The organism is Microbacterium sp. zg-B96 (assembly GCF_030246865.1).
Lineage (GTDB): Bacteria > Actinomycetota > Actinomycetes > Actinomycetales > Microbacteriaceae > Microbacterium.
In genome coordinates, this window is record NZ_CP126738.1 from 515899 (window position 1) to 746584 (window position 230686).

Below are 230686 nucleotides of genomic sequence, written 5' to 3' on the forward strand. Positions count from 1 at the left end.
GAAGCGAGTCCTCGCGGATCGGCTGCTCCGCCAGTCTGGGGTAGATGCACGACGAGCCCAGAAAAGCGACGCGCTCGACATCGTTCGCCAATGCCGCATCCAGCACGTTCGTTTGGATGCGGAGGTTGTCGCTGAGAAAGTCGACCGGGTACGTGCTGTTGGCGAGGATTCCGCCGACCTTCGCCGCGGCCAACACGATGTACTTGGGCTTGATCTCGGTCATGTACTCGAACACCGCGTCGCGGTTTTTCAGGTCGAGTTCGGCCGACGACTTGCCGACGATGTTCCCGAATCCCGAAGCCGCGAGCTTACGGACGATCGCAGACCCGACGAGGCCACGGTGCCCTGCCACGTAGAACGTGGCGTCGCGATCGAGCTCGCCCGGCGTGTAATCGAGCCGGTCGCTCGCGGTCACGCTGCGGCCCACGAGGGGAGCTTGACGGTGTCGATCCAGTGCTGGCCCTCTTCGAGGGCCGTGATGTCGGCGTCGACCATGAGCTTGGCGAGCTCCTTGCCGTCGATGGTCGGGGTCCAACCCAGCTTGTCCGCCGCCTTTGACGGGTCGCCGATCAGGGCGTCGACCTCGGTGGGGCGCAGGTAGCGCTCGTCGAATTTGACGAACTCCATCCAGTCCAGTCCGACGTGGCCGAAGGACGTTTCGAGGAAGTCCTTAATGGTGTACCCGACGCCGGTGGCCAAGACGAAGTCTTCCGGTGTGTCGACCTGCAGCATGCGCCACATACCCTCGACGTACTCGGCGGCGTAACCCCAGTCGCGGATGGATTCCAGGTTGCCGAGATACAGGTCTTTCTGGGTGCCGGCCTTGATGCGGGCAACGGCGCGGGTGATCTTGCGGGTGACGAACGTCTCCCCTCGGCGAGGGGACTCGTGGTTGAACAGGATCCCGTTGACCGCGAACATTTCGTAGGCCTCGCGGTAGTTCTTGGTGATCCAATAGCTGTAGAGCTTCGCTGCGGCGTAGGGGGAACGCGGGTAGAACGGGGTGTCCTCGTCCTGCGGGGGAGGGGTCGCGCCGTAGAGTTCAGACGACGAGGCCTGGTAGAAGCGCGTGTGGATGCCGGAGAGGCGCACCGCCTCGAGCAGACGAATCGTGCCGGTTCCGGTGGTGTCGGCGGTGTGCTCCGGTTCGTCGAATGACACCCGCACGTGCGACTGTGCCGCGAGGTTGTATACCTCGTCGGGGTTGATCTGCGCCATCAACGTCACCAGGCGCGCGCCGTCGCTGAGATCGCCGTAGTGCAGGAAGAGCTTCGCTTCGGGATCGTGCGGGTCGACGTAAAGGTGATCGATGCGTGAGGTGTTGAAGGTGGAGGCGCGGCGGATGAGGCCGTGCACCTCGTACCCCTTTGACAACAACAACTCGGCGAGATAGGAGCCGTCCTGGCCGGTGATACCGGTGATAAGGGCGCGCTTGGTCATCGTGTCTCCGTGTTCATCGGGCGGGAGCTTGCCTCAGGGGTTTGTTTCGGGAAATGGTCGAGCGGTTCATCGCCGTCGATGAGGCCAGATAGCAGAGCGTCGAAAGCATCGATCGCGGTGGTCTCGTCTAGGACCGTATCGCGGAACCGGCGCCCGCTCGCACCGAGCTCGCTGGCGTGGGACCGGTCAGCGCACAGCGCCAACACGCCATCGAGTAGAGCTTGCGGGTCTCCGGCCGGCACTACCGCCCCGCCGCCCGAGTGACGGATCTCTTCGGCCGTGATCCCAGCCAAGTCGGTGGCAGCGAGCACTGGGCGCCCCGCGGCGAAGTACGAGGTCAGCTTGCTCGGTACAGCCATCTCGGCCACGCCGGGCTTTTCGTTGACTAGCAGCACATCCGCGGCTTGGAGGGCCGCCCCGAACTCACTCTCGGAAAGCGCTTCGAGGAACGTTACGGTGTCGACGTCCCTTGCCAACTCTTCAAGGTGCGCGCGCTCGGAACCGCCACCAAGAAAGACGAAGCGCACCCGGTGTCCGCCGACCTGCGCGAGCCGTCCAGCTTCCACCACATTGCCGAGTCCCTGCTTAACGCCCATGTTCCCCGCGTGCAGCACGATCACCTCGTCGGTGCCCCAGCGCAGTGCCACACGCGCAAGATCGCGATCGACCTCGGGGGCGCGGGACAGATGGGTCCAGTTACGGATCACTTCAATTCGGTCCATCGGCACCGCAAAGTCGTGGTGAACGCGTTTGGCGAACCGATCATGAATCACGATCACGCGGGTGGCGCGGCGCAACACCCAACCCTCAAGGGCCTGCATCGTGCGGAGGACAATGCCGCCGGACTGGCTTGTCTCGCTGAGGCCGAGGCTATAGAGGTCCTGCACCCACACCACGAACGGTGTCTTGGGATGGGTGATTAATGAGCGCAGGCGGCTTACTGCAGTGGAGATGAGCGCGGGAGACACGGCGACGATTACGGAAGGCCTTTCCCACCGTTGTCCCGCCTGCCTGAGTCCAAAGGTGAGCTCGGAAAGAGCGCGACGCATCCCAGATGGACGGGAAGGAACGTAGTGAAGGAGCCGGCTGACGTGCACACCGTCGATGTTCTCGCGCCGCACCCACTGCCCGTAACCTGTCTTTACAGCCCAGTCAGGATAATGGGGGTGCGCAGTCAATGCCCGCGTCTCGTAGCTGCGACTCGCGATCCCGCCCGCCATCGCACCGGTGTACGGAGAGATTCCCGTCCTTTCCGGGGGATAGTTGAGTCCGAGGATGAGAACTCGGCGTAACTGACTGGGCACATCACGAGGCTATCGTGGGTGGGATTTCCTCGGGTTACCGAAAGGCAGGACTTTTGGACAACGTGCCGGTCATCGACCTGTCAGAGGCACCCGGAGAGCGCGCCGCCTGGGGTCGACCAGCGTGGGTCGTCTACTTGTGGGCCATCTGTGAGTTGCTCTTCGTTACGAATCCGTGGCAGATCAGCTCGGGCCTTCGCGTGCGCGTTTTGCGGGCATTCGGCGCCCAGATCGGGGAGGGGGTCATATTTCGCCCTCGAACAAGGGTGAAGTTCCCCTGGAAATTGCATATCGGTGATCGTTCATGGATTGGCGAGGGCGTCTGGTTTCATAATCAGGACCACATCCATGTCGGCCACGACGTTGTGCTCTCGCAGGAGACGTTCCTCACGACAGGCAGCCACGCGCATCGGCGCGACATGGCGCTCATCACTCGACCGATCCACATTGATGCAGGCGTCTGGATCACGTCGCGTTGCATCGTGCTCGGGGGAACCCGAATTGGGCGGTCCGCCCTGGCCCAGCCGATGACTGTCATAGCCGGGGTCGTTCCTGCTAACACAATCATTGCCGGAGATCGGGCCGAGGCTGTTGGGGTGCGGTTCGCTGTCGCAGAGGCGGAGAAATGAGAATCGCCCAGGTTGTGACCTACATCTCCCCCGACGGCGCCTTCGGGGGGCCGAGCCGTGTCGCGTTGGGACAGGCGGCAGCGCTCGCTGAGCGGGGCCATGACGTCACGGTGTTCGCAGCCTCGCCGCTCGATGTGGTGGAGCGCCGCTCGCAGGACGGCTACATCCTCAGCAAGTTTCCCGGACGAAAGGTCGTTCCTGGCGACGGGTTCGCCCTTATGCGTGCCCCACGACTGAATAAGGCGTTTCGGACTCAGCTGTCCAGCTTCGACGTCGTGCACGTGCATCTTGCACGCGACTTGGTGACTATGCCAGTCGCCGTCGCTGCCCGGATGGCCGGCGTTCCGTACGTCGTTCAGACGCACGGAATGATCGATGCATCGGGTCGCTGGCTTGCCCGAGCGCTCGACCGGTTCGCCACCAAGCCGGTCCTTCGAGGTGCGAGGGCGGCGCTGGTGCTAACCGATCAAGAAGAACTTGACCTTCGAGGCGTCGAACCCTCAGTTAAGATAGTCAGGATCTCGAACGGCATTCGCGTCGGCCAGGTGGCTCCGTACGAGGGGCGGAAGAACCGTGTTCTGTTCCTCGCGCGACTGCAGGAGCGAAAGCGGCCCGTGGCCTTCGTAGAGATGGCGACGCTGCTTCATGAGTCCTTCCCTGAAACGGAGTTTGTCTTGGTGGGGCCTGACGAAGGCGAAGCCGCGGCGACGCAAACGGCGATCGAACGATCGGGGCATTCGGGCAAGATTCGCTGGGTCGGCCCGGCCTCGCCAGACGAGACGAGCGACTGGATCGCCTCCGCGCGCGTATATGTTCTCCCGTCCTTCGGCGAGGTATTCCCCATGACGATCTTGGAGGCGCTCAGTGTGGGGACACCGGTCGTGGCGACCGACTCATTGGGCATCGCGGGGGCGTGCGGGGCCCACGGGGCGGCTCTCATTACCGACGGAACCGCGCGGGAACTCGCTGGAGCGGTCGCCCGGATCCTGACAGATTCCCGGCTCGCGAGTGAACTACGCGCGGGCGGGTCGCGCTATCTCCGAAAGGATCTAGATATCTCGAACGTAGCGGCACATCTCGAGGACCTGTATGCCGCGCACGCGGGGGCGTCGTCGTGAAACAAGTGTGGGTGGTGCAACCCTACGTTCCGGACTACAGGGTGCCCTTCTTTGAGTTGCTGATTGACGCCCTGCGGACAGACGACATAGCGTTGCGCGTCGTGTGCTCCGAGCCAACAGGATCGCAAGCCGCGCGCGGGGACGCCGCTCGACCGCCCTGGGTGACAACGCGTCCGGCGCGAACTCTAAGGTTGGGACGTCGATCGATCGTTCTCACCTACACGCGCAAGGTTTGGGCCAAGGCCGATGCGGTGATTGTGCCACTCATGGGTAGTTCACTTGACGCTAATGTCGCGGTCTTCCTTCAGCGGCGGCGTAAAGTCGGCGTCTGGGGTCATATCGCTCCTTACACCGCACCACCGAACCCGGTGGATGCCTTCATCGAGCGCCAACTCATTCGCGGATCTGACGAGGTGTTTGCGTATACTCCCAGCGGGGCCGCATACGCCATTGATCATGGTGCCGATCCCGCGGCAGTCACAACAGTAATGAACAGCATCGACACAAGGTCCTTGGCCTCTGCGCTCGACCGGGTCTCAACAGCGGACATCGAGGCGTTTCGTACTCGCCTCCAACTGAATTCCCGAACGGTGGCTGCGTACATCGGCGGCCTGGACGAGAGTAAGCGCATCGACCTCCTTGAGTCCGCCCTCGACGACTTGTGGGAAATCGATCCAGGAATATGTGTCGTTATTGGCGGCACTGGGGATGCGGCCTCGCGTCTGAGCCGGGCAGAGGCGCGCGGCCAAGTGCGGCTGCTCGGCCGCGTCGACGTGGAGCAAAAGGCGCTCCTGCTCCGCTCGGCCAGTGTCATCGTCAATCCAGGGCGAGTCGGCCTCATCGCTGTGGACGCGCTGGTTTCGGGTCGTCCGCTCGTCACCGCAGATTGGCCATACCACGCCCCCGAAATCGAGTACTTGAATGAGGGCGATTCGGTGTTCAGGGTCCCCGGCAACCCCAGTGCGCTCGCTCGCGTGATAGCTGACGTCTCGAGCCAAGAAACCTTTGACGGTGCGGCTGGGACAAGGTGGGACTACCCGTCCCTTGAGGCGATGGTCGAGCACTTTGCGGATGGGGTGCGGCGCATGTTGCAGAGCGACTCCGCCCCAATCGCATCATCGGGCCCTCGGATTGGGGCATAAGTTGGGCCCCCGTGACCAGCACAGCATCATTGTTGTCTCGGTATATTTCGGCCCGCTCCCGCCATATTTCTCGATGCATCTCGAATCTCTTGCGCGGAACGCGTCGGTTGACTGGTTGCTAATCACAGACCAAGAAATTGGCTTCGCGCCCGCCAATGTCCGAATTGTGACGATCCACTGGGAAGGGTTCCGGGAGTTGGTGCAAGCGCGGCTTGGTGCTGGCATCATATTGGGGCGCCCCTACAAGATCTGTGACCTCCGTCCCTCTTTTGGAGAACTCTTTGCGGAGTATGTGGAGGGCTACGATTTCTGGGGCCATTGCGACCTCGATGTTATCTTCGGTGATGTGAGGAAATTTCTCACGCCCGACGTGCTTTCCATGCACGATAAGGTGCTTATTCGAGGCAATTTCTCGCTCTATCGAAACTCTCCCGCAATCAATTCTCTATACCGGTCGCGCCCTGACATTGCGTCGTTCGAAGTCGTGATGAGTGATCCTGCTGCCCGACGATTTGATGAGTGGCTCGGTATTCATCCGATCATTCGAGCCGAGAACGTCAGCCTGTGGAACGACGACGTGATCTTCGACCTCAACGCCGACGCATTCTCGACCCGGGCCAACAGTTCCCCCCGGAGAGGCAGATACGCGTACATCTGGATGGATGGAAAGGTATTCGAGTGCGACCGTCGCTCTCTCGTGCCGATTCGAGAAGGGCTGCTGATCCACTTTCAGCGACGGAGCTTGAATGTCAGGCCCTCCCCCGAGGGAGGCGACTATGTGGTGGGTGATGCGGAGATCGTCGACGCCCGGACGTATCTGGAGGAGGTCGGGACGCCTCGCGCCCGCTTCCGTCGGTTGCACGGGTCCGCGCGTTTTCGGTACCGGTGGTTCCGAACGAGAGCGCGCAATGCGCGCAACAGGCTCGTGGCGGCGCTACGAGCATACAAACGAGATTCCAAGTCCACTTGATGCGCTCCATCTCAGGGCAGTTCTTCTGGGTTTCCGGAGGGCGCTTCATGGGCGCCTTACTTCAGGCCGTCACCCTTGCCCTCTTTGCGCGTGTGGCTACCCCCGCTTTGTTCGGCGTGGTGGCCTCGCTAACTGGCATCTTCTTGCTCATGCACGCGCTGACAGACCTCGGCGTGACCTCTCACATGACCGCGGTGCGCGCATCGGACCCCGCGTCAGGGGTCGTGTCCGCAGCGCTGCGTTTCAACCTGTGGTCCTCCATCGTGATGGCCGCCGTGCTCACGGTGCTCGCCGTCGCGTGGTCTGCGGTCTCGGGCGTGGAAGCTGGAGCGCTCGTCGGGCTGGCAGTGGCGACGAGTATCGATAGGTATGCGGATCTCCGGGCAACGCTCGCGCTCGCCGATGGAAACGCCAAGATATTCGTCGGAAATATGAACCTCCGCAGGTTAGTCACTCTTGCAGCGTTCCTGGCTAGCATCGCCGTGGGCGCGCCAGCCCTGGCCGGGTTGGCGATCGCAACAGTGATCGGCTCCCTAGCCGCCGGCTTGAGTGCGTTTGCTCTGACAAGAGCGGTAGAACTTGGATCAGATCCCGTCCCGCTCGGCGCGCTGATCAGGGGGAGTTGGCCCTACTGGTTGAATACCGTCGGCACTCAGATTCGCAACCTGGATGTTGCTGTGGTCACGGCGGCGGGCGGGCCGCTCGCGTCAGGGTTCTACGCGGCCGCCAGCCGATTGACGTCTCCGTTCCGGATCATCCCGACCGCAATGGCGACCGTTCTGCTCCCGGCGGTCTCGCGTTTGAGGGCGCAAGGCCGGGGACTGGCCCCCGCAGCGAAGCCCGCAGCTCTGGTCGTCTTCACCACGTCAGCGGTGTACGCATTTGGGGTGCTTATTGCGCCGTGGGTGGTCACTCTTGTTCTCGGCGCCGCGTATGCGGGGGCAGTAGTGCCGGTCCAGATCGTAATGGCCAGCATGCCGTTCGCGGCTGTCGCATCCGTCCTCGGTTCCATCCTGCAGGGGGTGGGGCAGACCCGCATCGTCGGATCTGCAGCGATCGCAATGTCGTCTGTTTGCCTCGTGATGGCCTTTGTAGGGGCTTCATTGAGTGGTGCAGCGGGAGCCGCCATGGGCTTGGGATTCTCGTACCTCGTTCAGGCCGGTATCTTGTCCTACGGGATGATCCGATGGCGTCGTCGAGAGAAGAGGGGGCGGTCTTGAAGACACGCCGAAAGCTGATCACCTTCGCTAGTGCGGTCGCTCAGTACGACAACCTCGGGGACCTGGAGATTCGGAGAGCCGCGCTCCAGTGGGCGCGCGAATGGAGCGATGAGATTCACCTTCTCGTCGGGGACGCCCCCCCAGATTTCGTGGGTGCGCTCGGGCCCGCGACGGCCTTCGTTCGCACGTACCGTTCGCGGCGGGCATTCGGTTTCGCCGTGTTGCGGGGAACGGTCCGGGGGCAAGTGTGCCTGCTGCTCTCTCCCGGGCCAGTGGTGGCGGCAACGACGATTAGAGCCGCGCTTGTGGATGTAGCGAATCTCCTGCAGACTCTCCTGGTTCGCACTACTTCCGGTCACGTGCTCGCGATTGGTCGCTCCTACCGGGGGGGTAAGAGCCGGGCTGGTACACGGCTTATGGCAGTTGCCGCGCGAGTACACACCGCCGGCTACGTCAGGGACGCCGAGTCGAGTGCGTTCGTGACCGCTTCGCACGGGATTGTGCCCGACATCGCGGTCGCAGCGGCTGGGTGCGTTACGGCTGCGCGCCCGCTAGCAGCGTTCTCGTTCAGGTTTGACCGGATCCCGTCTAACGCGTTCATGACAAGCATGCTCGACTGGTGCCGCACGAACGAGCTTGAGCCGGTCCTGGTGACTCAAGTTGCCCGTGACGGCGAACAGCATGAGCGCCTCGCGGAAGCGCACCAGATCGCGCATTCTGCGTGGACGGACGCTCCCTATGAGGGTCAGTTGCGGCGAGTGAGGATGGTCTACTCGAGCAGCCGGTTCGTATTCACGGATCGGTTGCACGCCGCCATAATAGGCGCCAATGAGGGCGCGTTTCCAATCGTCCGGTCCGACGCGGGTGACAAGGTCACAGGTGCGCTGCAGGTCTGGGCGCCGCTGGTGGTGGTGCCGGCAGGAGGGGAATCGCTCGACATGCTCCCTGCCCGGCACCAGTTTGAGGCGGCGACGAAGCAAATCAGGTCGGCTGTGGCTCAGGCAGCGTCTCAGGTTGCTGCTCAGTTACAAGACATTCGCCGAATGGTGGAGTGTGGTCGATCCGCCACGACTGACGCTCCGCACCGAGAAACCGAGCACAGATAATGGGCGGGAGCGCCACATCGGCATGCTTGGTCATTATCATCGGCCTCGCCTTCTGGTTGGGCTACACGCGACTGCGTGTGGGATACCTCCTCAGCCCGCTTTCGGTGATGATTCTCCTGCTCGTGGCGATCTTCGGTGTTCGTCCTCTGCGCATGATGCAGACCGCGACTTTCGATTTCTACGGATACGACATATCTAGTGGCGTTCAGTTCGCGACGACGGTGGGTCTTGTGGCCACCGTCGGGGTGGTGATGGGCGCACTAGTCTGCCTCCCCTTGGTGGGCAGGCTGGTGCGAGACAACACGGGAGTTGAGCGCGCCGAAACGGGGCTGGGCTCGGCCGTCGGCGAGTCCTTTGTTGCGGCAATTGCGATCCTCGCAGTTTGGTTCGCGCTCTCCCTGCAATTCGCGGGCGGCATCGCGGCCTTCGTCGCGATGTTTGGTGGTAGGACTAGTCAGATCTCCAGTTCTGCCGCAGGGGTCCCGGTTGTCGTACCCGCGCTACCCGTGGTGGCCGCTCTCGTGGTCGCCGCGGTGCGATTCACGGTGGAGGGCGCCGCGCGCTACATGCCCCGCCAAAACTTGATGTATTGGGTCGTCATTGCATTGACCATCATCCCACCCACCGCGCTGGGCAATCGTCGTTTCCTGATTCCGGCCCTGATCGTTGGGGTTGCCGGCGCAGCCCGTATCCTGTGGTTTCGTAGGGTAAGGGTGCGCTACCTCGTCGCGGTGGTGCTGGTTTTCGTTATCCTCGCGTCTATTCCCTTTGTCCGTAGTGCGGGATCAAGGGTGAGAGGCAGCGATGACTTCCTCGGCTCCCTTTACGAGTACGTTGGTGAGTCCGGTCTGACTGGAGTCTTCGACGCATTCTTTTTGTCGTACGACACCGAAATGTTCAACTACGTTTCCTTTTTTGGACCGAGACTCGGCGATGCAATACCTTACGGGCATGGACAGGCAACGCTGGGGGAACTGTTTCTTGTCATGCTGCCCAGTGGGATTGCCCCGGGCGAGAAGTGGAGCGACATGCTCCTGACGGAGGCATTTGGCGCGGGTTGTGGGGCGTTGTACTGTCCCGTCCCTAGCGTCTTTGGTACGCTGCTCGTCGACGGGGGGCTCGTCTTCGTATTCTTGGGTTCTTTCCTGCTGGGGCTGCTCGCTGCGCCTGTCCCTTACCAGTTGGCGGTGGCCCCCCCCGCCGCTCGCGTGCTCCTCCTCCTTGCGGTGGTGGCATTTGCTGCCACGGTCGTGCGCGGAAACCCGGTGTCCCAGCTTTGGATCGCCCTTCAGTGCACGCTTCTTGCCATACTCGTATTTGTGCTTCTGATTAGGCGCGCAAGTAGGCGATCCTCTCGTCGCATTATCGCGGAGCCCCGCCGCGCCTAACTCGCGTTGTCGGTCCCTAACCGAAGTGCCGTCGCTCCTCGCTGGGCACAAGGGTGATTTGGCTTGACTGGCAGCGCAGGCACCGAGTTGGCAGCCTCAACTACCACTGAGTACCCTCTCCGGCGATCACCACACAGGTCACGAACCCGAGGACGTTGTCATACTCGTGACGCGCTGGGAAGTCGTTCTAGGACGCAGAGCTGCCCGGAGCGAGAACCGCCTTCACGGTCTTGGCAAGAATGACCAGGTCGCTCACAAGGGACCAGTTATCGACGTAGGATAGGTCGAGTCGAACCGAGTCCTCCCAACTCAAAGTTGAGCGGCCGCTCACCTGCCACAGTCCGGTGATGCCGGGCTTCGAGAGAAAGCGACGGTGAACGTGCTGCTCGTACATCACCACCTCGCGGGGAAGCGGCGGGCGTGGCCCGACGAGTGACATCGATCCACCAATCACGTTGAACAGTTGGGGCAGTTCGTCCAGGCTGAACCTCCGCATGATGCGGCCGATCCGAGTAACGCGAGGGTCGTCCTTCATCTTGAACAGGACCTCGTTGCCGCTGTCGCGCTGCTGGTCGCGGAGCTCGTCAATGAGCTCCTCAGCGTTGACCACCATCGTGCGGAACTTCAGCATGGTGAACTCCCGCCCCCCGAGGCCGATGCGCCTCTGGCGGAAGAAGACCGGACCCTCGCTGGACAGTCGCACGGCGACTGCGAAAAACGCGAGCAGGGGGCTAATGACGACGACGCCGACTATCGACGCGGCGAGGTCCATGGCGCGCTTCACCACCCGCTGACCGCCGCTGAAGCGTGGCGTCTCAACGTGGATAAGGGGAAGGCCCGCGACCGGTCGTGTCTGGATGCGCGGACCGGCGACGTCCATGATGCTCGGCGCGATGACCAAGTGCTGACGGCCAGCCTCTAGGCCCCACGAGATCTGCTTCACCTTGTTTGGAGGAAGCTCGTCCGTGCTCGTGACGATCACGGTGTCGGCGCCCGTGGCGGCGACGGCGTGATCTACAGCGCTCACGTCTCCCACGATCGGGATTGTCGTTGCCGCGAGCGTTTCGTGCTCGCTTGCCCCAGGCACGCACGCCCCCACGATGCGGTAACCGCTGCTGGGCGCGCGCACCAGCTCGGCCGCGATATCGAGCACTGACTGGCGGGAGCCCACCAGCAGCACACGGGCGGAATACTCACCCACAGATCGCTTGGCGACGAGCCACTGCCGCCAGAGCCACCGCACGAAGAGAAGTACCCCCATGCCGAACGGCAGGCTAATTAGAAGGTAGCCGCGTGCTACATCTACCCGGGTTAGAAACGCGACGATTGCGATGCCGCCGAAGAGCGCCATGCTCGCTCGCATGATACTGGTGTACTCCGTCGGGCCGCTCCCGATGATGCGCGAGTCGCGGGTGTCAAACAAGCTCAGCATCCACATCCATAGGAGGACCAGCATCGCCGAGAACGCCCAGTATGAGACTTCGCTCAGCCGGCTGTCGGCGCGGACGGTGACCTCCACATTGCCTAGGCCGAACCAGGCGATCTGAGTACCGTATACGATCCAGGTGAGCACAAGTGTGTCCGTTAGCCATAGTCGACGGCTGTAGTGCTCACGCCAACGGTCGATCGCCGGGGTGGACTTGCGAGGCGGCATTACGTGGGAGACAAAGGAGCGCACGACATCGGACGACCTGACTTGATCATTCGCCCTCAAGCTTGCCCCTTCGCGCCCATACGAATTGTCATACTGCCGTAGGGAAACCTATCAGTCGCATATGACGGCTCTACGACGCCAGGAATCACAGCGACTCACCCGACCACAATCAACCGGTCGCCGGACCAGGCCAGGAGACCGTCACCGCTCACCGCCAGCGCTGCCGCCGTCCTATCCGCAGCGTCCACGCAGCCGGCAAGCGCTGGTTCGGCGCCCAGCCGCGAGACAGCCAGCTGGGGGCACGCGGCATCGGAGTGCGCCACGACCACGGCGTCGTCAAAGATGGCTAGTGCGACCGCAGAGGCATCTGTGAGCGACGTCCATTCGTCGTCGATGAGCCGGTAGGCGATTCCTTCGCAGATCAGCGCGACAAGGTCCGCCGAGGTGCGCAATCCCCACGCATCATCGCACGGCGCATCGATCTCGCCATCAGGGGTCACGACTACACCGCGGTCTACCGGAGAGAGGTAGGTCGCATTTGGAAGAACGTCGGGATAGGGCTCCCAGAAGCGGCCTTGAGTGAAGGTGCGCAAGAGCTCGAGGTCGCACGCATCGCCCATATGGGCGAGCATTTCGGCTTCGGTTCCAGCGAACGTATCCAGGCCGCGCACCTGCCCGATGCCGCGGTAGAGCGGCGTCACGTCGGTCCAGGTGTGGCCGCCGTCGGTCGACCGTTCCACGAGTGGCGGGGTCACTCCACACTCGCCAGCGGTGGCGCGCCACATGCCGCCCGAGCCGACCGAAAGAAAGCGCTCATCCGCCCTGGGCGCATCTGCGATCGGCGCGGGCGCCGGCGATACCGTTGCCGGGGTCTCCGGCACCCCGCTTTCCGCGCCCAGGTCAGACGTGGGCGCTGGCGCGGGCGTGCCCGACGGGGTATCGGGGTTGCCGTGCTGCAGGGCAGCGGCGGCCAGCGCAGACGAGCCAATAGCGAGCAACGCCACGGCGGCCACCGCGAGCAGGCGGCTCGTGCGCGTTACACCGGGCGGGCGGCGTGCCATGAGTGGGGTTACTCCGCTACCGGGCGGCGCGCGGCCGTCGGCTGACCCTGAGTGGAACGACGCCCTACCTGCTCCACTGTCGGCACGGTCGGCGCGGGAGCGAGCGGGGCTTTGCGCTTGCGGCCGCGAGAGGCCTTCTTCGCCGTGTCCTTCTGGATGTAGCCGTACCCGCCGTACCCGCCGTACCCGGCGTAATACGAGTCGGGTCCGCGTGTCGGCACCATTGTCAGGGCAACGCCAGCAACCTTCGCCCCCACGGTCTCCAGTGCCTCGAGCGCACCCGACAGCTGATGGCGCGTTGTGCGACCGGCAGCGACGGCGACGATGGCCCCGCTCGTGGCGCGGGCGAGGATGGCGGCATCGGTCACCGGCAGTAGCGGGGGAGCGTCGCACAGCACCACGTCGAAGTCGCGCTCAAGCACCTCGAGTAGCTGCTGCATCTGGCGGGATCCCAGCAGTTCGCTCGGGTTCGGGGGAATCTTGCCCGCCGGCAGCACGTACAGACTGCGGCCACCCCACGGCAGCATCACGTCGCCCACACGGGTTCGACCGATGAGCACGTCGGTCAATCCCGCGCCGCCTTCGATGCCGAGGTACTCGGCCACCTTCGGCTTGCGCAGGTCGGCATCGAGCAGGGCGACGCGCTTGCCGGCGTCGGCGAGGGCGATGGCGAGGTTGATCGTGGTGGTTGATTTTCCCTCGCTGGGCACGGAGCTCGTCACGACGAAGCTCGCTCGCCCGCCCATGTCGAGGAACTGCAGGTTGGTGCGAAGCGCCCGGAACGACTCGGCGCGTGGGCTGAGGGGATCGGCGTGCACGATGAGTGGCCGCTCTTTTGCCTTCGGGTCGAAAGCAATTGCGCCGATCATGGGGGCTTTGGTGACCTGCTCGATATCGCGGGAGGTCCGCACGCGGGTATCGAGCACGGTCCGCAGCACGGCGATTCCGAGGCCCAGGGCCAGGCCCACCAGCGTGCCCAACGCCAGGTTGAGCGGCACATTTGGGCTGGCTGGTGACATCGCGGGCTGTGCATCGCTCACCCGTGACAACTTCACGGGGCTCATGCCCGACTCGCCCGTGGGCTCGATCGAATCCACTGCCGCAGTCAGTGCCGCAGCGAGCGCATTCGCGATCTCCGGGGCACGCACCGGATCGGCGTCTTCGGCGGTGATCGTGATGAGTGTGGTGTTGAGCGCCGCGCTGGCGGTGACTGATTGTCCGAGTTGGCCCGCAGTGATGCCGAGACCCAGTTCGGCGATGACCGGGTTCATGACGATCGGCGTCTTGACCAAACCCACATACGTATTGATACGGGCCTGCGTGAAGCTGGAACCCTGCTGCAATTCGGCCACTGTGCCGCTCGTCTGCGTGGAGACGAATACTGTGCTCGAGGATTCATAAATCGGCGTTCGGGTGAGCGAATAGGCTGCCGCGCCACTGAGCCCCAGCAAAGTCGCAACCAGAATCACGGCCCAGTTCTTGCGGAGGATGCGGATGTAGTCGCTGAGCTCCATGATGCCTCTCGGTGCATCGCGCCGGGGGACGGGCGAGTCTGTCGGGGTGTTTTCTCAGTCTGGCATAACAGCGATTCCCACCGCGGCCAGCCTCGCCACGCGTTCCACCGCGTCTATTGCGGGGTCCAATTGCGACGCCGACAATTCGTATGTCTTCCACGACCGCCGGAACGGGTCGACTACATCGTCATCGGCAGGGTCGGGCAGCGGCGGCAGCAGTCCGCGCTGACGGGCGATGAGGGCGGTTGCCGCGCGAAGGCGCGCCGCGGCATCTGTCATGCTCGCTGCGTCGGCTGCGTCGGTCAGCTCCTCATCGGTGAGCGTGACGGCGAGGCGAGCGAACTCGCGCACCGTGAAGGTGGAACGCAGCCGTGCGGGTGCGAGTTCGGCGATCGCTCGCCGGTGCTCACGCGCCATGGCGAGGATCAGGTCGGGGCTCGCCAGATGCTGCTCGGTGAGGAACCGCGCGCGATGCGCCGCAGCGTGATCGCGCAGGGCGCCGCGGGCGAGCGCCAACTCGACCGCCTCATCGGTCATGGCGGCGTCAGCCAGGCCGTGCGTGCCCGCACTGTGCACGACGACTCCATCGAGGTCGGCCAAGCGCGTGCGCAGCATCAGCGCGGCGAGGGGTGAACGGCAGATGTTGCCCGTGCACACAGTGAGGATTTCGAACACTGCGGAACCTCCCGGGTGGGGGTGTCATGGCGAGTGGATGTGCGGGCGAGGACGGCCCCGGTAACGTGAGGCCGTGCCCGATCAGCCTAGCGACGTCACGGACGCGCCCGCGCAGGAATTTTCGTCGGCTCGTCCGGCTCGATCCGACGCGGTCCCGCGGCGCCGCAGAACCGACTGGCGGCTGGGCGGGCACACCGTGCAGAAGTGGCGCGAAATGCTCGCCGCATGGGCATTGTTGAGCCTAGGCGCGGGGGTGCTCTTGGGATATGCGGTCGCGTGGCTCCTGCCGACGACGCCATGGGCGGCGCCGCTGAGCACTTTTATCCTGTGGCTGTCGATGCTCATTCCGGTGGTCATCGCATTTCAACGCTCGCGGCCGGTCGGATTGCTGAAGTTGCGCCCCATCGACGCGCTCTATGGTGTCGCGCTCGGAATGCTGCTGCGACTGATGCAGGGGTGGGTGCACGCTGCGGCCGGTACTCCGCCGCCGTTCCCGAGTTTCACCACGGTCGATGGGCACCTGCCGGCGTCGTGGCTGTGGACCGAAGCGGTGCCTGCGATCCTTGTGGCGCCGGTGCTGGAGGAGTTCTTCTTCCGCGCCGTTATTCTCGTGGCCGTGTATACCGCGCTGCGCCACGCCTTCGGCGGGGTCGCGGCTGGGGCAGCCGCGGCGCTGGTGTCGACCGGGCTGTTCATCGTGGTGCACTCGATCGGCGGCACACTCACGGTGGATGCTTCCGTCGCGCTCGGGGCCGTCGGCCTTGCGTGTGCCCTGCTCGTGCTACTGACCGGGCGCATCTGGGGGGCGATGCTGGTACACCTCTTCTACAACGCGAGCTTCATCGCGTTGGGAGTCGTCGGCACGCTCGCGGCGTAGGGCATCGACGCACGGAGGCCCCGCGGCGAGTTTCTCGGCGATGCCTGACAGGCTGTCCTCAACAGGCCCTCACTGAGCGAGATAGTGCCTGGACTATCTGCGGGCAATAGGTGGACTGGGCGGGGCTGTGCGTGAGCTATGAACCCGTAGGATCGTCCGCATGGGGAAGATGCGACGTCGCCGCAGTCATAGCCAGCCGGACGGGTTCTGGCGGCAGGAGTATGGCGGGATGCCGTTGTGGGGTCTTGTGGGCGTCGCTGCTCTGGTGATCGCGTTGGGAGGGTGGGTTGCTGTGAACTATCAGCCACCGCCCTCCTTGGCGACGAGTGCGCCCCGCCCGTATCCGACGTTCGACTTCGGGCGCGAAGCTGACCAGTTGCCCGCGGTCGCCGCCATCGGTGACTCCTTCACCGGTGGCTCTGGTATGGATTCCGGGGAGGGCGCGCGCTGGCCGGCCCTCCTCCGCGAGGAGTTCACCATCACCACTTACCACGAAGGCGGCACGGGCTACGCCCGAACTCGCGAGACTCCCGACGGATCGAGTAACTTCACCACGCGGGTCGATGCCCTCCCCGTCGACACCCGCAACCTCGTCTTCTTTGGATCGGTGAATGACTCGGGAGCCGGATACCTGGCCGTCCGCGCCGCCGCCCGCACGGCCTTTCAGGCAGCGCAAGACCGCGCCCCAGGTGTGCGAATCCTGGTGATCGGCCCAGCCTCGCCCGCATGGCCAGTCACCCCCGACATGTACGAGGCCCGAGATGGCGTCCGCGACGCCGCCGTCGAGATGGGCTTACCGTTTGTGGACCCGATCGACTCGGGGTGGTTCTCGGGCCACCCCGAGTTCATCGGCGAAGACGGCACGCACCCCAACGACCTCGGCCACGCATTCCTCAGCGATCGGATCAGCGCTGCCTTCGCCGAGCACTTCCCGCATCCATAAGGTCAGCTGAGTTGCCACGGCAGCGCCGCGGAAGGCCCGACCCGCAGGATCTTCGTCGCCACCCGATGCGACCAATACGCGTGCCCTGCCTCGTTCAGATGAGAGAACGAACCGGACTCGTTGAGCACGTAGGTCGTTCGGTTCTCGGGGGTGATCCATCCCCCCTTGATCGGGTCGATGAACGCGACGACGTTAGGTGCCGCCATCGCGGCAGCCTCGATTGCGTCACGATTGGCTCGGGTCCGAGGCGGCTCGGCTCGTGCAGGTCGGCGAAGCCACCGCACCGCGGCTGCTGGTCACGGGTGAACACGCCCCGGCGCGGCATCCGCATGTCGCAACTGCAGTGGAGGCGGGCGCCATCGGCACGGCCGCCGCAGCGGCGATCATCAGCATGCTCAACAAGGTGGTGCTGCCGGCCGGGCGTGACCAGACGGATGCCGTGGAGCAGATCCTGGTGGAGCAGGCGCCCGGGTTGACCCTCGACCAGCTCGCGAAGATCATCGCTCGTGCCGAGGCCTGGCTCGACCCCGACGGTGTGGCGCCTCGGGAGGAGGATGGACTCACCCAGCCGATCTCCATCAGCACCGCACGGCGCATGGCCGCCGGCAGGGCGTGATCCCTTGTGTGCTCGGTTGGCAGAGCGAGATTCTCGACTGGGTCGCAAGAAGCGGCTGTTCGCCAAGGCTCAGAAGCTGGCGCTCATCGAACGCGACGGCAGCTGCGCCGACGTCTGGTTCATCCCGCCGCGCTGGGTCGATCCGGATCGCACGCCCCGCCGCGGGGCGTGAAAGCGGTTCGATTTCGTCCCGGCCTGACCGGCCCCGTTACGCAAACAGCGATCGCCCCCGCTGGGGGAGCGATCGCTGTTTTTGCTGAAGGCTACTTGTCGGTGAAGGCGTCCTTGACGTCGTCGACTGCCTTCTTGCCTTGGGCCTTCGCCTGGTCGACGTGGCCTTCGGTTTCCAGCGACTTGTCGCCGGTCGCCTTGCCTGTGCCTTCCTTGGCTTTGCCTTTCAGGTTTTCGGCTTCGTGCTTGATGTCATCTCCGAGTGCCATGGGCTCTCCTCTCGTTGGGGTTGTCACCGCATCAGCGGTCGGTCGGGTTGGTGTTCTCCTCGGGCGCGGATGCCTCTTCGGCCTCGCCGACCCACTCGACACGCACTTCCTCGCGCGTCACCGGGACGGTCACCGTCGCCTCTTCGGTCACCACGTACTTGCGCAGCCGCATGGTGCCGGTCTGCGCGGACTGCGCCGTCTGCGGGGACTGCGTGCCGGCATCCTGCGCGTGTGGTTGCGTCGCGTCGGGATCGTCGTTCTCGCCACCATCGCGGACGTCGTCGCGGCGCGGTTCATGGTCGGCGTAGTAGGCGTATAGCTCGTCTTCCTGCGACCGGCTGAGCTCGCCGTCGGAATCGAAGCGGGGAGCGTCCTTCACGGCGTCCTTCGTGAACGGCACCCGCAGGTTGCCCTCCACTTCGTCCGCCTGATCCAGCGGCACGAAGGTCTCGGACGTGCCGAACAGGCCGGTCTTCACGGTCACCCAGTTGGGCCGCCCGGTGCGAGGCTCGACGAAGACCTGCCCGACAGAGCCGACCTTCTTGCCCTCCACGTCCACGACGTGGCGTCCGACGAGGCTTGCGATGTTGTGTGCGCTGATCATGTGACGTCTTCTCCTATCGGCCGAGACCGACCCGGTCGACCCGGCGGTGGTAGCGCATGCCAGCCGCTCCGCCCAGGAGCGCACCGACCAGCGTCACGACGGCGACCCCGAGAGCGGTGAGGATGCCGGTGAGCGTTGCCGTTTCGGGTGTCACCGGGATGGCGGGAAGGCCCGGCAGGTTGCCCAGAATGTTCCACTGGCTCCCGGCGATCGCGGTGATGATGGCGACGATGATCGCGATGACCACGGCCCAGATCCACACGGCCAGGCCCTGCTTCAGCCCGCTGAACCGTGCCATCCGCCCGGCGACGTAGCCGCCGGCGAAATACGCGATCAGCAGCACCAAGCCGAGGACGATCGCACCCACCACGCCGACGGTCTCGGTGTTATCGGTGGCGGCATCCACGGCGTCATCGACGGTGGTGCCCGATCCGAACCCGCTGACGGCCGCGCCGACGGCCGCCACCAATGCGGTGAGGAGAACGGTGGCCCCCATGGCGGTCAGCCAGCCGAAGAACGCGGCGCCGAACTTGAAGCCGCCGAAGCGCTCCTTCTCGCGCTCGTGCACATCGCGCTGCAGTGTGTGCTGGGACTCCACCGGCACGGCGGCGCTAGTGGAGTTCTGGTCGTACACCGGGGATCCCGGCTCTCTGGGGTCAGCGGAGCTCATGCGTCGACGCTAACCCGCGGTGCAGCGCGCACCCAGGGGATTGCCAGGGGCGAACCGGAGGCGTAACCTCACGCGGATCTCGCGCCCGCCGGCATCCGATGGCCTCGATCTTCGACCGAAGGGGTGGCGTGCTAAACTACCTCTTTGGTGCCTGCTGCCTGCTGGTGGGTACCGCGAACGTGAGCCCTCCACTGGCGTGTTCGACCCGCATCGGGATCGAACCACCCCGGAGTGGGATTCACGAACTCCTCCGTTCGACACAAGAAAGCAGCACTATCGTGACGCGCACTTACACCCCCAAGGCTGGCGAAATCCAGCGCGAGTGGCTGGTCATCGACGCAACCGACGTCGTCCTCGGCCGCCTCGCATCGCACGCTGCCGCGCTTCTGCGTGGCAAGCACAAGCCCACCTTCGTCAACCACATGGACTCCGGTGACTTCGTCATCATCGTCAACGCCGACAAGGTCGCGCTGACGGGTCAGAAGCTCCAGAAGAAGCGGGCCTACCGCCACTCCGGCTACCCGGGCGGCCTCAAGTCCGTCGCGTACGAGGAGCTGCTCGAGAAGAACCCCGAGCGCGCCGTCGAGAAGGCCGTGCGCGGCATGCTGCCCAAGAACAGCATCGGTCGCCAGCAGCTGTCGAAGCTGAAGGTCTACCGCGGTGCCGAGCACCCGCACTCGGCACAGCAGCCCAAGACGTACACCCTCGACCAGGTCGCCCAGTAAGCGCCCCCTCAGATTTAAGGACAAACTGATGGCGAACATCGAAGAGACCCCGCAGAACTACTCCACCGAGACGCCCGCTGACGAGGCCACCCAGGCCACCGTCGAGCGCCCCGTGCTCTCCGTTCCCGGTGCGGCCGTCGGCCGCCGCAAGCAGGCCATCGCCCGCGTGCGCCTGGTTCCGGGTTCCGGCACCATCACGGTCAACGGCCGTACGCTCGAGGACTACTTCCCCAACAAGCTGCACCAGCAGCTGATCAACGACCCGTTCACGGTGCTCAACCTGGCCGGTGGCTACGACGTGATCGCCCGCATCTCCGGTGGTGGCCCCTCGGGCCAGGCCGGCGCGCTGCGTCTCGGCATCGCTCGCTCGCTCAACCAGATCGACGAAGAGAACAACCGCCCGACCCTGAAGAAGGCCGGCTTCCTCTCGCGCGACGCTCGCGTCAAGGAGCGCAAGAAGGCTGGTCTCAAGAAGGCCCGCAAGGCGCCTCAGTACTCGAAGCGCTGATCCGACCGCACATGGCGCTGTTCGGTACGGACGGTGTGCGGGGGCTGGCCAACGGCCCCCTCACCGCCGACCTCGCGCTCTCCCTGGCCCAGGCGACTGCCGTCGTCCTGGGCCAGGGGCGTATCGCCGAGGCTCGGCGCAGGGCCGGCAAGCGGCTCACCGCCGTCGTCGCGCGCGACCCTCGGATGTCGGGGGAGTTCCTCTCGGCCGCGGTGTCGGCAGGTCTCGCCTCGTCGGGCGTGGATGTGCTGGATGCCGGTGTGCTGCCGACCCCGGCGGCGGCGTTCCTCGTTGCCGACCGCGACGCCGACTTCGGCGTGATGGTCTCGGCCTCGCACAACCCCGCACCCGACAACGGCATCAAGATCTTCGCCCGGGGCGGCTCGAAGCTGCCCGATGACGTCGAGGCGCGCATCGAAGAGGCGATGTCCGGCCCCAAGCTGCAGCCCACCGGCGGCGCTGTCGGTCGCATTCGCCGGTTCGCCGACGCCGAAGACCGCTACGTCGTGCATCTGCTCGGCTCGCTGCCGTATCGCCTGGATGGTCTGCACGTGGTGCTGGACTGCGCCCATGGCGCGGCATCCGGAGTCTCACCCGAAACGTTCCGGGATGCCGGCGCCCGCGTCACGGTCATCGGCGCCGACCCCGACGGCATGAACATCAACGACGGCGTCGGCTCCACTCACCTCGACGTGCTCGCCGGTGAAGTGGTACGTGTCGGTGCCGACGTCGGCATCGCGCACGATGGCGACGCCGATCGCTGCCTCGCCGTGGACGCCGCCGGCAACATCATCGACGGCGACCAGATCATGGCGATCCTCGCGCTGTCGATGAAGCGACGCGGCCGTCTCAAGCACGACACCCTCGTGGCGACCGTCATGAGCAACCTCGGTCTGCACCGTGCGATGACCGAAAACGGCATCCACGTCGAGCAGACCGGTGTCGGCGACCGCTATGTGCTGGAGCGCATGGCCGCCGGCGGGTTCTCGCTCGGCGGCGAGCAATCCGGCCACGTCATCATGAGCGAGTTCGCCACCACCGGTGACGGACTGCTCACGGGCTTGCACCTGTGCGCCGAGATGGCACGCACCGGCCGGACGCTGGCCGAGCTGGCCTCCGTCATGACCGTGTACCCGCAGGTGCTGATCAACGTCACCGGCGTCGACCGCACTCGGGTGAACGACGACGCGACCGTGCAGGAGGCCCTCGCCGCCGCGACCGCGTCGCTCGGACTGTCGGGACGGGTGCTGCTGCGCGCGTCGGGAACCGAACAGCTCGTGCGCGTGATGGTCGAAGCCGAGACCGCGGATACCGCGTCGGCGGTCGCCGCAGACCTCGCCGCCGTGGTGCAGAAACGGCTCGCGCTGCGCGTCTGACCGGCCAATTACGCCAATCGTTCTGGATGCGGTACAACTGTCCTAACACGGCTTCGGAACCGCGCTGATCGGGCAATCCCCCCACGCTCGATCTCGCTACCCCGCGCCGTCAGGCATCCGCGCTCGTGCACAAGCGCCGGAGCCGCGAGAGGGCCGCGCCGCTGGGGGCCGGCTCTCTCCGCTCCCGAGTGAGTATTCGTGCTCCCGAGTGAGTATTCGTGCTCCCGAGTGAGTATTCGCGCGGCATCCGCCCGCCGGCTCAGGCCACGGCCCCGACACGCGTCCGCGCAGCCCGCGCGCGGCGCAGTCGCACTTGGCACCACGCCGTGAGCCCGCCGTATGCCAGCAGCGCGCACACGATCAGCGCGACGAACAGCGGCGCGGCGGGCCGCTCGCTCAGCAGATCCTCCCGGCGCACGATGAGCGACAGCCCGATCGCCACCAGGCTCAGCAGCTGCGCCTGGAAGAGCACGCGGAACGCGCTCCACCGCGAATCCCACAGCATCGCCGCGTTCACGACCCCGGTGAGCGTCAGCACCGCCCCAGTGACCCGCGCGGTGAGCGGGGTCAGCTGCCACGCCCACACTTCCACCGCCGCGGCCGGCGCGATGAACGCGAACAGCCCCACGCACAGCGCACCGGCACCGATCACCGCCAGCGCGATGCGCGCCGCGCGGGGGATGGTCACATCCGCCGGTTCCGGCACGTGCGGATCCTCCCGCCGCTGCACGACTGCCAGCACCGCGACGATGACCGGTGTCGTGGCGTAGAGCACCAGCCAGGTGTAGAACGACAGGTTCTGCGAGAACCGGTCCAGGTGCAGCAGCGTCGCGATCAGCAGGAGACCTGCGAACACGACCACCGCCGGGAACCCGCGCGACACCCGGTGCCACCGTCTCGTGGTCGCGACGCGGAGGAAGAACCACACCCCGCCGACGTATGCCGATGCGAGCAGATACGCCGTCAGCGGGGGATCGATCGGCCAGGCGAACAGCTCGCCGGTGCGGGTCGGGAACACATAGAGCAGGAACGCCGCGATGACGAGGAACGGGATGATGACCACGGCCACCCACCGGGTCGTCGCGAACACCCGGTCGGACGTGGGGCGAAGAGAGTCACGGCCGGACACGGTCGAGCACCTCCGCCACCGTCAGCTCCAGGCCCTCGGACACCGCGGCATCCAATTCCTCACCCTTCCCCGCATCACGCAGCGCCTGCAGCGGCGCCAGGTGGTAGTCGAACGCGCCCCGGTTGCCCAGACCAGTGCGCCGGCGAAGTCGCTGCGACGCGCCCAGCAGCAGCCCCGCCGCCATCGCGTTGCCCGCCGCTGCCTGCACTGCCACGAACGTCTCCAGGCCGTAGGCCGTGCCGTCGTCGTGACCGAGCGCGACGGAGAGCTCGAAGGATGCCACGAAATCGGCCGTGCCCCCGTCGGCATCCCCGCTGAGCAGCCTCGCCCAGCCGCGGTGATTCTGCGCGATGACGATGCCGAGCCGCTCGCCCTGAGCCTGCGCCAGTGCGAGGCTCTGCTCGAAGCGCGACCGGGCGGACTCCGGGGAGCCGGTGGCCAGATCGAGACGCCCCAGCATCACCAGGGACATCGCCTGCCCCCAGGTGTCCTGCGCATGCTGGAACCGGGCGTAGCTGCGCTCGAGCTCGTCCGTCGCGGCGGCGACGTCGGGTACCGGCACCCGCGCCAGCTGCGCGAGCCCCACCGACACCCCCGCCAGCGCCGCGCCGTCCTCGTCGCCGACCTCGTGGAAAAGGTCGCGGCTGGACTCCAGCCCCGGCATGGGGTCGTAGTCGTCCTGCTGCCAGAAGCGCACGGCGTTGACGTAGTACAGCGCGATCGCCCGGCTGCGCGGAGTGAGGGCGATGTCCTCGCGGTCGGCGGCCGCCAGCAGTTCCGCCATCCAGCCCGCCACGAGACCGAGGTAGCCGGCGATCCACAGGAACAGGTACAGGTGCCAGGCGTACTCGGCTGCGGCATCCAATTCGTGTCTGTTCAGCAGCGTGCGCATGACGGCGGCGAGATTGTCGATCTCCAGTTCCAGCCGTGCCAGCCACTCCAGTTGATCGGAACCGCGTAAACCGTCGCCGGCATCCTCGGCCAACGACAGGTAGGCGCGGATCCACCCCTGCACGTTGCGCTCGGCCTCGTCGGCCGGCTGCATGCCCAGCGCGTAGGAGCGCACCGTGCCCAGCAGCCGGAACGCCGGGATCTCGCCGGCATCCACGCGGCTGAGCAGACTGGCGTCGGTGAGAGCTTCGAGCACGTCGAACGGGTCGTCGACGCCGGCGCTCGCGAGAACGTGCTCGGCGGTCGCCAGGGCGAAGGAGCCGGAGAACGGGGCGAGCACCCCGAGCGCGGTGCGGGAGCGCTCGTCGAGCAGATCGACGCTCCACTCGATCGTGCGGGCCAGCGCGCGCTGCCGGTCGGGAAGGTCCCGCGCGCCGTCGACCAGCAGGGTGAGTGCGGAATCCAGGCGGGCGAGGATCTGCTGCGGGCTCAGGATGCGCGCCCGCGCGGCGGCCAGCTCGATCGCGAGGGGGATTCCATCGAGCACCCGGGTGATCGCGATCACGGCGGGGGTGTTCTCCGGCGTCAGGCGGAACGACGGCCGCACCGCCGTCGCACGCTGCACGAACAGCGACACGGCCGAAGTGCAGGCGGCGATCTCGTTGTCGGTGTCGGGCTCGGGGGTTTCGAGCGGCCCCACCTCGAAGACCTGCTCCGCCCGCAGCCGCAGTGGGGAACGGCTGGTCACCAACAGCTGCAACCGGGGCGCGCCGCTGACCAACTGGACGAGCACATCGGATGCCGCCATGAGGTGTTCCATGTTGTCCACGACCAGCAGCACGTCGCGGTCGACGATCGCCGCCTGCACCTTGTACGCCAGCGGCTCGTCGCCCACATTGCGCACGCCGAGGGCGCGGGCGATCACCGTGATCACCGTTTCGGGGCGGGTGACCGACTCCAGCGCCGCGAAGGCGACGTCGCGGCCGGAGGTCGCGGCATCCAGGGCGAGCTCGATCGCGAGGCGCGACTTGCCGACGCCGCCCGGTCCGGTGAGCGTGAGGATGCGCACGCCGGGGCGTGCGAGCAGCGCGCGGGCGGCATCCATCTCGGTCTCCCGGCCGACCAGCGACGAGTAGGGTGCCGGGATCGCGCCGACGATCGAGAGCGAGCCGGTGGGCGATGGGTCGAACACGGTGGCTGCTGTGGCTTCGGCGGCCGCAGCCTCGGCCGCTGCGACTTGCGCCGCTGCGGCCTCTGCCGCGTCGAAGCGTTCGGCGAGGAGGGTCGCGATGTCGGCGAGCACCAGGTCGGCGAGCTCCTCGGGCGTGTGGAATGACTTGTACGAGGTGCGGTCATCGGAGCGGACGGCGTCGAGCAGGCCGGACAGGCGCTCCTCGCGCTTCGGGGCCGGCTCCTTGATGTAGATCAGCGACGGCAGGGCGGTGGAGAGACGGTATTCGTCCTCGAGGCCGGAGATCTTCTCATCCGGGGCGACCCAGCCGTAGCGTTCCCAGTACAGGCCGATAAAGATGTCGCTCTGCTCGAGGTAGGAGCGGTACAGGGCGCGCGGCGGGTGGGGCCGGGCGCCGAGCTCGAACATCACCGGGGCCAGGTGCAGCCGCTCGAGCACGGCGCGCACGGCGCGGCGCTCAGGCTCGAGCTCCCTCAACGTGGAACTGATGAAGACTCGGATGCGCTGATCGGGCGTGCGAATCTGTGGTTTCGCGGCATCCATGAAGTGATACTCCCGCCGTGGCGTTCGCGAGTAAAGGGGCCGGGTGCCGCGGCGCTCGATGACCACCCCGCACGCTGCCGAGTGAGTATTCAGGCTGCCGAGTGAGTATTCGCGCTGGCGAGTGAGTATTCGCGTCGGGCGCGACGAATACTCACTCGCCGCGACGAATACTCACTCGAGGGGACGAATACTCACTCGGCAGCCGTCAGACGCCGGGGGCACTCCACGACAGCGACTCGATGTACCGCAGCAGCACGCCCTCGCGCAGGGCCCAGGGGCTGATCTCCAGCTCCTCGACGTCGAGCGCCTTCATCGCCTGGTGCATCACCACGGCAGCCGCGACGATCTGGAACGTGCGGTCCGCCGTGATCCCCGGCAGGGCCTCCCGCGCCTCGGCGGGGATGCGGGCCAGCCGCGGGATCCACGCCTTCAGCGCCGAACGCGGCAGCACCCACCGCTCGATGCCCGACCACCCCGGCACCGGATACCCGGCAAGCTTCGCCAGCGACCGGATCGCCTTCGACGACCCCACCACGTGGTCGGGCCGCGGCATCGTCTTGAACACCTCGGCCACCGGCGCGAGCGTCTTGCGCGCGTGATCGCGCAGCCGGTCGACGTCGTGCTCGCTGGGCGGGTCGTTCGGCAGGTACTTCACCGTCATGCGTCCGGCCCCCAGGGGGACGGATGCCGCAGCCTCCGGCAGCTCGTCGTGGCCGGCGGCCAGTTCGAGCGAACCGCCGCCGATGTCGAACAGCAGGATCTGGCCGGCGGACCACCCGAACCAGCGGCGCACCGCCAGGAACGTGAACCGCGCCTCGGTCTCGCCGCCGAGCACCTGCAGATCCTGCCCGAGGGCCTCCTCGATGCGCGCGATCACCTTCTTGCCGTTCTTGGCCTCGCGCACGGCACTGGTCGCCGTCGCGAGGAGTTCGACGACGTTCTCGCGAGCCGCGATATCGCGTGCCTCACTGACCGCGTTCACCAGCGCGGTCACGCCCTCGTCGCTGATCGAGCCATCCGGCTCGAGGTAGCGCATCAGCCGCAGCACGGTGCGCTTGCTGGTGGTCGCATGGGGCCTGCCGCCGGGGATCACATCCGCGATCAGCAGATGGACCGTATTCGAACCGATATCGAGGACTCCGAGGCGCACGTGGCAAGCGTAGTGGGGCAGCGGCGTGCGGATGGCGCGCCCACCCGGTGTCCCACATCGAGTTACCTCGCCGAAACATCGCGCCGGGGCATCGCGAAACAGCGCGTCGCTAGCGTCGGATCGCTCGCACACAGCGAATCCACACTGTCCATGCCTCCAGGAGGTCCGGTGCAATCACCACCGAGCAGTACCCCGAGCACCACCCCCCACGCCACACGCAAGAACAAGGCGCCCTACGCGATCGTCGGCGGCGCGACTCTCGCCGCGGCGGCGATCGTCGCCGGCTTCATCGCCATCCCCGCCGTCAGTGGCGCGACCGGCGCCGAGGCCCCCGATACCCGTGAGGTGGCGGTCGTGACCGACAAGCCCGTGCTCGGCGCCGCGCGCGACGCGCTCAGCCAGGACGAGCTCAGCTACGCGCTGCACCTGGCCACGGCGGGGGACAGCCTGCCCGACGGCGTCACGTCGGTCGACGGCTCCGACGCCCCGCAGGTGCTCTCCATCGACGTCGCCACCCGAGACGTCGACCAGACCGACCGCATCGTCGACGTGGTCCTGTACGACTACACGTCCAACAAGGCGATCCTGCAGTCGGTCAACCTCACCACCGCGGTCATCGACAGCTCGTCGCGTGAAGGAGTGCAGCCGCCGCCCAGCGCCGACGAGATCGACTTCGCGTTCTCGCTGTTCTTGGCCGATGAGGCCGCCAGCGCGGCCGTTCGCGAAGAGTTCACCGCCATCACCGGCGACGCACTGGCATCCATCGATCAGCTCGGCGTCAGCGGCGGCTCGTTCGTGCCGGATGCCGGATCGGTCGGCGGGGAGCACTGCGCGATCGACCGCTGCGTCGAGATGCAGTTCCGCGTTCCCGGCGGCGGCTACCTCGACACGACGGCATTCGTCGTCGACCTGTCCACCCGGTCCGTGATCGGCATCCGATGAAAGGCGCGTCCCCCGTGAAGAAGCTCTCCCGCGCGATCGGAATCGGCGTGACGACACTCGTCGCTGCCGCCGGCCTCGCCATCGTCCCTGCGACCGCGGCCACCGCCGCGCCCCCGCCCATCAACTGCTCCGGTGACGCGCTCATCGAGAAGTCGTTCGACAACGGCACGTCCTGGCAGATGTGCTGGCGCGTCGACAGCAAGAAGGGCCTCGTGCTCGAGCAGGTCGCGGTCAAGGCGCCTCAGGAGACGGCGTATCGCCGCGTGCTCGACTCGGTCTACCTCGGCCAGCTGCACGTGCCGTACGACACCGGCAAGAGCCTGTGGAACGACATCACCTCCTACGGGTTCGGCAACCAGTACCTGCAGAAGCTCAGCGCCGCGGAGTGCGGCGACGGTGCCCTGCGGGACGTCGCGCAGACGTGGAGCACCACCCGCCGCGGTGAGACCACGACGTACATGCGCACGATCCCGGCGCTGTGCATCACCGACACCACGAGCCCCATGGCGTACCGCTCGCACGAGCAGACGTGGGGCTCCATCGAAGACGCACCGCTGTTCACCGCCGAGAGCCAGGGCTTCAGCCTGCAGATCATCTCCAAGGTCGACTGGTACGAGTACGCCACCAAGATCGAGTTCACCGACGAGGGCGGCATCGCTTTCGACCTGGGCGCGACCGGCGACGTCTCTTATGAGGACTTCGACGCGGATGCCACGACGGGCTGGCCGATCGGCGCCGGCGACACCGCGCTGGCGGCATCCCACTGGCACAACGCGATCTGGCGCCTGGACTTCGGTCTGGACGGGCAGAACGCGATGGCCGTGGAGCAGTACGACTCCGAGCTCGGTGAGCAGGGCGTCAAGGTGCCGCTGATGCACACGACCGCCACGACGATCACGAACCCCGCCAATCTCGCGCCGGTCGATGACCTCACCTGGTGGCGGGTGCTCGCTCCGAACAGCCTCAACGCCGACGGCCACGAGCGCTCGTACGAGTTCGTGTTCCCCGGTTCGCAGCTGTACGCCGGCGACCCGGTGACCCAGCCCCTGCTGACGTTCACCAACTACAACGCCTGCCAGGAGTACGCCACCAACAACCTCAACCCGGCGTGTGCCGAGAAGAACCTCATCGAGTACGCCGCCACCGCTGCGGGTCAAGCTCTCACCGACCCGGTGGCCTGGGTGAACAGCGGCTTCCACCACGTCGTGCGCGACGAGGATCAGAGCCCGATGCAGACGCACTGGCAGTCGTTCTCGATCATGCCGCGCGACTGGACGAGCCAGTCGATGGGCACCCCGTCGGGCCGCTCGTGCATCAACGGCGACCCCGGCGGCGAGATCCACACCGACGAGTCGCCGTGTGAGGTCGTCGAGCCCGAGACGCCGGAGAACCCGGAGACCCCGGAGACCCCGGGCACGCCGGGCACGCCGGGCACCCCGGAGCCGAGCCCGAACCCGACCGACCCGGCAGCGCCCGGTGACGGTGGCGGCGACGGGGGCAGCGACGAAGACGGTGGCGACAGCGACGAGCCCGACACCGGTGCGAGCATCGCGCTGTCGTCGACCAGCCTCACCGCGGGCGGATCGTTCCGGCTGACCGGTTCCGGCTTCACCCCCGGCGAGAAGATCGAGGTCACCCTGCACTCCGACCCGATCGCCGTCGGAACGCTGACCGCCGACGCCGCAGGGGCGGTGTCCGGGAGCCTCACCGTTCCCGCCGCGGCCCCCAGCGGCGCGCACCGGATCGTCGCCGTCGGCGCTGATTCGGGGCTTGAGGCATCCGTCGATGTGACGGTGTCCGCGGCCGGAGCGCTCGCCATCACCGGCGGCACACTCGCCGCCGGCGGTGCCGCGCTCGGAGGCGTGCTGTTGCTTCTGATCGGGGCTGCGTTGCTGATCAAGCGGCGGCGCCACACGCAGGCGGTGTTCGCCTCCTGACCCCCGTGGCGGTCCGGCCCTCCGCGGGCCGGACCGCCACCTTCGTCTTCCCGCCGAGGAGCCTTCATGCGTCGACCGCTCGCCGCCGCCGTCTCGCTCGCGGTGCTGCTGCTGGGCGGTGCCGTCGCCGTCGGCGTGCCGCTGGTGCCCCCCAGCGCCGCGCAATCCGCCGGGGCTTCCGCCGCCGCGGGTGCGGCCCCGGCGTCCGGCTCCGTCGACGCGGCACCGCGGGACGACTCCGGCGACGACCTGCCGAACGAAGCCGACATCGCGTTCGCGGCGATGATGATCCCGCATCACCAGCAGGCGATCGACCTGTCCCGCATCCTCGCGGCGACCCCCGGCATTGACGAGACGTCGACGGCGTTGGCCGCTTACATCGAGCGCGACCAGGCTGCCGAGATCGCGCAGATGCAGAGCTGGTCGGATGCCTGGCACGAGATCGGCATCATGGACCACGGTCACACCGGCACGATGTCGGGCATGGCCACCGCGGAGCAGATCGCCGCCTTCGACGGGCAGGAAGGCGCCCCGGCGGAGAAGGCGTTCCTCGCGCTGATGATCGCCCACCACGAGGGCGCGATCCAGATGGCGCGCAGAGCGATCGCCGACGGCGATAACAGCTTCATCCGGGCGCTGTCCAAGCACATCGCTGCCGAGCAGCAACGCGAGATCGAGGCGATGACCGCGAGGCTGGGGCTGCTGTGACATGAAGGTGTGGCAGCAGGTGAGCATCGCCGGCATCGTGGCGGTGGTGCTTGGCGCCGCGCTCGCCGCAGGGTCGCACGTCACGGTCTTCCGCGTGGAGTCCGCGTCGATGGCACCCGCCGTGCCGGTCGGGGATGTCGTGGTGGCAGGCCGCACCGACGGCAGCACGCCGGCGCGCTCCGACATTGTGGTGTTCACCGATCCGGGGGAGTGGGCCGGTCGCGTGGCCCGGCTCACCGGCACGGACGAGGTGTCGCCGACGTTCGTGAAGCGCGTGGTCGGGCTGCCGGGGGAGAGGGTGGTCTGCTGCGACGCCGCGGGACGGGTGACGGTCGACGGGGTGCCGCTCGCGGAGCCCTATCTGGCCGACCCGGACGCGCTGGCCAGCGTGCTCGCGTTCGACGTGACCGTCCCCGCCGATGCCGTGTTCGTGCTGGGCGACAACCGCGCGGCATCCATCGACTCCCGCTACCTCGGGACCGTGCCGGTGCCTGTGATCGTCGGCACCCTTCAGTTCACGCTCGACATCCCCTGAGCGAGGTCGCCACTGCCGCCCCGTCCGGCGTCCTGTGCCGCCAGCACGAGCAGTGCGGCGCTGTCGCGCACGCGGGAAAGGTGGCGGGCGGCGGCATCGAGGTCGCCGTCGGCCGTGGACAGCGCGACCCCGCCCACCAGCCGGCCGTCGCCGGAACGCACCGGCACGGCGATGCATGCACGGCCTTGGCCGTCGGGCTCGGCGTAGGCCGCGAAGTCGTGTTCGGTGACCTCCGCGGCGATGCGGCGGTGCTCGGCAGCAGTGATCCCTGACGACCGGGCGGTGCTGATCACCTCCGCGACGGCCTCGCGATCGGGGTGGGCGGTCAGCGGCGGGGCGAAGCCGGCCAGCAGCAGGCGTCCGATCGCGGTCGAGCCGAGCTGGCGCCGGGTGCGGTTCACCGACAGCAGCGGACGCATCGGGTCCTCGTCGACGACGACGACGCGGCCGCGCTGGTAGCGCACGAAATGCACGGCTTCGCCCGTCTGCATCCGCAGTTGTCCGATGATGTCGGGGGCGACGACAGGCTGTGTCGGGGCGACGAGGTGTGCCAGTTCGACCACGCGCACCCCCAGCAGGAATCCGTCGAGGGTCGGGTGGCGCAGCAGATACTCCTCGCTGACCAGGGCGTTGATCAGGCGGTAGGCGCTGGCCCGCGGCATGCCGAGGATGCGGGCGATGCCGTTCGCGGACAGCGAGGGACCGGCCCGGGCGACCTCTTCCAGCACCGCGAGCGCCTGTCCGACACCGCTGCGCAGACCCGATGGCCCGCTCACGGCCGCGGCAGCCCGTCGCCGGGCGTCGCCAGGGCGTCCGCCGCGACCGGAGTGTCGTACGCGCCGGAGTGCGACGTCGACGTGCGGCCGGCACGGAACCGCACGACGTGGCCGAGCACCGCCATCGCGAGGACCACGGCGATGATCGCCAGCGCGGCGCGGTCGAGCCCGACCACCCCCATCACTTCGGTCACGGCGACCGCTCCCAGCGCGACGGTACCGACGATCGCCGGCCACGACTCCCGCAGGGTGAACTCGCCCACCCGCAGCAGATAGGGCACCGCGGCTGCGCACACCAGCAGGTAGGCGATGAGGAACCCCACCGGTGTGGCCAGTGCGATCGTGGCGTCCAGCAGTGAGCCGTGGCCGGCCCACGCCTGCAGGATGGTCCCGGTGGCGACCACACCGCCGACGGTGAGCGCAGCGCGATGCGGCGTCGCGAAGCGTTGCGAGGTGCGGCCGAGCCAGGCCGGCAGGATCCCCTCGCGCGCCATCGTGAAGACGAGCCGGACGAGGGCGTTCGTGCAGGCGAGGGTGCAGACGAGCCAGGATGCCGCGATGACGGCGTCGATGAGCGTCGCCGTCCACGGTGCCGACTCGAGCACCGACGCGGGCACCAGCGCCGAGGTGCGCCCTGCACAGCCGCTGGCCGCGGCCGACAGCTGGGCGCCGGTGCCGAACAGGTACACGATCGCGACGGCGACGGCCGTCCACACCAGCGCTCGGGGGACGCTGGCCAGCGGGCGCCGACTCTCGGGACCGAGTGTGGCGCCGCTTTCGAAGCCGACGAAGGACACCAGGGCGATCCCGATGCCGCCGGCCAGTGCCGATGGCGACGGCATCGCGCCGGGATCGGGCACCAACGGGGCAAGGTCCCACCCGGTGCCGGCAAAGACGACGGCCGTCACCGCCAGGATCGCCGCCACCGCGACCGACTCGATCACGAGCATCACGCGCGTGGACGCGCGGGCGCCGCACACGATGACCACGACGATGATCGCCGTGCAACCGAGCGCAAGCAGGACGGTGGTCGCGGCATCCTCCCCGTTCCCTGCGGTGATGAGGCCGCCCAGTCGGCGCACGCCGCTGCGCAGCGTGTCGATGGCGACACTCGCGTACCCCAGGGCGATGGCGGCGCCGGCGGCGATCCCCACGATCGGGCCGAGGCCGCGGGTCACGAAGGTGTAGATGCCGCCCGCGGCCGAGATGCGCCGCGCGAACACCGACATCGTCAGCGCCACGAGCACCACCACCGCGGCAGTCAGCAAGAGCGCCACGAACGAGAACGAACCCAGGTGGCCGACCAGGCCGCCGGAGTGGGTGAGCAGCACGCCCGCCGGAGCCACGGCCGCCACCGACTGGGCGACGAGGTCGACTGTGCGCACCGACCCCCGGCGCAGCCCGTGCAGCGGCGACCGGGCCGACAGGCTCGCCGCCGGCTGCCGCCGGGAGATCGCGTCGCTCAGTGCGCTCATGTGCCCTCCCGGCGGGAGGCTACGCCCGCGGTGTTGCGTATCGCGCTCGCCGGTGTTTCCGGCGCGTGACTCGGTGTGAGCCGCCGAGGCCAGCCCGCCGGTCGCGCCGCCCCGCCGCGACCCGCCGCCGCGCCCCGCCCGGGCCGGGCGGGCCGGGCCCACCGGTGAGAAACCACTTTCCGGATCAGAAACCACGCGACGCGTGGTGTCTCGACCGAGAAGTGGTTTCTCACGCGGCGCGGGCGGCTGCGCGGATGCCGCGGTGCGCCCGGATACGATGGGCGCGATGGCCGAGACCACTGCTGTGAGCGAAGACGCTGCGCCCGAGCCCCTCGCGCGCGAGCTCTACCGCGAGATCGACCGTGCCGACTGGGCGCGCCTGGCGCGCGGCATGCCGAACCCGCTGTCCGAGACCGAGGTCGTGCAGCTGCGCGGCATCGGCGACCGGCTCGACATGGACGAGGTGCGGGAGGTGTACCTGCCGCTCAGCCGCCTGCTGTCGCTGTACGCCGAGAACACCAAGCGCCTCGGTGCCGAAGAGAGCGCGTTCCTGGGGGAGTCCGACACCACGACGCCGTTCGTCGTGGGAGTGGCCGGTTCCGTCGCGGTCGGCAAATCCACGATCGCGCGCCTGCTGCGGGAACTCATGAGTCGGTGGCCCGGCACCCCACGCGTCGAGCTGATCACCACCGACGGCTTCCTCTACCCCAATGCCGAACTCGAGCGCCGCGGCATCATGCACCGCAAGGGCTTCCCGGAGTCGTACGACCGCCGCGCGCTCGTGGCGTTCCTCACCGAGGTGAAAAGCGGTGCCGCCGAGGTGCGCGCGCCCTTCTATTCGCACATGCGGTACGACATCATCCCCGACGCGCACGTCACGGTGCGCCGTCCCGATGTCGTCATCGTCGAGGGGCTGAACGTGCTGCAGCCGCCGCCGTCACCCAACGACGTCGCCGTCAGCGACCTGTTCGACTTCTCTATCTACATCGATGCCGACGCCGACCACATCACGCAGTGGTTCGTCGACCGGTTCCTCGCCCTGCGGCGGGCAGCGTTCGCCAACCCGAACTCGTTCTTCAACCGGTTCGCCGACATCGCCGACGACGAGGCCGTCACCCGCGCCCTGGGGTTCTGGAACGACATCAACCTGCCGAACCTTCGGGAGAACGTCGAGCCGACCAAGCACCGCGGCACGCTGGTGCTGCACAAGGGTGCCGACCACGCCGTGGAGCGGGTGCTGCTGCGCAAGCTGTGAGTGGCGCGGGCGGGTGGATGCCGCAGCGCGCGGATGCCGCTACGCGAGCAGCCGCAGCGACTCGCCATCGGCGGCGTAGCGCTCGCCGGAATCAGGGCACACCCACGCGTCCCCGTCGGCCACGAGCGGCCGTCCCACCCGCCCGACCCACCCGATCCTCCGGGCAGGAACCCCGGCGACCAGCGCATGCGCCGGCACGTCCTTCGTGACCACAGCGCCTGCCGCCACCAGCGCCCACGCGCCGATGGTCACCGGCGCGATGCACACCGACCGTGCTCCGATCGACGCGCCCTGTTCGACGGTCACCCCCACCGCGTTCCAGTCGTCGGCGTTCTTGAGTGACCCGTCGGGATTGGCCGCACGCGGGAATTCGTCGTTGGTGAAGACGACGGCGGGCCCGATGAAGACGCCGTCGCCGACGACCGCGGGCTCATACACCAGCGCGTAATTCTGCACTTTGCAGGCGTCGCCGAGCACGACGCCCGGGCCGATGTACGCGCCGCGGCCGATGTTGCAGTCGGCCCCCAGCCGGGCGCCCGCGCGGACCTGCGCCAGGTGCCACACGCGTGTGCGGGCTCCCAGCACCACACCTTCGTCGATGTCGGCAGACGGCTGCACGACGGGTGCGTCGGCGGTGGAGGTCATGGTGTTCCTCTCGGATGGGGCGGGATCGGCCGGCGCCGGAAATCCGTGCTCCGAATTGTATTGTGCGCGATCGACGGTTGTGGATACACTGCCCGCGGGGATACCGGTTGTGTCCGCGCCGGGGAGGCGCAGACACGACGTCGATGAGAATGCTCGTCGTCGTGCCGGGTTATGGCTTGCAGTGCTCGCTCGTGCTGCAGGCGACTGGGGAAGAGCATGGGGAATCTGGGGACCGCTGCGGCATTGCCGACGGCATCCGCTCGGCGCGCGCAGCGGCTGGTCACGATGGTCGTGATCGCCGCCGCGCTCGGCGCCGCGCTGGTCGCGATGCAGCCGTCGCCGCGCGCCGAAGCGGCGAGCCCCTGCGGCGCCGACATCAACCCGGTGGTCTGTGAGAACGAGAACATGGGCACGGACCCTGAGGTATGGGACATCGAGGGCGCCGGAGACCCGACCATCCAGGGTTTCGCGACCGACATCAGCGTGAACGCCGGGTCCGCCATCGATTTCAAGATCGACACGGATGCCGCCGATTACGACATCGACATTTACCGCACCGGTTGGTACCAGGGTAAGGGCGCCCGCTTCATCCAGTCGGTCGAGCCGTCGCTGATCGCGCCGCAGGCGAACGAGTGCCGGACGGACGAGGCCACCGAGCTCTACGACTGCGGCACCTGGGACGTGTCGGCGACGTGGAACGTTCCGGCCAGTGCGGTGTCGGGCGTGTACATCGCGCTGCTCGATCGCGCAGACACCGGCGGACAGAGTCACATCACCTTCATCGTCCGCAACGACGGGAACACCTCCGATGTGCTCTTCCAGACGTCGGATCCGACCTGGCACGCATACAACATCTATGGCGGCTCCGACTTCTACGCCGGCGCCGCGAACGGCCGGGCATACAAGGTCAGCTACAACCGGCCGTTTGCGACCAGGCAAGGCCTCACGGCCCGCGATTTCTACTTCAGCTCCGAGTACGCCACCGTGCGCTTCCTGGAGCGCAACGGGTACGACGTGAGCTACCTCGCCGGCGTGGACACCGACCGCCGCGGCAGCGAGCTGCTCAACCACAACGTTTTCCTCTCCGTCGGTCACGACGAGTACTGGTCGGGCGCGCAGCGTGCCAACATCGAGGCTGCTCGGGATGCCGGCGTCAACCTTCAGTTCCTCACTGGCAACGAGGGCTACTGGCGCACGCGGTATGAGCCCTCCATCGACGACTCGCACGCCGACTACCGCACGCTGGTCTCGTACAAGGAGACCTGGTCCAGAGCGAAGATCGACCCGTCACCTGAGTGGACCGGTACCTGGCGGGATCCCCGCTTCGCGGATGCATCGCAGGGCGGGCATCTGCCAGAGAACAGCTTGACCGGCACGATGTTCATGGTCAACGAGGTCTACCTCCCGCTGACGGTCTCGTCCGAGGAGGGCAAGAATCGCCTGTGGCGTGGCACATCGCTGGGGTCGCTCACTCCGGGGACGTCGGCGCAGCTGACCGAAGACACCGTCGGCTACGAATCCAATGAGGACGTCGACAACGGGTTCCGACCCGAGGGCCTGATCCGACTTTCCACGACCGTGGGCACGACGCCGGAGTATCTCCGTGACTACGGCAACACGGTCACCGACGGAACAACGAAGCACCACATCACTCTGTACCGGGCGGCCAGCGGCGCCCTGGTGTTCTCGGCGGCGAGCGTGCAGTGGGCCTGGGGACTTGACAGTGATCACGATGGGCCGCAGCATCCGGCAGATCAGCGGATGCAGCAGGCGCAGGTGAACCTCCTCGCCGACATGGGCGCGCGGCCGGGCAGCATCATGCCAGGCCTCGTGGCCACCTCTGCGAGCAGCGATACCTCGCCGCCGACGACAACCATCACTTCGCCACCGCCCGGTGCGACGGCTGCGCACGGCTCTAGAGTGACTGTGACGGGCGCGGCGACGGACAGCGACGGCCGCGTCGCGGGGGTGGAGGTATCCACCGATGAGGGTCGCAGTTGGCATGCGGCTGAGGGAACGACCTCGTGGTCGTACAGCTACATACAGCAGGGCTCCGGAACCACGGCGATCATCGCTCGTGCCATCGACGATTCGGCGAACTTCTCACCTGGTGGCACGACCCGCGACGTCGAGGTGATCGGCCCGTACTCAGTACTCGGCGAGGTCACGCCCGAGATTCTCTCCGTAGACGACGATGACGGGGTGGAGTTGGGTTTGCGGTTCAGCTCAGCCTCCGATGGCTTCGTCACCGGGGTGCGCTTCTACAAAGGACCTGCCAACACGGGCACGCACACTGGCTCGCTGTGGGATGAGGCGGGCAACCGCTTGGCAACGGTGGTCTTCGATGACGAAAGCGCTTCGGGGTGGCAGGAGGCGTCGTTCACGGCCCCCGTGGAGATTCTTGCAGGGACGACCTACACCGTCTCGTACACGGCGCCGCAGGGCGGCTACTCGATGACCGGGTCGTATTGGCCTTATAAGGCAGGGACCGCATCGCCCCTGACCGTTTCCACGGAAGTGGGCGCGGGCGCTGCGGGTGTGTTCGGGAATTCGGGGACCCGGCCCGTCGAGACATGGCACGAGTCGAATTACTTTGTGGACGTCGCCTTCGAATCGTCGGACACGTCGCCGCTGCGGATTGCATCGCGGTCGCCGCAGGCGGACGCCTCCAGTACCGCTCTAGAGGTGCCGATCACCGGAACCTTCACCCGCGCCGCCGACCCCGCGTCGGTAGCGCTCATCGTGCGGAGCGCGGACGGGCAAGAGGTGCCGGGAACGGTCTCGTACAACGAGCAGACGCGCACCGTTCGGTTCTCGTCGACAGTAGGTTTTTCTCCGGCCACGAGGTACACCGTTGTTCCCACGGGGTCGGATGAGAACGGCGTCGAACTCGCCGCCGATTCGGGATGGAGCTTCACAACCCAATCCGCCGACCTTCCCGAAGGTCAATGCCCGTGTTCCCTGTTCCTCGAAAGCTCCAGGCCGATCATCGAGTCCACCGCGGATGACGATCTGGTGACGCTCGGCGTGCGGTTTGCCGTGTCGACGCCTGGCGCGATCGCCGCGCTGAAGTTCTTCAAGGGAAGCGCCAACACCGGCCCGCATCGCGTCGCGCTGTGGGGAGCCGATGGCGTGCAATTGGCCGAGGCGGATGCCGTCGCTGGATCATCGCACGGCTGGCAGACGGTGTACCTGGACCAGGCGGTTGATGTGGTTCCCGGAGAAACCTATTTGGCCTCCTACCTGGCTCCTGCAGGTGGCTATTCCAGCAGTGTGGGCCAGTTCGGCGCGTCTGGCTATACGCGGGGACCACTGTCCGTGCCCGCGAATGGGGGCGCATTCACCTATGCCGACGGGTTCCCGTCGCAGTCGTCGTCAACGAACTACGCAATGGACCTGGTGTTCGAGGATGCTCCGACGGCGCCGACGGCGACGAACTTCACACCTGAGCGGGACGCATCTGATGCGTCTGCGGATACGACGCTATCGGTCGGCTTCTCGCACCCGATCGCCGCCGGCGTGGCCGGCTCGGTGCGCGCGAACGGGGCGGCTGTCGAGGGTAACTGGCTGCTGTCGACGGATGGCCGCTCACTCGAGTTCAGTCCGGCGACGGCTCTGCCGTCGGGCGCGGCGGTGACCGTCGACATCACCGCCGTGATCGGCACCGACGGCACCGCAGGACCCGACGTCTCATGGTCGTTCCAGGTCGCGGATTCGAGTCCCAGCGTGACGACATTCTTCGGCGACGCCGCGCCCGCGCTTACGGCAGTCGCTTCGGAAGCCGCCTCGGTGGAACTGGGCATGGCGTTCCGCTCCTCGGTGGCAGGCGAAGTGCGCGCGATCCGCTTCTACAAGGGGGCCGGAACCGCGGGCACGCACACCGGATCGCTGTGGTCCCCGACAGGCGAACGTCTGGCAGAGGTCGCTTTCGTGGGCGGGGGCACCGGCGGATGGCAACGCGCAGTCCTCCCGGAACCTGTCGAGATCCAGCCGGGCGCACTATACACGGTGTCCTACTTCGCTCCGCAGGGCCGATACGCATACAAGAGTGGCGGGCTCGGAGCACCCGTCACGAGCGGTCCGCTGACGGCTGAGAGCCCGGCGAACGGCCGCTACCGCTACGGTGCAGGCGGAGCGATGCCCGATGCGGTGTGGGACTCGACGAACTACTTCGCAGATGTGGAGTTCGTCGTCGACAGCGACGACCCCCACGCGCCGCCCACGGTCGCTGAAGTGACGCCCGCCCGCGACGCCACGGGCGTACCGGTCGGCTCTTCGGTCACAGCGGCGCTCGACCGGATGTCTCCGGAACTGTCGCTCACCCTCAGCAGCGAGGCGGGCGTCGTCACCGGCGAGGTCGCCGTCGACCCGGGAAGCGCAGCCGTCTCGTTCGTTCCGTCGACCGACCTCGCTCCCTACACGACATACACCGCAGTGGTCACGCTCGCGGGAGCGACGCTGGATTCCTGGACGTTCCGAACCGCGCGCGCCCCCGTGACAGGCACCGCCGAGACGCTCTTCGGCAACGAAATGCCTGCAATCGCCGCGGCGGCGGACAACGCGTCGGTCGAGGTCGGCACGGCCTTCCACGTCGCGCAGGCGGGAGCCGTCACCGCAATTCGGTTCTACAAAGGCGAATCCAATACCGGGACACACCGCGGAACACTGTGGTCATCGAGCGGTGAGGTCCTTGCGCGCGTGACGTTCTCTCATGAGACGGCGTCGGGGTGGCAACGGGCTGAGTTGACGGACCCGATCGAGGTACTGCCGGGGGAGAGCTATGTCGTCTCCTATCTGGCGCCGACCGGGAGGTTTGCAGTCCAATCGGAGTACTTCCAGACGGCGAAGGTCAGCGGACGGATCACGGCACCGGCAGTCGCAAACGGCCGGTTCCTCTATGCCGCCGAAGGTGGCTTCCCTACCTATTCGTGGAGTGCTTCCAGCTACTTCGTCGATGCTGAGGTCGTCTTTGCGGAACCGGAGCCGCTGGCACCCATCACGCTTCAGTCCACCACGCCCGATGGCGGTGCCGCGGAAGTTGCACCCACGGAGGTGGTATCCGCGGTGTTGAGCGCGGACGAGTCCGGGGCCACGATCGGACTGTCCGCAGCGGACGGACCTGTCGCCGGTGCCGGCACATACGACAGCGGAACGCGCACCGTCGCATTCACGCCGAGCGAGCCGCTCGACTGGGGTGCGACATATACCGCGACGGTCAGCGTGCCAGGGCGTGGAGTGCTCGCAAACTCATGGAGCTTCACCACCGTCGGAGAACCGGTCGTGCGTGACGCGGTGTCGATCTTCGGAGACGCGTTGCCGCAGCACGCCGCGTGGGACGACCCGGACACGATTCAGGTCGGCACGCGATTCACCGTCGATACCGCGGGGTGGGCCACCGCCATCCGCTTCTATAAGGGCGCCGCGAACACCGGGGAGCACACAGGCTTCCTGTGGCGTGACGGCCTCGTGAAGCTCGCGGAGTTGAACTTCGCCGATGAGACGGCCGATGGCTGGCAGACAGCGATCTTCGACGCGCCGATCGACCTCGTGCCCGGTGTTGAGTACCGGGTGGGATTGCACAGCACCACGGGGCGGTATGCGGTGGATCTCGGGGCGTTCGCCGATCCGACGACGTTTGGGCATTTCGCGATACCGGCTGACGGCGGCACCTACACCTATTCAAGGGACTATCCGGTGAATCTGTCGCGCCACAACTACTGGGTGGACGTATTGTTCGTCCCCTCCGGCTAGCGGCTCGGCCGCCCGCGGTGACAGGACCGCACAACTGGGAACAACATTTGGGGAATCTGGGGGGACCGTGACTGAACGGTTGAACGTCGCCGTCATCGGCGCCGGCTATTGGGGGCCGAACCTCGCACGCAATTTCCGTGCGAGTGCGGACTGGAATCTGGTCGCCATCTGCGACCTCGATCAGGAGCGGGCGCGCGGTGTCGCCGACAGCGTCGGGGGGGTGCCGATCACGTCCGACCTCGCCGAGTTGCTGCGGGATCCGATCGTGGACGCGGTCGCGATCGCCACCCCGGCGCGCACGCACCACGCGATCGTGCTGGCAGCGCTGGCGGCGGGCAAGCACGTGATGGTGGAAAAGCCGCTCGCCGACACGCGCGAGCGCGGTGCCGAGATGGTGCGCGTCGCCGAGGAGCGCGGCCTGGTTCTCATGGCTGATCACACCTACTGCTACACCCCCGCGGTGCTGAAGATCCGCGAGCTCGTGGCCGAGGGGGCTCTCGGTGACATCCTTTTCGTGGACAGCGTGCGCATCAACCTCGGGCTCATCCAGCCCGACGTCGACGTCTTCTGGGACCTCGCCCCGCACGACCTGTCGATCATGGACTTCGTGCTGCCCGGCGGGCTCGCCGCGACATCGGTCTCCGCCCACGGCTCGGACCCGCTGCGAACCGGAAGGTCGTGCGTCGGCTACCTCGCGATGCCGCTGGAATGCGGCGCCATGGCGCACGTGCACGTCAACTGGCTGAGCCCGACCAAGATCCGCCAGATGGTCATCGGCGGCACCAAGCGCACGCTCGTCTGGGACGACCTCAATCCGCAGCAGCGGCTGAGCGTCTACGACCGCGGCGTCGACATCGACGCCGTGTCGAAGGTCACCTCCGCGGACACCCGCGCCGCGAACATCTCGTACCGGCTCGGCGACACCTGGGCGCCCGCACTGCCCGAACGTGAAGCGCTGGGCGGGGTCGTGTCCGAACTGGCCGCCGCGATCCGCGAGGGTCGCGCCGCCCGCACCAGCGGAACCGCGGGCTTGCGGGTGCTGTCGGTGCTCGAAGCGGCCACATCGAGCCTTGCCGCAGCCGGGGCGCCCCGGCCCATCGTGACCGATCTTGAGGAGGTGGCGGCATGACCCGTCTGGAAGGAACCCGTGTTCTGGTCACCGGCGGGGCTGGAACGATCGGTTCGACCCTCGTGGACGAACTGCTGACAGCCGGCGTCGCACACGTCGACGTGCTCGACAACCTCGTGCGCGGGCGGCTGGCGAACCTGGACGACGCCCTCGCCACCGGTCGGGTGAGCCTCATCGAGGGGGACATCCGCGACGCACGTCTGGTCGACGACCTCACCGCAGACAAGGACGTCGTCTTCCACCAGGCGGCGATCCGCATCACGCAGTGCGCAGAGGAACCCCGCCTGGCGCTGGAAGTGCTCGTCGACGGCACGTTCAACGTCGTCGAATCGGCGGCACGGCACCGCGTGAAGAAGCTCATCGCGGCATCCAGCGCCTCGGTGTACGGGATGGCGGAGACGTTCCCGACCGACGAACGTCACCATCACGAGAACAACGACACCCTCTACGGGGCGGCGAAGACGTTCAACGAGGGACTCGTCCGCAGCTTCCGGGCGATGCAGGGGCTGGACTACGTGCTGCTGCGTTACTTCAACGTGTACGGCCCGCGCATGGATGTCCACGGCCTGTACACCGAGGTGCTCGTGCGCTGGATGGAGCGCATCGCCGACGGCCGGCCGCCGCTCATCTTCGGCGACGGGGCGCAGACGATGGACTTCGTGTGCGTGCCCGACATCGCGCGGGCGAACGTGCTGGCCGCGCAGAGCGACATCGTCGAAGGCACCTACAACATCGCCAGCGGCACCGAGACGAGCCTGATCGGCCTCGCCCAGGCCCTGCTGCGGGTGATGGGAGCCGAGGGACTGGGCATCGAGCACGGGCCGGAGCGCGCCGTCAACGGCGTCGTCCGGCGTCTCGCGGACACCACCGCCGCCCGGCGCGACCTCGGCTTCGAAGCGCGCATCGACATCGAGGAAGGGCTGCGGCTGCTCGTGGACTGGTGGGCGCCGTTGCGCGAGGAAATCTCCGTTGGACGGAAGGTCACGGCCCGATGAGCGAGCGCATCAATGTCATGGTGCCGTGGCTCGGCCAGGAAGAGGCCGACGCGGTCGCCGAAGTGATCGCCAGCGGCTGGGTGGCGCAGGGCCCCCGGGTGGCGCAGTTCGAGAAGGAATTCGCCGAAGCCGTGGGCGTGCCCTACGCGGTGGCGACGACCAGCTGCACTACCGCGCTGCATCTCGCCCTGATCGTCGCCGGCATCGGACCCGGTGACGATGTCGTGCTTCCGTCGTTCTCGTTCATCGCGACGACGAACGCCGTGCGGTACGTGGGCGCCAATCCCATTTTCGCGGACGTCGATCCGATCACCGGAAACGTCAGTGGTGAGACGGTTCGGCTGGCGATCACGTCGGCGACCAAAGCGGTCATCGTTGTGGACCAGGGTGGAGTCCCCGTCGATCTCGACGACGTGCGGGAGGCGACCGACCCGCTCGGGATCATCGTGATCGAGGATGCCGCTTGTGCTGCCGGTTCCACCTATAAAGGGCGTCCCGTGGGCGCCGGCGCCGAGATCGCGGCGTGGTCGTTCCACCCGCGCAAGCTCCTGACCACCGGCGAGGGGGGCATGATCACCACGACCCGCGGGGACTGGGCCAAGCGTGCCCGGCGGCTGCGCGAGCACGCGATGAGCGTCTCGGCAGCAGACCGTCACGACTCGGTGCTGCCGCCGGCGGAGGAGTACACCGAGGTCGGCTACAACTTCCGCATGACCGACATGCAGGCGGCAGTCGGGCTCGTGCAGCTGCGGCGATTGCCGCACATCGTCCGTCGACGTCGTGAGCTGGCGACGCACTACCGCACCGCGCTGCGCGAGATCCCGGGCCTGCGTGCCGTCGCCGATCCGGAGTACGGCACGGGCAACGTGCAATCCTTCTGGGTCGAGGTGCTCGACGAGTATCCGACGGACCGGGACGGCCTGCTCGTCGCGCTCGCCGAAGCCGATATCTCCGCTCGGCGCGGCATCATGGCCGCACATCGCCAGGTCCCGTACCGCAATCTGGTTCCGCCCGGCGGCCTCCCGGTGACCGAACGCCTCACCGACCGCACGCTGATCCTGCCGCTGTTTCACACCCTGAGCGCCGCGGATCAGGAACGCGTGATCTCGGTGCTGCGCGCGCCCGTCGGGATCGCCGCATGACCGCGGGGGTGCTGCTGGTGGGTGCGAGCGGCCTTGCCCGCGAGGTGATCGCCGCCGGTGCCGAGGGCATCGTCGGGATCCTTGACGACGACATGGCGCTTTGGGGCAGCTCCGTGGGCGGTGTGCCGGTGATCGGCCCGGTCTCCTCCGCCGCCCGTCGGGACGGCCTCGTGCTCGTCTGTGTCGGGCCGAGTGCGAGCCGGCGCTCGGTCGTCAGTCGGCTGCGTTCCGAAGGGGTCGGCGACGACCGCTTCGCCACGTTCGTCGCGGCGTCCGCGCGCATCGGCAGGACGAGCCGCATCGCCCCCGGCGCCATCGTGCTCGACGGTGCGGCGGTGACAGCGGATGCCACCGTCGGCCGCCACGTCGTCGTCATGCCCAACTGCGTCATCACGCATGACGACGTCTTGGAGGACTTCGTCACCCTCGCCGCCGGCGTCGCGCTCGGTGGCGGCGTGCGCATCGGCGAGGGCGCGTACATCGGGATGAACGCGTCGATCCACCCCGGCGTCGTCGTGGGCAGCCACGCCACGGTCGGGATGGGCGCCGCGGTGCTCAACGACGTCCCGCCGAACCAGACATGGGCCGGGGTGCCCGCACGACCTCTGGGGGTCTTCGCATGACGGTCACGGTCACCGCAGTCGTGCCGTTCCTTGACCTGGCAGCGCAGCAGGCCGAGGTCGCCGCCGAGGTGCTGCCCGTGTGGCAGGCCCAGCTCGAATCGGCATCCTTCGTCGGCGGACCCGAGGTTGCGGCGTTCGAGCAGGAGTACGCCGACTACATCGGCGTGCGACACGTCGTCGGTGTGTCCAACGGCACCGATGCGCTGGAGCTGGCGTATCGCGCCGTCGGGATCGAGCCGGGCGATGAGATCATCATGCCCGCCAACACGTTCATCGCCACCGCCGAGGCGGCCTCGCGCATCGGCGCGGTGCCGGTGTTCGTCGACGTGGATGACGAGTATCTGCTGATCGACCCGGATGCCGTGGAGTCGGCGATCACGCCGCGCACGCGCGCCATCGCTCCGGTGCACCTGTTCGGGCAGACGGCCCCGATGGGACTGATCACCGCCCTGGCGCGGCGGCACGGCCTGGCCGTGATCGAGGATGCCGCGCAGTCTCAGGGCGCGTCGGGGCCGTCCGGACGGGCGGGTGCGCTCGGTCACGTCGCGGCGACGAGCTTCTACCCCGGCAAGAACCTGGGTGCGGCCGGTGACGCCGGCGCGGTGATGACCGACGATGACGGCATCGCCGCCCTCGTACGCAACCTCGGTGCCCACGGCAGCTCGGTCAAATACGTGCACGACCACATCGGGGTCAACGCCCGGCTGGATGCCGTGCAGGCCGCCGTGCTGCGGGCGAAGCTGCGTCGGCTCGAGGACTGGAACGCCGCCCGGCGCGCGGCCGCCGAACGGTACGCCGGCCTGCTGGCCGGGCTCGACGGGATCCGCCTCCCCGAGGTGCGGCCGGGAAACACCGACATCTGGCACCTGTACGTCGTGCGGGTCGACGACCGCGACCGTGTCATGGCGGAGCTGGGCGCTGCGGGGATCGGCGCCGGCATCCACTATCCGACACCGGTGCACCTGACCGAGGCGTACGCGCACCTGGGCGGCCGCCGCGGACAGTTCCCCGTCGCCGAGGCCGCGGCCGGCCGCATCCTCTCGTTGCCGATGTTCCCTCATCTGACTGCGCAGCAGCAGGAGCGGGTGGCGCAGGGCCTCGCGGACGCGCTGCTGAGGAGTGAGGTGCGCCGGTGACGGGACAGAGGAGCGTGACCGGCCGCCGTCGAGTGCTGGTCGAGCTGGACAATCTGGAGTTGGGTGGCGCTCAGATCAACGCTGTGCAGTTGTCTGCCGGACTGACGGCAGCCGGCTACGACAGCTTGTTGGTCGGTCCTCGGCAGACGCTGCCCCCGGTAGGGCCCTCGGTGGTCGACATCGCAGCGGAGTACGGCCTGCCCATCCGGGCGTATCAGCGCGCCGAGAGCATGTCGGGACGTGCCCGTCAGATTGCCCGCTTCGCTCGCGAATGGGACGCGGACGTCGTCCACGCGTTCAGCTCATCGGAGCGGGCGGCCTACTGGGGAGCGGCGGTGCTCGGGCGGCGGGGCATCGTCCGAACCGTCTACGAAATGTCATTTGATCCTCGTAGCCACCGGCACTCCCCGCTCATCGTGGGGACAGGCTACCTGCGAGATGCACTCGAGGGTTGGCCTGGCGGTGTCCATCTCATCAGCCCACCGGTCGACACCGTGCGAGATGCTCCCGGGGTTTCGGATGCGAACACGCTGCGCCGGAGTGCAGGTGTGGCCCCTGATGCGATTGTGCTCGCGATTGTCTCTCGATTGAGCAGTGAGATGAAGGCGGTCGGCATCGAATGCACGATGCGTGCGGTAGCGCGCATCCAGGACCCTCGTGTCGTTCTCCTCGTCGCCGGTACCGGGGACGCCCAGGAGCGGCTGCGCTCGCTGGGCGAACGCATCAACGACCTGCTGGGACGCGTCGCAGTCCGATTCATGGGGCCTCTGTCGGATCCGCGTCCGGTCTATGAAGCAGCGGACATCGTGCTCGGAATGGGTGGCTCCGCGGCGCGCGGGCTCGCCTTCGGCAAGCCCGTGGTGGTCTTGGGCGAGCGGGGCTGGAGCGATGTGTTCACGCCGGAGACTGCGGGGGAGATCTTCCGCAGCAGTTTCTGGAGCCCGCTGGAGTGCACGGACGGCGAAGAGCAGCTGATTCGCCACCTCCGCGATCTCACGACGCGACCTGAACACCGTGCGCGTCTGGGGGCCTTCGGCCGGTCGTTCGCGCAAGAGCATTTCGGCTTACCCGCAATGGCGGGTCGTCTCGCCGTCGTCTATGAAGAGGCAATCCGCCGCGCCTCGCCGTGGTCGTGGGTGCGCGATCTCAATATCGAAGCCCGAATCCTCCTCGGTCGCGGCCAGCGTTCTGCCATGCGGTTGACCGGCGGCGCCTTCCGAGGGGTGCCATCGCTACGCATGGAGTGGGCGATCCCTGAGGCAACCGTGTCCGCCGGGCGGCGGCCATGAGCGTGTCGCACGACAGTGAATCAGACGTGGATGCGGGCGCTCCGGTCGGTGACCGTGCGGTGGCAGGGGTGCTGTGGCTGACCGCGCAGAAGTGGGCGATTCGTATCGCCGGCGTCGTGACGCTCGCGATTCTCACCCGCTTTCTGAGCCCCGAGGAATTCGGCCTTGTAGCCGCTGCCGCGACGTTGCTGCCCTTCTTCTACTTGCTCAGCGACCTGGGATTCGCCACCTACATCGTGCAAGCCGAGCGTGCCGACCCGCGCACGCTGAGCACCGCGTTCTGGTTCTCGCTGACCGCGGGCGTCGCGCTCGCGGGCTTGCTCTTCGTCGCCGCGCCGCTGTTCGCGGTCATGTTCGGCTCCCCGAGTGTCGCGCCCGTCATCAGGGCGCTGTCGATCGTCGTCGTGCTGACGGCGCTGTCCTCCGTGCCGATGGCGCTGCTGCGTCGTCGCATGCAGTTCCGCGCGCTGGCCGGCCAGGGCGTCGCCGCATCCCTGGTCGGACAAGCGGTCGCCGTCGGCGCTGCCCTGGGCGGTCTCGGGGTGTGGGCTCTGGTCCTGCAGACGATCAGCGCCCAACTCGTGATGACAGCCCTGGCCTGCGTGGCGGCGCGCTGGTGGCCCGCCTTTCTCTTCTCATTGCGTGAATTCCGCACCATGGCCGCCTTCGGCGGCAAGGTGCTCGGGGTCGAAGTCGTCGCGATGGTGCGGGCGACCGGCGAAGCGGCCATCGTGTCGAATGTGCTCGGGCTGACCGCCTACGGGTACCTTTCCATCGCTCAGAAGCTCGTCCAGATCGTGCAGGACTTGGCCGGGGCGGCGCTGCTTCCGGTTACGACCGTCGCCTTCGCGAAGATCCGCGACTCGTCAGAACGTCTCACTGCGGCATACGTCAAGGCACTGCGGGCGACGTACGCACTCATGTCCCCTCCGCTGGTGGTGCTCGCCGTGGGCGCATCGGCGATCGTGCCCCTTGTGTTCGGGCAGGGATGGGAGGCCAGTGTGCCAGTCGTGCAGTTCCTCGCCCTCGCGGGCACCGTCGTCGTCGGCGCCACCCTCGACCACGGTCTGTTCTACGGACTGGGCAAGCCCGGCCGATGGTTTCTCTACGCGATCCTCGTCGACGCCCTGACCATCGGCGTCACGGCGGTCGCCGTGAGCGCAGGACTCGTTGCGGTCGCCGTCGGCTTCCTGATGGTGGCCGTCGTGGCCACCGCCGCCCGCTGGTTCATCGTCGCACGAGTTCTGGGGGCGTCGCCGCTGACGCTGATCGGCTCCTTCGCCTTCCTCGCCACCTCCGTCTTGCTCTCCGGGGGCGCCGGGTGGGCGGCGATGTCGCTCAGCGCCTCGCTGCCGCCGATCGCGCAGGTGGCGCTTGCGGCCTGCGCTGTGCTCGCCGTGCACGCGGGGGTGGCCTGGCTGATGGCTCGCGCCGTGTTCGCCGATCTGCGCACCTATCTTCACCGATTCGGCTTAAGGCGCCGCGTGAGCGCAATCGCGGAACAAAGGAGTCACCATGGTTGACCTCCACATTCGTGCCGGAAAGGCTGCGCGAGTGCTGCGCACCGGCGGAGCGCACGCGCTGATCCAACGCGCCGCGCGCGCCGCCTACCGACACGTCGGTGCCGCGCATCTGGACGAGGACCTCCTCCCCGGCGACATCGCGGACTCGCTCGACCTCTCGCTCGCGGTGCCGACCGTTCGTCCGCGGCGGGGCGAGCCGCTCACGATCGGCTGGGTCACCGCTCCCCCCGCAGCAGGGTCGGGCGGGCACACGACCTTGCTTCGCATGGTGGAGGCGGTGGAGCAGGCGGGGCATCGGTGTGTGTTGTTCGTCTACGACCGCTATGGCGGTGACCTCGCGGCGCACGAACGGGTGCTGCGGGAGTGGTGGCCCAACGTCAAGGCGTCCGTCAGAGACGGCGCCGCCGAGATCACCGGTGTTGACGCCGCCGTGGCATCCTCGTGGGACACCGCGCACGTGCTGGCACGCCGGGGCGGAGCGCCGATGCGCCGTCTGTACTTTGTGCAGGACTTCGAGCCCTACTTCTACGGGCGGGGATCCTGGTACTCCCTCGCCGAGGACACGTACCGCTTCGGCTTCCGCACGATCGCCCTCGGCCACATGGTCGCCACCGCGCTGCGCGAGGAGATCGGCATCGACCCGGATGTCACCGAGTTCGGATGCGACACCTCGGTGTACCGCCCGCTGCCGGATATGCGGCGCACGGGCGTCGTGCTCTACGCGCGCCCCGATGTGGCCCGCCGCGGATTCTGGCTGGCCCGGCTAGCACTGGAGGAGTTCCACCGGACACACCCCGATGTCGAGATCCACCTCTACGGATCCGAAGCGAAGGGGCTGAGCTTCCCGGCCACGCAGCATGGAAAGCTGAGCCCGGTCGCTCTGAACGAGCTCTACAACCGCTGCGTGGCCGGGCTTGCGATGTCCTTCACGAACATCTCTCTCGTCGCCGAGGAGATGCTCGCCGCCGGAACGATCCCGGTCGTCAACGACTCGCGCAACTCCCGAGCCGACCTGCCCAACGATCAGGTGGCGTGGGCGGCACCGACACCGCTGGCGATCGCCCGCGCGCTGGGCGATGCGGTATCCCGTGCCGACAGGGACGCGCGCGCCGCGGCAGCCGCGGCATCGGTGCGGCGGTTCGGCTGGACGAAGGCGCAGACAGACGTCGCGCGCATCATCGAAGACGAGGTCTATGGACCGTTGGGAGAGACGTCATGACTCGGAACGCGGTTACCACCCCGCACGTGCTCATCATCGTGCAGAACCTGCCTGTGCCGCTGGATCGGCGAGTCTGGCTGGAATGCCAGGCGCTCGTCGCGCGCGGGTATGGTGTCAGCGTCATCTGTCCGCAGGGCCCCGGGGACCCGCTGCGACAGCGGATCGACGGCGTCGACATCTACAAGTACCGTCCCGCTCCCGAAGCGCGTGGACTCTTCGGCTACATCCGGGAGTTCGCCGTCAGTTGGACGCGAACGGCGCGCCTGTCCCTCGCTGTGCGCCGTCATGCGCGCTTCGAGATCATGCAGGCCTGCAACCCGCCCGACACCTACTGGCTCCTCGCGCTGCTGTGGCGGCCGTTCGGGGTGCGGTTCGTCTTTGATCACCACGATCTCAACCCGGAGCTGTTCCTCTCCCGTTTCGGTGACCCCACGAGCCTGCTCAAACGGTTGGAGTATGCCGGGCTGCGGTGGCTCGAGCGGCGTTCGTTCCACACCGCTGACCGCATCATCTCCACCAACGAGTCGTACAAGTCCGTCGCCATCAGCCGTGGCGGGCGGCGAGCAGGGCACGCTACGGTGGTGCGCAGCGGCCCGGACACGCAGAAAATGCGCCCGATCTACCCTGCCAAGCCCTTCCCCGCGGGGACCATCAATCTTGTCTACCTGGGGATCATGGGCCCGCAGGACGGGGTCGACCAGATTCTGGAGGTCATGTCCGAACTCGTCCACGCCCGCGGGCGCACCGACATCACCGCCACCCTCCTCGGGTTCGGCGACTGCCTCGAGGCGCTACGCGCTCAGAGCACGCGCCTGGGACTCGACGACCGGGTGACCTTCACCGGTCGGGTCGATCGCGTCGCGATCGCTGAGCATCTCAGCGCCGCCGACATCGGCCTGAGCCCCGACCTGAAGACGCCACTGAACGACGTCTCCACCATGAACAAGACCATGGAGTACATGGCATACGCCTTGCCCGCGGTCTCCTTCGATCTCGCGGAGACCCGCGTCTCCGGTGGGACGAGCGTCGTCTACGTGCCCTCCGGTGACATCACCGCCTTCGCCGACGCGATCGAGGCGCTCGCCGATGACCCCGACGCACGCGCGGCGCTGGGCGCTCGCGCCCGTGCTCGTGTGTCCGCCGAGTTGGATTGGCGGCCGCAAGCAGCGGCGTACGTCGCCGTCTTCGACGAGGTGTCGGGTTTCTCACAGCCCGGACCCGCGGTGCCGCTGAGTACCGACCTGCCGGGGGTGGACGAGCAGGGTCGTGCGTATGTCCCGCTCGATGACGCGGCGGAGTTGCACCGCTACCTGAGGCTGCGGTGCGCGCCACCGGCGGCGGACCAGGCAGATGCGAGCACGACGGCGGCTCGTGGGGACCGCCCCGTGGTGCTCGCCGCAGCTGAGCCGTTCGAGCGGCGCCCGCGGCAGTGGAGCACCCCGTGATCCGTGCGCGACTGCATCATCTGCTTGAGACGCAGGCGCACCTCACCCCGGACGCGCGGGCGGTGTCGTCCCATTCGGTGACGTGGACGTATCGGCGGACCTGGGCGGAGGCCGCCGCCGCCGCAGGCCTGCTGCTTCGCATCGGCCTGCGGCGGGGGGACCGTGTCGCGATCTACCTCGAGAAGCGGCTCGAGACGGTGGCGGCGATCTTCGCCACGTCTGCGGCGGACGGCGTGTTCGTCCCGGTGAACCACGTCCTCAAACCCGCGCAGGTCGAGCACATCCTCACCGACAGCGGCGCACGTGTCCTCGTCACCTCCGCCGCGCGGCTGGCGCAATTGGCCCAGGTGCTCGCTGGGACGACGATCGAGACGGTCGTCATCGTCGGCGAACAGCCAGCGCACGCTGCAGGAGACATCGGCGTGCATGCGTGGACCGATGCGGGCTCGTCGGCACCTGACCTGCCGACGACCTCGATCGACATCGATCCTGCCGCCATCCTCTACACCTCCGGCAGCACCGGCAGGCCGAAGGGGGTCGTGCTGAGTCACCGCAACCTGCTGGTGGGCGCGGCGAGCGTCAGCGCCTACCTCGGCAACAGCGCAGACGATGTCATCCTCAGCATCCTTCCGCTCAGCTTCGACGCCGGGTTGAGTCAGGTGACCACCGCGTTCGCTGTCGGAGCACACTGCGTGTTGATGAACTACCTGCTACCTCAGGACGTGCCGAAGCTGTGCGCCGAATACGGCGTGACGGGGGTGACTTGCGTCCCGCCGCTGTGGATCCAGCTGGTGGACGTGGCATGGCCGCAGCCTGTCGCCCGTCGCATCCGCTACTGGGCGAACACCGGCGGACGGATGCCGCAGACCACCCTGAACCGGCTGCGCGCCACGTTCAGCGACGCGGACCCCTATCTCATGTACGGACTGACCGAGGCGTTCCGATCGACCTACCTCGAACCTTCCGAGGTCGATCGCCGGCCGGATTCGATCGGCAAGGCGATCCCGGCCGCCGAGATCCTGGTGCTGCGGCCCGACGGTTCGTCTTGCGAGCCGGGCGAGCCGGGGGAGCTGGTACATCGGGGCGCGCTGGTGGCGCTCGGCTACTGGAACGACACCGAGCGCACCGCGGAGCGGTTCCGCCTCTTCGCGCATCCCGATCAGGACTGGCGTGCGCCCGAACGTGCGGTGTGGTCGGGCGACACCGTCGTCGCCGATGACGACGGGTATCTCTACTTCGTCGGAAGGGTTGACGACATGATCAAGACCTCGGGATACCGTGTGAGTCCGACCGAGTTGGAGGAAGCCGCCTACAGTACCGGGCTGGTGCGCGACGTCGTCGCGATCGGTGTCGCGGACGAAGCCCTCGGTCAGCGCATCGTCTTGGTGGTCACGCCCGCGGGTGACGCGCTGGCCGGCGACGGGCTCACGGGAGCGCTGCGCAGCAGGGTGCCGGCCTACATGATGCCCTCCAGAGTCGTCGTGCAGGATGACCTGCCGCGCTCTCCCAACGGCAAGTTTGACCGCGCCTTCATAAAGGCGGAGGTCTCGCGATGACTCCGCACGAGCACGTCGCCGCGTTCGGCACCGTCGCGGGTGAGCTGCGCGTCGGTGGCATGCCGCTCAGCCGCCTCGCAGCGCGCGTCGGAGCGACACCGTTCTTCGCCTACGATCGACGGCTGCTGGACGAGAGGGTGGCAGAACTGCGCGGTGCGCTGGGGGAGGGCATCGAGGTCAGTTACGCCATGAAGGCAAACCCCATGCCCGCGGTGGTCCACCATCTGAGCACCAGGGTGGACCGCATCGACGTGGCATCGGCGGGCGAGATGCACGTTGCGTTAGATACCGGCATCCCCGCTTCGCGGGTGAGCTTCGCGGGGCCGGGCAAGACGGCCGCGGAGATCGCACAGGCCGTTGCCGCCGGTGTGATCGTCGAAGTGGAGTCGACCACGGAGATATCCCGTGTCATCGCGGCGGGCGAGTCCCTCGGTCTCACGCCTACGGTGGCCATCCGGGTGAATCCGGATTTCGCCGTCAAGGGGTCCGGAATGCGCATGGGTGGGGGGTCGCAGCAGTTCGGCATCGACGCCGAGGTGGTCCCCGACGTCCTCAGTGAGTTCGCCGGTGCACTCGACGTCGCCGGGTTCCACATCTTCGCGGGATCGCAGAACCTCCACGCCGAGATCATTGCGGAGGCACAGACACGCACCGTGGAGCTGGCCAGCACCCTCGCGGACGCGCTGCCCGGGCAGCTGCGCTACCTGAATCTCGGCGGCGGCTTCGGTATCCCCTATACCGAGAAGGATCGCCCGCTGGATCTGCTGGCGGTGGCGGGGCATCTGCAGAGCCTGACACGGGGACCGATCGCTGCGCGGTTCCCGGGTCTGCGACCAGTCATCGAGCTGGGCCGGTTCATCGTCGGCGAGTGCGGCGTGTACGTCACCCGGGTCGTCGACCGCAAGGTGTCGCGCGGCAAGACATATCTCGTCGTCGACGGCGGCATGCACCATCAGCTCGCGGCGTCCGGCAACTTCGGGCAGGCGATCCGACGCAATTATCCGCTAGCGGTGGGTAATCGTGTGGCGGGGGCTGCGACGGACCCGGTGAGCGTTGTCGGTTGCCTCTGCACGCCGCTGGATCTGCTCGGCGACGCGGTGCGGCTCCCGCCCGCGCAGATCGACGACATGATCGTGATTTTCCAGGCAGGCGCGTACGGCCTGACCGCAAGTCCCACGGCGTTCCTGGGGCATCCTGCCCCCGCCGAAGTCCTCGTCTGAAAGGGAGGCATCATGCCTAACACCATCGACTCTGTCCGCGAAGTACTCATCGACGCGCTCGAGCTTCAGCAGTCGCCAGCCGACCTTGCCGTGCACACGGAACTGTTCGGTTCGCTGCCGGAGCTGGACTCGTTCGGCGTGGTGGCGCTCGTCGGGGCGCTGGAGGAACGCTTCGACATCACGATCGAGGACGACGAGTTCGGCGCCGAGCTGTTCGAGACGCTGGGATCGTTGAGCGCGTTCATCGAGGGGAAGCTGGGCGGATCCGTCCTCACCAGTTGAGCAGCGCGAGCTCGCTGTACAGGTAGTCGACGCTCTCAGGAGGGAATCCGTCGCCGCGAACCATCTTCGGACGAGGCTCGGCCAGTTCCTTCCCCCAGCCGCGCGCGAAGGGCAGCATCCGCCGCTCGGCGAGGAGGAAGGGCAAGCCATACCGCAGCAGCAGATGCGAGCGAATGGCGTCGAAGCCGGCTTCCAGGGTCGCAGGGTCGCCGCCGATGTAGAGGGGTGATGCGAACAGCGGGAGTCGCTTGCGTCGGTCCACCCGGAACACCAGGTACGCATACTCACCGCCGCGCCGGACGAGCAGATGCCGCGCCGCTGCGGTCTGCTTGTGGTCTCGGTAGATCGCTACGTCGGGTCCGCGTAGTGTCCGCTTGAGGTCCGCGGAGTCGTCGGAGATGATAATCCCCAACGGAGTGGGCCGCGGGACATTCACCACTAGCCGCGTCGAGGTGTCCAGCCGTCGGAACCCCAGTCGCTCGTTCATCGCGACGACGTTGCCGCTGGGGGACAGGTCGGTGAAGACGAAGGAGCGCTGTGATAGGAGGGATCGCAGCAGGCGCAAGGCGTGCGTGCGGTGCGGCTCCAGGACGCAGAACGCGGCCAGGTTGCACAGCGCCACCTCAGTTCCGCCGACCTCCCGCTTCGAGTAGACCGCGGCGTAGACGCCCACCAGGCGCCCATCGACCAACAGCATCCTTCCGTGATCCGGCCCGGCCGATCGCCAGGGCGGCTGCAGCATCGCCAGCCACGCATCGCGGGGCACACGGGCGTTCAGGTTCTCGTGCAGGAACTGGGCGACATCCCCGGCGTCCTCGTCCTGGATCGGTCGCACCACCACGGTCGCGAACCGCCCTGCGTCAGGTGCTGTCACGCCGCGTTCCCTGATCGTCGGGAAGCCGAATCCGTCTGGAGCGCTGCTCCAGCGCGACGATCGCAGCCAGGGTCGCTCCAAGCCCCACCGCCGCGGTCATGCCCAGTGAGCGGATGCGGCTACCGGTGACATGGAAGACCGGGGGCGTCTCGGGCGCAACCTTGAGCGTGATGTCGTTGACCGGGTCCACGTTCTGTTCTCGCTGCATAAGGTCGAGTTCCTCGCGGGCGCGGTCGATCACGGCCAGCTGCTTTGCCCTCACCTCATCCGCCGAGTCGCCCATCACGTCCAGCAGGAGGAACTGGTCGGCGAAGCTGGGCGCCCACTGCCCGCCGGAGTCCGGCAGGCGGAGCCAGACTCCGTCCGTGGTGCCCGGGATGCCCACCAACGTGGTTTCTGTCGAGGCGAACTTCTGAACTTTGTCGGGGCCGTTCACGCGTTTGGCCACCAGACCGGCCGTGATGATGAGGTCTTCGGAACGCGTCTGCAGGGAGTTGGGAAACAGCTCGCTCGACGGCGCGAGGAACACCAGCGACGTCCGGGACCAATACGCGCCTTCGGCTCCGAGGACCCCCAGCATCGCGCCCGCGGTGCAGAGCGCACCGATGACCACGGCCGGCCACCGGCTCAGGAACACACGGAACAGCTGCGCCAGCGCCATCATCCCCCCGACGATCGCAGAACCCCTCGTCCAACCCTAACGGCCGACGCTGAGCAGTGGAAGGAAAATGCTCTCGACCGGGGAGTTGCCGGGTTCTCTAGGTCTGTGAGCATCGGCATTGTATGGTGATGGCGGGGACAGGATCGGCGGGGGGGCTGAATGGTGTTCTCTGGGATTATTGGCGCGCTCCGGCGCCGTTGGTATGTTGCGCTGCTCGGTCTTATCGTCACCGCAGGCATGGCAGCGGGTGCCATGGTGCTGTTCCCGCCGACCTATACGGCGCGGGGGCTGGTGCTACTGATTCCGCCGGTCGACGAAGAGGTCGCCGGCGGCAGTAATCCGTTCCTGGCGCTGGGTGGACTGGACCTGCCGGCGCGGGTCCTCGTGGCTTCGTACTCGAGTAATGCCGCCCAGGAAGAGATCGCTCAACGCGCGCCCGGTGCGGTTGTCACCGTCTCGATAGAAGAGTCGACACGCGGCCCGGTGATCGCCATCGATGTGATCGACGCGAGTGCCGAGGGGGCGCTGGACACGCTGGCCTACGTCGCCGGGTCAATTCCGGCCACGTTGACTCGGCTGCAGCAGGAAGTGGGCGCTCCCGCGGACGCCACGGCGACGTCGATTCCGCTCGCCATGGACACCGAAGCCGAAACCGATCGCGCCGACTCCATCAGAATCGTCATCCTGGCGGCCGGTGCGGGACTGGCGCTCACTGTGCTGCTGGTCTTGCTGACCGACCGGGGGCGTGTGTCTTCGAAGCGACGTCGTCGCCGGTCGGGGAGGGATGCCGACTCACCGGATCCGACCGCCACGGATGCGCCGATCCTGAGCGGATCGAGCGCGCCATTGCCGGACACGGATGAGTCGGACGTGGTGAAATCCGTCCCCGCCGACCCCCGGCCCGCTGTACTGGCACGGTCAAGCCGCTGGGACGAGGGAGACGGCGGTGGCTGAGCGGTCCCACGGATCGCCCTGTCGCTCATGACGACGGCGAGGGGCGCGCGCGGCGATGTCGTCGCGGTGCCGCAGGACCTTCGAGCGACCCGGGGCGATGGAACCGGCGTGAGCCGCCACGAGACCGGTGACGCCGTCACCTGGCTGACGCTGTACCTGCTCGTGCTTTACGCGGTGCCGTCCCGTCTGGTCGTCGGCCCGCTGGGAAGCGCAGGAGCGCCGTCCATGCTGCTCGGAATCCTCAGTCTGGGGCTGTGGGTTTCGATGCTGGTCACGACCGCACGCCCCGGAACCTTTGCCGTGGCCTCCCCGACGAAGTGGGCCGTCGCGGTGTTCGTAGCCTGCGTAGGCGTCTCGTACGCGCTGACCATGTCGCAGCCGGTGAGCGCAGACGAGGTCAGCCCGGCGGATGTCGCCCTGCTCGCCCTGGCGTCCTGGGTGGGCACGATGCTGCTCACCTGCGATGGCGTGCGGTCTCGTCGGCGCCTGGACGCACTGGTGTGGCGGTTCGCCGTCGCTGGCGGCCTCCTCGCCCTCGTCGGGCTTGCCCAGTTCTTGTCGGGACGGGCGCTGGTCGACCTCATCTCGGTTCCGGGGCTCACGTCCGTCGCAGACGCAGCGCTTTTCAGCCGGAACGGGCTAGTGCGCCCCTCCGGTACCGCGATCCATCCGATCGAGTACGGCGCGCTCCTGACGGTGATCCTGCCCCTGGCGCTACATGTGGCGCTGCGTCGTACCGACCTGAACAGGTGGGTGCGGTGGGCCCCGGCGCTTGCGATCCTTGCCGCGGTCGCCGTCTCGTCGTCCCGTTCCGCCTACCTCGGAGCGATTATCGGCGTGGTGATCTCAGCAGTGGCATGGGGTCCGAAGGCACGGAAGGTGGCGGCCATCGTGCTCGGCGCGGGGCTCCTGCTCGTCGCGATCGCCATCCCGCGGCTGTTGAACTCGATCGTCGGCCTGTTCGCGGGCGCGGATGAGGATCCGAGCATCGCATCACGTACCGACAGCTTCGGCTTCGCCTGGCACTTCATCGTCGACAGTCCCGTGTTCGGGCGGGGGTTGGGGACCTTCCTACCCAAGTACCGAATCTTCGATAACCAGTATCTGGGGATGCTCGTCACTCTCGGCATCGCCGGCACGGCGGCCTTCGTCGCGATCGGCGTCGTGGCGATCTCACAACTATTGCGCGTGCGACGGACTGCGAGGGACGCGGACACCGCGCCACTCGCGGTGTCGCTGGTCGGGGCGGTCGCAGCCGGCTTCGCCAGCCTGGCGTTCTTCGACGCCTTCGCCTTCCCGATGACGATGGGAACGATCTTCCTCGTCCTGGGTATGGCCGGGGCGCTGGCACGACTGACAGCAACGGCGGAAAGGAAGTGGTGACGGTGACGCAGCAGAGCCACGGCCGCGGAGCGGGTGTGCGAGAACCCGTCTCGGTCGATGTCGCGGCGGTCGTGGTCACGTACAACAGCGCCGGGCACGTCCTGGAACTGCTCGACAGCATCCCCGCCGCGATGGCGGACCTCAGCTATTCGGTGGTGGTCGTCGACAACGGCTCCACGGATAAGACGCTCGCCCTCCTCTCCGACCGGGTGGATTGCACAGTCGTGCGATCCACGAACACCGGCTATGCGGCGGGTATGAATCTAGCCGTGCGGGAGTCGCCTGACGCCGATGCCGTGCTAATCCTCAACCCCGATGCGGCCCTCGACCCGGACTCGGTGCCGCGCATGAAAGACGTGCTGGCGCGACCGGAGGTCGCGGTCGTTGCTCCTCGCGTCCGCGAGGCGGACGGTTCGCTGTCTCCGACGCTGCGGCGCCGGCCCAGCTTTCTTCGCGTCGGCGGGCTGAGCTTCACCGGCCTGCCCGCATTCACCGAGCGCATTGAGGACCCTCGGATGTACGAGCACGAGCATGACGTGGACTGGGCGGTCGGTGCCATCCTGCTGGTGGACCGTGAGCGCTATCTCGCGCTCGGCGGGATGGACGAGTCGTACTTCCTGTACTCCGAGGAGACGGACCTCAGTCTGCGGGCCAGGGACGCCGGCTGGAGCACGGTCTACACGCCCGCGGCCGGCGCGATGCACGTGGGCGGAGGGTCAGGGGAGAGTTCGACCACGCACACGATGAAGATCTTGAATCGGGTGCGCCTGTACCGTCGCCGATCCGGGCCGGTGCGTGCGCACCTCTACTTCTTCGCCACCGTCCTGATCGAGGTGCGTCGTGCCGTTCTCGGGCACGAGAAGTCGTGGGCGACGATCAAGGCGCTCGTGCGGCCGTCCGCGCGGCCCCCCATGCTCGGTGCCTCCGCCAGCCTGGTCCCGCGGTAACCGGCGACGTCGAGGGGTGACGATGATACGAGTGCTGCTGATCGCACCCGCCTGCGATGGTGAGGATGTCGGCGAGTCCTGGCTGGCGTTCCAATGGGCTAGGGAGCTCGCCGAACGCTCAGATGTGACGGTGCTCACGAGCTACAAGGCAGGGCACACGCCGGTGTCGGTCCAGTTGCCCGGGGTGCGGGTCATCGAGTGGGCGGAGCCCCCGTTCGTCGGCCGCTTCGAACGACTCAACAGCCTGATGCAGCCGGGATACGTGCCCTTCTACGCCCGCGCCCGGCGCTGGATTCGCGCCATGCTCGCAGCGGGTGAGCACTTCGATGTCGCGCACCAGGTCGTTCCGGTGGCGATGAGATACCCATCGCCCGCTGCGGGACTGGGCATTCCGATGATCATCGGACCGGTCGGGGGGAGTCTGGGGTCGCCGGCCTCGTTCGCACCCGAAGAGGGAGCCACCCCCTGGTATCAACGGCTGCGGGGCCTCGACGGCCTGCGTATGCGCCACGATCCACTGCTGCGACGGACGTACGAGTCTGCCGATCTTGTGATCGCCATCGCACCCTACGTGGCGGATTTCCTCGATCGCCTCGCGATCAAGCGACTGGCGTTTATGAGCGAAACGGCTGTCCACGACGTTCAGGCGCCAATTGACCGGGTCGGGCGCCCCGGACCGGTGCGGCTTCTGCACGTCGGACGCACGGTGCGCACGAAAGGGCTCAGGGACGTGATCCGCGCGATGGGCTTGCTCGGCGATCTGGACGTGGTGCTGGACGTAGTCGGCGATGGGAACGACAGGGCGGCCTGTGAGGCCCTGGCCGGCGAACTTGGGCTGGGCGAGCGCGTCGCCTTCCACGGGGCGCTCCCTCGCGCGGCGGTCGACGCCTTCTATGAGCGCGCGGACATCTTCGTGTTCCCGAGCTACCGGGAACCTGGGGGGAACGTCGCGCTCGAGGCGATGGCGTTCTCACTCCCCGTGATCGTGTGCGACCGTGGCGGACCTGCCGCCAACGTGAACGACACGTGTGCCGTCGTGCTCCCTGCCGCGTCGCCACAGCAACTGGCGGTCGACGTCGCCGGCGCGGTGCGTGCTCTCGTGACGGATCCCGACCGACGGCACCGTATGGGCGCCGCCGCTCGGGATCATGTCGTGGCCACCCACGTCTGGCCGCGACGATTCGACCGCATGCTCGGGTTCTACGGAGAAGTCAGCGACCGCCCTCCGTCGAGCAGCTGAGAGGCCGGATCGGGACGGGCTGACCCGAGCCGTCGAGTCGGGCGACATCGGCCTGCCAGACCGATACCACCGAGCACTTCACATCGATGGGGGCGTAGCCCCATGACCCGTCCAGCACGTGCAGGTTCCTCACCGTCGCGGGCATCCCATTGCGGAACGGATAACCGCCGCCGCTGACCAGCAGACCGTCGACGTCGAGCGACGTGTTGCCCTGACTGTGCGGGTAGAAGAACGCGGCGGTGCCGTAGCAGCCGTTGATCTCCTCCATGAACACCGCGGAGTTGCGGATAATGAGGTGGCCGCCGTAGTACCCCTGGATGCCGTCGCCGTGCCAGTCGTTGCAGATGTCCGGAGAGGTCACGCGGATGAAGGAGTCCTCCACGGTCACGCCCTCACACCCGTAGTCGTCACCCGCGACACGCAGGCCCTCGGCAGCGCCGTCGACGAGGACATTGCGCACCGTGTAGCCGCCCGGTCCGATGAGGAACAGGTCCTGGTCGGACGTCTGGCCCTGCGTCGTGAACGTCGAGTCCTCGATCACCAGGCCGTTGCGACAGATGTTGCGATAGTCGTTCACGACGTTCGTGTTGATCGCCTCGACCCGTCGCAGGGTGACGTTGGGGGCATCGACGTAGATCGTGCCATTGGTCACGCGGAGGTCCTCCACGACGGCTCCCGCCGTGCGGACCCAGAAGTCGCCCGAGACCTCGCGTGCCGGCTGCCAGCCATCGGGGAGGCCGGCGGAATCGGCGGTGGGGAAGCTGCCTCCGGGTGTCGGCGTCGGGGTGGGTGTCGGCGTCGGGGTGGGTGTCGGCGTCGGGGTGGGTGTCGGCGTCGGCGTGGGCTCTGCGGTCGGTGTCGGAGTGGGTGTGGGTGTGGGTGTGGGTGTCGGGCTGGGCGTGACCGTTGGACGGGGCGTGGGGCTGGGGGCAGGTGTCGGTGTCGGTGTCGGTGTCGGTGTCGGAGGCTGTTCCGAGCCGCCGGCCGCGGGGACATAGACGATGTCGACGAGATAGTTCGAGCCCTCGTACGTGTCGGTGGGTACTTCGCTCGTGTCGCCATAGCGGTAGACGCCGGCACCGGCGCGCAGAGCGAAGCCGTTCTGTTGGCGCGCACTGTCCAGATCCTCCTCGATCACCGGGTAGCGGCCGCGGGGGGCGTTGTAGGAGACCGTGTACTGACTCCCCGCCGTGAGTTCGACGGGCGCATCCAACTCGATGGTGCGCCATCCCACCTCTGCCGACTCCTCGAAGGACACCCGGGCGAGCACGCTGCCGTCCGATCCCCAGAGCGTGGCAGTCGTCACGGCGCCGGAGCCCACGCCCTGGTAATACTGCAGCGCGGTGACGCTCCCAGAGGTGCCAGGGCGGAACCGCACGCCGAGTTCCACCTGACTGCGGTCGATGTCCGCGGCGGTTTCCGGCTTGAGGTCGTCGGCGAAGATGCCGGTCGTGGCAGCTTCGGGGACAGCGACCGCGGGCGCGGCGATGAGTCCAGCTGCCACGAGGGCCAGGAGCGCAGTGGCCACGAGCGCGGGGCGAAGCGGTGGGCGGCGAAGGAGAGGGCGAGTCAGAGCGTTTCGAGTCATTGTCATTCCGGGATCGATGAGTACTCGGTACTTGGAGTATCACCCCGGGAGTACCCCGCTCTTATCGGAATGAGAGAAGACTCACATACTGGGTGGGGGTGGTTGCATCGCCCGATCGGGTGCCGCAGCCGAGCGATTCACGGGATCGATGGGGAGATCATGACTGATGCTGAGGTCGTTGGTCGGCGCTGGGTACTGGGCGCACTCGCGCTCTATGCGGGGCTCGTCGGACTCGTCCTGCTCCTACCGGTTTCCTACGGCGCCGTCGTGAACGCACTCGCGGATGCCCTGAGGTCTTTGTTCGGGCTCGACGCGTTCGGTTCGGGGTGGATCGAGTTCACCGCGAACATCGTCATGTTCATTCCCCTGGGGTTCTTGTTCACCCTTCTTGTCCGCCGTCATTGGCTGGGTGTCGTCGTCGCCCTCGCCGCCTCGGTGGCTGCTGAGCTCGCGCAGCTTCTCATCCCCTCACGCGAGCCGAGTCTGCGTGACGTCCTTGCGAACACTGTCGGCGCAGGGTTGGGGGCGGTGCTGGCGTGGATGCTGGTGCTGCGCCGCCGGCGCGCGTGCCGCAGGGCCGGATCGGTGAACGGGTCTAGCGGAGTCGCTTGACCCCGCTGGCAATCACGTTGCGCGCTTCCGGAAGTCCTGGCCGCCCGGCGGCGACGCTGAGCACGGACGCGGCGGTGTCTTCGGCCGTCACGCTGTAGCGCGCACGCAACCAGCCGTGTTCGCGGGCGGGAAACCGGTCGCTCGTATAGACGGCGCGGTACCCGGCCGCCTTCAAGCGAACCAGGAGCGTGCGGTCATACCGTCCTAACGGCAGGGCCGCCTCGGTGATCACGGTGCCGCTGGCCTCTTCAAGTGCCAGGCGCGCGTCCACCAATTCCCGCTGCGCGTCCGTGGAGCTCAACCCTCGCCACGACACATGGTCCCAGCCATGGCTTCCGATCGTCATCCCCGCCCCGCGGAGTTCTCTCAGGTCGCTCGCCCTCAGACTCGCCGGCTCGTCGAGACGGCCGGCGAGTGCGAAGAAAGTGGCGGACAAGCCTCGTTCGTGTAGCGCGGGAAGTGCGATCTCAGCATCTGAGCGGTTGCCGTCATCGAAACTCAGCCCGACGGCCGGGTGTTCCACGAGTACGTCGAGAACCTCGAGGAACACCTTCTCCGTCATCCAGTACCGCGCCTCGCCGGGCTCACGTTCCCGGATGCACCGGCCGATGCCGTGAAAGCAGATGTGTGTCCTCATGTCGCCCCGGGGAGCGCGCCAGGATCAGGCACCCGGGTGCTGCGGTCCTGCGCCCAGCCGTCACCGCGCGGTGCGCGTCGGGCCATCAGCGAGGCCAGCAGTGTGATCGCGCAGTAGACGAGCCCGGCCGGGAACAGGCGCGGTTCTGCGGCGACCACGTCGCGCAGCCAGGACCACTTGTCTGATCGTCGTACGCCCGCATGAACGTCGCCTTCCACGGCCCCGGCAGCGCGCATCTGCGCGTTCCCACGGCGGACGCGGATGAGCCGCCGTACGAGGCTGCGAGTGTCCCGGGGGGCTTCGATCACGACCTCGACGTCGTGCGCCTCGACGCGTTCCTCGTCGGTGAACTGGGCATCGACGTACAAGTCGTCCGCGATCATCGCCGGGAACGCGCCGAAGCGGCCACGCCCTTCCTGTGACAGCAGGATGAGCCCCCGGCCGAACAGCCCCCTGCGGAACACCGGAAGCCGGCCGTTGATGGCGTAGTATGCCTTGACGAGCGGCCCGGACGCGGACGTGTTCACGCGGCGCCGGGGAACGACGGCGAGTGGCTTTTGTGGCCCCCCGAGGTGACCCAGGAGGTGGGTCGCCGCCTCGGGCGGCAGCACGATGTCGGCGTCGAGATACATGCGGGCCGACCCCGTCGCGATCGCATCGGCCGCATTCAGCGCGCCGGCCTTGCCCGGCTCGAGGCGGTCCACCACAACGACTCCCCGAGCAGCGGCGACGTCGGCGGTTCGGTCCGTGCAGCCGTTCGCGCTCACGATGACCTGTGCATCCCTCGTGCCCGGCTGGTCCAGGAGCGCATCGAGGGTTGGTCCGAGGACGCTCTCCTCGTTGTGTGCTGCGATGATGACGCTCAACATGCTGTGACGCACCTTTCTATCCGTGCCTGTGAAGCGGTCATGGTTCCCGCACCACCGACGGCGACCACGCATGCTCGATGAACACGTCCGGGTCGGTTGATCCGTCCGCCGCGAGTGCCCACACATCGGTGTCGCCGGGAACACCTTCCCGCGGCATCCCGTACAGGATGGTCTGGTCGTCAAGCCATTCGATCTGATCGTCGATGCTGCGCGGCTCCGGCAGCAGTGAGATCGACCCCGAAGCGATGTCATAGACCGCCGGCGTCCAATGCGTGGTCGGACCTGACCCCGACGTCACCCGTTTGAAGGCGATGCGCGCTCCATCGGGGGAGAGTGAGGGACATTCCACGTTCTCGGCGAGCGCGGTGAGCGTGCGCGTAATCATGTCGCCGGAGACCAGGTATGTCGTTCCGGTGGCGGACATACCGACAGTCGCATAGAAGGTGGTGTCGTCGGCGAACGTGACGCCCCAGAAATTCCGGTCCACGGGTGCGGCAGGCACGCCGCCGACGACGAGCGTCCACTCCTCGAGGTTGCCCAGGCTCTCGCCGCCGACAGTGCGAATGACCGTCTCGGTGGAGAACCCGATCGTGGCGTACGAGTGGCCTGTGATGAACGACGTGGTGGCGATAAGAGAGCCGTCACCCGAGAGGCGAGTACGGCTCGGGATGCCGGGAAGAGGCCACTCCTTTCGCACGGCGCCGTCATTCGTGTGCACCGCGCCGGTATAGGTCGGTGCGATCCCTCGCACGGTGCGCAGACAAGCGAACTCCTCCGGCGTCGCATCCACCCGATCGCAGACGGTGTCGGTGACTGCCCGGGCACCCGACGGGTCGGCGAGGGGGACGCTGGCGACGTGGCCGTAGCCCTGACCTGCCGCGGTGTTGCGGAAGACGATTCGGTTTTCTCGTGCCCAATCCGCCGTGGTGGTCTCCGCCGCGCTCGGTGCGCTTTGCCGAGCCTCGTACTGCGCCCAGGCAACGGCGCCGACGGCTGTTGTCGCGCCCAGCGCCACGATGGACACCCCGGCGATGATGCCCCATTTGATGCGGGCGTTCATGCGGATTCCCCGGCAGGCGTGGAGAGGAATGGCCAGAGCAGAACGGCCACCACTGCGATCGCCACGGCGAGCAGGGCGGCGACGACGAACATCGACTGCTCGCGGCCGATCGCATACCACAGCAGTCCGAAGGCGGCGGCGGAGGCGAAACGTGAAACGGCGACGACGGTCTGCGCGGCGGCGATGCCGGTGCCGCGCGTTTCGGGTGTGGTCAGTTGTGCGGCGAGCGCGGCGAGCACACCGTCGGTAGCGGCGTAGAAGAGGCCGAGGAACACCAGGCACAGCACCGTCGCGAGAATGTCCTCGACCGCGATGGCGGCGACCACGTACGCGGCGAGCAGCCCGAGATGCCCGAACACGAACACGCGGGCGCGGCCGACTCGGTCGGCCAGGCGGCCGAGCGGGATCGCGAACGCGAGGAACGCGACGTTCGTCCCTGCATAAAGGAGTGGGAACCACTGGGCGGCGAACTCGCTGCGCGCCTGCAGCACGAGGTAGACGAAGCCGTCACCGATCGTCATGAGACCGAGGATGCCAGCGGCGGCGAGAAGCCGACGCATCGGCCCCTGCCAGATCACGCCCCATTCGAAACGCTTCTTCGGGACTGCAGCCGTCGCGTCCTTCCCACTGCGTGGTCGCGTGCGCACATTCGGCACGACAAGGCCGAGCACAACGACGCCGATCACGGCAAACGCAAGCGACGCCACGAACACGATGTGGAAGCCGTCGGGCACCACCAGCAGGATCAGGAAGGCGATGACCGGGCCGAGCGCTGCCCCGATGTTGTCGAGCATTCGATGCACACCGAACGAGTGGCCGAGGTGCTCGGGTTCGCTGGCAGCGGTGATGAGCGCGTCGCGAGGCGCGGTGCGGATCCCCTTGCCGATGCGGTCGGCCGTAACGACGGCGGTCAGTGCGGCGAACCCTGAGGCGAAGAGCAGGCCGACCCGGGCGAGCGCCGCGAGGGCATACCCGGTGAACGCGACCCATTTGGGCTGATCGAGGCGGTCGGATGCGTGACCGCCGGCGATCCGGACGAACGCGCTGACGCCCTGATACATGCCGTCGAGCACCCCGAAGGCGATCATCGACAGTCCAAGGAACCCCGTTATATAGAGGGGGAGAATCGCCGAGACAGACTCGGATGAGATGTCCGTCAGGAGCGACACGATTCCGAGCGTGATCACCGTCGACGACACGGTGTGAACTCCCCTGCGTCGACTCCGCCCACCGGGGCGTGCATCGGTGCCCTTGTCGGCGACGGGTGCGTTGCTAAACGAGAGGTACACGACTTCACTCCGTCCGCAGAACCGCGTAGACGGTGTAAACGGTTCCCGTCCCGGACGCCCCCGCAAAGGCGAGGGAGACGGACGAATACGCGTCGCTGAAGCCAGCGTCCCCACCGCCGCTCACGCCCGGAGCGAGACCGAGACCGGACCACAGCACGCGGTAGTGCGTGAGGACGGCATCGGCTGGTGCGTTGGTGCGCGCCGTCAACGTGGTCTGCATGACCGTCCCGTCCTGCGCCAGTGAGCTGTCGATGACATCGGTGTCCGGCGGGAGGCCGACAACCTCGACCGGAAAGCCCGCGACCAGCTCGTTGCGGGCGAATCCGCTCGCCGGTAGCGGTGGTGAGATCAGGGGGACCGGTGGCGTGAGCTGTGGCAGCCGATCAGTCGGCGCCTGCCCGGAGTCGGGTGGGAGCACCTCGCTGCCGGCAGCGGGCGTCGCGTTCGCGACCGGGCCTGGTGTCGGTGCAGCGCTCACTTGCGGTGTCGGAGTCGTCGGCGGCGCGAGCGTTGCCGACAGCAGCCACCCGGCTGCACCGAGGCCGGAGGCAACCATCACCCCGACGGCCGCCAGCGTCCATCGCATCGTGGGCGTGAGAGCCCGGTGCCCTTCGTCCCGCGCATAGGCGCGTGATCGTGTCCCCATGCACGTATCCCCAGATTCGCAGGATGCCGGCCTAACCGGCATCCGCCCCCATGAACTGCCACACCTCCCAGGTGCGACGGCTTCGCTGACTCCACTCGTCCCACCCGTCGACGGGCATAGGCCCGCCCCAGCGGCGAGTCGGCGTGCCCGTCCGGCCTCTGGGTAGCCGGGCGGGCACGCCGGGGGAGTGACGGCTCATGCTCTCTGGGGGAGGAGTGCGGCGCCGTTGCCGTCGCGCGATTGAGCGAGCCCCTGCGCGATCCTGCGGTTGCAACCGACTTGGCTCGAGCATGAGCCGCCACATCTTTCTGCGTCGCAACGGCGGTGCCGCTGCGACGCCGGACAGCCCGGTGGCCCGGGCGCCCGCAGTTTCGACATCCAACGGCGCCATCTCAGTACGCCCCCTTCGGGCGGACCATCACGGCCGCGGTACGAAGGATGATCGCCAGGTCGGTCGCCAGCGACCAGTTCTCCACATAGTGCAGGTCCAGACGCACGCTCTGCTCCCACGTCAGGTCGCTGCGTCCGCTCACCTGCCACAGGCCCGTGATCCCCGGCTGCACGTACAACCGGCGGAAGACGGTGCCGTCGTAACCCCGCACCTCTGTGGGCAGCGGCGGCCGGGGGCCGACGACGCTCATCTCGCCTTTGAGGACGTTCCAGAACTGCGGAAGCTCATCGAGCGAGAAGCGGCGCAGGAACCCACCCACGCGAGTCACACGAGGGTCGTCCTTCATCTTGAACAGCGGGCCGGCGCCTTGGTTGAGTGCCTCCAACTGCGCGCGCTCCGCCTCGGCCGTCACAGACATCGTGCGGAACTTCAGAATGTCGAATTCCCTGCCGTCGCGCCCGATCCGTCGCTGGTGGAAGAACACGCCCCCCGGAGTGTCCATCCTGATCAGCAGCGCGATGAGCGGCGTGATCACAGCGATCGGAACGAGCGCGACGAGTGCGACAACCACATCGAGGGCACGCTTGGCGCGCATGCTCGAGTGGTCGAATCGGGGCAGGCTGATGTGGGTGAGCGCGAGGCCGTTCGTGCGTTCGAACGCGATCCGCGAGCGGGACACATCCGTCAGTCGCGTCGCCAGGATCAGATCGGTCGCCGCTCCCTCCAGGCTCCAACTGAGCCGGCGCACGAAATCCGGGTTATCGGTTCCCGCAGCGACGATCACGGTGTCCGCGCACAGGTCACGTGCGATCCGCGCGGCCTGACCCGGTGCCCCCAGCACCGGGTACATCGTGTGATCGACGGTCAGCTCGGTGACACCCTCGTCCGCCAACGCCGTCCCCACAACGTTGTGACCGAGCCGACCGTCGAGTCGGAGAGAGCGGATCGTGTGCTCGATGCCGGCACGATCGCCCACGATGAGAGCGCGGGGAGCAAGGGCGATGCCCTGCCGCCCGTGCGTGCGCCACACCTCACGCAGCAGCCTCGCCGTCACGAGGGCGCCGATTCCTACCGGCAGCGTGACCAGGACATGCTCCGGCAGAAGCGGCCACCGCGCGACGCCCGCCGTGATCGCGAGCGCAGCGAAACCGATGGCGGCTGCGTGCAGCACCGGCAGCAGCTCCAGGCGTCGGCCGGCGCCGTGCCGGTGTGCCGTGGCCCGCAGTGCGAAGAGGGCTGCGATCCACACGGTCGCCAGCACGAAGCATCCAGCCAGGAGTTGCAGTCGTGCAGATCCCGCGCCGATCCCCGAAGTGGTCGCCCACTGGGTGGCAGCTGTGGCGGCCGATGCGGCCACGATGACAGCCGCATCCACCGAGCCCGTCCACATGCGTCGACGACGCAGCCGACCCAGACGCTGCTCCAGCAGCGGCGGGACACGGGGCGCTCCGACGCTCGTCTCGCCATCGAGAGGCAGCGTCGCGCTGCTCATCGCGGTGCCCTGCGCTCGTGCCGTACCGGTTCAGATATCCCCAGTGCGCGACGGCGCGCGCTCGCGTAAAACCGTCTCCCCATGACCGTTTCCCCAGTGTCCCCAAGGCGGGTCGAAACCCGCATCCCCAAGCACGAGCCGAAACCCGCACTTCCCCAAATAGGTGCCGTTCTGTCACGGACCGATTCCCAATCGGACCGAAGCGGGATGCCGACCCCTCGGCGTCCCGCGGCCCCCTCTCGGTGGCCGGCGTGGCATGAGTATGGCACACGCCACCGGGGATGGGAAGCGTCAGTTCGTCGCGCCCCGACGATGCCCGAAAACACGTTGTGCCGTGCGCCTCTCAAGCGCACGGCACAACGCCCCCCACGGTGCACAGTGTCCCCAAATGCCCCCTGGATCGACAGGCATTCATCGGCCTGGGACTCCCCAAATGCCTCAGGCCCTGCCTGTCGGCGGCCATATTACACAGGTGGAGGTGGTCCTCCAATAGGGGGACACCCCCCGCATCCGGGACCACGGATGCGGGGTTCGCGAGCGCCCGCGCGTGGCCCGCGCCGCGCAGGCGTGCGTAGCGCGCGCACGGTACACGTGCCAGACTCGCGCGCGCGATGGAGAATTCGCGGCCCCCGCATCGGCTAACATGGGCGCGCCTGCGCGTAAATCTCAGCTGCTCCCCAAGCGGCGTTCGGGCATGCTCCGTCCCCAACGGATCGCTCGAGAGTGCGCGGGCAAAGGGACCCTCTCGAGTAAATCAGTCCCCAAATGGCTGACTCGAGAGGGTCCCGCTTTAATTCCCCGCCGCGCCATTTACGGACACGCCGCATTTACCGCCATAATCAACTGTCATGGGGGTTAATATCGCGCTTTCGAGACCTGGGTGATGGCGCATGGGCGCGGCCGCTCGGCCGCCGCTTCGTCAGTGACCCACCTCGCCCCGTCGCAGACGTCGGCGAGCGGTCTCGTGTACCCCCAGGTGGAGGCCCCGCGGATGCGCCATGCCGCAGGCACCAGGGCCCGAACCTGGGTTCGCCGTCTGACGGCTTCGAGATCCACGAGGATCGCGCTGGGCCTGGTGGCCGTGCTCGCCTACTCCAGCTCCGGCGTACCGCTGCCGTCGTTCGCTGCGGCCGAGGGGGATGGCCCCGCGGCGCTGACCGTGACGCAGGGGTACAACGGTCCCGTCGGCGGATCGCTGGTGAGCCTGTCGTCGCCCGAGCGGTCAGCGGATGCCGAGCACGCGGTGCTGTTCGTGCACGGCTGGCTGAGCACCTCGCTGCCCACCGCCGACGGCGCCCAGCCCAGCGTCGCTCAGTCGCCATTCGCCCGCCCGCTCGCCGGCGATGCCGAGGCCGAACCAGCGCTCGGTGAGACCGACGACGCCACCCGCTCGCTGCAGGGTCGCATCGAGGCGCTGCCCGGCACGACGCTGTACGCGTTCGACTACTCGCAGACCGCCGCGGAATGGGTCGGCGGCAGCGCCGTCGTGGAGGGTCTGGCCGCCGCGATCCGTCAACTGGCCATGGACACCAACGCCCCGGTCGACGTCATCGGCCACTCGATGGGCGGCCTCGCGCTGCGCTATGCCATCGCGGCTTACCCCGACCTGGTGGATCTGATAGGCCAGGTGGTGACGGTGGGCACTCCCACGCTCGGCTCCGACGCCGCGGCGCTGCTCGATGTGATCTCGCTCGCGACCGGAACCGCCATAGGCGCGGGATCCGCCGCGCGTGCGTTGATCGTTCCCACGCTGGTGGACCTGTGCAATCGCGACCTCGCGCGCGATGCGAAAGACGGCTGCGGTCTGCCGACCTGGCTGCGCACCTCGATCGCGAACGCCGGCGACGCCGGACGCGCGCTGCATGCCGGCTCGGAGCAGCTGGCGAATCTACCCGACTGGCCCGACGCGCTGCGTGTGCACGCGATCGCCGGTGACGCGCGACTGCGGGTGGGGGACCGGGTGATGTCATTCGGCGACGGACTGGTCTCGCGCGAGTCAGCTGTTGCCGAAGCGGATTCGGTTTTCGTCGTGCGTTGCGAAGAGCGCGTCGCCGCCGGAGCGGCGGGCCTCGGGCAGGTGCTCGGCGGCCACGTGTCGATGCCGCTCGGTGGCGACGGGTGCGCGCACGACGAACTGTTCGGCAATCACGACGTTGTGGACAACGTTCTCGACGTGCTCGGCGGGGAGCCCCCGCCGCGCCGAAACCCGCGTTTCCCGTAGCGGGGACCCGGGCGCCGCGCGGACTCCCAGTCGCCGAGATCTAGGATGGCGATATGTGCGGAATCATTGGTTACGTCGGCCCCAGGCCGAGCCAGGACATCCTCCTTTCGGGTCTGGCACGCCTGGAATACCGCGGCTATGACTCTGCAGGCATCGCCGTCATCGACGGCGATGGGGGTTTGGGTATGCGCAAGCGCGCGGGCAAGCTCAGCGTGCTGCGCGACGACCTCGTCACCGATCCGATGCCCGACGGCACCACCGGCATCGGCCACACCCGGTGGGCGACCCACGGCGGCCCGACCGACGCCAACGCCCACCCTCACCTCGCCGATGACGACAAGCTCGCCGTCATCCACAACGGCATCATCGAGAACTTCGCCGAGCTGAAGCACGAGCTCCTCGGCGAGGGTCACACCTTCCGCAGCGAGACCGACACCGAGGTCGCAGCGGTGCTGCTGGCCCGCGCGTACCGCGAGCAGGGCGGGGACCTCGTCGCCGCGTTCCGGTCCGTGGTGTCCCGGCTGGAGGGCGCGTTCACGCTGCTCGCGATGCACCAGGACAGCCCGGGCGTCGTCGTCGGCGCCCGCCGCAACTCGCCGCTGGTGATCGGCCTGGGCGACGGCGAGAACTTCCTCGGCTCCGATGTCGCCGCGTTCGTCGAGCACACCCGCAACGCACTGGCCATCGGCCAGGACCAGATCGTCGCCATCACCCCCGACGCCGTGACCGTCACCGATTTCGACGGCAACGACGTCGAGGTGGAGCCCTTCGAGGTGGTGTGGGACGCATCGGCAGCAGAGAAGGGCGGCTGGTCCTCGTTCATGGCCAAGGAGGTCTCCGAGGAGCCCGAAGCCGTCGCCAACACCCTCCGCGGCCGCATCCACGACGGCGTCGTGAGCATCCCCGAGCTCGACGGGCTCGACGAGATGTTCACCGGCATCAACCGCATCGTCGTCATCGCCTGCGGGACCGCAGCATACGCCGCGATGGTCGGCAAGTACGCCCTGGAGCAGTGGACGCGCATCCCCGTCGACGTGGAACTGGCCCACGAGTTCCGCTATCGCGACCCGGTGATCGGACCCGACACGCTGGTCGTGTCGATCAGTCAATCCGGCGAGACAATGGACACCCTCATGGCCGTGAAGTACGCCTCGGCGCACGGCGCGAAGACGCTGTCGATCTGCAACACGCAGGGTGCGACGATCCCCCGCGAGTCGGATGCCATCGTCTACACCCACGCCGGGCCCGAGGTCGCGGTCGCTTCGACGAAGGCGTTCGTCGCGCAGATCACCGCGCTGTACCTGCTCGCACTGCACGTCGGGCGCCTGCGCGGTTCGCTGACGGATGCCGAGATCGCCGCGAACGCTGACGAACTCGAGGCGATCCCGGCGAAGATCGCCCGGATTCTCGCCGAGGAGCAGGGGCACATCGAGCAGTTCGCGCGCTGGATGGCCGACACCCGCTCGGTCCTGTTCCTGGGGCGCCACGTGGGCTACCCGATTGCCCTCGAGGGCGCGCTGAAGCTCAAGGAGATCACCTACATCCACGCCGAGGGCTTCGCCGCCGGTGAGCTCAAGCACGGACCGATCGCACTGATCGAGCCGGGACAGCCCGTGTTCGTGATCGTGCCGTCGCCGCGGGAATCGGCCGAGCTGCAGAAGAAGGTCGTCTCCAACATCCAGGAGATCCGCGCGCGCGGCGCCCGCATCATCGCCGTGGCCGAAGAGGGGGATGCCGCCGTGCTCCCTTACGCCGACGAGGTGCTGCGCATCCCGCTGGCCGGCGCGCTGTTCGAGCCGCTGCTGGCCGTCGTGCCGCTGCACATCTTCGCGATGGGACTGGCCACGGCCAAGGGCCTGGATGTGGACCAGCCCCGCAACCTCGCGAAGTCCGTCACCGTCGAGTAACCGGGAGGTGACAGTGATCGTCGGAATCGGCATCGACCTGGTCGACATCCCGCGGTTCGAGCGGTCGCTGGAGCGCACCCCGCGTCTGGCCCAGCGCCTTTTCTCACCGGCCGAGCAGCTGTTGCCGCCGCGGTCGCTGGCCGCCCGCTACGCCGCCAAGGAAGCGCTCATCAAGGCGCTGGGCGGCTCGGACGGCGTGCACTGGACCGAGATCGAGATCACCCCGGAGTCCTCCGGCCGGCCCTGGTTCACCCTCACCGGCTCCACCGCCGTCGTCGTCGCCGAGCGGGGGATCACGACGCTGCACCTGTCGATGTCCCACGATGCCGGGCTTGCGACGGCGTACGTCGTCGCCGAGGCGCTGGACCCCCGCGCGGACGGCGAACGATGAGCCGGATGCCGGCGGGCGCCATGCGCGAAGCGGTGATCGACGTCGGAGCGATCGGTGCGAACATCCGTCACCTGCGCCGACTCACCGGTGTCGAGATCCTCGCGGTCGTGAAAGCCGACGGCTACGGCCACGGCGCGCTGCGCACCGCCCGCGCCGCCCTCGACGCCGGCGCCACCCGGCTCGGCGTCGCCGATGTCACCGAGGCGCTGGCATTGCGCCGCGCCGGCGTCGATGCGCCGATCCTCGCCTGGCTGCACGCGCCGGGTGCGTCGTTCGCGGAGCCCGCCGCCCAGGACATCGAACTGGGCGTCTCCAGCTTCGACCAGCTGCTGGCCGCCGCCGCGGCGGCCACGGCCGACCGCCCGGTCGCGGTGCATCTGAAGGTCGAGACCGGCCTCGGCCGCAACGGGCTCTCGCCCGCCGAGTGGGGCACCGTCTTCGCCGAGGCCGCACGGCTCGAGCGGATCGGCAGGGTCCGGGTCGCCGGCATCTTCAGTCACCTCTCCAACACCTCCGCCGCCGACGACCGCGCCGCACTGGCGGTGTTCCACGAGGCAATGGGCCTGGCGGCATCCGTGGGGCTCGCGCCGCACACCCGGCACATCGCTGCCACCAACGCGGCCATCGCACTGCCGGAGGCACGGCTGGACTGCGTGCGCATCGGCATCGGCATGTACGGGCTGTCGCCGTTCGATGACCGCACTTCGGCCGACCTGGGCCTGCGCCCGGCGATGACGCTGCGCGCCGCCGTCGCGGCGGTGCGGCGGGTGCCGGCAGGGCAGGGCGTCTCGTACGGCTACCTGCACCGCACCGAGGGGGAGACGACGCTCGCGTTGGTGCCCCTCGGGTACGCCGACGGGGTGCCGCGGGCGGCGTCGAGCCTCGGACCGGTGATGATCGGCGGGCGCCGCTACACCGTGGCCGGCCGCATCGCGATGGACCAGTTCGTCGTCGACGTCGGCGACGCGCCAGTGGCCGTCGGCGACGAGGTCGTGCTGTTCGGCGACCCCACCCTCGGCGCGCCGGGGGCGGACGAGTGGGGCGTGGCATCCGGATCGATCAACTACGAGATCGTCACCCGGATCGGCCCGCGGGTGCCGCGCCGGCAGGTGTCCACGTGAGCGGGCTCGACGACTTCGTCGGGGAGCGCGAGATCGACTCGCCGGCCGAGATGGAGGCGCTCGGACGCGCGCTGGGCGAGAGCATGCGCGCCGGTGACCTGCTGGTGCTCACCGGGGCGCTGGGGGCCGGCAAGACCACCCTCACCCGCGGGATCGCCGCCGGCGTCGGCGTGCGGGGGCCGGTGCAGAGCCCCACATTCGTGATCGCGCGCACGCACCCCTCACTTGTGGGCGGGCCGCCGCTGGTGCACGTGGACGCCTACCGGCTCGGCTCGGGGGCGGAGCTGGACGACCTCGACCTCGACCTCGACGGCTCGGTGGTCGTCGTCGAGTGGGGCCGCGACATGGTGCAGGGCCTGCGGGAGCGCTGGTGGGAAGTGGAACTCGACCGCGAGTGGCACGGCCGGGGCGTCGACACCGCCTGCGGCACCGTCTCGCGCGCGACCGAGGACCTCGACGCCGACACTCCGCGGCGCGTCGTGATCTCCCGACGCCCGTGACGGCGCCCGTGGTGGCGCGGCCGCGGCACGAGGATGCCACCGGCGCGCGCGGGTAGCCTGGAAGGGTGATCCTCGGCATCGACACTTCCCTCGGCACGGCGGTCGCCGTCGTCGAGGCCGACGGGGTCGTGCGCTCGACCGCATCCAGTCCCAACCCGCTCGGGCACGCGGAGGTCATCGGCGAGCTGCTGCAGCACGTCCTCGCCGACGCGGAGTTCGGCCCGGTCGGCGCCACCACCGCCGCGGCACCGGTCACCGTGACGCATGTCGCCGCTGGCATGGGTCCCGGTCCCTTCACCGGCCTTCGCGTCGGCATCGCCGCGGCGAAGGCGTTCGCGCTGGCCCGCGGCATCCCCGTAGTCCCCGTCGCGAGCCACGACGCGGTCGCGCTGGAAGTGCTGCTGGCCGACGCGATGTCGGGGGAGGACACCCCCCGCTTCGCCGTCGTCACCGACGCCCGCCGCCGCGAGTTCGCCTGCAGCGTCTACGACGACCTGGACGACGACGGGCTGCCGGTGCGGGTCACCGGCCCGGTTCTCGTGCCGCGCGACGACATCGACGCGCGGCTTGCCGAGTGGGGTGCCCGTCGTCACGACGCCGCCGCGGTGCCGGCGCAGCTGCTGGCCCTCGTCGCCGCCCGCGCGATCGCCGCGGGCCGGCAGGTCGCGGCATCCGAACCGCTGTACCTGCGCGTGCCGGACGTCTCCGTCCCCGCCCCCCGCAAGAAGGTCGGCACGTGAGCGTGCGCCCGGCCACAGCCGACGACCTCGACGCCATCATGGCGCTGGAGCGCGCGTCGTTCCCGACGGATGCCTGGAGCGAGTCGCTCATGCGCGCCGAGCTCGCCTCGCCGCACGGCCGGTACTTCGCACTGGAGCAGGCCGGACGCCTCGTCGGGTACGCGGGACTGCGGGCGCCCGCCGGGTCGAAAGAGGCCGACGTCCAGACCATCGCGGTCGCCGCCGAGGCCCGCGGGCTCGGGTACGGCCGCACGCTGCTGCGGACGCTGCTGGCCGAAGCGGTGCAGCGTCGCGCCGCGGAGGTGTTCCTCGAGGTGCGGGCAGACAACCCCGTCGCCCAGGCGCTGTACGCCTCGGAGGGCTTCACCGAGATCGGCCGTCGGCCCCGGTACTACCAGCCGGACGGGGTGGATGCCGTCGTGATGCGGCTCGACCTGCGGGGCTGGACCGCTGCCGCGCGGACCATAACTCAGGAAGAACCGCGGCCGGAGGCCGGGAACGCCGCGAAACCGGCCGATCTTCCTGAATTGCGACCCGATGAAGGCGCCGAACCGCAGAGGTGGTGCACATGAACCGCGACAATCCGCTCGTGCTCGGCATCGAGACCAGCTGCGACGAGACCGGCATCGGGATCGTGCGCGGCCGCCGGCTGCTGAGCAACACGATCGCCAGTTCCATGGACGAGCACGCCCGCTACGGCGGCGTGATCCCCGAGATCGCCGCGCGCGCCCACCTCGAAGCGCTGCAGCCGGCCATCGAGCAGGCGCTGGCCGAGGCATCCGCCACCGAGGGGCGGCCGCTCGCGCTGAGCGACCTCGACGCGGTCGCCGTCACGAGCGGCCCGGGTCTCGCCGGTGCGCTCATGGTCGGCATCGGAGCGGCCAAGGCACTCGCGGTGGGCCTGGACAAGCCGCTGTACGCCGTCAATCACCTGGTCGGTCACATCGCCGCGGACCTCCTCACCGGCGACGCCGTCGAGTACCCCACCGTCGCGCTGCTGGTCAGCGGCGGGCACACCTCGCTGCTGCTGGTGCGCGACCTCACCACCGACGTCGAACTGCTCGGCGAGACCGTCGACGATGCGGCGGGGGAGGCGTTCGACAAGGTCGCCCGCATCCTCGGGCTGCCCTACCCCGGCGGCCCCGAGATCGACCGCGCGGCCGCCACGGGGGACCCCGCCGCGATCCGCTTCCCCCGTGGCCTGTCCCGCGCCTCCGACATGGACGCGCACCGCTACGACTTCTCGTTCTCCGGGCTCAAGACCGCCGTCGCCCGCTGGATGGAGCAGCGCGAGGCGGCGGGCGACCCCGTGCCGGTCGCCGACGTCGCGGCATCCTTCCGTGAAGCGGTGGTCGACGTGCTCGTCACGAAGGCCCTTGACGCGTGCGCGCGGCACGACGTGCCGCGACTGCTGCTGGGCGGCGGCGTCATCGCAAACCGGCGGCTGCGTGAGGTGGCCCTGGAGCGCGCCGCCGCAGCGGGCGTGACGGTGCGGATTCCACCCTTGAGCCTGTGCACCGACAACGGCGCGATGATCGCCGGGCTCGCGGCCGAGCTCATCGCCGCGGGCCGCCCGCCGTCGTCCCTGGTGTTCGGCGCTGATTCGACGCTTCCGGTCACCGAGATCCAGGTGGCCGAGGAGGTGCTCGCATGAACGATGAGCGCGAGGATGCCGCAACGCCCGGTGAGCCCGGGCTCCCCCCGGCGCCGCCCGCCACGCTGATCGGAACCCCGACGGCCGATGTCGCCCCCGCGGACGAGACGCTGCGCCTCCCCGGCGAGCACCGCGGCGGGTTCAGCCGCCTCCCCACCGCGCCCGTCCAGCTCACCCGCGCCGAAACCGCCTCGGTGCCCACCACCTGGATCGAGCCGCAACAGCCCACCGTTGGTCTTGCCGGCTGGGCACTGGGATTCTCGATCCTGGGCCTGGCGATCGCGTGCGTCGTGGGCTGGGGGTTCCCGATCGGCGTCGGCTCGGCGATCACCGCGATCGTGGCGCTGCGCCGACCGCTGGAGAACCGGGCGGTCGCCGTCTGGGCACTCGTCCTCGGCATCCTCTCGGTGCTCTACAGCGCCGGGTGGCTGTACTGGGCCGCGCAGCAGGCGAACATCTTCGCCTGAAGCGGCGCGCGCCGTCAGCTCACCCGGTCGGCCAGCAGCGTCAGGCGCTTGCTGCCCACGCGGGTCATCAGCAGCGTGGCGGATGCCGCGCCCTTCAGTTTCAGCTTGGTGCGCAGCACCGCAGGGTCCACGTCCACGCCGCGCTTCTTGATCTCCAGCGTCCCGATGTCGCGTTCGCGCAGCGCCTTGGCGAGCGCCTTCACATCCGACGGCAGGCGTTCGCGCACCCGGAAGGTCGACACGAACGGGCTCGTCACGGCGGCGTCGCCGGTGAGGTAGGCGATGCCGGGGGCCAGCATGCCCGCCTCCAGCTGCCGGGCGGCGTCGCCGATGAGGCGTGCGCGGATCACCGCACCGTCGGGCTCGTGCACGAACGCGCCGAGCTCGCGCACAGGCTCGTCGGCGGCATCCGATGCCGCCGTCAGCTCGTGGGTGGTCTGTCCTCGGGTGACCAGGGCAGCACGGCGGATGCCGTCGCGGGCGAGGGCGCCGGTCCACACCACAAGCTCGATCGTGGCGCCGTCGACGCTGATCCACTGCGCTTCGGCGTGCTCGGGTAGTTCGGTGCGGTCAAAGGCCGGGCCCAGCTTGATGCCGGCGGGCAGGCGCGTGGCGAGGTCGAAGACCCAGTCCAGCGGCGGTGACCACTCGCCGGCGCCGACCCGGGTGGTCTCGGTGTGCCCTGCCGTGCGCCGTGCGGGGTCGAGCCAGACCGCGTCGACCGTCGAGGTGTCGAACGCCTCGGCGGTGCCGTGGTGCACGTGCACCTGCTCACCGAACGGGGCCAGGTTGTAGGCGGCGATCGCGGCGGTGACCTCGTCGGCGTCCACGGCGTCGACCTCGATCCCCAGGGCCGCCAGCCCCAGGGCGTCGCCGCCGATCCCGCAGCCGAGATCGGCGACCCGCGCGAAACCGGCATCGCGATACCGGCCAGCATGTCGCGCCGCCACAGACAGGCGGGTGGCCTGCTCCAGGCCCGCGCGGGTGAACAGCATCCGGTCGGCGAAGTCACCGAACTTCGCCTGCGCCTTCACACGCAGCCGCGCCTGCCCGACCACCGCCGACACGAGGTCGGGGGAGTGACCGGCCGCGCGCAGCCGGGACACCGCAGCGGCGGCATCGGAGGTCGTGCGGATGCCGCCGGTCGCGTCCAGCAGCCGCAGCCCGTCGGGAGTGAGCAGCGCGGTCAGCTCGGCCAGATCCATCCGTTCAGCCTACGTTCCCGCCCGAGCCCGGCAGCCCGCCCCCACCCCTCCCCCCTCCCCGACAGGGGGGACCCCGCAACCCCGGCCCGCAGAATCGGGAGTCATCCCCGATGTGCCGGTGGCGCCCCGCTCGTAGCGTTCAGTCATCACCACACGTCGGGGATGCTCCCCGGGAAGAGGGAAACAGTCATGGCATTCGACGACTACGACCTGAACGACGCGTTCAACACGCGCGTGCGGGATTCGTTCAACACCACCAACACGTCCACGACGACCGGTACCGCCGCGTTCGAGAACGTCGGCAACACCGACGCGTCGGTGGACGGCAGCGGCAACCTCGATCTCACCGTCACCGACTCGGGCAACACCGACTCCAACGACACCTGGACCGACACCGACGTCGACGACTCGTACAACGACAACTCCGACAACTCCACCAACGACGACTCGGACAACTCCACGAACGACTCGTACAACGACGACTCGGACAACTCGACGAACGACTCGTTCAACTCGTACACGGACAGCTCGACCAACGACAACTCGGTGCACGTCGGCGTGCGCAACTACAACACGTCGTTCGGGGACGTGAGCATCACCGGCGGCGGCGGAGGCGGCACCGGCGGGGGCGACGTCTGGGTCAACAACTCGAGCACGATCGTCGACCAGTCGACCAACTCCGCAGGCGGTGGCTTCTCCGCGTTCGACGGCGACGACGGCGGTGGTGGCGGCGGGGGCAACAGCGCGGTGGTCGCCAGCGGCGCCGACTCCATCGCCGCGGGCGGCGACGTGGACTACGACGTGGACATCGACAACTCCACGAACATCTACGCCGGAGGCGACGTCAACCTCGACAACACCACGACCGTCGACATGGTGTCGGATTCGTACAACACGTGGGAGTCCACCGCGACGTGGACCGACAACTCCACGTACACCGACGTCGACGACTCGTACAACGACAACTCGGAGAGCTACACGGCGACCGGTTCGTTCAACACCACGACCGATGAGTCGTTCGCTGCCGAGATCAACGTGGATGTCGACGCGATCGTCGACAGCTCCGACTCCTCGATCGGCGACGCCGCCGGCTGATGCCGTTCGGGCCGGCCGCCCCGCGGCCGGCCCGGTCCCTAGCTTCGGAAAGGAAAGCCCATCATGGCCTTCGACGACTACACCCTGGACGACGCGTTCAACACACGCGTGCGCGACTCCGGGAACACCACCAACAACGCGACGAACACCCTCGGGGTGGACCTGAACAACGTCGCCAACACCGACGAGTCGGTCACCGACAGCGGCAACATCACCGCCGACGTCTCCGGATCGTTCAACCGCGACTCCAACGACACGGCCACGTTCACCGACGTTCGCGACTCGTACAACGACAACTCCGACAACTCCGAGAACGACTGGTCGGACAACTCCACGAACGACTCGTTCAACGACAGCTCGGACAACTCCACGAACGGCTCGTACAACACCTACACCGACGAGTCGACCAACGACGACTCGGTGCACGTCGGGGTGCGCAACTACAACACCTCCTTCGGGGATGTCACCCTCGGCGGCGGTGGTGGCGGCGGCGATGTCTGGGTCAACAACTCCAGCACGATCGTCGACCAGTCGTTCAACTCAGCGAGCTCCGGCGGTGGCGGTTTCGCCGCAGCATCCGACGACGGTGGCGGGGGTGGCGGCGGGTACGACAACAGCGCCGTGGTGGCCTCGGGCAGCGGATCGATCGCCGCCGGCGGCGACGCGAACGTGTCCCTGTCCGAGGACTCGTCGTTCAACGTCGACGCCGAGGGGGACGTCAACATCGGCAACGAGACGACCGTCAACAGTGTCATCGACTCGTACAACACCGCGACGGTGACCTCGACGGCGACCGACAACTCCACCGACACGGACGTCTCCGACTCGTACAACGACAACTCCGAGACGTGGACGGCCGACAACTCGTTCACCGAGGAGCTGACCTCGAGTTCCGAGGAGACCTGGAATGTGGATGTCGACGTGATCTGGGACAGCACCTCGTCATCCATCGACGGTGGCGACGTCACCCTTTGACCGGATGACCTTTCGCCGCCGGGCGGCGGCGCCGTGAGGCGCGAACCGTCGCCGAGAACCCGCCCCGCATCCGCGGAGCGGGTTCTCGGCGCGTTCCGCGGTTGGACCGGCGACCGTCACCTGCGAAAGGCCCGTCGATGACAATTCCCGCCACCGGACCGGCATTGCCCGCCACGCCGCCGCCGGATGCCCCCGACGACCTCGACGACGAGGCAGTCACCGCTGTGATCCTGCCGCTCATCGACCGCGCCGCGAGCTATTCGCAGGCGCTCGGCCGGCCGGATCTGGTGACCAGGCTCGGGCAGACCAAGGACCGGATGCTCGACCCGAACATCCGGGTGATCGTCGTCGGCCAGTTCAAGCAGGGAAAGAGCAAGCTCGTCAACGCGCTCGTCAACGCCCCCGCCTGCCCCGTCGACGACGACGTGGCCACGAGCGTGCCGACCTCCGTCGGCTATGCCGAGGAGCCCTCGGCGGTCGTCCTGGTGCGCCGCGACGACGGCCCGGACCCGGCGATCGAACGGGTGCCGGTGCCGCTGGACGACCTCGCCGAATACGTCTCGGAGAACGGCAGCCCCGACATCGGGAAGGACATCGTCGGGGCGGAGGTGCTGCTGCCGCGCGAGATCCTCAAGGGCGGCCTGCGCGTCATCGACTCACCAGGCGTCGGCGGGCTGGAATCCACCCGGTCGCTGAGCACGCTCGCCGCGCTGTCGACGGCGCACGCCGTGCTGCTGGTCTCGGATGCCTCGCAGGAGTACACCGAGCCCGAGATGCAGTTCCTGCGCCACGCGATGCGCATCTCTCCCAGCGTCGCGGCGGTGCTGTCCAAGACCGACATGTACCCGTCGTGGCGGCAGATCGAGGACATCGACCGCGGTCACCTCGGCGACGTCGGCACGGTGCCGCTGTTCGCCGTCTCCAGCGACCTGCGCATGCTCGCCGCGGACCAGCAGGACCGCTCGCTCAACGACGAATCCGGCTTCCCGGCGCTCGTGGCCCATCTGCGGCGCGACGTGCTGGGCCGGGCCGAGGCGCTGCGCCGCCGCGTGGCGATCCACGAGCTGCTGTCGGTGACCGAGCAACTGGCGATGGCGCTGCGCACCGAACTGTCGGCGCTGGAGCACCCCGAGGACACCCCGCGCATGATCGCGCGGCTCGAAGAGGCCAAGTCCCGCGCCGACGAGTTCCGCAGCCGGTCCTCCCGGTGGCAGGTGACCCTCAGCGACGGCATCGGCGATCTCATGGCCGACACCGAACACGACCTGCGCGACCGCTTGCGCAAGGTCCAGCGCGATGCCGAGGCATCCATCGACGAGGGTGACCCCGGCCCCATCTGGGACCAGATCGCGCAGTGGCTGGACGTGCGGGTCAACGCCGCGGTGGCGGAGACGTTCGTGTGGACCGACGAGCGGTCGCAGTGGCTGGCCGGGCGGGTGGCGGATGCCTTCATCACGGGGGAGTCGTCGATCCCGCTCATTGACGTCGGGCGCACCGAAGGGGTGCTCGATCCGGTCGAGGACCTCGCGGACCTCGCCGAAGGGCGCCTGAGCGCGGCGGAGAAGATCTACATCGGCGTGCGGGGCTCCTACGGCGGTGTGCTGATGGTGGGGCTGGCCACGAGCCTCATCGGGCTGTCGCTGATCAACCCGCTGTCGCTGCTGGCCGGTGTCCTGGTGGGACGCCGGGCGTTCCGGGAGGACATGACCTCGCGCCTGACCCGCCGGCAGATGGAGGCCAAGAGCCTGGTGCGCAAGCACATCGACGAGGTGGTGTTCCAGGTCGGCAAGCAGCTCAAGGACCGCCTCCGCCTGGTGCAGCGGGTCTCCCGCGACCACTTCGGCAGCATCGCCGACGAATTGCACCGGTCGCTGTCGGAGTCGGTGCTGGTGGCCAAGCAGGCCGCCGCCAGTTACACCGCCGGCCGCGATGAGCGCATCGCCCAGTTGCGGCTGCGGCTGTCGCGGATCGAGCAGCTGCGCGCGCAGATCCGCGAGCTCCCGATGCCCGAGCACCCCGACCAGGTCGGCGCATGAGGCGGGTGGGCATCGGCGAGATCGCCGGTGTGGTCTCGCAGGCGCGCGACCTGTACGCCGACGACCCCGCCGCGATCGAATTGCTCGACGCATACGATCGGCGGCTGAACGAGCCCCTGCGCCTCGCGGTCGCCGGCGTCGTCAAGGCGGGGAAATCCACCCTGCTCAACGCCCTCATCGGCGAGCAGGTGGCGCCGACGGATGCGGGGGAATGCACGAAGCTGGTGGTCTGGTACCGGTACTCCCTCACTCCGCGGGTGACGGTGCATCTGGCCGATGGGCGCACCGAGCGGCTGCCGGTGCGCCGCAGCGACGGCGCCCTGGAACTGGACCTGGGCTCGATCGACATCGACGAGGTCGGCTGGATCGACGTCGCCTGGCCGTCGGAGCACCTGCGCACCACGGTGCTGATCGACACCCCGGGCATCGCGTCACTGTCGGCGGCGACGTCGCTGCGCACGACCCGGTTCCTCACCCCCGACCACCGGCCATCCGACGCCGACGCGATCATCTATCTGCTGCGCCACATCCACGCCTCCGACGTGGCGTTCCTGGAGTCCTTCCGCGACACCGTGGCCGGCTCGTCCCACACCGTGAACGCGGTGGGGCTGCTCTCCCGCGCCGACGAGATCGGATCGGGCCGCATCGACTCGCTCATCTCGGCAGCTCGTATCGCCGAGCGCTACCGCCGCGACGGGGAACTGCGTGCCCTGACCCTCGGGGTGATCCCGGTGGCGGGCCTGCTGGCCGAGGGAGCTCGGACACTGCGGGAGAGCGAGTTCATCGCGTTCCGCGCGCTCGCCGCCCTCACCCGCGAGCAGCGGGAGCGATTGTTCGTATCCGTCGACCGCTTCACCCGCGCCTCCGCCGATACCGACCTGAGCGTGTCGGTGCGCCAGCGTCTGCTGGCCCGGTTCGGCTTGTTCGGGGTGCGCCTCGGGGTCGCTCTGGTGCGCGGCGGTGCGCACACCTCGTCGGAGCTGGCCGAGCGGATGATCGCGCAGAGCGGCCTGATCGACGTGCAGCGGTTCGTCGCCGACCAGTTCCGCTCCCGGGTCGCCGCTCTCAAGGCCCGCACCGTGCTGGACGGGGTCACGGACCTGCTGCGCGAGAAGCCGCGGGCCGGCGCCACCGGTGTGCGCATCGCGATCGAGCGGGTGTCGCTCACGGCACACGACCTGCGCGAACTCGCGCTGCTGGCCCAGCTGCGCACGTCGGTGTCGGCGCTGCAGCCGGAGGACGAAGCCGAGGCGGAGCGGATCGTGGGCGGGGCGGGGGACTCGGCCTCCGCACGCTTGGGGCTGTCCGACCTGGCGACGAAGGCCGACGTGCGGGAGGCGACAGCGCAGCGGCTGGCGCACTGGCGGATGCTGGAGCAGTCGCCGCTGAACGACCGCACGACGACGCAGACGTGCCGGGTGGTCGCGCGCAGCCTCGAGGCGATCGCTTCAGAGGTCGGCGCCGCTCACCCCGGGGGCAGCGGTTCGGACATCATGCCGTCGCGCTGACCACTTCAGCGCCGGCGGCAGCACGCTGAACCCCAGCGCGAGCAGGGCCAGCGCCACCTGCAGAGCCAGGATGCGGGTCAGCGGCAGCCCGCGTTCGCCCACGGCGACGAGTTCGCGGATGCCGATCAGCGCGATCCCCAGCAGCACCACCGACCCGAACTGCCACCAGCGCGCCTTGGGGCGGCGGTTGTTGAACGAGACCAGCGACGTCACCTGCACCAGCAGCACGACGGCGAGGATGCCGAACGCGGTCCAGTAGATGATGTCGGCTGCCGTCGTGTAGGTCTCCTCTGCCCGGGTGGCATCCACCGCCTTGACAGCCTCGACCATCGCCGGCAGTTGCGTCTCGCGGATGATGAACAGGTACACCACCGCCACCGCCCCGGTCAGCATGCTCAGCACCCAGCCCAGCTGGGCCGCGCGGATGCTCACCGGCGGGGGGAGCTTGACGATGACGGGGGCGGCCTGCTTGCCCGCCAGGCTCGGCCGGGCGGGGGCCTGCGGCGCACCTTCGACCCTGGGGCGACGAGCTTCTGGCGCCACCGGCGCCTGCGGACGAGCGCGTTCGACGTCAGAAATCGTCGCTCCCGGTCTCGTCGATGACGGTGTCGGTCGATTCGTATACGGTCGTGGACTCGGTGTCGACCGCGGTCTCCTGGTAGGTCGTGGCGGAGTCGTTGTACGAGCTTTCCGCCGTCGTGGTGGTCGACGAATCGTTGCCGGAGCCTGTCGTGGTCGTGGCGGTCGAGCTGTCGGTGGTCGTCGACGTGTCGGTCTGCTGGTTGTTCGACCCCGCGGTCACCGTCGTCGTGGTGTCGTTGCCCATGTTGACGTTCTCGCCGGCGTTGACGTTGGTCGAGTTGTCCTCGGTCTGGTCGATGTCCACATCGTCGCCCGCGGCGATCGATCCGTCTCCCGAACCCACGACGGCCTCGTTGTCGAAGGTCTGGGTCACATCCCCCGCGGCCCAGATGTTCTGGTTGACCGATTGGTCCACGATGGTGTCGCGGTCGTCGATGGTGAGGTTGTTGACGATGTTCTGGATCTCGCGCACCACCGGGTTCACCGACGGGCTCGGCGGGTCCGGGTTGGGGTCGGCGGCGACGACGACCGCCGGGCGTTCGGCGATGACGGGGGCCACGGCGCAGACATCTTCCGCCCGCACCTGCGACAGCCCGCGACTGCCCAGCGCCGCAGCCGGGTCGGCTTCGAACTCCTCGACGGCTTCCGGGTCGCGCAACAGGCTCAGGATGAATTCGATCAACGCGTCGGCGACGGTGGCGACGGTGATGCTCATGGTGTGCTCCTCTGCAACCGAGATGGATCCGATTTCAACGCTAGGTCTTCAGGTCGGGCGCCGCGTCGGGGCTGCGCCCCCCATTCCACCGCGCCCACTAGGGGACCGCCCCCGGGGGCAGGGGGGATGGGCTGTCGCCGGGGGCTGCCAGCCCGCCGCGCAGCTTGTCGAGCAGGTCCGAGCGCGACGTGGCGCCCAGCCGTTGGCGGATGCGGGCGATGTGGTGCTCGGCGGTGCGGGGCGAGATGAAGATCGCCGCGCCGATCTCGGCGTAGGTCTTGCCCTGCAGCACGAGCTGGGCGACATCCTGCTCGCGCGCGCTCAGCGCCGGCCCGGTCGCGGCAGCGCCCTCGTCGGTCGTCGGCTCGGCGGCGGTGTCTTCGCGGGGGTGCAGCTGCCGCGCGCAGGCCAGCAGCCGGGCCGCCACCCGGCGGTCATCGGTGCGCCCCGCGCCGTGGCCGGCCAGGCGTGCCCCGTCCCAGGCGAGACCGATCGAGGCGAGCTGTGAGGCGGCAGACTCGACCGCGTCCGGATCGACGCGACCGGCCAGCACATCCGTCCACACCCGCCCGGCCTGTGCCATGGTCGCGGCCGTGCGGCTGCGCGCGGCCGCCGACAGCAGCCTGCGGGCATGGGGTTTGAGCGACTCGGGATCGTTGGAGAGGATGCCGCGCTGCACGCCAGCCCAGTACAGGGCGGTGCTCCACAGGGCGGGGGATCCGAGATGGTCGGTCAGCGCCACCGCGCGGTCGAAATGATCCGCGATGCGGTCGCCCTCACCCAGTCGTGCGGCGGTGACGGTGAGCTCGGTCAGCGGCAGCAGGATGAACAGATCGAACCGGACGCGCAGCAGCGACTCGCGCGCGCCGCGCCATGCGGTGGCCAGTGCCGCGGCGTCGCCGAACCGCCGGGCCACCCCCACCGCCACGGCATCCGACACGATCCGGTCGCGGGTGGACAACTCCCGCACCGCTGCCCGCACCCGCGCGCGGGCGGCCTCCGCCTCGTGCGGGCGCTCCCGCTGCATCGCCACCCATGCGCTCCACAACTGCAGCCTGTCGTGGGCCCACGCCCCGCCGTGTCCGCCGCGGACGGCGTCGGCGAGCACCGTGGCAGCCACATCCGGTTCGCCGAGCTGGAGCGCCGCGGTGGCCGCGATCACCGCCGGCAACTCGGGTACGGCTTCGGCCGACCCCGACGCGGTGTGCATCTCGGCGGCGCGGACGAGATCGCCCAGCCCCGCGGAGCCGTCGCCGTCGAGGGTGGACTGCAGGCCCGCCACGAGCAGCTCGGATGCCACGTCGAGCGTGGAGGGGACCCGCTGCGGCGTCGGCATCGCGCTTTCGCGTGCGGCTTCACCGTCGCCGACGGCGAAGGCCACCGCGACCGATGCCGCGGCGGTGCGCGGCGCGGTGGGCGGGTGTGCGCGGTGGATGGCGTGGCTGCGCTCGGTGAGCCCGCGTGCCGACCACAGGGCTGCGGCGAGGTCGGTCGCCTCGGCGGGGGCCGGGGTGCCGGCCTGCGCCGCGCGATCCAGTTCGACGCCGACGGCGTCCAGGCTGCCCAGCGCCCACGCGGCGCGTGCCCGCCCGAGCGCGGCTGTCGCGGCATCCGCCCCGGCGTCGGCGGCCAGCGCGAACAGCGCCAGCGCGCGCTCGGGCTGCTCGTCGATGAGGGAGTCGGCCCGTCGCAGCAGCCGATCGGCCAGCCGAGGCTCCCGCACGCGTGCGGCGACCGTGTCGGCGACGGTGTGCTCAGGGGCGAGCGAGAGCAGATGCAGCAGCCGGTCCGGTGAGACCGTGGCCTGCACCGCTTCGCGCACAACCGGTGCCGGCGTCCCGTCCATCAGCAGCAGCCCCTCCGCGTGCGCGGCGGCCACGACGGTGTCGGCCGGATCCTCCGGCCACCCGGTGGGCGCACCTTCCAGCAAGCAGATCAGCTCGACCCCATCGCGCACCTCGGGATCGATCGTGCGCAGCCGGTGGGCGATGATCGCCGACAGGGCGTCGGAGACCGCGCGCAGGCTCTCCTGCTCGTCGGCGAGGGCGACTTCGTCGTCAAGATGCAGGGCCTCGACAACGAGCCACGGCACGCCGCCGCACAGCGTCAGCAGGGCCTCCACGCGCCCGGGCGGAAGGGCGCGCTGGTGGGCGGCGAGCCACGCGGCGACATCGTGCGCGGAGAGCCGGTCCAGCACGATCGTCGGCCGCTCCTGCTGCAGCCGGCGCACCAGGAGCTGCAGGGGAGCGCTGCGCGGCCACGGCCGGCAGGCGACGACCACCTCGCAGGCGGGATCGTCCAGGCGGTGCAGCACTGCCTCGAGTGCCTCGGCATCGAGGCGGTGCGCGTCGTCGACGAGGAGCACGTCGTCCGGCTGCGCCGCGCTGAGATCAGCCGCATCGGTGACGCGGGTGATGGCGCGCCCCCGCGCCTGCAGGGCGCGGCGCACGTGGCGTAGCACGCTGGACTTTCCGGAGCCGGCGGCGCCAGTGACGACGGCCCGGGCCGGGGCGTCGTCCGTCGTCAGCGCCGCGATGTGACTGTGCGCGAGGCGGGACCACAGGGCCGGTCTTTCCGTGGCCGGCTCGGCACGGATCACCGAGAGCGGCGGGGACGAAATAGAAGCCAATGACATGGTTCTCCTGGACGGGCGCGCACCGGGGGCGGGCACCCGATCAGACGGTGTACTCGGGCGGACTCGGCTCGGACAGCGGGCCGGGGTCCGCGGGGGTCGGTGATTCGGGTGTGGGGTCCGACGTCTCGGGGGCGGGGTCGGTGGGCTCCGGTTCCGGTTCCGGATCGGTCGTGGGCTCCGGTTCGGGCTCGGGGTCAGGCTCGGGCTCGGGGTCGGGCTCGGGCTCAGGTTCGGGATCCGGCTCCGTCGTCGGTTCCGGCTCGGGAGAGGGGTCGGGGGCGACGACAGGCGCCGCCGGGTTCGGCGCGGGGGTGGGCCTGCCCGGCTCGGCGGACGCGTCGGCCGAGCCGGGGCGCGCCGCGCTGCGCGGCGCAGCCGGGTTCGCGGTGGCAGGTTCGCGTGGTGTCGCCCTGCCGGGGGCGCGCCGCTCGGACGGACCAGGGGCGTCTTCGGTCGCGGGCGGCGCCGGAGCCGTCACCAGCGGGGCGGCCTCCGGATCGGAGGTCGGCAGGGCCTGCGGCTGCGCGCCGTCCCACGCCCACGGCAGCATCGCCGAGGCGCGCTGAGCGTCGTCGTCGCCCAGTGCGGTGTCGACCGGCGCTCCGCCCAGCGCTGATGCGCTCAGGGTGATCATCGTCGCCGCGAGCGCGACCACGCCGGTGCCCGAGAGTGCTCCGGCACCGATGCGACGGAACCAGGATCGTGGCGGTGCTGCGGCAGCGGTGGCATCCGCGGCGTCGCCGGCGGCCCCGTCCGGCAGCGCGGGCGCATCGTCGAACTCGGCCACGGCGCGCGGTGCCGCCGCCAGACGCTGTGCGGCGAGAGCGCCGGCCGCGCCCAGGGCGATGATCGCCTTCGGGTCGGCATCCGTGGCGATGGGCAGGTCGAATCGCGCGGACAGCCGCTGCGCGATGCGCGGGATGCGGGAGGATCCGCCGGTGAGCAGGATCGCATCGACGCGATCGGCGGGAACAGCGGCCGATTCGAGCGCGTCGGCCAGCGTCTCCGCGGTGCGGTCGATCGCCTCTTCGATCATCGCCTCGAACTCGTCGCGGGTGAGGCGCACCGTGGTCTCGCGCTCTCCCAGCAGCACCGGGATAGACGCATCGCTGTCGAAGGACAGTGCCTCCTTGGCATCCACGCATTCGCGTCGCAGCACCGCCACGCCCATCCGCGCGCCGCGATCGACGGCGAGGGCTGCGGCGGAAAAGCCCGCCACACCGAGCGTGTGACGCAGCACCGCGTCATCGAAGTCGGCACCGCCGAGATCGCGGATGCCGGTGGGCTCCCCGGCCGGCACCAGGGTGTCGTCGGCGTCCTTACGGAGGATGACGGCATCGAACGTGCCGCCGCCGAGGTCGTAGACGGCGAGGGCATGCCCCGGTTCCAGCGGGTTGATCATCTCGTAGCGGCGGGCCGCGGCCTCTGGCTCGCTGACGATGGCGACTTCCCCGAGTCCGGCTCGCGCCAGCGCCCCGGCAATCAGGTCGGTGCGGTAGCCGCCCCAGGTGACCGGCACCGTGACCGCGACGGCATCGGGGGAGTGGCCCTCGCGCTCGCGGATCGTGTCCACCACCCACGCCACCATCCGGGCGAACAGCTGCTCGGCGGTGAAGCTCTGGTCTCCCGCGACGATCGGCACATCATCGCCCACCCGACGCTTGAACTCCCGGATCAGACGGTCCGGCGCGGTGAGGCCCCGGCGCTCGGCGGCATCCCCCCACAGGAGCTCGCCCGAGAGTGCGAAGGCGGAACTCGGGACGCTGTCGGCGTGACGTCCGAGAGCGAACGGAGTCGTCGAGATCTCCCCATTCGATCCCACACGTGCAACGGCTGCAGCTGTCCTACTGGTTCCGACATCGACGGCGATGACGTACCCCACTACGTGTCCCTTCCCCCCGGAATTCGGACAACGGCCTTGCGGTCGCGCTATGTATATCACCTGTCAGGAGGGCGCACCAGGGGTGCGCATGCACCCCCGAGCACGCGACCGTCATGCGGCGTCATGGGCTGGCACTCGCGTTGCGGGAGTGCCAGCGTCCCCGTACACTGGCGTTAGCACTCTCACTGGGTGTGTGCTAACGAGTCTTCAGTTTCAAGAAAGAGGTAGACCGTGTCGGTTTCCATCAAGCCGCTCGAGGACCGCATCGTCATCAAGCAGGTCGAGGCCGAGCAGACCACCGCCAGCGGGCTGGTCATTCCCGACACTGCGAAGGAGAAGCCCCAGGAGGGCGAGGTCGTCGCAGTGGGCCCCGGTCGCATCGACGACAACGGCAACCGCATCCCGCTGGATATCGCCGTGGGCGACCGCGTGATCTACAGCAAGTACGGCGGGACCGAGGTCAAGTTCGGTGGCGACGAGCTGCTGGTGCTCTCGGCGCGCGACGTGCTGGCGGTCGTCGTCCGCTGAGCAGCGACGCTTTGTGAAGGACCCGGATGCACTGCATCCGGGTCCTTCGTCGTCGTTGGGGGCCCCTAGGCTGGATCGGTGATGACGGCTGCTGCTGCTGACCCCGCTCGCGAACGGATGCTCGGCGGCGTCTACGCGTTCATCGCGTATTTCCTGTGGGGCTTCATGCCTCTGTACTTCCTGCTGCTGGCCCCCACCGGGCCGTGGGAGGTCGTCTCGTGGCGGGTGCTGCTGTCGCTGGTGTTCTGCCTGCTGCTGCTGAGCGTGACGCGCTCCTGGCCGAAGATCCTGGCGATCATCCGCCGCCCGCGGCTGCTGCTGTGGACCGCGGTGGCCGGCGCCCTCATCTACGTCAACTGGCAGGTCTTCCTCATCGCCACGCTCACCGGCCACGTGCTGGAATCGAGCCTCGGCTACTTCATCAACCCGATCGTCACGGTGCTGCTGGGCGTGCTGGTGCTGCGCGAGCGGCTGCGCGTCACGCAGTGGGTGGCCATCGGCATCGCGGTGGCCGCAGTCCTCGTCATCGTCGTGGGCTACGGCACGTTCCCCTGGATCGCGCTCACGCTGGCCGCCTCGTTCGGTGTCTACGGCCTGGTGAAGAAGCAGCTCGGCCCTGCGGTGGATGCCATCAGCGGACTGACGCTGGAGTCGTTCTGGCTGATGCCGGTCGCGATCGTGCAGCTGGCGGTCGTTGCGGCTACGACCGGGATCACGATGGGCTCGGCGGGGCCGGGGCACGCGGTGCTGCTGTGCCTGGCCGGCGTGATCACCGCCACGCCGCTGCTGTTCTTCGCCGCCGGCGCGCGCCGCGCGCAGCTGACCGTGATGGGGCTGCTGCAGTTCGTCGCGCCGGTGCTGCAGTTCGCGATCGGGGTGTGGCTGGGCGAGGACATGCCGCCGGAGCGCTGGGTCGGGTTCGCGCTGGTGTGGGTGGCGCTGATCCTGCTGACGGTTGATTCGCTCCGTCACGCCCGCCGCGTTCGCGGCGTCGACGACCTCAGTGCGATCACCTGAGCGCAGCGGCATCCGCTGGTCGTTATCGATCCGAGACCCTTCTGTTTCAGACCGTTAACACATCGCAACACTGACGACGCGGACCCACGATTAGGTTGGACGCACCGGAGCGGCACCCGACGAAGCCGCGCCTTCATGAATCAACTAGGGAGCACTATGAGCGTCTTCACACGTTCGCGCGGCGCCAAGGTCCTCGGCGCAGTCGCCGTGGCCGGAGTCAGCGTGATCATCCTTGCCGGCTGTACCAGCGGCGGGGGCGAGCCTGAAGAGACAGCAGGCGGCGAAGCCGCAGGTTTCGAGTTTCCGATCGACTGCGATGCAGCGGCTCCAGCGGCGTACACGCCGGAGTACTCCTCGTCTTCGACCGGGCCCGGCACCGACCTGACGTACACGATCGGCACGGCCCTTCCCGTCACCGGGAACCTGGCGTTCCTCGGCCCGCCGGAGATCTCGGCCACCGAGTACGCCGCCGCAGAGATCAACGCCGCCAACAAGGGTGTGCAGATCAACCTCGTGCAGGGCGACTCGGGCGACACCGACAACAAGGCATACGAGACGGAGATCCCGCGTCTGCTGGGTGAGGGCGCCACGGCCATCGTCGGCGCGGCATCCTCTGGCACGTCGCTGCAGTTCATCGACTCCGTCATCGCCGCCGACGCGATCCAGTTCTCGCCCGCGAACACCTCGGCTGCCTTCACCGGCTACGAGGACAACGGCCTGTACTGGCGCACCGCTCCCTCCGACGTCCTGCAGGGCGAGGTCCTGGGCAACCTGATCGCTGCCGACGGCAACGAGACGCTGGGCATGATCGTGCTCAACGACTCGTACGGCACCGGCCTGGCGTGCTTCACGAAGGAGTCGTTCGAGGCTGCCGGCGGTGAGGTCGTCGCGACCTCGCTGTACAACACCGGTGACACCACCTTCTCGACGCAGGTCGAGGACGTGCTGGCAGCCGGCGCCGACGCGATCGCGCTCATCACGTTCGAAGAGGTCACCACGATGATCCCCGAGTTGGTCGCGGACTTCCCGGCCGACAAGCTCTACTTCGTCGACGGCAACCTGTCGAACTTCGGTGATGAGTTCGAGGCGGGCACGCTGGCAGGCGCCAAGGGCACCTACCCGGCGGTCGACCCGGCCGCGACGGACGAGTTCCGCACCGCCCTCGAGGCGTTCTGGGTCGAGCAGGGCAATGCCCCGCTGAAGGACTTCACCTACGCGCCCGAGTCCTACGACGCAGTCGTGCTGCTGGCACTGGGTGCGCTGGAGGCCGGCTCGACGGCGGGCCCGGATGTGGCAGCCCACCTGCAGCAGGTGTCGGGTGGCACGGGTGAGGGCACGAAGTGCACGACGTTCGCCGAGTGCGCCGACATCATCGTCGCGGGTGAGGTCGCCGATTACGACGGCGTCTCCGGCCCGGTCACCTTCAACGAGGTGGGCGACCCGACCGAGGCGACCATCGGCGTCTTCCAGTTCGACGACGAGAACAACTACAGCTTCCTCAACATCGGCTGATCAGCCTGAGGAACAGCAGCGGCCCCGGTCTTCGGACCGGGGCCGCTGCTGTGTGTTCGCGGGTGTGGCGCGCGTCAGGCGCCGAGGGTGCCCAGGTACAGGCCGATGACCTTCGGGTCGTTCAGCAGTTCGCGTCCGGTGCCGGTGTACGCGTCGCGGCCCTGGTCGAGCACGTAGCCGCGGTCGCAGATCTGCAGGCAGCGGCGCGCGTTCTGCTCGACCATGATCGTCGTCACGCCCGCCTTGTTGATCTCCGACACCCGGATGAACGCCTCGTCCTGCCGGGCGGGGGACAGCCCCGCCGACGGCTCGTCCAGCAGCAGCACGTGGGGGTCCATCATGAGCGCACGGCCCATCGCGACCATCTGCCGCTCGCCGCCGGAGAGCGATCCGGCGCGTTGATTGAGGCGCTTGGCGAGGTCGGGGAAGATCGAGGTGACGAATCCGACCCGCTCGTCGAACGCCTTCGGACGCTGGTAGGCGCCCATCTGCAGGTTCTCGGCGATCGTGAGGCTGGGAAAGACGTTGCTGGTCTGCGGCACGAAGCCCACGCCCTTGGCGACGAGCTTGTTGGCGCGCAGACCGGTGATGTCCTCGCCGTTGAGCAGCACCGCGCCCTCGCGCACCTTCACCTGGCCGAAGATGGCCTTGAGCATGGTCGACTTGCCGGCACCGTTGGGCCCGATGATGCCGATCAGCTCGCCCTTGGCGGCGGTCAGGTTCGCGCCGTTGAGGATGTTCACTCCGGGCAGGTAGCCGGCGACGACGTTGTCGAGCTCGACGACGTTCACGCTCACTTGGCGTCCTCTTCTCGATCGGTCGGATGCTCGAGCTCGGCCTCGATGACCTCGCTCAGCTCGTGCGCGGTCTCCACGAGCGCGAGGGCCTCGGTCGTGAGCGTGCCTTCGTGGCGCCCCGTCACGACGCCCAGGTCCACATCCTGGTGCGCACCGAGGTAGGCGTCGATCACCGCAGGCTCCCGCATGACCACATCGGGCGGGCCCTCGGCGACGATCTTGCCCTCGGCCATCACGATCACCCAATCGGCGATGTGACGCACCATGTGCATGTCGTGCTCCACGAACAGCACGGTCATCCCGAGGTCCTTGAGATCGAGGATGTGCTCGAGGAGCGACTCGGTGAGGGCCGGATTGACCCCGGCCATCGGCTCGTCGAGCATGACCAGCGATGGGTCGCTCATGAGGGCACGCGCCATCTCGAGCAGTTTGCGCTGACCACCGGACAGCCCGGCGGCGTAGTCGTCCTCTTTCGTGTCGAGCTTGAACTGCTTGAGCAGCCCGCGCGCCTTCTCCTCGATGCGCGACTCCTGCTTGCGCCAGATGAAGGGGAGGAGCCCCGCCCACAGTCGCTCGCCGGTCTGCTGCGGGGCGCCCAGTTTCATGTTCTCGAGCACCGTGAGCAGGGCCAGGGCCTTGGTCAGCTGGAATGTGCGCACCTGACCCATCCGCGCCGCTTTGAACGCGGGGATGCCGGCAAGCGCGGTGCCGTCGAACGACCAGGTTCCCTCGTTGGGCTTGTCGAAGCCGGTGAGCAGGTTGAACAGCGTGGTCTTGCCGGCACCGTTCGGGCCGATCAGCGCCGTGATCGCGTTGCGGGGGATCTCCACGTGCTCGACATCCACTGCTGTGAGCCCGCCGAACACGCGCCGGACGTTGTCGGCGATGAGGATCGGGTCCTTCTTCGCCACTCCCGGCTTCATCTCGCCCACGTGCAGACCCGTGGTCTTGGGGCGCTGCACCAGTGGTGTCACCTCACCGGGCAGTGCATCGTCGTGCTGCGTGTCACCGGACAAAGGTCAACTCCTTCTTGTTTCCGAGGAGCCCCTGCGGTCGGAAGATCACCAGGAGCATCAGCACGACGCCCACCAGGACGAAGACCAGCATCTGCGACTGCTCGCCCGACAGGAACGGCAGCCAGCCGATCTCCACGAGTGCGGGCAGGAGGTTCGACAGGAAGGCTCGGACCATCCAGAACAGCACGGCGCCCAGGACGGGGCCGAACACCGTGGCCGCGCCACCGAGCAGCAGCGCCGTCCAGATGTAGAACGTCTGCGATGTCACATACACGTTCGGGTTCACGTTGGAACCCATCGCCGTGATGATGCCGCCGGCTGCGATGATGATGCCGCCGATGATGAGGGCCTGCATCTTGAACGAGAAGACGTTCTTGCCCAGCGCGCGCACCGCATCCTCGTCCTCGCGGATGCCCTTGATCACGCGGCCCCAGGGGCTGCGCATCAGCAGCCAGACGGTGAGGACGGCGACGGCGACGGTGACCAGCCCGATGATGATGACCCACCACTGGTCGGAGGTGTACGTCCACGGGCCGAAGCCATAGGTACCAGGCGGCAGCGGGTTGTTGGCCCCCCGGAATCCGCGCTGATAGTTGAACAGCCCGTCTGCGGACCCGGTGACGTTGCGCCAGGCGGAGGTGAGGAACAGCAGCCGCAGGACCTCGGCCGCGGCGATGGTCACGATGGCGAGGTAGTCGCCCCGCAGCCGCAGCGTCGGCACGCCCAGCACGACGGCGAACAGGGTCGCGGCGATCAGTCCGATCACGGCCGCCACACCCCAGGGCAGGCCGAACGTGAGGATCGAGATCGCGAAGCCGTACGCGCCGATGGCCATGAACCCGGCGACACCCATGTTGAGCAGTCCCGCGAATCCGAAGTGCACCGACAGTCCGATGGCCGCCAGGGCGTAGCCGAGCGTCGCGGGGGCGAGGACCTGCCCGAGCGTGTTGGAGAGAATCTGCATGAAGTCCATGGCGCGCTACCCGATTCGCTCTCGACGCCCGAGGATCCCCTGCGGGCGGAACAGCAGGATGACGATCAGCACCACGAGGGCACCGACGTACTTGAGGTCGGAGGGGATCCACAGGGTCGACACCTCCACGAGAAGGCCCACGATGATCGCTCCGATCAACGCGCCCCACGCCGTGCCGAGTCCGCCGAGGGTGACCGCGGCGAAGATCAGCAGCAGGATGGACGTTCCCATGTCCCATTTGATGCCGGGGCGGAAGTACGCCCACAGGATGCCGGAGAGGCCGGCGAGCCCGGCGGCGACCACCCAGACCACGCGCACCACGGCATCCACGTCGATACCGCTCGCGGCCGCCAGTGACGGGTTGTCGGAGACGGCGCGGGTGGCGCGGCCGATGCGCGTACGCATCAGCCACCAGCCGAACGCGGCGATCACGACGATCGAGATGGCCATGCTGATGACATCGGTCCAGGTCAGTCGGATCGGGCCGAGCCCGGGGATGGTGCCTGTTGAGCCGCCTGGCAGCTGCTGCGTCCCGCCGCCGATGATCATCTGGTAGATGTACCGCAGCGCCAGTGACAGTCCGATCGAGACGATCATCAGCTGCACAGTTCCCACGCCTTTTCGGCGCAGTGGTCGCCAGAGGCCGGCATCCATCCCCAGTCCGAAGAGGGCGGAGACGACGATCGCCACCGGGATCGCCAGCCAGATCGACCATCCGAAGCTCGCCGAGAACAGCAGCGCCGCCAGGGCGCCGAAGGTGACCATCTCGCCGTGGGCGAAGTTCGACAGGCCCGTCGTGCCGAACACGAGCGAGAGCCCGATCGCGGCCAGCGCCAGCATGAGACCGAAGTTCAGGCCGTTGACGGTGCGCGAGATCAGCTGATCGAGGAAGCTCGTGGTGGTTCGTTCGGCTGCACCCAGCGTGAAGTTCGCGGTGACGCTGCTGCCACCGCCGAACTGCACCTCGCGGGTGAACTCGAACCCCTCCGGCGCCTCGACGGCGTCAGGGAGGCTGCTCTCGACGAGCTCGACCTCCCAGGTGCCTTCCTTCGTGGGGATGCCGATGCGGACGTTGCCGTTCTCACCGGTTTCCCCCTCGGTTTCGAAGCCTTCGCCGCTGACCAGGACCGTCGCCCCTGCTACCGCGTCGCCGGTGGTCTTGACGTTGACGATCACCGTGAACGGCAGGTCCTGCGGTTCCTCGTCGGAGCCGGGGGAAGCGGAAGGCGTGGGGTCGGGGGTGGAGGCCGATGCCGCCGGGACGACGCTGAAGATCATCAGCGTCGCCATCAGTGCACCCAGCGCGAGCACGAGCCACCCGAGTGGTCGTTTCGCGGGAGAAGTGGTGGAACTCACAGAACCTCCAGTTCGGCACCTGCGCCGATGAACGGGTCGCATCGGCAGCGATTGCGACTTTACGAGCGTAATATGTCGCCGATGTTTCACGGAGCCGCGATCTGTCAGCCGTGATGCGACCGTGACCGACGGGCGAGCGGCGCCACCCGCATGCCCGCGTAGGTCCGCGTGTCCGCGCGTGGGAATGAACCACACAGGTGGGGCGCTTAGGATTCCAAGAGATCGTCCGTCGAGTAGGAGCATCCCAGGCATATGAGCGAGCAGCATGATCCTTTCGGCTTCGTCGGACTGACCTACGACGACGTCCTGCTGCTTCCAGGGCACACCGACGTCATCCCCAGCGAAGCCGACACGTCCTCCCGCGTCACCCGCCGCATCACGGTGGCAACTCCGCTGATCGCCGCGGCGATGGACACCGTCACCGAGGCGCGCATGGCGATCGCGATCGCGCGCGAGGGCGGACTGGGCATCATCCACCGCAACCTCGCCATCGCGGAGCAGGCGGCCATGGTCGACCGCGTCAAGCGCAGCGAGTCGGGCATGATCACCGACCCGATCACGACGACCCCGGATGCCACCATCGACGAGGTCGACACGATGTGCGCGCAGTACCGCATCTCGGGGCTGCCGGTGATCGACCCCGACGGGCGACTGCTGGGCATCATCACCAACCGCGACATGCGCTTCGTCACCGGCACCGAGCGGTACACCACCAAGGTCCGCGACGTCATGACCAGCGAGGGGCTCATCACCGGCAAGGTGGGCATCGGGGCCACCGACGTCATCGCGCTGTTCGCCAAGCACCGCGTGGAGAAGCTGCCGCTCATCGACGACGAGGGCAAGCTCGCGGGCCTCATCACCATCAAGGACTTCGACAAGAGCGAGAAGTACCCCCTCGCCACCAAGGACGAGCAGGGGCGGCTGCGCGTGGGTGCGGCGATCGGCTTCTTCGGTGACGCGTGGGAGCGTGCCGAAGCGCTGCGCGACGCGGGCGTGGACGTTCTCGTCGTCGACACCGCCAACGGTCAGTCGGCGGGCGTCATCGACATGGTGCGCCGCATCAAGGCCGACCCCACGTTCGAGCACATCGACGTGATCGGCGGCAACGTCGCCACCCGTGAGGGCGCCCAGGCGCTCGTCGATGCGGGTGTGGATGCCGTCAAGGTCGGCGTCGGGCCCGGCTCGATCTGCACCACCCGCGTCGTCGCCGGCGTCGGCGTGCCGCAGGTCACCGCCGTGTACGAGGCATCGCTGGCCGCTCGCGAGGCCGGCATCCCGGTGATCGCCGACGGCGGGCTGCAGTACTCCGGCGACATCGCCAAGGCGCTGGTCGCCGGTGCGGACAGCGTCATGATCGGCTCGCTGTTCGCCGGCACCGACGAGTCGCCGGGCGAGATCGTGTTCGTCGGAGGCAAGCAGTTCAAGCAGTACCGCGGCATGGGGTCGCTCGGCGCGCTGCAGACGCGCGGCAAGAAGACGTCCTATTCGAAGGACCGCTACTTCCAGGCCGACGTGCCCAGCGACGACAAGCTGATCCCCGAGGGGATCGAAGGCCAGGTCGCGTACCGGGGACCGGTGTCTGCGGTGTCCTACCAGCTGGTCGGAGGACTTCGGCAGGCGATGTTCTACGTCGGCGCCCGCACGATTGAGGAGCTGAAGGCCCGCGGCAAGTTCGTGCGCATCACCTCCGCCGGGCTCAAGGAGTCGCACCCGCACGACGTGCAGATCGTGGTCGAGGCGCCCAACTACCGCCGCTGACGCGCTCGCGAGTGAGTATTCGTGCTCGCGAGTGAGTATTCGCGGGCGTGAGTGAGTATTCGCGCTGTCGAGTGAGTATTCGCGGGCGTGACCCCGCACGACCCTCGTGGGGCACTCAGCCGAACAAGCCGAAGCCGTGCCTGGCGGCGAGTTCGTCGCGCTCGCGGCGCATCATCGCGAGCGGGTCCTCCCGGCGGACGTGCCCACGCGGTTCCTCGGCGTCGGCCCCGTCGATCGCGGTCGCGGACGGACGACGGCGTCTGGGTGATTTCTGGTACATGCTGACAGCGTCGCGGGGACATCCGACACTCGCATCCATTCACGCCAGCCGACCTGTTGCGGGTCCGGTTCGTGGTGTCGCCGTGGTGGGAGACGGTCGCCGCGGTCGGCGCCCTGGCGCGGGAGACGCCCCTGCACCGTGCCTGGGCGCGGGACACCCGTCAGGCGATGCGTGCGGATGCGGCATCCGCTGCGCATTGGGACCGACTGCGCGCCTTCATCCTGCGATCGAGTTTCATCGCCGATGCGCTTACCCCGGCGGGGCAGCGAGACGACGGTGGCCGAGTCGCGCGCGGGTCGCGGCGCAGGACGTCGAGGTGTGGGCGGGGGACCTCGTCACTCTGCGCGAGCGGGCGGAGCGGCCCGTCTCGATCGGGATCCTGGACCGCTTCGAGGCTGATCCGATGACCGGTGTGCGACGGATCCTCGACGCCCTGGAGTGGTTCTGGGAGACCGCGCTGCACGCGCACTGGGACCGCATTCAAGCCCTGCAGGTAGCCGACATCGAGCATCCGCTGGCCACGACGCACGTGGCGGCCCACCTCGCGGTGGCGCCTGCGACGGCGAGCGAGCATCTCCGCATCCTGACCGGTTCGGGTCTGCTGCGCTCGTTCCGCCGCGGCGGGAGGTCTACTACCAGCGCACCGCACTGGGCGAGAATGTCGCAATGCCCACTCCCTCAGCCGGCGCTGAGCGGGCCTTACCGGGCGAGGAGCAGGCCGCTAGCCTGAGCGCGTGATCCGGACGCGGCGCTCCACCAGCTTGTCCACGCGGCGGCTCGAGGCATTCACCGACGGGGTATTCGCGATCGCCGCGACGCTGCTCGTGCTCGACCTCACCGACCACTCGCTCGGCACCGTCGACTCCGACGCACAGATGTGGGCGGCGCTGGGCGACATGTCGCTGCTGTTCTTCAACTTCGGGCTCAGTTTCGTGCTGCTCTGCCTGCTCTGGCGCGTGCACGTGCAGCAGTTCGAGTACGTCGAACGGGTGGATGCCGTCGCGATCTGGCTCAACAACGCGCGGCTGCTGTTCATCGCCTTCGTGCCGTTCGCGACCAACCTCACCACCGAGTACTCCGACTTCGTCGCCGGTCGCATGGCCATGCCGGTGAGTTTCTTCCTCGCGATCCTGTGCAGCTGGATCCAGTGGCAGTGGATGGCCCGGCACGCCGAGGTGATGCTGCCGAAGCTGACGCCGACGGATGCCGCAGCCTTCGGCGGTGGCTCCCTCAGCGCCCTGCTCATCAGTGCAGCGGTGGTCGTGCTGTCGCCATGGACCGGATCGTGGGCGTTTCTGCTCTTCCTCCTCGACGGTGTGCTCAGCCGCGTGCTGCGCGGCAGCGGTGGTCGGAATGCGGATGCCGGGTCTCGCGACGGCGCGGACCGGGGGCGTTCGACCGGGTGAATACTCACTCGAGCCCGCGAATACTCACTCGGGGGCTGGACGGCGTGGGCGGGGAGGGAAGCCCGCGGGTAGGCTGGGCTGGTGAGCATGGAGATCGAGATCGGCCGCGCCAAGCGCGCTCGCCGCGCCTACGCGTTCGACGACATCGCGGTCGTGCCCTCGCGGCGCACCCGCAACCCTGAGGACGTTTCGACGGCCTGGGCGATCGACGCATTCCAGTTCGACATCCCGGTGCTCGCCGCACCCATGGACTCGGTCGTCAGCCCGCAGACGGCCATCACGCTGGGCAAGCTCGGCGGCCTGGGCGTGCTGGACCTCGAGGGCCTGTGGACCCGCTACGACGACCCCGACCCGCTGCTGGCCGAGATCGCCACGCTCCCCGACGCCGAGGCGACCCGCCGCATGCAGGAGCTGTACTCCGAGCCGATCAAGCCCGAGCTGGTGCGTGAGCGCCTCGCCGAGATCCGCGCCGCCGGTGTCACCGTCGCCGGCGCCCTGACCCCGCAGCGCACCCAGCAGCTGTACGAGACCGTCGTGGCCGCGGGCGTTGACCTCTTCGTCATCCGCGGCACCACCGTCTCGGCCGAGCACGTCTCCAGCGTCGAGGCCCCGCTGAACCTCAAGAAGTTCATCTACGACCTCGACGTCCCCGTCATCGTCGGCGGAGCATCCACCTACACCGCGTCGCTGCACCTCATGCGCACCGGCGCCGCCGGCGTGCTGGTCGGCTTCGGTGGGGGAGCGGCCTCCACTACGCGCGGCACCCTCGGCATCCACGCCCCCATGGCCACCGCCGTCGCCGACGTCGCCGGCGCACGCCGCGACTACCTCGACGAATCGGGCGGGCGCTATGTGCACGTCATCGCCGACGGGGGCGTCGGCACCTCGGGCGACATCGTCAAGGCACTCGCGATGGGAGCGGATGCCGTGATGCTGGGCGTCGCCCTCGCCCGTGCCACCGATGCGCCCGGCCGTGGCTACCACTGGGGCCCGGAGGCCCACCACCCCAAGCTTCCCCGGGGCAGCCGTATCCACGTCGAGCAGAAGATCAACCTCGAATCCGTGCTCTACGGTCCGGCTCCCGTCGCCGACGGCACCGCCAACCTCATCGGCGCACTGAAGAAGTCCATGGCGACCACCGGCTACTCGGACCTCAAGGAGTTCCAGCGCGTCGAGGTCGTCGTCGCGCCGTACTCCGCCGGATGACCGAGAACGCCCCACAGGCGGCGGGGGACGTGGCATCGGCCGCCGCCCCCGAGGTCTTCCCGCCCACCCTGCGCGAGGTGCTGCTGCGCCCGTGGTGGCTCGGCATGCTCGGCGTCGCACTGGTGATCGCCGGGGTGTTCGCGTGGCTCGGGCAGTGGCAGCTGGGCAGCGCGATCGACACCGACCCGCCGCCGGCCGGCATGAACGAGCAGGTGCGCCCGCTGGCCGAGGTCACGGAGCCGGGTCAGTACCTGCCGGAGCCTCTGGTCGGTCAGATGGTCGAGGCGTCCGGCCGCTGGATCGCCGGGGACTTCATCCCGGTGGCATCCCGCTTCAACGAAGGCGTCGAGGGGTACTGGGTCACCGGTCAGCTGCGGCTGGACGCGGACACGACCGGGTCCGAGCAACCCACATCGCTGGCGGTGGCCGTTGGCTGGGCGCCGACGCGCGAAGCCGCGGACGCCGCGATCGAGGCGCTCGAGGCCGAGGTCGCGCAGGACCCGGATGCCACGGTGCACGTCACCGGCCGGCTGATCTCCGACGAGGGCCCCGGCGTGCCGCCCGCGGGCGCCGACCCGCAGACCATGACGCGCATGTCCCCGGCTGCGCTGCTCTCGCACTGGCACGACATCGAGGGGCTGGACGTGCACCGCGCCTACCTCACCTCGAGCGAGCCGTTCGGCGGGCTGACCGGCATCCACTCGCCTGCCCCGGAAGAGGGCTCGACGGTCAACTGGCTCAACATCTTCTACGCGGCCGAGTGGGTCGTCTTCGCCGGGTTCGCGTTCTACATGTGGTACCGCCTGGCTCGCGACGCCTGGGAGAAAGAGGTCGAGTCTCTCGAGGAGTCCGCCCCTCCCGCACCGTGAAACGACAGCTGGTCGCCGAGACGATGGGAACTTCCCAGGGTCTCGGCGACCAGGTGTGGTCTCAGCGTCTGGCGGGTCGCGGCACGCGGCGGGCACTCAAGCCGCGCCGGTAGGATGGAGGCCATGCCGGCACCCAAACTCGCCTCTTTCCCGGCGATCCGTGGGGCCCTGCGGTTCTACCAGATCGCCTCGGTCATCACCGGCGTCGGCCTGCTGCTGCTGTGCGCCGAGATGATCCTCAAGTACACGCCGCTGGCGGTCGAGGTGTTCCTGGGTGGATCCGGTGGCCTGCTGTGGCTCGCGCCCGTCGTTCCCGGTCCCGAAGGGGAGCTGCTGTCCACCGGCGACGGCGTGAACCTGTCGCTGGGGATCCTCATCGTCCACGGCTGGTTCTACGTCGTGTACCTGTTCGCGTGCTTCCGCATCTGGAGCCTCATGCGGTGGCCGTTCTGGCGCTTCCTGCTGCTGGCATGCGGCGGCATCGTGCCGCTGCTGTCCTTCTTCATGGAGACCCGCGTCGCCCGCGATGTGCGGGCCTACCTCGCCCAGCGCGAGGCCGACGCTGCGGCATCCGACCCCATCCCCGCCACGGAAGGCACCCGTTGACCTCGCAGACCGACTCGTCCCAGCGTCCCGTCCTGGTCGTCGACTTCGGCGCGCAGTATGCGCAGCTGATCGCGCGCCGCGTGCGCGAAGCAGGCGTCTACAGCGAGATCGTCCCTCATACCGCGACCGCGGCGGAGATCGCCGCGAAGGAGCCGGTGGGGATCATCCTGTCCGGCGGCCCGTCGTCGGTGTACGACCCGGGCGCCCCCTCGCTGGATCCCGAGGTGTTCGATCTCGGGGTGCCGACCCTCGGCATCTGCTACGGCTTCCAGGTGATGGCACAGACGCTCGGCGGCGAGGTCGCCAACACCGGACTGCGCGAGTACGGCGCGACGGATGCCACGCTCACCGGTGACGGCGGCGTGCTGCTGGGCGGCCAGCCGGCCGCGCAGAACGTGTGGATGAGCCACGGCGACCAGGTCGCCGCCGCGCCCGCCGGTTTCGACGTGCTCGCCTCGACCGCGGCGACCCCCGTTGCCGCCTTCGGCAGCGACGAGCGACGCCTGTACGGCGTGCAGTGGCATCCGGAGGTCAAGCACACCGACCACGGCCAGAACGTGCTGGAGAACTTCCTGCACAAGGCCGCCGGCCTTGCCGCCGACTGGAACAGCGGCAACGTCATCGCCGAGCAGGTGGCGAAGATCCGGGCCCAGGTCGGCACCTCGCGTGTCATCTGCGGGCTGTCCGGCGGTGTCGACTCCGCCGTGGCTGCCGCCCTCGTGCACGAAGCCGTCGGCGACCAGCTGGTGTGCATCTTCGTGGACCACGGTCTGCTGCGGAAGGGCGAGCGGGAGCAGGTCGAGCAGGACTACGTCGCCTCGACCGGCGTGCGCCTGGTCACCGTCGACGCGCGCGAGCAGTTCCTGACGGCGCTTTCGGGAGTGAGCGACCCGGAGCAGAAGCGCAAGATCATCGGGCGCGAGTTCATCCGCTCGTTCGAGCAGGCCGAAGCTGCGCTGGTCGCAGAGGCCGAGGCCGACGGCGAGCCCATCCGGTTCCTGGTGCAGGGGACGCTGTACCCCGACGTCGTCGAATCCGGCGGGGGCTCGGGCACCGCGAACATCAAGAGCCACCACAACGTGGGTGGTCTTCCCGAGGACCTGCAGTTCGAGCTCGTCGAGCCGCTGCGGACCCTCTTCAAGGACGAGGTGCGCGCGATCGGCCGGGAGCTCGGTCTTCCCGAGGTCATCGTCGGTCGCCAGCCGTTTCCGGGCCCCGGCCTCGGCATCCGGATCGTGGGTGAGGTCACCGCTGACCGCCTCGAGATTCTGCGTGATGCCGACGCCATCGCTCGCGAAGAGCTGACGAAGGCGGGGCTGGACGACGAGATCTGGCAGTGCCCCGTGGTGCTGCTGGCCGACGTCCGCTCGGTGGGCGTGCAGGGCGACGGCCGCACCTACGGTCACCCCATCGTGCTGCGCCCGGTCTCTTCGGAGGACGCGATGACGGCCGATTGGACGCGTCTGCCCTACGACGTGCTGTCGAAGATCTCCAATCGCATCACCAACGAGGTGCGCGAGGTCAACCGCGTGGTGCTCGACGTGACGAGCAAGCCCCCGGGGACCATCGAGTGGGAGTGAATCGGTGACGGATGCCGCGGCCTGAGGGTCGCGGCATCCGTCGTTTCCGGGCGGGGTGCGTCGGAATTCAGGCTGTGCGGCATCCGCGCGGCGGGTTCGGGGCTATCCGGTGCTCTCAGCCTGAATTCCGACGCGGCCTCGGGGGAGACCCAGCGCCGTGGGGGAGGATGGAGGGATGAGTGAACCCGCGCTGCCCGACGCCGAGTACTTCGTCCTGGCGAGCCGGCTGATCCCCGACCGCGACGGCGGGTTCACCATCTCGGTGCTGCGCCGCGCGCTGGACATGGCTGCCGCCGGCGCCCGGGTGCGGCTGCTGACAGTGGACCCCGGCGACCAGGCCGACCACGACCGGGACCGCGCCGAATGGGTGCGCCGGGGGTTGCTCGGCGCCCCCGAAGACCTGCGCAACCTCTTCGACGACGCACGGACGGATGCCGGCTGGCTGCGGGCCGCCGCGCTGCCGCTGCCCGTCCCGGCACACGACAACGACACCCGCGCGATCGCCGATGCCGCCGGGCGCACCGTGTTGGATCTCCCGGTGATCACCGGCGACCCGGCGTGGCATCTGAGTCAGGCCCCCGTCGTGGTGTGGGACGCCGACGGCCGCGAGCCGGTCGGCTGGCTCCCCGGCTTCGGCGGGCTGTACCGTGCGTGGCTGAACGCCCTCGCTGCGGCATCGGACGGCCCCGTCGTCGTGGTCTGCGAGGCGCGGCAGGTGGGCGAAGTGCTCGTCGCCGACGCGGCGCCGCTGCTGGGCGGCGGCATCCGGCTGCTGCACACGACGCACGCCTGTCACGTGCTGGCGCCCTTCACCTGGGACGCGCCGATGGATGCCGCGTGGACGCGGTGGCTGGACATCGCCGACCGGTTCGACGGCGTGCTGTGGCTGACCCCCAGCCAGCAGGCCGACGTGGAGCGCCGGGTGAGCGGCATCCGCTCCTCGGTCGTGCCGCATCCGGCACCCTCGGGGTTGACGAACGACCCGGTGCCGGGGCGCATCGTGATGCTCAACACCCTGATCCCGCGCAAGCGCGTGGCCGATGCCGTGCGGGCGCTCGCGGCGGTGCGGGTCTCAGTGCCGCACGCCGAGCTGCACGTGTACGGGGACGGTCCCGAGCGCGCTGCGCTGGCGGAACTGGCCGAGTCCCTCGGCATCGGCGACGCGGTGCTGTTGCACGGTCATGCTCCCGACCCCGAGGCGGCGTGGGCGACGGCGGACCTGTTCGTGCTCACGAGCACGAACGAGGGGCAGCCGCTGGTGCTGCTCGAAGCGCTCGGCCACGGCGTGCCGGTGGTGGCGTACGACATCCCCTACGGCCCGCGCGACACGCTCGCCCGCGGCGGCGGCATGCTCGTCCCCGACGGGGACGTGGACGCACTCGCGGGGGCGCTGACCGCGCTGCTCACCGGCCCCGGAGTCCGGGAGTGGCTCTCGGATGCCGGCCGCTCCGCCACCGTCGCGATGGATGCCGCCGCCTCGATGCGCGCCCTCGGCGCCGCGGCCCGCTCCGCGCTGTCGTCCCCGTCCCCGCGCCCCGGCCGCGTCCCCAGTCCGTGAAACCACTGCTGGTCGCCGAGACAGTGGGAACTTCCCATCGTTTCGGCGACCAGCTGTGGTCTCAGCGATTCGGGCCGGGGCCGGGAACGACGAAGGGGCCGCCCGGTGGGCGGCCCCTTCGGGGTGAAGCGGATGCGGGTCAGTTGCTGCCGCGGACGATCGCGAGGATCCGCAGGATCTCGACGTACAGCCAGACGACCGTGACCATGATGCCGAACGCACCCATCCAGCCGAACTTGCGGGGAGCGCCGTTGCGCACACCCTGCTGCACCTGGTCGAAGTCCAGCACCAGCGAGTAGGCGGCCATGATGACCACGAGCACGCCGATGATGAGGCCGAGCGGAATGCCCATGATCGTGGCGCTGTGGAGGCCGAACATCATGTCGCCGGGGATCACGCCGAAGAGCATGAGGCCGACGTTCAGCAGCGAGAAGACGAGGTAGCCGCCCATGGCGATCATGAAGATCTTGGTGGCCTTCTTCGACGCGCGCACCTTGCCGCTGGCGAAGAGGGCGAGCGTCACGCCCACGACCGCGAGGGTCGCCAGCGTCGCCTGCATCACGATGCCGGGGAAGATGAACTCGAAGAACGCCGAGATGCCACCGACGAACAAGCCCTCGAGTGCGGCATACGCGAAGATCAGCCCGGGGCGGATCTTCTTGCGCGAGCCGAAGATGACGGCCAGCGACAGGACGAAGCCACCGAGCGCGCCGATGATCCACGGCATCATCGTGGGCGAGGGGTTGGCGACCGTGACGGTCGACAGCGTCCAGATCCAGCCGACGACAGCCGTCACCATCAGGATCGCGAACAGGCCGACGGTCTTCAGGACGGTGTCCTCGACACTCATGCGGTCGGTCTCGATGGCGCCGGCCGGGGGAGCGGCGTACATCCCCTCGAGGTGCGCCTGGGAGGCGGCGTCGACGCCCTGGTGCTGGGCGGCGGCGAACTGGGTCTGCGTGCCGGATACGGCCGGCGGCGTCAAGCCGGGACGCTGTTCCTGGAACGCCGGGTTGGCGAATGCGGGATTGTTGAGGGCCACGTGCTCTCACACTCCAAAGTCGGGGTTGGGGACACAGCGCCATGCTGTGTGCACTCCACAGTATCTGAACGGCGTGGTATGAGGACGGCTATATCGCTGACAGCGAGCAGGAAGCGGATGCCGCAGCCTCCCAGCCCTCGCCGCGTAGCCTTGATGGATGCCTCGCACACGCCCGCTCGTCATCGGCCACCGTGGCGCACCGGGCTACCGTCCCGAGCACAGCCGGTCCTCGTACGACCTCGCGCTGGAGCTGGGTGTGGACGGCGTGGAGCCGGACATCGTGGTCAGCCGCGACGGGGTGCTGGTCGTGCGGCACGAGAACGAGATCTCCGGCACGACCGACGTCGCAGACCGCCCCGAGTATGCCGACCGTCGCACCACCAAGACGATCGACGGCGCGGAGCTGACCGGCTGGTTCACCGAGGACTTCACCTGGGAGGAGCTGTCGGGGCTGCGCTGCCGCGAGCGACTGCCGAAGCTGCGTCCCGCCAGCGCGACCTTCGACGACGAGCAGCCGGTGATGCGACTGCGCGAGGTGCTCGACCTCGTCCGCGACGCCTCCTACGCACAGGGGCGCGAGATCGCGGTGGTGCTGGAGATCAAGCACGCCACCTACTTCGGCTCCCTCGGCTGGGACATGCCGCAGCTCATCGCCGAGGAGTTGCGCGCCGCCGGCTGGGCCGATGGCCGGCTGCCGCTGATCGTCGAGTCGTTCGAGTCGACCGTGCTGGCAGGACTGCAGGGGCGCGGCATCCGTGCGTCCTACATCTATCTGCTCGAAGCGGCGGGCAAGCCGTTCGACCTGGTCACCGCGCACGGCGGCGAGGCGCCCACCTATCGGCAGACCGCGTCGCCGGAGGGGTTGGATCAGCTGGTGAACCTGGTCGACGGCATCAGCGTCGACAAGCGCATGATCCTCGGTCCCGACAAGCTCGGTCATGCGAAGGGCCCGACGACTCTGGTCGCCGACGCGCACGCGCGCGGGCTGCGGGTGTTCACCTGGACCGCGCGCCCCGAGAACGCGTTCCTCGTCGGCCAGTTCCGCGGCCGCGGCGGCAAGGCCGCGTTCGGCGACTATGAGGGGGAGTGGCAGCTGCTGGTGGATGCCGATGTCGACGGTGTCTTCGTCGACCACCCGGACCTCGGCGTCGCGTTCTTCCACGGCGCCTGACCGGACCCTGGCCGGCGCTTGCCCCCCGCCCGACCGGCCGGCGCCGCGCCGATTCCGCAGATCCGGGGCGCAATCCTGTGGATCCGCTATGGTGGCGCTCGTGACCACACCCGGAATAGTGGCGCGCGGGGTGCGCCGGTCGTTCGGCAACGTGCACGCGGTGCGCGATGTGACACTTCAGGCGCGGCAGGGAGCGGTCACGGGCCTGGTCGGCCCCAACGGCTCCGGCAAGACGACGCTCATGCTCATGCTCGCCTCGCTCCTGGCGCCGGATGCCGGTGAGCTGCAGATCGGCGGGGTGGATCCCATCGCCGATCCGGCGCAGGCGCGCGGGATGCTCGGCTGGATGCCCGACGCGCTGGGTGCCTGGCCAGCCCTCACGGCGCGCGAGACCATCGCGATCACCGGCGAGCTCTACGGCATGACGCGCGAGCAGGCGCGGGCGCGCGCGGCGCAGCTGCTGGCGGAGCTGGGCTTGGAGCCGCTCGCGGATGCACCGGCCAAAGTGCTCTCGCGCGGCCAGAAGCAGAAGCTGGCGCTGGCCCGGGCGCTCGTGCACGATCCCCGCATCCTGCTGCTGGACGAGCCGGCCTCGGGGCTGGACCCGCAGGCGCGCATCGATCTGCGCGTGCTGCTGCGCCGCTTCGCCGCGGAGGGGCGCACGGTGCTCATCTCCAGTCACGTGCTCTCCGAGCTCGAAGAGGTCATCGACGACGCGGTGTTCATGGTCGCCGGCGAAACGGTGAGCTCGGAGCGGGTGGCCGCCGCTGCGTCCCGCGTGCGTACCTGGCGCATCCGCCTCGCCGACCGCGAAGGCAACGCCGCTGTGCTGCCCGTCGCCGCTGCGCTCGGCCTGGATCCCGGCATCCTGCCCGTCGACCGGCGCGACGTGCTCGTCGGGTTCGCGTCCGACGCCGACGCCGCGCAGGGACTGGCGGCCCTGGTCGCTGCGGGACTGCCGGTGGCCGAGTTCTCCGCAGCCACCGGCATGCTCGAGCACACCTTCCTCGATCTGCGAGAAGGACCCGGATCGCAGGGAGGTGCCGCATGAATCTGCAGCGGATCGGCACGATCGTACGTCTGGAGCTGATCCAGCGCATGCGCTCGGTGGCCTGGTACGTCCTGCTGGGCGTGTTCGCGCTGCTCCTGGTCGGGGTCACGGCGCTGGCGTTCCTCGTGTTCGGGTCGGTCGAGGACCGCGGACCAGGCGTCTACTCGACCGTCGTGTTCATCACGCTGCTGCTCGCGGTACTGGTCTCGCCCACTCTCAGTGGCAACTCCATCAACGGCGATCGGGATGCCGCCACCCTCGCGCCGGTGCAGGTGACGGCCGCCACGACGGGGGAGATCCTGACGGGCAAGTTCCTGGCGGCGTGGGGCACGGGGCTCGCGTTCGCCGTGGTCGCCGTGCCGTTCCTGGTGATCGCGACCCTCGCGGGAGGGGTGAGCGGCTGGACCGTGCTGGTGTCGTTCGTGGTGCTGATCATCGAGATCGGGGTCATCTCCGCCATCGGCGTCGCCCTCAGTGGCATCCTCGCCCGTCCGCTGTTCTCGGTCGCGACGACCTACCTGGTCGTCGCCGCGCTCACGGTGGGCACCCTGATCGTGTTCCTGCTGGTGGGGGCCAGCATCCGTACCGAGGTCACCTACTCTCACCGGATTGCGACGTACGAGGGCAACCAGGTCGAGTGCACCGACGAGTGGAACTCGTACACCTCGGAGGCGCCTCGGTTCGACACCGTCTGGTGGGTGCTGGCCGCCAATCCGTTCGTGATCCTCGCCGATGCCACGCCGACGCAGTTCGACGCGAACGGCAACGCGGTCGACCTGTTCGGTCAGGCCAAGGTCGGCGTGCGCTCGGCGCAGCGGGCACCCGAAACCGAGGTGCGCTACGACGAGTGCGCGCCGCAGCAGAACGACTACGACACGGCCGAGGAGATCATCGCCACATCCACCCCCAGCTGGTTCGTGGGGCTGGGTGTGCAACTCGTGCTCGCCGGCGGCCTGACTGGGTGGGCATACGCCCGCACCCGCACCCCCGCCCGCTCCCTCCCGCCCGGCACCCGTATCGCCTGACCCCGCGCGGCCGAAAACGCTGAAACCACAGCTGGTCGCCGAAACGATGGGAAGTTCCCACGGTCTCGGCGACCAGCTGTGGTCTCACGGTCAGGAAGAGGGGGAGGGGCGGGGGCGGGACGGCGGCGGCGGGGAAGAGAGGGCGCGGAGCGCGCGCTCCAGCGACTCGCGCAGGGTCGCGCGATCGGGTTCGGGAAAGTCGGTGGCGTACTCCACCCCCTCGGGGATCCACAGCATGCCGTAGAGGGCATCGCGCCAGTCGGGGCCACCGATGGGCCACCGGGTGCGCCCGTCCCCCTCGGCGACGGCGCCCTGCGACCACACGCCGAACACTTCTTTCATCTGCTCCAGGGGCAGGTCCATGACCACGTCCGCCTCGATCTTCTGCGGCGACCACGACGTCGCCACGAAGACCATCTCCGCCGCGGTTGCGGCATCCAGCTCCCGCGGGGGGAACAGCACGCGGGTGTGCTGCACGTCCACGATGCGGTCGATGCGGAACGTGCGCCAGTCCTCCCGGTCCAGGTCCCACCCCAGCAGGTACCAGTTGCGGCTGGCGGGGGCCAGCAGGTGGGGTTCGACGCGGCGGGATCCCTGGATGCCGGTGACCGACGTGTAGGTGAAGCGCAGCCGCTCATGGTCGCGGCAGGCCAGCGCCAGTTCACTGAGCACTTCCGTCGACACCGCGGCGCCGCTGCGCACGGCGCCGGGCTGCACCGCCGCGGCCAGCGCGCCCACCCGTCGCCGCAGCGGCGCCGGCAGCACCTGCTCGAGCTTGGCCAGTGCCGTCAGCGTCGTCTCGGGGCCGCCGACGAGGCGCTGTTCCGCCGCCACCCGCAAGCCCACGGCCATCGCGACGGCCTCGTCGTCGTTGAGAAGCAGCGGGGGCACCGCCGACCCAGCCTCCAGCCGATAGCCACCTGCCGCGCCCGGTGCCGATTCGATGCGGTAGCCGAGTTCCCGCAGCCGATCCACGTCGCGGCGCACCGTGCGCTCGGTGACACCGAGCCGGCTGGCAAGCTCGGACCCGGACCAGTGCCGGTGCGTCTGCAGCAGATTCAACAGCGAAAGAGCGCGTGTCGTCGTATCGGACATGGCTCGATTGTGTCCTGGATCGCGGACAGAATCTGTCCGGGTCGACTCCTACCGTGTCGTCATGGACGAACCGATCATCGATGCGGTGGGGCTGACAAAGAAGTTCACCGTCAAGAAGAAGACCGTCGAGGCGGTCACCGACCTCACGTTCCAGGTCGCCGTGGGCGAGTTGGTGGCGTTCCTGGGTCCCAACGGCGCGGGGAAATCGACGAGCCTGCGCATGCTCACCACTCTCCTGCCGCTGACGGTGGGCGCCGCCCGGGTCGTCGGGCACGACATCGCGACGGATGCCGGTGCCGTGCGTGCCCGCATCGGCTACGTCGGGCAGCTCAACAGCGGCAGCTACGCGCAGCGGGTGCGCGACGAGCTGATCAGCCAGGGCGCGTTCTACGGCATGGCACGCGCGGCCTCGCGGGTGCGGGCGGACGAACTCATCGAGTCGCTGGATCTCGCCTCGTTCGCCACACGTTCCGTGCAGCAGCTCAGCGGCGGCCAGCGACGGCGGCTCGATATCGCCCTCGGACTCATGCACGCGCCCCCGCTGCTGTTCCTGGACGAGCCGTCCACGGGGCTCGACCCGCAGAGCCGCGCCAACCTGTGGCAGCACATCATCGATCTGCGCGCCCAGCACGGCACGACGGTGTTCCTCACGACCCACTACCTCGAAGAAGCCGACCGCTACGCCGAACGGGTCATGGTGATGGACCGGGGGCGGGTGATCGCCGATGACACCGCGAGTGCGCTGAAGGCGACGCTGGCCGGTGACGTCATCACGCTCGGGTTCGCTGACCCGGCAGACGCCGTTCGCGCCGTCGCGGTGGTGCAGGCGCTGACCGATCGCGTGGTGCGGCGCGAAGGCGCGGCATCCGTGGCCCTCACCGCGCCCGACGGCGAGCGGCTGCTGCCCCGGGCGGTGCGCGCGCTGGATGCCGCCGGAGTCGTCGTGCAGCGCGCCACCGGCGTGCCGCCGACCCTCGATGACGTCTTCCTCGTGCTCACCGGACGGACGCTGCGCGAAGCGGGCGAGGGCGAACCGGTCGAACCGGTCGAACAAGGGTCGGATGCCGCCGATGCGGCACAGCAGACGGGAGCAGTCCGATGACCACCACACAGCAGTTCGTGCGTGCGAACCCCGCCCGCGACACCTGGAACGTGCTCACGCGGGAGTTGCGGCCGATCGTGCGCGACCCGTTCTCGCTCATCTTCAGCCTGCTGCAGCCGCTGGTGTTCCTCGGGCTGTTCGCCCCGCTGCTGGCGGGAGCCGCCGGCGGCGACGTCGCCGAGACGCTGCGGTGGTTCGTGCCGGGGGTGCTGGTGATGATCGTGCTGTTCGGGACCGGCGCCACCGGCTCCAACCTGCAGTACGAGATGATGACCGGCTCCCACGAGCGCACTCTGGTCGCCCCGCTGTCGCGGTCGGCGCTGCTGGTGGGCCGGGCGCTCAAGGAGATCGCCCCGATCGTGGTGCAGGCGATCATCATCGTGCTGATCGCCTGGCCGTTCGGCTTTCGCGTGGATCCGGCGGGCCTGGTGGTCGGGCTGGCGCTGCTGGCGGTGTTCGGGGTGGGGCTCGGTGCGCTGTCCTACTCCCTCGCGCTGGCGACGAAAGAACGCGAGTGGCTGTTCTGGGGAGTGCAGCAGTCGCTGATCTTCCCGCTGCTCATCCTGTCGGGCATGCTGCTGCCGCTGGATGACGGCCCGGCGTGGATGCGGGTGGTCGCCGCGGTGAACCCGGTCAACTGGGTCGTGCAGGCCGAGAGGGCACTGCTGTCGGGCGACTTCGATGCCCCGGCGGTGCTGTGGGGCTGGATCGCGGGGCTCGCGGTCGCCCTTGTGGGACTCGTGGTCGGCGTGCGGGCGATGCGCCGATCCAGCTGAGCGGATGCCGCCGACGGTGCAACGACCGTCGGCGGCATGCTCGGCTAGGCGCCGTTGGCGACCAGCCAGCTCTCGCCGTTGACGTACCCGTTGTTGACCTGGACTTCGAGGTGCAGGTGCGCCCCGAAGGCGCGGCCGGTGGAACCGACCTGACCGATGACCTGGCCGGCGGCGACGCGGTCGCCCACCTGCACGGTGCGGGTGCCGTAGGTCATGTGGGCGTAGAGGCTCGTGACACTGGTGCCGTTGATGTTGTGGGCGACCTTGACGTAGACGCCCCAACCCGGTCCGCTCTCGGACGACTCGATGACGACGCCGTCCGCGATGGACGAGATGGGGGTGCCGGCACCGACCATGTAGTCCACGCCCTTGTGGCCGGCATACGGTGTGCCGAAGTTGTTGAAGTACGGCAGCGGCCGCACCACGCCACCGCCCACCGGCAGTGCCGAGGCGACGGAGGAGAGCTGGCCGTTCGTGATCGCGGCAGCCAGGCGTGCGCGCTCCTGCTCGGCCCTGGCTGCCTCGATGCTGGCGAGCTCCTCCGGCGTCGTGGCCGCGTAGGACGCGCGGTTCAGGGTGATGCCATCGGTCGCCGAGGCGACGACGAGCGACTGCACCTGTGCGGCGGGCGCCTCCGCCGCGACAGCCGCGGGCGTCTGAGCCGCACCCGCCGCGGCGGGCTGGGCCGCGGTCGGCTGGGCCGCGGTCGAACCCTCGACCGGGGTCAGTGCCATGGCGGGCAGCGCGGAGGTGCCGGCGAGGCTGACGACCACGGCGATCGCGAAGGCGCCTCGCGCGTTGTGCCTCGGATTGTCCGGACGCACCGCCGTTCGGGCGGTCAGTCGGGCGAAGCGGCGCGAAGGCGTGGCAGGGGTGGGGTGCTGAGTCAAAGGTTCCTCTGGGCTCGATGAGCCCTCGGGTCGGCGCCGTCGGGTCGGCGGGTTTTGTGTCGCTGCCGGTTCGCTGGCTGCGACGTCGTTGGTAACGATCCTGTCACGGTCAACCTGGACGGAGCCTCCACGCGTGCACGCATAGTCGCGCCACCGCCCATCGTCAACCGGGTGCGCATCATCGCCCGGGAACCGAAGCTGGGTCCAGAGAAGGGAGCACCGATGAGCAGCAACGTGCCCGATGACGAGCGTCCGATCGACCCCGAGGCCGATCTTCCGCCGGAGCCGGTCCAAGACGATGACCGTCTCGTCCCGCTCGATGACGAAGGGAACGTGATCGAGGGTCGCTCCGCGAGCCCCGACGACGAGTAACGGTATGGGCATCGACACCCTCAGGATCGACGACGACACCGCCGCCGGGCTGGACCTGTGGTGGCGGGCGGCGAACTACCTCTCGGTCGGCCAGATCTACCTGCTGGACAACCCGTTGCTGCGCGAGCAGCTGACCCCCGAACACGTCAAACCGCGCCTGCTCGGACACTTCGGCACCGCGCCCGGGCTCAACCTGATCTACGCCCACCTGAACCGCGCGATCATCGACCGCGCCCTCGATGTGGTCTACATCGCCGGCCCCGGCCACGGCGGGCCCGCGATGGTCGCCAATGCGTGGCTGGATGGCACCTACAGCGAACTCTTCCCCGCCGTCGCACGTGACGAGCAGGGTCTGGCCGCGCTCATGCGCCAGTTCTCCTTCCCTGGCGGCATCCCGAGTCACGCCGCCCCCGAGACGCCCGGGTCGATGCACGAGGGCGGGGAGCTCGGCTACTCGCTCAGCCACGCCTACGGCGCCGCGTTCGACAACCCCGGCCTGACGGTGGCGTGCGTCATCGGCGACGGCGAGGCCGAGACCGGGGCGCTTGCCACTGCGTGGCACGGCAACAAGTTCCTCAACCCGGTGACCGACGGCACGGTGCTGCCGATCCTGCATCTGAACGGCTGGAAGATCGCCAACCCCACGGTGCTCGCGCGCATCCCGCAGGACGAGCTGCTCTCGCTGCTGCGCGGCTACGGGCACGACCCCCTGCTGGCGAGCTTCGCCGTCGACGACGACCCGCTCGAGGTGCACCGCACGTTCGCCGCCGTCGTCGACGAAGCCCTCGACCGCATCGACCGCATCCGCGCCGCCGCTCGCGCCGGAGACCTGCGGCGCCCTCGTTGGCCGATGATCGTCCTGCGCTCACCCAAGGGGTGGACCGGACCGGCGGTCGTTGACGGCGAGCCCGTCGAAGGCACGTGGCGCTCCCACCAGGTGCCGGTATCGGGGGCGCGCGAGAACGAGGCGCACCTGCAGGTGCTGGCGCAGTGGCTGCGGTCGTACCGCCCGGAGGAGCTGTTCGGCCCGACGGGGGAGCCGCGCGCGGAGATCACCGCCCTGGCTCCGCCGCCGCAGCGCCGCATGAGCGCGTCACGGCACGTGCACAACGGCGTGGTGCGGCCGCTGGATCTCCCCGACTTCCGCTCGTTCCAGGTGCCGGTCACCCAGCACGGCGGCGCGGACGAGGAGAGCACCGCCGTGCTCGGCCGCTTCTTCGCGGAGGTCATGCGTCGCAATCCCGAGGACTTCCGCCTCTTCGGTCCCGACGAGATCGCCTCCAACCGGCTGGCCCCCGCCGTGTACGACGTCACCGCCAAGCAGTGGATGGCCGCGACCGAGGACGTCGACCGTGACCTCGCCCCCGCCGGCCGGGCGATGGAGGTGCTCAGCGAGCACCAGTGCCAGGGGTGGCTCGAGGGCTACCTGCTCACCGGCCGGCACGGTGTCTTCACCTCCTACGAGGCGTTCGTGCACGTGGTCGATTCGATGTTCAACCAGCATGCCAAGTGGCTCCAGTCCAGTGCCGGCATCCCGTGGCGCTCGCCGATTGCGAGCCTGAACTACCTGCTTTCCAGCCACGTCTGGAGACAGGATCACAACGGGTTCTCCCACCAGGACCCCGGGTTCCTGGACGTCGTGATGAACAAGAGCCCCGACGTGGTACGGGTGTACCTGCCATTCGATGCGAACACGCTGCTGGCCACCTACGACCGCTGCCTGCGCTCGCGGGATCTCGTCAACGTCGTGGTCGCCGGCAAACAGCCCGAACCGCAGTGGCTGGCAATGGACGACGCCATCGCCCATGTGGAACGAGGCGCCGGTGTCCTGGAGTGGGCCGGCAGCGAGACCGCGGGCCAGAGCGTCGACGTCGTGCTCGCCTGCGCGGGCGACGTGCCGACGATCGAGACGATCGCGGCGGCGTCGCTGCTGCGCGAGCACATCCCCGACCTGCGGGTGCGCGTGGTCAACGTGGTGGATCTCGGCCGGCTCCAGCCCGATACGGTGCATCCGCACGGCATGACCGACGACGACTTCGACGCGCTGTTCACCGCCGACCGCCCCATCGTCTTCGCCTTCCACGGGTACCCGTGGCTCGTGCACCGGCTGACCTACCGGCGCCGGGGGCACGACAACCTGCATGTGCGCGGGTTCCTCGAGCGGGGCACCACCACGACGCCCTTCGACATGCTGATGATGAACGACCTCGATCGGTACCACCTGGTGATGGACGTCATCGACCGCGTGCCGGGACTGGCCGATCGCTGCGGCGACGTGCGGCAGCGGATGCAGGACCTGCGGGATGCCGCGCGCAGCCACACCCGCGAGACCGGCGAGGACGTCGCCTGGGTGCGGGACTGGCGCTGGTCGCCGCAGTGAGCCGGCCGCGCTCCTCCGGCCGCCGCGCGTCGCTGGCATCCTCCGTCCGATCCGCCGGTGGCGAAGTCATGGCACTGTCGCGCCTCGTGCTGGCAGCCAAGACCGCCGTCGCCGCGGCGGTGGCCTGGTATCTCGCGCCCTTCGTGCCGTTCGCCGACGCGGACTACTCCTACTACGCGCCGATGGGTGTGCTGGTGAGCATGTACCCGACCGTCGCCGACTCGGCCCGTGCCGGGCTGCAGGCGCTCGTCGGACTTGCCATCGGCATCGTGCTGGGCTTCGGCGGGCTGGCCGTGGTCGGTGCGGGTGCGCCGGGGGTCGTCGCCATCGCGATCGTCGTCGGTGTCGGCGTCGCGCTGGGCGGCATCCGGCGGCTGGGCGTCGGGCGCGACTGGATCGCCCTGGCCGGATTGTTCGTGCTGGTGCTCGGCGGCTCGAACGCCGACGCGTTCTCGACCTCGTACCTGGTCACCATGGCGTTCGGCGTGGCGGTCGGGATCACCGCCAACTACCTTCTGGTGCCGCCGCTGTATCTGCGCGAAGCGGGGGCGCAGCTGGCGACACTGCGCGAGCGGATCGCCGACACCCTCGATCAGATGGCGGCGGGGGTGGATGCCGGCGTTCTGAAGGACGACGACCTCGTGGCCGCCGCGGAGAACCTCGCGGCCCTGGCCGAGGTGGCGGCGGAGGGCGTGCAGCAGGCGAGCCGCAGCGGACGCGGAAACCCCCGAGGGCGGCGGCGGGCCGCGGAGCAGGCTCAGCTCGAGCGGGGCTGGCGGGCCCTGCAGCGCTCGGTGCTGCTGGCGCGCGAACTGGCGGACATCCTCATCCAGCATCCGGAGGTGTACGGCCAGCCGCGCAGCGACGACGGCGTGCTGTCCGCCGCACTGCGCGCCGTCGGCACGGCCATCTCGACCGTCGCCACGGGGGAGAACGCGGCTGCGCACCTGGCCGTCGCGACGGATGCGATCGACCGGTACGTCAGGGTCGGCGCCGACCCCGATGCCCCGCAGCCGAGCCCGGCGGTCACGGTCTCGGTCTGTCTGGGGCGCCTGGTACAGCTCGCGCGATCGCTGCTGTGAGGCGGCGCGAGAAGGAGCGGGTCACTCGCCGGTGCGGCCGACGGTGAAGCGCCGACCGCACCGTGACGAGCTCAGACGGAGTCGTCCGCCTGCGGGTCGGGGTCGTCCCCTTCGGCCTGCGAGGGGTGCCCGATCGCGTCGTCCGTGCCCTCCGAGGGGCGGTCCGGGTCGTCGCCTTCGGCCTGACTGGGCCGCGAGATGTCACTGTCCATGCTTCTCCTCCTTCGTGCTCGAGGTCTTCTCCCTCGACGCTAACGATCCGCAGCGCACGAGGCGAAGGGATTGACGCGCGGCAGACGCCGGGGTACCGCCCGGTCGGCCCGCGGCTCATGCCGTGCCCTCGCGCGCGGCGAGGGTGACCGCGGCGCGGATGCCCTCGGTCCAGGGCTCGCCATGTCCGGGGAGCACTGTGTTCGCGCCGGTCCCGGCGAGGGCTGTCAGGGCCGTGAGTGCCGAGTCCGGATCGGCCGTGGCCGCGTTGGCGACGATTCTGGGACCCGATGCGCCGGTGTAGGGGTCGAGCGTCACCAGCGCGTCGCCGGAGAGGAGGACGCCGGAGGCGGGCAGCAAGAACGCGCAGTGCCCGTCGGTGTGCCCGGGGGTGAAGACCGGCACCGGGGTGCCGGGGACATCCAGTGCACGCCCCGGCACGACGGTGCCCTCAGCCTCGACGCCCTTCACCGTGAGGGCGCCGGCTGCCGTCATGCGGGCGAGGATCGGGATGGCACGCGGATGCCGCAGCGGATACACCCAGCGGGGTGCCGCATGCCGGTACCGATACGGATGCCGCGCGAGGCGCCGGTCGCCCTCGTGCACGAAGTGCCGCACGGCGTGATCCTCCGCCAGCTGTCGCGACATGCCGACGTGGTCGAAGTGGCCGTGGGTCAGCAGCACGGCGTCGATGTCCGACGGCGTGGCATCCAGCGTCCGCAACAAGGAGACGAGATCCCGCCACATGCCGGGGAGCCCCGTGTCGACGAGAGTGAGGCCGTCGGCGCCGGCCAGCAGGTAGCAGTTCACCTGCGCGCGGGACAGCCGGTGCGCGCCGGGCGCGCATTCCTGCCAGGGCGTCGTGGGTGCGGTCATGTGGTCAGCCTGTGGGTCGCACCGCGCGCAGAGGAGGGTATTGCCGGGCGGTGCGGTGCGGTGATAGCGATCCAGCGCTGGCCCGTCAAGTCCGTGCAGGCGCCGGTTCTTCTTGGGACCCTTGAGCGGTCACATCTGCACAGACAGGACCCACCATGACGCTCTACGCGCCCGCCGAGACCCACGCTCCGGTTCGACCCTCCGCCCGCGGCCCCCTCGGACGTGAGATCCTGGCGCTCCTCGAAGACGAGGCGCGCGACGCCTCGAGCGTCCGCACCCTCGCCGCACAGGCGGTGGCCGCCGCCGACGACATCGCCCGCGACGACGATGTGCAGCTGAGCCTGTTCCTGCTGTACGCCCTGCATTACGGGTCGCTGGCGGACCTCCCCACGTCGCGTGAATGGGACGTCGACCTGCTCGCCGCGCGGCAGGTGCTGGAGGCCGCCTTCGAAGCCCAACTGCGCAGCGAGATCACCGTGCCCGCTGCCCCCGACCCCACGGCCGACGCCGTGGCTCGGCTGCTCTTCTCCTTCACCGCTCCCACGCCGGGCCCGAGCCTGGCGCGGTACGTCGCCAAGACGGCATCCGCTGAGCAGTTGCGGGAGTTCCTGATGCACCGCAGCGTCTACACGCTGCGCGAAGCCGACCCGCACTCGTGGGCGATTCCGCGGCTGACCGGCCGGGCGAAGGCCGCGCTCATGGAGATCCAGTTCGACGAGTACGGCAGCGGTGACGCGGGCCGGGCCCACGCCGGGATCTTCGCCCAGACCATGCGCGGCGCGGGGCTCGACGACACCTACGGCGTCTACGTCGACGCGGTGCCGGCGGTGACCCTCGCCTCGCTCAACATGATGTCGATGTTCGGGCTCAACCGCCGACTGCGCGGCGCGATCGTCGGCCATCTTGCGGCGTTCGAGATGACCTCGTCGATCCCGAACAAGCACTACGGCGACGGCTTCCGCCGCAACGGCTTCGACACCGATGTCACCTGGTACTTCGACGAGCACGTCGAAGCGGATGCCGTGCACGAGCAGATCGCCGGGCGCGACATGGCCGGGGCGCTCGCCGAGGACGAGCCCGAGCTGCTCGGCGACATTCTCTTCGGCGCCGCAGCGTGCCTGGCCGTGGACGGCTGGGCGGGCGATCACATCCTTCAGGCGTGGCAGCAGGACCGCAGCGCCGTTCGGGAGGGCTGGGAACAGCACCGTGTCGCATCCTGAGCATGACCGCCTCGACGGGGAGTACGTGCTGCCGCTGCGCTGGGACGACGACGCCGGCCTGGGGGAACTGACCGACTACCTCGCGCGGTTGCGGCGCTGGGTGGACGTGACGGTCGTGGACGGGTCGGCCCCGCCACTGTTCGAGGGGCACCACGTGACCTGGCCGTTCGTACGGCACATCCCGCCCGCAGTGGCGGGACGCAACGGCAAGGCCAGGGGAGCGGTGACCGGCATCCGGTGCTCCCGCCACGAGAAGATCGTCATCGCCGACGACGATGTGCGGTACGGCCGGCAGCAGCTGACGACGGTGCTCGACCGGCTGGATGCCGCTGATGCGGTGCGGCCGCAGAACGTGTTCGTCCCGGCGCCGTGGCACGCCCGGTGGGACACCGGCCGGAGCCTGCTCAACCGGGGCCTCGGCGGGGACTTCTCCGGCACGGTGGCGGTGCGCCGCGGGGCGCTGCCGGAGGCGGGCTACGACACCGACGTGCTGTTCGAGAACCTCGAACTGGAGCGCACGGTCCGCGCGCACGGCGGCCGGGTGGATGTGGCATCCGACGTGTATGTCGCCCGCCGCCCGCCCGAGCTGGCGAAGTTCTTCGAGCAGCGCGTGCGTCAGGCGTATGACGATCTCGCGCAGCCGGGGCGCTTGGCGCGCGAGCTGGCGCTGCTGCCGCTCATGGTGGCGTTGCTGCGCGCACGGAACGTGTGGGGGCTGGCCGTGCTGGCCGCGGTCGTCGTCGCTGTCGCGGCGATCGGGCGTGCCCGCGCGGGCGGGCGACGGCACTTCCGTGCGACGGACTGCCTGTGGGCGGTGCCGTGGGCGATGGAGCGCGCCGTCACCGTCTGGATCGCGGTGGCGCTGCGCCTGCGCGGCGGCGTGCGCTACCGCGACGGACGCATTCTTCGCGCGGCGACGCCGTTGCGCACGCTCAGGAGGGCGACATGACCGAGAACGAGACCACCATCACCGCCTACCCGGACGGTCCACTGATCGTGCGAGGCACCGGGGTCACCTACCGCAACGAAGCGGGCGAGGAGATCCGCCAACCCCGGCGCACCGCGGCGCTGTGCCGCTGCGGAGTGTCGGCGATCAAGCCGTGGTGCGACGGCACCCACAAGCTCGTCGGCTTCACCACGACCCCGGTGCTCCCCGCCGACGCGAACCCCTGAGGCGCGGCGGGCCGGTGGTTTCCCAGGGGTGTTCGATACGCTCCTCGAATGCCTCTCTGGTGGGAACACTTGCGTAATCTGCTGTCTCTGCGCGCCCACGAGCATGCCACCCTGCCGGACCTCCGCGGACTGGAAACGGTCCGGGCGCGCGTCGAGGGCACGCACTATCTGGCGCACGACCGGGAGCGCTCGCACGACGGCGATCGCATGTATGTGCTGCGCCGGGAGCCGCGCAACAAGCGGGACATGTCCGCGATCGCGGTCTACGCGCGGGGTCGGGCGGTCGGCTACGTTTCCGCCACGCGGGCCGCAGCGATCGCGCCCCTGCTGGACCGGCTCGGCGGCGCCGCTGTGATCAACGGGCTGGGTTCGGAATCGGGCAGCAGCCGACTGTGGGTGGACCTGCCGGAGGAAGAGGCGTTGCTCGGCTTCGTTCGCTCGTACGAGGGCGACGCGATCAGCGACGCAGCAGCACCTCCTCGCTGAAGCGTTCGAGCTTGGCGGGGTTCGCGATCGCGGAGGCCCGCGTGATCCGTCCGTCCTACGACATGAAGACACCGCCCGGCGTCCGCGTGTGACATCCGTTTTCAGTCGAGCAGGGAGTGCCCCCCGGATCCGGCGGATACCGGGTCGGCGAGTCGTCGCATCCGGAAGGCGTTGATGACGCCGACGACGGCGGTGAGGATAGGGATGAGCAGGGCGATCTGCAGCGCGATCGGGCGTGCCTCGGTGTTGATGCGGATCACCTCCTCCTGGATCGGTTCCGGCTGGTCGACCAGGAGCCCGGCGAGCAGGTCATTGGACATGAACTCGGCATCCTCCTGAAGGACCTGCGCGACCTGCTGCTTCTCCTCGCCGGGGAGGACGGTGCTCGCGTTGGACATCCCGGTGAAGACGTAGGCGAGGGATGCGAGCATGATCGCGCCCGCGAAGGCCAGGCCGAACGACAGACCGAATGACCCCGCGGCGGAGTTGACGCCGGCGGCTTCGCTGACGCGTTCGTCGGTGATCGGGGAGAGGGTGTAGTTGTTCAGCTGCGACACCAGCAGCCCCAGCCCGCAGCCGCAGACCAGGAGCGGGACCAGCAGCAGCCAGCCGCTGGTCGCGCGCGGCACGACGGGAATGAGGGCGAGCAGGCCCACCAGCAGCAGCAGGAACCCCCACAGCACCAGGTTCGCGGGGCGGATGGGCCGCTGCATCTTGCCGGCGATCATGGCGACGGCGAACATGCTCAGCGACAGCGGTGCGATCGACAGCCCGGCCTGCAGCGCGTTGTAGCCGAGCACCATCTGCAGGTAGATGGGGAGGACGATCATCGAGCCGCCGAGGGCGATCTGCTGCAGCATCTGCTGCGTGACGCCGATGCGGAACGGCTTCGAGCGGAACAGGTCGGGATCCAGCAGCATCGCATTGCCCTGGCGCTGACGGCGAACGAGCCAGTAGGCGAGGCTCCCGAGGCCGAGGAGGCCGACGGCGATGATCGCGAGCACCGGACCTTCGCCCTCCTGCCACACCAGGATGCCGATCACGACTCCGCCCATGCCGACCACCGACAGGATCGAGCCCACTGCGTCGATCTTTCGGGACCCGGTGTACGGCACATCGTGGACGAGCTTGATGCCCGTCAGCACGACCCCGATCACGAGAGCTTCGAGCAGGAAGGCGATGCGCCAGGACCAGAACGTGGTGATGAAGCCGCCGATCAGCGGCCCCACCGCAGCGGCGATCGCCGCCGAACCTCCCACCAGCGCGTAGACCCGCTTCTGTGCGGCGCCCTCGAAGTTGCCGTGGATGAGGGACTGCATCGACGGCAGCAGAAGGGAGGCACCCAAACCGCCGACGACGGCCCAGAAGACGATGATCGGCAGCAGCGTCTGGGCGAGGGTCATCGCGATCGCGCCGGCGGCGTAGCAGAGCAGCCCGATCACGTACGCGCGTTTGCGCCCGATGAGGTCGCCCGTCTTGCTGCCGATGAGGATGAACGCCGCGGACACGAGCGCTTCCAGCGCGATGGCCGACTGGACGCCGCTGACGGTGGTGCCGATGTCCGCCACCACTGCCGAGATCGACACGTTCATGATCGAGGTGTCGACCACCAGGACGAACATCGCCATCGCGAGCAGCACCGCCAGCTTGCCGTTGAACGCCACCTCGCTCTTCGCGTCCTTGTTCACCGCGGCCCCCTCACTGAGGCGAGGCGCCCAGCAGCCCCGTGTCGAGCGCGTCGACGAACGCGCGATAGTCGGCCTCGTTCTGGTCGGCATACGCCTCGGCGAAGTCGGCGATCGCCTCATCGAACACCCGCGAGTCGCCGAGATAGGCCGCGATCTGCACCCGATCCCCGGATCTGGCGTGCGCCCTCGCGAGGGCACTTCCGCAGACCTGCGCGTAGAGCATCGCGCCCCGCGGCACCATCACCTCCGGGTCGAGCGACCCCTTCCAGTCCTGAAGCTGACGGATGTAGTAGTCCCGCTCGAGCCCGCCATCGCCGGCGAAGCCCGGCTGCCAGCCCAGAAAGATGTCGCTCGAGGCCTGCATCATCCGCTGGCCGCGGACGACGCGCTCGCCGTGACTGGGGAATTCGCTGGGGCCGAGGAATCGTTCGAGCACGGATGCCTGCGCCTGTTTGGCCTGCAGGAACAGCGGATCGGAATCATCGCGACCGGTCAGCAGCAGGATCCACGCCCGGGTGCCGACGCTGCCGACGCCGACGACCTTGCGGGCCATGTGGACGTAGACGTATTCCGACAGTGGATGCCGGTCCACCAGCAGCGTCCGCTGGTAGGCCGCGAGCACTTCCTGCATCCGCGCTTCGGTGTCCGCCGCACTCAATCGGCCGCCGACGATGTCCTCGACCGGCACGATCAGCGGCGGGTCTGCGACGATCCGCATCCGTCCGCCCTCGGTGGAGACGAGCTTGGCGAACGCGCGCATGCGGTCGCGGCCGCGGGCCTTCGCCACGATGGATTCGAAGCCCTTCATCTGGCGTTTCTTCGCCCGCTCGGCCTCCAGTTCGTCGCGGAGCCAGGCCTGCACGCGCTCGGCGTCGAGGGTGTCGTACCAGGCATCCAAGACCGATGCGCGCGCGGACGTCGCCATCTGCTCGCGGTAGCCCGCCACCGCGGCATACAGCGTCGCCCGGCGTTCGGAATCGCTGAAACCGCGATGCCGGCCGGCGATCTCGAAGCTCGTCACCAGCCGCTTCACGTCCCACTCGAAGGGGCCCGGCAGCGTCTCGTCGAAGTCGTTGATGTCGAAGACCAGCCGGCGCTCCGCCGAACCGAACAATCCGAAGTTCGACAGGTGGGCATCGCCGCAGAGCTGAACGGTCAGCCCGCTGTTGTCGGTGGTGGCCAGGTCCGACGCCATCAGCAGGGCGCCGCCGCGATAGAACGCGAACGGCGAGGCCCTCATGCGCTCGTAACGCACGGGTACGAGTTCGGGGACCCGGGATTCGGCCTGCTCTTCGAGCAGCGACAGTGGGTTCACCCGGTTCTCCAGCGCGTGCCACTGCCGGTGACTGCTCCGAGGGGACCGGGCGCGCGCGGCACGACCGGCCTCGTGCCGCGCGACGAATCCGGAGCCATATCCCACCGGGCTGGGGGTGCTCATGGGGACCTCAGGACACGCTCAGCGCGCGGGACTTGAGGGAGTCGAACTCGGCCTGCGAGATCGCGCCAGAGTCGAGGAGGGTCTTCGCCGATTGGATCTCTGCGGCCGGTGAGCCGCCCGTGGTATCCCGGATGTAGGCGTCGGCATCCGTTCGGCTGTCGTAACCCTGCACTCCGCTGCGGCGCTCTCCCATGCGGTGTCCTCTCGCGATGATGTAGACCAGTGCGCCCAGGAGTGGCACGAACACCAGGAAGATGACCCACAGTGCTTTCGCGCCGCCGCCCAGCTCGGGGTCGCGGAACACGTCGACGATGATCGTGATGACGATCCAGACGCAGGAGATCCAGATGTAGAACCAGAACGCCCCTGCCAAGAAGTCCCACACGCCCATGGTGACCGGTCCTTTGTCGTTTGTTCGTTGTTTCCCCTGACCCCGAACGCTACGACGCGCGTGGCCCGGCCACATCACCCACACAAGGTGACGCGCAGGCCGAACCCGCGCGGCGCGTAACTCAGGTGGCGTTTCCTCCCCAGCCGGGGATCCGCGGAGTTATCCACAACCCCAGGTCAGGCATTGTTTCGGGGCCCTTCAATGTCGGAGGGGGTCGGCAGGATTGGGGGTATGAACACCTCCCCGACCACCACCGCCGCACGGACGGCCGTGCTGTCGCATGAGCAGGTGATCTCCGGGCTGGAGGAGGTGCGGCGGCGTCGGGCGGCGGTGGATGCTGATGAGGTGTGGTTCCTGTCGCAGGCAGAGGCTGTTGCGCAGGCGCAGACCGCCCGCATCCCGACCAGTGAGGGTCGGGAGCGGGAGATGCCGTTGCGGGGAATGGCCGCGGAAGTCGGCGCGGTGCTGCGCCGCTCCGATCACGGCATGCGCGACCGGATGCACGACGCGACCGTGCTCGTGGATGAGTTCCCCGCGACGTTCAGGGCGCTGCGGGAGGATCGCATCGACCGGGTTCATGTCCGGCTCATCCAGGACGCCGGCGCCAGGATCACCGACCCCGACGCCCGCGCCCGGTTCGAACAGGCGGCGCTCGTCGTGGCGGAGCAGGACACTCCGGGACGGGCGAAGCCACTCGTGCTGATGCTGGCGCAGCGACTGAACCCGGTGCCGCTGGAAGAGCGGCACAAGGAGGCCGCGGCCGGCCGGCGAGTGTGGGTGCGGGACCTGGACGACGGGATGGCCGAACTCGCCGCGATCCTGCCGGCGGAGTTGGTCTACGCGATGCGGGACCGGCTGAACCAGCACGCCCGCCAGATCGCGGACGCGCATCGTGCCGCTGCCAAAGCCGCTGCCGCGGCGGAGGCCGAGGCCGAAGCCACCGCGGCAGAGATCCTCGCAACCGATACCCGCACGATGGATCAGATCCGCGCGGACGTGCTCGCCGACCTGCTGCTCACCGGGCACGCCACCGCACCCGAGGCGACCGGAGCGATCCCGGAGGGCACGGCGATCGTCGCGCAGGTGCAGGTCGTGATCCCCGCCCACACGCTCATCGGCATCGGCGACGAGCCCGCCGAGCTGGTCGGATACGGGCCCATCAGCCCCGACACCGCCAGGCGCCTCGCCGCGACCGCCGAGGTGTGGGAACGGCTGTTCACCTCACCCACCACGGGCGCGGTGCAGCAGGTGCTCACCTACCGGCCGACCCGGGAGATGCGCAGACACCTCGACGCGAGGGACGAGCACTGCCGGTTCCTGGGGTGTCGAAGACCGGCCCGCCAGTGCGACCTCGACCACACCCACGATGCTGCGCTGGGTGGGCCGACCTGCCTCACGAATCTCGCGAACCTGTGCCCCGGGCGACATCACCCGGTCAAGCACGGCACCGCGTGGAGCGTGGTGCAGAAAGCCGATGGCATCCTGGAATGGACCAGCCCCACCGGCCGGGTCTACACCGACATCCCCCGCCGGGTGCTGGAGTTCATGGCCCTGGCCGCCATCGAAGAACCCGCACCGTTCTAGTCAGCGCTCGCTCCGCGGTTCGGCGGAGTCGATCGCCGGGGGAGCGGCGGCGATGTGCGAGATCGAGCGCCACACCAGCAGCAGGGTGACCGCCGACCCCGCGAAGGCGAACCACCATGGGGCGGTCAATCCCCATGCCTGAGCGATGAGCCCGCCGAGCAGTTGCCCGATCACCAACCCTCCGAAGACGCCGACCATGTTCACCGAGGCGATGCGCCCCTGCAGATGCAGGGGCACCAGGCGCTGCCGCACGGTGGTGGAGATCGTGCCCCAGACGAAGGCGTAGGCGCCGAACCCGAACATGAGGCCGAAGGCGACGGCGGGCACGGTCGTGAGTGCGAAGGCGAGGTGCATGAGCACCTCGAGCGAGAGGCACACCCGCATGAGCGTCGCGAACGACACGTGGCGTTCGAGCCACCCGAAGCACGCCGTGCCCACCAGGCCGCCGAGGGCGGATGCCGTCGTCAGCGCACCGAACCCGAGGGCACCCATGTCGAGGTATTCGGTCGCATAGAGCACGAGGATGCTCCAGGGCGCGGCCCAGGTGACGTTGAAGACCAGGATGATGAGCACGAGCGTGCGCACCGGGGCGTTGCCGCGCAGCCACCGCAGGCCCTCCCGGATCGGATGCGGCTTCGCGCCCGTGGGCGCGGCATCCTTCGGCGGAATCGGGGTGTGCGCGATGCGTGAGATGAGGACCACGGCGAGGCTCACGCACAGGATCTGGATCGCGAACGGCCAGAAGGATCCGATGGCGAAGAGGAACGCGCCCAGCGGGGGACCGGCGAGCTGGTTGCCGACGAGATACCCGGCCTGCAGTCGCGCGTTTCCCAGACCCAGATCGGCCGGCCGCACCAGCATGGGCAGGAGCGTGCTGCCCGCCGTGTCGGCGAACACTTCTGCGGTGCCGTAGAGGAACGCGGCGGCCAGGACGATCCACACCGTGACCTGGCCGGTCGCGAGGAAGATCACGAGCCCGAGCACGATCACCGCGCGCGAACCGTTCGCGAGCATGACGAGGCGGCGTCGATCGTGGTGGTCCGCGATCGACCCTGCCAGCAGTCCGAACAGCAGCCACGGCAGGTACTGCATCATCGCGCCCGAAGCCACCAGAAGCGGTGACGAGGTCAGCGACGCGATCAGCAACGGTGACGCCGACAGCGCGATGCCGTCGCCGACGTTGCTCGTCCACGACGACCCCAGCAGCCAGCGGAAATCCTTGCCGAGTCGGCGGGGTGCGATCAGGTCGCCGAGCGAGCGCATTCCGCCAATGCTAGGGCTAACCGCTCAGGCGGATGCTTCGACGGCAGCCCCCCAGCCGTCGTAGTCGCCACGCGACCTTTCCACGACGGCGATCACTTCACTCAGGAAGCGTTCGACGGACGCGAAATCCAGCGGCTCCTCGCGGGTGGCCTGCAGAAAAGTCTGGAGGCCTCGGCGTCCGATCTCGACGCTGAATCCGCGCGATTGCAACTCGGCTCCGGCGACATTGGCGAACGCGCGGCGGCGGAAGTAGGCGAAGTGCTCCACCGGGCGTGGTACCTCGAAACGGTCATTGAGTTCCATGCGCTGTGCCTCCTGAGTGGGCCAAAGGGCCAACTGTGACTGGAGCGTGGAACTCTCGGTCGCTTGTTGCATGGAATTCTCCGTCATTTGGTAAGTATGGCCGTAAGTATCTCCCCCGTCGCCATTTATTGCGAAATCGGTCTTCTTGCGCTCGGTGCAACATGGCCGCGGTGCTGCGAATCGCCCGGCGATGCCTTGTCGAGGGGTCGGGGCGGGCTGCAGACTGGCCGCATTGACGCGAGGAGTGAGCGATGGCCCATCAGGATGTTGCGACGGGGGCGACTTCGCATGTGATCAGGCCGCTCACGCCCGAGACCTTCCCGGCGTGGCTGGCGCTCGCCCAGAAGCACAACGGGGTGTGGGGCGGATGCTACTGCTCCTATTTCCACGGCGACACCGAGCGCACCGTCAAGAGCGAGTACGACGGCCCGACATTCAAGCAGCGCCTCGTGGCGGAAGGCGTCGCCCACGCCGCGCTCGTCTTCGACGGCGAGGACGCCATCGCGTGGTGTCAGTACGGCAGCCCGGACGAATTGCCGGGCATCTATCACCGCAAGCAGTACGACGCGGGCGAGACCAATCCGGCCCCGTGGCGCATCACCTGCTTCTTCGTCGATCGCGACCACCGACGTTCGGGAGTGGCGCGCGAGGCGCTGGACGGCGCGCTCGAGCTGATCGCGCAGGCCGGCGGGGGTGAGGTCGTCTCATTCCCCAACGAGCTCGCGCCAGGCAAGCGGACGTCATCGTCGTTCCTCCACAACGGCACCCGGGCCATGTTCGAGAAGGCGGGATTCGCGTTCGAGCGCCACATCGGCAAGAGCAAGACAGTGATGCGCAAGACGGTGCTGCCCGCCCTCGGCTGAGACTGTCCCGGGCGGCTTGTACGCTTTCACGGGATAGGGAGCGTGCGTGAGTCTGGCTGGGGAACCTCGACGGCTGTCGAATGACGGGGAGGGTGTCGAAGCGCTTGCCGTTGCCTCGGCGGCTGAAGGCGAAGAAGCCTGGACGCCCACATCCGCACTGATCCCGCCTCACCTGCAGAAGTACCTCGATTCGTTCGACCGACTGAACCCGCTTCAGTCCAAGGCGGTGCCTGTGGTGCTGGGAACGAGCGGGCACGTGATGGTCGTGGCGCCGACGAGCTCGGGCAAGACCCTCATCGGCGAGGTCGCCGCGCTGCGCTCGATCGTCTCCGACGGCAAGCCCGCGGTGTGGCTGCTCCCTGCGCGCGCTCTGGCCGCCGAGGTGGCCCAGATCGCCCGCCGATGGAGCACGCATGGCATCCGCACCGTCGAGCTGACCGGTGAGACGAACATGTCCAGCGACGCTGTCCGCCAGGCCCAGCTGTGGGTGGCCACAACGGAGAAGTTCGAAGCGCTCTACCGTCGGGCGTCGCTCAAGGACGTCATCGGGCGGATCGGTGCCGTGATCATCGACGAAGTGCATCTGGTGGGGGATCCTGCGCGGGGGGCGACACTCGAGTCGCTCATCGCACGGCTGCGCGTCGCCGAGGGGCGCACCCGCATCGTGGCCCTGTCGGCGACCGTCTCGAACGCCGAAGAGCTCGCCGCATGGTTCAACGCCGACCTCGTGCGCTCGGCATGGCGCCCGACGGTGCTGACGACACAGCTGGTTCCGTACGACGCCCCGGTGCAGGGCAAGCGCGAGGACTACGAATCGGCGAAGGATGCTGTCGTCCTGCCGCTGCTGCGGAGTTTGCTCGGCGAGGGGCTCGGCGGCAGCGCAACCACCTCCGGGGAGGGTGCCTCGCCATCCAGCGCGGTCGTGTTCTGCGGGAGCAAGGCGGCGGTCCTGCGAACCGCGGCGCGTGCAGCGGGTGTCCCGTTCCGAGGCGTCGAGCCGGAGGCACTGGTCGAATCCTGCTTCCGCCGGGGCGTCGGCATCCATTTCCGGGATGCGCCGCGCGCCAGGCGCGCGTTGGATGCCTTCCGCTCGCGGGAGCTGCGTGTGCTCGTGGCCACATCCGGCCTGTCGACGGGAGTGAACACCCCGGCGAAGTTCGTCGTGATCCGCGACCTGGAACTCGGAATGACGCCGCTGGAGGTGAGCCAGGCGCAGCAGATGTTCGGGCGCGCGGGTCGCGCAGGGCAGGAGTCGGAAGGGTTCGGCTTCATGCTGGTCCCCCGGGCCGAAGAAGCCACGTGGAAGATGAAGCTCCTCGACGGGTACGCGGCACGGAGCCGGATCGCGGCCCAACTGGGCGACGCGATCCTCGCGGAGCTGCTGCTCGGGTCGGTCGTTGACCGATCCAGCGCGCGCGCCTGGTTCGAACAGACGCTCGCGTTCGCTCAGGATGGGTCCGCGGTCGACCTCGACGGGGTCATCGACGCCCTGGTGCAGCGCGGGTTCGCGGCCGAGGTCGACGGCCAGCTCGCGCCGACGGAGATCGGCACGCTCACGTCCCGCCTCATGATCGATGTCGAGTCAGCGGGGGAGATGCTTCGCGCGCTCGCCGAGCTTCCGATTCCGGCAACAGCGGACGAAGCCGAGGAACTCGTCGTGCAGACTGTCGCGACCGCGGCGACGTCGCTTCGGGAACGCCCCGTCAACGAGCGCACGTACAGCGCTTACGTCGACCAGCTGCTGACGGGCTGGTCGCCTCGAGTCATCGCCCGGGCGGGTGAGCAGTTCGGCGCGCGAGTGTGCATGGCCGCTTCTCAGCTCGTGCTGCGTTCTCCCGCTCGGATGCGGGAGAACCTGCCGCCGGGTGTGTCGATGGCCCAGTTCCGCCGTGCGGCTGAAGACATGCCGCGGTACCTCGCCTGGGTCGCTGCACTGGGGTACGTGCATGCGTCGACCTGGGCGCCGGCCGTCGCGGGCGACCTCTCGCGTCGGCTGACCTGGGGCCACCTCTCGCCGCACCCCGAACGCGGGGCCGGGCGACTGCTGTGGATGCTGGAGCGGATGCTGGAGCCACAGCATCACCGTGACCGCATGCAGGATCTCTGGCGCCGCGCCCGCGGGGCGGGGTTCGCCTCACCCGATGCGATCAACGCGAGGCCACGCGGCGTCGACGTCACAGCCGAAGGATTCGCCGAGATCGTCGGTGCGCGTGCGGACATCCAGCTCCAACCGCTCATCGACCTCGAGCTGACCTATCGCACCCCCAATCCGGCGGCCCGGATCACCGCGTTGAGCAATACCGGCGCGAACCGTGCCCTCGCGAGCACTCGGCCGGCGCACGGGCCCATCAACCTGGTGCTTCCGGCGCGCTCCGCGGGGAAGGTCGCTGCGGATGTCTTCTTCTACACGCGCGACGGCGACTTCGGCTACGACAGTCTGGTCGCGGACCTGGCTGTGGACATCGTGTCGGTGACGCCCGTCGAGGAGGCAGGGCGCCTTGTCGAGGACCTCCCCGAAGCCCACTCGGTTCTCCCGCACTCGCGAGGTGTGCGCCGCTTGTTCCAGGGGGAGCGCAAACGCCTGCGCGAAAGCATCCTGCCCCTGACTGCGCCCGACCCGCGCCTGGCGCCGATCGCGGCTGCGCTTTCGGAGCGTCGCAGCGAACCGGACGCTGCGGTGGTTGCACTGAGAACCAACCTGCGGGCGTTGTTGCGGGCGTCCAGTCGCACGGACCTGCGGTCGCCGCGAGCGGTGCTGCGGGCCCGAGAAGCCTCAGAGGCGGAGGTGCAGATCACGCTTGCCGCGTTGCTGGCGTCCCTTCAGATCGATGCCGGCGTCGCGACATCGGAGGGGCACCCCCTCGCGGTCGTTCGGCTGAACGACCGATGGGCACTCGCGGGGCCGCGCCACGCTCGGCCGGGGCGGATCGAGCCCCTCATTCCCGCAGTGCTCCCGAGGCAGATCGAGACGGTTCCGGCGCCGGCCACGCCGAGCACGGTGCGCGCGGCGCCGCGCTGCGGGTGGATGGTGCAGTTCGCGCAGCAGTCCGGAACGTAGCGGGGTCACTGGCATCGGCACGCCGAGGAAGACCCGGCGTAGGCTTCGCGCATGGACAGGGGTGACGCCCAGCCGGACCAGCATGCCGCGATCCTCGTCGTATCGGCGGACGATCGGCTCCGTCGCGCGGTCGTCGACCCGCTGCACCGCCGCTATGCGCTGGACTACCGCATCATCGAAGCAGGCAGTCCCGCCGGCGGCATCGCGGCGATCGAGGAACTGCACCAGTCCGGCAGTGACCTGGCCTTGGTGCTCTCCGACGACGCATCGCCCGCCGATGGGGACGAGAACGTGTTCGCCGCCGCGCGCCGGCGCTTCCCGAACGTGCGGCGCGGGCTGGTCATCGAGTGGGGATCCTGGGCCGATCACGAGACAGCAGGCGCGGTGCTCGAACTCATGTCGCGCGTGCAGATCGACTACTACGTGGTGCGGCCGGTGGACCGGGCGGACGAGTCGTTCCACCGGGCGATCACCGACTTCCTGCACGAGTGGGAGTTCTCCAGCGGCAAGCGCCGGCGGGGCTTCATCGTGATCGGCGACCAGGCCCAGCCGCGCACCCACGCGCTGCTCACGCTGATGGAACGCGGCGGCACCCACGCAGTGCACCTCGACCCCGATTCACCCGAGGCGATGGCCTTGCTCGCCCGGGCCGGCGTCGATTACGAGGGCGTGCCGCTGGTGCGCACGCCGGATGGTCAGCTGCTGGTCGACCCGGACGATGCCGCCCTGGCCCGCTCGTACGGCTTGGACACCTCGCTGCCCGAGTCCGTCGTCGATGTCGCCATCGTCGGCGCCGGGCCGGCAGGCTTGGCGGCGGCGGTCTACGCGGCATCCGAGGGGCTGGACACCCTCGTGCTGGAAGGGGAGTCGATCGGCGGACAGGCCGGTTCGAGTTCGCTCATCCGCAACTATCTGGGCTTTTCGCGCGGCGTCTCGGGCGCGGAGCTCGCGCAGCGGGCCTACCAGCAGGCGTGGACCTTCGGGGCGCGCTTCGCGCACACGCGGCGGGTCGAAGGGATGAGTCTGACCGGCGAGGGGTTCGAGCTCCGCGTCGGGGGCGGCGGGGTCGTCCGTGCCCGATCGGTGGTCCTGGCCACCGGGGTCAGCTACCGGCGGCTGGCCGCACCCGGGCTGCATCCGTTCGTCGGGGCGTCCGTGTTCTACGGCGCCTCATCGGCGGAGGCTCGCGCCCAGACCGGGCGCATGGTGCTGGTGGTCGGCGGGGGCAACTCCGCTGGACAGGCGGCGCTGCATCTCGCCCGCTACGCGCGCTCGGTCTCGCTCGTGGTGCGCGGCCCGTCGCTGGCCGAGAGCATGTCGCGCTATCTCATCGACCAGCTGGATGCCGCCGGCGTCGGTCTCATCACCGGCACGCGCGTCGTGGATGCCGGCGCGCACGACTCGGACCGGCTCGATCATGTGATGCTCGAGCACACCGACTCCGGGGAGCGGGTCGAGGTGCCCGCCGATGCCGTGTTCATCACGATCGGCGCCCGCCCGCACACCGACTGGCTCGCCCCCGAGGTGCTGCGCGACAAATGGGGATCAGTGATCACGGGTGCGGATGTGCTCAGTGAGGGCGGCCGCCGGGCATGGCTCGGCGCCGAGGGGGCGCCGACGCAGTTCGAATCATCGGTGCCCGGCTTCTATGCCGTAGGCGACGTGCGGCGCGGTTCGGTCAAGCGCGTCGCCTCAGCCGTGGGCGAGGGGTCGGTGGTGATCTCCGCCGTGCACGCGCATCTGGGCGCTCACGTCGGCGGCTGACTGGGGTGCCGTCACGGGCAGACGCGAACCCGGTGTTCCTCGAAGCCGACGATGTCGCCGACCTGCAACTGCCGTCCGCGGCGGCGATCGACCTCGCCGTTCACGGTCACGTAGCCGTCGATGATGGCTTCCTTCACGTCTCCACCGGAGTCGAGGATCCCCGCGAACTTCAGGAACTGCCCGAGGCGAATGCCCTCGCCGCCGATCGAGACGTCGTCGATCGGAGCCGGGTTCGTCATCCCTGAATGCTAGCCGACCGGGATCGGGGACCCTTCGAAGTGGACGCGACGGCGGGGGGTCGAAGCCCTCCGGTGTGTCCAGGACTAGCTCATGCCGAGGCCCGGCCTGATGGCTGAGCGGTGAACCGGTTGGAGGTGACCGGTCCCGTTGACTCCCGCACGAGCAGGTGGGTGGGTATCAAGGTAGTCCCGACCCGCGGGGGCTCACCATTCAGGATCGAGATGAGGCGGCTGGCGGCGAGACGCCCGGCCTGCTCCGTGTCGCCGGCAATCGTCGTAAGTGGCGGGGCGCTGAAATCGGCGCCGAAGATGTCGTCGCATCCCACGACGCTCATGTCGTCGGGAACCCGCACGCCGCGCTGCCGGAGTCGCTGAAGGACTCCGATTGCGAGCAGGTCGTTGAAGGCGACGCAGGCGGTCGCGCCGGTGACCAGCAGGGCGTCAGCGGCCGCCAGGCCGCTCGTCCGGGTAGGCGTGTACGGTCCGACGAGGATCGGCTCGAGGGACTGAAGGCGGACCTGTTCCTCGAATTCCTTCCACCGCCAGCGGTTCTGCCACGATCCGGGAGGTCCTGACACGAAGGCGATCTTCTCGTGTCCCAGTGCCTTCAGGTGGTCGACGGCCTGCGTGAGGCCGGTGCGAATGTCGATGAGCACGCTCGGCACGTTTTCATGCCGGCGGTTGATCACGGTGAGCGGCAGCCGCGTCGTGGCCTCCCGGAGCGCGGTCTCGTCCAGGCGCGTCGCCGAGAGGATGACGCCATCGACGATGGTTTCCAGTTGGCTGAGGGTCTCGGCTTCGGTGGAGTGGGACTCACCAGTGTCGATGAGCAGCTGCATGAATCCGGCCGTGCGCAGCTGCTCCTGCGTCGACCGGATGATGTCGAAGTAGAACGGATTGGTGATGTCCGGCACCAGCAGCGCCACGAGTCCCTTGCGGTCGCTCGGGCGCGAGGAAGCGCTGTATCCCAGCTCGCGCGCTGCGTCCAGAATGCGCTGGCGCGTCTGCTCGTTGATCCGCCCTGGACTGCGCAGGGCGCGCGAGACCGTGGATGGCGCCACCCCGGCGCGCTCGGCCACGTCTTTCGCTGTCACTCGCATGGGGTGTCCTTTCGGGCTCTCGTCACACCTAAGCGTGCCGTCGTCGATTTGGCAAGGTTTGGCAATGCGTTGACGATGCGTGCCATTCGCGTTTCCATAGGACTGCGATCTTCGCACTCTTCTCTTTCCAATGACGTAATGAGGAACTCATGAACTCCACCACCAAGAAGGTCGGTGCTATAGCTGCCGTAGCGCTCCTGCTCGCTGGATGCGCCGCCGGCACACCCGAAGCAGAGGAGACCGACGGGGGCTCCGCACGCGGCGGCCTACTCACGATCGGTCAGCTCGGTGACGTCGCCTCGTGGGATCCGGCCCAGGCGCACGTCGGACACGCTCTCGTCCCGTACCAGCTCGTATACGACACGCTCATCCTCCGCGAGCCCGACGGGGCACTCAGCCCCATGCTCGCCACGGAGTGGAAGTACAACGACGACCGCACCGTGCTGACGCTCGAGTTGCGCGACGATGTCACCTTCTCCGACGGTGAGGCGTTCGACGCCGAAGCGGTCGCTGCGAACCTGGAGCACTTCAAGGCCAGCAACGGCCGTCAGGCAGTGCAGCTAACACAGTTCGAATCGGCGACCCCCGTGGACGAAGACACCGTCGAGATCTCCCTCGTGCAGCCGGACCCCGCGATGGAGTACTACCTCAGCCAGGCCGCAGGACTCATGGCCAGCCCCGCCGCGATCGAGGCGGGGACGCTTGAGACCGACCCCGTCGGCACTGGCCCGTACCTGTACGACAAGGTGAACTCGGTGCGTGACTCCCAGTCCCTCTTCACCGCCAAGGAGGACTACTGGAACTCCGACCTGCAGAAGTGGGACGAGGTCGAACTTCGAATCCTCGGCGATATCTCCGCGCGCGTCAACGCGATCATCTCGGGGCAGGTGGACTGGACCACCATCGAGGCGAAGTCGGCTGACCAGGCAGAGGGTGCCGGACTCGAGATCATCCCCGACTACCAGGTCGACTGGACGGGCATGACCTTCCTCGACCGCGACGGAGTCATCAACCCGGCGCTGACCGATGAGCGCGTCCGCCAGGCGATCAACTACGCCGTAGATCGGGACACGCTGCTGGAGCAGCTGCAGCTCGGCCGAGGAACCGCCACGAGCCAGGTGTTCGGGCCCGACAGCGGCGCGTTCGTCGACGACCTCGAGGAGTACTACACGTATGACCCCGAGAAGGCGACGGAGCTCCTCGAGGAGGCCGGCTACGCCGACGGCTTCGAACTGAAGCTTCCGGTGATCCCGGCATTCGCGACGCAGATCACGGCGCTCGCGCAGCAGCTGGGAGAGGTCGGCATCACCGTCACTCAGGAGACAGTCCCGCAACCCAACTACGTGGCGGACGTGACACAGAAGAAGTTCGAGGCGTTCAACTTCAATCTCTTCCAGGGCGAGGCGTGGGTGGCGATCAACCAGCTCATCTCGCCGACTGCGACGTTCAACCCGTTCGGCACAACCGATCCCGAACTGGAGGCGCTCATCTCGGTCGTTCAGCAGGGCGGCGATGACAGCGCCGAGGCCGCGCAGGACGTCAACCGCTACGTCACCGAAAACGCCTGGTTCCTCCCGCTGTACCGCATCGACCAGATCAGCGTCTTCAACCCCGAGACGGTCACCGTGGTCGCGCAGACGCAGTCGGCGATGCCCTCCATCTACAACTTCTCCCCGGCGGAGTAGGTAGACAACGGCTAGGCGGAGGCGGCGACCGCACACAGTGCGCCAGCCGCCTCCGCCCTCCCACTCGGAGGATCCCATGCTCACGTTCACACTGCGACGCCTCGCGTCGGGTCTCGGGCTGCTGGTCGTCATCTCGATGCTGACGTACACGCTGCTCTTCTTCTCAAGCACGAGTATCGCCCGCAACATCCTGGGCGAGCAGGCCACTCTCGAGCAGATCGCCCTGAAGGAGGCGGAGCTCGGGCTCGATCAGCCCCTTCCGGTGCGCTATCTCGGCTGGGCTGGCGCGGCACTGCGCGGCGACCTGGGCGAGTCCTGGTTCAACGGCGAGCCCGTCACTCAGACGATCCTGAACCGCCTGCCCGTCACCCTCGTCCTCATGATCGTCTCGATCGTGCTGGTGGCGCTCATTGCGACGGCGCTCGGGGTCATCGCCGCCGTCCGTCGCGGGTGGGTTGATAAGACGGTGCAGGTCGGCGCGGTGGTCGGCGATGCGATCCCGGGGTTCGTGCTGGCCCTCCTCCTCGTCACGATCTTCGCGGTGAACCTCGGCTGGTTCCCTGCCGTCTCCACCATCCGCCCCGGGGCGGGGCCTGAGGCGTGGATCATCTCTCTCAGCCTCCCGGTGATCGCGATCGTGGTGAACTACGTGACCTCCAGCGCCCAGCAGATCCGCAGTTCCGTGATCAAAGAGCTCGACAAGGACTACGTGCGCACGCTCCGCAGCCGGGGCCTGGGAGAGCGCGAGATCGTGCTCAAAAACGTCCTGCGCAGCGCCGCGCCCGCGGGCCTGACGGTGCTCAGCCTTCAGTTCATCGGCCTCCTCGGCGGTGTCATCATCTTGGAGCAGATCTTCGCGATCCCCGGGATCGGTCCCCTCTTCGTCACCGCGACCACTCTGGGCGACATCCCCGTCGTCATGGGGATGACCATCGTCACCGTTGTGATCGTCATCATCGTGAATCTGCTCGTGGACGTCGCCCAAGGCGCCCTCAACCCGAAGGTGCGCCTGTCATGACCGACGTCATCAAGACCCCATCGGTGCCCAAGCGTTCGCAGCGCGGGATCCTGCGGCGGATGGTGCGCAATCCGCTCGGCATCCTCTCACTCTCCTTGCTCACCATCATTGTGCTCGCGGCCGTGTTCGCGTCTTCAATCGCACCGTTCGACCCGAACTACGCCGACGTCGGCAACACCCTCGCCGACCCGGGCGGGCAGAACCCCCTCGGCACCGACAGCGCGGGTCGCGACGTGCTCTCGCGGCTGTTGTACGGAGCCCGGCTCACGTTGCTCTCGGCGCTCCTGTGCGCGAGTGTCGCGATCGCGATCGGGCTTCCGGCAGGTCTGATCGCCGGCTACTACGGTGGTCCGTTCGATAGCACGTCGAACTGGTTCTCGAACATGCTGATGGCCCTCCCCGGCATCATCGTCCTGCTGGTCGTCCGCGCGGCGCTTGGACCCTCGGTGTGGATCTCGATGATCGCCTTCGGCATCCTCCTCAGTCCGAGCTATTACCGCCTGACCCGCACGGCAGTGCAGTCCGTCCGCAACGAGCTGTACGTCGACGCTGCCCGCGTCGTCGGCCTCAGCGATGCCCGCATCATCTCGCGCCACATCCTCTCCGTCGTCCGGGCGCCGCTGATCATCCAGACGGCCCTCATCTGCGGAGTCGCGATCGCCGTGCAGAGCGGTCTGCAGTTCCTCGGACTGGGCGACCCCACCGAGGCGTCTTGGGGCGCCATGCTCGGCGACGGGTTCAACAACATCTACACGCAGCCCTCCCTCATGCTCTGGCCGGCCCTCGCGATCGGTATCACCATCGGCTCACTCGTGCTGCTGGGGAACGCGATCCGCGACGCACTTGAAGATCGTCGCGAGATCAAGGCGCCGCGAACGGTTTCCCCCGTCGCCCCGACGGGCGAGCGGCAGCCGGCCGTGGTCGACGACGCCGAGGCGATCCTGCAGGTCGCCGACCTGAGCGTCGGCTACCCGAACACAGAGGGCGACTACACCCGTGTGGTCCGTGATGTGTCGCTTACCATCCGCCCCGGTGAAGTCCTCGGCCTGGTGGGCGAATCGGGGTCGGGCAAATCGCAGACCGCGTTCTCCATCCTCGGTCTGCTGCCCAGCACCGCCCGCATCCTGTCGGGCTCGATCCGGTTCGAAGATGCCGTCCTGGTGCGGGACGGCGTGGTCGACGTCAAGGCGGTGCGCGGCATCCAAGGTCGTCGTATCGCCTACATTCCGCAGGAGCCCATGTCGAACCTCGACCCGGCGTTCACAATCGGGCACCAGCTGACGCGCCCGATGGTGAAGCTGCTCGGCATCTCCAAGAAGAACGCCACCGAGCGCGCGCGCGATCTGCTGCGGCGCGTGGGCATCGCCGATCCCGACCGTGTGATGAAGGGATACCCGCACGAGATCTCCGGCGGAATGGCGCAGCGCGTGCTGATCGCCGGAGCCCTCTCGTGCGAGCCCGACCTCATCATCGCCGACGAGCCGACGACGGCTCTGGATGTGACCGTGCAGGCCGAGGTGCTCGATGTCATCCGAACGATGCAGCGCGAGCTCGGCGTGGCGGTGCTGCTCGTCACCCACAACATCGGAGTGATCGCCGACATCGCCGACCGCGTCGCGGTCATGCGCCAGGGGGAGATCGTCGAGACCGGGCCGGTGGACGAGATCCTGCGCCGCCCGGAGCATTCCTACACCCGCACCCTCATGGCAAGCATGCTCGTCGGCAAAGAGCCGCTGAAGGCGCTCGGGCTCAGCGGGCCAGCCACTGACGCAGAGACGAGCGATGCCGGGGATGCCGTCCAGGAGGCCCTTCATCAGGCTGACATGCAGCAGCCCCTGTCGCCGGCGGCCGAGACCATCCTGCGAGAGGAAATCTGATGAGCGGCACCATTCTGGACGTCCGCGACCTGGTCGTGGAGTACAAGCCCCAGAAGCTGCGAGCCAAGCCGCACCGCGCTCTCCACGGGGTGTCGCTCAGCGTCGACGAGGGTCGCACGCTCGGCCTCGTCGGCGAGTCGGGCTCGGGAAAGACGACGATCGGCAGGGCCATCCTGGGACTGGCGCCGATCGCCTCGGGCACCATAAAGTTCCAGGGCGACGACATCACCCGAATCAGCCGCAAGGATCGCCGCAGGTTCAGCGGCGATCTGCAGGTCATCTTCCAGGACCCTTACACGTCGCTGAACCCTGCGATGGACGTAGGGGACATCCTGGCCGAGCCGCTCGGCGTGCAAGGCGTCGCCCGCGATGCGGCCCGCAGACGCGTAGTGACCCTGTTGGACCGCGTAGGGCTGCCGTCGAACGCGGTCAACCGCCAGCCCAACGAGTTCTCCGGCGGTCAGCGGCAGCGCATCGCCATCGCCCGCGCGCTGGCGCTGGATCCGAAGCTCATCGTCTGCGACGAGCCCGTCAGCGCCCTCGACCTGACCACGCAGGCGCGTGTCCTCGACCTCCTTCTGGAGATCCAGCAGGACACCGGCGTGGCCTACCTGTTCATCTCCCACGATCTCGACGTCGTCCACCACGTCAGCCACGATGTGGCCGTGCTCTACAAGGGCGAGATCGTCGAGAACGGTCCCGCGGGCGAGGTCACGCGCACACCGCAGCATCCATATACGAAGCAGCTGCTCCTGGCTTCGCCGGTTCCTGACCCTGGCGAGCAGCGTATCCGCCGCCAACAGCGGCTCGCCCTCAAGTCCTTGATCGACGCTGCCTGACCCGTCGGAAAGAAAGAAGAATCGTGCTCAAGCCCATCTCCACTCCCACCCGCGAACTCGTCCGCTTGGACGGCCTGTGGCGGTTCGCCCTAGACGATGCGCGGACACCGCAACCCTGGAGTTCTGAACTGCAGACCGCTTTGGAGGCGCCGGTGCCGGCGAGCTACAACGACGTGTTCGCCGATCAGGCGATCCACGATCACATCGGCTGGGTCTGGTATCAGCGCACCGTGCGCATTCCCCGTGGGTGGGCGGGCGAGCGTGTCGTGTTGCGAGTGGATGCTGCCACCCACGAAGGGGTCGTCTACATCGACCACACCAGAGTCGCAGAGCACGTGGGCGGCTATACACCGTTCGAGGCTGACATCACCGACGTGGCGCGCGCCGGCGAAGAGGTCCGGATTACGATCGGCGTCAACAACGAGCTGACGAACGAGACGATCCCCCCGGGCACCATCACCACCGACGAGACGGGGCGCCGCAAGCAGATCTATCGGCACGACTTCTACAACTACGCAGGGCTCGGCCGCTCCGTCCTGCTCTATTCGGTGCCCGAGACGCGGGTAACCGATGTCACCGTCACGACCGACGTCGACGGCACCGCCGGCATCATCGACTATCAGGTCGACACCTCCGGGGCGGGCGCGCTTCGCATCGCCCTGCTGGATGCAGAGGGGACCGAGGTCATGCAGAGCGCCGACGCGTCGGGGCGGCTCACCGTCCCGGAGGCCGAACTCTGGCGACCGGGCCGCGGCTACCTCTACACCTTCCGGATCGAGCTCTCGCATGACGGAGCTATCGTCGATGTGTACGATCTGCCGGTGGGCGTCCGCTCGGTCCGCGTGGAAGAAACGCGATTCCTCATCAACGGCGAGCCCTTCTACTTCCGTGGCTTCGGCAAGCACGAAGACAGCGCCTTCCGCGGCCGGGGGTTCGACAACGTGGTCATGGTGCACGACTTCTCGCTGATGGAGTGGATCGGCGCGAACTCGTTCCGAACTTCGCACTACCCGTACGCGGAGGAGTTCCTGGATTACGCGGACCGCCACGGCATCGTGGTGATCGACGAGACCGCCGCGGTCGGCCTGAACCTGGGCCTCGGCGGTGGATTCCATGGCCGCGTCACCGAGCGCTCGTTCTCGCCGTCCATGTTCAACGACGAGACGCGGGCCGCGCACGCGCAGGGAATTCGCGAGCTGATCGCGCGCGATAAGAACCACCCGTGCGTCGTGATGTGGTCGATTGCGAACGAGCCGGAGTCGGTCGAGGAGGGCGCGCGAGAGTACTTCCAGCCGCTCGTCGAACTGGCGCGGGAGCTCGACCCGTCCCGCCCGCTGACGTATGCCAACGAGTACCGCGGGACATTCGACAACGACCGCCTGGCCGATCTCTTCGATGTGATCTGTCTCAATCGCTACTACGGCTGGTACGTGGATACGGCGGACCTCGTCACCGCGGCGCGCAAGCTCGAGACGGAGCTTCGCGGGTGGGAGTCTCAACACGGCAAGCCGATCATCATCACGGAGTACGGCGCCGACACGCTCGCCGGGCTCCACGCCGTAGGAACGCAGGCGTGGAGCGAGGAGTTCCAGGTCGCGCTGCTGCGCACCTATCACGAGGTGTTCGACCGCGTCGATGCCGTCATCGGTGAGCAGGTGTGGAACTTCGCCGATTTCCAGACCTCCCAGGGGGTGATCCGGGTGGACGGCAACAAGAAGGGCGTCTTCACCCGTGACCGGCGCCCAAAGGCGGCCGCCTTCATGCTCCGGGATCGGTGGCGCACCGCCTCCGATGAGGTGTGAGCCAGTGAACGATCATCCCCATTCGCCTGCTGCTGGGCGGTCCGGAATCGTGTCATCCGACGCGCTGTTCCCGAGCGACGCACGCACGCGCGAGATCGCCCGAGACCTCTACGCGGAAGTCGAATCCGCACCGATCATCTCACCGCACGGGCATGTCGACCCTCGGCTACTAGTCGAAGAAGCTCCTTTCCGGGACCCCGCCGAGCTTCTCATCACGCGTGACCACTACGTCACGCGTGTCCTCCACTCCGCAGGAGTCCCGCTCTGGGAGCTGGGTCTGGATGCGAGCCGCCCGGTGGACCCAAGGCAGGCCTGGCGCCGCCTGGCGGAGAACTGGCATCGCTTTGCCGGCACGGCGAGCGGTTACTGGCTGACGCACGAGTTGTCGTCACTGTTCGGCGTCGATGAAGAGCTCGGCGAGAGTTCCGCCGACCGGATTTACGACCGCGTCGCCGTTGCACTGAGAGAGCCCGACTTCCGGCCACGTGCCCTGTTCGCGCGGTTCGGCATCGAGGTGCTCGCCACGACCGACGATCCGCTCGACGATCTGGAGGAGCACCGTCTGCTCAGCGCGGACCCGTCGTTCCCCGGACGCGTGCTTCCTACCTTCCGCCCCGACTCCTACGTCGACCCGGACGCTGCGATGTTCACCGAGAATGTGGGCAATCTTCTCGCCGCAACCGGGGAGCGCACCACGTTCGCCGGCTACCTGGCTGCTCTGGCCGCGCGCCGCGCGCACTTCGTCGCGAGGGGCGCGGTGTCGGCGGACCATGGCGTGCTCGAACCCTTCACCACTGATCTCGCCTCAACCGTGGCCGAAGGCCTTTTCCAGCAGGCAATGTCGGGCACGCTCGAGCCTGCGGGCGCGCGCCTCTTCCGCGGACACATGCTGTTCCAGATGGCCAGGATGAGCGTCGACGACGGCCTCGTGATGACCGTTCATCCCGGTGTGCGCCGCAACCACCACACCGCGACGCTCGAGCGTTACGGCCCTGACACCGGCCACGACATCCCTGTGCGGACGGAGTACACGGAGAACCTGCGCCCCCTCCTCGAGGCGTTCGGCACCGCGCCGCGGTTCCACCTGGTGCTGTTCGCGGTCGACGAGACGGTCTACTCCCGAGAGATCGCTCCGCTGGCGGGCTTCTATCCGAGCGTGTACATCGGTGCGCCGTGGTGGTTCCTCGACGCGCCCGACGCGATCCTGCGCTGGCGGTCGGCCGTCACCGAGACCGCCGGCTTCTACCGGTCGAGCGGCTTCATCGACGACACGCGCGCTTTCCTCTCCATCCCGGCACGCCATGACACCGCCCGTCGTGTGGATGCTTCCTTCCTGGCCCGTCTCGTAGCGGAAGGACGCGTCTCGATCACGACCGCTCGCCGGATCGCGCGAGACCTGGTGGGAACCATTCCCCGAGAGGTGTTCAAGCTATGACCGGCGCGACCTTCGCGGCGCGATCCGAGCGCGAGCGCCCCCCTGTGCGGATCGTGCACATCGGGCTGGGGCGGTTCTTTCGTGCGCATCAGGCCTGGTACACCGCGAGGGCAACGGACGCCGGCAGCTGGGGGATCGCCGCATTCACGGTCCGCAGCCCGCGAGCAGCGGCCGAGCTAGCGGCGGATGACTGCGTCTACACACTGACGGTGCGCGGCCCCGAGGCCGACACGCAGGAGCGGATCGATAGCGTCGTCGCAGCCCACGACGGTTCGGATATCGACGCCCTGCGCCACTACGTGTCGCGTCCCGAGGTGGCGGTGATAACCCTCACGGTCACGGAGGGTGGCTACGGGCTGACGGCCAACGGGGAGCCCGACCTGAGCGACCCGGAGGTCAGCGGCGATCTCGAAGGGATCCGCGCCGGCGCGTCGAGCGCGCAATCGGTGCTCGGCCGGCTCATCGTTGCGCTGGACGCACGCCGCCGGGCCGGCGCCGGACCCATCGCGCTCGTGCCGTGCGACAACGTGCCCGGCAACGGGTCGTTCCTCGCGCGAGGACTCGTGGGGTTTGCCGAGCATACGTCGTCCGATCTCGCTGCGTGGATTCGCGGGAACGTGTCGTTCGTCAGCACGTCCGTCGACCGGATCACACCCCAGACGCCCGGGGGCGAAGTAGTCACCGAGCCGTTCTCCGACTGGGTGCTGGCCGGCGACTTCCCCGCCGGCAGGCCGGCGTGGGAGAGCGCAGGGGCACGGTTCGTGGACGACATCGAGCCGTGGGAGAACCGCAAGCTCTGGCTGCTCAACGGAGCGCACAGCATCCTCGCGTTCGCCGGTCTCCCGCGTGGAGCCGAAACGGTGGCCGAGGCGATGGCAGATCCGACGTGCCGCGCGCTCGTGGACGAGTTCTGGGACGAAGCCGTGCAGTGCCTACCGGCCGGCACCGAGCACGGCAATTATCGCCACCAGCTCGCGGCCAGATTCCGAAACCCGCGCATCGTGCACCGTCTCAGTCAGATTGCCGCCGATGCGACCACCAAGGCGCAATTCCGCTTCGCCGCTGTCGCTGAACGCACGCTCGACGCCGGAGGGTCGCCCGACGCCAGTGCGCGGGCCGTCGCGGAGTGGATTGGCTGGGTGATCACGAAGCCATCTGAGAGCGACGCGCGAGCCGACGAAGTGTCGGCCGCGGTCGCGTCCACAGATCCGGTCGCGCGACTCGTCGGCGTCATCTCCCCCCGCCTAGCGGCATCAGCAGACTTCATCGACCGAGTCCGCTCCGGTGCCGTCCCCAACGTCTCGTCCCGCCGCCGCCCGGCATCCTGACCGCAAGGAGTGATCATGATCATCGACCAGGCCGAAGTGATCGTCACGAGCCCTGACCGCAACTTCGTCACGCTCAAGCTCACGACCGACGACGGTCTCACGGGGCTCGGCGACGCGACGCTGAACGGTCGGGAGCTCGCGGTCGTCACCTACCTCACCGAGCACGTGGTGCCGCTGCTGATCGGGGCGGACGCGTCCCGTATCGAAGACACCTGGCAGTTCCTCTACCGCTCGGCGTACTGGCGGCGGGGCCCGGTCACGATGGCCGCGATCGCATCCGTCGACATGGCACTCTGGGACATCAAGGGCAAGGCCGCGGGCATGCCGGTGTATCAGTTGCTCGGCGGCGCATCCCGAAATGGCCTGATGGCCTATGGCCATGCGTCGGGGAAGGAGCTGCCCGAGCTGTTCGACTCCATCCGCGCGCACCAGGAGCAGGGCTACAAGGCGATCCGGGTGCAGACCGGCGTCCCGACCCTCAAGGCCATCTACGGCATCGCCGCGCAGGGCGCCGACGTGGGAGACGCCACCGTCCGCTACGACCACGAGCCGGCGCGCCGCGGTGCGAAGCCCGTCGAGGAGGACTGGGACACCCGGGCGTACCTGAACCACCTGCCGGGGGTGTTCGAGGCGGTACGCAATGAGTTCGGTCCCGACATCCCGCTACTGCACGACGGCCATCACCGGATGACGCCCATCCAGGCGGCGCGGCTCGGCAAGGACCTGGAGCCGTACGACCTGTTCTGGCTGGAGGACTGCACGCCGGCCGAGAACCAGGAGGCGCTCCGGCTGGTGCGCCAGCACACCACCACGCCGCTGGCGATCGGGGAGATCTTCAATACGATCTGGGACTTCAAGGACATCATCCGCGACCAGCTCATCGACTACGTGCGCGGCGCCGTCACGCACATGGGCGGGATCACGTCGCTGAAGAAGACGCTCGACTACGCGGCCATGTACCAGATCAAATCGGGTATGCACGGGCCGACCGACATCTCGCCGGTGGGAATGGCCGCCGCCATGCACCTGGGCCTGTCGATCCACAACTTCGGCATCCAGGAGTACATGCGCCACGGCGCCAGGACCGACCAGGTCTTCGAGCAGTCCTTCACGTGGACCGACGGCTACCTCCACCCCGGCGACAACCCGGGGCTCGGGGTCGAGCTCAACATCGACGAGGCCGGCTCGTACCCTTACGAGCAGGCGTACCTGCCATACAACCGTCTGCTGGACGGCACGGTGCACGACTGGTGAGCGCGACACCCACCTGCGCCGAGTAGCGGTGATGGGGGTGACCGGCGCGGGCAAGACGACGATCGCTCAGGCCCTCGCCAAAGAGAGTGGACGCGACGGCGGGAGCCGAACCCGCAACGCTTCCGGGTATGAACCGGTGCCCGGGACCGCCCGGATCGCCGCGATGACCCCACGCTAGCGATGGTGCCGGGCGTGCGGCACGCACTGTTGCGGCCGATGGCGGCATGTGACGGTGCGTGACGGTACCGGCGCGCGTGCCGCTCCTGACCGGCCTGAGCAAGGCGCGCTGGGGCACCGGTATTACGGCCGGCCGCTGAACCGCGGGTGCGCGTCAGCGGGCGCGGTCGAACGCGCCCTGCGTCGTCGGCACGATCTCTTTGCCCAGCGGTGCGAGCGAGATCGGCACCATCTTGAAGTCGGCGATGCCGAGGGGGATGCCGACGATGGTGATGCACAGCGCGATGCCGGAGAGGATGTGTCCGATCGCGAGCCAGATGCCGGCGACGATCACCCAGATCACGTTGCCGATGAACGAAAATGTGCCTGCGGTGGGTTTCGCGACGACGGTGCGGCCGAACGGCCAGAGCGCATAGAGGCCGATGCGGAACGACGCGATCCCCCAGGGGATCGTGATGATGAGCACGCACAGCACGACGCCCGCGGCGAGGTAGCCGAGGAACAGCCAGAAGCCGGCGAGGACCAGCCAGATGATGTTCAACAGGGTGCGCACGGCACGATTGTCGCACCTGCACGCTGGGGATGCGCCCAGGAGGATGTCGGCGGGCGCGCCTAGACTTGTGGGGACATGACCGACCCTGCTCCGACCGCGCGAGATGCGGCATCCGTCCCTGTGATCGTCGCCGGCGACGCCGGACCTCGCGACGGGGACGACGACCTGCTGCGCGGCCTCAACGAGCCGCAACGGCGCGCCGTCACCTACCGCGGGCCCGCCCTGCTGATCGTCGCCGGCGCAGGCTCCGGCAAGACCCGCGTGCTGACGCACCGCATCGCTTCGCTGCTGCGCAACCGGGAGGCCTGGCCCAGCCAGATCCTCGCGATCACGTTCACCAACAAGGCTGCCGGTGAGATGCGCGAGCGGGTGTCCCAGCTGGTCGGCGAGGCGGCGCGGGGCATGTGGATCTCGACGTTCCACTCCGCGTGCGTGCGGATCCTGCGGCGCGAGGCCGAGCAGTTCGGGTTCAAGAACTCGTTCACGATCTACGACTCCGGCGACTCCCGGGCGCTCATCAAGCGCCTGGTCAAGGAGCACGAGGCCGACGCGTTCGGCCTGACCCCGGCGGCCGTGCAGAGCCGCATCTCCAAGCTCAAGAACGAGCTGGCCGATTCCGATTCGTACCGGCGCCAGGCGAACATGAGCGACCCCGCCGAGCGCATCTTCGTCGAGCTGTTCGCGGCCTACGAGCGCGCGCTGCGCAAGTCCAACGCGTTCGACTTCGACGACCTCATCTCCCAGACGGTCTATCTGTTCCGGGCGTTCCCGCACGTGGCGGACGTGTACCGCCGCCGCTTCCGGCACATCCTCGTCGACGAGTACCAGGACACCAACCACGCCCAGTACTCGCTCATCCGGGAGCTCACCCGCCCGGTTTCCGGCGCCAGCTCCGTCGAGCCGTATTCCTCGGGCGGAATGATGATCTTCGAGCCTGAGCCCGCCCATGCCGGGGATGGGCTGGAGGGCGCGTCGCTGACGGTCGTCGGCGACTCGGACCAGTCGATCTACGCCTTCCGCGGCGCCGACATCCGCAACATCAGCGAGTTCGAGCGCGACTTCCCCGGCGCCGAGGTGGTGCTGCTCGAGCAGAACTACCGTTCGACGCAGAACATCCTGTCCGCGGCGAACGCCGTGATCGGCAACAACTTCGACCGCAAGGACAAGAAGCTGTGGACCGACGTGGGTGCGGGGGAGCAGATCATCGGCTTCACCGGCTACTCGCAGCACGACGAAGCCCAGTTCGTCGCGGATGAGATCGACAAGTTGCGCCGGTCGGGGGTCGGGTACTCCGACATCGCGGTGTTCTACCGCACCAACTCGCAGTCGCGCGCGCTGGAGGAGATCTTCATCCGCTCGGCTGTGCCGTACAAGATCATGGGCGGCACGAAGTTCTACGAGCGTGCCGAGATCAAGGATGCACTGGCCTACCTCACCGCGGTGGCCAACCCTGCGGACGAGATGGCGGCGCGCCGCATCCTGAACAAGCCGCGTCGTGGCATCGGCGATGTCACCGAGACGGCGATCGCCCGTTACGCCGAGGATCAGCAGATCACGTTCCGCGATGCGCTCGCCAACGCGTCGGCGTTGGGAGTCGGGCCGAAGATCCAGACGGCCATCACACAGTTGGATGCCGTGCTGGCCGAGGCATCCGCCCTCATGCTGCCCGAATCGGGTGAGGTCCCGCCCGCCACCTCGGTCCCCGACGGCCTGTCGCTGCTGCTGAACAAGAGCGGCTACCTCGAGTCGTTGCGGCGCAGCAAGGACCCGCAGGACGAGGCTCGCGTGGAGAACCTCGACGAGTTCGTCGCAGTGGCGCGGGAGTTCGCCCGCAACAACCCGGACGGGACGATCCTCGACTTCCTCTCCGATGTCGCGCTCGTCTCCGCCGTCGACGACCTCGACGACGGGTCCGGTTCGGTGTCGCTGATGACGCTGCACACCGCGAAGGGCCTCGAGTTCGACGCCGTGTTCATCACGGGCGTCGAGGAAGACCTCATCCCGCACCGCATCTCGGCGGGCGAGCCCGGCGGGCCGCAGGAGGAGCGTCGGCTGTTCTACGTCGGCATCACGCGGGCACGCCAGCGGCTGTACCTGTCACTCGCGATGACCCGCGCGCAGTTCGGTGAGGTCTCCGCCGCCATGCCCAGCCGGTTCCTGCAGGAGATTCCGGCGGATCTCGTGCACTGGCGCCAGTCCCCGGGCGACGTCAATTCGCGCGGCGGGAGCCAATCGCGGGCGCTTAACGCACGCCGGCCCGGCGGCGGGTCGGGCTCGGGCTCCGGCTCCGGCGGCTTCGGCGGCGGCAATCGCTACGGCGACGAGCTCGTGCCGCTCGGTCGCTCGCCGCGCGTCACGGACCCCTCGCGCTTCCCGAACCGCGTCACCGCGAAGATGCGCGACAACGGCGACCTTGAACTGGCCGCCGGCGACCGCATCCGCCACGACGACTTCGGTGAGGGGCGCGTGGACACCGTCACCGGCGAGGGCGCGAAGCGCATCGCGCACGTACGATTCGACACCGCCGGCGCCAAGAAGCTGCTGATCAAGGTCGCGCCGATCGTCAAGCTCTGACGGCGGCGGGGGTTCGGTCGTCGCATCCGTCCCTGTTTGCCCGGGGATTGGGTGCGTTCGTGACGACCGAGCGTTGATGCCGCGCGCGTGGCGATGCTGAGTCGTCGCATCCGTCCCTGTTTGCCCGGGGATTGGGTGCGTTCGTGACGACCGAGTCAGGATGCCGGCCCGACGAATACTCACTCGGCGCGACGAATGCCCACTCGGGGGCGTGAATACTCACTCGGGGGCGTGAATACTCACTCGGGGGCGTGAATACTCACTCGGGGGCGTGAATACTCACTCGCGCGGGGCGGGGGCGCCTGTCACGGGCCGGGGGCACCGGTTAGGCTCGGACGATGGCTCTGTTCTCGCGGCGCGACAAGAAGACCTCCACCCCCGAAGGGGACGAGGCGACCGACGTTGCGCCCGAGAGCGAGACGCCCGCAGCGCCCGAGCCCGACGTGCCGCAGGTGAACATCTCGGTTTCCACGTTCGGCAAGCCCGCGCCTCGACCGGCCGCCGCGCCCACCGCGCAGCCGGGCGTGCGCCGCGTGCTGCGCGGCCCGGCGGAGGCTCCCGAGCGCACCGAGACGGTGCCGGGACTTCCCGACAACGTGCTCGTGCGCGACGCGCTGGCCGCCCTGCCGGAGGAGCCGGGCGCCGCCGACATCGTCGCGATCATGCGGCAATTGCTGCAGGGGCACCTGTTCGTCCGGGTGCGCGGAGATGCCCGTGCCCAGCTGGCCGAGGGCAAGGACCTCACGATGGCTGTCTCCGCCGTCGGTGATGACCGCTACCTGCTCGCCTTCACCGGCGGCGAAGCGCTGCAGGCGAGCGTGTCCTCCGACGGCGACGCGCAGACCTCGGCGATGGGGCAGCCCGCCCCCGCCATCCTGCGCAACGTCGTCGCGGGCCCCTACGCCGGCATCATCCTCGACCACGCCAGCCCGGGTCGGCGGATCATCCTTCCCCGCGCCCTCGTGGAGAAGGCACTGGCCGAAGTCGATCCGGCCAGCACGATCAAGAACCTGCTCGCCGCGCCCCGCACCGACCAGACCGCGGTCCAGATCGCCGAGGCGCTGACGACGACGCGGATGTGGGTCGCTGCAGGCTCCGTGCCGGGCGAAGACAAGCGCCTGGGCGTCTCCGAGGTGCGCGGCACCGACGGCGCACGTCACCTCGAGGTCTTCACGCACCCGCTCGAAGTGGCAGTCCTGGGCCGCGGCGACCGCGCCGTGCCGCTGACGCCGGAGCAGCTCGCGAAGGCGATCGCGGCGGACGAGGGCCTCAGCGGAGTCGTCATCGACCCGGCGGGGCCGTGGATCCAGCTCGAGCGCGCGCAACTGGAATCGCTCCTCGCCCTCGCCGCATAGCAGGAAGTCCCACCCGCAGTCGCACCTCGACCCGCCGCCGCTGCCGCCCTAGGGTCGGATCATGGCCTCGGAGCGCATCACCCTCACCATCCCCGGTCCCGACGGCGACCGTGAGCTGGGTCTGTCCAGTCCCAACCGGGTGCTGTGGCCGGAGCCGGGGATCACCAAGCACGAACTGGCGGAGTACGTCATCGCTGTCGCCGGCCCGTTCCTGTCCGCCAACGGCAACCGTCCCATTTCGCTGGAACGGTTCCCCGGCGGCATCGACGGCGAGCGGTTCTTCTCCAAGAACCCGCCCAAGGGCGCCCCGGAGTATGTGGACGAGGTGATGTGCACGTACAACAGCGGCCGGCGGCATCCGCAGGTCGTGCTGCGTGAGGCTGCGGCCATCGCCTGGGCGGTGCAGATGAACACCGTCGTGTTCCACCCGTGGGCCTCGCTCGCGGACGACACCGACAACCCCGTCGAGCTGCGCATCGACCTCGACCCGCAGCCGGGCACCGACTTCGCCGACGCCGCCGCCGTCGCCCCGGCACTGCGCGATGTGCTGGCCGAGGCGGGGCTGACGGCGTTCCTCAAGACCAGCGGCAACCGCGGCATCCATGTGTTCTGCCCCATCGAGCCCACCCACGAATTCCTCGAGGTGCGCCACGCCGTCATCGCCGCCGGCCGCGAACTGGAGCGACGGATGCCGGACAAGGTCACCATGAACTGGTGGAAGGAAGAACGAGGCGAACGCATCTTCATCGACTTCAACCAGGCCAACCGCGACCGCACGATGGCCGGCGCCTACAGCCCGCGGGCGCTGCCGGGTGCGACGGTGGCGACCCCGATCACCTGGGACGAGCTGGCAGCGGGAGTGGACCCTGCGGCGTTCACCATCCGCACTGTGCCAGAGCGCCTCGCCGACATCGGCGACCCGTGGGCAGACCTGCAGGCATCCCCGGGGCGCATCGACACGCTGCTGAAGTGGTGGGAGCGCGACGTGGCCGAAGGGCTGGGCGAACTGCCGTTCCCGCCGGAATTCCCCAAGATGCCCGGGGAGCCGCCCCGCGTGCAGCCGAGCCGGGCGCGTCAGCCCGAGGCCGGCTGACCTCTACGGCGCGGGGTGCGTGACGACCGGCACGGCGGAGCCTGCGGCATCCTTCTTGCGCTTGCGCGCCCGCCACCGCTCCGGCGACCCGGCGTCGGCTTCGCTGGGCTTGCGCCGTGCCCAGCGCGCGGGGGTGCTCTCCCCGTCCCAGACCTGCACCGCGCCCCACGCGACCGCGGTGATCGGCACGGCGAGGATCGCCCCGATGATGCCGCTGAGCACGGTGCCGATGGTCAGCGCGATCAGGATGACGAACGCGTGCAGCTTCATCGAGCGGCCCATGAGCACCGGTTGCAGGAAGTTGCCCTCGAGCTGGTTGACGAGCACGACGATGCCCACCACGATCAGCGCCACGACCCAGCCGTTGGCCACGAGCGCGACGAGGGCGGCGAGGATGCCGGCGACGGTCGCACCGACGATCGGGATGAACGCCAGCACGAACACCAGCACCGACAGCGGGAGCCACAGCGGCACCTGCAGGATCCACAGGCCGATGCCGATGCCGATCGCATCCACGGCGGCGACGGCCGCCGTGCCGCGCACGTACGACCCCAGCGTCGAGACCGTCTTGTCGCCGATGCGCACCGCGCGCTCGTAGTTCTCGCCGCGGAACGGCCGCAGCAGGAAGGCCCACATCTGCGGGCCGTCCTTGAGGAAGAAGAACAGCATCGTCACCAGGAGCACGAGGCCGGTGATGAAGTTCGCCACCGCGCCGACGCCCGCCAGCGCCCCCGAGCCGAACTGGGCACTGGTGACGAAGTCGGTGACGGTCCCGATCCATTCGTCGATCTGCGCCTGGTCGATGTTGAGGTTGAGGCTCGACACCCACGCCACGACGCTCTGGATGCCCTCTTCGGCCTGCCCGTACAGCGCGCTCCACTGATCGCGCACCGCCCAGACGATGAGCCACGTGATCCCGCCGAGCACCGCCACGATCGCCAGCAGCGTGATGAGGGTCGCCAGCACCGCCGGCACCCCGTGGCGCCGCATCCAGCTCATCACCGGCGCGAACGCCGAGGCGAGGATGAGTGCCAGCACGAGGGGGATCGTCACGACCGTGATCTGCTGGATGCCGAGGAAGACCGCGGCGGCGACCACGACGACGAGGATCAGCTGCAGCGCGCGGATCGACAGCTTTCCCATGCCGTCCGCCCACAGGCTCCACGGTGCCCGACCGGCGGCGAGATTGACCGACGAGCCGGGGTCCAGCCGCAGCGGTGCGTCGAGGCGGACGGAGCGTGGCTCGCGGTTGAACAGTCCCATCCTTCGACCGTAGCGGCCCGCCAGGGGGCGCGGAGGCGGGTTGACCGCATGCCCCCCATGGCTTAGCAGGCGTGCGGATGCCGCGTTCTACTGCAGCACGTCGGCCAGATCGTATGCCGACACCGTCTCAAGCTGCTCGAACGTGCAGGAAAGCGGGTCGCGGTCGGGCCGCCACCGCTCGAACTGCACGGTGTGGCGGAACCGCCACCCCTCCAGCTGGTCGTACCGCACCTCGAGCACCCGCTCGGGGCGCAGCCGGACGAATGACACGTCCTTCGCGCCCGAGAACCGGGACCGCTCCGTCTCACCGGTCACGGCGCCGCCGGCGGCATCCGTCTCCACGAGCGGGGCGAGTTCGTCGATGAGTTCGAGGCGCCGCCGGTCGCTGAACGCCGCCACGCCGCCCACGTTGTGCAGCTCGCCGTCCTGGCCGTACAGGCCGACCAGGAGCGACCCGACGCCCTGACCGCTCTTATGGATCCGGTACCCCAGTGCCACGACGTCTGCGGTGCGCGCGTGCTTGATCTTCAGCATGGTGCGCTTGCCGGGGGCATACGGCTGATCCAGGCCCTTGGCCACCACGCCGTCCAGCCCCGCCCCCTCGAACTCGGCGAGCCAGCGCCGCGCCCGCGCGGCATCCTCGGTCGTGCGGGTCACATGCACCGGCGCGGGGAGCGATCCGAGCAGGTCCACCAGTTCCGCGCGGCGCTCGGCGAACGGGCGATCCTGCAGATCGCGGTCGCCGCGGGCGAGCAGGTCGAACGCGATGAACATCGCGGGGGTCTGTTGCGACAGCAGCGTGACCCGCGACGCGGCAGGGTGGATCCGCTGCGAAAGCGTCGGCCAATCAAGGCGCTGCGCCCCCGGCTCACCGACCGCGACGACGATCTCCCCATCGACCAGGCACGGCTCCGGCAGCAGCCGCGCGAACGCGTCGACGAGTTCGGGGAAGTAGCGGGTCAGCGGCTTGGCGCCGCGCGAGCCGATCTCCACGTCGCTGCCGTCCCAGGCCACCAGGGCCCGGAATCCGTCCCACTTCGGCTCGAAGCTCAGCCCGTCCCGGTCGGGGATGTCGGGCACGGATTTGGCGAGCATGGGGGCGGGGATGTCGTACATGCGCACCATCCTGCCGGTCGCACCGGCCGGGCGGGAGGGGTGGGCCGTCCACTCGCAACCGGGGGGCGAGCGAGGCATACTCGGGAGTATGCGCCCGGTCTTCGAATTTCTTGCCGCGCAACCCGTCCTCACCGCTTTCCTCCTCGTCGGACTGGGATCGGCGGTCGGTCGCATCCGCATCGCGGGCGTCTCGCTCGGCGCGATCGGGGTGCTGTTCGGCGCGATGGCGCTGACCGCCTGGGGTGTCGCGCTGGGCGTCCCGATCGAACTGCCGGCGACGATCGGCGACACCGGTCTGGTGCTGTTCGCATTCTGTGTCGGACTCATCGCCGGCCCCGGGTTCGGCCATGCCCTGCGCACCGCGTATCCGCTGCTGCTCGCGGTGACCGGTTGCCTCGTGGTCGCCGCGGCCGCCGCCTTCTTCGTGGGGCGGGCCATGGGCGTGTCCCCCATGACCATCGCCGGCACCTTCGCCGGGGCGCTGACGAACACCCCCGCGCTCGCCGCCACCGGCGGCAGTCCGGAGGCGACCGTCGGCTACGCCAGCGCGTACGTGTTCGGCGTCGTCGGGGCGATGGTCGCGGTGGGACTGGCGCTGCGCCATCGTGCGTCCGACACCGACGCGCAGCCGCCGCTGATCGACAAGGCCGTGCACATCGACACCACCGAGCGCCCGACGGCCGCCACGCTCAGCCATCGCCACGGCGGCCGCGTCACCTTCTCCCGGCTGATGCCCGAGGAAGGCGGCGAGATGGCGACCGTCGGTCCCGACACCGTCCTGCCACCGGGCGGCGTGGTCAACGTGGTGGGACCGCGCGATGTCGTGGAGGCCGTGACCGCGGAGCTCGGCCACACCTCCTCGATCGACATCGTGCAGGACCGCAGGCAACTGGACTACCGGCGCATGATCCTGTCGAACCCGAAGCTCGCCGGTCGCGCGATCGCGAGTCTCGGGCTGCGTGAGCAGTACGGCGCCACGATCGCGCGGGTGCGCCGTGGCGACGTCGAGTTCGTCGGAACCGGCGACGTGGTCCTGCAGTTGGGCGACCGGCTGCGGGTCGTGGGCCCCCGCGACGCGATGGGCGCCCTGACGGAGCTGATCGGCGACTCCGAGCGGGGTGTCGCCGACATCAACCCCTTCGCGCTCGGAGTGGGGATCGCCGCCGGGCTCGGGCTCGGCGCCATCCAGGTGCCGCTCCCCGGCGGCGGCACGTTCGCGCTGGGCGCGGCGGCCGGTGCCCTCATCATGGGCCTCATCTTCGGCCGGGTCCGCCGCATCGGCCCGATCTCCACGACGCTGCCCACGACGGCGGCCAACGTGCTGTCCGAACTCGGGCTGGTGCTGTTCCTCGCCTTCGCGGGCACCAAGGCGGGTTCGCTCATCGTCTCGGCGATCGTTTCGGGGGAGATCCTGTCGCTGCTGCTGCTCGGATTCGTGATCACCACGATCGTCGTGGCGGGCACCTTCCTCGTCGCGCGGTACGCGTTCCGCACCGGCGGCACGCGGCTGGCCGGTGTCGTCTCCGGCGTGCAGACCAACCCGGCCCTGCTCGCCTTCGCGAACACCCGCACCGGATACGACGTGCGCGTCGCGTTGGCCTACAGCCTGGTGTACCCCGCCGCGATGGTGGTGAAGATCCTGCTGGCGCAGGTGCTGGTCACCCTCTGACCCGCCCGCGAACCCGTGAGACCACAGCTGGTCGCCGAGCCAGTGGGAACTTCCCAGGGTCTCGGCGACCAGGTGTCGTTTCACCGGGAGAGTGAGGCGACCCGCGGGGGAAGTGAGGCGACCCCAGGGTCAGCGGGGGAGGGCGGTGCGCACGCGGCGGGCGACCTCGGCGGCCGGCATCCGCTTGGGGAACACCGCGACCACGACGTCGTCGTCGGCGGGGTCGCTGGACTGCGCCACCCCGAACCGCCGCAGCACGTCGTCCAGGGCCGCGCGCAGCACCGACACCGGCACGCGCTTGGGGCCGCGCAGCAGCTGCCGCAGCACGTGGTTGTGCACCGCAGTCACCAGCGCCGCGAAGCCGACGGCATCCAGCGGATCCAGATCGGGCATGGCGCTGCGCAGGTACTCATCGAACAGGCGCTCGTACCGGAACACCATGACGATCTCCCGGTCCCGCAGCGCCGGCACCTGGCGGACCACGACGTAGCGGCGGCGGGCGAGCACGGGGTCCGCGGCGAAGTGACGGTACGCCAGGACGGATGCCTCGCACACCGCCTGCCACGGGTCGGCGTGCTCCCGCTCGAGGAACTCCCGCAACCGTTCCAGCAGCAGTTCGTGGTCGGCGAAGACGACGTCGTCCTTGCCGCCGAACTGGCGGAAGAACGTCGACCGCGACACCCCGGCCGCCTGCGCGATCTGCTCCACCGAGGTCGCCTCGAACCCCTGCGAGGCGAACAAGTCCAGCGCTGCGGCGATCACGGCGGTGCGCGCTGCGGTGGTGTCGTTCATGTCAACGGAGCCTAGTGTGCCGCGTGTCAAGCGGTTGAGTACACATCCTCGGTGGCCCTTGAGTGGGGGGATGACCTCACTGTGGATGCAGCAACCCCGTTCCGTCGCGGGTACCCCCTTCGAGCCGGACGCACACCACGACGTCGTGATCGTGGGGGCGGGGCTGACCGGACTGTGCACCGCGGTGCTGCTGGCCGTCGACGGCTTCGACGTGTGCGTGCTCGAAGCAGGCGACATCGCGGCCGGGGCCAGCGGCAACAACACCGGCAAGGTGTCGCTGCTGCAGGGCAGCACGCTCTCGACGATGCGCGCGCACCATCCGGCGTCGCTCGTCCGCGCCTACGTCGAGGCCAACCGGGCCGGTCAGCAGTGGCTGCTGGCTTTCGCGGATGCCGCGGGGATCGACCGCACGACGCACACCGCCTACTCCTACGCGCAGACAGCCGACGGCGCCGACACGGTCGACGCGGAACGCGCCGCCGCCCGGGAGGCGGGGCTCGACGTGCGCATCGCGAGGGTCGCCGAGACCGCTGATCTGCCGTTTCCGCTGACCCGCGCGGTCGCCCTGGACGACCAGACTGCGCTGGATCCCGCCGCCGTCACCACGGCCCTGGCCGCGGCGTTCGTCGCCGCGGGCGGGGTGCTGCACACCGGTGTGCGCGTCACCGGGCTGTCGGTGGTGCCGCACCCGACGCTGCGGACCACGGCGGGGCCGATGGCAGCCGAGAACATCGTGCTGGCCACCGGCACCCCGATCGTGGATCGCGGCCTGACCTTCGCGAAGGTGTCCGGGAGCCGGTCGTACTGCGTCTCGTTCCAGACCCCCACCCCGGTGCCCGAAGGGCTGTTCCTCTCGGTCGACGGCCCCACCCGGTCGCTGCGCCCCGTCCACGACGGCGGATCCCGCCTCATCGTCGGCGGCAACGGGCACCCCGTCGGTCGGGCCGACTCCGAGCGCCAGCGGGTGGAGGAGCTGATCGTCTGGACGCAGGAGCACTTCGCCGGCGCCGAACCCACCCACCGCTGGTCGGCGCAGGACTACACCTCACACAACCTCGTCCCCTTCGTGGGGGTGCTGCCACGGAGCCTGAGCCGCGTGCGGTTCGCCACCGGCTACGCCAAGTGGGGACTCACCAACGCCCCGTGGGCAGCGCTGCGCCTCGCGGCGGAGATCCGCGGGCAGGCGCGGGAAGAGCTGCCGCAGTGGATGGCGCAGATCGGCACCCGACTGACGATGCCCGGCGACCTGGCGCGCGGCGCCGTGGAGAACGCGAAGGTCGCCGGTGCCGCGGCCGGGGGCTGGTTCGGCGCGGAGCGCCGGGCGGTGCCGGTGCCGCAGCCGGCCGAGGGGCAGGGCGTCGTCGCCCAGCAGGGCGGACGGCCGGTGGGCGTATCAACGGTCGACGGCCGCACCCGTGCCGTCAGCGCCGTCTGCCCTCACATGGGCGGGGTGCTGAAATGGAACGACGCCGAGTGCAGCTGGGACTGCCCGCTGCACGCGTCGAGGTTCGCCGCCGACGGCACCCGGCTGGAGGGCCCCGCCAGCCGGGACCTACATGCACTGCCGCGTCGCACCGGCAGTCGCTGATCTACCGCGCAAGCCGGGGCAAAGGCTCCCCGAGCGCGGGTAGTAGGCTGTGGGACTGTCGATCTCTCGATATCGAGATTGTTTGCGACACCCAAACCCACCGTCGCCCAGCGAAGGATTGCACGTGGATCTGTACGAGTACCAGGCACGAGACCTTTTCGAGAAGTACGAGGTGCCGGTTCTCGCCGGCATCGTCGCCGACACCCCCGAGGAGGTGCGGGCAGCAGCCGAGAAGATCGGCGGAGTCGTCGTCGTCAAGGCGCAGGTCAAGGCCGGCGGCCGCGGCAAGGCCGGCGGCGTGAAGGTCGCCAAGACCCCCGACGAGGCATACGAAGCGGCCAAGGGCATCTTCGACCTCGACATCAAGGGCCACATCGTCAAGCGCGTCATGGTCGCGCAGGGCGCCCGCATCGACAAGGAGTACTACTTCTCGGTGCTGCTGGACCGCGCGAACCGCTCCTACCTGAGCCTGTGCTCGGTCGAGGGCGGCATGGAGATCGAAGAGCTCGCCGTCGAGCGTCCCGAGGCGCTCGCGCGCATCGAGGTCAACCCCGCCACCGGCATCGACAAGGCCAAGGCCGTCGAGATCGCGCAGGCCGCGGGCTTCGCCCCCGAGCTCGTCGAGGCCGTCAGTGACGTGTTCGTCAAGCTCTACGCCGTCTACAAGGGTGAGGATGCCACGCTCGTCGAGGTCAACCCGCTCGTGCTGACCGAGGAGGGTGACATCGTCGCCCTCGACGGCAAGGTGTCCCTCGACGAGAACGCCGACTTCCGCCACCCCGGCCACGCGCTGCTGGAGGACAAGTCCGCCGCAGACCCGCTGGAGGCCAAGGCCAAGGCGAACGACCTGAACTACGTCAAACTCGACGGTGAGGTGGGCGTCATCGGCAACGGTGCGGGCCTGGTCATGTCGACGCTGGACGTCGTCGCCTACGCCGGCGAGAACCACGGCGGCGTCAAGCCCGCCAACTTCCTCGACATCGGCGGCGGCGCCTCGGCCGAGGTCATGGCCGCCGGCCTGGACGTCATCCTCGGCGACCCGCAGGTCAAGAGCGTGTTCGTCAACGTCTTCGGCGGCATCACCGCCTGCGACGCCGTTGCCAAGGGCATCGTCGGCGCACTCGCCGCGCTGGGCTCCAGCGCCTCCAAGCCGCTCGTGGTGCGCCTGGACGGCAACAAGGTCGAAGAGGGCCGCGCGATCCTGCGCGATGCCGCTCACCCGCTCGTCACCCTGGCCGACACGATGGACTCCGGCGCCGACAAGGCCGCCGAGCTCGCCAACGCCTGAGATCCGAAAAGGAAACTGATATGTCGATCTTCCTCAACAAGGACTCCAAGGTCATCGTCCAGGGCATCACCGGCGGCGAGGGCACCAAGCACACCGCTCTCATGCTCAAGGCCGGCACCCAGGTCGTCGGCGGCGTGAACGCCCGCAAGGCCGGCACCACGGTGCTGCACCACGCGGCCGACGGCTCGCCCGTCGAGCTGCCCGTCTTCGGCTCCGTCGCCGAGGCGATCGAGAAGACCGGTGCCGACGTGTCGATCGCGTTCGTGCCCCCGGCCTTCACGAAGGACGCGATGGTCGAGGCCATCGACGCCGAGATTCCGCTCCTGGTCGTCATCACCGAGGGCGTCCCCGTCGGCGACACCGCCGAGGCGTGGGCGTACGCCCAGTCCAAGGGCAACACGACCCGCATCATCGGCCCGAACTGCCCCGGCATCATCACGCCCGGCGAGTCGCTGGTCGGCATCACGCCCGCCAACATCGCCGGCAAGGGACCCATCGGTCTCGTCTCGAAGTCGGGAACCCTGACCTACCAGATGATGTACGAGCTGCGCGAGATCGGTTTCTCCACGGCCATCGGCATCGGCGGCGACCCGGTCATCGGCACGACGCACATCGACGCCCTCGCCGCGTTCGAGGCCGACCCCGAAACCAAGGCCATCGTCATGATCGGTGAGATCGGTGGCGACGCCGAAGAGCGCGCAGCCGAGTACATCAAGGCCAACGTCACCAAGCCGGTCGTCGGCTACGTGGCCGGTTTCACCGCCCCCGAGGGCAAGACGATGGGCCACGCCGGCGCCATCGTGTCCGGCTCCGCCGGCACCGCGCAGGCCAAGAAGGAGGCCCTCGAGGCCGCCGGCGTCAAGGTCGGGAAGACCCCGTCCGAGACGGCAGACCTGATGCGCGAGATCATCGCCGCGCTGTAACGCGCCCGCGAACGACGAAGGGTGGATGCCGCGTGGCATCCACCCTTCGTCGTATCCGCCTCAGAGTGGCTGCGGTCCGCCGCGCCCGGGGCCGGGGGTGGCCTGCTCGGGCGGGCGCGTGAGCGCGGCGACCAGCTGTGAGTCGATCTCGGTGAACGCGTCGGCGACCGCGCGGGCCTGGTCCTTCAGTGCCGTGACCTCTTCGATCAGCTCGCGGCGGCGGTCATCCCACTTGCCGGCGAAGTCGTCGGTGGCGTCGGCCAGCTCCCGCACCGGGATGGCGGCGGCCAGCGACTCGGAGTCGGCCTGGGCCGATTCCAGCCGGCGGACGATGGTGGCGAGGTTGGTGGAGACGCGCCCCACCTCGTCGACGTCGATCTGCAGTCGTCCCGACATGTCGTGACTTCCCTTCCTCAGTCGTGCGGCGCGGTGCCGATGGCACGCGCCAGTGCGTCGTAGTCGTCACGGAGGCCTTCGAACCGGGCGATGTCCGGGTCGCCGGCGATCATCAGCACGTCGCGGTCGTCCAGGCGCCACAGCCAGTGGGTGATCGCGGTGATCGCTCCGCTGTCGTCGGCGACGTGCCGGGTGGAGGTCAATCCGGGGCCCAGGCGACCACCCTCGAAGGACGTGATCTGCACGGGGCGCACCGTCGCGGCATCCTGCACCCCCAGCAGGTGCTCCTCGGACGCGTCAGCGACCCGGGGCATCTCGTAGATGCTCGCGATGCCCAGCGCCTCGTGGGGACGGGAGAAGTACGCGAACCGGTGCTCGTGCTCGTCGGCGCCGCGGGCAAGCCCCTCGGCCGTGTCGGCCACCCACTGCCGCATCGCCTCGTCGTACCCGTACGCGGTGGCCAGCGCCCCGGCGAGGGTGTCGCGCCACTGCTCGAGGGTCGCGAACCCCTCCCACGGCCAGCTGTCGGGGACGTATACCCACAGATCGGGGTCGAAGTCGACCTGCAGAGTCATCGCTGTCCTTCGGGGTCGGGCCAGGTCACGGCATCCAGCATCGTCGTCACCAGTGTCGTGAGGGCGTCGGTGACGGGTTGGTACTCCGCGACGGGGAGCCCGGAGATCGAGGCGAACGCCACGAGGTAGGCATCGTGGCCCGGTACGCGCCAGACGTAGTCGATGCTGCGCAGCAGCACGACCGATTCGTCGCCGGCATCCGCGGGCGCCTGCTCGTCCCGGATGCTGCGGCGCGCGGGCCCGGCATCGGTGTGCACGCGCTCTCCCCCCGGCGGCAGCTGCGGATCGGCGGCCGGCACATGGCTGAGGACGACGGAGGTCGACACCGGCACCTGCCAGGGGATCCCCATCGGCATGGCCGCGGCGAAGCCGCCCGCACCGCGGGCCTGGTCCAGCGCGCCGGCGAGGGTGCGCTCCAGCTCGTGCACGAACGGGCCGATGCTGTCGCGCGGCCCGTTCTCCCAGAAGCCGGCGAACGCGGCGCGTGCGGTGGCGGCGTTGTCGTCGCTGACGGGGAACAGCTGCCACGCGGGCGGGAGGATCATGCGGGGGCGCGGCAGGGTGGCCGTCCCGTCGGCGACGGCGCTCATCGGCGGGTCGGGCGGCGCAGTTCGACGATGTCGCGCACGTACTCGATCGTGCCGCGCACCCCGAAGACGATCATCGCGAGCAGGAACGCCCCCGCCGCGGGGAGCACGAGCCACAGCTGCGCACCGCCGTAGGCGACGGCGGCGACCAGGGTCGTCATGAGCCCGAGGCCGCTGATGACGCTCATGTCGAAGCGGGCGCCCCAGAAGTAGGCGGGGAACCGGGCCGGAAACGGCCAGGTGATGACCGTGAGGGCCAGCATCCCCACCGCCGGAAGCCACAGCAGCCAGAACGGCGGCTGGAAGAGGGGGAAGCCGGCAGCGGTGCCGGTGATGCTGCCGTCCGCTTCGGAGGGGAGGGTCCCCTGGATCAGCCCGATGACGGCGATGAGGATGATCGGCAGCAGCCCGAACGCCACGATGGTCATGCCTGTCCAGAAGAACAGCCGATCGGCGAGGATCACCCGGGGGGTCTTTGCTGCGCCGCGCTTGGCGGCGGGCCTGGTCGTCCGCTTCACGGCGGGGGACGTGGTGGTTCGTGCGGTCACGCTACGACCCTACTTTCCACGTCGCGCTGTCCTTGACGCCCTGGTACCAGTCCGCGCCGGCATCCACCACGTCGCTCACGGGGTTGTCGGCCATGATGCGCTCGAACGCGTCGGCGACACCGGGGGCGACGCTGCCGAGGATCGTGTTGGGCATGGTGACGGCGGTACGGATGCCGAATGCGATCTTGATGCGCGCCATCTCTTCGCGGCCGATCTGCAGCAGCAGGTCGTCCAGCGGTCCACCCGCGCCGGCACGGGCGCTCTCGGCGACCCGGAGGAAGTGCGCGTTGAACACGCCCTTCGCGCCGGTGACCTCCCGGACCCACTGCACCGACGGCAACTGCACCGGCCCCAAGCTCAGCCCGTTCTTGCCGCGCAGCACGCCGTTGAAGCTGCCGGTGACCGAGCGCAGCGCCGAGGAGTTTCCCTGTGCGGCCAGCCGCGCGACGCGCGTGCCCTTGAGGGCGGTCATGACGCCGCCGATCGCGCGGGTCGCCACCGCGGCGACACCGAAGGTCGCCACCGTGATGAGGTCGATCGCGAAGTCGACCCACGAGATCTGGCCGGTCGAGGCGAGGATGAGGCTGAGCCCCGCCGTCAGGGCGGCCGCGGCCAGCGCGAACGGTGCCAGCACCGGCAGGAAGAAGCTCAGCACCGACAGCACCGTGGTCACCAGCTGCAGCACCTTGTGGATGGCCTTGAGGATCTCGGCGTTCTCGGCGACCCAGCCGGAGAAGTTGTCCCAGAGCCCATCGTTGAGCCCGTCGCCGTCCATCGCGTCGCGCATGCGGCCCGCGGCGGCCACGCCGGAGTCGCGCAGTCGTTCGATGATCTGCGCGAAGCGCGCCTGGGCGCCCGCCGCGGCGGAGGACTGTGCGCCCTGGCGCTGGGTCAGCAGCATCAGATGCCGGTTGAGGTCGACCGCTTCCATCGGGTCGGTCGTGCGCTGGCGCTGCTCGCGGTAGTGGTCGATCTCGCGGTTGTACCGGTCTTCGGATGCCGTCGCCTCGGCGTGCTCGCGCACGAGAGTCATCGCCTCGGTCTGCGCGGTCTGCAGGTCGGTGGCGAAGGAACTCAGCGCGGAGCCTGCCTCCCGGTAGCGGCCCTCGAGGGACTCCAGGCGCGTGGCGACCTGTCCGGCGTTCTCGGCGAGCTGGTCGAGGGCCTTGCTCTCGTGCTGGCTGGTGTCGGCGATGGCGGCGCGCAGGCCCGAGACCGCCTCGAGGATGGCATCCGCCGTCGCGGTGAACCGCGTGGCGCGGGAGGAGACGGTGTCGGGGCTCCCGGGGATGGGGGCGATCCGATCGGGCAGTTCGATGGACATCCGCGGCTCCTTCTGCTCTGGTGCGGGTTCAGCCTAGGGAAGGCGGGAACGCAGTCTCGATGGGCTGAACTCCCCATTGACGTTAACGTGGGGGCATGTCGTTGAATGGTGAGTACCTGCCCAGCACGTCCACGTGGGCCCGTACCCAGGCCGAGAAGTACGAAGCCTCCGGCGGGACGGAGGCCAATCTGCTGCAGGGTGTGCCGATCATCGTGCTGACCTCGGTCGGGGCGAAGACGGGCGGCCTGCGCAAGACGGCGCTGATGCGTGTGGAGCACGACGGCCGCTACGCGGTCGTCGCGTCCAAGGGCGGCCACCCGCAGCCGCCGGCGTGGTACTGGAACGTGCGCAAGAACCCGCGGGTGCGCCTGCAGGACGGCGCCGTGGCCCGTGACTACCTCGCCCGGGAGCTGGACGGGCAGGAGTACGCGCAGTGGTGGCAGCGTGCCGCTGCGGTGTGGCCGGCGTACGACGACTACCAGACCAAGACCGATCGTCGCATCGCGGTGTTCGTGCTGGAGCCCGTCGAGGACTGAGGGATCGCCTGATCCGCTCAGTCCTCGACGAAGCGGATCAGGCCAGCAGCATCTCGAGCGGGCCGCGGGCGAAGTACAGCACGAAGCCGAAGGCGACCACCCACAGCAGCCAGTGCACCTTCCGGGCGTTGCCGGACAGGGCGTTGACGACGACCCAGCTGATGAAGCCCGCGCCGATGCCGTTGGCGATCGAGTAGCTCAGCGGCATGACGGTCACGGTGAGGAAGACCGGCAGCAGCACGTTGAACTCGGAGAAGTCGATGTGCTTGATCTGCGCGAGCATCATGGCCCCGACCAGCACCAGCGCCGCAGCGGCGATGAAGCCGGGGACGAGGCCGGTGACGGGCGTCACGAACATCGCGAGCAGGAACAGCACACCGGTGACGACGTTCGCGAAACCCGTGCGGGCGCCTTCGCCGATGCCGGAGCCCGACTCGACGAACACCGTGGCCGACGATGACGAGGTCGCGCCGCCGACGACGGCGCCGACGCCCTCGACGATGAGCGCCGACTTGATGCGGGGGAAGTCGCCCTTCGCGTCGGCGAGATCGGCCTCCTTCGCAAGTCCCGTCATGGTGCCCATGGCGTCGAAGAAGTTGGTGAACACGAGCGTGAACACGAACATCAGCAGCGTCACGAAGCCGACCTTGCCGAAGTCGAAGCCGAAGTCCACGGCGCCGATGAGGCTGAGGTCGGGGAGCGCGAACAGGCCGGCCGAAAGGCCGAAGTCGGCGACCGGCGTGAAGATGTTGACGATTGCGGCCAGGACGGTGCCGGCGATGAGGGCGATGAGGATCGCGCCCCTCACCTTCAGCGCGATGAGGGCGCCGCCGATGAGCAGCGTGACCACGAACAGCAGCGTGTCGATCGAGGCGACCGAGCCGGCGATGCCGAGCTCGAGGGGCGTGCCCTCGGCCGGCCCGACGAAGCCGGCGTTGACGAAGCCGATGAACGCGATGAACAGGCCGATGCCGACGGTGATCGCGAGCTTGAGCTGCACGGGCACGGCGTCGAAGATCATCTTCCGCAGGCCCGTCGCTGCCAGCAGCACGATGATCAGGCCGTTGATGATGGTGAGGGCCATCGCCTCGCCCCACGTCACCTGGCCGACGACCGAGAATGCGAGGAACGCGTTGATCCCGAGGCCCGCGGCGAACGCGAACGGCAGGCGGGTGACGATACCGAAGAGGATCGTCATGAACCCGGCCGTGAGGGCGGTGCTCGCCGCGACGGCGCCGGGGTCGAGGATGGTGCCGTTGACGTCGGCGGTGGACAGGATGATCGGGTTCAGGATCACGATGTAGGCCATCGTCACGAATGTGACGACACCGCCGCGGATCTCACCGCCGAGGGTGGAGCCGCGTTTGGTGATCTCGAAGAAACGGTCGAGGCCGTTGCGGGGTGTGGCGTCTGAGTGGGCAGGGGCGGGTGCGGGCGCAGTCATAGGGGGACCTCCTGCGGAAACATTACTGGTGCGACATGGGTGCGCCGGTGCGCCGGTGCAGCGCCTGCCCCGTGCGTAGGTAGGGTCGACAGCGCATGAATCGCCTCCTCGTCGCCCTCCTTGCCGCTTTCGACGCCGTTCTGGCCGTCGCCGTCGGGCTCGTCGCCGCGCTCGCGCCGCTCACCCTGCTGTGGATCTTCGGCTTCGGCGCCGACGCCTCCTGGGCTGGGCTGTGGCCCGCCGCCGGCCGGATCTGGCAGCTCGGGCACCTCGTGCCGCTCGCGGTGACACTGCCTGAGGAGTTCACGGTGCCGGCCGGGATCGACCCCGCTGCGGCATCCTTCACCGTGTCGCTGGCACCCCTTGCCCTGGCCGTCTTCACCGCCGTGTTCGCCGCCCGCTCCGGCGCGCGGGCCGCCACCGCCGGCGCCTGGCTGACGGGGGTGCTGTCGAGCACCGTCGTGGTCGCCGTCGCGGCGGCGGGCGTCGCGATGACCACCGGCAACGACATCGCCGCCGTGCAGCTGTGGCAGGCGATCGGATTCCCGGTGCTCGTCTTCGCCCTGCCCGCCCTCGGCGGCGCGCTCGCGGTCGCCTGGCGCACCGGTGACGACGGCCTCGTCGACGCGGCGCACAGCGTGCTGGTCCGCCGCGGCGGCCTGTGGTCGGAGGTGCCGGGCCTCATCGCCCGTGGCACGGCCATCGTCGTGGCGTCGCTGGTGGGCATCGGCGGGCTGGTCGTGGCGATCGCGGTCTTCGCCGGAGGCGCGCGGATGATCGCGCTGTTCCAGGCGGGCCAGGTCGACGCGCTCGGGGCGTCCGTGCTCACTCTCGCGGAACTGGCCTACCTGCCGACGTTCGTGATCTGGGCGATCTCGTTCGTCGCCGGCCCCGGCTTCGCGCTGGGACTGGACACCGTGGTCTCGCCCGTGGGCACCCATGTCGGCGTGCTCCCCGGCATCCCGGTGCTGGGCGCGATCCCGGAGTCGACGTCCCCGTGGCTGCTGCTGCTCGCGCTGCTGCCGGTCGCCGCCGGTGCGCTCGCCGGCTGGGTGACCCGGTCGCAGCTGGTGCGTCAGGCACGTACCGGGCCGGGCGGCCATGAGGCGATGGGCGTGCGCGTGCTCGTCGCCTTCGGCATCACCGTGGCCTCGGCCGGGGTCGCCGCGGTGCTCGCGGTGGTCGCGTCCGGGGCGATCGGGCCGGGCGCCCTGGCCGTCGTCGGGCCGGCACCGGGGCCCTTGGCGCTCGCGGTGGGGGTGGAGACCGCGCTGGGCGCGGCGATCCTGCTGCTGTCGCCGCGCGGTCGCGATGCCGCCGGCGACGCCGTGGCGCCCGTCGACCGTGTCGCGGACCACGCGGAGCACGCGGAGCACGCGGAGCACGCGGAGCCGGAGGCCCCCGGGGAGGGCGCCGCGCGGGCGCCGGTAGACTGACCGCGTGCTCACGGTCGCCGTCCTCATCTCGGGAGCCGGGTCGAACCTTCGGGCCCTGCTCGAGGCCGCGAGCGATCCCGCCTTTCCTGCGCGCGTGATCGTCGTCGGCGCCGACCGGGAAGCGTCCGGACTCGCCCACGCCGAGGAGTTCGGCATCCCGAGCTTCGTCATCCCCTGGGCCGGTGCGGCCCAGCGCGAAGCGTGGGGTGACGAGCTGCTGGCCCATCTGGAGGTCTGGAAGCCCGACCTCGTCGTGCTCAGCGGCCTGATGCGACTGCTTCCCCCCGCCGTCGTCGCGGCGTGGGCGCCGCGGCTGATCAACACCCACCCCGCCTACCTGCCGGAGTTCCCCGGCGCGCACGGTGTGCGCGACGCGCTGGCCGCCGGCGTCTCGCAGACCGGCGCCAGCGTCATCGTCGTCGACGACGGCGTCGACTCCGGTCCGATCCTCGCCCAGGAGCGCGTCAGCGTGCTGCCCGGCGACGACGAGAACACTCTTCACGACCGCATCAAGCCTGTCGAGCGGCGCCTGCTGATCGACGTCGTCCGTCGTATCGCCGTCGGCGAGCTGGATCTCGCCGCGGCATCCACCATCTGACCTACCCGGAGGAGCTCTCCATGGCCGGCCCGAGCCACGACCCGTCCCTGTACCGCAATCGCGACACCGTCCCGGTGCGCCGCGCGCTCGTCTCGGTGAGCGACAAGACCGACCTGCTGGTGCTCGCTGCGGCGCTCGCCGACGCCGGCGTCGAGATCGTCTCCACCGGATCCACGGCGGCCACCATCCGCGACGCCGGGTTCGCCGTGACCGACGTGGCATCCGTCACCGGATTCCCGGAGTCGCTCGACGGCAGGGTCAAGACGCTGCACCCGAGCGTGCACGCCGGGCTGCTCGCCGACCTGCGGCTGGCCGACCACGAGCGCCAGCTCGCCGACCTCGGCATCGAGCCGTTCGAGCTCGTCGTGGTGAACCTCTACCCGTTCGTCGAGACCGTCGCCTCCGGCGCGCCCGCCGAGGACGTCGTGGAGCAGATCGACATCGGTGGGCCCGCCATGGTGCGCGCCAGCGCGAAGAACTTCGCCAACGTCGCGATCGTCGTCTCCCCGGCGTCCTACCCCGCCGTGCTCGCAGCCATCGCCAAGGGCGGCACCTCGCTCGTGCAGCGTCGCGAGCTGGCCGCCCGGGCCTTCGCGCACACCGCCGCGTACGACCGCGCCGTGTCGACGTGGTTCGCGGAGGAGACCCTCGCCGCCGAGGGCGAGCTGCCCGAGCACCTGACGATCACGGCCGAGCGGCTGGAGACCCTCCGCTACGGCGAGAACTCGCACCAGCGCGCCGCGCTGTACTCCCGCGCCGGCGGCCACGGCATCGCCCAGGCGACGCAGCTGCAGGGCAAGGAGATGTCGTACAACAACTACGTCGACGCCGACGCGGCCCTGCGCGCCGCGTTCGACCTGGTCAAGCCCGCCGTCGCGATCATCAAGCACGCCAACCCGTGCGGCATCGCCGTGGCCGCCCCGCAGGCGCTGGATCCCATCGCGTCGGCGCACCTGCGGGCGCACGAGTGCGACCCGGTGTCGGCGTTCGGCGGTGTGATCGCAGCAAACCGCACCGTGACGCTGAAGATGGCCGAGAACCTGCGCGACATCTTCACTGAGGTCATCGTCGCCCCCGACTTCGAGCCGGAGGCGCTGGAGGTGTTCCGGCTGAAGAAGAACCTGCGGGTGCTGAAGCTCCCCGTCGACTGGCGGCAGGAGCCGATGGACGTGCGGCTGGTCTCCGGCGGGCTGCTGCTGCAGGACGCCGACCGGTTCCCCGACGAGATCGAGTCGCTCGTCGACGGCTGGGAGCTCGTGGTGGGGGAGCGGCCCGCGGACGAGGACCTGTCGAACCTGTCCTTCGCGTGGAAGACGTGCCGCGCGGTGAAGTCCAACGCGATCGTGCTGGCCAAGGCCTCGGCGACGGTCGGGATCGGGATGGGGCAGGTCAACCGCGTCGATTCGTGCCGGCTGGCAGTCGAACGGGCGGGCGACCGTGCAGCAGGGTCGGTCGCGGCATCCGACGCGTTCTTCCCCTTCGCCGACGGGGTGCAGGTGCTGCTGGATGCCGGCGTTCGCACGATCATCCAGCCGGGTGGCTCGGTGCGCGACCAGGAGGTCATCGACGCCGTCCGCGCCGCGGGCGGGACGATGTACTTCACCGGCGAGCGTCACTTCTTCCACTGACCCCCGCCGCGCCGCCGCTGCCGAGTGAGTATTCGTGCTGCCGAGTGAGTATTCGTGCTGCCGAGTGAGTATTCGTGCTGTCGAGTGAGTATTCGTGCTGCCGGTCAGGCGTTCGGGCGACCGTACTGCTCGAGCCAGCGCAGCCACACCTCGCTGACCGTCGGGTAGGAGGGCACAGCGTGCCAGAGGCGGGCCAGCGGCACCTCGCCGACGATCGCGACGGTCGCCGCGTGTAGTAGCTCGGCGACGTCGGGGCCGACGAAGGTCGCCCCGATCAGCACGCCGCGGTCCTCGTCGACGATCGCGCGCGCCTGGCCGCGGTAGTCGTCGGCGTAGACCGAGGCGCCGGCGACGGATGCCAGGTCGTAGTCGAGCACGCGGATGCGCCGGCCCGCGTCGGTCGCCGCGTGTGCCGTGAGGCCGATCGACGCGATCTCCGGGTCGGTGAAGGTGACCTGCGGCACGTGGGCGTGGTCGGCGGTGGCGACGTGGGTGCCCCACGGCCGGTCATCGATGGCGGCACCGGCAGCGCGGGCGGCGATCGCGTCGCCGGCGGCACGGGCCTGGTACTTGCCCTGGTGGGTCAGCAGGGCGCGACCGTTGACGTCCCCCACGGCGTAGAGCCAGTCCGTCCCCCGCACCAGCATCGTGTCGTCGACGTCGAGCCAGTCGCCGGGCGCCAGATCGACCGCCTCCAGCCCCAGGTCGGTGGTGCGCGGCATCCGTCCGGTCGCCACGAGCACCTTCTCGGCGTGGACACGGGTGCCGTCGGACAACTCCAGCGTCGCGCCGGTGGCGCCGCCGTTGTGGCCTGCTCCGGTGCCGCGGCGCCGTGCGCCGACGACGTCGACGCCGGTGCGGATGTCGACGCCCGATTCGGCGAGGGATGCCGCGACCAGCTCTGCCGCGAACGGCTCCGTCCCGCCGAGCAGCCCCGATCGCACGAGCATCGTGACGGCGGTGCCGAGGTGTGCGTATGCCGTGGCCATCTCGGCGGCGACCACACCGCCGCCGACGATCGCGAGCGAGGTCGGCACGGTCTGAGCGCTCGTGGCGTCGCGGCTGGTCCACGGCTCGATCTCGCGCAACCCCGGGACATCCGGCAGGAGCGCGGCCGATCCGGTCGCCACCGCGACGGCGTGGCGGGCGACGAGGTCGGTGCTGGTGCCCGCGGCATCCGTCACGCGCAGGCGGCGCGGCCCGGTGAAGGTGGCGTGGCCGCGGACGAGGTCGATGCCGGCGCTCTCGAGCCACTGCACCTGCCCCTCGTCGGACCAGTCGTGGGTGATCTCGTTGCGGCGGTGGAGCACCGCCGCAACGTCGATGTCGCCGGTGACCGCCTGCCGCGCGCCGTCGACGGCGCGCGCCGCGCGGACCGCGGCGGCGCTGCGCAACAGCGCCTTGGATGGCATGCATGCCCAGTAGGAGCATTCGCCGCCGACCAGTTCGGCCTCGACGATGACGGTGCGCAGCCCGCCCTGTACCGCGCGGTCGGCGACGTTCTCGCCGACCGCTCCCGCCCCGATGACCACGACGTCGTACTCCCGCTCGCTCATGCCCCGCACGCTATCCCCCGCGCGGTGTCCCCCGCGAGGGTTGCGCCGACACCGCCGCGCCAGGACAGGAATACTCACCGAGACAGGGCGATTTCGGCTGATTCCTCCTGTGTCGGTGAGATCGCCTGTTCCCGGAACGACGGCGGGCGCGGGGCGCCCGGCACCACGAATACTCACTCGGCACCGCGAATACTCACTCGGCGGCCACGGCGATGGCCGATTTCCGCGAGCGGGACGGCCGGGGCGGTGGCAGGCTGGGGGTATGAGTCAGGCAGTCACGGGGTTCGACGAGCGGTATCGGGCCATCCATGCGCGGGACGCGCGCTTCGACGGCCAGTTCGTCACCGCCGTGCGCACCACCGGAATCTACTGCCGCCCCAGCTGCCCCGCCCGCACCCCGAAGCCCGGCAACGTCGAGTTCTACGCCACCAGCGCTGCCGCGCACGAGGCCGGTTACCGCGCCTGCAAGCGTTGCCTGCCGGAGGCGGCACCGGGTTCGCCCGCGTGGGACCTGCGCGGCGACACCGCCGGCCGCGCCATGCGCCTCATCGCCGACGGCGTGGTCGAGCGCGAGGGCGTGCCGGGGCTGGCCTCCCGCCTCGGCTACTCCAGTCGTCATCTCTCGCGCCTGCTCGCCGCCGAACTCGGCGCCGGCCCGCTCGCGCTCGCCCGCGCGCACCGCGCGCACACCGCGCGGATGCTGTTGGTGGGCACCGACCTGCCCATCGCGGACATCGCGTTCTCGGCCGGGTTCGCCAGCGTCCGCCAGTTCAACGACACCGTGCGGGAAGTGTTCGGGATGCCGCCGCAGCAGCTGCGCGCGCGACGTCCGGCATCCGGCGTGGCCGCCGCCGCCGGCGCGATCGACCTCGTGCTCCCGGTGCGGGCGCCGTTCGACGTGGACGGGCTGTTCGCGTGGATGGCGGCGCGCGTCATCGCCGGCGTCGAAACCGCCACCCCGACCTCTTTCGCGCGCAACATCGCGCTGCCGGGGGGACCGGCCTGGTTCCGGCTGCGCGCCGACGGCGCCCGCGTGCGTCTGGAGGCCCGCCTCAGTCGCCTCGGCGATCTGCCCGTGCTGGTCGCCCGCGCCCGCCGGCTGTTCGACCTCGACGCGGACCCCGTGGCCATCGACGAGGCGCTCGCGCGCCACCCGGAGCTTGCCGCCTCCGTCGCCCGCACACCCGGCCTGCGGGTGCCTGGTACCGCGGACCCGCACGAGATGCTCATCCGCGCCATGATCGGCCAGCAGATCTCAGTGGCTGCCGCTCGCACCGCCCTGGTGCGCCTGACCGAGGCGCTGGGGGAGCGGGTGCCCGAGCACGAGGGCACCGACCGGCTGTTCCCCACGATGACCGCGATCGCCGAACACGGTGCGGAGGTGCTGCGCGGCCCCGCCGCCCGCATCCGCGCCGTCACCGGCGCCGCCGCGCTGATCGCGGCCGGCGACCTGTCGCTGTCGCCCGGCGACGACGGCGTCGAGCAGCGCGCGCGGCTGCTCGCGCTGCCGGGAGTCGGTCCCTGGACTGCCGACTACGTGCGGATGCGGGTCACCGGCGACCCCGACGTGGTCCTCCCGGGCGACGTCGCCGCTCGGACCGGGGCGGGGAACCTCGGCATCCCCGCCGACCCGGCCGGTCTCACGGCTTGGGCCACCCGGACCGCGCCGTGGCGCAGTTACCTCACCGCGCACCTGTGGCGGGCGGCCCTGCCCGCGGCGACCCCCACCCCACCCCTCCCCGTCGGAATTCAGGCTGAGGATGCCGCGACGGCCGAATCAGGGCCCGAATCCGCCGCACAGCCTGAATTCGGACGCCCTCTCTCAGGAGCCAGGTCATGACCACCCTCAGCACCACCACCCAGACCGCCACGATCCAGACCCTCGACACCCCCGACGGCCCATTCACGATCGTCAGCGACGCCGCCGGACGCGTGCTCGCCTCCGGCTGGACCCCCGACGGCGACACGATGCTCGCCCGCATCCACCCGGCGCTGCGCCCGGCCACCGTGCACGAGCGGCGGACGGATGCCGCGGATGCCGTCGCCGCCTACTACGCCGGTGACGTCGCCGCGATCGACGGAATCGAGGTCGCCCAACACGGCACCGCCCTGCAGCAGAACGGCTGGACGGCACTGCGCCGCATCACACCAGGCCGCCCGCTGACCTACACCGGTTTCGCGGTCGAGATGGGCCACCCCCGCGCCGTGCGGGCAGCCGCCTCCATCTGCGCGCGCAACGCCGCCGCCCTGTTCGTGCCGTGCCACCGCGTGCTGCGCACCGACGGCACCCTCGGCGGCTTCGCCTGGGGACTCGACGTCAAGCGGTCCCTCCTGGCCCGCGAATCAGACTGATCCAGGCGACCAACAGGCACATACCCGTCGAAAAAGTTGTTGCACTCAGCGAATTCTCAGGGATAGGCTAGTGGGCTCCCGCGGGTCGGGAGTCCCCGCCCACAAACCCCTCCGGAGGATGCCATGTACCAGGCCGCCATCACCGCGAAGCCGATCACGCTCCTCCCCGCCGCCGCACGCCGGTTCGCGGGAGTGGAGGGGTAGTCGCGGGGGCACCCGCAGACGACCGCGGGGCGCCTCGCCGCCCCGCGTGACAGACTCGGCGCCCCGCGCCTCGGCCTCCGCTGCGGCCGGCGCGCCCCGCGCCACCGTCGCTACCGCGCCACCGCTACCGCGCCACCGCCACCGCGCCACCGCCCACCGCGCGCGAGCGCCCACCGCGCGCCACCGCCACCGCCACCGCGCGCCCCCGCACCCCGCGCCCCCGCACCCCGCGCCACCGCCACCCCGCGCCACCGCCGGGCCGCGCACTTGCCCGGAGGGCCCGCTACGGCCCCCGCTCCCCACCGCACGACCCCACTAAGGACCATGACCTCCTCGCCGCAGAGACTTTCCACCCCGCGGGCGCTCGCTCGCCTCATCCCGTTCGTCAAACCCGTGCTGCCCCGTTTGATCGGCGGCTGCATCGCCGCGTTCGGCGCGGCGATGATGAGCCTGCTCATCCCGCTCGTCCTCGAGGCCGTCGTCGACGGGCCCATCGCCGACGGCGAGATTCCGCTCATCGTCTGGGCGGCTGTCGGCGTGCTCGTCCTGGGTGCGCTCGAGGCACTGTTCATCTACCTGCGCCGCGCGTTCGTGCTGACCCCGGCGACGGGCGTCGAGTACGAGATCCGGCAGCAGTTCTACCGGCGCCTGCAGCGCCTGCCGGTGTCGTTCCACGACCGCTGGCAATCAGGGCAGCTGCTCAGCCGCATGATGCAGGACATCAACCTCATCCGCCGCTGGCTCGCGTTCGGCGCGATCCTGCTGCTGGTGAACGTCCTGACCATCGTCATCGGCGCGGCCTTCCTCTTCCGCTGGCACTGGGCCCTGGGCACGACGTTCCTGGTCGTGTCGATCCCGCTGTGGTTCTTCGGCTACCGGTTCGAGCACAACTACGGCGTGCTCGCACGTCAGAGCCAGGACCAGGCCGGCGACCTGGCCACCTCGGTCGAGGAGAGCGTCCACGGCATCCGTGTGCTCAAGGCGTTCGGCCGCGGCAAGCACGCGCTGCAGAAGTTCCGCGCGCAGGTCGAGACGCTGCGAGGCACCGAACTGCGCAAGGCCCGCGAAGTGGGCGTGCTGTGGTTCTGGCTCGAAGTCGTGCCGATGATCGCGTTCGCGCTGTGCCTGCTGATCGGCATCTGGCTCGCCAGCACCGACCAGCTGACCGTCGGCGAGCTGTTCGCCTTCTTCGCGATGGCCACCGCGCTTCGCTGGCCGCTGGAGTCGCTCGGGTTCCTGTTCTCGTTCCTCATCGACGCCCGCACCGCCACCGACCGCGTCTTCGAGGTGCTCGATTCGGAGAACGCGATCGTGGACCCGGAGAACCCCAAGACCATCGAGAATCCGCGCGGGGAGCTGGCCTTCCGTGGCGTGCACTTCCGGTATCAGGATGCCGGTGCCACCGAGCGCGACCTGCTGGACGGGGTCGACCTCGTGCTGGAGCCGGGGGAGACGATGGCCCTGGTGGGCCTCACCGGCTCGGGCAAGACCACCCTGACGACCCTCCCGGCGCGCCTGTACGACGTGACCGAGGGTGCCGTGGAACTGGACGGCGTCGATGTGCGCGACCTCACGCTCGAAGAGCTGCGCCGCCACGTCGCGATGGCGTTCGAGGATGCCACGTTGTTCTCGACCTCGGTGCGCGACAACGTGCTGCTGGGTCGCGACGGCCTGGATCCGCTGAGCCCCGAGGCGGATGCCGTGCTGGCAGAAGCCCTCGAGATCGCGCAGGCCCACTTCGTGTACGACCTCCCCGACGGTGCGGACACGCTCGTCGGCGAGGAGGGGCTGAGCCTGTCCGGTGGGCAGCGGCAGCGCCTCGCGCTCGCGCGCGCCGTTGCGGCCCGGCCGCGCGTGCTGGTGCTTGACGACCCGCTGTCGGCGCTGGACGTGGACACCGAGGCGCTGGTCGAGGCGGCGCTGCGCCGCGTGCTGGCCACCACCACCGCGCTCATCGTGGCGCACCGGCCGTCGACGGTGGCCCTGGCCGACCGCGTCGCCGTGCTCGAGGCGGGGCGCATCACGGCCGTCGGCACCCACGCCGAGCTGCTGCGCACGAGCGAGCACTACCGGCATGTCATCTCGAGCTTCGAAGCCGAGGAACGCACCCAGCGCGAGACGGAGGTGAACCTGTGAGCGTCTCGACGGTTCAGGGAACCAGCGGCGAGGACCGCGACGACTACACCAAGACCGAGAGCCGCGCCATCCGGCGCCGGTCGCTGCACCTGCTCGGGTCCCTCGTGAGCCCGATGAAGGGGCTGCTGGTGCTGACGGCTGTCGTCGTCGTGGCCTCCACCGCACTGCGGGTGCTGGGACCTGCGCTGATCGCCTGGGGCATCAACGTGGCGCTTCCGCGCGCCGTGGACTACGCCGACTGGATGCCGGCGTTCGTGGTGACGGCGGTGTATCTGGTCACCGGCATCCTGGGCGCCGCCCTCATCGCCTGGTACGTCGGGTTGGCGGCACGGCTGACCCAGGCAGTGCTGATGGACCTGCGCACGCGGATCTTCCGCCACACGCAGCGGCTGAGCCTGGAGTTCCACGAGAGCTACACGTCGGGGCGCATCATCTCGCGGCAGACCAGCGACCTGGAGTCGATCCGCGAGTTGCTCGACGGCGGGCTCAACCAGCTCGTGCAGGGGAGCCTGTACGGCATCTTCACGCTGGCGATGCTGTTCATCCTGGATTGGCAGTCCGGCGTCATCCTCGTGGTCATGGGCATTCCGCTGGCACTGCTGATGCGCTGGTTCTACATCCAGTCGCAGAAGGGATTCCGGCTGTCGCGGGTGGTCAGCGCGAAGCTCATCGTGCAGTTCGTGGAGACCATGACGGGCGTGCGGGCGGTCAAGGCCTTCCGCAAGGAGAAGCGCAACGACGCCGAGTTCGGGGAGATCTCGGGGGAGTACCGCCGGGTCAACCTCAAGCTCGTGCGGCTGTTCGGCGTGCTCGATCCCGGCCTCATCCTCATCTCGAACGTGACGATGGCCATCGTGCTGCTGTGGGGCGCGCTGCGCGTCGTGGACGGCACCTTCCTCATCGGCAGTCTGCTCGCGGCGGTGCTGTACATCCGCAACTTCTTCAGCCCGCTGGAGGAGATCGCGATGTTCCTGAACTCCTACCAGTCAGCCACCGCGGCGCTGGAGAAGGTGTCGGGCATGCTGGAGGAGGAGCCGACGGTTCCCGATCCGGCGGAGCCGGTGGACCTGTGGCACGCACGAGGTCACGTGCGCTTCGAGGACGTCGAGTTCGGCTACGCCTCGGGCCGGGTGATCCTGCCCGACTTCTCGCTGGACATCCCCGCGGGGCAGACCATCGCCCTGGTCGGCACGACCGGGGCGGGAAAGTCCACGCTGGCCAAGCTGGTGTCGCGTTTCTACGACCCGACGCGCGGCAGGGTGACCCTGGACGGGGTCGACCTGCGGTCGCTGCACCCGAAGGACCTGCGCCGCGCGATCGTCATGGTCACGCAGGAGGCGTACCTGTTCAGCGGCACGATCGCCGACAACATCGCACTGGGAAAGCCCGACGCGACGCTGGCGGAGATCCAGGCCGCAGCGCGCGCGGTGGGGGCCGACACCTTCATCCAGGCGCTGCCGGACGGCTACAACACCGACGTGAACAAGCGCGGCGGTCGGGTCTCCGCCGGGCAGCGGCAGCTGATCTCGTTCGCGCGGGCGTTCCTGGCAGATCCCGCCGTGCTCATCCTGGATGAGGCGACGGCGTCGCTGGACATGCCCAGCGAGCGGATGATCCAGGACGCGCTGCAGACGCTGCTGGCCGACCGCACCGCGATCATCATCGCCCACCGCCTGTCGACGGTGGCGATCGCCGACCGGGTGCTCGTCATGGAGCACGGCCGCATCATCGAGGACGACGCCCCCGCCGCGCTCATCGCCGGCACCGGTAAGTTCTCGCAGCTGCACGCCGCCTGGCGCGAGTCGCTGGTGTGACGACGGATGCCGCACCCCGCCCGAGACGGCGGGGTGCGGCATCCATCCGTCTCAGCCGGCGGAGGCCGCGTCCGAGACCGCGACGGCGGTGGCCAGCGGATGCCGCGCCGGCAGGTTCGCGAGGGCGGCGTCGCCGTCGATGCCCTGGCCCCGGGGCGCAACCAGGGCGATGTCCAGGTCGGCGTCCGTCAGTCGCCGCTGGAACGCCGCGCGCAGCGGCGCGGAGCGGAACACCCCACCCAGCGCGCACACCTGCAGCGTCCCGTCGTCGCCGCGGTGCACGCGGTGCAGCGCCGTGGTGACGCTGTGCGCCAGCTCGTCGGCGGCGCGGCGGGTGATGTCGGCGGCGACGGCGTCGTGGTCGGTGTGGGCGGCCACGGCTGCGGCGAACCCCGCGATCACGCTGACGCGGTCGTCGGCGGTCTGCAGCCGGATGTACGCCTCGGTGAGGTCGGGCCAGTGCTCCTGGGCGACCGCGCGCAGCGCCGTCGCCGGGCCCCGGCCGTCGAAGTCGCGCATGACGGCAGCCAGTGCCTCCCGGCCGATCCAGTAGCCGCTCCCGGCATCGCCGACGAGGTACCCCCAGCCGTCCACCCTGGCCACCGCGTCGCCGCCGACGGCGAGGGTCACCACGCCGGTGCCGGCGGCCACCACGGCACCGCGGGCGTCACCGAGCGCGCCGAGGAACGAGGTGGTGGAGTCGTGCGCGAGGATCGTCCGGGCCACGGCGGTGCCGCGCAGCAGCTCGCGCAGCGCCCCGGCGTCGGTCTCGGCCGACGTGAGGCCCGACACCCCGGCGGCCACGACCGACACCGGTGCGCCGGCGCGGGTGATCGCGGCGTGCGCGACCTCCGCGAGCTGTGGCAGCAGCGAGGCATGCGTGCGGATGCCGGGGAAGACCTCGTCCTGCACGTCGCCGCCCCAGCGCACGCGGGTTTTGATGCTGGTCTGTCCTGCGTCGATGGCCAGGACGGCGTCGCCGGCGGTCATGACATCACCAGCGGGACGGTGACGGGGCCGATGTCGCGGTGAAGAAGAACGGGCACGGATTCGTTCTACACCGCATTGGTCGCGAAGCAGAGCACCGTCGCCGATCTGCCGCGGTGCGCACCGCGCGGCAGGCGTCCGCACGCGCCCGGGGTATCTTGATATCGAGACAACGCCGCTCGCGAATGGAGACCCACGGATGACCGAGCCGACCATCATCTACACCTACACCGACGAGGCCCCGGCGCTGGCCACCGCGTCGTTCCTGCCGATCGTGCAGGCCTACGCCGGTCAGGCCGGGGTGTCCGTTCAGACGCGGGACATCTCGCTTGCCGGCCGCGTGCTGGCCGCCTTCCCGCAGCACCTGACACCGGAGCAGCAGGTCGGCGACGCGCTGGCCGAGCTCGGGGGCCTGGCGACCCTGCCCGAGGCGAACATCATCAAGCTCCCCAACATCTCCGCCTCCATCCCGCAGCTCAAGGGCGCGATCGCGGAGCTGCAGGCGGCGGGCTTCGACATCCCCGACTACCCCGACGAGCCGACCACGCTCGAGGAGAAGGACATCCGCGCCCGGTACGACCGCATCAAGGGATCCGCGGTCAACCCGGTGCTGCGCGAGGGCAACAGCGACCGCCGCGCGCCGCTGTCGGTGAAGAACTACGCCCGCAAGCACCCGCACCGCAACAAGCCGTTCGCGGAGGGCTCCAAGACCCGCGTCGCCACCCTCGGGCACGACGACTTCAAATCCAACGAGAAGTCCGTGGTGATGCCCGCCGACGACGTGCTGACCATCCAGCACGTGGCATCCGACGGCACCGTCACGACGCTGAAGGACAGCCTGAAGGTGCTCCCCGGCGAGATCGTGGATGCCACGTTCCTCTCGGCCGCGGCCCTGGACGCCTTCCTCGCCGAGACGCTGCGCGCCGCCGAGGTCGACGACGTGCTGTACTCCGTGCACCTGAAGGCCACGATGATGAAGGTCAGCGACCCCATCATCTTCGGCCACGTCGTGCGCGCCTACTTCGCCGGCGTGTTCGCCCGGTACGGCGAGAAGATCGCCGCGGCGGGCCTCACCCCCAACGACGGGCTGGGCGGGATCCTCTCGGGGCTGAAGAGCGTCGACGGCGGCGAGGAGATCATCGCCGCGTTCGCCGACGCGATGGCCGACGGACCGCGGCTGTCCTACGTCAACTCCGACAAGGGCATCACCAACCTGCACGTCCCGTCCGATGTCATCGTCGACGCGTCGATGCCGGCGCTGGTGCGCAACGGCGGGAAGCTGTGGGGTGTCGACGGCGGCGAGGACGACACGATCGCCGTCATCCCCGACTCCTCCTACGCCGGGGTCTACCAGAGCGTGATCGACGACGTCATCGCGCACGGCCCGCTGGACCCGGCAACGATCGGCAGCGTGCCGAACGTGGGCCTGATGGCCCAGGCGGCCGAGGAGTACGGCAGCCACGACAAGACGTTCGAGATCGCCGCGGAAGGCGTCGTACAGGTGCTCGATTCGGCGGGCACCGTGCTGCTGGAGCACGCCGTCGCCCCCGGTGACATCTGGCGCGCGACGCAGACCAAGGACATCGCGGTACGCGACTGGGTGAAGCTGGCCGTCACCCGCGCCCGCGCCACCGGCGTGCCCGCGGTGTTCTGGCTCGACGCCACCCGTGCCCACGACGCGCAGCTGATCGAGAAGGTCAACACCTACCTCGGCGAGCACGACACGTCAGGGCTCACGATCGAGATCCTCCCCCCGGCCGAGGCGACGCAGTACTCGCTGGACCGCATCCGTCAGGGCCTGGACACCATCTCGGTGACCGGCAACGTGCTGCGCGACTACCTCACCGACCTGTTCCCGATCCTCGAGGTCGGCACGAGCGCCAAGATGCTCTCCATCGTGCCGCTGCTCGCCGGCGGTGGCCTGTTCGAGACCGGTGCCGGCGGCTCCGCGCCCAAGCACGTGCAGCAGCTCCTCTCGGAGAACTACCTGCGTTGGGACTCGCTGGGCGAGTTCTTCGCGCTTGCGGCATCCCTCGAGCACCTCGCCACGACCACCGACAACCCCAAGGCGCAGGTGCTGGCAGACACGCTGGACGCCGCGACCGGCACGTTCCTCGAGAACGACCGGTCGCCCGGTCGCGCGCTCGGCACGATCGACAACCGCGGCAGCCACTTCTACCTCGCGCTGTACTGGGCGCAGGAACTGGCGAAGCAGACGGCGGATGCCGAACTGGCCGCGATCTTCGCCCCGGTGGCCGAGGCGCTCGCCGCCGGCGAGGAGCAGATCGTCGCCGAACTGATCGCCGTGCAGGGCTCGCCGGTCGACGTGGGTGGCTACTACCGCCCCGACGCCGCCCGCGTGGAGTCCGTGATGCGCCCGTCCGCGACGTTCAACTCGGTGATCGACTCACTGGGCTGACCCCCCCCAACCCGTGAGACCACACCTGGTCGCCGAGACCGTGGGAACTTCCCATCGTTTCGGCGACCAGGTGTCGTTTCAGCGGAAGGGGAGCGGGGCGGGCGAGCGGCGGGGCGGGGCGAGGGCTCGCTAGAGGCGGACCTCGGCGACGACCTCGCCGTACTCGGTCTCGCCGACGGGGGTGAAGCCCACGCGGCGGAAGAAGGTGTCCGGGCCGCCCTCGCCTGCCTCGTAGATGGCGTTGACGTGGTCCATGCCGCGGCTGCGCGCCTCTTGGAGCAGCTGCTCGACGGCGAAACGTCCCACGCCGCGGCCCTGGTCGTCGGCATCGACGTTGATGCGCCACAGCACCGAGCGGAAGTGCTCCTGTGGTGCCTCGGGGTCGAAGTTCGCGCTGACGAACCCGACGACCTCATCCCCGTCGAGCACGACCCGCTGCCATGACGTGGAGGGGTTCACGACGGTCGCGGCGATCGCGTAGCTCTCCGGGGCGAGGAAGCGTTCCTGCCCGGGCTTGAGCGACATGTTGTTCACCGCGACGATCGTGGATGCCGACAGTTCTTCTACGCGCAGCTCAGCCATCCCCACAGGGTAACGGGGTTTTCCAGCCGGTCGCACGAGCGGGCAGGACCCGTCATCGGGATTTCACACAACGGACGTCTGGGAGACCGGTTGCGTGGCCAGGAACGCCGCCTGCGCGAACCACTGGTGCGCCTGGCCGCCCTCGTGCTGATTATGGGTGTACACCTCGATGCGCCTGTCGCCGGCGTAGTGGTTGAACGCCGCGTACACCGTGGACGGCGGGCACACCGGGTCCATCAGCGCGACGGAGAACAGCGCCGGCGCGGTGGCGCGCTTGGCGAAGTTGACGCCGTCGAAGTACGAGAGGGTGTCGAACACGCGGTCGTCGGCGCCGCGGTGCACCGACAGGTAGCGCACCACCTCCTGATAAGGGTCGCGATCGGTCAGGCCCACTGCCCGCTCGAAGTGGCACAGGAACGGCACGTCGGGCATGGCCGCCACGAGCCCTTCGGCAAGGCCGGCGGCGGCCAGCGTGATGCCGCCGCCCTGGCTGCCGCCGGCGACGGCGACGCGGGCGGGGTCGACCTCGGGCAGCGTCCGGACGGCGTCGATGGCGCGCACGGCGTCGGTGTAGACGCGGCGGTAGTAGTAGGTGTCGGGATCGTCGATGCCGCGCGTGAGGAAGCCGCTGGCCGAAGGGCCGGCTCCGTGCGGGTCGGGGGTGTCACCGCCGGATCCCCACGTGGAGCCCTGCCCGCGGGTGTCCATGAACAGGTGCGCATAGCCGGCGGCCGCCCAATCGCTGCGTTCGCCGGGCAGGCCCCGGCCGCCGCCGTAGCCGTTGAACTCCACGACGGCAGGCAGCGGCCCCGGCACCCCGCGCGGCAGCGTCAGCCACGCGCGCACCGGCTCGCCGGCGAACCCGGGGAAGGTGAGGTCGAACACGTCGAACACCGCGAACGGGGTGTCGACCTGCCGGCGCACCACCTCGCCGCCGGCGGCGCGGGACTCGGTGAGCGTGCGAGACCAGAACTCGTCGAAGTCGTCCGGCTCGCGCACGTCGGGGCGGTAGGCCGCCAGCTCGTCGGGGGTCAGGTCGAATCGTGGCACGATCGCCACGATAGGGGGTGGTGCGGCGTCAGTTGTGGATCGACACTTCGACGCCGGGTGCGGCCCAGTCGTACAGCTGCGCCGCACGCCACTCCGGCATCCCCACGCAGCCGTGGCTGCTGGGGCGGCCCCAGTTGCTGTGCCAGTACACGCCGTGGAAGGCCTGACCGCCGTTGAAGTACATCATCCACTTCACGTTGGGCTGCACGTACGGGCCGAGGTCTTCGCCGTTGGGCCCGCGGTAGGTGCCGTAGAGCGTCTGCATGGGGTACATGCTCTGGATCGTGTAGTTGCCGGTGTACGTCGGGGCGCCCTGCTTGCCCGTCGAGACCGACCACGAATCCACTGCGGCACCGTTCTCGTAAAGGGTGACCCGCTGCGCGCTGAGGTTGACGTCGATCGTGCGCTCCAGAGCGGTGGTCTGGAACTGGGTCTCGACGACGGGGAGCGGGTACACCGCGTTGCCGGTGCTCAGCTGCTCGGCGAAGCCCGCGGCGATGCCGTCGGTCGATTCCAGCGCTCGCCCTGCCTGGCCGGACTGGATGTCGTAGAGATGCTCGCCTGCCGTGTTGGTGATGACGGTGGCATTCACCGCGTCGCGCGCGACCAGGGCCGGCAGAGTGTCGACGACCGGCTGAATCGCGGCGGGGTCCGCCGTGAACTCGAACGTGCCGTCCTCGGTGGTGCTGAGGGTGATCCAGGATGCCAGCACGGCACGGTCCACCGGCACGGTGCGCTCTTCGCCGATGTAGAAGCCGGCGGAGTCGAGCATCGCGTTCAGCACGTCGGCGCTGGACTGGGCGGAGTCGGTGGTCGTGTTCGCCGGGATCGGTGCGAGCGCCGGGTCGTCGAGCACGACGGTGGCGGCACCGTCGTTGAACGCCTGCTGCAGCCCGGCCTCGACAGCGGCCGGATCCACACCCGAGCCGTCGACGGCGGGCGTGACGACGTACGTCTGCGTGCCGGCGTCGAAGGCGAGCATGGCGTCGGTCGGAGCCGTGTACAGGCTGGGCGCGGCCTCGCGGAGGATCTCCGCGGTGAGCTGCGCGTCGATCGTGATGGGCGCCGAGATCGGGTCACCGAACCACTGCGTCACGTTCCACGCCGGCCGCGTCTCGAAGGCCGACTCGGCGATCGCGCGCACATCGAGTTCGGCGCCGAGGTCGGCGGAGCTGACCGCGTCACCGTCGCCGACGACGAGTTCGGTGTTCTGCAGACGTTCGGAGATCGCGTCGCTGGCGGCGCCGGGGGTGAGCAACCCCACCGAGACCCCGGCCACCGTGGTGCCGGGTGCGATGAGCATGAGGGATGCGGCGCCGGCACCGAGCGCGGCGACCGCGACGGGGATGCCGATCCACAGCGCCAGACGGCGCTTCTTGCGGGGCGGTTCTGCGGACGCCCACTTCACCTCGGTAGTGCCGGCTTCGTCGCCCCCGGCGCCCAGCGCCAGGGTCGGGGCGTCGTCGGTTGCGACGGCGCCCGTTTCGTCGGCCTCTGGCCTGGTGACTACGTCCGTCACATTCCACCCCCCGGGTTGCGTGATCCGATACGTCCTCCCCATGGTAAGGGACGTTCGACACGCCGAGGCAACGGAAGCATCACGGTCCGAGACCCACGAACCTCGCCGACGTCGCCTCGATTCAGGTCACAGTTTTGTAAAGAGTCCTCCCAGATTACGCAACCGATCTTGTGGCGCGATAATTCGTAAGCTCTACTAACAAACATGGCCGGCATTGACGCCCCGCGCTCCGCATCCGCCGAGACTGCCGTGCGCGGATTCGGTGCCAGCCGTGTGCTGCGCGCAGGTGGCAAGGTGCTCCCCGAGCACGCCCGCGCACACAACCGGTCCCTCGTGCTGCAGACGCTGTTCCACGGCGGCGCGATGAGCCGTGCCGACCTCGCCCGCGAGACCGCGCTGACCCGCGTGACGATCTCCGACCTCGTCGCCGAGCTGATGGGCGACGGGTTCGTCGCCGAACGGGGCATGCGGGAAGCGTCGGGGCCGGGTAAGCCGGGGATGCTCGTCGATCTCGACCGGGAGGGCCACCGCATCGTCGGGATCGACCTGTCCGGCAGCGACCGCATTCTCGGGGCGGTGCTCACCCTCGGCGGCGAGATCGTCGTGCGGCGGGAGATCCCGATGCCGGCAGGCGCCGCGGTCCTTCCCGCGGTCCTCGCCTTCGCCCGCGAACTCGTCGCTGATTCGCACGCGCCGGTGCTCGGCGTCGGCATCGGAACCCCAGGCATCGTCAATGATGCGGGGGTGGTGCTGACGGCGCCGAGCCTCGGCTGGTCGGGGCTCGAACTGCAACGGATCGTCTCGACCGAGCTCGCCCTCCCGGCGCTGGTCGCCAACGACGCCAACGCCGCTGTGCTGGCTGAATACACGTTCGGCGGGTCAGGCGAAGACGTGCTGCTGGTGAAGGTCGACCGTGGCGTCGGCTCGGGGCTGCTCGCCGGCGGGCAGCCGATGCGCGGCGGCCGCTTCGCGGCAGGTGAGATCGGGCACGTCACGGTCGGCACCGACGGCGGACCGGTGTGTGCGTGCGGCAAGGTCGGATGCCTGGAGGCATGGCTGTCCGCTCCCGCGTTGATCGCGCGGCTCGCCGCCGCCGGCGTCGCAGACCGCGACGGCATCCTGCGCGACGCCGGCGAGCGCCTGGGCATCGCCCTGGCGCCGGTCGTCGGCGCGCTGGACCTGTCGGAGATCGTGCTCTCCGGCCCCACTGAACTTCTCGACGGCCCGCTCGCGGAGCAGGCCGCCGAGACGCTGCGCGCCCGCACACTCGCCGAGTTCCACGACGGGCTGCAGGTGCGGATGACGGCCCAAGGCGAGGACATCGTCCTGCGCGGAGCCGCCGTCATGGTCCTGTCGGGGCAACTGGGAGTCTCCTGACAATCGCCATCCTCGGGCCGTGAGGCTCACCCGAACCCAAGAGATCGAAGGAAAACCATGAAGAACAACACGATTGGAGCCGTCGCGCTCCTGGGCGCTGCGGCGCTCGTCCTCGCCGGGTGCTCGAACACCGGCGGCGGTGGCGGTGACGCCGATGCCGAGGGCGCCGAGATCCGGGTGTGGCTGGTCGGGGCGGATACGCCCGACGCCGCCCGCGACTACCTCGTGGAGACATTCGAGGAGGACAACCCCGGCTCCACGCTCGTCATCGAGGAGCAGAGCTGGGACGGTCTGGTCGACAAGCTCACGACGAGCCTGTCCAGCTCGGACAGCCCGGACCTCGTCGAATTCGGCAACACGCAGGCCCCGGCGTTCACCTCGGTGGGGGCACTGCTGGACATCTCCGACATCTACGAAGACCTCGGCGGCGATGATCTGCTGCCCGGCTTCGTCGAGGCAGGCAGCTACGAGGGCGCGTTCTACGCCGCACCGTTGTACTCCGGCGCGCGCGTCGTCTTCGCCGACCCCGCGTTCGTGTCCGAGGCGCCCGCCACGCTCGAGGAGTACGTCGCGACGGCGAAGGACCTCGCGTCGGCCAACGCCGGCGACAGCGGCATCTACTTCGCCGGTCAGGACTGGTACAACGCCCTGCCCTTCATCTGGGAGAACGGCGGCGAGATCGCCGTCCCCGACGGTGACCAGTGGGACGCCCAGCTGAGCAGCTCGGAATCGGTGGCAGGGCTCCTGCAGGTGCAGGACCTGATGACCACCGCGTCCACCGCGCCGAAGGACGGCGACAACGCCGAGCCGTGGACCCCGTATTGCGAGGGCACCGCGATCCAGTTCTCGGCGCCGAACTGGGCACTGGGACTGGCCAGCGCCTGCGAGACCCAGACCCCGCCGGCAGCCCCGTTCGTCTACGCCCTCCCCGGTGCCGACGGTGAGGCCGCCCAGGTGTTCGCGGGTGGGTCGAACATCGGCATCTCGGCCAAGTCGGCCAACCCGGAGCTGGCCAAGAGCGCGCTGGGGATCATCCTGAGCGACGAGTTCCAGACGATCTACGGCGAGAACGGCCTGATCCCGGCGAAGAAGTCGCTCGCCTCGACGCTCGGCGACACCCCGGAGGCGCAGGCGTTCACCGAGGCGGCGGGCAACGCCAAGCTGACGCCCGCTTCGCCGAACTGGGCGGAGGTGGAAGCCTCCCGCGTGCTCGAGGACTTCTTCGTCAAGATCGCGCAGGGCGGCGACGTGCCCTCGCTCGCCGAAGAGGTCGACGTCACCATCGAGGAGATCCTCAACGGCTGACCCGTCGGGGTACGGCCCGTACGCGCGGGCCCGTACCCCGCACGCCCCGGTATCAGGAGCACCCATGCCCGTCATGAAAAGCGACCTCGACCCGTCGATCACCGCGATCGACGACGGCGCCACGGTCGACCCTCCGCCCCGCCGCGCCCGGCGCCCCGGCGGCTTTACGCCCTATGCGCTGCTGCTGCCGGCGCTGGTCGTCCTCGCCGTCATCACCGGTTGGCCGCTGCTGCAGCTGCTCATCATGAGCGTGCAGGAGTTCGGCCGAGCACAGGTGTTCGGTGCCCCGCCCGAGTTCGTCGGCTTGGCCAACTACCTCGCGGTACTCACCGACTCGGAGTTCTGGGAGGTGCTCAGCCGCTCGCTGCTGTTCGCGGCGGTGTGCGTCGTGGTCACGATGGTGCTCGGCATCCTCGTCGCCCTGCTGCTGGCGCGCCTGGGAAAGGTGCTGCGCACCGTCGTGTCGGTGGGTCTGCTGCTGGCGTGGGCGATGCCGCCGCTGTCGGCGACGATCGTGTGGGGGTGGATCTTCGACACCCAGTACGGCGTGCTCAACCACGTGCTGGTGAACGGGTTCGGGCTGGAGCAGTTCACCGGGCATTCGTGGCTCATCGAGCCGCTGAGCTTCTTCTTCGTCGCGTCGGTCATCATCGTGTGGGGCGCGGTGCCCTTCGTCGCCTTCACCGTGTACGCCGGCCTCACGCAGGTGCCCGATGAAGTGCTCGAAGCGGCGCAACTGGATGGGGCGGGGGCGACCCAGCGCTTCTTCCTCGTGGTGGTTCCGTTCATCCGACCGATCCTCGCGATCGTGACGATCCTGCAGGTCATCTGGGATCTGCGTGTGTTCACGCAGATCTACGCACTGCAGTCGATCGGCGGACTGGCCGAGCAGACCAACACCCTCGGCGTGTACATCTACCGGGTGTCGCTCGGGTCGGGCGACTTCGGCGCCGGTGGGGCCATCTCGGTGATCGTCGTACTGCTGCTGGTGGGGCTGTCGGCGTTCTACGTGCGTCGCAGCGTCAAGGAGGAGGCGCTGTGAGCGCCGCTGTGTCGTCCGCCCGCCGTCCGGGGCGCCTGCGCCGCCGTGTCGGCTCGTTGCTCACCGTCGCCGCCGCCGTGGTGGTCTTCCTCGCCTCGGTGTTCCCGGTGTATTGGATGGTCAACACGTCGTTCCAGCCCAACGGGCAGGTACGAGGCAGCGAGCTGCACTTCTGGCCCGACAACTTCACGCTCGACAACTACGTCGGAGTCGTGTCGGGCTCGGCGCGCGCACCCTTCCTCCCCGCGCTGGGCAACTCGCTCATGGTGGCGCTGCTGACGGTCGTCATCGCGCTGGTGTTCGCCTTCCTCGCCGCCCTCGCCGTCACCCGGTTCCGCTTCCGCAGCCGGGCGCCGTTCATCATCACGATCCTCGTCATCCAGATGATCCCCGCCGAGGCGATGATCATCTCGGTGTTCCGCCTCATCGACGGCTGGCAGCTGCTCAACAGCGTCATCGGGCTCACGCTCGTGTACATCGCCACCGTGCTGCCGTTCACGATCTGGACGCTGCGCGGCTTCGTCAACGGGCTACCGATCGAATTGGAGGAAGCCGGCATGATCGACGGGCTCAGCCGCTCGCAGGCGTTCTGGAAGATCACCTTCCCGCTGCTCGCGCCGGGGCTGGTCGCCACCGGCGTGTTCGGCTTCATCCAGGCGTGGAACGAGTTCGTGTTCGCCCTCGTGCTCAACCCCCGGCCCGAGGCGATGACCCTGCCGGTGTGGCTGCGCACCTTCCTCGACCCCAACGGCGGCATCAACTGGGCCGAGCTCATGGCCGGCTCCACCCTGGTGGCGATCCCGGTCGTGGTGTTCTTCCTCATCGTGCAGAACCGCATGACCGGCGGCATGGTCGCCGGGGCGGTCAAGGGCTGATGCTGCGCATCGGGCTCGATGTCGGCGGCACCAAGACCCTCGCCGTCGCGGTGGCCGCCGACGACAGCATCGTCGCGCAGGCGCGGCTGCGCACCGGCCGGGGTCCGGATGCCGTGGTGTCGGGCATCGTCGAGGCGGTGCGGCAGGTGCGGAAGGCCGCGGGCGCCGGCCCGGTGCGTTCGGTGGGTGTGGGGATCCCCGGCCAGGTCGATCGCGGCAGGGTCACCCATGCGCTGAACCTCGGTATCGACGACCTCGATCTGGTCGCGGCCCTCACGCCGCGGCTGGGGGCGCCGCCGGCGGTCGAGAACGATGTGAGGGCCGCCGCGCTGGGCGCGTACACGCTGCGGGGGAGCGCGGGGTCCCTCGCGTACCTGAACCTCGGGACCGGGGTGGCGGCAGGGATCGTCTCGGACGGCCGCGTGTGGCGTGGCGCCCGCGGGGCGGCGGGCGAGGTCGGCCACATCTCGATCGATCCCGCCGGGCCGACGTGCCGGTGCGGCCAACGAGGCTGCATCGAGGCGTTCGCCGGTGGCGCGTCGCTCGCCCGCCGGTGGCGGCGGCCGGGAGACGTTCCGGTGCAGGACCTGTTCGATACGGCGGATGCCGGCGACCCGGACGCGTCGGCGATCCGCACCGGCATCGTCTGCGCAGTGGCATCCGCGGCGCAGGTGCTCATCCTCACCGCCGACGTCGACGTCGTCGTGCTGGGCGGCGGCCTGACCGGACTGGGCGAGCGGCTGGCGGCCCCGGTGCGGGCGGAACTGAACTCACGGGCCGGCGCGTCGGATTTCCTGCGCTCGCTGCGGTTGGATGGGAGAGTCACGCTGCTGCCCGTCGGCTCACCCGCCGCAGCTCTGGGAGCAGCACTGGTAGGCGCGGCATCCGCGCCCGAGGAGGTATTTGGCCATGGCTGAGATCGTGATCGTCCCGACACCGGCGGATGCCGGCGCGCTCGTCGCGGCGGAGATCCTCTCCCTCGTGCGGCGCACGCCCGACGCCGTGCTGGGACTTGCCACCGGGTCCACCCCGCTGCCGGTCTACGAGGCGCTGCGTGCGCGACGCGACGAGGTCGACCTGTCGCGCGTGCGCGGCTTCGCGTTGGACGAGTACGTGGGCATCGACCCGGCGCACCCGGAGAGCTATCGCAACGTCATCTTCCGCGAGGTCGTCGAGCCGCTCGGGCTGGACCCGGCGCGGGTGCGCGTGCCCGACGGGTCGCTCGCGGGCATCGAGCACGCCGGTGAGGACTACGAGCGGGCCATCGCGGCGGCAGGCGGGGTCGACCTGCAGATCCTCGGGATCGGCACCGACGGGCACATCGGGTTCAACGAGCCGGGCTCCTCCTTCGCCTCCCGCACGCGGGTCAAGACCCTCACCGAGCAGACCATCGCCGACAACGCGCGCTTCTTCGACTCGCCCGGCCAGGTGCCCATGCACTGCATCACGCAGGGTCTCGGCACGATCCTCGCCGCCCGGCACCTGGTGCTCCTCGCGTTCGGCGAGGGCAAGGCGCCGGCCGTCGCCGGGGCCGTGGAGGGACCGGTGAGCGCGTCGCTGCCGGGGTCGGCGATCCAGCTGCACCCGCACACGACGGTCGTCGTCGACGAGGCGGCGGCGTCGCAGCTGCAGCGCGCCGACTACTACCGCTACGCCTGGGCGCACAAGCCCGCCTGGCAGGGACTGTAAGCGCGACTGAGCGTCTCAGGCGGTGAAGACCTTGCCCGGGTTCAGGATGCCGAGCGGATCGAACACCCGCGCGATGTCGCGCTGCAGTCGCCACTGATCCTCGCCCAGTTCGTCGGCCAGCCATCGGCGCTTGAGCACGCCGATGCCGTGCTCGCCGGTGAGCGTTCCGCCCAGGCGCAGCGCCGCGCGGAACAGCGCGTCGGCGGCGTCCCAGATGTGCGGCGGCACCTCGGGCCCGGTGAAGACGAAGTTCGGGTGCAGGTTGCCGTCGCCGGCGTGCGCCACGGTCGGGATCGTCACGCCGAACTCGCGCTCGATGCGGGCGATCTCGTCGAACATCGCCGGCAGCGCGCTGCGCGGCACCGCGACGTCCTCGATGAGGGTCGTGCCGAGGGTCTCCATCGCCGGATGCATGGCGCGGCGCACCGCGAGCAGCCGCTCGCCCTCCGCCTCGTCGGCGGCGACCACGACCGCGCCGCCGGCGGCGGTGAGCACCCGTGCGATCGCGTCGGCCTCGACGTGGGCGGCGGGGCCGTCGGTCTGGATCGTCAGCTGCGTGGCGCCGGCTGTCGGGGGTGCCAGCTGCAGCAGCCGGTGCGCGGCGGCCAGACACGTGGCATCCATCAGCTCCATGATCGCCGGCTGGATGCCGCTCGCGGTGACGGCGGCCGAGGCGACCGCCGCGGCGCGCACGTCGGGGAAGGTCGCCGCGATCGTGCGCGTGGCGCCGGGTACGAGCCGGCGGAGCTTGAGGGTGGCGCCGACGACGACGCCGAGGGTGCCCTCCGAGCCGATCATGAGGGAGGTCAAGTCCAGCCCCGTCACGCCCTTGACGCTGCGGTGACCGAAGCGCATCAGGCGCCCGTCGGCGAGCACGACGTCCACGGCCAGCACTGCGTCGCGGACGACACCGTACTTGGCGCACAGCAGCCCGCCCGCACCGGTGGCGATGTTGCCGCCGACGGTCGAGATCTCCCGACTGGCGGGGTCGGGCGCCCACCACAGGCCCTGGGCGGCGAGGGCGGCGTTGAGCTGGGCGTTGAGGATGCCGGGTTCGACGACGGCGAGCAGGTCGTCGGGGCGCACCTCGAGGATGCGGTCCATGCCCCGCACCGACAGCGCGATCTCGCCGGGTCCGGCGTTGGCGCCGCCGGCCAGGCCCGTGCCGGCGCCGCGGGTCACGACGGGAGTGCGGGTCTCGGTCGCGATGCGCAGTGTCGTCTGTACGTCGGCGACCGAGGCGGCGCGCACGACCGCCAGCGGCGGACCGGCCGACGCGTGCCCCGACTTGTCGGCGCGGGCCGCCTGGAGCGCGGCGGGCGTGGTGTCGACGCGGCCGGGGAGCGCGGCGTGCAGCAGCGCGACCGGGTCCGATGCCGCGGCGGGCGTCGCGGGCCGCGCCGAGTCGGTCATGCGAAGCGGCGGCGACCGGAGATGACCCCGACGGTCACGGCGACGACGGCGAAGCCCAGACCCACCCACGCGTTGCCCAGCGCCCACCAGGCGATCGTCGCGGCGGCGTAGACGAGAAGTTCGACCAGGGCGCGGACGAACGGGTGCACCGCGAGCACCGCGCGCGGCGACACGAACAGTGCCCACAGCAGGATCGCGACGACCGGCGAGCCGATCCCGACCACGAGGTTCCACGGCCAGTCCCAGGCCACGAATCCCCAGAATGCCAGCGTGCCGAAGGCGAACAGGCCGCACACGACCGAGAGCACGTCCACGGCGTCCAGGCCGGGCCGGGTGCCGGCTTGCGGCTGCGGCTCGGCGGGTGTCTCGGGGCGCACGGAGGGCAGATCGGACATGCGCTCAGTCTACGTGGGGCCTGGCGTGTGACCGCGGGCGCGGGGCGCGGCATCCGCTCCGCGCGCGGCCCGGTGTCCAGCGTAGGAGATGTGGCCGAGGGAGGACGGATGCCGCGGGTTCGGTCCTACGCTCGTCCCTTTTCCTACGCTCGTGACCCCGCGGCCGGCACGGGCTCGCCGTCCACCCACACCTCGCGCACGCGCAGGTCGGGGTCCAACAGCACCGCGTCGGCCGTCGCCCCGACGGCAAGCGACCCGGCTGCGGCGCGCACGGCCCGGGCGGGTACCGTCGTCAGTGCCGCCACCGCCTCCGGCAGGGGCACGCCGCACTCCGCGGTGACCAGGCGCAGCGCGGCATCCTGCATCAGCGTGGAGCCGGCGATCGAGCCACCGTCATCCAGGCGCGCCACGCCGCCGGCCACCGTGACGGCGAGCCCGCCGAGGCTATAGGGGCCGTCGGGGGCCCCGGCCGCAGCCATCGCGTCGGTGATCAGCGCGACGCGCCCCGGCGCCCCGGCGAAGACGAGCCGCATGACGTCGGGGTGCACGTGCGTGCCGTCGGCGATGAGCTCCAGCGTCACGCGGTCGTCACCCATCGCGGCCACGACGGGTCCGGGGGAGCGGTGGTGGATGCCGCGCATGCCGTTGAACGCATGCGTCAGGATCGTCGCGCCCGCATCGAACGCCCGCTGCGCAGCAGCCGCGTCGGCGTCGGTGTGTCCGATCGCGACGACCACGCCCGCCGCGACGAACCGCGCGATCGCCTCGGCCGCCCCCGGCAGCTCCGGCGCCAGGGTCACCTGCCGCAGCGTGCCATCCGCGGCAGTCAGCAGCCGGTCGACGGATGCCGCGTCCGGCGCCCGCAGCAGACCCGCCGTGTGCGCGCCCTTGTGTCCGGCGGCCAGGAACGGCCCCTCCAGGTGGGAACCGAGGATCGTGGCATCCGTCCGGGCGAGCGCGGCGACCATGCCCACTCGCGCGACCAGGTCGTCGATCGACGCGGTCACCAGCGACAGCACGGCGCGGGTGGTGCCGTGTGCACGGTGCACGGCACGGGCCGCCGCGATCTCTGCCGGGCCGTCGTCGAACGCGCCGCCAGCGCCGCCGTGCCCGTGGATGTCGACGAACCCGGGGGTCAGCCACGCACCGCCGCCGTCGCGGACATCGCGGGGCGCGAGGTCCTGCCATCCGTCGCCGTGGCCGGCAGCCACCACGTGGCCGGCGTCGAACGCGACCCACGCGGCGCCGGCGACGGTGCCGGCATCCACCAGCCGGACGTCTCGGATGACGCGGGCGACGCTCATGCGCCTGTCCAGTCGATCTCCGGGGAGCGGTCGAACCCGATGCCGGCGGCCTGCCACGCCGGCCCTCGGGCAGCCAGGCGGGTGCGGAACGACGCCCAGGTGCGGTCGGGGTGGGTGCCGGTCGCGGGCGACCACGCGGCCTCCGCCGCGGCGGCGATGCGGGGGAAGGCCAGCGCCTCGATGTCGGCGAGGGTGCGCACCGTCTCGGTCCACAGCGGCGCCTCGACGCCCAGGATGTCGGCTTCCCCCACGCCGTCGATCACGTCCGCCGGCTCCCAGCGGTAGGAGCGCTCCACGCTGGTGGCCCCGTTCGCCCACGTCAGCCCGAGCGCGCCGTCGGGGTCGCGCTTCATGTCGAGGTAGACCGCGTCGGCGGGCGACAGGATGAGCTGGGAGCCGCCGCGCGCGAAGGCTGCGGCGTTGTCCGCATCGGCGCCGGAGACGAACCCCCAGTACTGCCCGATCGTCGACGGTGCGATCTCGGGTGCGGCGCCGGCCTCGTGCCAGGCCAGCGGCGTCTTGCCGAGGTTGGCGACCAGCTCGGTGACCCGCGCGATGAACACCGCGAAGTCGTCGGGGTCGGTACCCAGGCACTCGTCGCCGCCGATGTGCAGGTAGGGGCCGGGGGTGATCGCGGCGAGCTCACCGAGCACGTCGGCGAGGAAGTCGTAGGTGGCCTCGTCGTCGGTCTTCAGCGACGAGAATCCCACCGCGAAGCCGGTGTACGGCTCGCCCGCCGCCGGCAGGTGGCCGCCGTACTGCGCCACGTTCTCGCGCACCGTGTCGGTGATGACGGGTGCTTCGGTGATCTCCGGGTAGGCCAGGCCGATGGCGTGCGTGTGACTGGGGACGTCGATCTCGGGGACGACGGTCATGTGACGCGACGCGGCGTGCGCGACGATCGCCGCGTAATCCTGCTGTGTGTAGAAGCCGCCCGCCCCGCCGCCCACCGCGGTGCCCGCCGCCCGCGCGGTCAGTTCGGGACGCGAGCGGATCTCGAGGCGCCAGCCCTGGTCGTCGGTGAGGTGCAGGTGCAGGTGGTTGAGCTTCAGCTCCGCCGCCCGATCGATGTATGTGCAGACCGTCTCGACGGGGAAGAAGTGCCGCGCGACGTCGAGCATGACGCCGCGGTAGGCGAACCGCGGTGCGTCGGCGATCTCGACCGCCGGGATCACCCAGCCGCCCTCCTCGTCGCCCGCCAGCAGCTGCGCGAGGGTCTGCGCACCGTAGAACAGTCCGGCCGCTCCCGAGGAGACGACGGCGACGGATGCCGCATCCACCGTGATCGCGTACGACTCCGCGCCGCCCGGTCGCTGCGGCTCGAGCCGGAACTGCACCGTGTCCGCGCCGTCGACCCTCGCAGCCGGCTCGGCCAGGCGGATGCCGGTGCGCACCGCGACGAGGTCGGCGAAGGCCGCCGCGGTGTCGAGGTCGCCGGCGAGCCTGGTCGCTTCGCCGAGGCGGAAGGCCGCACCGTCGGGTGCGGCAACGGCTGCGGGGAGCGGGACGAGGAAGAGGCCTGCGGTGGTGTCTGACACATGGCCATTCTGTCGTGGCATCCGGACGCCCTGCACCTCGACGGCAAACGTCGGCGCCCCCTCTCGCGGGCGCCGACCCCTCGTCCGCTATGATCGGGGTGTCGCGACTGGCGTTGAGGTGGGCAACCACCGGGGAGCGACTGATGAGGACATCGACCGCACGCCTGGGCCGGGTCTCGATAGTCCGCTCTGCGGGCGGTTCGACCCGAGTTCCATGAAGAAGTGCAGTCAGGAGATCGTCATGACCGATTCCGTATTCAATGCCCCCCTCTCCGAGGTGGATCCCGAGATCGCCCAGGTGCTCGAGCGCGAGCTCGAGCGTCAGCGCGGATACCTCGAGATGATCGCATCCGAGAACTTCGTGCCGGTGTCCGTGTTGCAGTCGCAGGGCTCGGTGCTGACCAACAAGTACGCCGAGGGCTACCCCGGGCGCCGCTACTACGGCGGCTGCGAAGAGGTCGACGTCGCCGAGGAGCTCGCCATCGAGCGGGCCAAGGCGCTGTTCGGCGCCCAGTTCGCCAACGTGCAGCCGCACTCGGGCGCCTCCGCCAACGCCGCGGTGCTGCACGCCATCGCGCGCCCCGGCGACACCCTGCTCGGCCTGGCGCTGGATCAGGGCGGCCACCTCACGCACGGCATGAAGATCAACTTCTCCGGCCGGCTGTACAACATCGTCGCGTACGGCGTGGACCCCGAGACCTCGATCATCGACATGGCCGAGGTGCGCCGCCTCGCGATCGAGCACAAGCCCAAGGTGATCATCGCCGGCTGGTCCGCATATCCGCGCCAGCTGGACTTCGCCGCGTTCCGTGCGATCGCCGACGAGGTCGGTGCCCTGCTGTGGGTCGACATGGCCCACTTCGCCGGTCTCGTCGCGGCGGGTCTGCACCCCAACCCGGTGCCGCACGCCCACGTGGTGTCCTCCACGGTGCACAAGACGATCGGCGGCCCCCGCTCCGGCTTCATCCTCAGCAACGACCCCGACATCGCCAAGAAGATCAACACCGCCGTCTTCCCCGGCCAGCAGGGCGGGCCACTCATGCACGTCATCGCCGCCAAGGCCACCGCGTTCAAGCTCGCCGCGACCCCCGAGTTCGCCGAGCGTCAGGAGCGGGTCCTGCGGGGCGCGGCGATTCTCGCCGAGCGCCTGACGCAGCAGGACGTGAAGGATGCCGGCATCGCGGTGCGCTCCGGCGGCACCGACGTGCACCTGGTGCTGGTGGACCTGCGCGAGGCGGCGATCGACGGCAAGCAGGCCGAAGACCTCCTGCACGAGATCCACATCACCGTCAACCGCAACGCGGTGCCCAACGACCCCCGACCGCCGATGGTCACGTCGGGCCTGCGCATCGGCACGCCGGCGCTGGCGACCCGCGGATTCGGCGACGCCGAGTTCACCGAGGTGGCCGACATCATCGCGCTGGCCCTGCTTCCCGGCGCCGATGTCGAGGCGCTGCGCACCCGCGTGGCGGCCCTCACCGCCGCGTTCCCCCTCTACCCCGGCCTGCAGCAGTGACCGCGGTCCGCCTCGACGGCGTCGCCACGGCGGCGGCGATCAAGGACGAACTGCGCGCCCGCGTCGCGGCGTTGGCCGAGCAGGGCATCGTCCCCGGCATCGCGACGGTGCTGGTGGGTGCCGACCCTGCATCCCAGCTGTACGTCGGCATGAAGCACAAGCAATCCGAAGCCATCGGGATGAACTCGATCCAGCGGGAACTGCCCGCCGACGCCACGCAGCAGCAGGTGGAGGCGGTCATCGACGAGCTCAACGCCGACCCCGACTGCCACGGCTACATCGTGCAGCTGCCGCTGCCGCGCCACCTCGACACCGACGCGATCCTCGAGCGCATCGACCCGGCCAAGGATGCCGACGGGCTGCATCCGACCAACCTCGGCCGGCTCGTGCTCAACGTCAACACTCCGATCACCTCGCCGCTGCCGTGTACGCCGCGCGGCGTGATCGAACTGCTGACCCGCAACGGCTACGACCTTGCCGGCAAGCACGTCGTCGTCGTGGGCCGCGGCGTGACCATCGGGCGCTCGATCGGGCTGCTGTTGACCCGCCGCGAGTACAACGCGACGGTCACCCTCACCCACACCGGCACCGTCGATCTCGGGCGGCACCTGCGCGAGGCCGACGTGATCGTCGCGGCGGCCGGCGTCAAGCACATCGTGCGCGCCGAGGACGTGCGTCCCGGTGCGGCGGTGCTCGACGTGGGCGTGACCCGCGAGGTCGACCCGGAGACCGGCAAGAACCGCGTCTACGGGGACGTGCACCCTGATGTCGCCGAAGTGGCCGGTTTCCTGTCGCCGAACCCCGGCGGGGTGGGGCCGATGACCGTGGCACTGCTGATGACCAACGTGGTCGAAGCGGCCGAACGCGTCGCCGCCGGCGCGTAATTCAGGAAGAAGCGCCGGATGCGGGGCCCAACCGGTCCGGCATCCGGCGTTCTTCCTGAATTGTGAACCGTGGAGCGGGCTCAGCCCTTGCCGAGGTCGTCGAACATGCGGCGCTGCTCCTCGGTGAGGCCGTCGCCTGCCTCTGCCCGGTCGGCCGCCGACGAAGGGGAGCCGGCGGCGGATGCCGCGGAGCGGCCGCGCCCGCCGAGCGCCCGGTCGTACAGCCCGCCGGCGCCGGCTTCGATCCTGTCGTCCACGAGGTCGTAGACGATCCACGCCAGCAGCAGCGCCACCGGCGGGAACAGCCAGCCGGTGAACACTCCCGACACGTGCACCGGCGACAGCACCACGACGAGCACCCACACGATCAGTTCGACGACGAACACCAGGCCGAACTGCACGAGCTTCTCGCCGACGCGGGTCCGCTGCCCTGCGGATTTGGCGGCCATGCCGCGGAACGCCTTCGCGATCGCGGGCTTGAGCCAAATGGTCCCCGCGGTGAGCACGATCGCCGCCCACAGCGCCGACCAGCCCACCTGCACCGACCGCAGCACCCAGCCGATGGCCACCAGCACGGCGACGTTGAACACATACAGCGACGCGAAGCGCACGACCCAGGTCTTCATGTCTCACACTGTGCCACGCCTCACACCCCGTGAGACCACTGCTAGTGGCCGAGACCGTGGTTGTTTCCCACGGTCTCGGCCAACAGGTGTGGTCTCAGCGATCGAGCGCGGCGCTCAGCGCACCGTGATCGTCGTCTGCTCGGCGGGGATCGCCCGCAGCAGCGGGCTCGTGAGCGTCGCTACCGTGTCCCACTGGCCGCGCAGCACGCCGGTGAGTTTGTAGTCGAACGTCACGGTGCCCCCCGCCGTGGGCGGGGCGGTGGTGATGGCATACACCGCGCCCGCCTCGGGCGGGTCGACGGTTACCCCACTGGTGCCGTCGCGGTTCTCCGCCCCGGTCACCGTCGCCGCCGCGGCGTCGGGCACCGCTGCGTCGCCGTACGTGAACCACATCCCCTCGGTCGCGCCCAGTGCGATCCAGGTCTGGAACGTGTTCGTGGCATTGCGGCTGAACGTCGGCACGTCCTCCCACTCGACCACGAGGAAGTCGGTGGTGCCGTCGTTGAGCACGCCCACGCGCACGGCGCCCCCGGCCTCCGGGTTCAGGTCGGTCCACAACGGCGCGAGCACGTTGTTGGGCAGTTCCGGATCGGGGATGCCGGTGGACTCCCACGACACGTCCGTCGCCGCCGCGCCACCGACCACCAGGTACCCGTTGGAGACGATGCCGATGCGGTCGTACACCTCACCGCCGTACTGGAACGACGGCAGCGTGTAGTTCACGTACGCCTCGTCGCCGAGTCCGGCGATCGGAGCGACCCCGAAATCGGCGAGCGGAAGGTAGCCGCCGCCCGGGTGCGTCCCGGCATCCGGTGCGACCGACTCGATCGTCGGCGCGATGGCCGGGCTCAGCGTGCCGTCCCATTTGGCGCCCAGGAACTGCTTGCTGGCGGGGGCGGTGACGCCGCGGACGTTGAGGAACGGGTGCGCGGTGACGCGGATGGATGCCGGCACCTCGACGGGCAGGAAGTTGGTCGCCGTGACGGTGCAGGTCGTGGTCCCGCCGCGCCGGATGCTCTCCGGCTCGCAGGACTGATCGAGCGACACCTCGGCCTCGCGCACGTTGGCGGCGACCGGGATCACGGCATCCACACCGCCGCGGGTCGGGGTGAGGGTGATCTCGCCCTGCTGCCAGCCATCGGTGGCCTCGAGACCATCGATGATCACCGACAGCTTCTTGGTGCCGCCGGCGGGAACGGTGAACCACGTCGGGAAGACCGTCACCCGAAGCCCTCCGGTGGCCTCGGCGCTGACCCGGAAGGTCTGCGCCCGGTCGGTGACATTGGTCACCGTGCGCGAGGTCTGGACGGCACCGGGCATCGGGTCGGCGTAGATGCTCGGGATGTTGAGGTCGATCCGGCCCTGCGGGTCGGCGGCGCTGTCCTCGAACCGTTGCGCCGTCTCGGCGATGGTGACGACCGGGGACACCGCGCGGTCGGCGCGGATGCTCCCCGCGCCGCGGTCGAACACGCCTGCCGGCGATCCGTCCGCGTTGATGACGTCCTGCAGCGACGAGGTCATCAGCGCCGACTTGACCTGACCGGGCGTGAAGTCCGGCCGGGCGGCGATGACGAGCGCGGCCACACCGGCGGCGTGGGGCGACGACATCGACGTGCCTGCGATGGCCTGGAAGTACTCGCCGGCAGGGCCGGAGTCGATACCGCTGGGCTCGGGCGTGTGACCGGCGAGCACCTGGATGCCGGGGCCGGTGATGTCCGGCTTGAGGAACTCCCCGATGGGCCCGCGGGAACTGAAGCTGGCCATCACGTCGCCCTGCGCCGGCGTCGCCTGGCCCGCGCCCCACGACGCCGTGACGCCGGGTCGGGTGAGGAACGCCAGCACGTCGTCGTTGGGCCCTTCCAGGTGGATCACCGGCAGGAAGTGGTTGTCGGTGTTGGTCTCCATCGTGGTCGGGTTGTAGAGGATCATCCCGGCCGCGCCGCCGAGGGAGGCGAAGTACCCCTTCTCCACTCGCCCGTTGCCGCCCCGCTCGCAGACCACCACGGTGCCGGTCAGGCTCCCGGCGGGGAAGGGCTGTTCGCAGCGGATGCCGCCGGTGTAGCCGGGCACGGCATCGGCGCGCACCACGGGGGCGTCGGTGACCCCCTGCGTCACGGTCGCACCGATCTTGCTGAGCGTGCCGCCGTCAGCCGCGGCCAGTTCCAGCGTCGCGGTGAACGCGCGGTCCAGTGTGGACGCGGCGACCGTGGTGGTCCAGGGCCCGGCGTGGTTGGCGGTGGATGGCGCGGGGCCGGAGTTGCCGGCCGACGCGTGCACCGCGACACCCGCGGCGTAGGCGTCGAGGAAGGCCAGCTCGACGGGGTCGGTGTACACACTGGCCGAGCCGCTGATGGAGTAGTTGATCACGTCCACCCCGTCGAGCACGGTCTGCTGGACGGCGTCGACGAGGTCGGAGTTGTAGCCGCCGCCGGGGCCGAGGGCGCGGTAGGCGATGATCGAGGCGCCCGGAGCCACGCCGCTGATGGGGCCGTGGTCGACACCAAGCACGGGCGAGCTGTCCACCGCACTGCCGGCGGCGGTGGTGGCGGTGTGAGTGCCGTGGCCGTCGGAGTCGCGTGCCGAGCAGACATCCGCGGAGCAGAAGTCAATCGCGCCCGCGGGCTCTTCGGCGAGTTCCTGGTAGGCGTCGAGGAACGCGTAGGCGCCGATCAGCTTGTCGGTGCACGAGAACGCGTCGCCGATCGAGCCGTCACCGAACTGGCATTCCCACGGCCCGCCTGCGGGGAGGTCGATGCCGTTGTCGACGAGCATCGGGTGCTCGGGCCAGATGCCGGTGTCGATCACCCCGACGATGACGCCGGCGCCGGCCTGGTCGCGTCCGCCGAGGCTCGGCCAGACGGCATCCGCGCCGATGAACGTGGTGGCATCCGCGTCGATTCCGCCGTTGTCGTACGTGATCGGCCCGGGGGTCTCCACCGGCGCCGGGGTCTCCTCCGGTGCCGGGGTCTCCTCGGGTGCCGGGGTCTCCACCGGTGCCGGGGTCTCCACCGGTGCCGGGGTCTCTTCGGGGGCCGGGGTCTCCTCCGGGGCCGGGGTCTCCTCGGGTGCCGGCGTCTCCTCCGGTGCCGGGGTCTCCTCGGGGCTCGCGATCTGACGCAGCGCGTTGTTCTGCACCGCGGCGACGCCCTCGAGCGCGGCGATGTCCTTCGCACGGTTGGCGGGGATCGTCACCGACAAGCCGCCGTACACCGTGACGTGACGGGAGAGCAGCGTGGCCGACGGGACGGATGCCTGGATGGTGGCGAAGGCGGCATCCAGCTGCGCTTCGACGAAGCGGGTGTACTCGGCGGCGGCGGCGTTGGGCAGGTCTTTTCCGGTGACACCGGGGCTGGTCGCGGCGTATCCGTCGATGCCACCGGCATACGAGGCGACGGGGTCGACGTCGACCTTGACCATCACCGCGGCGCGGGCCGCGTCGGTGCGGGCGAGCACGTCGGGGTCGCTCTCGGCGAGCTTTCCCGACGCCGATCGCGCGGTGGATTCTGCCGGCGCTTCCGGCGCGAGCGGAGAGGCGGTGAAATCGCCTGCCGTGGCGGCGCGGGCGGGCGGGGCAAGCGTGACGAGCAGGAGGGCGGTCACCCCCAGCGCGGCGAGAATCTGCATGATGCGCGGGAGCGACAGCGATCGAGTCATCCGGGAGCCCTCCGTCGATGAACCTGAGTGTTCGGTACGAAGAAGCTAAAGGTTCGCTGAGAGCGAGCGCAATGGAGTCCGCGCCAGCTCTCATCGAACTCTCATGTAGCGGCTAGTCTCCACGCCATGACCCTGGAACTCTGCGTGCTCCTGTGGGCGTCGCCGGGCAACGAGAAAGCGCTGTCGCGATACGAGGACACCGTTCGTCTAGCCCGGCGCGGGGCGCTTCTCCGCCGCTATCGGCTCTCCACAGCGAGGCGCCCGGCGAGCAGGACGTAGGTGGCCGCGAACGTGCGGCGCAGCCACGCCATTACCTTCGGTCGCGTGATGACCTGGCTTCGCCGTTGTTAAGGAGCTCGGCCATCCCGCATCGTGCGCGGATCAGTACGACGCGCGGCCAGCGCCGCGTTCATCCACCCAGCGGGCCGCCAGCGCTTCCGAGCCGCGGGCGAGCAGCGACACGTCGGCGCCGACGAGGGCGAACGCGGCCCCGGCATCCAGATACGCCTGCGCCACGGTCGGGTCGAACGCGTTGACGCCGACCGGCTTGCCCGCCGCGCGCACGGCCTCGAACGCCCGCAGCGCCGCCGCGGTGACGTCGGGGTGGGTCTGTTGCCCCAGCAGCCCGAGCGAGGCCGCCAGGTCGGACGGGCCGACGAACACCCCGTCGATCCCGTCGACCGCGGCGATGTCGGCCGCCGCGTCGACGCCGGCGGCGGTCTCGATCTGCACGAACAGCGATACGTGGTCGGCGGCATCCTGCAGGTAAGCGTCGACGCGGTTCCAGCGCGCCGAGCGGGCCAGCGCCGACCCGACGCCGCGGCTGCCGCGAGGCGGGTAGTGCACCGCCTCGACCAACGCCCGTGCCTCGGCGGCGGAGGACACCATCGGCACCAGAAGGTTCTGCGCACCGATGTCGAGCACCTGCTTGATCGTCACGACGTCGCCGATCGGCACCCGCACCACCGGGGTGATGGGGTACGCGGCGACCGCCTGCAGCTGGGCGAGCACCGAATCCAGCGAGTGGGGGGAGTGCTCCATGTCGATCAGCAGCCAGTCGAGCCCCGAGCCGGCGCAGATCTCGGCGACCAGCGCCGATCCCGAACACACCCACATCCCGCACAGCGGCCGGTCGGCGGCGGCGAGGTCCTCGCGGAAGGTCGGACTCAGACGAAGCGGCATGTGAGGGTTCCCATCGGTCCGTAGTCGCACAGCACGCTGTCGCCGCGCGAGACCCACGTCGGGCGGGTGAACGACCCCGCCAGGATGATCTCACCGGCCTCCAGGTGCGCACCGTGCTGGTGGAGTTTGTTCGCGAGCCACGCCACGCCGGTGGCGGGGTGGCCGAGCACGCCGGCGGCGACGCCGGTCTCCTCGATCGTCTCGTTGCGGTACAGCAGCGCCGACACCCAGCGCAGGTCGATCTGGTCTGGCCTCATCGGGACGCCGCCGAGCACCATCCCGCCGTAGGAGGCGTTGTCGCTGATCGTGTCGACGATCGTGCGACCCTCCAGCTCGATGTGGGAGTTGAGCACCTCCAGCGCGGGCGTGACGTATTCGGTGGCCCGCAGCACGTCGAACACCGAGCAATGCGGCCCTTCCAATGGCGCTTTGAGCACGAAGGCGAGCTCCACCTCGATGCGCACGTTGGAGAAGTGGTCGAAGGGGATGCTCGATCCGCTGTCCCATACCGTGTCGTCGAACATCACGCCGTAGTCCGGCTCGGTGATGCCGGTGGCCTGCTGCATCGCCTTCGACGTCAGGCCGATCTTGCGGCCGACCAGACGCCGGCCCGAGGCCAGTTGCCGGTCACGCCAGATGCCCTGGATGGCATAGGAGTCCTCGACCGTCGCCTGCGGGTAGCGGGCGCTGATCCGCGGCACCACGCCGTGCGTGCGGCCGGCATCGGCGAGCTCGGCGGCGATCGCATCGATGACCTCGGGGTCGAGCATCGTTGTCCTTCCGTTGTGGTCAGCGTAGGGGCGTCGGCGGGCTACAGCTGGTGGCCGAGCTTGTACTCGCCCTGCTTGTTCTCCGGAAGCTGCTCGCCCGGCCGGGTGTAGGAGAACCCGTCGGCTCCGATCGTCACGGCCATCTCGCTGGTGTCGGTGCGCGCCACGACGGGCTGCGGGTTGCCGTCGAGGTCGAGCACGAGGGATGCCTCGGTGTACCAGGACGGCACGACGGGGTTGCCCCACCAGTCGCGGCGCTGGTTGTCGTGCACGTCCCACGTGATCACCGGGTTGTCGGGGTCGCCGGTGTAGTAGTCCTGCGTGTAGATCTCCACACGGTGCCCGTCGGGGTCGCGCAGGTACAGGTAGAACGCGTTCGACACACCGTGGCGGCCGGGCCCGCGCTCGATGGCATCCGATCGGCGCAGCGCCCCGAGCTTGTCGCAGATCGCGAGGATGTTGTGCTTCTCATGCGTGGAGAACGCCACATGATGCATGCGGGGGCCATCGCCGCCGGTCATCGCGGTGTCGTGCACGGTGGGTTTGCGGCGCATCCACGCGGCGTAGACGGTGCCCTCGTCGTCCTGGATGTCCTCGGTCACGCGGAACCCCAGGTCCTGCATGAACTTCACCGCACGCGGCACGTCCGGGGTCACCTGGTTGAAGTGATCCAGGCGCACCAGGGACCCGGGCGTATACAGGTCGTACCGCCACGCGAGGCGTTCGACGTGCTCGACGTCGTGGAAGAACTCGTAGGGGAAGCCCAGCGGGTCCTCCACGCGCACCGAGTCGCCGATGCCCTTCGTCCATCCCTCGGCACGCCGCTCCACGCGGCATCCGAGTTCGCTGTAGAACGCGACCGCCCGGTCGAGGTCTTCGGGGGTGCGCACGCGGTAGGAGAACGCCGCCACCGCCGCGACGGGACCCTGGCGCAGCACCAGGTTGTGGTGGATGAACTCCTCCATCGACCTCAGATACACGGCGGTCTCATCCTCCTCCGTCACGACGAGATCCAGCACGTCGACGTAGAACCGCCGGGAGGCGGCGAGGTCGGTCACCACGAGCTCCATGTACGCACAGCGCAGGATGTCGGGAGCAGGCGAGGAGGGCGTGGGCACCGGGTTGTCGCTGTGGATCGGCGCCTCCTGCGAGACGAAGAATCCGGATGAGGTGAGAGTGCGGTCGGTGGTCATGGCAGCGTCCTTGCTTCCGGGGTGGGTTCAGCGCTTGCCGAAGGTGGGGTTGTGCACCTCGCCGAGCGTGATGTGCACCGCCTGCTGGTCGGTGTAGAAGTCGATCGAGCGGTAGCCGCCCTCGTGGCCGAGGCCCGAGGCCTTCACCCCGCCGAAGGGGGTGCGCAGGTCCCGCACGTTGTTGGAGTTGAGCCACACCATGCCGGCCTCGATGGCCTGGGCGAAGTTGTGGGCCCGCTTGAGGTCATTGGTCCAGACATACGCGGCGAGGCCGTACTTGGTGTTGTTGGCCAGCGCGAGCGCCTCTGCCTCGGTGTCGAACGGGGTGATCGCCACGACCGGGCCGAAGATCTCCTCCTGGAAGATGCGGGCGTCGGGGGAGACATCGGCGAACACCGTGGGGGCGACGAAGTTGCCGAACTCGAACCCTTCCGGTCGCCCCCCGCCGGCGACCAGCCGCGCCTCGGTCTTGCCGATCTGCACATACCCCATGACCTTCTCGAAGTGCTCGGGATGTACCAGCGCCCCCACCTCGGTCGCGGGGTCGTGCGGGTAGCCGACCTTCACGCGCTTCGCCTGCGCGGCGTAGCGCTGGACGAACTCGTCATAGACGGCGCGTTCCACGAGGATGCGGCTGCCGGCGGTGCAGCGCTCGCCGTTGAGGGAGAAGACCCCGAAGATCGTGGCATCCACCGCCGCATCGAGGTCGGCGTCGGCGAAGACGATCGCCGGCGACTTGCCGCCCAGTTCCATCGACAGGCCCTTCAGATGTGGGGCGGCGTTGGCGAAGATGAGCTGCCCGGTGCGGCTCTCGCCGGTGAAGGAGATGAGCGGGACATCCGGATGCTTCACCAGCGCGTCGCCTGCGTCCTCACCCAGGCCGTTGACGAGGTTGAACACGCCCTGCGGCAGCCCCGCCTCCTCGAAGATCCCTGCCCACAGCGACGCCGACAGCGGCGTGAACTCGGCGGGCTTGAGCACCACGGTGTTGCCCGTGGCAAGGGCGGGACCGAGCTTCCACGACTCCAGCATGAACGGGGTGTTCCACGGTGTGATGAGACCGGCGACGCCGATCGGCTTGCGGTTGACGTAGTTGATCTGGCGGCCGGGCACTTTGTAGGTGTCGTCGGCCTGCGCGACGATCAGGTCGGCGAAGAAGCGGAAGTTCTCGGCGGCGCGGCGGGCCTGACCGAGCGCCTGCGTGATCGGCAGGCCGGAGTCGAACGATTCCAGCTCTGCCAGCCGCTCATCGCGCGACTCGACGAGATCCGCGATGCGGTGCAGGATGCGGGAGCGCTCGCGGGGGAGCATGCGCGGCCACGGCCCCTCGTCGAACGCGCGCTTGGCGGCCGCGACGGCAAGGTCGATGTCGGCCTTCTTCCCGGCGGCGGCCTGCACGTACGTCTCGTTCGAGACCGGCTCGAGCACATCGAACGTGTCGCCGTCGGCGGAGTCCACGAACGTGCCGTCGATGTAGTGCCGGATGCGGTCGGGGAGATCCGCCGGCACGTGGCGGCGGTCCAGGTCGACGCTGACGGTCATGGGTTTCTCCAAACGTGCGGAACGGTCAGAACGCCGGCAGGCCCAGGGCCTCGTCCGGGTGCTCGTGGATCATGTAGGCGTCCAGCGTGGCGGAGCGGTGGCGGCGGGCCGCCTTCTCGATCTCGCCCAGCGGCGCGCCCGTTTCTATGAGGACCAGGATGTTCTCGTGCTCCCGCACCGACTCCTGGGCGCGGCCCGGGACGAAGCTGAACGTCGAGTCGCGCAGGTGCCCCAGGCGCCCCCATTCCGCGCCTACGAGTTCAAGCATGCGGGGGTTCGCGCACTTCTCGAACAGCGTCGCGTGGAACTGCTGGTTCAACCCGGTGAACGCCCGGGGGTCGAAATCATCGAGCCGTTCGATCATCTGCTGATTGATCTCGCGGGCGCGCCGCACGTCGTCGGTGGTGAGCCGCCGCGCCGACAGTGCGGTCGCCGCCCCCTCGAGGATGCTGAGCGCCTGCATGCTGGAGCGGTACTGCGAATCGTCCACCATCGACACGTGCGCGCCGACGTTGCGCTCGAAGGTCACGAGCCCCTCCGCCTCGAGCTGGCGGATCGCCTCACGCACCGGCACGACGCTCATGCCCAGCTCTGCCGCGATGGTCCCGAGCACCAGCCGGTAGCCGGGGGTGAAATCCTGGCTCGCGATGCGGGCCTTGACCCACTGGTAGGCCTGCTGCGACTTGCTGAGGCTGTGCACCGTGCTCACGAGTGGGTCCGTTCTGCGTCGTAGCGGGCGCGCCACTGCGCGTTCATCGGGAACACGTCCTGCACGGGGTGTCCCGCGGCGACCTGCGTCGCCACCCAGGCATCCTCGTCCTCCTGCGCCAGGGCCGCGTCGGCGACCTCGTCGGCGAGGTGGGGCGGCAGGACAATGACGCCGTCCGCATCGCCGACGATGATGTCACCCGGTTGCACCGTGGTACCGCCGCAGGCGACGGTGACATCGGTCTCCCACGGCACGTGGCGGCGGCCGAGGACGGCCGGGTGGGCCCCGCCGGAATAGACGGGGATGCCGACGGCGGCGACGGCATCGGCATCGCGCACGCCGCCGTCGGTGACGATGCCGGCGGCGCCGCGGGCGTGGGCTCGCAAGGCCAGGATGTCGCCGAGGGTGCCCGACCCCGTCTCGCCGCGGGCATCGATGACGATCACCTCGCCCTCGTCGACCGCGTCGAACGCTCGCTTCTGGGCGTTGTAGCCGCCGCCGTGGGCGGTGAAGAGATCTTCGCGATTGGGAACGAACCGCAGCGTCTTCGCGGTGCCGACGAGCTTGCGCTCGGGATGCAGCGGGCGCACGCCGTCGATCGTGACGTTGTCGAGCCCTCGCTTGCGCAGCTGCTGTGACAGCCCCGCGACGGGAACGCGCTCCAGCTTCGCGCGCAATTCCGGGTCCAGTCCCAGCGGAGCGAGCCCGGCTTCTTCGCGGGAGCCCCACGCCTCCTCGCGCTGGGTGTCATCGACCGCCGGCAGTGAGCCCAGCGACGGATCGAAGGGTGCGCCGGTGCCCGCCACGACGGTCGTCGTAAGCCGCCCCGACGTGGCACCGGTCTCGGGAGAGTCGACCTCGACCTCGACGACATCGCCCGGCGCGATCACCGAGGAGCCGGCGGGAGTGCCGGTGAGGATGACGTCGCCCGGTTCCAGGGTGAAGTGCTGGGACAGGTCGGCGACGAACTGGGCCAGCGGAAAGATGAGGTCCGCCGTCGTGGCATCCTGTCGCAGTTCGCCGTTGACCCAGGCGCGCACGCGCAAGCCGGTGGGGTCGACGGTGCGGGCATCCATCAGCCGGGGGCCGATGGGGGTGAACCCGTCGCCGCCCTTGGAGCGCACGTTGGAGCCCTTGTCGTTGGCGCGCAGGTCGTACACGCCCAGATCGTTCGCGGCGGTGACCCAGCCGACGTGCTCCCAGGCCTTGGTGAGGGGAACCCGGCGCGCGGCCGTGCCGATCACGACCGCGATCTCACCCTCGAACGCCAGCAGTTCGGTCCCTGCGGGGCGCTCGATCGTGCCGCCCGAGGCGGCGACCGAGCTCGACGGCTTCAGGAAGTAGGAGGGGGCGGCGGGGGTGCGGCCGCGCTGCGCGGCGCGTGAGCCGTAGGAAAGGTGCACCGCGATGATCTTGCCCGGGCGCTGCGGCAGAGCCGCGAACCGGGTGTCGCTGGCCGTCTCCGGGTGGGCGTCAGTGCTCATGAGCTCCCTCGCTCTTGCGTCGTATCCGAAATCGTATATGATCGTCGCCAACGGGGCAACCGGCTCGGCCGTGCGCCTCAGACAACGATGTCTACCCCACTGGGAGTCAACGATGAGCACACCCCAGCGACCCGTCCCCGCCGGCTTCACCCCGACGGGCACCATCGCCACCACCGCCGACCGGCGCCGAGTCGTCTTCGCGACCGTCGTCGGGACCACCGTCGAGTGGTACGACTTCTTCATCTACGCCACGGCCGTCGGGCTCGTCTTCGGCGAGCTGTTCTTCGCGCCGCTGGGCGCCAACAGCGCGATCATCGCCTTCGCGACGGTGGGCGTGAGCTTCCTCTTCCGGCCCCTCGGAGCGTTCCTCGCGGGCCACTTCGGCGACAAGTACGGCCGCAAGGTCGTGCTGATGTGGACGCTGATCCTGATGGGCATCGCCACCGCCCTGATCGGCGTGCTGCCGACTTACGAGGCGATCGGCATCGCCGCGCCGATCCTGCTCGTGCTGCTGCGCATCCTGCAGGGCATCTCCGCCGGCGGCGAGTGGGGCGGGGCGGTGCTCATGGCCGTCGAGCACGCCCCCAAGACGCGTCGCGGCATGTTCGGCGCCTCGCCGCAGATCGGTGTGCCGCTGGGGCTGCTCCTGGCCTCCGGCGTCATGGCGCTGATGGCGCAGATCGCGCCGGGGGACGCGTTCTTGGAGTGGGGCTGGCGGGTGCCGTTCCTGCTCAGCGTCGTGCTGATCATCATCGGCTGGTACGTGCGCCGTCGGGTCCAGGAGAGCCCGGTGTTCGCCGAGCTCGCCGAGCGCAAGGAGAAGGCGCGGATGCCGATCGTGCAGCTGTTCCGCAAGCACGCCCTGCTCGTGCTGATCGCAGCGCTCGTGTTCGCGGGGAACAACGCGATCGGCTACATGACCACCGGCGGCTACATCCAGGGTTACGCGACCAACCCCGAAGGTCCCCTCGCGCTCGAACGAGGTCCGGTGCTGTGGGCCGTCACCGGATCGGCTGTCACCTGGTTGCTGTCGACCCTCGTGGCAGGGTGGGCCTCGGACCGCATCGGCCGGCGCACGACCTACCTCATCGGCTGGGGCCTGCAGCTGATCGGTGTGTTCCTGCTGTTTCCGCTGGTGAACACCGGCGACATCTGGCTGCTCTTCCTGGGCCTGGCGATCCTGACCATCGGGCTGGGCTTCACATATGGACCGCAGGCGGCGCTGTACACCGAGCTGTTCCCGGCATCCATCCGCTTCTCCGGAGTGTCCATCTCGTACGCGATCGGTGCGATCCTCGGCGGCGCGTTCGCGCCCACCATCGCCACCGCGCTCGTGCAGGCGACAGGGTCGACCGTGTCCGTCACGTGGTACCTGGCGGGTATGACCCTGATCGGCTGCATCGCGACGCTGCTGCTGCGCGACCGCTCCGGCATTGCGCTGGGTCCCGACCACGAAGAAGAACAGTCCGTCAGCCCGATCTACGGGCTGTCGAAGGTCTGAACGGAAGCGACGACGATGCAGTTCCACCACCACGGCTACGTCTCCACCGACCCGCGCGTGCTCCCCGCCGCCGGCACCGGGATCGACCGGCCCGACGACCTGCCCGACGAGGTCGACGTGCTCATCGTCGGGTCCGGGCCGGCCGGCATGCTGCTGGCCGCGCAGCTCGCGCAGTACCCGAGCATCACGACTCGTCTCGTTGAGCGCAGGCCGGGGCGCCTGGCGATCGGCCAGGCCGACGGCATCCAGGCGCGCAGCGTCGAGACCTTCCAGGCATTCGGGTTCGCCGAGCGCATCACCGCCGAGGCGTACCGCATCACCGAGATGAACTTCTGGGCACCCGACCCGGGCGACCCCTCGCGGATCATCCGGACGGCCCGCGCCGATGACGACCCGCGCGGGATCAGCGAGTTCCCGCACCTCATCGTCAACCAGGCGCGCGTGCTGGACTACTTCGCCGAGGTCGCAGCGCACTCGCCCGGCCGCATCACGCCGGACTACGGGTACGAGTTCGTGACGCTGCAGCTGGGCGAGGGGGACTACCCCGTCACCGTGACGCTCGCGCGTGCGGGCGGGGCGGACGGCTCGGGCGGCGAGCAGCGCATCGTGCGGGCGAAGTACGTCGTCGGGTGCGACGGGGCGCGCAGCCGGGTGCGCGAGGCCATCGGCCGCAAGCACATCGGCGGGGTGTCCAAGCACGCCTGGGGAGTGATGGACGTGCTCGCCGTCACCGACTTCCCCGACATCCGCATCAAGTGCGCGATCCAGTCCGAGCACGGCACGATCCTGCACATCCCGCGCGAGGGCGGTCACCTCTTCCGCATGTACGTCGACCTCGGCGAGGTGCCAGAGGACGACAACGGCCAGGTGCGCACGACGCCGCTGGAGTCGATCATCGCCAAGGCAGGCGACATCCTCGGCCAGTACCGGCTCGACGTGAAGAACGTCGCCTGGTGGTCGGTGTACGAGGTCGGGCACCGGGTCACCGACAAGTTCGACGACGTCGAGCCCGGCGGCGATGCCCTGCCGCATGTGTTCATCTGCGGCGACGCCTGCCACACCCACAGCGCCAAAGCAGGGCAGGGCATGAACGTGTCGATGCAGGACGGGTTCAACCTGGGCTGGAAGCTCGGCTCGGTGCTCACCGGTCGTGCCCCCGCGACGCTGCTGGCGACGTACTCGGCCGAACGGCAGGAGATCGCGCAAAACCTCATCGACTTCGACCGGGAGTGGTCGAGCCTCATGGCCAAGAAGCCGGAGGAGTTCAGCAGCCCCGAGGAACTCGCCGAGTTCTACACCTCGACGGCGGAGTTCCCCGCCGGGTTCATGACGCAGTACCCGCCGTCGATGATCGTCGGCGAGGCGACGCACCAGGCACTCGCGGCCGGATTCCCGATCGGCAAGCGGTTCACGTCCGCGCCGGTGGTGCGCATCGCCGACACCGTGCCCGCTCACCTCGGCCATCATGCGCGCGCCGACGGGCGCTGGCGCGTCTACGCCTTCGCCGACGGTGACACCACGGCGCTGCGGGAGTGGGCGGGGTGGCTGGAGGTGGCATCCGATTCGCCGCTGCGTCGCTTCACCCCCGACGACGCCGATCCCGACAGCGTGTTCGACGTGAAGGCGATCTACCAGCAGGACCACTCCGAGGTGGAGATGGCCGACATCCCGGCGGTGTTCCTGCCGCGGGTGGGGCCGTTCGGGCTCATCGACTACGAGAAGATCTACGCCGCCGACCCCCGCGACGACATCTTCGCCGCGCGCGGCATCGACCGCGGCGGCGCGGTGGTCGTGGTGCGGCCTGATCAGTACGTCGCACACGTGCTGCCGCTGTCGGCGCGGACCGAACTGGCGGACTTCTTCGCCCAGCACATGGTCCCCGTCGCCGCCGGCGCCGTGGTCTGACGCCCTCCCCGAAACAGGAGGACTCCCCGCAACAGGACGATCGGTGCTGATACGTCCTGTATTGGGGAGTTCTCCTGTGGTGGGGAGAGCGGTCAGGAGTTCACGCGGATGATCTCCTGCTGGTACGGCGCGATGACCGACGACGACACCCGCACGTCCAGCAGCAGGAATGGGCGATCGGATGCCGGCAGTGCCGACCACTGCGCCAGCGCGTCGAGGTCGGCGAGCTCGCGCACGACCACGCCCTCGGCACCCACCGCTCGGGCGAGGCCGGCGAAGTCGACCTCGGGGATGAGCATGGGTGCCGTCGCGACCCCCTGCAGCCCGTAGAGGTTGACCTCCGCGCCATACGCGCGGTCGTTCCAGACCACCGCCAGCCCGCGTCCGCCGGCGACGCGCACCGCCGACTCGAGGTCGGCCAGCGCCATGAGCCCGCCGCCGTCGCCGGTGGTGAGCACGATGGTCGACTCCGGCTTGGCCAGCGCCGCGCCGGGGACTGACGGGAAGCCCAGGCCGATGGACTGATAGGCGGTGCCGACCATCATCATGCGGTCAGGCGATGCCACCGGCCAGTACATGTTCGCCCAGCCGATGAAGTGCCCGCCGTCGGAGACGACGACGCGGTCCTGCGGCAGCAGCTCCCCGATGCGGGCGGCGACCGTGCGGGGGTCGAGTCGGCCATCGGATGCCACGCCGTCGCCGTCCTCACGCGCGCGCAGCGATGCCGCATCGACGCTCTCCCGCCACCCCGACGGTGCCGCCGCGCGCCGGGCGAGGGCGTCGACGAGCGCCCGCGCCGCGAGGGCGGCGTCGGCGCGGAGGAACCCGCCGACGTGAGGGTGCGTCGCCGCCGGTGCGGTGTCGACCTGCACCACCCGCGTCCCCGGCGCGAACAGGTCCCCGAAGCGCATCGTGAACTGATTGAGCGAGGCGCCGAAGACCACCGCGACGTCGGCCTCGCGGATGCGCGCCATCGCGCCCTCCGCGCCGAACCCGCCGGTGACCCCCAGGTCGTACTCCGGGCGGGGGAAGACGCCGCGGCCCAGTGCCGTGGTGGCCGTCAGTGCGCCGATGGCATCCGCCAGCTCACCCAGCGCGCTGCCGGCACCGGCGATCCAGGCGCCGCGGCCGGCCAGCAGCAGCGGGCGCTTCGCGGCGGCGAGCACGCCGGCGAGGTCGTCGACGGCGGCCTGCGCGAACGCGCTCGCCGGGGCGAGCGCTGCCGGCAGCTGCGGCTCGGGCGCGGTCGGCACCGGCCCTGCCTCGAGCTTGGCGACGTCGTAGGGGATCGCCAACACCGTCGGGACGCGGTACGACAGGGCGTGCTCGATCGCGATGACCGTGGTCGCCGCGGCATCCGCCCGCCCCACCGTGTAGGTGCGGGCGCCGACCGCCGACGCCAGGGCGATCTGATCCACGTCCCAGGGCCGCGGCCCCGACGTCGGCTCGTCGCCGACGACGAGCACGAGCGGAACGTGTGCCTGCACCGCTTCGGCCAGCGCCGTGATCGTGTTGGTGAACCCGGCGCCGTAGGTGGTGGTCGCGGCGGCCAGGCCGCCGGACGCGCGGTGATAGGCGTCGGCAGCGACGACGGCGCCTGCTTCGTGGCGTACCGCGGTGAACGTGGCGGGGGTGTCGCGCTCGATCGCGTCGAGGAACCAGGCGTTGCCGTTGCCCATCAGCCCGAACACGTGGTCGATGTGGCGGGCGAGTGCGACGGCGACGTGCGCGGAGACGGTGGGCATGAGGAGCTCCAGCAGACAGGCGGAAAGGATGCCGTGTGTGTCTCTTCCCCGGCGACCATGCCGGGGGCGGTGTGCCCCTTTTTCGAGCACCGGCGGCAGCGTCGCCGGACGCTCCGAGTATAAGCACGCTCCACCGGCGCCTGATCGTAGGCGGACAGCTTTTGTCCGCGGCATCCGCCATGATGACCGCATGAAACCCGCAGCCCTCCGCGCCGCGCGCCTGCGCGCGCACCGGCTGAACGCACCGGCGGCGTCGATCGCCGACGCGGCGTCGCACATGCTCGCCACGCAGGCGCAGGAGTTCTGGGGCGGCCGGTGGGCGCTCGCGGCGCGCACCCGCCGCGACCCGCGGCTGTCGGAGGTGGATGCCGCGTTCGACCGGGGCGAGATCGTCCGCAGCTGGACCATGCGCGGCACGGTGCACATCGTGCCCCCGCGCGACCTCGGGTGGGTGCAGGCGATCACCGCGGAGCGGCAACTGCGCCAGTACGCCGTCGTGTACCGTGCGCTGGGGATCGAACCGTCCCACATCGCCCGCGCCGAGCGGGCGGCGCGGAGCGCGCTGTCCGGCGGCAACCGGGTGACCCGGCGCGAGTTCGCCGAGGTGCTCGCCGGCGCGGGGCTGGACACGACCCAGGCCCGCGCGCAGCATCTGCTGATCGCTCTCGCGATCCGCAGCGTGATCCTGCTCGGGCCGGTCGTGCCGCGGGAGGGCGCGCCGACGAACAACCAGTACGTCGTGCTGACCGAGGACTGGGTGACGGATGCCGCCACTCCCGCCGACCCGCTCGCCGAGCTGTACGTGCGCTACCTCGCCGCGCATGCCCCCGCCGGTCCCGCCGACTTCGCCTGGTGGACGGGGCTGCCGTTGGGTGTCGCCCGCGCAGCGGCGGAAGCCGCGGGTGATCGCGTCGTCGAAGTGGCCGAGGGGCGGTACGCCGTCGCGGGCGCCGAGCCCCGGCGCTCCGCCTCCGCACCGCGGGTGCTGGCACTGCCGCCGTACGAGGAGTTCTACCTCTCCTATGCCGACCGCACGTCGGTCGCCGCTGCGGAGTTCACCGCGACGATCGGTCCGAGCATCAACGGTATCGTCCGCCCGATCCTCGTCGCCGACGGTGAGGTGGTGGGGATGTGGTCGCACTCGGTCGCGGCGAACCGCCACGCATTGCCGCCCGTTCCGGAGTTGTTCGCGCAGCGCGAGGAACTGGCATCCGATGTCGACTCGGCGCTGGCACGCTTCTCCCGCTTCATCACCGGCTGACCCGGCTCCGCTGCTCAGCCGTGCGCGTGGCGCTCGAGGAAGTCGTACACCTCGTTGTCGTCGACGCCGGGGAAGGCTCCGCGCGGCAGCGGGGAGAACATCTGCATGTGCACGCGGGCGCTCGGCCAGGCCTTGCCCTCCCAGCGCGCCGTCACGTCGGCCGGTGGGCGCCGGCAGCACGCCTCGTCGGGGCAGGTCGACGTCACCCGTTTGGCGCTCTCACGGCCGCGGAACCAGCGAGCGTCGTCGAAGGGCACCCCGACGGTGATGGAGAACTCCCCATCCGAGGTGGTGCCGGTCTGCGTCGAGCACCAGAACGTGCCGGCGGGGGTGTCGGTGTACTGGTAGTGCTCGGTGGTGCGGTTGTGCTCTTCGAACGCCGACCTGGCCAGGAACCGGCGGCAGACGATCTGCCCCTCCACCGCGCCGGTGACATCCATCGGCAGCGGCAGGCCGTCGTTCTCGTACACGCGGGAGATCGCACCGTTGCCGTCGACGCGCAAGAAGTGCAGCGGGATGTCGAGGTGGGTGGTGAGCAGGTTGGTCATGCGCATGCCGGCGGCCTCGTGGGTCACCCCGAACGCATCGCGGAAGTCCTCCACGGCGAGGTTGCGGTCGCGCTTGGCCTGCTGCAGGAACGCGACGGATGGCGCTTCTGGCATGAGGCAGCACGCGGCGTAGTAGTTGATCTCCAGTCGCTGCTGCAGGAAGTCGGCGTAGTCGGTGGGAGGGCGGTGCCCCAGCAGCCGGTGGGCCATCGCCTGCAGCGCCATCGATCGCAGGCCGTGGCCGCCGGGGATCGACGCAGGCGGCAGGTAGATGCGGCCGTTCTCAAGATCGGAGACCGAGCGGACCGAGTGGGGCAGGTCGCCGGCGAAGATCAGCTCGAAGCCGAGTTGGGAGGCCATGATGCTGACGGTGCGGTGCGTGAGGGCACCCGCGACGTGACCCGCGGCCTTGAGCTGCTTCTCGGCGAGCGCCTCGATCTCGGGGAGGTGGTTGTGCTGCGTGCGCATCGCCAGGCGCAGTTCGGTGTTGGCGCGCCTCGCCTCCTCGGGGGTGGCGATGGCCTCGCGCTCCCGGCGCTGCAGCTCGCGGTGCAGCCCCAGGACCGACTCGATCGTCTCGTCCGGCATCCCCTTGGTGATCTTCACCGGCGGCACACCCAGGCGACGGAAGACGGTGCTCGCCTGCGCGCGCTCCAGTTCGATCTCCAGTGCCGCCCGCCGGTTGGGCGGCTCGGGGGAGAGCAGTTCGGCCACCTCCGTGCCGGTGGCGGTGGCGATCGCCTGCAGCAGCGAGAGCTTCGGCTCCCGCTTGCCGTTCTCGATGAGACTCAGCTGGCTGCCGGCGACGCCCACGAGGGCACCCAGCTCATCGAGGGTGAATCCCTGCGACTGACGGTGGTGCCGGATGCGGTGGCCGAGTGTCGTCAGTTCCAGCGAGGAGGCGGCCATTCCTTGATGCTAGCGAAAGAATTGCCCTTCTTGCGTGGCAGAGGGGTGGAAAGTCGGGGTGGGAAGGGGTCATTCTGGTTATATCCCGCCTGAAGGAGACTCCATGGCCCTCGCCGACATCTTCACTCGCCCCGTCACCACGTCGCCCAAGCCGGGCCCGCGCGCGGTGGCATCCGGTGGTCGCCCGCAGCTGTCCGGGGAAGGTGCCGAAGCCCTGCTGACCTGGGTCGACGAGATCGCCGCGCTCACCCAGCCCGCCCGCATCCACTGGGTGGACGGGTCGCGCTCCGAGAACGACGCGCTGCTGCGCGGGATGGTCGACGAGGGCAAGCTCATCAAGCTCAACCCGGAGTGGCGACCGGGCTCGTACCTGGCCCGCTCCCACCCGAGCGACGTCGCCCGCACCGAGGGGCGAACCTTCATCGCGTCCGAGCGCGAAATCGACGCCGGGCCGACGAACAACTGGGTCGCCCCCGACGAGATCCGCGGCACCATCACGCCGCTGTTCGCCGGTTCCATGCGGGGGCGCACGATGTACGTCGTGCCGTTCTCGATGGGCGCCGTGGGCGGACCGCTCTCGCAGATCGGCGTGCAGATCACCGACAGCGCCTACGCCGTGGCATCCATCGGCATCATGACGCGCGTCGGGCGGGCGGTGCTGGACCAGATCGACGCCGGCAAGCCGTGGGTGAAGACCGTGCACTCGGTGGGCGCGCCGCTGGCGCCGGGCGAGGCGGATGTGGCCTGGCCGTGCAACGACGAGAAGTACATCGTGCACTTCCCCGACACCCTCGAGGTGTGGTCGTTCGGCTCCGGCTACGGCGGCAACGCGATCCTGGCGAAGAAGTGCTTCGCGCTGCGCATCGCCTCGGTGATCGGGCGCGACGAGGGCTGGCTGGCCGAGCACATGCTGCTCATCCGTGTGATCGACCCCAAGGGCAAGGCGTTCCACATCGCCGCGGCCTTCCCGTCGGCATGCGGCAAGACCAACCTCGCGATGCTGCGCCCCACGATCCCCGGCTACCGCGTGGAGACCCTCGGTGACGACATCACCTGGATCCGCCCCGGCGAGGACGGTCGGCTGTGGGCGATCAACCCCGAGGCCGGGTTCTTCGGCGTCGCGCCCGGCACGGGGGAGTCCACCAACGTCACCGCCGTGGAGACGCTGTGGGGCAACACGATCTTCACCAACGTGGCGCTGCGCCCCGACGGCGACGTGTGGTGGGAGGGGCTCACTGACGAGGCCCCCGCGCACCTGACCGACTGGGAGGGCAACCCGTGGACGCCTGATTCCGCCCGCCCCGCCGCCCATCCCAACTCCCGCTTCACCGTCTCGGCGAGCCAGTGCCCGCAGATCGCGCCCGACTGGGACGCCCCCGAGGGTGTCCCGCTGGACGCGATCCTGTTCGGCGGCCGACGGGCGACGAACATCCCGCTCGTGGTCGAGGCCACCGACTGGGCGCACGGGGTGTTCATGGGGTCGAACATCTCCTCCGAGCGCACCGCGGCCGCGGAGGGGACTGTCGGCGAACTGCGCCGCGACCCGTTCGCGATGCTGCCGTTCTGCGGGTACAACATGGCCGACTACTTCGGGCACTGGCTGAACGTGGGACAGAACCTGCGGTTCGACCGGGCGCCGCGGGTGTTCCAGGTCAACTGGTTCCGCAAGGGCAGCGACGGCCGGTTCCTCTGGCCCGGCTTCGGAGACAACTCCCGCGTCATCGACTGGATCATCCGCCGGGTGCAGGGCGAGGTACCCGCCGTGGACAGCCCGATCGGCCGGCTGCCGCGCATCGAGGACCTCGATCTCGACGGCATCGACGTGCCGCAGGCCGACCTCGACCAGCTGTTCTCGATCGATCCCGGTTCGTGGCTGCGCGAGACCCAGCTCACCGAGGAGTTCTACGACACCTTCGATGGGCGGGTGCCGGCGACGCTGTACGCCGAGCTCGCGGCGTTGCGCTACCGCCTGAAGCTCGCTCAGCCCGCCTGAGGCGGGTCGTCCCCGGTTTCGCGAGCAGCGGGTCAGACCAGCAGCTGGTGCTTCGCGAGGTCGCGGTACAGCGGCGTGGTCTCGACCAGCTCGGAGTGCGTACCCTGGCCGACGACCTCACCGTGGTCGATCACCACGATGTGGTCGCTGTCGACCACCGTCGACAGCCGGTGCGCGATCACGACGAGCGTGCGGCCGGTCGCGACGGCGTCGAAGGCCTCGCGCATGCGCTGCTCGTTGATCCCGTCCAGCGACGAGGTCGACTCGTCCAGCAGCAGGATCGGGGGAGCCGCCAGCAGCGCCCGGGCGATCGCGAGCCGCTGACGCTCGCCGCCGGAGAGCATCACGCCCGCCTCGCCGACCGGGGCGTCCAGCCCCAGCGGGCTGCGCTCGAGCACATCGCCGAGGTTCACGTCCCGCAGCACGCGCTCGCATTCGGCGTCGGATGCCGCGGGCGAGGCCAGTCGCAGGTTCTCGGCGATCGTACCGGCGAGCGTGGGGGCGTCCTGCTCCACGTAGCCGAGCTGGGCGCGCAGTTCGTCGCGGGGGAGCGTGCGGATGTCGCGCCCCTGCAGCAGGATCGCGCCGCCGGTGGGGTCGTAGAACCGCTCGATCAGCGCGAGCGTCGTGCTCTTGCCGGCGCCGGACGGTCCGACCAGAGCGACGCGGGCACCGGCGGGCACCGTGAACGACACGCCCCGCAGCACGTCGTCGTCGCGGGTCGGCTCATCGGCCACCGCGACGGCGGCAGCGTCGACGTGCGCGTCGGCGAGCGTCTTCATCGCCTCCGTCTCGGCGGTGCGGCGGGCGGCGACGACGGCCTCGGGGTAGCGGAACCGCACGTCGCGGAACTCGATCGCGGGGACGACGCGCGCGGCATCCGCCGCTGCGGGGGCGGCCACGGCCGCGGCGATCACGGCGTCGTCGGCCGATTCGGTCGGCAGGTCCAGCACCTCCTGGATGCGCCCGAGGGCTCCCAGTGCCTGGTTGACCGAGCTGATCGCGCCGAAGAACGACCCCAGCGGCCCCACCAGGAAGAACAGGAACATGACGAAGGTCACGAGGTCCGCGATGGAGATCGCGCCCGATGCCACGCGGAACCCGCCCACCCCGAGCACGACCAGCAGCGACACCTGCAGGGCGACACCGGCGACGGGGACCACCAGCGCCGACGCCTTCGCGACGTTGACGCCGGCGTCGTACGCACCGCGCGCGGTCTCACCGATCGCCTGCTGCTCGCGGTCGGCGGCGCCGGCGGCGCGGATGGTGCGGATGGAACCGATGGCGCGCTCCACGCCGGAGGCCAGCTCGCCGACCTTCTCCTGCTGTGCCTGCGTCGCGGTGCGGATGCGGCCGCTGAGCAGGCCCACGACCGTCGCCGAGATCCCGATCACCACGAGGATCAGCAGCAGCAGGACCGGGTCGATGATCGCCATCGCCGCGATCGCGCCGACGAAGATGAGCACCCCGCCGAGCGAATCGGCCAGGCCCTGCGTGAGCACGGCGTACAGCAGGGTCGTGTCGGTGCCCACGCGCGAGACGAGGTCACCGGTGCGGCGGGCGTCGAACTCGCTCACCGGCAGGTGCAGCAGCCGGGCGATCAGGCGTTTGCGACTGGAGTAGACCACCGCGGTACCCGTGCGCTGCAGCAGGTAGTGCTGCCAGCCGCCGATGAGCGAGGATGCCACGACCAGCCCGATCAGCAGCCAGACCAGCATCCCGAGCATCTCGCCGGCCTGCACGCGTTCGATGACCTGACCCACGACGAGCGGCTGCCCGAGGGTCGCGAGCGCCTCGAGCACGCTCAGGATCGCGACGACGACGAGCACGCCCTTGTGTTCCAGCAGGAACGGCAGCAGTTGCTTGAGGCTGGCGCGGGGGCCGTCCTGCGCGGCCTTGCGGCCGCGGCGGGCGCGGGAGGAGGTGGGAGAGGACATGGGTGATACCTCGTTCATGCGGGGGGTTACCTTCGACCGTACTTCTTGTGCACTGCCTGCCGGCTCACACCGAGGGCGGCGGCGATCGCCTGCCACGAGAAGCCCAGGTTGCGGGCACGGCGCACCTGCGTCTCCTCGGCGCGGGAGAGCTCCCGGCGCACTTCGGCGAGCCGGTGCAGCTCGGCGATGGGTTCGCGCTCGCCGGGAGTGCCCACCAGCGTGCGGATCTCGTCTGCGCCCATGCGCGCCTCCTTCGTGACGCGTCAACCATAGTTGACGCTGCCAGGGAGTGTCAATGTATGTTGACGCACCGGTGGTCGCGACCCCCCGCGCCGGTGTCCGACGACGGCGCTACTGTGGGGCGGTGCCTGCACCGGTCATCTCCGCCCACAACCTCGTCAAGGCCTACAAGGTCAAGGCAAAGCCCGACTTCCTCGCCGTCGACGGGCTGTCGTTCGAGGTCGCGCCCGGGGAGTCGTTCGGCCTTCTCGGTCCCAACGGCGCGGGCAAGTCGACGACGATGAAGATGATCGGCGCGGTCTCCACCCGCACCAGCGGCGACCTGCAGATCCTGGGCCTGGACCCCGACCGGTATGGGCCGGAGATCCGCTCGCGCCTGGGTGTTGTCCCGCAGCAGGACAATCTCGACGGCGAGCTGAACGCCCGCGAGAACCTCTACATCTACGGCCGCTACTTCGGTCTGCCCGGCAAGGTGTGCGCGCAGAAGGCCGACGAGCTGCTGGCGTTCGCGCAGCTGCAGGAGAAGGCCAAGAGCAAGGTCGACCAGCTCTCCGGCGGCATGAAGCGGCGCCTGACCATCGCCCGCGGGCTGATCAACGACCCGCGGATCCTGCTGCTGGACGAACCGACGACGGGCCTGGACCCGCAGGCGCGCCATGTGCTCTGGGACCGGCTGTTCCGGCTGAAGGAGCGCGGCACCACGCTCGTGCTCACCACCCACTACATGGACGAGGCCGAGCAGCTGTGCGACCGCCTCATCGTCGTGGACAACGGCCGCATCATGGCCGAGGGGACGCCATCCTCGCTCATCCGCGAGCACTCCTCGCGGGAGGTGCTCGAGGTGCGCTTCGGCTCGGCGCGCAACGAGCAGGTCGCCGCGGAGCTCCACGGCATCGGCGAGCGGGTCGAGGTGCTGCCCGACCGCATCCTGATCTACGCCCACGACGGCGAGGCGGCGCTGGAGCGGGTGAGCGCCCTCGGCCTGCAGCCGATCACGAGCCTGGTGCGTCGCTCGTCGCTGGAAGACGTGTTCCTGCGGCTGACGGGAAGGTCGCTGATCGAATGACGCACCCACGCGATGCCACCTCGCCGCAGCCCGGGGCGGCGTCACCGGCGCACCCGTCGCCGGACGAGCTGCGCGCCGAAGCGATGGCATGGGGGCGCAAGCCCCGCACCCGCGGCTCCTGGTACGTCACCGAGCACATGGTGCGGGCGATGCGCGCCTACGGCTGGACGATCGTCGTCGGCGCGCTGGGGCAGCCGATCATCTACCTGCTGGGCCTGGGCGTGGGCCTGGCCGCACTCATCCAGGCGCCCGTCGACGATGCCGGAGTGCAGGTGTCCTACCTGCTGTTCGTCGCCCCCGCGCTGCTGATGACCGCGGCCATCGCGGTGGCCTCGGAGGAGTTCACCTACCCGGTGATGGCGGGCTTCAAGTGGCGTCGCTATTTCTACGGGTTCAACGCCTCCCCGCTCTCGCCGGCGCAGATCGCCAACGGCGTCATCGTCGGCGCTTCGGCTCGCATGCTGGTCGGGGTCGCGGCGTACTACGGATTCATCTGGATCTTCTTCGCCGCGTTCGGCGGCGGCGTGCCCCACCCGGCGACCGCGTGGCTCTCGATCGTCCTCGGCGTGCTGGCGGGCGTGGCCTTCGGCATCCCGCTCATGGCGTATGCGGCATCCATCGAAGACGACAAGGGGCAGTTCGCCCTCGTGCAGCGGTTCATCTTCATGCCGATGTTTCTGTTCTCGGGCACCTTCTATCCGCTGTCGAACCTGCCCGACTGGCTGGAGTGGATCGGCTGGGTCTCCCCGCTGTGGCACGCCACCCAGGCAGGGCGCATCCTCACCTACGGCGCCCCCGAGCAGCTGCCGGCGGTGCTGGGGCATACCGCCTACCTGCTGGTGCTCGCCGCGATCGGCTACGCGCTGGCGCGCGGCATCTTCGAACGGCGGCTGGCGAAATGACGCTCACGACCGTCGACACCGCCACCGCACCCCACCGGCGCGGGGGAGTGCGGGCGCTGTGGGCGGGAAACCCGCAGGCCGTCGTGCAGCGCGGTCTCATCGCGGCGCGCTCGTCGAGCTGGATCGTGGTGCTCTCGGGATTCTTCGAGCCGGTGTTCTACCTCGCCTCGATGGGCATCGGGCTCGGCTCGCTCATCGGCGACGTGCAGACGAGCGCCGGGGTCTCGGTGTCGTACGCCGCTTTCATCGCACCGGCCCTCCTGGCGGTGTCGGCGATGAACGGCGCGATCTACGACTCCACCTGGAACGTGTTCTTCAAGCTCAACTACGGCAAGCTCTACGAGGGGATGCTGGCGACCTCGCTCGGGCCGCTGGATGTCGCCCTGGGCGAGATCCTCTACGCCCTGCTGCGGGGGCTGCTGTACGCCACCGGGTTCCTCATCATCATGCAGATCCTGGGGCTCAACCTCGCCCCCACGGCGATCCTCGCGATCCCGGCGGTGCTGCTGATCGCCTTCGGGTTCGCGAGCCTGGGGATGGCGATCACCAGCTACATGAAGACGTTCCAGCACATGGACTGGATCAACTTCGTGCTGCTGCCGATGTTCCTCTTCTCCTCCACGCTGTACCCGATCACGGTGTACCCCGAGGTGGTGCAGCGGATCGTCATGGCCTTTCCGCTCTGGCACGGCGTGGAGCTCATCCGCGGCTTCACCACCGGGGTGATGAGTCCGGACATGGGGTGGCACATCCTGTATTACGTCGTCATGATCGCCGTCGGCCTGGTGCTCACCACCAAGCGGCTGCGCGTGCTGTTCCTCGACTGAGCACGCCGGAAACGACGGATGCCGCGGGGCGTGAACCCCGCGGCATCCGACTCGTCCGGTTGTCGACTACAGCGAACCGGTGACGCCGAGACCGATGTTCGTCTCGTACTCGACGTCCTTCGTCTCCTTCGACAGCACCAGCGCGACGAGCGTCAGCACGCTCATCGCGGTGAGGTACACGCCGACGAGCCACGGCTGGCCATCGGCGGCCGCCCACAGCGCCACCGCGACGATGGGCGCCAGTGCCGCGCCCAGGATCGAGGACACGTTGTAGGAGATCGCCGAGCCGGTGTAGCGGACGTTCGTCGGGAAGAGCTCCGGCAGCACGGCGCCCATAGGGCCGAAGGTGGCTCCCATGAGCATGAACCCGAGGATGAGGAACGCCTGCGTGAGGGCGCCGGTGAACTTCGGGTCCGCGTACGGGGTGAGGAACACGTTGAACAGCAGACCGAACACGGCGATCGCGGCGGTCACCCAGATGAGCAGCTTGCGCCGGCCGATGGAGTCCGCCACCGGGCCCGACAGCAGGGTGAAGATGCCGAAGAAGACCACGCCGATGATCTGCATGATGACGAAGTCGGTGTATCCGAATCCGAGACCGGGAACGTAGGAGGCGGCGTCGAACGCCTGGCCGGCGGCCACGGCGGCAGCGGCGGCGCCCTCGGCGGTCGCCTTGGTGCCGTAGGACAGGGTGAAGCTCGTCATCAGGTAGAACAGCACATACGTCGCCAGCATGATGAACGTGCCGAGGATGAGCGGCCGCCAGTGCCGGCGGATGACCTCACCCAGCGGGAACTTGCGGATCGCGCCGGTCTTCTCCGCCTTGGCGAACGTCTCGGACTCGACGAGCTTCAGACGCACCCACAGACCCACGATCACCATGACCGCGGAGAACAGGAACGGCACCCGCCAGCCCCACTCGAGGAACGCGTCGGAGCGCTGGGAGGGGCCGTCGGGGTGCGGCAGGGTGAAGTTGATGACCAGGAAGATGCCGTTGGCGATGATGAATCCGATCGGCGCACCCAGCTGCGGGAACGTCCCGTACCAGGCGCGCTTGCCCTTGGGGGCGTTCTCGGTGGCCACGAGCGCCGCGCCGGACCATTCGCCGCCGAGGGCGAAGCCCTGCGCGAGCCGCAGGATCAGCAGGAGCAGCGCCGCCCACCATCCGATGTTCTGGTAGGTGGGAAGGAGCCCGATGATGAAGGTCGCGATGCCCATCGTGAGCAGCGACGCGACGAGAGTCGCCTTGCGGCCGAAGCGGTCGCCGAAGTGGCCGAAGATGACGGCACCGATGGGCCGGGCCACCATCGCGGCGCCGAAGACGGCGAACGACGACAGCAGGGCGGTGGTCTCATCGCCGGTCGGGAAGAACAGGGCGGGGAAGACCAGGACGGCGGCGGTGGCGTAGACGTAGAAGTCGTAGAACTCGATCGTCGTGCCGACCAGGCTCGCGGCGATGACGCGCGAGCGGGGGTTGGCGGGAGCGGGGGTGGTTGCCGCGGGTGCTGAGGACATGAAGTGGAAGCCTGTCAAAGAGTGGGAAGCAGTCCTTGTGGGACGTTCCGGTGGCAGGCGTCCGGAGCAGGGGTGGTGCGGCGGGCGTCGCAGCGCTGGTTCACCGGGGCGGCCGCCCAGGGCGGCCGCGCAGGCAACTATCCTATGCCGACGCCGGGCGCAGCGCCCGGCGTCGGCGGCGGGATCAGCGCCAGATGACGGCGATCCCCGCGTTGAGGAGCGTCAGCACACCGACCGACCAGAACATGACCGTCGGCACGGAGCCGGTCTTGCGCTGGCGGCCCGTGCCGATGCCGAGCAAGGCGCCGATGATCAGCAGCACGACGAGCTTGGTGCCGATCTTGGCGTAGTTCAGGTCGTAGTCGATGCCCCACGGGGCGGCCAGAGCGAGCCCTGCGACCGCGGCGATCGTCATGCCGATCGTCATCAGCCGAGTGAAGCGGCGGCGGCCGCCGAAGGCCTCCACGGCCCAGGCGCCGAAGAGGACCGCGAATCCGGTCAGGTGAACGAGGAGCACGACGTGGCGCAGGGTTTCCATGCGCTCAGTCTAGTCCGACCTTCAGTGGTGCTGATGGTGCGGCGGTACGGGTCAGCGGCGCAGGTCGCGCAGCACCAGGGCGGTGCGCAGCGCGGCATCCGCCGCCTCGGCGCCCTTGTCCTCCCGGGAGCCGGGCAGTCCCGCACGATCCAGCCCCTGCTGCTCGTCCTCGAGGGTGAGCACCCCGAAACCCACCGGCTTGCCGGTGTCCAGTGCCACCCGGGTGAGCCCGTCGGTGGCTGCGGCGGAGATGTACTCGAAGTGGGGCGTGCCGCCGCGGATGATGACGCCGAGGGCGACCGCCGCGTCGGCGCCGGACTCCAGCGCCGCCTTGGCCACGACGGCCAGTTCGAACGCGCCGGGCACCCGCACCAGGGACCAGCTGGCGCCGGACGCGTCGAGCGTGCGCTGCGCGCCGGCGATGAGGCCGTCGGTGATCGCGTCGTGCCAGCTGCCGGCGACGACGACGACACGGATGCCGGCGGCGTCGATCGCTGCGGACTGCGGGGAACCGGTGCCGCTCATGCGCTGGCCTCCTTCGTGCGTGCCAGCGCGCCGTCGAGGTCGGCGGAGGCGATCGTGTGGCCCATGCGCTCGGCCTTGGTGGTGAGGTACTGGTGGTTGTTGGGGCCGACCCCCACCAGAAGCGGCACCTGTTCGACGACGTTCAGGCCCAGGGTCTGCAGCTGGGCGACCTTGTCGGTGTTGTTGGTCAGCAGTCGGATCCGCTCCACGCCGAGGTCGGCGAGGATGCCGGCAGCGGCGGCGTAGTCGCGGGCATCGGCCGGCAGCCCCAGCGCGAGGTTCGCGTCGACGGTGTCCAGCCCGGTCTCCTGCAGAGAGTAGGCGCGCAACTTGTTGATCAGGCCGATGCCGCGACCTTCGTGGCCGCGCATGTAGACCACGACGCCGCCCTCCTGCTCGATCGCGTCCAGCGCGGCATCCAGCTGGGGGCCGCACTCGCACTTGAGCGAGCCGAGCGCCTCACCGGTGAGGCACTCCGAGTGCACGCGCACCAGCGGGGCGTCGGCGGTGAGGTCGCCGGAGACGATCGCGAGGTGGTCGGTGCCGGTGACCCGGTCCTTGTAGGCGAGGAAGCGGAACGTGCCGTGGGAGGTGGGAACGTGTGACTCCGCCCGCAGGCTCACGCGCCGCTTGTGGACGGTGGGGCTGCCGCCGTCGGGGAGCGGCTCGTGCTCGTCGAGGTAGGCGACCAGCTGCTCGATCGTGATGACGTGCAGTCCGTCGCGCTCGCCCAGCTCCATCAGGCCGGGCAGCCGCATCATCGAGCCGTCCTCGGCGACGATCTCGCAGATCGCCGCGACCGGCGCCAGTCCTGCCAGGCGCATGAGTTCGACGGATGCCTCGGTGTGACCGCCGCGCTCGCGCACGCCGCCGTCCACCGCGCGCAGCGGCAGGATGTGCCCGGGGCGGATGACACTGGCCGGGGTGGCGGTGGGGTCGGCCAGCACGTTGAGGGTGCGCGAGCGGTCGCTCGCGCTGATGCCCGTGGTCACCCGATCGGCGGCATCCACGCTGACGGTGTAGGCCGTGCCGCGAGCGTCCTCGTTGACCTCCACCATCGGGGGCAGGTCCAGCCGGTCGGCCCACTCGCCGGGCATCGGCGCGCAGATGAAGCCGCTGGAGTGGCGCACCGTCCAGGCGATCCATTCGGGGGTGGCCAGCTGTGCCGAGATGACGACGTCGCCCTCGTTCTCACGGTTCTCGTCGTCGGCGACGATGACGGGTCGGCCGGCACGCAGCGCCTCGAGGGCTTCGGGGATGGTGGCAAGGCTCATCGGGAGCCTCCTTCGTTTCGGACCGCCGCGGCGGTCGGGGGGAATGCGAGCAGGCGCTGCACGTGGCGCGCGAGGATGTCGGTTTCGAGGTTGACGCGGTCGCCGGGCGCGAGGGCGCCGAGGGTCGTGGCGGTGAGGGTCTCGGGAATGAGTGACACCTCGAACCACGGCTCGGTGGCGTCGGGCGCGCTCACGGCGCTGACGGTGAGCGAGACGCCGTCCACCGTCATGGACCCCTTGTCCACGACGAGGGGTGCAAGCTCGGGGGCCAGGCCGATGCGCAACACGCGCCACTGCTGGCCGGGGCGCACCTGAAGCACCTCGCCGGTGCCGTCGATGTGGCCCTGCACGATGTGTCCGCCCAGACGCCCGTGAGCGGCCATCGCCCGTTCGACGTTCACCCGCGTGCCGACGACGGCCCCGCCCAGTGTGGACATGTCCAGCGTCTGCTTCATGACGTCGGCGGTAAACGCGTCGCCGTCGCGGTCCACGACCGTCAGGCACACCCCGCCGATCGAGATCGAGTCGCCGTGCGCGGCATCCGACACCGCCAGCGGCGCGCGCACGGTCAGCCGCACGCCGTCGCCCGATGCCGCGATGGCGGCGATCTCGCCCTGTTCCTCCACGATTCCGGTGAACATCAACGGGTTCCTTCCTGTGGTTCATTCCGCACGGCGTGCGGGGTGGCGACGATCAGGAGGTCGTCGCCGAGTCGTTCGATGGATGCCACGTCGAGCCGGTGCTGCTGGGTGATGTCGGCCACACCGAGTTCGCCCAGGGCCAGCCTCGGTCCGCCGATGAGGGTCGGTGCGACGTAGACGAGGAGTTCGTCGGCCAGGCCCGCCCGCAGGAATGCGCTCGCGATCGTCGGGCCGCCCTCGATGAACACGCGGTGCACGCCGAGTCCGCGCAGCTCCGCCAGCAGCGAGCCGTCGGGGTCGCCCCACTCGTCGAAGAGGCGACTGCCGTCGCGGTGCAGCACGGGGCGAGGATGCTGCCGCACGCGGGCGTCGTCGGGGATCCAGCGCGCCCCCAGCACGACCGGCATCGGCTGGTGCTCGTACAGCGTGCCGTCGGGGCGGCGGGCGGTGAGGGCGGGGTCGTCGGCCAGCAGCGTGCCGGTGCCGACGACGATCGCGTCGGCACCGGCACGCCGGCGGTGCACGTCTTCGCGTGCGGCCGGTCCGGTGATCCACTGGCTCGTGCCGTCGGCGGCGGCGGCGCGGCCGTCGAGGGACTGCGCCCACTTGACCGTCACGTGGGGCCTGCCCAGCCGCTGTACCGTGAGCCAGGAATCCAGCAGCGCCCGGCCCTCGTCGGAAAGCACGCCGGCTTC

201 protein-coding genes, 1 tRNA gene and 1 riboswitch (2 of these 203 running past the window's edge) are annotated in these 230686 nt (G+C 69.4%); of the genes, 116 read left to right on the top strand and 86 right to left on the bottom strand.

Translation table 11 applies throughout. The features are described 5' to 3' along the window. The 3 genes in view from QNO11_RS02305 to QNO11_RS02315 are tightly spaced (each overlapping or abutting the next) and all read right to left on the bottom strand, a layout consistent with a single transcriptional unit that may run on beyond the window. Positions 1-427, bottom strand: partial view of a GDP-L-fucose synthase family protein gene (locus QNO11_RS02305; protein WP_285169643.1) — the 5' portion only. 566 nt of this gene lie to the left of the window's left edge; the window shows 427 of its 993 coding nt (coding positions 1-427); its start codon is at positions 425-427; its stop codon lies off the left edge, out of view. Beyond that, positions 412-1440 (bottom strand): GDP-mannose 4,6-dehydratase, encoded by a 1029-nt coding sequence (gene gmd, locus QNO11_RS02310; protein ID WP_257509111.1) that lies wholly within the window; start codon positions 1438-1440, stop codon positions 412-414. The genes QNO11_RS02305 and gmd overlap by 16 nt, the downstream gene beginning before the upstream one ends. Next, entirely contained in the window at positions 1437-2744 is a 1308-nt protein-coding gene (locus QNO11_RS02315) for a glycosyltransferase (RefSeq protein WP_257509112.1), read from the bottom strand. The genes gmd and QNO11_RS02315 overlap by 4 nt, the downstream gene beginning before the upstream one ends. Positions 2745-2797: 53 nt before the next feature. On the opposite strand from QNO11_RS02315, the gene QNO11_RS02320 reads away from it, so the two are divergent. From QNO11_RS02320 to QNO11_RS02350, 7 genes are all read left to right on the top strand, one after another. Continuing rightward, the gene (locus QNO11_RS02320; protein WP_257509113.1) at positions 2798-3370 is read left to right on the top strand and encodes an LbetaH domain-containing protein; all 573 of its coding nucleotides are present in this window, start codon (positions 2798-2800) and stop codon (positions 3368-3370) included. Continuing rightward, the gene (locus tag QNO11_RS02325; RefSeq protein WP_257509114.1) at positions 3367-4488 is read left to right on the top strand and encodes a glycosyltransferase; all 1122 of its coding nucleotides are present in this window, start codon (positions 3367-3369) and stop codon (positions 4486-4488) included. The genes QNO11_RS02320 and QNO11_RS02325 overlap by 4 nt, the downstream gene beginning before the upstream one ends. A gap of 11 nt (positions 4489-4499) precedes the next feature. Further along, a complete protein-coding gene (locus QNO11_RS02330) occupies positions 4500-5630 on the top strand; it encodes a glycosyltransferase (RefSeq protein ID WP_257509115.1) in 1131 nt (376 codons plus the stop codon). Beyond that, positions 5560-6600, top strand: coding sequence for a DUF6625 family protein (locus QNO11_RS02335; RefSeq protein WP_306817317.1), 1041 nt, complete (start codon positions 5560-5562; stop codon positions 6598-6600). Before QNO11_RS02330 ends, QNO11_RS02335 begins: the two co-directional genes overlap by 71 nt. Then, the gene (locus QNO11_RS02340) at positions 6600-7820 is read left to right on the top strand and encodes an oligosaccharide flippase family protein (RefSeq protein WP_257509117.1); all 1221 of its coding nucleotides are present in this window, start codon (positions 6600-6602) and stop codon (positions 7818-7820) included. Before QNO11_RS02335 ends, QNO11_RS02340 begins: the two co-directional genes overlap by 1 nt. Before the next feature lie 479 nt (positions 7821-8299). Continuing rightward, on the top strand, positions 8300-8926 hold the full coding sequence (locus QNO11_RS02345; RefSeq protein ID WP_257509118.1) for a hypothetical protein: 627 nt from the start codon (positions 8300-8302) through the stop codon (positions 8924-8926). 26 nt (positions 8927-8952) lie between these two features. Next, positions 8953-10314, top strand: coding sequence for a hypothetical protein (locus QNO11_RS02350; protein ID WP_257509119.1), 1362 nt, complete (start codon positions 8953-8955; stop codon positions 10312-10314). 187 nt (positions 10315-10501) lie between these two features. On the opposite strand, the gene QNO11_RS02355 is transcribed toward QNO11_RS02350, so the two are convergent. From QNO11_RS02355 to QNO11_RS02370, 4 genes are all read right to left on the bottom strand, one after another. Then, positions 10502-11887 carry a sugar transferase gene (locus tag QNO11_RS02355; RefSeq protein ID WP_257509120.1) on the bottom strand — a complete coding sequence of 462 codons (1386 nt, stop codon included), beginning with the start codon at positions 11885-11887 and terminating at the stop codon, positions 10502-10504. A 236-nt stretch (positions 11888-12123) separates the two neighbouring features. Then, positions 12124-13029 carry a hypothetical protein gene (locus QNO11_RS02360; RefSeq protein WP_257509121.1) on the bottom strand — a complete coding sequence of 302 codons (906 nt, stop codon included), beginning with the start codon at positions 13027-13029 and terminating at the stop codon, positions 12124-12126. 8 nt (positions 13030-13037) lie between these two features. Next, entirely contained in the window at positions 13038-14543 is a 1506-nt protein-coding gene (locus tag QNO11_RS02365) for a tyrosine-protein kinase domain-containing protein (RefSeq protein ID WP_257509122.1), read from the bottom strand. 54 nt (positions 14544-14597) lie between these two features. Beyond that, positions 14598-15218, bottom strand: a complete 621-nt coding sequence (locus tag QNO11_RS02370) for an arsenate reductase/protein-tyrosine-phosphatase family protein (protein WP_257509123.1) — start codon at positions 15216-15218, stop codon at positions 14598-14600. Positions 15219-15291: 73 nt separating this feature from the next. Between QNO11_RS02370 and QNO11_RS02375 the strand changes: the two genes are divergently transcribed. Both QNO11_RS02375 and QNO11_RS02380 read left to right on the top strand, forming a co-directional pair. After that, the gene (locus QNO11_RS02375) at positions 15292-16095 is read left to right on the top strand and encodes a CPBP family intramembrane glutamic endopeptidase (protein ID WP_285169644.1); all 804 of its coding nucleotides are present in this window, start codon (positions 15292-15294) and stop codon (positions 16093-16095) included. Positions 16096-16255: 160 nt separating this feature from the next. Continuing rightward, on the top strand, positions 16256-17038 hold the full coding sequence (locus QNO11_RS02380; RefSeq protein ID WP_285169645.1) for an SGNH/GDSL hydrolase family protein: 783 nt from the start codon (positions 16256-16258) through the stop codon (positions 17036-17038). A gap of 2 nt (positions 17039-17040) precedes the next feature. Here QNO11_RS02380 and QNO11_RS02385 read toward each other — a convergent pair whose 3' ends face one another. Then, entirely contained in the window at positions 17041-17244 is a 204-nt protein-coding gene (locus QNO11_RS02385; protein WP_257509126.1) for a hypothetical protein, read from the bottom strand. A 53-nt stretch (positions 17245-17297) separates the two neighbouring features. On the opposite strand from QNO11_RS02385, the gene QNO11_RS02390 reads away from it, so the two are divergent. Continuing rightward, positions 17298-17654 carry a DUF222 domain-containing protein gene (locus tag QNO11_RS02390; RefSeq protein ID WP_374113818.1) on the top strand — a complete coding sequence of 119 codons (357 nt, stop codon included), beginning with the start codon at positions 17298-17300 and terminating at the stop codon, positions 17652-17654. 16 nt (positions 17655-17670) lie between these two features. Beyond that, a complete protein-coding gene (locus QNO11_RS02395) occupies positions 17671-17826 on the top strand; it encodes a hypothetical protein (protein WP_257509128.1) in 156 nt (51 codons plus the stop codon). 91 nt (positions 17827-17917) lie between these two features. Here QNO11_RS02395 and QNO11_RS02400 read toward each other — a convergent pair whose 3' ends face one another. From QNO11_RS02400 to QNO11_RS02410, 3 genes are read right to left on the bottom strand one after another with little or no spacing between them, the layout of a single operon-like run. After that, the gene (locus QNO11_RS02400) at positions 17918-18094 is read right to left on the bottom strand and encodes a CsbD family protein (protein ID WP_257509129.1); all 177 of its coding nucleotides are present in this window, start codon (positions 18092-18094) and stop codon (positions 17918-17920) included. A gap of 31 nt (positions 18095-18125) precedes the next feature. Further along, complete coding sequence (locus tag QNO11_RS02405) at positions 18126-18698, bottom strand: PRC-barrel domain-containing protein (RefSeq protein ID WP_257509130.1); 573 nt, start codon at positions 18696-18698, stop codon at positions 18126-18128. Positions 18699-18711: 13 nt separating this feature from the next. After that, positions 18712-19368, bottom strand: a complete 657-nt coding sequence (locus QNO11_RS02410; RefSeq protein ID WP_257509131.1) for a hypothetical protein — start codon at positions 19366-19368, stop codon at positions 18712-18714. Positions 19369-19646: 278 nt separating this feature from the next. On the opposite strand from QNO11_RS02410, the gene rplM reads away from it, so the two are divergent. From rplM to glmM, 3 genes are read left to right on the top strand one after another with little or no spacing between them, the layout of a single operon-like run. Continuing rightward, the gene (rplM, locus tag QNO11_RS02415; RefSeq protein WP_257494842.1) at positions 19647-20093 is read left to right on the top strand and encodes a 50S ribosomal protein L13; all 447 of its coding nucleotides are present in this window, start codon (positions 19647-19649) and stop codon (positions 20091-20093) included. A 28-nt stretch (positions 20094-20121) separates the two neighbouring features. Further along, positions 20122-20601 (top strand): 30S ribosomal protein S9, encoded by a 480-nt coding sequence (rpsI, locus tag QNO11_RS02420; RefSeq protein ID WP_257509132.1) that lies wholly within the window; start codon positions 20122-20124, stop codon positions 20599-20601. A gap of 11 nt (positions 20602-20612) precedes the next feature. Further along, positions 20613-21977, top strand: coding sequence for a phosphoglucosamine mutase (gene glmM / locus QNO11_RS02425; RefSeq protein WP_257509133.1), 1365 nt, complete (start codon positions 20613-20615; stop codon positions 21975-21977). Between the two features lie 259 nt (positions 21978-22236). Here the strand turns inward: glmM and QNO11_RS02430 are convergent, their stop codons facing one another. The 3 genes from QNO11_RS02430 to QNO11_RS02440 form a co-directional block, all read right to left on the bottom strand. After that, complete coding sequence (locus tag QNO11_RS02430) at positions 22237-23106, bottom strand: hypothetical protein (RefSeq protein ID WP_257509134.1); 870 nt, start codon at positions 23104-23106, stop codon at positions 22237-22239. Continuing rightward, positions 23093-25732: a DUF4062 domain-containing protein gene (locus tag QNO11_RS02435; RefSeq protein ID WP_257509135.1), complete on the bottom strand. Its 2640-nt coding sequence runs from the start codon at positions 25730-25732 to the stop codon at positions 23093-23095. The genes QNO11_RS02430 and QNO11_RS02435 overlap by 14 nt, the downstream gene beginning before the upstream one ends. Before the next feature lie 205 nt (positions 25733-25937). Continuing rightward, positions 25938-26882, bottom strand: a complete 945-nt coding sequence (locus QNO11_RS02440; RefSeq protein ID WP_257509136.1) for a Ppx/GppA phosphatase family protein — start codon at positions 26880-26882, stop codon at positions 25938-25940. A 168-nt stretch (positions 26883-27050) separates the two neighbouring features. On the opposite strand from QNO11_RS02440, the gene QNO11_RS02445 reads away from it, so the two are divergent. The 4 genes from QNO11_RS02445 (at position 27051) to lepB (ending at position 31004) form a co-directional block, all read left to right on the top strand. Next, a complete protein-coding gene (locus QNO11_RS02445) occupies positions 27051-27824 on the top strand; it encodes a hypothetical protein (RefSeq protein ID WP_257509137.1) in 774 nt (257 codons plus the stop codon). 14 nt (positions 27825-27838) lie between these two features. Next, positions 27839-29761 (top strand): copper amine oxidase, encoded by a 1923-nt coding sequence (locus QNO11_RS02450; RefSeq protein WP_257509138.1) that lies wholly within the window; start codon positions 27839-27841, stop codon positions 29759-29761. A gap of 66 nt (positions 29762-29827) precedes the next feature. Beyond that, on the top strand, positions 29828-30469 hold the full coding sequence (locus QNO11_RS02455; protein WP_257509139.1) for a DUF305 domain-containing protein: 642 nt from the start codon (positions 29828-29830) through the stop codon (positions 30467-30469). A gap of 1 nt (position 30470) precedes the next feature. Continuing rightward, a complete protein-coding gene (lepB, locus tag QNO11_RS02460) occupies positions 30471-31004 on the top strand; it encodes a signal peptidase I (protein WP_257509140.1) in 534 nt (177 codons plus the stop codon). Here lepB and QNO11_RS02465 read toward each other — a convergent pair. Continuing rightward, on the bottom strand, positions 30980-31780 hold the full coding sequence (locus QNO11_RS02465) for an IclR family transcriptional regulator (RefSeq protein ID WP_257509141.1): 801 nt from the start codon (positions 31778-31780) through the stop codon (positions 30980-30982). The genes lepB and QNO11_RS02465 overlap by 25 nt on opposite strands. Beyond that, complete coding sequence (locus tag QNO11_RS02470; RefSeq protein WP_285169648.1) at positions 31777-33255, bottom strand: APC family permease; 1479 nt, start codon at positions 33253-33255, stop codon at positions 31777-31779. Before QNO11_RS02470 ends, QNO11_RS02465 begins: the two co-directional genes overlap by 4 nt. Positions 33256-33541: 286 nt before the next feature. Between QNO11_RS02470 and coaA the strand changes: the two genes are divergently transcribed. Next, positions 33542-34510, top strand: coding sequence for a type I pantothenate kinase (gene coaA / locus QNO11_RS02475; protein ID WP_257509143.1), 969 nt, complete (start codon positions 33542-33544; stop codon positions 34508-34510). Positions 34511-34549: 39 nt separating this feature from the next. Here the strand turns inward: coaA and QNO11_RS02480 are convergent, their stop codons facing one another. After that, positions 34550-35155: an acyltransferase gene (locus QNO11_RS02480; protein WP_257509144.1), complete on the bottom strand. Its 606-nt coding sequence runs from the start codon at positions 35153-35155 to the stop codon at positions 34550-34552. Between the two features lie 216 nt (positions 35156-35371). Here QNO11_RS02480 and QNO11_RS02485 point away from each other — a divergent pair, with 216 nt between their 5' ends. The 13 genes from QNO11_RS02485 (at position 35372) to QNO11_RS02545 (ending at position 54465) form a co-directional block, all read left to right on the top strand. Continuing rightward, complete coding sequence (locus QNO11_RS02485; RefSeq protein WP_257509145.1) at positions 35372-40906, top strand: DUF4082 domain-containing protein; 5535 nt, start codon at positions 35372-35374, stop codon at positions 40904-40906. A 67-nt stretch (positions 40907-40973) separates the two neighbouring features. Then, positions 40974-42035: a Gfo/Idh/MocA family protein gene (locus QNO11_RS02490; protein ID WP_257509146.1), complete on the top strand. Its 1062-nt coding sequence runs from the start codon at positions 40974-40976 to the stop codon at positions 42033-42035. Next, positions 42032-43030, top strand: coding sequence for an NAD-dependent epimerase/dehydratase family protein (locus tag QNO11_RS02495; protein WP_257509147.1), 999 nt, complete (start codon positions 42032-42034; stop codon positions 43028-43030). Before QNO11_RS02490 ends, QNO11_RS02495 begins: the two co-directional genes overlap by 4 nt. Continuing rightward, positions 43027-44172 carry a DegT/DnrJ/EryC1/StrS family aminotransferase gene (locus QNO11_RS02500; protein WP_257509148.1) on the top strand — a complete coding sequence of 382 codons (1146 nt, stop codon included), beginning with the start codon at positions 43027-43029 and terminating at the stop codon, positions 44170-44172. Before QNO11_RS02495 ends, QNO11_RS02500 begins: the two co-directional genes overlap by 4 nt. Then, complete coding sequence (locus QNO11_RS02505) at positions 44169-44795, top strand: NeuD/PglB/VioB family sugar acetyltransferase (RefSeq protein WP_257509149.1); 627 nt, start codon at positions 44169-44171, stop codon at positions 44793-44795. The genes QNO11_RS02500 and QNO11_RS02505 overlap by 4 nt, the downstream gene beginning before the upstream one ends. Then, positions 44792-45931 (top strand): DegT/DnrJ/EryC1/StrS family aminotransferase, encoded by a 1140-nt coding sequence (locus QNO11_RS02510; RefSeq protein WP_257509150.1) that lies wholly within the window; start codon positions 44792-44794, stop codon positions 45929-45931. The genes QNO11_RS02505 and QNO11_RS02510 overlap by 4 nt, the downstream gene beginning before the upstream one ends. A 14-nt stretch (positions 45932-45945) precedes the next feature. Next, positions 45946-47220, top strand: coding sequence for a glycosyltransferase family 4 protein (locus QNO11_RS02515; protein ID WP_257509151.1), 1275 nt, complete (start codon positions 45946-45948; stop codon positions 47218-47220). Further along, positions 47217-48743: a lipopolysaccharide biosynthesis protein gene (locus tag QNO11_RS02520; RefSeq protein ID WP_257509152.1), complete on the top strand. Its 1527-nt coding sequence runs from the start codon at positions 47217-47219 to the stop codon at positions 48741-48743. Before QNO11_RS02515 ends, QNO11_RS02520 begins: the two co-directional genes overlap by 4 nt. Beyond that, positions 48736-49962 (top strand): rhamnosyltransferase WsaF family glycosyltransferase, encoded by a 1227-nt coding sequence (locus tag QNO11_RS02525; RefSeq protein ID WP_257509153.1) that lies wholly within the window; start codon positions 48736-48738, stop codon positions 49960-49962. Before QNO11_RS02520 ends, QNO11_RS02525 begins: the two co-directional genes overlap by 8 nt. Then, complete coding sequence (locus QNO11_RS02530) at positions 49959-51407, top strand: glycosyltransferase family 4 protein (protein WP_257509154.1); 1449 nt, start codon at positions 49959-49961, stop codon at positions 51405-51407. The genes QNO11_RS02525 and QNO11_RS02530 overlap by 4 nt, the downstream gene beginning before the upstream one ends. Continuing rightward, positions 51404-52963 (top strand): acyl-CoA ligase (AMP-forming), exosortase A system-associated, encoded by a 1560-nt coding sequence (locus QNO11_RS02535; protein WP_257509155.1) that lies wholly within the window; start codon positions 51404-51406, stop codon positions 52961-52963. Before QNO11_RS02530 ends, QNO11_RS02535 begins: the two co-directional genes overlap by 4 nt. Further along, complete coding sequence (locus QNO11_RS02540) at positions 52960-54183, top strand: pyridoxal-dependent decarboxylase, exosortase A system-associated (protein WP_257509156.1); 1224 nt, start codon at positions 52960-52962, stop codon at positions 54181-54183. Before QNO11_RS02535 ends, QNO11_RS02540 begins: the two co-directional genes overlap by 4 nt. Positions 54184-54195: 12 nt before the next feature. Further along, a complete protein-coding gene (locus QNO11_RS02545; RefSeq protein ID WP_257509157.1) occupies positions 54196-54465 on the top strand; it encodes an acyl carrier protein in 270 nt (89 codons plus the stop codon). Here the strand turns inward: QNO11_RS02545 and QNO11_RS02550 are convergent. Then, a complete protein-coding gene (locus QNO11_RS02550; RefSeq protein ID WP_257509158.1) occupies positions 54455-55339 on the bottom strand; it encodes a hypothetical protein in 885 nt (294 codons plus the stop codon). The genes QNO11_RS02545 and QNO11_RS02550 overlap by 11 nt on opposite strands. Then, positions 55326-56003 carry a hypothetical protein gene (locus QNO11_RS02555; protein WP_257509159.1) on the bottom strand — a complete coding sequence of 226 codons (678 nt, stop codon included), beginning with the start codon at positions 56001-56003 and terminating at the stop codon, positions 55326-55328. The genes QNO11_RS02550 and QNO11_RS02555 overlap by 14 nt, the downstream gene beginning before the upstream one ends. Before the next feature lie 156 nt (positions 56004-56159). On the opposite strand from QNO11_RS02555, the gene QNO11_RS02560 reads away from it, so the two are divergent. The 4 genes from QNO11_RS02560 (at position 56160) to QNO11_RS02575 (ending at position 60524) form a co-directional block, all read left to right on the top strand. Beyond that, positions 56160-56954, top strand: coding sequence for a YveK family protein (locus QNO11_RS02560; RefSeq protein ID WP_257509160.1), 795 nt, complete (start codon positions 56160-56162; stop codon positions 56952-56954). A 108-nt stretch (positions 56955-57062) separates the two neighbouring features. Beyond that, on the top strand, positions 57063-58337 hold the full coding sequence (locus QNO11_RS02565) for an O-antigen ligase family protein (protein ID WP_257509161.1): 1275 nt from the start codon (positions 57063-57065) through the stop codon (positions 58335-58337). A gap of 2 nt (positions 58338-58339) precedes the next feature. Then, on the top strand, positions 58340-59284 hold the full coding sequence (locus tag QNO11_RS02570; protein ID WP_257509162.1) for a glycosyltransferase family 2 protein: 945 nt from the start codon (positions 58340-58342) through the stop codon (positions 59282-59284). Positions 59285-59306: 22 nt separating this feature from the next. Further along, complete coding sequence (locus QNO11_RS02575; protein WP_257509163.1) at positions 59307-60524, top strand: glycosyltransferase family 4 protein; 1218 nt, start codon at positions 59307-59309, stop codon at positions 60522-60524. Here QNO11_RS02575 and QNO11_RS02580 read toward each other — a convergent pair. Beyond that, complete coding sequence (locus QNO11_RS02580) at positions 60496-62052, bottom strand: DUF4082 domain-containing protein (RefSeq protein ID WP_257509164.1); 1557 nt, start codon at positions 62050-62052, stop codon at positions 60496-60498. The genes QNO11_RS02575 and QNO11_RS02580 overlap by 29 nt on opposite strands. A gap of 219 nt (positions 62053-62271) precedes the next feature. Between QNO11_RS02580 and QNO11_RS02585 the strand changes: the two genes are divergently transcribed. Next, positions 62272-62724: a VanZ family protein gene (locus tag QNO11_RS02585; protein WP_257509165.1), complete on the top strand. Its 453-nt coding sequence runs from the start codon at positions 62272-62274 to the stop codon at positions 62722-62724. Here QNO11_RS02585 and QNO11_RS02590 read toward each other — a convergent pair. The 6 genes from QNO11_RS02590 to QNO11_RS02615 all read right to left on the bottom strand — a co-directional run bounded on the left by QNO11_RS02590 (position 62708) and on the right by QNO11_RS02615 (position 69108). After that, positions 62708-63361 (bottom strand): polysaccharide deacetylase family protein, encoded by a 654-nt coding sequence (locus QNO11_RS02590; RefSeq protein WP_285169654.1) that lies wholly within the window; start codon positions 63359-63361, stop codon positions 62708-62710. The genes QNO11_RS02585 and QNO11_RS02590 overlap by 17 nt on opposite strands. Then, positions 63358-64242 carry a glycosyltransferase gene (locus QNO11_RS02595; protein ID WP_257509167.1) on the bottom strand — a complete coding sequence of 295 codons (885 nt, stop codon included), beginning with the start codon at positions 64240-64242 and terminating at the stop codon, positions 63358-63360. The genes QNO11_RS02590 and QNO11_RS02595 overlap by 4 nt, the downstream gene beginning before the upstream one ends. Positions 64243-64267: 25 nt before the next feature. Further along, positions 64268-65290 (bottom strand): hypothetical protein, encoded by a 1023-nt coding sequence (locus QNO11_RS02600; RefSeq protein WP_257509168.1) that lies wholly within the window; start codon positions 65288-65290, stop codon positions 64268-64270. Continuing rightward, positions 65287-66579: an MFS transporter gene (locus tag QNO11_RS02605; protein ID WP_374113819.1), complete on the bottom strand. Its 1293-nt coding sequence runs from the start codon at positions 66577-66579 to the stop codon at positions 65287-65289. Before QNO11_RS02605 ends, QNO11_RS02600 begins: the two co-directional genes overlap by 4 nt. Before the next feature lie 4 nt (positions 66580-66583). Continuing rightward, positions 66584-67225 (bottom strand): hypothetical protein, encoded by a 642-nt coding sequence (locus QNO11_RS02610; RefSeq protein ID WP_257509170.1) that lies wholly within the window; start codon positions 67223-67225, stop codon positions 66584-66586. Between the two features lie 392 nt (positions 67226-67617). Beyond that, on the bottom strand, positions 67618-69108 hold the full coding sequence (locus tag QNO11_RS02615; RefSeq protein ID WP_257509171.1) for a sugar transferase: 1491 nt from the start codon (positions 69106-69108) through the stop codon (positions 67618-67620). Positions 69109-70030: 922 nt separating this feature from the next. On the opposite strand from QNO11_RS02615, the gene QNO11_RS02620 reads away from it, so the two are divergent. From QNO11_RS02620 to QNO11_RS02660, 9 genes are all read left to right on the top strand, one after another. After that, a complete protein-coding gene (locus QNO11_RS02620) occupies positions 70031-71329 on the top strand; it encodes an esterase/lipase family protein (RefSeq protein WP_257509172.1) in 1299 nt (432 codons plus the stop codon). A 53-nt stretch (positions 71330-71382) separates the two neighbouring features. Beyond that, complete coding sequence (gene glmS / locus QNO11_RS02625) at positions 71383-73236, top strand: glutamine--fructose-6-phosphate transaminase (isomerizing) (RefSeq protein WP_257509173.1); 1854 nt, start codon at positions 71383-71385, stop codon at positions 73234-73236. 13 nt (positions 73237-73249) lie between these two features. Then, positions 73250-73627, top strand: a complete 378-nt coding sequence (locus QNO11_RS02630) for a holo-ACP synthase (protein WP_257509174.1) — start codon at positions 73250-73252, stop codon at positions 73625-73627. After that, entirely contained in the window at positions 73624-74748 is a 1125-nt protein-coding gene (alr, locus tag QNO11_RS02635; protein ID WP_257509175.1) for an alanine racemase, read from the top strand. The genes QNO11_RS02630 and alr overlap by 4 nt, the downstream gene beginning before the upstream one ends. Next, positions 74745-75248, top strand: a complete 504-nt coding sequence (gene tsaE / locus QNO11_RS02640) for a tRNA (adenosine(37)-N6)-threonylcarbamoyltransferase complex ATPase subunit type 1 TsaE (protein ID WP_257509176.1) — start codon at positions 74745-74747, stop codon at positions 75246-75248. Before alr ends, tsaE begins: the two co-directional genes overlap by 4 nt. 65 nt (positions 75249-75313) lie before the next feature. Next, positions 75314-75988, top strand: a complete 675-nt coding sequence (gene tsaB, locus QNO11_RS02645) for a tRNA (adenosine(37)-N6)-threonylcarbamoyltransferase complex dimerization subunit type 1 TsaB (RefSeq protein WP_257509177.1) — start codon at positions 75314-75316, stop codon at positions 75986-75988. Beyond that, positions 75985-76560, top strand: a complete 576-nt coding sequence (gene rimI, locus QNO11_RS02650; protein WP_308211176.1) for a ribosomal protein S18-alanine N-acetyltransferase — start codon at positions 75985-75987, stop codon at positions 76558-76560. Before tsaB ends, rimI begins: the two co-directional genes overlap by 4 nt. Next, entirely contained in the window at positions 76557-77642 is a 1086-nt protein-coding gene (gene tsaD, locus QNO11_RS02655) for a tRNA (adenosine(37)-N6)-threonylcarbamoyltransferase complex transferase subunit TsaD (RefSeq protein ID WP_257509178.1), read from the top strand. Before rimI ends, tsaD begins: the two co-directional genes overlap by 4 nt. Beyond that, the gene (locus QNO11_RS02660) at positions 77639-78109 is read left to right on the top strand and encodes a hypothetical protein (RefSeq protein ID WP_257509179.1); all 471 of its coding nucleotides are present in this window, start codon (positions 77639-77641) and stop codon (positions 78107-78109) included. The genes tsaD and QNO11_RS02660 overlap by 4 nt, the downstream gene beginning before the upstream one ends. Positions 78110-78123: 14 nt before the next feature. On the opposite strand, the gene QNO11_RS02665 is transcribed toward QNO11_RS02660, so the two are convergent. Further along, positions 78124-79314, bottom strand: a complete 1191-nt coding sequence (locus tag QNO11_RS02665) for a class I SAM-dependent methyltransferase (RefSeq protein WP_257509180.1) — start codon at positions 79312-79314, stop codon at positions 78124-78126. Positions 79315-79503: 189 nt separating this feature from the next. Between QNO11_RS02665 and QNO11_RS02670 the strand changes: the two genes are divergently transcribed. The 4 genes from QNO11_RS02670 (at position 79504) to QNO11_RS02685 (ending at position 84928) form a co-directional block, all read left to right on the top strand. Further along, positions 79504-80409, top strand: a complete 906-nt coding sequence (locus QNO11_RS02670; protein WP_257509181.1) for a hypothetical protein — start codon at positions 79504-79506, stop codon at positions 80407-80409. A gap of 63 nt (positions 80410-80472) precedes the next feature. Then, the gene (locus QNO11_RS02675) at positions 80473-81384 is read left to right on the top strand and encodes a hypothetical protein (protein ID WP_257509182.1); all 912 of its coding nucleotides are present in this window, start codon (positions 80473-80475) and stop codon (positions 81382-81384) included. A gap of 137 nt (positions 81385-81521) precedes the next feature. Next, on the top strand, positions 81522-83420 hold the full coding sequence (locus tag QNO11_RS02680; protein ID WP_257509183.1) for a dynamin family protein: 1899 nt from the start codon (positions 81522-81524) through the stop codon (positions 83418-83420). Beyond that, positions 83417-84928 carry a dynamin family protein gene (locus QNO11_RS02685; protein ID WP_257509184.1) on the top strand — a complete coding sequence of 504 codons (1512 nt, stop codon included), beginning with the start codon at positions 83417-83419 and terminating at the stop codon, positions 84926-84928. Before QNO11_RS02680 ends, QNO11_RS02685 begins: the two co-directional genes overlap by 4 nt. Here the strand turns inward: QNO11_RS02685 and QNO11_RS02690 are convergent. The 4 genes from QNO11_RS02690 to QNO11_RS02705 form a co-directional block, all read right to left on the bottom strand. After that, positions 84869-85471, bottom strand: a complete 603-nt coding sequence (locus QNO11_RS02690; protein WP_257509185.1) for a hypothetical protein — start codon at positions 85469-85471, stop codon at positions 84869-84871. The two genes, QNO11_RS02685 and QNO11_RS02690, sit on opposite strands and share 60 nt — an antisense overlap. 28 nt (positions 85472-85499) lie before the next feature. After that, the gene (locus tag QNO11_RS02695) at positions 85500-86225 is read right to left on the bottom strand and encodes an IniB N-terminal domain-containing protein (RefSeq protein WP_257509186.1); all 726 of its coding nucleotides are present in this window, start codon (positions 86223-86225) and stop codon (positions 85500-85502) included. A 97-nt stretch (positions 86226-86322) separates the two neighbouring features. After that, positions 86323-88860 carry a LuxR C-terminal-related transcriptional regulator gene (locus QNO11_RS02700; RefSeq protein WP_257509187.1) on the bottom strand — a complete coding sequence of 846 codons (2538 nt, stop codon included), beginning with the start codon at positions 88858-88860 and terminating at the stop codon, positions 86323-86325. Between the two features lie 40 nt (positions 88861-88900). Beyond that, positions 88901-90682, bottom strand: a complete 1782-nt coding sequence (locus QNO11_RS02705; protein ID WP_285169660.1) for an Hsp70 family protein — start codon at positions 90680-90682, stop codon at positions 88901-88903. 291 nt (positions 90683-90973) lie between these two features. Between QNO11_RS02705 and groES the strand changes: the two genes are divergently transcribed. The 3 genes from groES to QNO11_RS02720 all read left to right on the top strand — a co-directional run bounded on the left by groES (position 90974) and on the right by QNO11_RS02720 (position 93799). Next, on the top strand, positions 90974-91270 hold the full coding sequence (gene groES / locus QNO11_RS02710) for a co-chaperone GroES (RefSeq protein WP_257509189.1): 297 nt from the start codon (positions 90974-90976) through the stop codon (positions 91268-91270). Positions 91271-91351: 81 nt separating this feature from the next. Next, the gene (gene rarD / locus QNO11_RS02715; protein WP_257509225.1) at positions 91352-92287 is read left to right on the top strand and encodes an EamA family transporter RarD; all 936 of its coding nucleotides are present in this window, start codon (positions 91352-91354) and stop codon (positions 92285-92287) included. 156 nt (positions 92288-92443) lie between these two features. After that, the gene (locus QNO11_RS02720) at positions 92444-93799 is read left to right on the top strand and encodes an ABC transporter substrate-binding protein (protein WP_257509190.1); all 1356 of its coding nucleotides are present in this window, start codon (positions 92444-92446) and stop codon (positions 93797-93799) included. Between the two features lie 74 nt (positions 93800-93873). On the opposite strand, the gene QNO11_RS02725 is transcribed toward QNO11_RS02720, so the two are convergent. From QNO11_RS02725 to QNO11_RS02740, 4 genes are all read right to left on the bottom strand, one after another. After that, on the bottom strand, positions 93874-94596 hold the full coding sequence (locus tag QNO11_RS02725) for an ABC transporter ATP-binding protein (protein ID WP_257509191.1): 723 nt from the start codon (positions 94594-94596) through the stop codon (positions 93874-93876). Then, positions 94593-95519: an ABC transporter ATP-binding protein gene (locus tag QNO11_RS02730; RefSeq protein ID WP_257509226.1), complete on the bottom strand. Its 927-nt coding sequence runs from the start codon at positions 95517-95519 to the stop codon at positions 94593-94595. The genes QNO11_RS02725 and QNO11_RS02730 overlap by 4 nt, the downstream gene beginning before the upstream one ends. Positions 95520-95601: 82 nt before the next feature. Next, a complete protein-coding gene (locus tag QNO11_RS02735; protein ID WP_257509192.1) occupies positions 95602-96585 on the bottom strand; it encodes a branched-chain amino acid ABC transporter permease in 984 nt (327 codons plus the stop codon). A gap of 6 nt (positions 96586-96591) precedes the next feature. Beyond that, positions 96592-97941: a branched-chain amino acid ABC transporter permease gene (locus QNO11_RS02740; protein WP_257509193.1), complete on the bottom strand. Its 1350-nt coding sequence runs from the start codon at positions 97939-97941 to the stop codon at positions 96592-96594. A gap of 252 nt (positions 97942-98193) precedes the next feature. Between QNO11_RS02740 and guaB the strand changes: the two genes are divergently transcribed. Beyond that, a complete protein-coding gene (gene guaB, locus QNO11_RS02745; RefSeq protein ID WP_257509194.1) occupies positions 98194-99699 on the top strand; it encodes an IMP dehydrogenase in 1506 nt (501 codons plus the stop codon). 115 nt (positions 99700-99814) lie between these two features. Here the strand turns inward: guaB and QNO11_RS02750 are convergent, their stop codons facing one another. Beyond that, complete coding sequence (locus QNO11_RS02750) at positions 99815-99979, bottom strand: hypothetical protein (RefSeq protein WP_257509195.1); 165 nt, start codon at positions 99977-99979, stop codon at positions 99815-99817. Positions 99980-100295: 316 nt separating this feature from the next. Between QNO11_RS02750 and QNO11_RS02755 the strand changes: the two genes are divergently transcribed. The 7 genes from QNO11_RS02755 to QNO11_RS02785 all read left to right on the top strand — a co-directional run bounded on the left by QNO11_RS02755 (position 100296) and on the right by QNO11_RS02785 (position 107204). Beyond that, the gene (locus tag QNO11_RS02755; protein WP_257509196.1) at positions 100296-100709 is read left to right on the top strand and encodes a helix-turn-helix domain-containing protein; all 414 of its coding nucleotides are present in this window, start codon (positions 100296-100298) and stop codon (positions 100707-100709) included. 4 nt (positions 100710-100713) lie between these two features. Then, a complete protein-coding gene (locus tag QNO11_RS02760; protein ID WP_257509197.1) occupies positions 100714-101385 on the top strand; it encodes a TMEM175 family protein in 672 nt (223 codons plus the stop codon). Positions 101386-101472: 87 nt separating this feature from the next. After that, positions 101473-102591 carry a GuaB3 family IMP dehydrogenase-related protein gene (locus tag QNO11_RS02765; RefSeq protein ID WP_257509227.1) on the top strand — a complete coding sequence of 373 codons (1119 nt, stop codon included), beginning with the start codon at positions 101473-101475 and terminating at the stop codon, positions 102589-102591. Next, the gene (locus tag QNO11_RS02770; RefSeq protein WP_257509198.1) at positions 102588-103460 is read left to right on the top strand and encodes an SURF1 family protein; all 873 of its coding nucleotides are present in this window, start codon (positions 102588-102590) and stop codon (positions 103458-103460) included. The genes QNO11_RS02765 and QNO11_RS02770 overlap by 4 nt, the downstream gene beginning before the upstream one ends. A 123-nt stretch (positions 103461-103583) precedes the next feature. Further along, the gene (locus QNO11_RS02775) at positions 103584-104066 is read left to right on the top strand and encodes a DUF3817 domain-containing protein (protein WP_257509199.1); all 483 of its coding nucleotides are present in this window, start codon (positions 103584-103586) and stop codon (positions 104064-104066) included. After that, a complete protein-coding gene (guaA, locus tag QNO11_RS02780) occupies positions 104063-105646 on the top strand; it encodes a glutamine-hydrolyzing GMP synthase (protein WP_257509200.1) in 1584 nt (527 codons plus the stop codon). Before QNO11_RS02775 ends, guaA begins: the two co-directional genes overlap by 4 nt. A gap of 175 nt (positions 105647-105821) precedes the next feature. Then, complete coding sequence (locus QNO11_RS02785) at positions 105822-107204, top strand: glycosyltransferase (protein ID WP_257509201.1); 1383 nt, start codon at positions 105822-105824, stop codon at positions 107202-107204. A 139-nt stretch (positions 107205-107343) separates the two neighbouring features. On the opposite strand, the gene QNO11_RS02790 is transcribed toward QNO11_RS02785, so the two are convergent. Further along, a complete protein-coding gene (locus QNO11_RS02790) occupies positions 107344-108246 on the bottom strand; it encodes a Bax inhibitor-1/YccA family protein (protein WP_257509202.1) in 903 nt (300 codons plus the stop codon). Between the two features lie 157 nt (positions 108247-108403). On the opposite strand from QNO11_RS02790, the gene QNO11_RS02795 reads away from it, so the two are divergent. The 3 genes from QNO11_RS02795 (at position 108404) to QNO11_RS02805 (ending at position 111493) form a co-directional block, all read left to right on the top strand. Continuing rightward, positions 108404-109417: a glycerophosphodiester phosphodiesterase family protein gene (locus QNO11_RS02795; protein WP_257509203.1), complete on the top strand. Its 1014-nt coding sequence runs from the start codon at positions 108404-108406 to the stop codon at positions 109415-109417. A gap of 100 nt (positions 109418-109517) precedes the next feature. Then, complete coding sequence (locus QNO11_RS02800; protein WP_257509204.1) at positions 109518-110468, top strand: ABC transporter ATP-binding protein; 951 nt, start codon at positions 109518-109520, stop codon at positions 110466-110468. Further along, positions 110465-111493 carry an ABC transporter permease gene (locus QNO11_RS02805; RefSeq protein WP_257509205.1) on the top strand — a complete coding sequence of 343 codons (1029 nt, stop codon included), beginning with the start codon at positions 110465-110467 and terminating at the stop codon, positions 111491-111493. Before QNO11_RS02800 ends, QNO11_RS02805 begins: the two co-directional genes overlap by 4 nt. Positions 111494-111583: 90 nt before the next feature. Here the strand turns inward: QNO11_RS02805 and QNO11_RS02810 are convergent, their stop codons facing one another. Further along, complete coding sequence (locus tag QNO11_RS02810; RefSeq protein WP_257509206.1) at positions 111584-112588, bottom strand: helix-turn-helix transcriptional regulator; 1005 nt, start codon at positions 112586-112588, stop codon at positions 111584-111586. A gap of 61 nt (positions 112589-112649) precedes the next feature. On the opposite strand from QNO11_RS02810, the gene QNO11_RS02815 reads away from it, so the two are divergent. Then, positions 112650-113690, top strand: coding sequence for an ATP-binding cassette domain-containing protein (locus tag QNO11_RS02815; RefSeq protein WP_257509207.1), 1041 nt, complete (start codon positions 112650-112652; stop codon positions 113688-113690). Further along, positions 113687-114466 (top strand): ABC transporter permease, encoded by a 780-nt coding sequence (locus tag QNO11_RS02820; protein ID WP_257509208.1) that lies wholly within the window; start codon positions 113687-113689, stop codon positions 114464-114466. The genes QNO11_RS02815 and QNO11_RS02820 overlap by 4 nt, the downstream gene beginning before the upstream one ends. A 44-nt stretch (positions 114467-114510) precedes the next feature. On the opposite strand, the gene QNO11_RS02825 is transcribed toward QNO11_RS02820, so the two are convergent. Next, positions 114511-115356 (bottom strand): M23 family metallopeptidase, encoded by an 846-nt coding sequence (locus QNO11_RS02825; protein ID WP_257509209.1) that lies wholly within the window; start codon positions 115354-115356, stop codon positions 114511-114513. 222 nt (positions 115357-115578) lie between these two features. Between QNO11_RS02825 and QNO11_RS02830 the strand changes: the two genes are divergently transcribed. From QNO11_RS02830 to QNO11_RS02840, 3 genes are all read left to right on the top strand, one after another. Further along, a complete protein-coding gene (locus QNO11_RS02830) occupies positions 115579-115728 on the top strand; it encodes a hypothetical protein (protein WP_257509210.1) in 150 nt (49 codons plus the stop codon). A gap of 4 nt (positions 115729-115732) precedes the next feature. Continuing rightward, positions 115733-118108 (top strand): phosphoketolase family protein, encoded by a 2376-nt coding sequence (locus tag QNO11_RS02835; protein ID WP_257509211.1) that lies wholly within the window; start codon positions 115733-115735, stop codon positions 118106-118108. Between the two features lie 68 nt (positions 118109-118176). Continuing rightward, positions 118177-119190, top strand: a complete 1014-nt coding sequence (locus QNO11_RS02840; protein ID WP_257509212.1) for an aromatic acid exporter family protein — start codon at positions 118177-118179, stop codon at positions 119188-119190. Between the two features lie 71 nt (positions 119191-119261). Here the strand turns inward: QNO11_RS02840 and QNO11_RS02845 are convergent, their stop codons facing one another. Together QNO11_RS02845 and QNO11_RS02850 are read right to left on the bottom strand one after the other, a co-directional pair. Then, on the bottom strand, positions 119262-119402 hold the full coding sequence (locus QNO11_RS02845) for a hypothetical protein (RefSeq protein WP_257509213.1): 141 nt from the start codon (positions 119400-119402) through the stop codon (positions 119262-119264). 115 nt (positions 119403-119517) lie between these two features. Then, on the bottom strand, positions 119518-120276 hold the full coding sequence (locus QNO11_RS02850; RefSeq protein ID WP_257509214.1) for an MBL fold metallo-hydrolase: 759 nt from the start codon (positions 120274-120276) through the stop codon (positions 119518-119520). A 155-nt stretch (positions 120277-120431) separates the two neighbouring features. Here QNO11_RS02850 and QNO11_RS02855 point away from each other — a divergent pair, with 155 nt between their 5' ends. The 4 genes from QNO11_RS02855 to QNO11_RS02870 are packed head-to-tail and all read left to right on the top strand — an operon-like array spanning position 120432 to position 123155. After that, positions 120432-121496 carry an iron-containing redox enzyme family protein gene (locus tag QNO11_RS02855; RefSeq protein WP_257509215.1) on the top strand — a complete coding sequence of 355 codons (1065 nt, stop codon included), beginning with the start codon at positions 120432-120434 and terminating at the stop codon, positions 121494-121496. Beyond that, a complete protein-coding gene (locus tag QNO11_RS02860) occupies positions 121483-122445 on the top strand; it encodes a glycosyltransferase family 2 protein (RefSeq protein ID WP_257509216.1) in 963 nt (320 codons plus the stop codon). The genes QNO11_RS02855 and QNO11_RS02860 overlap by 14 nt, the downstream gene beginning before the upstream one ends. Beyond that, positions 122442-122669, top strand: coding sequence for a CDGSH iron-sulfur domain-containing protein (locus QNO11_RS02865; protein ID WP_257509217.1), 228 nt, complete (start codon positions 122442-122444; stop codon positions 122667-122669). The genes QNO11_RS02860 and QNO11_RS02865 overlap by 4 nt, the downstream gene beginning before the upstream one ends. A gap of 48 nt (positions 122670-122717) precedes the next feature. Beyond that, a complete protein-coding gene (locus QNO11_RS02870) occupies positions 122718-123155 on the top strand; it encodes an HIRAN domain-containing protein (RefSeq protein WP_257509218.1) in 438 nt (145 codons plus the stop codon). Between the two features lie 101 nt (positions 123156-123256). On the opposite strand, the gene QNO11_RS02875 is transcribed toward QNO11_RS02870, so the two are convergent. From QNO11_RS02875 to QNO11_RS02885, 3 genes are all read right to left on the bottom strand, one after another. Next, on the bottom strand, positions 123257-124783 hold the full coding sequence (locus QNO11_RS02875) for an MFS transporter (protein ID WP_257509228.1): 1527 nt from the start codon (positions 124781-124783) through the stop codon (positions 123257-123259). Between the two features lie 70 nt (positions 124784-124853). Further along, entirely contained in the window at positions 124854-126281 is a 1428-nt protein-coding gene (locus QNO11_RS02880) for a DUF2252 domain-containing protein (protein WP_285169666.1), read from the bottom strand. Between the two features lie 7 nt (positions 126282-126288). Further along, entirely contained in the window at positions 126289-126672 is a 384-nt protein-coding gene (locus QNO11_RS02885; protein WP_257509229.1) for an SHOCT domain-containing protein, read from the bottom strand. 231 nt (positions 126673-126903) lie between these two features. Here QNO11_RS02885 and QNO11_RS02890 point away from each other — a divergent pair, with 231 nt between their 5' ends. Continuing rightward, a complete protein-coding gene (locus QNO11_RS02890) occupies positions 126904-128256 on the top strand; it encodes an HNH endonuclease signature motif containing protein (RefSeq protein ID WP_257509230.1) in 1353 nt (450 codons plus the stop codon). On the opposite strand, the gene QNO11_RS02895 is transcribed toward QNO11_RS02890, so the two are convergent. Both QNO11_RS02895 and QNO11_RS02900 read right to left on the bottom strand, forming a co-directional pair. After that, on the bottom strand, positions 128257-129519 hold the full coding sequence (locus tag QNO11_RS02895; protein ID WP_257509231.1) for an MFS transporter: 1263 nt from the start codon (positions 129517-129519) through the stop codon (positions 128257-128259). A 24-nt stretch (positions 129520-129543) separates the two neighbouring features. After that, on the bottom strand, positions 129544-129909 hold the full coding sequence (locus QNO11_RS02900; RefSeq protein WP_257509232.1) for a ribonuclease E inhibitor RraB: 366 nt from the start codon (positions 129907-129909) through the stop codon (positions 129544-129546). 164 nt (positions 129910-130073) lie between these two features. Between QNO11_RS02900 and QNO11_RS02905 the strand changes: the two genes are divergently transcribed. Genes QNO11_RS02905 through QNO11_RS02915 form a run of 3 tightly spaced genes read left to right on the top strand, consistent with a single transcriptional unit; the run spans position 130074 to position 135507 of the window. Next, complete coding sequence (locus tag QNO11_RS02905; RefSeq protein ID WP_257509233.1) at positions 130074-130685, top strand: GNAT family N-acetyltransferase; 612 nt, start codon at positions 130074-130076, stop codon at positions 130683-130685. A 46-nt stretch (positions 130686-130731) separates the two neighbouring features. Next, positions 130732-133743, top strand: coding sequence for a DEAD/DEAH box helicase (locus QNO11_RS02910; protein WP_257509234.1), 3012 nt, complete (start codon positions 130732-130734; stop codon positions 133741-133743). 51 nt (positions 133744-133794) lie between these two features. Further along, positions 133795-135507 carry an NAD(P)/FAD-dependent oxidoreductase gene (locus QNO11_RS02915; RefSeq protein ID WP_257509235.1) on the top strand — a complete coding sequence of 571 codons (1713 nt, stop codon included), beginning with the start codon at positions 133795-133797 and terminating at the stop codon, positions 135505-135507. Between the two features lie 11 nt (positions 135508-135518). Here QNO11_RS02915 and QNO11_RS02920 read toward each other — a convergent pair whose 3' ends face one another. Together QNO11_RS02920 and QNO11_RS02925 are read right to left on the bottom strand one after the other, a co-directional pair. Beyond that, positions 135519-135746, bottom strand: coding sequence for an RNA-binding S4 domain-containing protein (locus QNO11_RS02920; RefSeq protein ID WP_257509236.1), 228 nt, complete (start codon positions 135744-135746; stop codon positions 135519-135521). A gap of 89 nt (positions 135747-135835) precedes the next feature. Beyond that, entirely contained in the window at positions 135836-136825 is a 990-nt protein-coding gene (locus tag QNO11_RS02925; RefSeq protein ID WP_350338707.1) for a LacI family DNA-binding transcriptional regulator, read from the bottom strand. A gap of 170 nt (positions 136826-136995) precedes the next feature. Here QNO11_RS02925 and QNO11_RS02930 point away from each other — a divergent pair, with 170 nt between their 5' ends. The 8 genes from QNO11_RS02930 to manD all read left to right on the top strand — a co-directional run bounded on the left by QNO11_RS02930 (position 136996) and on the right by manD (position 148084). Further along, positions 136996-138531 (top strand): ABC transporter substrate-binding protein, encoded by a 1536-nt coding sequence (locus tag QNO11_RS02930; protein ID WP_257509237.1) that lies wholly within the window; start codon positions 136996-136998, stop codon positions 138529-138531. Between the two features lie 76 nt (positions 138532-138607). Next, positions 138608-139549, top strand: a complete 942-nt coding sequence (locus QNO11_RS02935; protein ID WP_257509238.1) for an ABC transporter permease — start codon at positions 138608-138610, stop codon at positions 139547-139549. Further along, the gene (locus QNO11_RS02940) at positions 139546-141426 is read left to right on the top strand and encodes a dipeptide/oligopeptide/nickel ABC transporter permease/ATP-binding protein (protein WP_257509239.1); all 1881 of its coding nucleotides are present in this window, start codon (positions 139546-139548) and stop codon (positions 141424-141426) included. Before QNO11_RS02935 ends, QNO11_RS02940 begins: the two co-directional genes overlap by 4 nt. Then, a complete protein-coding gene (locus QNO11_RS02945) occupies positions 141426-142265 on the top strand; it encodes an ATP-binding cassette domain-containing protein (protein ID WP_257509240.1) in 840 nt (279 codons plus the stop codon). The genes QNO11_RS02940 and QNO11_RS02945 overlap by 1 nt, the downstream gene beginning before the upstream one ends. 23 nt (positions 142266-142288) lie before the next feature. Continuing rightward, the gene (gene uidA / locus QNO11_RS02950) at positions 142289-144067 is read left to right on the top strand and encodes a beta-glucuronidase (protein WP_257509241.1); all 1779 of its coding nucleotides are present in this window, start codon (positions 142289-142291) and stop codon (positions 144065-144067) included. 49 nt (positions 144068-144116) lie between these two features. After that, on the top strand, positions 144117-145502 hold the full coding sequence (gene uxaC, locus QNO11_RS02955) for a glucuronate isomerase (protein ID WP_257509242.1): 1386 nt from the start codon (positions 144117-144119) through the stop codon (positions 145500-145502). Beyond that, the gene (locus QNO11_RS02960; RefSeq protein WP_257509243.1) at positions 145499-146830 is read left to right on the top strand and encodes a mannitol dehydrogenase family protein; all 1332 of its coding nucleotides are present in this window, start codon (positions 145499-145501) and stop codon (positions 146828-146830) included. Before uxaC ends, QNO11_RS02960 begins: the two co-directional genes overlap by 4 nt. Before the next feature lie 15 nt (positions 146831-146845). Continuing rightward, a complete protein-coding gene (gene manD / locus QNO11_RS02965) occupies positions 146846-148084 on the top strand; it encodes a D-mannonate dehydratase ManD (RefSeq protein WP_257509244.1) in 1239 nt (412 codons plus the stop codon). Between the two features lie 87 nt (positions 148085-148171). Here manD and QNO11_RS02970 read toward each other — a convergent pair. Continuing rightward, positions 148172-148247: transfer RNA gene (locus QNO11_RS02970), tRNA-Met, on the bottom strand. Between the two features lie 168 nt (positions 148248-148415). Continuing rightward, positions 148416-148814, bottom strand: a complete 399-nt coding sequence (locus tag QNO11_RS02975; RefSeq protein WP_257509245.1) for a YccF domain-containing protein — start codon at positions 148812-148814, stop codon at positions 148416-148418. Between the two features lie 75 nt (positions 148815-148889). Between QNO11_RS02975 and QNO11_RS02980 the strand changes: the two genes are divergently transcribed. The 3 genes from QNO11_RS02980 to ligD all read left to right on the top strand — a co-directional run bounded on the left by QNO11_RS02980 (position 148890) and on the right by ligD (position 153836). Beyond that, positions 148890-151388: an ATP-dependent helicase gene (locus QNO11_RS02980; RefSeq protein WP_257509246.1), complete on the top strand. Its 2499-nt coding sequence runs from the start codon at positions 148890-148892 to the stop codon at positions 151386-151388. A 338-nt stretch (positions 151389-151726) separates the two neighbouring features. After that, the gene (locus tag QNO11_RS02985; protein ID WP_257509247.1) at positions 151727-152743 is read left to right on the top strand and encodes an SseB family protein; all 1017 of its coding nucleotides are present in this window, start codon (positions 151727-151729) and stop codon (positions 152741-152743) included. A 61-nt stretch (positions 152744-152804) separates the two neighbouring features. Then, on the top strand, positions 152805-153836 hold the full coding sequence (gene ligD / locus QNO11_RS02990; RefSeq protein WP_257509248.1) for a non-homologous end-joining DNA ligase: 1032 nt from the start codon (positions 152805-152807) through the stop codon (positions 153834-153836). A gap of 3 nt (positions 153837-153839) precedes the next feature. Here ligD and QNO11_RS02995 read toward each other — a convergent pair whose 3' ends face one another. Both QNO11_RS02995 and QNO11_RS03000 read right to left on the bottom strand, forming a co-directional pair. Then, positions 153840-155099, bottom strand: coding sequence for an AI-2E family transporter (locus QNO11_RS02995; protein ID WP_257509249.1), 1260 nt, complete (start codon positions 155097-155099; stop codon positions 153840-153842). Positions 155100-155186: 87 nt separating this feature from the next. Next, positions 155187-156215 carry an ATP-dependent DNA ligase gene (locus tag QNO11_RS03000; protein ID WP_257509250.1) on the bottom strand — a complete coding sequence of 343 codons (1029 nt, stop codon included), beginning with the start codon at positions 156213-156215 and terminating at the stop codon, positions 155187-155189. Positions 156216-156303: 88 nt separating this feature from the next. Between QNO11_RS03000 and QNO11_RS03005 the strand changes: the two genes are divergently transcribed. Beyond that, a complete protein-coding gene (locus QNO11_RS03005) occupies positions 156304-157884 on the top strand; it encodes an aspartate:alanine exchanger family transporter (protein WP_257509251.1) in 1581 nt (526 codons plus the stop codon). Between the two features lie 129 nt (positions 157885-158013). Here the strand turns inward: QNO11_RS03005 and QNO11_RS03010 are convergent, their stop codons facing one another. Next, positions 158014-158676, bottom strand: coding sequence for a TetR/AcrR family transcriptional regulator (locus tag QNO11_RS03010; RefSeq protein ID WP_257509252.1), 663 nt, complete (start codon positions 158674-158676; stop codon positions 158014-158016). Between the two features lie 70 nt (positions 158677-158746). Here QNO11_RS03010 and QNO11_RS03015 point away from each other — a divergent pair, with 70 nt between their 5' ends. The 3 genes from QNO11_RS03015 to sucD all read left to right on the top strand — a co-directional run bounded on the left by QNO11_RS03015 (position 158747) and on the right by sucD (position 162475). Next, complete coding sequence (locus QNO11_RS03015) at positions 158747-160264, top strand: FAD-dependent oxidoreductase (RefSeq protein ID WP_257509253.1); 1518 nt, start codon at positions 158747-158749, stop codon at positions 160262-160264. 124 nt (positions 160265-160388) lie between these two features. Next, positions 160389-161552 (top strand): ADP-forming succinate--CoA ligase subunit beta, encoded by a 1164-nt coding sequence (gene sucC, locus QNO11_RS03020; RefSeq protein WP_257509254.1) that lies wholly within the window; start codon positions 160389-160391, stop codon positions 161550-161552. Positions 161553-161572: 20 nt separating this feature from the next. Beyond that, complete coding sequence (sucD, locus tag QNO11_RS03025) at positions 161573-162475, top strand: succinate--CoA ligase subunit alpha (RefSeq protein WP_257509255.1); 903 nt, start codon at positions 161573-161575, stop codon at positions 162473-162475. Positions 162476-162535: 60 nt separating this feature from the next. On the opposite strand, the gene QNO11_RS03030 is transcribed toward sucD, so the two are convergent. From QNO11_RS03030 to QNO11_RS03050, 5 genes are read right to left on the bottom strand one after another with little or no spacing between them, the layout of a single operon-like run. Further along, positions 162536-162871, bottom strand: a complete 336-nt coding sequence (locus QNO11_RS03030) for a hypothetical protein (protein WP_257509256.1) — start codon at positions 162869-162871, stop codon at positions 162536-162538. Positions 162872-162888: 17 nt separating this feature from the next. Beyond that, complete coding sequence (locus QNO11_RS03035) at positions 162889-163446, bottom strand: type 1 periplasmic-binding domain-containing protein (RefSeq protein ID WP_257509257.1); 558 nt, start codon at positions 163444-163446, stop codon at positions 162889-162891. After that, positions 163443-164036 (bottom strand): hypothetical protein, encoded by a 594-nt coding sequence (locus tag QNO11_RS03040; protein WP_257509258.1) that lies wholly within the window; start codon positions 164034-164036, stop codon positions 163443-163445. Before QNO11_RS03040 ends, QNO11_RS03035 begins: the two co-directional genes overlap by 4 nt. After that, a complete protein-coding gene (locus tag QNO11_RS03045; RefSeq protein WP_257509259.1) occupies positions 164033-164581 on the bottom strand; it encodes a hypothetical protein in 549 nt (182 codons plus the stop codon). The genes QNO11_RS03040 and QNO11_RS03045 overlap by 4 nt, the downstream gene beginning before the upstream one ends. A gap of 1 nt (position 164582) precedes the next feature. After that, on the bottom strand, positions 164583-165905 hold the full coding sequence (locus tag QNO11_RS03050) for a putative T7SS-secreted protein (protein ID WP_257509260.1): 1323 nt from the start codon (positions 165903-165905) through the stop codon (positions 164583-164585). Positions 165906-166000: 95 nt separating this feature from the next. Here QNO11_RS03050 and QNO11_RS03055 point away from each other — a divergent pair, with 95 nt between their 5' ends. After that, positions 166001-166441 (top strand): nitroreductase family deazaflavin-dependent oxidoreductase, encoded by a 441-nt coding sequence (locus QNO11_RS03055; RefSeq protein ID WP_257509261.1) that lies wholly within the window; start codon positions 166001-166003, stop codon positions 166439-166441. A gap of 37 nt (positions 166442-166478) precedes the next feature. Here QNO11_RS03055 and QNO11_RS03060 read toward each other — a convergent pair whose 3' ends face one another. Beyond that, positions 166479-167885: an NCS2 family permease gene (locus QNO11_RS03060; protein WP_257509262.1), complete on the bottom strand. Its 1407-nt coding sequence runs from the start codon at positions 167883-167885 to the stop codon at positions 166479-166481. Between the two features lie 95 nt (positions 167886-167980). Between QNO11_RS03060 and QNO11_RS03065 the strand changes: the two genes are divergently transcribed. Genes QNO11_RS03065 through purH form a run of 3 tightly spaced genes read left to right on the top strand, consistent with a single transcriptional unit; the run spans position 167981 to position 171547 of the window. Beyond that, complete coding sequence (locus QNO11_RS03065) at positions 167981-169321, top strand: cell division protein PerM (protein ID WP_257509263.1); 1341 nt, start codon at positions 167981-167983, stop codon at positions 169319-169321. A 4-nt stretch (positions 169322-169325) separates the two neighbouring features. Continuing rightward, positions 169326-169919 (top strand): phosphoribosylglycinamide formyltransferase, encoded by a 594-nt coding sequence (gene purN / locus QNO11_RS03070; protein WP_257509264.1) that lies wholly within the window; start codon positions 169326-169328, stop codon positions 169917-169919. A gap of 20 nt (positions 169920-169939) precedes the next feature. After that, positions 169940-171547, top strand: a complete 1608-nt coding sequence (gene purH, locus QNO11_RS03075) for a bifunctional phosphoribosylaminoimidazolecarboxamide formyltransferase/IMP cyclohydrolase (RefSeq protein WP_257509265.1) — start codon at positions 169940-169942, stop codon at positions 171545-171547. A gap of 104 nt (positions 171548-171651) precedes the next feature. Here purH and QNO11_RS03080 read toward each other — a convergent pair whose 3' ends face one another. Continuing rightward, entirely contained in the window at positions 171652-173103 is a 1452-nt protein-coding gene (locus QNO11_RS03080) for a dihydrolipoyl dehydrogenase family protein (protein WP_257509266.1), read from the bottom strand. 262 nt (positions 173104-173365) lie between these two features. Between QNO11_RS03080 and QNO11_RS03085 the strand changes: the two genes are divergently transcribed. The 4 genes from QNO11_RS03085 to QNO11_RS03100 all read left to right on the top strand — a co-directional run bounded on the left by QNO11_RS03085 (position 173366) and on the right by QNO11_RS03100 (position 179609). After that, positions 173366-174943, top strand: coding sequence for a DNA-3-methyladenine glycosylase 2 family protein (locus QNO11_RS03085; RefSeq protein WP_257509267.1), 1578 nt, complete (start codon positions 173366-173368; stop codon positions 174941-174943). Next, positions 174940-175455 (top strand): methylated-DNA--[protein]-cysteine S-methyltransferase, encoded by a 516-nt coding sequence (locus QNO11_RS03090; protein WP_257509268.1) that lies wholly within the window; start codon positions 174940-174942, stop codon positions 175453-175455. Before QNO11_RS03085 ends, QNO11_RS03090 begins: the two co-directional genes overlap by 4 nt. 528 nt (positions 175456-175983) lie before the next feature. Then, positions 175984-177795, top strand: coding sequence for an ABC transporter ATP-binding protein (locus tag QNO11_RS03095; RefSeq protein WP_257509269.1), 1812 nt, complete (start codon positions 175984-175986; stop codon positions 177793-177795). Then, positions 177792-179609 (top strand): ABC transporter ATP-binding protein, encoded by a 1818-nt coding sequence (locus tag QNO11_RS03100; RefSeq protein WP_257509270.1) that lies wholly within the window; start codon positions 177792-177794, stop codon positions 179607-179609. The genes QNO11_RS03095 and QNO11_RS03100 overlap by 4 nt, the downstream gene beginning before the upstream one ends. A 51-nt stretch (positions 179610-179660) precedes the next feature. Here QNO11_RS03100 and QNO11_RS03105 read toward each other — a convergent pair whose 3' ends face one another. Then, on the bottom strand, positions 179661-180599 hold the full coding sequence (locus QNO11_RS03105) for an N-acetylglucosamine kinase (RefSeq protein ID WP_285169680.1): 939 nt from the start codon (positions 180597-180599) through the stop codon (positions 179661-179663). 196 nt (positions 180600-180795) lie between these two features. Here QNO11_RS03105 and QNO11_RS03110 point away from each other — a divergent pair, with 196 nt between their 5' ends. Next, the gene (locus tag QNO11_RS03110) at positions 180796-183015 is read left to right on the top strand and encodes an NADP-dependent isocitrate dehydrogenase (protein WP_257509271.1); all 2220 of its coding nucleotides are present in this window, start codon (positions 180796-180798) and stop codon (positions 183013-183015) included. 129 nt (positions 183016-183144) lie between these two features. Here QNO11_RS03110 and QNO11_RS03115 read toward each other — a convergent pair whose 3' ends face one another. The 3 genes from QNO11_RS03115 to QNO11_RS03125 form a co-directional block, all read right to left on the bottom strand. Continuing rightward, on the bottom strand, positions 183145-183597 hold the full coding sequence (locus QNO11_RS03115; RefSeq protein ID WP_257509272.1) for a GNAT family N-acetyltransferase: 453 nt from the start codon (positions 183595-183597) through the stop codon (positions 183145-183147). A gap of 63 nt (positions 183598-183660) precedes the next feature. Next, the gene (locus tag QNO11_RS03120) at positions 183661-184647 is read right to left on the bottom strand and encodes an acetylxylan esterase (RefSeq protein WP_257509273.1); all 987 of its coding nucleotides are present in this window, start codon (positions 184645-184647) and stop codon (positions 183661-183663) included. Between the two features lie 28 nt (positions 184648-184675). Beyond that, complete coding sequence (locus tag QNO11_RS03125) at positions 184676-186166, bottom strand: L,D-transpeptidase family protein (RefSeq protein ID WP_257509274.1); 1491 nt, start codon at positions 186164-186166, stop codon at positions 184676-184678. A gap of 204 nt (positions 186167-186370) precedes the next feature. Between QNO11_RS03125 and QNO11_RS03130 the strand changes: the two genes are divergently transcribed. The 6 genes from QNO11_RS03130 to QNO11_RS03155 all read left to right on the top strand — a co-directional run bounded on the left by QNO11_RS03130 (position 186371) and on the right by QNO11_RS03155 (position 192454). Next, positions 186371-187543, top strand: a complete 1173-nt coding sequence (locus tag QNO11_RS03130; RefSeq protein WP_257509275.1) for an ROK family transcriptional regulator — start codon at positions 186371-186373, stop codon at positions 187541-187543. 57 nt (positions 187544-187600) lie between these two features. Then, entirely contained in the window at positions 187601-188848 is a 1248-nt protein-coding gene (locus tag QNO11_RS03135) for an extracellular solute-binding protein (RefSeq protein WP_257509276.1), read from the top strand. A gap of 64 nt (positions 188849-188912) precedes the next feature. Continuing rightward, positions 188913-189890 (top strand): carbohydrate ABC transporter permease, encoded by a 978-nt coding sequence (locus tag QNO11_RS03140; RefSeq protein WP_257509277.1) that lies wholly within the window; start codon positions 188913-188915, stop codon positions 189888-189890. After that, positions 189887-190765: a carbohydrate ABC transporter permease gene (locus QNO11_RS03145; protein WP_257509278.1), complete on the top strand. Its 879-nt coding sequence runs from the start codon at positions 189887-189889 to the stop codon at positions 190763-190765. Before QNO11_RS03140 ends, QNO11_RS03145 begins: the two co-directional genes overlap by 4 nt. Positions 190766-190767: 2 nt before the next feature. Continuing rightward, positions 190768-191682 (top strand): ROK family protein, encoded by a 915-nt coding sequence (locus tag QNO11_RS03150; RefSeq protein ID WP_257509531.1) that lies wholly within the window; start codon positions 190768-190770, stop codon positions 191680-191682. After that, positions 191675-192454: a glucosamine-6-phosphate deaminase gene (locus QNO11_RS03155; RefSeq protein ID WP_257509279.1), complete on the top strand. Its 780-nt coding sequence runs from the start codon at positions 191675-191677 to the stop codon at positions 192452-192454. The genes QNO11_RS03150 and QNO11_RS03155 overlap by 8 nt, the downstream gene beginning before the upstream one ends. Before the next feature lie 15 nt (positions 192455-192469). Here QNO11_RS03155 and QNO11_RS03160 read toward each other — a convergent pair whose 3' ends face one another. From QNO11_RS03160 to QNO11_RS03175, 4 genes are all read right to left on the bottom strand, one after another. Beyond that, the gene (locus tag QNO11_RS03160) at positions 192470-193867 is read right to left on the bottom strand and encodes an FAD-binding oxidoreductase (RefSeq protein ID WP_257509280.1); all 1398 of its coding nucleotides are present in this window, start codon (positions 193865-193867) and stop codon (positions 192470-192472) included. Then, the gene (locus QNO11_RS03165; RefSeq protein WP_257509281.1) at positions 193864-194262 is read right to left on the bottom strand and encodes a YrdB family protein; all 399 of its coding nucleotides are present in this window, start codon (positions 194260-194262) and stop codon (positions 193864-193866) included. Before QNO11_RS03165 ends, QNO11_RS03160 begins: the two co-directional genes overlap by 4 nt. 143 nt (positions 194263-194405) lie before the next feature. Beyond that, positions 194406-195566, bottom strand: a complete 1161-nt coding sequence (locus QNO11_RS03170; protein ID WP_257509282.1) for an N-acetylglucosamine-6-phosphate deacetylase — start codon at positions 195564-195566, stop codon at positions 194406-194408. Beyond that, a complete protein-coding gene (locus QNO11_RS03175) occupies positions 195563-197104 on the bottom strand; it encodes a family 20 glycosylhydrolase (protein ID WP_257509283.1) in 1542 nt (513 codons plus the stop codon). The genes QNO11_RS03170 and QNO11_RS03175 overlap by 4 nt, the downstream gene beginning before the upstream one ends. Positions 197105-197197: 93 nt before the next feature. Then, positions 197198-197281, top strand: a riboswitch (ZMP/ZTP riboswitch). A gap of 64 nt (positions 197282-197345) precedes the next feature. Here QNO11_RS03175 and glyA point away from each other — a divergent pair. After that, positions 197346-198620: a serine hydroxymethyltransferase gene (gene glyA, locus QNO11_RS03180; RefSeq protein ID WP_257509284.1), complete on the top strand. Its 1275-nt coding sequence runs from the start codon at positions 197346-197348 to the stop codon at positions 198618-198620. Continuing rightward, complete coding sequence (locus QNO11_RS03185; RefSeq protein WP_257509285.1) at positions 198617-199504, top strand: bifunctional methylenetetrahydrofolate dehydrogenase/methenyltetrahydrofolate cyclohydrolase; 888 nt, start codon at positions 198617-198619, stop codon at positions 199502-199504. The genes glyA and QNO11_RS03185 overlap by 4 nt, the downstream gene beginning before the upstream one ends. Positions 199505-199584: 80 nt before the next feature. Here the strand turns inward: QNO11_RS03185 and QNO11_RS03190 are convergent, their stop codons facing one another. From QNO11_RS03190 to QNO11_RS03225, 8 genes are all read right to left on the bottom strand, one after another. Beyond that, positions 199585-200130 carry a hypothetical protein gene (locus QNO11_RS03190; protein WP_257509286.1) on the bottom strand — a complete coding sequence of 182 codons (546 nt, stop codon included), beginning with the start codon at positions 200128-200130 and terminating at the stop codon, positions 199585-199587. 114 nt (positions 200131-200244) lie between these two features. Beyond that, complete coding sequence (locus QNO11_RS03195; protein WP_257509287.1) at positions 200245-203784, bottom strand: S8 family serine peptidase; 3540 nt, start codon at positions 203782-203784, stop codon at positions 200245-200247. Between the two features lie 381 nt (positions 203785-204165). Next, the gene (locus tag QNO11_RS03200; RefSeq protein ID WP_257509288.1) at positions 204166-204966 is read right to left on the bottom strand and encodes an aldolase/citrate lyase family protein; all 801 of its coding nucleotides are present in this window, start codon (positions 204964-204966) and stop codon (positions 204166-204168) included. Then, positions 204951-205736 carry a 2-oxo-hept-4-ene-1,7-dioate hydratase gene (hpaH, locus tag QNO11_RS03205; protein ID WP_257509289.1) on the bottom strand — a complete coding sequence of 262 codons (786 nt, stop codon included), beginning with the start codon at positions 205734-205736 and terminating at the stop codon, positions 204951-204953. The genes QNO11_RS03200 and hpaH overlap by 16 nt, the downstream gene beginning before the upstream one ends. A 41-nt stretch (positions 205737-205777) precedes the next feature. After that, positions 205778-206929 carry a 3,4-dihydroxyphenylacetate 2,3-dioxygenase gene (gene hpaD / locus QNO11_RS03210; protein ID WP_257509290.1) on the bottom strand — a complete coding sequence of 384 codons (1152 nt, stop codon included), beginning with the start codon at positions 206927-206929 and terminating at the stop codon, positions 205778-205780. A gap of 27 nt (positions 206930-206956) precedes the next feature. Then, positions 206957-208471: a 5-carboxymethyl-2-hydroxymuconate semialdehyde dehydrogenase gene (hpaE, locus tag QNO11_RS03215; RefSeq protein ID WP_257509291.1), complete on the bottom strand. Its 1515-nt coding sequence runs from the start codon at positions 208469-208471 to the stop codon at positions 206957-206959. Positions 208472-208496: 25 nt separating this feature from the next. After that, complete coding sequence (locus QNO11_RS03220; protein ID WP_257509292.1) at positions 208497-209180, bottom strand: GntR family transcriptional regulator; 684 nt, start codon at positions 209178-209180, stop codon at positions 208497-208499. Further along, positions 209177-210664, bottom strand: a complete 1488-nt coding sequence (locus tag QNO11_RS03225) for a fumarylacetoacetate hydrolase family protein (protein ID WP_257509293.1) — start codon at positions 210662-210664, stop codon at positions 209177-209179. The genes QNO11_RS03220 and QNO11_RS03225 overlap by 4 nt, the downstream gene beginning before the upstream one ends. A 112-nt stretch (positions 210665-210776) precedes the next feature. On the opposite strand from QNO11_RS03225, the gene QNO11_RS03230 reads away from it, so the two are divergent. Together QNO11_RS03230 and QNO11_RS03235 are read left to right on the top strand one after the other, a co-directional pair. Then, positions 210777-212165, top strand: coding sequence for an MFS transporter (locus QNO11_RS03230; protein ID WP_257509294.1), 1389 nt, complete (start codon positions 210777-210779; stop codon positions 212163-212165). 15 nt (positions 212166-212180) lie between these two features. Continuing rightward, positions 212181-214070, top strand: coding sequence for an FAD-binding monooxygenase (locus tag QNO11_RS03235; protein WP_257509295.1), 1890 nt, complete (start codon positions 212181-212183; stop codon positions 214068-214070). Between the two features lie 92 nt (positions 214071-214162). Here QNO11_RS03235 and QNO11_RS03240 read toward each other — a convergent pair whose 3' ends face one another. Continuing rightward, a complete protein-coding gene (locus QNO11_RS03240; protein ID WP_257509296.1) occupies positions 214163-215815 on the bottom strand; it encodes a thiamine pyrophosphate-binding protein in 1653 nt (550 codons plus the stop codon). Between the two features lie 190 nt (positions 215816-216005). On the opposite strand from QNO11_RS03240, the gene QNO11_RS03245 reads away from it, so the two are divergent. Next, the gene (locus tag QNO11_RS03245; protein ID WP_257509297.1) at positions 216006-217076 is read left to right on the top strand and encodes a winged helix DNA-binding domain-containing protein; all 1071 of its coding nucleotides are present in this window, start codon (positions 216006-216008) and stop codon (positions 217074-217076) included. A gap of 14 nt (positions 217077-217090) precedes the next feature. Here the strand turns inward: QNO11_RS03245 and QNO11_RS03250 are convergent, their stop codons facing one another. Then, a complete protein-coding gene (locus QNO11_RS03250; protein ID WP_257509298.1) occupies positions 217091-218533 on the bottom strand; it encodes an XRE family transcriptional regulator in 1443 nt (480 codons plus the stop codon). Between the two features lie 103 nt (positions 218534-218636). Between QNO11_RS03250 and QNO11_RS03255 the strand changes: the two genes are divergently transcribed. Continuing rightward, on the top strand, positions 218637-220526 hold the full coding sequence (locus QNO11_RS03255; RefSeq protein WP_257509299.1) for a phosphoenolpyruvate carboxykinase (GTP): 1890 nt from the start codon (positions 218637-218639) through the stop codon (positions 220524-220526). A 32-nt stretch (positions 220527-220558) separates the two neighbouring features. Here QNO11_RS03255 and QNO11_RS03260 read toward each other — a convergent pair whose 3' ends face one another. Further along, positions 220559-222463, bottom strand: coding sequence for an ABC transporter ATP-binding protein (locus QNO11_RS03260; RefSeq protein WP_257509300.1), 1905 nt, complete (start codon positions 222461-222463; stop codon positions 220559-220561). Between the two features lie 26 nt (positions 222464-222489). Next, positions 222490-222705: an AsnC family protein gene (locus tag QNO11_RS03265; RefSeq protein ID WP_257509301.1), complete on the bottom strand. Its 216-nt coding sequence runs from the start codon at positions 222703-222705 to the stop codon at positions 222490-222492. Positions 222706-222827: 122 nt separating this feature from the next. Between QNO11_RS03265 and QNO11_RS03270 the strand changes: the two genes are divergently transcribed. Genes QNO11_RS03270 through QNO11_RS03280 form a run of 3 tightly spaced genes read left to right on the top strand, consistent with a single transcriptional unit; the run spans position 222828 to position 225498 of the window. After that, entirely contained in the window at positions 222828-223769 is a 942-nt protein-coding gene (locus QNO11_RS03270; protein WP_257509302.1) for an ABC transporter ATP-binding protein, read from the top strand. Further along, on the top strand, positions 223766-224671 hold the full coding sequence (locus QNO11_RS03275) for an ABC transporter permease (RefSeq protein WP_257509303.1): 906 nt from the start codon (positions 223766-223768) through the stop codon (positions 224669-224671). The genes QNO11_RS03270 and QNO11_RS03275 overlap by 4 nt, the downstream gene beginning before the upstream one ends. After that, positions 224668-225498, top strand: a complete 831-nt coding sequence (locus QNO11_RS03280) for an ABC transporter permease (RefSeq protein ID WP_257509304.1) — start codon at positions 224668-224670, stop codon at positions 225496-225498. Before QNO11_RS03275 ends, QNO11_RS03280 begins: the two co-directional genes overlap by 4 nt. Before the next feature lie 66 nt (positions 225499-225564). Here QNO11_RS03280 and QNO11_RS03285 read toward each other — a convergent pair whose 3' ends face one another. From QNO11_RS03285 to ribD, 6 genes are all read right to left on the bottom strand, one after another. Then, positions 225565-227013, bottom strand: coding sequence for an MFS transporter (locus tag QNO11_RS03285; protein WP_257509305.1), 1449 nt, complete (start codon positions 227011-227013; stop codon positions 225565-225567). Positions 227014-227197: 184 nt separating this feature from the next. After that, a complete protein-coding gene (locus QNO11_RS03290; protein ID WP_257509306.1) occupies positions 227198-227551 on the bottom strand; it encodes a Fe-S protein in 354 nt (117 codons plus the stop codon). A 51-nt stretch (positions 227552-227602) separates the two neighbouring features. Further along, on the bottom strand, positions 227603-228076 hold the full coding sequence (gene ribH, locus QNO11_RS03295) for a 6,7-dimethyl-8-ribityllumazine synthase (RefSeq protein ID WP_257509307.1): 474 nt from the start codon (positions 228074-228076) through the stop codon (positions 227603-227605). Next, a complete protein-coding gene (gene ribA / locus QNO11_RS03300) occupies positions 228073-229350 on the bottom strand; it encodes a GTP cyclohydrolase II (protein WP_257509308.1) in 1278 nt (425 codons plus the stop codon). The genes ribH and ribA overlap by 4 nt, the downstream gene beginning before the upstream one ends. Further along, positions 229347-229991 (bottom strand): riboflavin synthase, encoded by a 645-nt coding sequence (locus tag QNO11_RS03305; protein WP_257509309.1) that lies wholly within the window; start codon positions 229989-229991, stop codon positions 229347-229349. The genes ribA and QNO11_RS03305 overlap by 4 nt, the downstream gene beginning before the upstream one ends. Next, positions 229991-230686, bottom strand: partial view of a bifunctional diaminohydroxyphosphoribosylaminopyrimidine deaminase/5-amino-6-(5-phosphoribosylamino)uracil reductase RibD gene (gene ribD, locus QNO11_RS03310; RefSeq protein WP_285169690.1) — the 3' portion only. 375 nt of this gene lie beyond the right edge of the window; only the last 696 of its 1071 coding nucleotides appear in the window; its start codon lies off the right edge, out of view; it ends in the stop codon at positions 229991-229993. The genes QNO11_RS03305 and ribD overlap by 1 nt, the downstream gene beginning before the upstream one ends.

Excerpts from the sequence above, each read along its gene's own strand:
- QNO11_RS03095 (WP_257509269.1), top strand. The coding sequence starts at position 175,984 with ATGACCTCCTCGCCGCAGAGACTTTCCACCCCGCGGGCGCTCGCTCGC.
- QNO11_RS02935 (WP_257509238.1), top strand. The coding sequence starts at position 138,608 with ATGCTCACGTTCACACTGCGACGCCTCGCGTCGGGTCTCGGGCTGCTG.
- QNO11_RS03190 (WP_257509286.1), bottom strand. The coding sequence starts at position 200,130 with ATGAAGACCTGGGTCGTGCGCTTCGCGTCGCTGTATGTGTTCAACGTC.
- QNO11_RS03170 (WP_257509282.1), bottom strand. The coding sequence starts at position 195,566 with ATGAGCGTCGCCCGCGTCATCCGAGACGTCCGGCTGGTGGATGCCGGC.
- QNO11_RS03040 (WP_257509258.1), bottom strand. The coding sequence starts at position 164,036 with ATGAGCGCCGTCGCCGACGGGACGGCCACCCTGCCGCGCCCCCGCATG.
- QNO11_RS02590 (WP_285169654.1), bottom strand. The coding sequence starts at position 63,361 with ATGAGGACACACATCTGCTTTCACGGCATCGGCCGGTGCATCCGGGAA.
- QNO11_RS03195 (WP_257509287.1), bottom strand. The coding sequence starts at position 203,784 with ATGACTCGATCGCTGTCGCTCCCGCGCATCATGCAGATTCTCGCCGCG.
- QNO11_RS02820 (WP_257509208.1), top strand. The coding sequence starts at position 113,687 with ATGACCACCACACAGCAGTTCGTGCGTGCGAACCCCGCCCGCGACACC.
- QNO11_RS03200 (WP_257509288.1), bottom strand. The coding sequence starts at position 204,966 with ATGCCGCTTCGTCTGAGTCCGACCTTCCGCGAGGACCTCGCCGCCGCC.
- gmd (WP_257509111.1), bottom strand. The coding sequence starts at position 1,440 with ATGACCAAGCGCGCCCTTATCACCGGTATCACCGGCCAGGACGGCTCC.
- QNO11_RS03130 (WP_257509275.1), top strand. The coding sequence starts at position 186,371 with ATGGCCGGCATTGACGCCCCGCGCTCCGCATCCGCCGAGACTGCCGTG.
- rpsI (WP_257509132.1), top strand. The coding sequence starts at position 20,122 with ATGGCGAACATCGAAGAGACCCCGCAGAACTACTCCACCGAGACGCCC.
- QNO11_RS02890 (WP_257509230.1), top strand. The coding sequence starts at position 126,904 with ATGAACACCTCCCCGACCACCACCGCCGCACGGACGGCCGTGCTGTCG.
- QNO11_RS03155 (WP_257509279.1), top strand. The coding sequence starts at position 191,675 with ATGGCTGAGATCGTGATCGTCCCGACACCGGCGGATGCCGGCGCGCTC.
- QNO11_RS02675 (WP_257509182.1), top strand. The coding sequence starts at position 80,473 with ATGGCCTTCGACGACTACACCCTGGACGACGCGTTCAACACACGCGTG.
- QNO11_RS02505 (WP_257509149.1), top strand. The coding sequence starts at position 44,169 with ATGACCGCGGGGGTGCTGCTGGTGGGTGCGAGCGGCCTTGCCCGCGAG.
- QNO11_RS02930 (WP_257509237.1), top strand. The coding sequence starts at position 136,996 with ATGAACTCCACCACCAAGAAGGTCGGTGCTATAGCTGCCGTAGCGCTC.
- QNO11_RS02335 (WP_306817317.1), top strand. The coding sequence starts at position 5,560 with ATGGGGTGCGGCGCATGTTGCAGAGCGACTCCGCCCCAATCGCATCAT.
- QNO11_RS03065 (WP_257509263.1), top strand. The coding sequence starts at position 167,981 with ATGAATCGCCTCCTCGTCGCCCTCCTTGCCGCTTTCGACGCCGTTCTG.
- QNO11_RS02765 (WP_257509227.1), top strand. The coding sequence starts at position 101,473 with ATGGAGATCGAGATCGGCCGCGCCAAGCGCGCTCGCCGCGCCTACGCG.
- alr (WP_257509175.1), top strand. The coding sequence starts at position 73,624 with ATGAGCCGGATGCCGGCGGGCGCCATGCGCGAAGCGGTGATCGACGTC.
- rarD (WP_257509225.1), top strand. The coding sequence starts at position 91,352 with ATGACGGCTGCTGCTGCTGACCCCGCTCGCGAACGGATGCTCGGCGGC.
- QNO11_RS03265 (WP_257509301.1), bottom strand. The coding sequence starts at position 222,705 with ATGGGCGCAGACGAGATCCGCACGCTGGTGGGCACTCCCGGCGAGCGC.
- QNO11_RS03160 (WP_257509280.1), bottom strand. The coding sequence starts at position 193,867 with ATGACCGACTCGGCGCGGCCCGCGACGCCCGCCGCGGCATCGGACCCG.
- QNO11_RS02920 (WP_257509236.1), bottom strand. The coding sequence starts at position 135,746 with ATGACGAACCCGGCTCCGATCGACGACGTCTCGATCGGCGGCGAGGGC.
- QNO11_RS02980 (WP_257509246.1), top strand. The coding sequence starts at position 148,890 with ATGACCGACCCTGCTCCGACCGCGCGAGATGCGGCATCCGTCCCTGTG.
- QNO11_RS02555 (WP_257509159.1), bottom strand. The coding sequence starts at position 56,003 with ATGATGGCGCTGGCGCAGCTGTTCCGTGTGTTCCTGAGCCGGTGGCCG.
- QNO11_RS02380 (WP_285169645.1), top strand. The coding sequence starts at position 16,256 with ATGGGGAAGATGCGACGTCGCCGCAGTCATAGCCAGCCGGACGGGTTC.
- QNO11_RS02485 (WP_257509145.1), top strand. The coding sequence starts at position 35,372 with ATGGGGAATCTGGGGACCGCTGCGGCATTGCCGACGGCATCCGCTCGG.
- ribH (WP_257509307.1), bottom strand. The coding sequence starts at position 228,076 with ATGAGCGGCACCGGTTCCCCGCAGTCCGCAGCGATCGACGCCGCCGGC.
- QNO11_RS02685 (WP_257509184.1), top strand. The coding sequence starts at position 83,417 with ATGAGGCGGGTGGGCATCGGCGAGATCGCCGGTGTGGTCTCGCAGGCG.
- QNO11_RS02795 (WP_257509203.1), top strand. The coding sequence starts at position 108,404 with ATGCCTCGCACACGCCCGCTCGTCATCGGCCACCGTGGCGCACCGGGC.
- QNO11_RS02995 (WP_257509249.1), bottom strand. The coding sequence starts at position 155,099 with ATGGGACTGTTCAACCGCGAGCCACGCTCCGTCCGCCTCGACGCACCG.
- QNO11_RS02885 (WP_257509229.1), bottom strand. The coding sequence starts at position 126,672 with ATGGGCGTGTGGGACTTCTTGGCAGGGGCGTTCTGGTTCTACATCTGG.
- purH (WP_257509265.1), top strand. The coding sequence starts at position 169,940 with ATGGCCGGCCCGAGCCACGACCCGTCCCTGTACCGCAATCGCGACACC.
- sucD (WP_257509255.1), top strand. The coding sequence starts at position 161,573 with ATGTCGATCTTCCTCAACAAGGACTCCAAGGTCATCGTCCAGGGCATC.
- QNO11_RS03245 (WP_257509297.1), top strand. The coding sequence starts at position 216,006 with ATGAAACCCGCAGCCCTCCGCGCCGCGCGCCTGCGCGCGCACCGGCTG.
- coaA (WP_257509143.1), top strand. The coding sequence starts at position 33,542 with ATGGCCGAGACCACTGCTGTGAGCGAAGACGCTGCGCCCGAGCCCCTC.
- QNO11_RS02480 (WP_257509144.1), bottom strand. The coding sequence starts at position 35,155 with ATGACCTCCACCGCCGACGCACCCGTCGTGCAGCCGTCTGCCGACATC.
- QNO11_RS02815 (WP_257509207.1), top strand. The coding sequence starts at position 112,650 with ATGGACGAACCGATCATCGATGCGGTGGGGCTGACAAAGAAGTTCACC.
- QNO11_RS02495 (WP_257509147.1), top strand. The coding sequence starts at position 42,032 with ATGACCCGTCTGGAAGGAACCCGTGTTCTGGTCACCGGCGGGGCTGGA.
- QNO11_RS02855 (WP_257509215.1), top strand. The coding sequence starts at position 120,432 with ATGACGCTCTACGCGCCCGCCGAGACCCACGCTCCGGTTCGACCCTCC.
- QNO11_RS03085 (WP_257509267.1), top strand. The coding sequence starts at position 173,366 with ATGAGTCAGGCAGTCACGGGGTTCGACGAGCGGTATCGGGCCATCCAT.
- QNO11_RS02905 (WP_257509233.1), top strand. The coding sequence starts at position 130,074 with ATGGCCCATCAGGATGTTGCGACGGGGGCGACTTCGCATGTGATCAGG.
- QNO11_RS03135 (WP_257509276.1), top strand. The coding sequence starts at position 187,601 with ATGAAGAACAACACGATTGGAGCCGTCGCGCTCCTGGGCGCTGCGGCG.
- QNO11_RS02405 (WP_257509130.1), bottom strand. The coding sequence starts at position 18,698 with ATGATCAGCGCACACAACATCGCAAGCCTCGTCGGACGCCACGTCGTG.
- QNO11_RS02385 (WP_257509126.1), bottom strand. The coding sequence starts at position 17,244 with ATGGCGGCACCTAACGTCGTCGCGTTCATCGACCCGATCAAGGGGGGA.
- QNO11_RS02435 (WP_257509135.1), bottom strand. The coding sequence starts at position 25,732 with ATGGATGCCGCGAAACCACAGATTCGCACGCCCGATCAGCGCATCCGA.
- QNO11_RS03010 (WP_257509252.1), bottom strand. The coding sequence starts at position 158,676 with ATGAACGACACCACCGCAGCGCGCACCGCCGTGATCGCCGCAGCGCTG.
- QNO11_RS02400 (WP_257509129.1), bottom strand. The coding sequence starts at position 18,094 with ATGGCACTCGGAGATGACATCAAGCACGAAGCCGAAAACCTGAAAGGC.
- QNO11_RS02665 (WP_257509180.1), bottom strand. The coding sequence starts at position 79,314 with ATGGATCTGGCCGAGCTGACCGCGCTGCTCACTCCCGACGGGCTGCGG.
- QNO11_RS02945 (WP_257509240.1), top strand. The coding sequence starts at position 141,426 with ATGAGCGGCACCATTCTGGACGTCCGCGACCTGGTCGTGGAGTACAAG.
- QNO11_RS02615 (WP_257509171.1), bottom strand. The coding sequence starts at position 69,108 with ATGAGCAGCGCGACGCTGCCTCTCGATGGCGAGACGAGCGTCGGAGCG.
- QNO11_RS02865 (WP_257509217.1), top strand. The coding sequence starts at position 122,442 with ATGACCGAGAACGAGACCACCATCACCGCCTACCCGGACGGTCCACTG.
- QNO11_RS02610 (WP_257509170.1), bottom strand. The coding sequence starts at position 67,225 with ATGGGGACACGATCACGCGCCTATGCGCGGGACGAAGGGCACCGGGCT.
- QNO11_RS02915 (WP_257509235.1), top strand. The coding sequence starts at position 133,795 with ATGGACAGGGGTGACGCCCAGCCGGACCAGCATGCCGCGATCCTCGTC.
- QNO11_RS02805 (WP_257509205.1), top strand. The coding sequence starts at position 110,465 with ATGAATCTGCAGCGGATCGGCACGATCGTACGTCTGGAGCTGATCCAG.
- QNO11_RS03250 (WP_257509298.1), bottom strand. The coding sequence starts at position 218,533 with ATGGCCGCCTCCTCGCTGGAACTGACGACACTCGGCCACCGCATCCGG.
- QNO11_RS03225 (WP_257509293.1), bottom strand. The coding sequence starts at position 210,664 with ATGAGCACTGACGCCCACCCGGAGACGGCCAGCGACACCCGGTTCGCG.
- QNO11_RS02560 (WP_257509160.1), top strand. The coding sequence starts at position 56,160 with ATGGTGTTCTCTGGGATTATTGGCGCGCTCCGGCGCCGTTGGTATGTT.
- QNO11_RS02510 (WP_257509150.1), top strand. The coding sequence starts at position 44,792 with ATGACGGTCACGGTCACCGCAGTCGTGCCGTTCCTTGACCTGGCAGCG.
- QNO11_RS02940 (WP_257509239.1), top strand. The coding sequence starts at position 139,546 with ATGACCGACGTCATCAAGACCCCATCGGTGCCCAAGCGTTCGCAGCGC.
- QNO11_RS02360 (WP_257509121.1), bottom strand. The coding sequence starts at position 13,029 with ATGGCACGCCGCCCGCCCGGTGTAACGCGCACGAGCCGCCTGCTCGCG.
- QNO11_RS02540 (WP_257509156.1), top strand. The coding sequence starts at position 52,960 with ATGACTCCGCACGAGCACGTCGCCGCGTTCGGCACCGTCGCGGGTGAG.
- QNO11_RS02600 (WP_257509168.1), bottom strand. The coding sequence starts at position 65,290 with ATGAACGCCCGCATCAAATGGGGCATCATCGCCGGGGTGTCCATCGTG.
- QNO11_RS02895 (WP_257509231.1), bottom strand. The coding sequence starts at position 129,519 with ATGCGCTCGCTCGGCGACCTGATCGCACCCCGCCGACTCGGCAAGGAT.
- QNO11_RS03275 (WP_257509303.1), top strand. The coding sequence starts at position 223,766 with ATGACGCACCCACGCGATGCCACCTCGCCGCAGCCCGGGGCGGCGTCA.
- QNO11_RS03080 (WP_257509266.1), bottom strand. The coding sequence starts at position 173,103 with ATGAGCGAGCGGGAGTACGACGTCGTGGTCATCGGGGCGGGAGCGGTC.
- QNO11_RS03110 (WP_257509271.1), top strand. The coding sequence starts at position 180,796 with ATGACCGAGCCGACCATCATCTACACCTACACCGACGAGGCCCCGGCG.
- QNO11_RS03060 (WP_257509262.1), bottom strand. The coding sequence starts at position 167,885 with ATGACTGCGCCCGCACCCGCCCCTGCCCACTCAGACGCCACACCCCGC.
- QNO11_RS02840 (WP_257509212.1), top strand. The coding sequence starts at position 118,177 with ATGGCACTGTCGCGCCTCGTGCTGGCAGCCAAGACCGCCGTCGCCGCG.
- QNO11_RS02770 (WP_257509198.1), top strand. The coding sequence starts at position 102,588 with ATGACCGAGAACGCCCCACAGGCGGCGGGGGACGTGGCATCGGCCGCC.
- hpaH (WP_257509289.1), bottom strand. The coding sequence starts at position 205,736 with ATGCTCGACCCCGAGGTCATCGATGCGATCGCCGCCGAGCTCGCCGAT.
- ribA (WP_257509308.1), bottom strand. The coding sequence starts at position 229,350 with ATGAGCCTTGCCACCATCCCCGAAGCCCTCGAGGCGCTGCGTGCCGGC.
- QNO11_RS02850 (WP_257509214.1), bottom strand. The coding sequence starts at position 120,276 with ATGACCGCACCCACGACGCCCTGGCAGGAATGCGCGCCCGGCGCGCAC.
- QNO11_RS02670 (WP_257509181.1), top strand. The coding sequence starts at position 79,504 with ATGGCATTCGACGACTACGACCTGAACGACGCGTTCAACACGCGCGTG.
- QNO11_RS03255 (WP_257509299.1), top strand. The coding sequence starts at position 218,637 with ATGGCCCTCGCCGACATCTTCACTCGCCCCGTCACCACGTCGCCCAAG.
- QNO11_RS03165 (WP_257509281.1), bottom strand. The coding sequence starts at position 194,262 with ATGTCCGATCTGCCCTCCGTGCGCCCCGAGACACCCGCCGAGCCGCAG.
- QNO11_RS02575 (WP_257509163.1), top strand. The coding sequence starts at position 59,307 with ATGATACGAGTGCTGCTGATCGCACCCGCCTGCGATGGTGAGGATGTC.
- QNO11_RS03000 (WP_257509250.1), bottom strand. The coding sequence starts at position 156,215 with ATGTACGACATCCCCGCCCCCATGCTCGCCAAATCCGTGCCCGACATC.
- glmS (WP_257509173.1), top strand. The coding sequence starts at position 71,383 with ATGTGCGGAATCATTGGTTACGTCGGCCCCAGGCCGAGCCAGGACATC.
- QNO11_RS03140 (WP_257509277.1), top strand. The coding sequence starts at position 188,913 with ATGCCCGTCATGAAAAGCGACCTCGACCCGTCGATCACCGCGATCGAC.
- ligD (WP_257509248.1), top strand. The coding sequence starts at position 152,805 with ATGGCCTCGGAGCGCATCACCCTCACCATCCCCGGTCCCGACGGCGAC.
- QNO11_RS02810 (WP_257509206.1), bottom strand. The coding sequence starts at position 112,588 with ATGTCCGATACGACGACACGCGCTCTTTCGCTGTTGAATCTGCTGCAG.
- QNO11_RS02340 (WP_257509117.1), top strand. The coding sequence starts at position 6,600 with ATGCGCTCCATCTCAGGGCAGTTCTTCTGGGTTTCCGGAGGGCGCTTC.
- QNO11_RS03230 (WP_257509294.1), top strand. The coding sequence starts at position 210,777 with ATGAGCACACCCCAGCGACCCGTCCCCGCCGGCTTCACCCCGACGGGC.
- QNO11_RS02700 (WP_257509187.1), bottom strand. The coding sequence starts at position 88,860 with ATGTCATTGGCTTCTATTTCGTCCCCGCCGCTCTCGGTGATCCGTGCC.
- hpaE (WP_257509291.1), bottom strand. The coding sequence starts at position 208,471 with ATGACCGTCAGCGTCGACCTGGACCGCCGCCACGTGCCGGCGGATCTC.
- QNO11_RS02545 (WP_257509157.1), top strand. The coding sequence starts at position 54,196 with ATGCCTAACACCATCGACTCTGTCCGCGAAGTACTCATCGACGCGCTC.
- QNO11_RS03235 (WP_257509295.1), top strand. The coding sequence starts at position 212,181 with ATGCAGTTCCACCACCACGGCTACGTCTCCACCGACCCGCGCGTGCTC.
- QNO11_RS02325 (WP_257509114.1), top strand. The coding sequence starts at position 3,367 with ATGAGAATCGCCCAGGTTGTGACCTACATCTCCCCCGACGGCGCCTTC.
- QNO11_RS02870 (WP_257509218.1), top strand. The coding sequence starts at position 122,718 with ATGCCTCTCTGGTGGGAACACTTGCGTAATCTGCTGTCTCTGCGCGCC.
- QNO11_RS03030 (WP_257509256.1), bottom strand. The coding sequence starts at position 162,871 with ATGTCGGGACGACTGCAGATCGACGTCGACGAGGTGGGGCGCGTCTCC.
- QNO11_RS03035 (WP_257509257.1), bottom strand. The coding sequence starts at position 163,446 with ATGACTCTGCAGGTCGACTTCGACCCCGATCTGTGGGTATACGTCCCC.
- QNO11_RS02835 (WP_257509211.1), top strand. The coding sequence starts at position 115,733 with ATGGGCATCGACACCCTCAGGATCGACGACGACACCGCCGCCGGGCTG.
- QNO11_RS03090 (WP_257509268.1), top strand. The coding sequence starts at position 174,940 with ATGACCACCCTCAGCACCACCACCCAGACCGCCACGATCCAGACCCTC.
- QNO11_RS02695 (WP_257509186.1), bottom strand. The coding sequence starts at position 86,225 with ATGAGCATCACCGTCGCCACCGTCGCCGACGCGTTGATCGAATTCATC.
- QNO11_RS03005 (WP_257509251.1), top strand. The coding sequence starts at position 156,304 with ATGCGCCCGGTCTTCGAATTTCTTGCCGCGCAACCCGTCCTCACCGCT.
- QNO11_RS02470 (WP_285169648.1), bottom strand. The coding sequence starts at position 33,255 with ATGAGCGCACTGAGCGACGCGATCTCCCGGCGGCAGCCGGCGGCGAGC.
- QNO11_RS03240 (WP_257509296.1), bottom strand. The coding sequence starts at position 215,815 with ATGCCCACCGTCTCCGCGCACGTCGCCGTCGCACTCGCCCGCCACATC.
- lepB (WP_257509140.1), top strand. The coding sequence starts at position 30,471 with ATGAAGGTGTGGCAGCAGGTGAGCATCGCCGGCATCGTGGCGGTGGTG.
- hpaD (WP_257509290.1), bottom strand. The coding sequence starts at position 206,929 with ATGACCACCGACCGCACTCTCACCTCATCCGGATTCTTCGTCTCGCAG.
- glmM (WP_257509133.1), top strand. The coding sequence starts at position 20,613 with ATGGCGCTGTTCGGTACGGACGGTGTGCGGGGGCTGGCCAACGGCCCC.
- QNO11_RS02730 (WP_257509226.1), bottom strand. The coding sequence starts at position 95,519 with ATGAAGCCGGGAGTGGCGAAGAAGGACCCGATCCTCATCGCCGACAAC.
- QNO11_RS03050 (WP_257509260.1), bottom strand. The coding sequence starts at position 165,905 with ATGTCCATCGAACTGCCCGATCGGATCGCCCCCATCCCCGGGAGCCCC.
- QNO11_RS02720 (WP_257509190.1), top strand. The coding sequence starts at position 92,444 with ATGAGCGTCTTCACACGTTCGCGCGGCGCCAAGGTCCTCGGCGCAGTC.
- QNO11_RS03285 (WP_257509305.1), bottom strand. The coding sequence starts at position 227,013 with ATGTCCTCAGCACCCGCGGCAACCACCCCCGCTCCCGCCAACCCCCGC.
- QNO11_RS03280 (WP_257509304.1), top strand. The coding sequence starts at position 224,668 with ATGACGCTCACGACCGTCGACACCGCCACCGCACCCCACCGGCGCGGG.
- QNO11_RS02960 (WP_257509243.1), top strand. The coding sequence starts at position 145,499 with ATGACCGGCGCGACCTTCGCGGCGCGATCCGAGCGCGAGCGCCCCCCT.
- QNO11_RS02900 (WP_257509232.1), bottom strand. The coding sequence starts at position 129,909 with ATGACGGAGAATTCCATGCAACAAGCGACCGAGAGTTCCACGCTCCAG.
- QNO11_RS02680 (WP_257509183.1), top strand. The coding sequence starts at position 81,522 with ATGACAATTCCCGCCACCGGACCGGCATTGCCCGCCACGCCGCCGCCG.
- QNO11_RS02985 (WP_257509247.1), top strand. The coding sequence starts at position 151,727 with ATGGCTCTGTTCTCGCGGCGCGACAAGAAGACCTCCACCCCCGAAGGG.
- QNO11_RS03260 (WP_257509300.1), bottom strand. The coding sequence starts at position 222,463 with ATGTCCTCTCCCACCTCCTCCCGCGCCCGCCGCGGCCGCAAGGCCGCG.
- manD (WP_257509244.1), top strand. The coding sequence starts at position 146,846 with ATGATCATCGACCAGGCCGAAGTGATCGTCACGAGCCCTGACCGCAAC.
- guaB (WP_257509194.1), top strand. The coding sequence starts at position 98,194 with ATGAGCGAGCAGCATGATCCTTTCGGCTTCGTCGGACTGACCTACGAC.
- QNO11_RS02660 (WP_257509179.1), top strand. The coding sequence starts at position 77,639 with ATGAACGATGAGCGCGAGGATGCCGCAACGCCCGGTGAGCCCGGGCTC.
- QNO11_RS03015 (WP_257509253.1), top strand. The coding sequence starts at position 158,747 with ATGACCTCACTGTGGATGCAGCAACCCCGTTCCGTCGCGGGTACCCCC.
- QNO11_RS02880 (WP_285169666.1), bottom strand. The coding sequence starts at position 126,281 with ATGAGCACCCCCAGCCCGGTGGGATATGGCTCCGGATTCGTCGCGCGG.
- QNO11_RS03305 (WP_257509309.1), bottom strand. The coding sequence starts at position 229,991 with ATGTTCACCGGAATCGTGGAGGAACAGGGCGAGATCGCCGCCATCGCG.
- QNO11_RS02410 (WP_257509131.1), bottom strand. The coding sequence starts at position 19,368 with ATGAGCTCCGCTGACCCCAGAGAGCCGGGATCCCCGGTGTACGACCAG.
- QNO11_RS02735 (WP_257509192.1), bottom strand. The coding sequence starts at position 96,585 with ATGGACTTCATGCAGATTCTCTCCAACACGCTCGGGCAGGTCCTCGCC.
- QNO11_RS03105 (WP_285169680.1), bottom strand. The coding sequence starts at position 180,599 with ATGACCGCCGGCGACGCCGTCCTGGCCATCGACGCAGGACAGACCAGC.
- QNO11_RS02775 (WP_257509199.1), top strand. The coding sequence starts at position 103,584 with ATGCCGGCACCCAAACTCGCCTCTTTCCCGGCGATCCGTGGGGCCCTG.
- QNO11_RS02525 (WP_257509153.1), top strand. The coding sequence starts at position 48,736 with ATGGTTGACCTCCACATTCGTGCCGGAAAGGCTGCGCGAGTGCTGCGC.
- QNO11_RS03055 (WP_257509261.1), top strand. The coding sequence starts at position 166,001 with ATGTCGTTGAATGGTGAGTACCTGCCCAGCACGTCCACGTGGGCCCGT.
- QNO11_RS02530 (WP_257509154.1), top strand. The coding sequence starts at position 49,959 with ATGACTCGGAACGCGGTTACCACCCCGCACGTGCTCATCATCGTGCAG.
- QNO11_RS02785 (WP_257509201.1), top strand. The coding sequence starts at position 105,822 with ATGAGTGAACCCGCGCTGCCCGACGCCGAGTACTTCGTCCTGGCGAGC.
- QNO11_RS02830 (WP_257509210.1), top strand. The coding sequence starts at position 115,579 with ATGAGCAGCAACGTGCCCGATGACGAGCGTCCGATCGACCCCGAGGCC.
- QNO11_RS03115 (WP_257509272.1), bottom strand. The coding sequence starts at position 183,597 with ATGGCTGAGCTGCGCGTAGAAGAACTGTCGGCATCCACGATCGTCGCG.
- QNO11_RS02455 (WP_257509139.1), top strand. The coding sequence starts at position 29,828 with ATGCGTCGACCGCTCGCCGCCGCCGTCTCGCTCGCGGTGCTGCTGCTG.
- QNO11_RS03290 (WP_257509306.1), bottom strand. The coding sequence starts at position 227,551 with ATGGAAACCCTGCGCCACGTCGTGCTCCTCGTTCACCTGACCGGATTC.
- QNO11_RS02845 (WP_257509213.1), bottom strand. The coding sequence starts at position 119,402 with ATGGACAGTGACATCTCGCGGCCCAGTCAGGCCGAAGGCGACGACCCG.
- QNO11_RS02500 (WP_257509148.1), top strand. The coding sequence starts at position 43,027 with ATGAGCGAGCGCATCAATGTCATGGTGCCGTGGCTCGGCCAGGAAGAG.
- glyA (WP_257509284.1), top strand. The coding sequence starts at position 197,346 with ATGACCGATTCCGTATTCAATGCCCCCCTCTCCGAGGTGGATCCCGAG.
- QNO11_RS02365 (WP_257509122.1), bottom strand. The coding sequence starts at position 14,543 with ATGGAGCTCAGCGACTACATCCGCATCCTCCGCAAGAACTGGGCCGTG.
- tsaD (WP_257509178.1), top strand. The coding sequence starts at position 76,557 with ATGAACCGCGACAATCCGCTCGTGCTCGGCATCGAGACCAGCTGCGAC.
- QNO11_RS02520 (WP_257509152.1), top strand. The coding sequence starts at position 47,217 with ATGAGCGTGTCGCACGACAGTGAATCAGACGTGGATGCGGGCGCTCCG.
- QNO11_RS02750 (WP_257509195.1), bottom strand. The coding sequence starts at position 99,979 with ATGTACCAGAAATCACCCAGACGCCGTCGTCCGTCCGCGACCGCGATC.
- QNO11_RS02585 (WP_257509165.1), top strand. The coding sequence starts at position 62,272 with ATGACTGATGCTGAGGTCGTTGGTCGGCGCTGGGTACTGGGCGCACTC.
- QNO11_RS02875 (WP_257509228.1), bottom strand. The coding sequence starts at position 124,783 with ATGGCGATGTTCGTCCTGGTGGTCGACACCTCGATCATGAACGTGTCG.